179 protein-coding genes and 3 tRNA genes (2 of these 182 cut by a window edge) are annotated in these 230,686 nt (G+C 50.5%); 83 read left to right on the forward strand and 99 right to left on the reverse strand.

Going from position 1 to position 230,686, the window contains the following annotated elements:
* Positions 1 to 483, reverse strand: partial view of a 2-C-methyl-D-erythritol 4-phosphate cytidylyltransferase gene (locus JTN23_RS07740; RefSeq protein WP_247233567.1) — the 5' portion only. 189 nt of this gene lie to the left of the window's left edge; only the first 483 of its 672 coding nucleotides appear in the window; the start codon lies at positions 481 to 483; its stop codon lies beyond the left edge, outside the window.
* Between the two features lie 76 nt (positions 484 to 559).
* Entirely contained in the window at positions 560 to 1,609 is a 1,050-nt protein-coding gene (queA, locus tag JTN23_RS07745; RefSeq protein WP_247233569.1) for a tRNA preQ1(34) S-adenosylmethionine ribosyltransferase-isomerase QueA, read from the reverse strand.
* Between the two features lie 684 nt (positions 1,610 to 2,293).
* Here queA and JTN23_RS07750 point away from each other — a divergent pair.
* A complete protein-coding gene (locus tag JTN23_RS07750) occupies positions 2,294 to 6,124 on the forward strand; it encodes a T9SS type A sorting domain-containing protein (RefSeq protein WP_247233571.1) in 3,831 nt (1,276 codons plus the stop codon).
* Positions 6,125 to 6,297: 173 nt separating this feature from the next.
* Here the strand turns inward: JTN23_RS07750 and JTN23_RS07755 are convergent, their stop codons facing one another.
* Together JTN23_RS07755 and accC are read right to left on the reverse strand one after the other, a co-directional pair.
* Positions 6,298 to 6,957, reverse strand: a complete 660-nt coding sequence (locus JTN23_RS07755) for a type ISP restriction/modification enzyme (RefSeq protein WP_247233573.1) — start codon at positions 6,955 to 6,957, stop codon at positions 6,298 to 6,300.
* Between the two features lie 115 nt (positions 6,958 to 7,072).
* Positions 7,073 to 8,584 carry an acetyl-CoA carboxylase biotin carboxylase subunit gene (gene accC / locus JTN23_RS07760; RefSeq protein ID WP_247233576.1) on the reverse strand — a complete coding sequence of 504 codons (1,512 nt, stop codon included), beginning with the start codon at positions 8,582 to 8,584 and terminating at the stop codon, positions 7,073 to 7,075.
* A gap of 310 nt (positions 8,585 to 8,894) precedes the next feature.
* On the opposite strand from accC, the gene JTN23_RS07765 reads away from it, so the two are divergent.
* Positions 8,895 to 10,163 (forward strand): aminotransferase class I/II-fold pyridoxal phosphate-dependent enzyme, encoded by a 1,269-nt coding sequence (locus JTN23_RS07765; RefSeq protein WP_247234108.1) that lies wholly within the window; start codon positions 8,895 to 8,897, stop codon positions 10,161 to 10,163.
* Between the two features lie 264 nt (positions 10,164 to 10,427).
* Positions 10,428 to 10,610: a histone H1 gene (locus JTN23_RS07770; protein WP_247233578.1), complete on the forward strand. Its 183-nt coding sequence runs from the start codon at positions 10,428 to 10,430 to the stop codon at positions 10,608 to 10,610.
* 57 nt (positions 10,611 to 10,667) lie between these two features.
* Here JTN23_RS07770 and JTN23_RS07775 read toward each other — a convergent pair whose 3' ends face one another.
* Positions 10,668 to 11,081: a MaoC family dehydratase gene (locus JTN23_RS07775; RefSeq protein WP_247233581.1), complete on the reverse strand. Its 414-nt coding sequence runs from the start codon at positions 11,079 to 11,081 to the stop codon at positions 10,668 to 10,670.
* A gap of 238 nt (positions 11,082 to 11,319) precedes the next feature.
* Between JTN23_RS07775 and JTN23_RS07780 the strand changes: the two genes are divergently transcribed.
* A complete protein-coding gene (locus tag JTN23_RS07780) occupies positions 11,320 to 13,686 on the forward strand; it encodes an efflux RND transporter permease subunit (protein WP_247233583.1) in 2,367 nt (788 codons plus the stop codon).
* Between the two features lie 194 nt (positions 13,687 to 13,880).
* Entirely contained in the window at positions 13,881 to 16,343 is a 2,463-nt protein-coding gene (locus JTN23_RS07785; protein WP_247233585.1) for a carboxylesterase family protein, read from the forward strand.
* Between the two features lie 78 nt (positions 16,344 to 16,421).
* Here JTN23_RS07785 and JTN23_RS07790 read toward each other — a convergent pair whose 3' ends face one another.
* Positions 16,422 to 17,936, reverse strand: coding sequence for a peptide MFS transporter (locus JTN23_RS07790; protein WP_409049435.1), 1,515 nt, complete (start codon positions 17,934 to 17,936; stop codon positions 16,422 to 16,424).
* A gap of 222 nt (positions 17,937 to 18,158) precedes the next feature.
* Here JTN23_RS07790 and JTN23_RS07795 point away from each other — a divergent pair, with 222 nt between their 5' ends.
* Both JTN23_RS07795 and JTN23_RS07800 read left to right on the forward strand, forming a co-directional pair.
* Positions 18,159 to 18,836, forward strand: a complete 678-nt coding sequence (locus JTN23_RS07795) for a peptidoglycan DD-metalloendopeptidase family protein (protein ID WP_247233587.1) — start codon at positions 18,159 to 18,161, stop codon at positions 18,834 to 18,836.
* 51 nt (positions 18,837 to 18,887) lie between these two features.
* Complete coding sequence (locus JTN23_RS07800; RefSeq protein WP_247233589.1) at positions 18,888 to 20,138, forward strand: carboxypeptidase-like regulatory domain-containing protein; 1,251 nt, start codon at positions 18,888 to 18,890, stop codon at positions 20,136 to 20,138.
* A gap of 3 nt (positions 20,139 to 20,141) precedes the next feature.
* Here JTN23_RS07800 and JTN23_RS07805 read toward each other — a convergent pair whose 3' ends face one another.
* The 5 genes from JTN23_RS07805 to JTN23_RS07825 form a co-directional block, all read right to left on the reverse strand.
* On the reverse strand, positions 20,142 to 21,191 hold the full coding sequence (locus JTN23_RS07805; RefSeq protein ID WP_247233590.1) for a DUF4249 domain-containing protein: 1,050 nt from the start codon (positions 21,189 to 21,191) through the stop codon (positions 20,142 to 20,144).
* A gap of 2 nt (positions 21,192 to 21,193) precedes the next feature.
* The gene (locus JTN23_RS07810) at positions 21,194 to 23,533 is read right to left on the reverse strand and encodes a TonB-dependent receptor (RefSeq protein WP_247233592.1); all 2,340 of its coding nucleotides are present in this window, start codon (positions 23,531 to 23,533) and stop codon (positions 21,194 to 21,196) included.
* Positions 23,534 to 23,543: 10 nt separating this feature from the next.
* Positions 23,544 to 26,015 (reverse strand): MG2 domain-containing protein, encoded by a 2,472-nt coding sequence (locus JTN23_RS07815; protein ID WP_247233594.1) that lies wholly within the window; start codon positions 26,013 to 26,015, stop codon positions 23,544 to 23,546.
* Positions 26,016 to 26,138: 123 nt separating this feature from the next.
* Positions 26,139 to 27,452, reverse strand: a complete 1,314-nt coding sequence (locus tag JTN23_RS07820; protein ID WP_247233596.1) for a cryptochrome/photolyase family protein — start codon at positions 27,450 to 27,452, stop codon at positions 26,139 to 26,141.
* A 107-nt stretch (positions 27,453 to 27,559) separates the two neighbouring features.
* Complete coding sequence (locus JTN23_RS07825) at positions 27,560 to 29,098, reverse strand: hypothetical protein (RefSeq protein ID WP_247233598.1); 1,539 nt, start codon at positions 29,096 to 29,098, stop codon at positions 27,560 to 27,562.
* 272 nt (positions 29,099 to 29,370) lie between these two features.
* On the opposite strand from JTN23_RS07825, the gene JTN23_RS07830 reads away from it, so the two are divergent.
* The gene (locus tag JTN23_RS07830) at positions 29,371 to 31,848 is read left to right on the forward strand and encodes a zinc-dependent metalloprotease (protein WP_247233599.1); all 2,478 of its coding nucleotides are present in this window, start codon (positions 29,371 to 29,373) and stop codon (positions 31,846 to 31,848) included.
* Between the two features lie 105 nt (positions 31,849 to 31,953).
* On the opposite strand, the gene JTN23_RS07835 is transcribed toward JTN23_RS07830, so the two are convergent.
* The 3 genes from JTN23_RS07835 to JTN23_RS07845 form a co-directional block, all read right to left on the reverse strand.
* Positions 31,954 to 33,357 (reverse strand): glucoamylase family protein, encoded by a 1,404-nt coding sequence (locus JTN23_RS07835; protein ID WP_247233601.1) that lies wholly within the window; start codon positions 33,355 to 33,357, stop codon positions 31,954 to 31,956.
* 122 nt (positions 33,358 to 33,479) lie between these two features.
* A complete protein-coding gene (locus JTN23_RS07840; RefSeq protein WP_247233603.1) occupies positions 33,480 to 34,982 on the reverse strand; it encodes a RagB/SusD family nutrient uptake outer membrane protein in 1,503 nt (500 codons plus the stop codon).
* Positions 34,983 to 35,021: 39 nt separating this feature from the next.
* Positions 35,022 to 37,994 carry a SusC/RagA family TonB-linked outer membrane protein gene (locus JTN23_RS07845; protein WP_247233605.1) on the reverse strand — a complete coding sequence of 991 codons (2,973 nt, stop codon included), beginning with the start codon at positions 37,992 to 37,994 and terminating at the stop codon, positions 35,022 to 35,024.
* A gap of 472 nt (positions 37,995 to 38,466) precedes the next feature.
* Between JTN23_RS07845 and JTN23_RS07850 the strand changes: the two genes are divergently transcribed.
* Positions 38,467 to 39,867: an OprO/OprP family phosphate-selective porin gene (locus tag JTN23_RS07850; RefSeq protein WP_247233607.1), complete on the forward strand. Its 1,401-nt coding sequence runs from the start codon at positions 38,467 to 38,469 to the stop codon at positions 39,865 to 39,867.
* A gap of 85 nt (positions 39,868 to 39,952) precedes the next feature.
* Here the strand turns inward: JTN23_RS07850 and JTN23_RS07855 are convergent, their stop codons facing one another.
* The 4 genes from JTN23_RS07855 to mdh all read right to left on the reverse strand — a co-directional run bounded on the left by JTN23_RS07855 (position 39,953) and on the right by mdh (position 44,230).
* Positions 39,953 to 40,798, reverse strand: a complete 846-nt coding sequence (locus JTN23_RS07855; protein WP_247233609.1) for a CHRD domain-containing protein — start codon at positions 40,796 to 40,798, stop codon at positions 39,953 to 39,955.
* A 257-nt stretch (positions 40,799 to 41,055) separates the two neighbouring features.
* Positions 41,056 to 41,919: a TlpA family protein disulfide reductase gene (locus JTN23_RS07860; RefSeq protein WP_247233611.1), complete on the reverse strand. Its 864-nt coding sequence runs from the start codon at positions 41,917 to 41,919 to the stop codon at positions 41,056 to 41,058.
* A gap of 48 nt (positions 41,920 to 41,967) precedes the next feature.
* Entirely contained in the window at positions 41,968 to 42,525 is a 558-nt protein-coding gene (locus JTN23_RS07865) for a hypothetical protein (protein ID WP_247233613.1), read from the reverse strand.
* 772 nt (positions 42,526 to 43,297) lie between these two features.
* A complete protein-coding gene (gene mdh, locus JTN23_RS07870) occupies positions 43,298 to 44,230 on the reverse strand; it encodes a malate dehydrogenase (RefSeq protein WP_247233615.1) in 933 nt (310 codons plus the stop codon).
* A gap of 279 nt (positions 44,231 to 44,509) precedes the next feature.
* Here mdh and JTN23_RS07875 point away from each other — a divergent pair, with 279 nt between their 5' ends.
* The 6 genes from JTN23_RS07875 to sov all read left to right on the forward strand — a co-directional run bounded on the left by JTN23_RS07875 (position 44,510) and on the right by sov (position 56,795).
* On the forward strand, positions 44,510 to 44,845 hold the full coding sequence (locus JTN23_RS07875) for a YkvA family protein (RefSeq protein ID WP_247233617.1): 336 nt from the start codon (positions 44,510 to 44,512) through the stop codon (positions 44,843 to 44,845).
* A 69-nt stretch (positions 44,846 to 44,914) separates the two neighbouring features.
* Complete coding sequence (locus JTN23_RS07880) at positions 44,915 to 45,121, forward strand: Sec-independent protein translocase subunit TatA/TatB (RefSeq protein ID WP_207509371.1); 207 nt, start codon at positions 44,915 to 44,917, stop codon at positions 45,119 to 45,121.
* 126 nt (positions 45,122 to 45,247) lie between these two features.
* Positions 45,248 to 46,693 carry an Asp-tRNA(Asn)/Glu-tRNA(Gln) amidotransferase subunit GatA gene (gene gatA / locus JTN23_RS07885; protein WP_247233618.1) on the forward strand — a complete coding sequence of 482 codons (1,446 nt, stop codon included), beginning with the start codon at positions 45,248 to 45,250 and terminating at the stop codon, positions 46,691 to 46,693.
* Positions 46,694 to 46,757: 64 nt separating this feature from the next.
* Positions 46,758 to 48,821: a LysM peptidoglycan-binding domain-containing protein gene (locus JTN23_RS07890; RefSeq protein WP_247233620.1), complete on the forward strand. Its 2,064-nt coding sequence runs from the start codon at positions 46,758 to 46,760 to the stop codon at positions 48,819 to 48,821.
* A 103-nt stretch (positions 48,822 to 48,924) separates the two neighbouring features.
* Positions 48,925 to 49,515: a Holliday junction branch migration protein RuvA gene (gene ruvA, locus JTN23_RS07895; RefSeq protein ID WP_247233622.1), complete on the forward strand. Its 591-nt coding sequence runs from the start codon at positions 48,925 to 48,927 to the stop codon at positions 49,513 to 49,515.
* Between the two features lie 113 nt (positions 49,516 to 49,628).
* Positions 49,629 to 56,795: a T9SS outer membrane translocon Sov/SprA gene (gene sov / locus JTN23_RS07900; RefSeq protein WP_247233624.1), complete on the forward strand. Its 7,167-nt coding sequence runs from the start codon at positions 49,629 to 49,631 to the stop codon at positions 56,793 to 56,795.
* Between the two features lie 232 nt (positions 56,796 to 57,027).
* Here the strand turns inward: sov and JTN23_RS07905 are convergent, their stop codons facing one another.
* Positions 57,028 to 57,729 (reverse strand): hypothetical protein, encoded by a 702-nt coding sequence (locus JTN23_RS07905; RefSeq protein ID WP_247233627.1) that lies wholly within the window; start codon positions 57,727 to 57,729, stop codon positions 57,028 to 57,030.
* Positions 57,730 to 58,504: 775 nt separating this feature from the next.
* Between JTN23_RS07905 and JTN23_RS07910 the strand changes: the two genes are divergently transcribed.
* Positions 58,505 to 59,407 carry a pirin family protein gene (locus JTN23_RS07910; RefSeq protein WP_247233629.1) on the forward strand — a complete coding sequence of 301 codons (903 nt, stop codon included), beginning with the start codon at positions 58,505 to 58,507 and terminating at the stop codon, positions 59,405 to 59,407.
* Positions 59,408 to 59,477: 70 nt separating this feature from the next.
* On the opposite strand, the gene JTN23_RS07915 is transcribed toward JTN23_RS07910, so the two are convergent.
* The 4 genes from JTN23_RS07915 to JTN23_RS07930 form a co-directional block, all read right to left on the reverse strand.
* Positions 59,478 to 60,185, reverse strand: a complete 708-nt coding sequence (locus JTN23_RS07915; RefSeq protein WP_247233632.1) for a 3-keto-disaccharide hydrolase — start codon at positions 60,183 to 60,185, stop codon at positions 59,478 to 59,480.
* 81 nt (positions 60,186 to 60,266) lie between these two features.
* Positions 60,267 to 62,186 carry a monovalent cation:proton antiporter-2 (CPA2) family protein gene (locus tag JTN23_RS07920; protein ID WP_247233634.1) on the reverse strand — a complete coding sequence of 640 codons (1,920 nt, stop codon included), beginning with the start codon at positions 62,184 to 62,186 and terminating at the stop codon, positions 60,267 to 60,269.
* Complete coding sequence (gene kefF, locus JTN23_RS07925; protein WP_247233636.1) at positions 62,183 to 62,788, reverse strand: glutathione-regulated potassium-efflux system oxidoreductase KefF; 606 nt, start codon at positions 62,786 to 62,788, stop codon at positions 62,183 to 62,185. Before kefF ends, JTN23_RS07920 begins: the two co-directional genes overlap by 4 nt.
* A 143-nt stretch (positions 62,789 to 62,931) precedes the next feature.
* Positions 62,932 to 63,477, reverse strand: a complete 546-nt coding sequence (locus JTN23_RS07930; RefSeq protein ID WP_247233639.1) for a hypothetical protein — start codon at positions 63,475 to 63,477, stop codon at positions 62,932 to 62,934.
* 228 nt (positions 63,478 to 63,705) lie between these two features.
* Between JTN23_RS07930 and JTN23_RS07935 the strand changes: the two genes are divergently transcribed.
* Both JTN23_RS07935 and JTN23_RS07940 read left to right on the forward strand, forming a co-directional pair.
* Positions 63,706 to 64,242 (forward strand): pyridoxamine 5'-phosphate oxidase family protein, encoded by a 537-nt coding sequence (locus JTN23_RS07935; protein WP_247233641.1) that lies wholly within the window; start codon positions 63,706 to 63,708, stop codon positions 64,240 to 64,242.
* A gap of 248 nt (positions 64,243 to 64,490) precedes the next feature.
* Entirely contained in the window at positions 64,491 to 65,828 is a 1,338-nt protein-coding gene (locus JTN23_RS07940; protein WP_247233643.1) for a hypothetical protein, read from the forward strand.
* Between the two features lie 257 nt (positions 65,829 to 66,085).
* On the opposite strand, the gene JTN23_RS07945 is transcribed toward JTN23_RS07940, so the two are convergent.
* Both JTN23_RS07945 and JTN23_RS07950 read right to left on the reverse strand, forming a co-directional pair.
* Positions 66,086 to 66,640 (reverse strand): hypothetical protein, encoded by a 555-nt coding sequence (locus JTN23_RS07945; RefSeq protein WP_247233645.1) that lies wholly within the window; start codon positions 66,638 to 66,640, stop codon positions 66,086 to 66,088.
* Positions 66,641 to 66,796: 156 nt separating this feature from the next.
* Complete coding sequence (locus JTN23_RS07950) at positions 66,797 to 70,360, reverse strand: ThuA domain-containing protein (RefSeq protein ID WP_247233647.1); 3,564 nt, start codon at positions 70,358 to 70,360, stop codon at positions 66,797 to 66,799.
* A gap of 174 nt (positions 70,361 to 70,534) precedes the next feature.
* On the opposite strand from JTN23_RS07950, the gene gcvH reads away from it, so the two are divergent.
* From gcvH to gldF, 5 genes are all read left to right on the forward strand, one after another.
* Positions 70,535 to 70,915: a glycine cleavage system protein GcvH gene (gene gcvH, locus JTN23_RS07955; RefSeq protein WP_247233649.1), complete on the forward strand. Its 381-nt coding sequence runs from the start codon at positions 70,535 to 70,537 to the stop codon at positions 70,913 to 70,915.
* Positions 70,916 to 71,004: 89 nt separating this feature from the next.
* Entirely contained in the window at positions 71,005 to 72,291 is a 1,287-nt protein-coding gene (locus JTN23_RS07960) for a dihydroorotase (RefSeq protein WP_247233652.1), read from the forward strand.
* A 20-nt stretch (positions 72,292 to 72,311) separates the two neighbouring features.
* Entirely contained in the window at positions 72,312 to 72,878 is a 567-nt protein-coding gene (locus tag JTN23_RS07965; RefSeq protein WP_247233654.1) for a DUF4199 domain-containing protein, read from the forward strand.
* A 99-nt stretch (positions 72,879 to 72,977) separates the two neighbouring features.
* The gene (locus tag JTN23_RS07970) at positions 72,978 to 73,493 is read left to right on the forward strand and encodes a DUF4199 domain-containing protein (RefSeq protein ID WP_247233657.1); all 516 of its coding nucleotides are present in this window, start codon (positions 72,978 to 72,980) and stop codon (positions 73,491 to 73,493) included.
* A 65-nt stretch (positions 73,494 to 73,558) separates the two neighbouring features.
* Positions 73,559 to 74,287, forward strand: coding sequence for a gliding motility-associated ABC transporter permease subunit GldF (gldF, locus tag JTN23_RS07975; RefSeq protein ID WP_247233659.1), 729 nt, complete (start codon positions 73,559 to 73,561; stop codon positions 74,285 to 74,287).
* A 3-nt stretch (positions 74,288 to 74,290) separates the two neighbouring features.
* Here gldF and JTN23_RS07980 read toward each other — a convergent pair whose 3' ends face one another.
* The 6 genes from JTN23_RS07980 to JTN23_RS08005 all read right to left on the reverse strand — a co-directional run bounded on the left by JTN23_RS07980 (position 74,291) and on the right by JTN23_RS08005 (position 80,943).
* Positions 74,291 to 75,412: a Gfo/Idh/MocA family protein gene (locus JTN23_RS07980; RefSeq protein ID WP_247233662.1), complete on the reverse strand. Its 1,122-nt coding sequence runs from the start codon at positions 75,410 to 75,412 to the stop codon at positions 74,291 to 74,293.
* Positions 75,413 to 75,516: 104 nt separating this feature from the next.
* Complete coding sequence (locus JTN23_RS07985; RefSeq protein ID WP_247233664.1) at positions 75,517 to 76,848, reverse strand: GntP family permease; 1,332 nt, start codon at positions 76,846 to 76,848, stop codon at positions 75,517 to 75,519.
* Positions 76,849 to 77,049: 201 nt separating this feature from the next.
* Positions 77,050 to 77,646 carry a hypothetical protein gene (locus JTN23_RS07990; protein ID WP_247233666.1) on the reverse strand — a complete coding sequence of 199 codons (597 nt, stop codon included), beginning with the start codon at positions 77,644 to 77,646 and terminating at the stop codon, positions 77,050 to 77,052.
* Between the two features lie 86 nt (positions 77,647 to 77,732).
* On the reverse strand, positions 77,733 to 79,055 hold the full coding sequence (locus tag JTN23_RS07995) for an MFS transporter (RefSeq protein WP_247233668.1): 1,323 nt from the start codon (positions 79,053 to 79,055) through the stop codon (positions 77,733 to 77,735).
* A gap of 151 nt (positions 79,056 to 79,206) precedes the next feature.
* Positions 79,207 to 80,493, reverse strand: a complete 1,287-nt coding sequence (locus JTN23_RS08000) for a metal-dependent hydrolase family protein (RefSeq protein WP_247233670.1) — start codon at positions 80,491 to 80,493, stop codon at positions 79,207 to 79,209.
* Positions 80,494 to 80,715: 222 nt separating this feature from the next.
* On the reverse strand, positions 80,716 to 80,943 hold the full coding sequence (locus tag JTN23_RS08005; protein ID WP_247233672.1) for a hypothetical protein: 228 nt from the start codon (positions 80,941 to 80,943) through the stop codon (positions 80,716 to 80,718).
* Here JTN23_RS08005 and JTN23_RS25985 point away from each other — a divergent pair.
* The 3 genes from JTN23_RS25985 to JTN23_RS08015 all read left to right on the forward strand — a co-directional run bounded on the left by JTN23_RS25985 (position 80,917) and on the right by JTN23_RS08015 (position 82,513).
* Positions 80,917 to 80,973 carry a hypothetical protein gene (locus tag JTN23_RS25985; protein WP_409049440.1) on the forward strand — a complete coding sequence of 19 codons (57 nt, stop codon included), beginning with the start codon at positions 80,917 to 80,919 and terminating at the stop codon, positions 80,971 to 80,973. The genes JTN23_RS08005 and JTN23_RS25985 overlap by 27 nt on opposite strands.
* Positions 80,974 to 81,167: 194 nt before the next feature.
* Positions 81,168 to 81,713, forward strand: a complete 546-nt coding sequence (locus JTN23_RS08010) for an RNA polymerase sigma factor (protein ID WP_247233674.1) — start codon at positions 81,168 to 81,170, stop codon at positions 81,711 to 81,713.
* A complete protein-coding gene (locus JTN23_RS08015) occupies positions 81,710 to 82,513 on the forward strand; it encodes an anti-sigma factor (RefSeq protein WP_247233676.1) in 804 nt (267 codons plus the stop codon). Before JTN23_RS08010 ends, JTN23_RS08015 begins: the two co-directional genes overlap by 4 nt.
* Positions 82,514 to 82,650: 137 nt before the next feature.
* Here JTN23_RS08015 and JTN23_RS08020 read toward each other — a convergent pair whose 3' ends face one another.
* The 3 genes from JTN23_RS08020 to JTN23_RS08030 form a co-directional block, all read right to left on the reverse strand.
* Positions 82,651 to 84,666 (reverse strand): sialate O-acetylesterase, encoded by a 2,016-nt coding sequence (locus JTN23_RS08020; protein ID WP_247233678.1) that lies wholly within the window; start codon positions 84,664 to 84,666, stop codon positions 82,651 to 82,653.
* 132 nt (positions 84,667 to 84,798) lie between these two features.
* The gene (locus JTN23_RS08025; protein WP_247233680.1) at positions 84,799 to 86,004 is read right to left on the reverse strand and encodes an SLC13 family permease; all 1,206 of its coding nucleotides are present in this window, start codon (positions 86,002 to 86,004) and stop codon (positions 84,799 to 84,801) included.
* A 156-nt stretch (positions 86,005 to 86,160) separates the two neighbouring features.
* Entirely contained in the window at positions 86,161 to 87,153 is a 993-nt protein-coding gene (locus JTN23_RS08030; protein WP_247233682.1) for a phytanoyl-CoA dioxygenase family protein, read from the reverse strand.
* 545 nt (positions 87,154 to 87,698) lie between these two features.
* Between JTN23_RS08030 and JTN23_RS08035 the strand changes: the two genes are divergently transcribed.
* On the forward strand, positions 87,699 to 88,544 hold the full coding sequence (locus tag JTN23_RS08035) for a helix-turn-helix transcriptional regulator (RefSeq protein WP_247233684.1): 846 nt from the start codon (positions 87,699 to 87,701) through the stop codon (positions 88,542 to 88,544).
* Between the two features lie 15 nt (positions 88,545 to 88,559).
* Here the strand turns inward: JTN23_RS08035 and JTN23_RS08040 are convergent, their stop codons facing one another.
* Both JTN23_RS08040 and JTN23_RS08045 read right to left on the reverse strand, forming a co-directional pair.
* Positions 88,560 to 90,032, reverse strand: coding sequence for a DUF1501 domain-containing protein (locus JTN23_RS08040; protein ID WP_247233685.1), 1,473 nt, complete (start codon positions 90,030 to 90,032; stop codon positions 88,560 to 88,562).
* A gap of 2 nt (positions 90,033 to 90,034) precedes the next feature.
* On the reverse strand, positions 90,035 to 93,193 hold the full coding sequence (locus JTN23_RS08045; protein ID WP_247233687.1) for a DUF1553 domain-containing protein: 3,159 nt from the start codon (positions 93,191 to 93,193) through the stop codon (positions 90,035 to 90,037).
* A 412-nt stretch (positions 93,194 to 93,605) separates the two neighbouring features.
* On the opposite strand from JTN23_RS08045, the gene JTN23_RS08050 reads away from it, so the two are divergent.
* The 8 genes from JTN23_RS08050 (at position 93,606) to JTN23_RS08085 (ending at position 101,751) form a co-directional block, all read left to right on the forward strand.
* Positions 93,606 to 94,049, forward strand: a complete 444-nt coding sequence (locus JTN23_RS08050) for a DUF2147 domain-containing protein (RefSeq protein ID WP_247233689.1) — start codon at positions 93,606 to 93,608, stop codon at positions 94,047 to 94,049.
* A 128-nt stretch (positions 94,050 to 94,177) separates the two neighbouring features.
* Positions 94,178 to 94,897 carry a hypothetical protein gene (locus tag JTN23_RS08055; RefSeq protein WP_247233691.1) on the forward strand — a complete coding sequence of 240 codons (720 nt, stop codon included), beginning with the start codon at positions 94,178 to 94,180 and terminating at the stop codon, positions 94,895 to 94,897.
* Between the two features lie 70 nt (positions 94,898 to 94,967).
* A complete protein-coding gene (locus tag JTN23_RS08060; protein WP_247233693.1) occupies positions 94,968 to 95,657 on the forward strand; it encodes a hypothetical protein in 690 nt (229 codons plus the stop codon).
* A gap of 328 nt (positions 95,658 to 95,985) precedes the next feature.
* Positions 95,986 to 98,556 carry a TonB-dependent receptor gene (locus tag JTN23_RS08065; protein ID WP_247233695.1) on the forward strand — a complete coding sequence of 857 codons (2,571 nt, stop codon included), beginning with the start codon at positions 95,986 to 95,988 and terminating at the stop codon, positions 98,554 to 98,556.
* Between the two features lie 34 nt (positions 98,557 to 98,590).
* A tRNA-Cys gene (locus JTN23_RS08070) sits at positions 98,591 to 98,659 on the forward strand.
* A 165-nt stretch (positions 98,660 to 98,824) separates the two neighbouring features.
* Entirely contained in the window at positions 98,825 to 99,580 is a 756-nt protein-coding gene (locus JTN23_RS08075) for a DUF2490 domain-containing protein (protein ID WP_247233697.1), read from the forward strand.
* A 7-nt stretch (positions 99,581 to 99,587) separates the two neighbouring features.
* Positions 99,588 to 100,739: a chromate transporter gene (locus JTN23_RS08080; protein WP_247233699.1), complete on the forward strand. Its 1,152-nt coding sequence runs from the start codon at positions 99,588 to 99,590 to the stop codon at positions 100,737 to 100,739.
* A 256-nt stretch (positions 100,740 to 100,995) separates the two neighbouring features.
* Positions 100,996 to 101,751: a DUF2490 domain-containing protein gene (locus JTN23_RS08085; RefSeq protein WP_247233701.1), complete on the forward strand. Its 756-nt coding sequence runs from the start codon at positions 100,996 to 100,998 to the stop codon at positions 101,749 to 101,751.
* Between the two features lie 54 nt (positions 101,752 to 101,805).
* Here JTN23_RS08085 and abc-f read toward each other — a convergent pair whose 3' ends face one another.
* The 8 genes from abc-f to JTN23_RS08125 all read right to left on the reverse strand — a co-directional run bounded on the left by abc-f (position 101,806) and on the right by JTN23_RS08125 (position 109,903).
* A complete protein-coding gene (abc-f, locus tag JTN23_RS08090) occupies positions 101,806 to 103,395 on the reverse strand; it encodes a ribosomal protection-like ABC-F family protein (RefSeq protein ID WP_247233703.1) in 1,590 nt (529 codons plus the stop codon).
* Between the two features lie 316 nt (positions 103,396 to 103,711).
* Positions 103,712 to 104,329, reverse strand: a complete 618-nt coding sequence (locus JTN23_RS08095) for a succinate dehydrogenase/fumarate reductase transmembrane subunit (RefSeq protein ID WP_247233705.1) — start codon at positions 104,327 to 104,329, stop codon at positions 103,712 to 103,714.
* A 51-nt stretch (positions 104,330 to 104,380) separates the two neighbouring features.
* Positions 104,381 to 104,722, reverse strand: coding sequence for a hypothetical protein (locus JTN23_RS08100; RefSeq protein ID WP_247233707.1), 342 nt, complete (start codon positions 104,720 to 104,722; stop codon positions 104,381 to 104,383).
* A gap of 126 nt (positions 104,723 to 104,848) precedes the next feature.
* Complete coding sequence (locus JTN23_RS08105; protein ID WP_247233710.1) at positions 104,849 to 105,628, reverse strand: DUF4386 domain-containing protein; 780 nt, start codon at positions 105,626 to 105,628, stop codon at positions 104,849 to 104,851.
* A gap of 91 nt (positions 105,629 to 105,719) precedes the next feature.
* Positions 105,720 to 106,295: a Crp/Fnr family transcriptional regulator gene (locus tag JTN23_RS08110; RefSeq protein WP_247233712.1), complete on the reverse strand. Its 576-nt coding sequence runs from the start codon at positions 106,293 to 106,295 to the stop codon at positions 105,720 to 105,722.
* Positions 106,296 to 106,485: 190 nt separating this feature from the next.
* Complete coding sequence (locus JTN23_RS08115; RefSeq protein ID WP_247233714.1) at positions 106,486 to 107,565, reverse strand: alkene reductase; 1,080 nt, start codon at positions 107,563 to 107,565, stop codon at positions 106,486 to 106,488.
* Between the two features lie 80 nt (positions 107,566 to 107,645).
* Positions 107,646 to 108,629 (reverse strand): helix-turn-helix transcriptional regulator, encoded by a 984-nt coding sequence (locus JTN23_RS08120; RefSeq protein ID WP_247233716.1) that lies wholly within the window; start codon positions 108,627 to 108,629, stop codon positions 107,646 to 107,648.
* Positions 108,630 to 108,901: 272 nt separating this feature from the next.
* On the reverse strand, positions 108,902 to 109,903 hold the full coding sequence (locus JTN23_RS08125) for a PDDEXK nuclease domain-containing protein (RefSeq protein ID WP_247233718.1): 1,002 nt from the start codon (positions 109,901 to 109,903) through the stop codon (positions 108,902 to 108,904).
* 205 nt (positions 109,904 to 110,108) lie between these two features.
* Between JTN23_RS08125 and JTN23_RS08130 the strand changes: the two genes are divergently transcribed.
* Positions 110,109 to 111,272 (forward strand): methionine aminotransferase, encoded by a 1,164-nt coding sequence (locus JTN23_RS08130; RefSeq protein ID WP_247233720.1) that lies wholly within the window; start codon positions 110,109 to 110,111, stop codon positions 111,270 to 111,272.
* A gap of 145 nt (positions 111,273 to 111,417) precedes the next feature.
* Here the strand turns inward: JTN23_RS08130 and JTN23_RS08135 are convergent, their stop codons facing one another.
* Complete coding sequence (locus JTN23_RS08135) at positions 111,418 to 112,434, reverse strand: IS5 family transposase (RefSeq protein ID WP_247233722.1); 1,017 nt, start codon at positions 112,432 to 112,434, stop codon at positions 111,418 to 111,420.
* Positions 112,435 to 112,824: 390 nt separating this feature from the next.
* Here JTN23_RS08135 and JTN23_RS08140 point away from each other — a divergent pair, with 390 nt between their 5' ends.
* Positions 112,825 to 113,853 (forward strand): MBL fold metallo-hydrolase, encoded by a 1,029-nt coding sequence (locus JTN23_RS08140; protein ID WP_247233724.1) that lies wholly within the window; start codon positions 112,825 to 112,827, stop codon positions 113,851 to 113,853.
* Positions 113,854 to 113,952: 99 nt separating this feature from the next.
* Here JTN23_RS08140 and JTN23_RS08145 read toward each other — a convergent pair whose 3' ends face one another.
* From JTN23_RS08145 to JTN23_RS08155, 3 genes are all read right to left on the reverse strand, one after another.
* A complete protein-coding gene (locus JTN23_RS08145; RefSeq protein WP_247233726.1) occupies positions 113,953 to 114,396 on the reverse strand; it encodes a DUF4920 domain-containing protein in 444 nt (147 codons plus the stop codon).
* 119 nt (positions 114,397 to 114,515) lie between these two features.
* Positions 114,516 to 118,208, reverse strand: a complete 3,693-nt coding sequence (locus JTN23_RS08150; protein ID WP_247233728.1) for a DUF7948 domain-containing protein — start codon at positions 118,206 to 118,208, stop codon at positions 114,516 to 114,518.
* A 72-nt stretch (positions 118,209 to 118,280) separates the two neighbouring features.
* The gene (locus JTN23_RS08155) at positions 118,281 to 118,907 is read right to left on the reverse strand and encodes an ABC transporter ATP-binding protein (RefSeq protein ID WP_247233730.1); all 627 of its coding nucleotides are present in this window, start codon (positions 118,905 to 118,907) and stop codon (positions 118,281 to 118,283) included.
* 238 nt (positions 118,908 to 119,145) lie between these two features.
* Between JTN23_RS08155 and JTN23_RS08160 the strand changes: the two genes are divergently transcribed.
* A complete protein-coding gene (locus JTN23_RS08160) occupies positions 119,146 to 120,573 on the forward strand; it encodes an amidohydrolase (protein ID WP_247233732.1) in 1,428 nt (475 codons plus the stop codon).
* A 244-nt stretch (positions 120,574 to 120,817) separates the two neighbouring features.
* Here the strand turns inward: JTN23_RS08160 and lpxA are convergent, their stop codons facing one another.
* The 4 genes from lpxA to JTN23_RS08180 all read right to left on the reverse strand — a co-directional run bounded on the left by lpxA (position 120,818) and on the right by JTN23_RS08180 (position 125,424).
* Complete coding sequence (gene lpxA / locus JTN23_RS08165; protein WP_247233734.1) at positions 120,818 to 121,621, reverse strand: acyl-ACP--UDP-N-acetylglucosamine O-acyltransferase; 804 nt, start codon at positions 121,619 to 121,621, stop codon at positions 120,818 to 120,820.
* Complete coding sequence (locus JTN23_RS08170) at positions 121,618 to 123,009, reverse strand: bifunctional UDP-3-O-[3-hydroxymyristoyl] N-acetylglucosamine deacetylase/3-hydroxyacyl-ACP dehydratase (RefSeq protein WP_247233736.1); 1,392 nt, start codon at positions 123,007 to 123,009, stop codon at positions 121,618 to 121,620. The genes lpxA and JTN23_RS08170 overlap by 4 nt, the downstream gene beginning before the upstream one ends.
* A gap of 49 nt (positions 123,010 to 123,058) precedes the next feature.
* Positions 123,059 to 124,096 (reverse strand): UDP-3-O-(3-hydroxymyristoyl)glucosamine N-acyltransferase, encoded by a 1,038-nt coding sequence (lpxD, locus tag JTN23_RS08175; protein WP_247233738.1) that lies wholly within the window; start codon positions 124,094 to 124,096, stop codon positions 123,059 to 123,061.
* A gap of 95 nt (positions 124,097 to 124,191) precedes the next feature.
* Positions 124,192 to 125,424 (reverse strand): HD domain-containing protein, encoded by a 1,233-nt coding sequence (locus JTN23_RS08180; RefSeq protein ID WP_247233740.1) that lies wholly within the window; start codon positions 125,422 to 125,424, stop codon positions 124,192 to 124,194.
* Positions 125,425 to 125,540: 116 nt separating this feature from the next.
* Between JTN23_RS08180 and JTN23_RS08185 the strand changes: the two genes are divergently transcribed.
* From JTN23_RS08185 to JTN23_RS08190, 3 genes are all read left to right on the forward strand, one after another.
* Positions 125,541 to 125,614, forward strand: a tRNA-Ile gene (locus tag JTN23_RS08185).
* A 754-nt stretch (positions 125,615 to 126,368) separates the two neighbouring features.
* Positions 126,369 to 126,632, forward strand: coding sequence for a helix-turn-helix domain-containing protein (locus tag JTN23_RS25990; protein WP_409049436.1), 264 nt, complete (start codon positions 126,369 to 126,371; stop codon positions 126,630 to 126,632).
* 28 nt (positions 126,633 to 126,660) lie between these two features.
* On the forward strand, positions 126,661 to 127,764 hold the full coding sequence (locus JTN23_RS08190) for a phage/plasmid replication domain-containing protein (protein WP_247233742.1): 1,104 nt from the start codon (positions 126,661 to 126,663) through the stop codon (positions 127,762 to 127,764).
* A gap of 65 nt (positions 127,765 to 127,829) precedes the next feature.
* Here the strand turns inward: JTN23_RS08190 and JTN23_RS08195 are convergent, their stop codons facing one another.
* Both JTN23_RS08195 and JTN23_RS25995 read right to left on the reverse strand, forming a co-directional pair.
* Positions 127,830 to 128,495 (reverse strand): hypothetical protein, encoded by a 666-nt coding sequence (locus JTN23_RS08195; RefSeq protein WP_247233744.1) that lies wholly within the window; start codon positions 128,493 to 128,495, stop codon positions 127,830 to 127,832.
* Positions 128,492 to 128,674 (reverse strand): superinfection immunity protein, encoded by a 183-nt coding sequence (locus tag JTN23_RS25995; protein WP_409049437.1) that lies wholly within the window; start codon positions 128,672 to 128,674, stop codon positions 128,492 to 128,494. Before JTN23_RS25995 ends, JTN23_RS08195 begins: the two co-directional genes overlap by 4 nt.
* Positions 128,675 to 129,051: 377 nt before the next feature.
* Between JTN23_RS25995 and JTN23_RS08200 the strand changes: the two genes are divergently transcribed.
* From JTN23_RS08200 to JTN23_RS26000, 8 genes are all read left to right on the forward strand, one after another.
* On the forward strand, positions 129,052 to 131,520 hold the full coding sequence (locus JTN23_RS08200) for a DUF7149 domain-containing protein (protein WP_491630932.1): 2,469 nt from the start codon (positions 129,052 to 129,054) through the stop codon (positions 131,518 to 131,520).
* 41 nt (positions 131,521 to 131,561) lie between these two features.
* Positions 131,562 to 132,959: an Eco57I restriction-modification methylase domain-containing protein gene (locus tag JTN23_RS08205; RefSeq protein WP_247233748.1), complete on the forward strand. Its 1,398-nt coding sequence runs from the start codon at positions 131,562 to 131,564 to the stop codon at positions 132,957 to 132,959.
* 443 nt (positions 132,960 to 133,402) lie between these two features.
* Positions 133,403 to 135,595: an Hsp70 family protein gene (locus JTN23_RS08210; RefSeq protein ID WP_247233750.1), complete on the forward strand. Its 2,193-nt coding sequence runs from the start codon at positions 133,403 to 133,405 to the stop codon at positions 135,593 to 135,595.
* Positions 135,596 to 135,604: 9 nt separating this feature from the next.
* On the forward strand, positions 135,605 to 136,105 hold the full coding sequence (locus tag JTN23_RS08215) for a LysM peptidoglycan-binding domain-containing protein (protein WP_247233752.1): 501 nt from the start codon (positions 135,605 to 135,607) through the stop codon (positions 136,103 to 136,105).
* Positions 136,105 to 138,459, forward strand: a complete 2,355-nt coding sequence (locus tag JTN23_RS08220; RefSeq protein WP_247233753.1) for a hypothetical protein — start codon at positions 136,105 to 136,107, stop codon at positions 138,457 to 138,459. Before JTN23_RS08215 ends, JTN23_RS08220 begins: the two co-directional genes overlap by 1 nt.
* Before the next feature lie 85 nt (positions 138,460 to 138,544).
* The gene (locus JTN23_RS08225) at positions 138,545 to 138,823 is read left to right on the forward strand and encodes a hypothetical protein (protein WP_247233755.1); all 279 of its coding nucleotides are present in this window, start codon (positions 138,545 to 138,547) and stop codon (positions 138,821 to 138,823) included.
* A 6-nt stretch (positions 138,824 to 138,829) separates the two neighbouring features.
* Complete coding sequence (gene grpE, locus JTN23_RS08230) at positions 138,830 to 139,288, forward strand: nucleotide exchange factor GrpE (protein WP_247233757.1); 459 nt, start codon at positions 138,830 to 138,832, stop codon at positions 139,286 to 139,288.
* Between the two features lie 15 nt (positions 139,289 to 139,303).
* Positions 139,304 to 139,402 (forward strand): hypothetical protein, encoded by a 99-nt coding sequence (locus JTN23_RS26000; RefSeq protein ID WP_409049441.1) that lies wholly within the window; start codon positions 139,304 to 139,306, stop codon positions 139,400 to 139,402.
* A gap of 471 nt (positions 139,403 to 139,873) precedes the next feature.
* Here JTN23_RS26000 and JTN23_RS08235 read toward each other — a convergent pair whose 3' ends face one another.
* Entirely contained in the window at positions 139,874 to 141,121 is a 1,248-nt protein-coding gene (locus JTN23_RS08235) for a tyrosine-type recombinase/integrase (RefSeq protein ID WP_247233759.1), read from the reverse strand.
* Positions 141,122 to 141,260: 139 nt separating this feature from the next.
* Between JTN23_RS08235 and JTN23_RS08240 the strand changes: the two genes are divergently transcribed.
* Positions 141,261 to 141,326, forward strand: a tRNA-Ile gene (locus JTN23_RS08240).
* Positions 141,327 to 141,523: 197 nt separating this feature from the next.
* Here the strand turns inward: JTN23_RS08240 and JTN23_RS08245 are convergent.
* The 4 genes from JTN23_RS08245 to JTN23_RS08260 all read right to left on the reverse strand — a co-directional run bounded on the left by JTN23_RS08245 (position 141,524) and on the right by JTN23_RS08260 (position 144,158).
* Positions 141,524 to 141,832, reverse strand: coding sequence for a GNAT family N-acetyltransferase (locus JTN23_RS08245; RefSeq protein ID WP_247233761.1), 309 nt, complete (start codon positions 141,830 to 141,832; stop codon positions 141,524 to 141,526).
* A 1-nt stretch (position 141,833) separates the two neighbouring features.
* Entirely contained in the window at positions 141,834 to 142,430 is a 597-nt protein-coding gene (locus tag JTN23_RS08250; protein ID WP_247233763.1) for an NADPH-dependent F420 reductase, read from the reverse strand.
* Between the two features lie 105 nt (positions 142,431 to 142,535).
* Complete coding sequence (locus tag JTN23_RS08255) at positions 142,536 to 143,441, reverse strand: pirin family protein (protein ID WP_247233765.1); 906 nt, start codon at positions 143,439 to 143,441, stop codon at positions 142,536 to 142,538.
* Positions 143,442 to 143,576: 135 nt separating this feature from the next.
* A complete protein-coding gene (locus JTN23_RS08260) occupies positions 143,577 to 144,158 on the reverse strand; it encodes a Crp/Fnr family transcriptional regulator (RefSeq protein WP_247233767.1) in 582 nt (193 codons plus the stop codon).
* Between the two features lie 183 nt (positions 144,159 to 144,341).
* On the opposite strand from JTN23_RS08260, the gene JTN23_RS08265 reads away from it, so the two are divergent.
* Positions 144,342 to 145,292, forward strand: coding sequence for an NADP-dependent oxidoreductase (locus tag JTN23_RS08265; RefSeq protein WP_247233769.1), 951 nt, complete (start codon positions 144,342 to 144,344; stop codon positions 145,290 to 145,292).
* Between the two features lie 195 nt (positions 145,293 to 145,487).
* On the opposite strand, the gene JTN23_RS25800 is transcribed toward JTN23_RS08265, so the two are convergent.
* Together JTN23_RS25800 and JTN23_RS25805 are read right to left on the reverse strand one after the other, a co-directional pair.
* On the reverse strand, positions 145,488 to 145,619 hold the full coding sequence (locus JTN23_RS25800) for a hypothetical protein (protein ID WP_262918477.1): 132 nt from the start codon (positions 145,617 to 145,619) through the stop codon (positions 145,488 to 145,490).
* Positions 145,620 to 145,877: 258 nt separating this feature from the next.
* On the reverse strand, positions 145,878 to 146,009 hold the full coding sequence (locus JTN23_RS25805; protein ID WP_262918478.1) for a hypothetical protein: 132 nt from the start codon (positions 146,007 to 146,009) through the stop codon (positions 145,878 to 145,880).
* A 214-nt stretch (positions 146,010 to 146,223) separates the two neighbouring features.
* Between JTN23_RS25805 and JTN23_RS08270 the strand changes: the two genes are divergently transcribed.
* From JTN23_RS08270 to JTN23_RS08295, 6 genes are all read left to right on the forward strand, one after another.
* Positions 146,224 to 146,694 carry a MarR family winged helix-turn-helix transcriptional regulator gene (locus tag JTN23_RS08270; protein ID WP_247233771.1) on the forward strand — a complete coding sequence of 157 codons (471 nt, stop codon included), beginning with the start codon at positions 146,224 to 146,226 and terminating at the stop codon, positions 146,692 to 146,694.
* A 56-nt stretch (positions 146,695 to 146,750) separates the two neighbouring features.
* Entirely contained in the window at positions 146,751 to 147,500 is a 750-nt protein-coding gene (locus tag JTN23_RS08275; protein ID WP_247233773.1) for a DUF8737 domain-containing protein, read from the forward strand.
* Between the two features lie 262 nt (positions 147,501 to 147,762).
* Complete coding sequence (locus JTN23_RS08280; protein ID WP_247233775.1) at positions 147,763 to 148,563, forward strand: glycosyltransferase family 2 protein; 801 nt, start codon at positions 147,763 to 147,765, stop codon at positions 148,561 to 148,563.
* Complete coding sequence (locus tag JTN23_RS08285; protein WP_247233777.1) at positions 148,535 to 149,269, forward strand: polysaccharide deacetylase family protein; 735 nt, start codon at positions 148,535 to 148,537, stop codon at positions 149,267 to 149,269. The genes JTN23_RS08280 and JTN23_RS08285 overlap by 29 nt, the downstream gene beginning before the upstream one ends.
* 52 nt (positions 149,270 to 149,321) lie before the next feature.
* Complete coding sequence (locus JTN23_RS08290; RefSeq protein ID WP_247233780.1) at positions 149,322 to 149,915, forward strand: class I SAM-dependent methyltransferase; 594 nt, start codon at positions 149,322 to 149,324, stop codon at positions 149,913 to 149,915.
* Between the two features lie 139 nt (positions 149,916 to 150,054).
* Positions 150,055 to 150,387, forward strand: coding sequence for an SH3 beta-barrel fold-containing protein (locus JTN23_RS08295; RefSeq protein ID WP_247233782.1), 333 nt, complete (start codon positions 150,055 to 150,057; stop codon positions 150,385 to 150,387).
* 124 nt (positions 150,388 to 150,511) lie between these two features.
* Here JTN23_RS08295 and JTN23_RS08300 read toward each other — a convergent pair whose 3' ends face one another.
* Positions 150,512 to 150,841, reverse strand: coding sequence for a hypothetical protein (locus JTN23_RS08300; RefSeq protein WP_247233784.1), 330 nt, complete (start codon positions 150,839 to 150,841; stop codon positions 150,512 to 150,514).
* Positions 150,842 to 151,058: 217 nt separating this feature from the next.
* On the opposite strand from JTN23_RS08300, the gene JTN23_RS08305 reads away from it, so the two are divergent.
* Both JTN23_RS08305 and JTN23_RS08310 read left to right on the forward strand, forming a co-directional pair.
* Positions 151,059 to 152,183: a sensor histidine kinase gene (locus JTN23_RS08305; RefSeq protein WP_247233786.1), complete on the forward strand. Its 1,125-nt coding sequence runs from the start codon at positions 151,059 to 151,061 to the stop codon at positions 152,181 to 152,183.
* Complete coding sequence (locus JTN23_RS08310) at positions 152,170 to 152,901, forward strand: LytR/AlgR family response regulator transcription factor (RefSeq protein WP_247233788.1); 732 nt, start codon at positions 152,170 to 152,172, stop codon at positions 152,899 to 152,901. Before JTN23_RS08305 ends, JTN23_RS08310 begins: the two co-directional genes overlap by 14 nt.
* Positions 152,902 to 153,055: 154 nt before the next feature.
* Here the strand turns inward: JTN23_RS08310 and JTN23_RS08315 are convergent, their stop codons facing one another.
* The 4 genes from JTN23_RS08315 to JTN23_RS08330 form a co-directional block, all read right to left on the reverse strand.
* Positions 153,056 to 153,502: a DinB family protein gene (locus JTN23_RS08315; RefSeq protein ID WP_247233790.1), complete on the reverse strand. Its 447-nt coding sequence runs from the start codon at positions 153,500 to 153,502 to the stop codon at positions 153,056 to 153,058.
* A gap of 114 nt (positions 153,503 to 153,616) precedes the next feature.
* A complete protein-coding gene (locus JTN23_RS08320) occupies positions 153,617 to 154,363 on the reverse strand; it encodes an SGNH/GDSL hydrolase family protein (protein WP_247233792.1) in 747 nt (248 codons plus the stop codon).
* Positions 154,364 to 154,652: 289 nt separating this feature from the next.
* Positions 154,653 to 155,402 carry a hypothetical protein gene (locus JTN23_RS08325; RefSeq protein WP_247233794.1) on the reverse strand — a complete coding sequence of 250 codons (750 nt, stop codon included), beginning with the start codon at positions 155,400 to 155,402 and terminating at the stop codon, positions 154,653 to 154,655.
* A 345-nt stretch (positions 155,403 to 155,747) separates the two neighbouring features.
* Positions 155,748 to 158,054 carry a GH92 family glycosyl hydrolase gene (locus tag JTN23_RS08330; protein WP_247233796.1) on the reverse strand — a complete coding sequence of 769 codons (2,307 nt, stop codon included), beginning with the start codon at positions 158,052 to 158,054 and terminating at the stop codon, positions 155,748 to 155,750.
* A gap of 170 nt (positions 158,055 to 158,224) precedes the next feature.
* On the opposite strand from JTN23_RS08330, the gene JTN23_RS08335 reads away from it, so the two are divergent.
* A complete protein-coding gene (locus JTN23_RS08335; protein WP_247233798.1) occupies positions 158,225 to 159,073 on the forward strand; it encodes an MBL fold metallo-hydrolase in 849 nt (282 codons plus the stop codon).
* A gap of 59 nt (positions 159,074 to 159,132) precedes the next feature.
* Positions 159,133 to 159,921, forward strand: coding sequence for a patatin-like phospholipase family protein (locus tag JTN23_RS08340; protein WP_247233800.1), 789 nt, complete (start codon positions 159,133 to 159,135; stop codon positions 159,919 to 159,921).
* A gap of 96 nt (positions 159,922 to 160,017) precedes the next feature.
* Here the strand turns inward: JTN23_RS08340 and JTN23_RS08345 are convergent, their stop codons facing one another.
* Positions 160,018 to 162,498, reverse strand: a complete 2,481-nt coding sequence (locus tag JTN23_RS08345; protein ID WP_247233802.1) for a YfhO family protein — start codon at positions 162,496 to 162,498, stop codon at positions 160,018 to 160,020.
* Positions 162,499 to 162,777: 279 nt separating this feature from the next.
* Between JTN23_RS08345 and pfkA the strand changes: the two genes are divergently transcribed.
* Entirely contained in the window at positions 162,778 to 163,752 is a 975-nt protein-coding gene (pfkA, locus tag JTN23_RS08350) for a 6-phosphofructokinase (protein WP_247233804.1), read from the forward strand.
* Between the two features lie 55 nt (positions 163,753 to 163,807).
* On the opposite strand, the gene JTN23_RS08355 is transcribed toward pfkA, so the two are convergent.
* On the reverse strand, positions 163,808 to 164,581 hold the full coding sequence (locus JTN23_RS08355) for a YdcF family protein (protein WP_247233806.1): 774 nt from the start codon (positions 164,579 to 164,581) through the stop codon (positions 163,808 to 163,810).
* 72 nt (positions 164,582 to 164,653) lie between these two features.
* Between JTN23_RS08355 and JTN23_RS08360 the strand changes: the two genes are divergently transcribed.
* Positions 164,654 to 166,063, forward strand: coding sequence for a thioredoxin-like domain-containing protein (locus tag JTN23_RS08360; RefSeq protein WP_247233808.1), 1,410 nt, complete (start codon positions 164,654 to 164,656; stop codon positions 166,061 to 166,063).
* A gap of 246 nt (positions 166,064 to 166,309) precedes the next feature.
* On the opposite strand, the gene JTN23_RS08365 is transcribed toward JTN23_RS08360, so the two are convergent.
* The 3 genes from JTN23_RS08365 to JTN23_RS08375 all read right to left on the reverse strand — a co-directional run bounded on the left by JTN23_RS08365 (position 166,310) and on the right by JTN23_RS08375 (position 168,959).
* Entirely contained in the window at positions 166,310 to 167,458 is a 1,149-nt protein-coding gene (locus JTN23_RS08365) for a hypothetical protein (RefSeq protein WP_247233810.1), read from the reverse strand.
* 52 nt (positions 167,459 to 167,510) lie between these two features.
* Positions 167,511 to 168,425, reverse strand: coding sequence for a DUF58 domain-containing protein (locus JTN23_RS08370; protein WP_247233812.1), 915 nt, complete (start codon positions 168,423 to 168,425; stop codon positions 167,511 to 167,513).
* A gap of 87 nt (positions 168,426 to 168,512) precedes the next feature.
* Positions 168,513 to 168,959 (reverse strand): septal ring lytic transglycosylase RlpA family protein, encoded by a 447-nt coding sequence (locus JTN23_RS08375; RefSeq protein ID WP_247233814.1) that lies wholly within the window; start codon positions 168,957 to 168,959, stop codon positions 168,513 to 168,515.
* Positions 168,960 to 169,276: 317 nt separating this feature from the next.
* Here JTN23_RS08375 and JTN23_RS08380 point away from each other — a divergent pair, with 317 nt between their 5' ends.
* Together JTN23_RS08380 and ychF are read left to right on the forward strand one after the other, a co-directional pair.
* Positions 169,277 to 169,597, forward strand: coding sequence for a DUF3276 family protein (locus JTN23_RS08380; RefSeq protein ID WP_207509256.1), 321 nt, complete (start codon positions 169,277 to 169,279; stop codon positions 169,595 to 169,597).
* A gap of 125 nt (positions 169,598 to 169,722) precedes the next feature.
* On the forward strand, positions 169,723 to 170,823 hold the full coding sequence (gene ychF / locus JTN23_RS08385) for a redox-regulated ATPase YchF (RefSeq protein ID WP_247233816.1): 1,101 nt from the start codon (positions 169,723 to 169,725) through the stop codon (positions 170,821 to 170,823).
* 127 nt (positions 170,824 to 170,950) lie between these two features.
* Here the strand turns inward: ychF and JTN23_RS08390 are convergent, their stop codons facing one another.
* Both JTN23_RS08390 and JTN23_RS08395 read right to left on the reverse strand, forming a co-directional pair.
* Positions 170,951 to 171,376: a hypothetical protein gene (locus JTN23_RS08390; protein WP_247233818.1), complete on the reverse strand. Its 426-nt coding sequence runs from the start codon at positions 171,374 to 171,376 to the stop codon at positions 170,951 to 170,953.
* Between the two features lie 306 nt (positions 171,377 to 171,682).
* Positions 171,683 to 172,975 (reverse strand): type IX secretion system plug protein, encoded by a 1,293-nt coding sequence (locus tag JTN23_RS08395; protein WP_247233820.1) that lies wholly within the window; start codon positions 172,973 to 172,975, stop codon positions 171,683 to 171,685.
* A 224-nt stretch (positions 172,976 to 173,199) separates the two neighbouring features.
* On the opposite strand from JTN23_RS08395, the gene JTN23_RS08400 reads away from it, so the two are divergent.
* On the forward strand, positions 173,200 to 174,486 hold the full coding sequence (locus tag JTN23_RS08400) for a M20/M25/M40 family metallo-hydrolase (protein ID WP_247233822.1): 1,287 nt from the start codon (positions 173,200 to 173,202) through the stop codon (positions 174,484 to 174,486).
* A 66-nt stretch (positions 174,487 to 174,552) separates the two neighbouring features.
* Positions 174,553 to 175,131 (forward strand): Uma2 family endonuclease, encoded by a 579-nt coding sequence (locus JTN23_RS08405; RefSeq protein WP_247233823.1) that lies wholly within the window; start codon positions 174,553 to 174,555, stop codon positions 175,129 to 175,131.
* 137 nt (positions 175,132 to 175,268) lie between these two features.
* Here JTN23_RS08405 and JTN23_RS08410 read toward each other — a convergent pair whose 3' ends face one another.
* On the reverse strand, positions 175,269 to 177,206 hold the full coding sequence (locus tag JTN23_RS08410) for an ABC-F family ATP-binding cassette domain-containing protein (protein WP_247233824.1): 1,938 nt from the start codon (positions 177,204 to 177,206) through the stop codon (positions 175,269 to 175,271).
* A gap of 241 nt (positions 177,207 to 177,447) precedes the next feature.
* Here JTN23_RS08410 and JTN23_RS08415 point away from each other — a divergent pair, with 241 nt between their 5' ends.
* From JTN23_RS08415 to JTN23_RS08425, 3 genes are all read left to right on the forward strand, one after another.
* Positions 177,448 to 178,056, forward strand: coding sequence for a hypothetical protein (locus tag JTN23_RS08415; RefSeq protein ID WP_247233825.1), 609 nt, complete (start codon positions 177,448 to 177,450; stop codon positions 178,054 to 178,056).
* A 128-nt stretch (positions 178,057 to 178,184) separates the two neighbouring features.
* Positions 178,185 to 178,811: a precorrin-2 dehydrogenase/sirohydrochlorin ferrochelatase family protein gene (locus JTN23_RS08420; RefSeq protein ID WP_247233827.1), complete on the forward strand. Its 627-nt coding sequence runs from the start codon at positions 178,185 to 178,187 to the stop codon at positions 178,809 to 178,811.
* 87 nt (positions 178,812 to 178,898) lie between these two features.
* Complete coding sequence (locus tag JTN23_RS08425; RefSeq protein ID WP_247233829.1) at positions 178,899 to 179,498, forward strand: molybdenum cofactor guanylyltransferase; 600 nt, start codon at positions 178,899 to 178,901, stop codon at positions 179,496 to 179,498.
* Between the two features lie 23 nt (positions 179,499 to 179,521).
* Here the strand turns inward: JTN23_RS08425 and JTN23_RS08430 are convergent, their stop codons facing one another.
* From JTN23_RS08430 to cobA, 6 genes are all read right to left on the reverse strand, one after another.
* Positions 179,522 to 179,992 carry a nitrate reductase associated protein gene (locus JTN23_RS08430; RefSeq protein ID WP_247233831.1) on the reverse strand — a complete coding sequence of 157 codons (471 nt, stop codon included), beginning with the start codon at positions 179,990 to 179,992 and terminating at the stop codon, positions 179,522 to 179,524.
* A gap of 38 nt (positions 179,993 to 180,030) precedes the next feature.
* Positions 180,031 to 181,503, reverse strand: coding sequence for a rubredoxin domain-containing protein (locus JTN23_RS08435; protein ID WP_247233833.1), 1,473 nt, complete (start codon positions 181,501 to 181,503; stop codon positions 180,031 to 180,033).
* Between the two features lie 118 nt (positions 181,504 to 181,621).
* Entirely contained in the window at positions 181,622 to 185,230 is a 3,609-nt protein-coding gene (locus JTN23_RS08440) for a nitrate reductase (RefSeq protein WP_247233835.1), read from the reverse strand.
* A gap of 109 nt (positions 185,231 to 185,339) precedes the next feature.
* On the reverse strand, positions 185,340 to 186,659 hold the full coding sequence (locus JTN23_RS08445; protein ID WP_247233837.1) for a NarK family nitrate/nitrite MFS transporter: 1,320 nt from the start codon (positions 186,657 to 186,659) through the stop codon (positions 185,340 to 185,342).
* A gap of 75 nt (positions 186,660 to 186,734) precedes the next feature.
* Complete coding sequence (locus JTN23_RS08450; RefSeq protein ID WP_247233839.1) at positions 186,735 to 188,099, reverse strand: alginate export family protein; 1,365 nt, start codon at positions 188,097 to 188,099, stop codon at positions 186,735 to 186,737.
* Between the two features lie 330 nt (positions 188,100 to 188,429).
* Positions 188,430 to 189,197: a uroporphyrinogen-III C-methyltransferase gene (cobA, locus tag JTN23_RS08455; protein WP_247233841.1), complete on the reverse strand. Its 768-nt coding sequence runs from the start codon at positions 189,195 to 189,197 to the stop codon at positions 188,430 to 188,432.
* A gap of 279 nt (positions 189,198 to 189,476) precedes the next feature.
* Between cobA and nirB the strand changes: the two genes are divergently transcribed.
* The 4 genes from nirB to JTN23_RS08475 all read left to right on the forward strand — a co-directional run bounded on the left by nirB (position 189,477) and on the right by JTN23_RS08475 (position 194,594).
* Entirely contained in the window at positions 189,477 to 191,996 is a 2,520-nt protein-coding gene (gene nirB / locus JTN23_RS08460; protein ID WP_247233843.1) for a nitrite reductase large subunit NirB, read from the forward strand.
* Between the two features lie 122 nt (positions 191,997 to 192,118).
* Positions 192,119 to 192,472 carry a nitrite reductase small subunit NirD gene (gene nirD / locus JTN23_RS08465; protein ID WP_247233845.1) on the forward strand — a complete coding sequence of 118 codons (354 nt, stop codon included), beginning with the start codon at positions 192,119 to 192,121 and terminating at the stop codon, positions 192,470 to 192,472.
* A gap of 5 nt (positions 192,473 to 192,477) precedes the next feature.
* The gene (locus JTN23_RS08470; protein ID WP_247233847.1) at positions 192,478 to 193,899 is read left to right on the forward strand and encodes a sensor histidine kinase; all 1,422 of its coding nucleotides are present in this window, start codon (positions 192,478 to 192,480) and stop codon (positions 193,897 to 193,899) included.
* Between the two features lie 23 nt (positions 193,900 to 193,922).
* Entirely contained in the window at positions 193,923 to 194,594 is a 672-nt protein-coding gene (locus JTN23_RS08475) for a response regulator transcription factor (RefSeq protein ID WP_247233849.1), read from the forward strand.
* Positions 194,595 to 194,763: 169 nt separating this feature from the next.
* Here the strand turns inward: JTN23_RS08475 and JTN23_RS08480 are convergent, their stop codons facing one another.
* The 7 genes from JTN23_RS08480 to JTN23_RS08510 form a co-directional block, all read right to left on the reverse strand.
* Positions 194,764 to 197,139, reverse strand: coding sequence for a M43 family zinc metalloprotease (locus JTN23_RS08480; protein ID WP_247233851.1), 2,376 nt, complete (start codon positions 197,137 to 197,139; stop codon positions 194,764 to 194,766).
* 49 nt (positions 197,140 to 197,188) lie between these two features.
* Positions 197,189 to 197,692 (reverse strand): hypothetical protein, encoded by a 504-nt coding sequence (locus JTN23_RS08485; protein ID WP_247233853.1) that lies wholly within the window; start codon positions 197,690 to 197,692, stop codon positions 197,189 to 197,191.
* Between the two features lie 46 nt (positions 197,693 to 197,738).
* Positions 197,739 to 198,575 carry a Calx-beta domain-containing protein gene (locus JTN23_RS08490; RefSeq protein ID WP_247233855.1) on the reverse strand — a complete coding sequence of 279 codons (837 nt, stop codon included), beginning with the start codon at positions 198,573 to 198,575 and terminating at the stop codon, positions 197,739 to 197,741.
* Positions 198,576 to 198,601: 26 nt separating this feature from the next.
* Positions 198,602 to 200,020 carry a RagB/SusD family nutrient uptake outer membrane protein gene (locus JTN23_RS08495; RefSeq protein WP_247233857.1) on the reverse strand — a complete coding sequence of 473 codons (1,419 nt, stop codon included), beginning with the start codon at positions 200,018 to 200,020 and terminating at the stop codon, positions 198,602 to 198,604.
* A 22-nt stretch (positions 200,021 to 200,042) separates the two neighbouring features.
* Positions 200,043 to 203,078, reverse strand: coding sequence for a SusC/RagA family TonB-linked outer membrane protein (locus JTN23_RS08500; protein WP_247233859.1), 3,036 nt, complete (start codon positions 203,076 to 203,078; stop codon positions 200,043 to 200,045).
* Between the two features lie 301 nt (positions 203,079 to 203,379).
* Positions 203,380 to 204,741: a RagB/SusD family nutrient uptake outer membrane protein gene (locus JTN23_RS08505; protein ID WP_247233861.1), complete on the reverse strand. Its 1,362-nt coding sequence runs from the start codon at positions 204,739 to 204,741 to the stop codon at positions 203,380 to 203,382.
* Between the two features lie 56 nt (positions 204,742 to 204,797).
* The gene (locus tag JTN23_RS08510) at positions 204,798 to 207,854 is read right to left on the reverse strand and encodes a SusC/RagA family TonB-linked outer membrane protein (protein ID WP_247233863.1); all 3,057 of its coding nucleotides are present in this window, start codon (positions 207,852 to 207,854) and stop codon (positions 204,798 to 204,800) included.
* Positions 207,855 to 208,007: 153 nt separating this feature from the next.
* Between JTN23_RS08510 and JTN23_RS08515 the strand changes: the two genes are divergently transcribed.
* Positions 208,008 to 208,595: a redoxin domain-containing protein gene (locus JTN23_RS08515; protein ID WP_262918479.1), complete on the forward strand. Its 588-nt coding sequence runs from the start codon at positions 208,008 to 208,010 to the stop codon at positions 208,593 to 208,595.
* On the opposite strand, the gene JTN23_RS08520 is transcribed toward JTN23_RS08515, so the two are convergent.
* From JTN23_RS08520 to JTN23_RS08550, 7 genes are all read right to left on the reverse strand, one after another.
* Positions 208,592 to 209,371: a glycosyltransferase family 2 protein gene (locus JTN23_RS08520; RefSeq protein ID WP_247233866.1), complete on the reverse strand. Its 780-nt coding sequence runs from the start codon at positions 209,369 to 209,371 to the stop codon at positions 208,592 to 208,594. The genes JTN23_RS08515 and JTN23_RS08520 overlap by 4 nt on opposite strands.
* A gap of 3 nt (positions 209,372 to 209,374) precedes the next feature.
* Positions 209,375 to 210,637 (reverse strand): glycosyltransferase, encoded by a 1,263-nt coding sequence (locus JTN23_RS08525; RefSeq protein ID WP_247233868.1) that lies wholly within the window; start codon positions 210,635 to 210,637, stop codon positions 209,375 to 209,377.
* The gene (locus JTN23_RS08530) at positions 210,634 to 211,383 is read right to left on the reverse strand and encodes a class I SAM-dependent methyltransferase (RefSeq protein WP_247233871.1); all 750 of its coding nucleotides are present in this window, start codon (positions 211,381 to 211,383) and stop codon (positions 210,634 to 210,636) included. Before JTN23_RS08530 ends, JTN23_RS08525 begins: the two co-directional genes overlap by 4 nt.
* A gap of 68 nt (positions 211,384 to 211,451) precedes the next feature.
* On the reverse strand, positions 211,452 to 212,363 hold the full coding sequence (locus tag JTN23_RS08535; RefSeq protein WP_247233873.1) for a glycosyltransferase: 912 nt from the start codon (positions 212,361 to 212,363) through the stop codon (positions 211,452 to 211,454).
* Positions 212,360 to 213,883, reverse strand: a complete 1,524-nt coding sequence (locus tag JTN23_RS08540; RefSeq protein WP_247233875.1) for a polysaccharide biosynthesis C-terminal domain-containing protein — start codon at positions 213,881 to 213,883, stop codon at positions 212,360 to 212,362. The genes JTN23_RS08535 and JTN23_RS08540 overlap by 4 nt, the downstream gene beginning before the upstream one ends.
* A 241-nt stretch (positions 213,884 to 214,124) precedes the next feature.
* Positions 214,125 to 214,538, reverse strand: a complete 414-nt coding sequence (locus JTN23_RS08545) for a hypothetical protein (protein ID WP_247233877.1) — start codon at positions 214,536 to 214,538, stop codon at positions 214,125 to 214,127.
* Between the two features lie 337 nt (positions 214,539 to 214,875).
* Positions 214,876 to 216,075, reverse strand: a complete 1,200-nt coding sequence (locus JTN23_RS08550; protein ID WP_247233879.1) for a DUF6807 domain-containing protein — start codon at positions 216,073 to 216,075, stop codon at positions 214,876 to 214,878.
* Positions 216,076 to 216,367: 292 nt separating this feature from the next.
* Here JTN23_RS08550 and wecB point away from each other — a divergent pair, with 292 nt between their 5' ends.
* A complete protein-coding gene (wecB, locus tag JTN23_RS08555; RefSeq protein WP_247233881.1) occupies positions 216,368 to 217,465 on the forward strand; it encodes a non-hydrolyzing UDP-N-acetylglucosamine 2-epimerase in 1,098 nt (365 codons plus the stop codon).
* Between the two features lie 42 nt (positions 217,466 to 217,507).
* Positions 217,508 to 218,155 carry a class I SAM-dependent methyltransferase gene (locus tag JTN23_RS08560; protein ID WP_247233883.1) on the forward strand — a complete coding sequence of 216 codons (648 nt, stop codon included), beginning with the start codon at positions 217,508 to 217,510 and terminating at the stop codon, positions 218,153 to 218,155.
* Positions 218,156 to 218,158: 3 nt separating this feature from the next.
* Here JTN23_RS08560 and JTN23_RS08565 read toward each other — a convergent pair whose 3' ends face one another.
* Complete coding sequence (locus JTN23_RS08565) at positions 218,159 to 219,172, reverse strand: GNAT family N-acetyltransferase (protein ID WP_247233885.1); 1,014 nt, start codon at positions 219,170 to 219,172, stop codon at positions 218,159 to 218,161.
* Between the two features lie 718 nt (positions 219,173 to 219,890).
* Here JTN23_RS08565 and JTN23_RS08570 point away from each other — a divergent pair.
* From JTN23_RS08570 to JTN23_RS08585, 4 genes are all read left to right on the forward strand, one after another.
* Complete coding sequence (locus JTN23_RS08570; RefSeq protein ID WP_247233887.1) at positions 219,891 to 221,753, forward strand: carbamoyltransferase family protein; 1,863 nt, start codon at positions 219,891 to 219,893, stop codon at positions 221,751 to 221,753.
* A gap of 70 nt (positions 221,754 to 221,823) precedes the next feature.
* Entirely contained in the window at positions 221,824 to 222,945 is a 1,122-nt protein-coding gene (locus JTN23_RS08575) for an SGNH/GDSL hydrolase family protein (RefSeq protein WP_247233889.1), read from the forward strand.
* Positions 222,946 to 223,007: 62 nt separating this feature from the next.
* Positions 223,008 to 223,157 carry a DUF5989 family protein gene (locus tag JTN23_RS08580; protein WP_207509213.1) on the forward strand — a complete coding sequence of 50 codons (150 nt, stop codon included), beginning with the start codon at positions 223,008 to 223,010 and terminating at the stop codon, positions 223,155 to 223,157.
* Between the two features lie 81 nt (positions 223,158 to 223,238).
* Positions 223,239 to 223,601 carry an SxtJ family membrane protein gene (locus tag JTN23_RS08585; protein ID WP_247233891.1) on the forward strand — a complete coding sequence of 121 codons (363 nt, stop codon included), beginning with the start codon at positions 223,239 to 223,241 and terminating at the stop codon, positions 223,599 to 223,601.
* Positions 223,602 to 223,669: 68 nt separating this feature from the next.
* Here JTN23_RS08585 and JTN23_RS08590 read toward each other — a convergent pair whose 3' ends face one another.
* The 3 genes from JTN23_RS08590 to JTN23_RS08600 form a co-directional block, all read right to left on the reverse strand.
* The gene (locus tag JTN23_RS08590) at positions 223,670 to 224,554 is read right to left on the reverse strand and encodes a Ppx/GppA phosphatase family protein (RefSeq protein WP_247233893.1); all 885 of its coding nucleotides are present in this window, start codon (positions 224,552 to 224,554) and stop codon (positions 223,670 to 223,672) included.
* A gap of 143 nt (positions 224,555 to 224,697) precedes the next feature.
* Positions 224,698 to 226,236, reverse strand: a complete 1,539-nt coding sequence (locus JTN23_RS08595; RefSeq protein WP_247233895.1) for a hypothetical protein — start codon at positions 226,234 to 226,236, stop codon at positions 224,698 to 224,700.
* The gene (locus JTN23_RS08600) at positions 226,226 to 226,843 is read right to left on the reverse strand and encodes an RNA polymerase sigma factor (protein WP_247233897.1); all 618 of its coding nucleotides are present in this window, start codon (positions 226,841 to 226,843) and stop codon (positions 226,226 to 226,228) included. Before JTN23_RS08600 ends, JTN23_RS08595 begins: the two co-directional genes overlap by 11 nt.
* A 202-nt stretch (positions 226,844 to 227,045) precedes the next feature.
* On the opposite strand from JTN23_RS08600, the gene JTN23_RS08605 reads away from it, so the two are divergent.
* On the forward strand, positions 227,046 to 227,657 hold the full coding sequence (locus tag JTN23_RS08605; RefSeq protein WP_247233900.1) for a hypothetical protein: 612 nt from the start codon (positions 227,046 to 227,048) through the stop codon (positions 227,655 to 227,657).
* 75 nt (positions 227,658 to 227,732) lie between these two features.
* Here JTN23_RS08605 and JTN23_RS08610 read toward each other — a convergent pair whose 3' ends face one another.
* On the reverse strand, positions 227,733 to 228,194 hold the full coding sequence (locus JTN23_RS08610) for an Lrp/AsnC family transcriptional regulator (protein WP_247233901.1): 462 nt from the start codon (positions 228,192 to 228,194) through the stop codon (positions 227,733 to 227,735).
* 212 nt (positions 228,195 to 228,406) lie between these two features.
* On the opposite strand from JTN23_RS08610, the gene metH reads away from it, so the two are divergent.
* On the forward strand, positions 228,407 to 230,686 hold the 5' portion of the coding sequence (gene metH, locus JTN23_RS08615; protein WP_247233903.1) for a methionine synthase. It continues 1,572 nt past the right edge of the window; only the first 2,280 of its 3,852 coding nucleotides appear in the window; the start codon lies at positions 228,407 to 228,409; its stop codon lies beyond the right edge, outside the window.

Here is a 230,686-nt window from a genome sequence, read left to right on the forward strand (position 1 = left end):
AGTCTGGATCAGGCGATAGGCTTCGCGGTCTACGGCCTGGTTGGTACCATCCGTGTTCACCAGGCGGGCTGAGTCTTTGAGAGGTACGCAGGTAACGGCTGTACCGGCTTCGGCGGCCTTCTGGTACCCGCGGGCGATGATCTCCTGCGGAATAAAAGGCCGCACCCCATCGTGTACGGCTACCAGTCCCTCTTCGGCTGTTATACTTTGCAGTCCATTGCGTACAGAATGAAAGCGGGTTTCGCCACCGGCTACCAGCTGGTAGTCCAGCTCAATAGGGTACTGCTCACAAAGGTCCTGCCACACCTCAAACTGGCTCTCGGGAAGTACCAGCCGGATCGACAGCTGGGCCGAGTACTGCCGGAAGGCCAGCAACGTGTGCATCAGGATCGGGCGACCAGCTACGGCTATAAACTGCTTGGGTATATCACTTTTCATGCGGCTTCCGCTGCCGCCCGCAACGATAATGGCAAATTCTTGCATGGTACAGGTAGGTATATCAAGCAAAAAGTCAGAAGCCCCCGGGGGCTTCTGACTTTTTGATACAGTGAGTTCTGGATTATATAATCAACATGGCGTCGCCGTAGGTGAAGAACTTGTACTTCTCCTTAATAGCTAGCTGATAGGCTTTCATTACCAGGTCATAACCGCCAAAGGCGCAGGCTGTCATCAGCAGGATGGACTCCGGTAGCTGGAAGTTGGTGATCATGGCGTTGCCAATCTTGAAGTCGTAGGGGGGGAAGATAAACTTATCCGTCCAGCCTTCTACCGACTTCAGGTGGCCGCTGGCCGTTACCGACGACTCAATGGCCTTCATAGAGGTAGTACCTACCGCACATACCCGCTTGCCGTTATCCAAAGCCTTATTTACAATGTCGGCACTGCCTTGTGTAATAAAGTAGTTTTCGGAGTCAGTCTTGTGCTTGGTCAGGTCTTCTACGTCCACGTTGCGGAAAGTACCTAAGCCCACGTGCAGCGTAACCGGAGCAAAGTGTACTCCTTTGATCTCGAGGCGCTTCATAATGGCCTTAGTGAAATGCATACCCGCGGTAGGGGCAGCCACGGCACCCAGATTCTGCGCAAATATAGTCTGGAAGCGCTCGCGGTCGGCGTTTTCGACCTTACGGCGGGAGATGATCTCGGGCGGAAGCGGCGTTTCACCCAGCTGATCTACCAGTTTCATAAACTCCTCGTTGGTACCATCGTACAGGAAGCGAATGGTACGTCCGCGGGAGGTAGTATTGTCAATCACTTCGGCTACCAGGTCGCTATCACCAAAGTACAGCTTGTTACCTACCCGGATTTTACGGGCCGGATCTACCAGTACGTCCCAGAGGCGCATTTCGCGGTTGAGCTCGCGGAGCAGGAATACTTCAATCTTAGCACCGGTCTTTTCTTTCTGTCCGTACAGACGGGCCGGAAATACGCGGGTGTCGTTGATCACCATCACGTCACCGTCATCGAAGTAGTTAATAATGTCGCCAAAGGTTTTATGTTCGATTTCACCGGTTTTGCGGTGAACGACCATCAGGCGGGCTTCGCCACGTTCGGAAGGATGAAGAGCAATTAGACTTTGGGGAAGATCAAACTTAAATTCTGATAGCTTCATAGCTTATAGTCAATGGGAGTCAACGGGGCGGCAAAGAGTGCACTTACACAGAATAAAAGCACCTATTGACTGGTTTCTTTATAATTTATATCTTATAAAATGGTATCACAAAAAATAAGACCGCAAAAATAGTCAATTTATTGATACAGTATGCAAGAATACTGTCACTTTTACACATATAGTATACAGAAGGAGAAGCCCGCTGTACTCTTACCAATTACCTTAGAATCCGCTACCGGAGCGTTAGAGGTTGATATGTGGCTATTTATAGTAACCGGATATCCTCAAAATGGTTTATAGGTGACAGCAGTCGACGAATTATACTATACCGCTTCTCAACTAATAAGTTTAGCCTACTCAACCACCATCCGATCTATCTCAGCAATAAGAGGAAGTGAATGGGTGAGGGCAGTGATGATACGCTGGTACTGCATACTATCCTCGCCGGTAAGTGTGTGACCCTTACAATTAACTTGCCAAGATAGCCGTGAAAGCCAAATGGGAATGTGTTGCTTTCATCGATATTTCGTCCGCTCACATTTTACATTACCGTAAGTAGGCTTTGGTGTCGCTATATTTAATGGAATGACCTTAAACTTAGTACCGATGCATTTTCGGCATAATAGCTGCATTCAATTAAATTTATACTTTTATAGGCTATAAACTCTCATCCCTCCTAATTTGATGAAATTCTTTACCGTTCTCTTTTGTATTGTACTATTCCCCCTTCAAAGTCTTAGAGCTCAGCTTGTCAGGCACCCCAATCGCTTCGGTGATCCTATCATTTCAATTCTAGAGGATAATCAGGTACTGTTCCTCGCTACAAAAAATAAAGGAATATTTGTGTCTGATGATAGGGGCATGACTTGGCAGAACAGATGGACCCACCGAGAACTTTACCATGATCAATATTGGCCCAAAGCCGTTGAAATCTATTCAGTTGCACTTTCTGGTAAACGTTTAATAGCGGGAACTGATGCCGGTATTTACTATTCCGACGACCAAGCTAAGTCATGGATTCGGTCACCTAATCCTTTCGAGTATATGTCGGCGTCATCACCGTATGGTTTCACGTCGAGATATCGCAAAGTAATCACACAGGGAGATAATGTTTTTGTATTAGAAACTTTCTATGATCGGATAGATGCTGCAAATGCTACCTACAGCAACCGTTTGCTACGTTCAAAAGATCGTGGGCGTACATGGTCAGTTGTATCACTCCCTAATGGAGCTGTGATCTCTCAGATTGCATGTACAGCAGCTAAACTTTGGGTAGGTGGGCGTTTTGGGCAGCAGGTTACATTGGCGGCTTCCGACAATGGAGGTGAAACTTGGCAGATACAATCCCTTTCCTTTAGTACTGATAATATTAGCAATCTGGCTGCTGAAGGTGAAAGGATACTATTGACCGGAACATCTGCCTGGAAAGACAGCTATGGGAGAATACTTGGAAATACGATCATACTTGGTGTCTCAAATGATGGAGGGAAGAAGTGGATAACGCAGCCTATAAATCAAAAAGAGTATGGTAATCATACTCTTACATTATCGCAGGAACATGCCGTAGTTGCACTTCGTAATAAGATAGCTTATGTAAAAGGTGAGGGCTGGCTACTTGACAGTGCTGGTATCTGGCAGCCCAATGCCTTACCAGAAGGAGGTATGGCAATAATAAGAGATTCATTATGGGTAGGCTATAATAACTACCGGATGGGCTCGGATCAGTACTCATTAAATGGATATCTTTTAAGACGCCCCCTGTCAGAGCTTAATGCTAATCAACTATCACCCCCGGGTCTTATAGAGGCTGATGCCCGATACCGCAACAAAGTTATACTGTATTGGCAGCCTCCACAGCAGCCGCCAGCCACATTTAGGCAAATAATAGAGCGTTCAGTCAATACAACCGGCAACTTTCAGACTATCGGTCAGGTACCAGGTACAGATCAGTCCTTTATAGATATGAAGGCGGTACACGGAGTAACTTACCACTATCGGATACGCACAGAAACTTTGGATGGTAGTAAAAAATCAGGCTATACAAGTACGCTCAAGGTGCCCAAGCCTTCCATTTGTCTCCGACCTGTATACTTAAATTATTTGCAGGACCTACAAATGCCTTCACCTGATACACTTTTCGCGCGGAGCGGATCAGAAATAGTTAGATCTATTGATGGGGGAAAAACCTGGTCAGAACTTCCCTCGTGTTTCTTTTATACCCGAAGGCCAAACCCGCTTACCAGAAAGATTCAAAGTATATCATTCCCAACCTCTAAAGTAGGTTATGCTGTAGTAAATAATCATGATGAGGGGGTAAGAACTGTACTGCTCAAAACCCGTGATGGTGGTGAAACATGGACCTTACAACGTACAAATTCTTATATAAAAGAATTTGATTTAAAATTTGTTGATGAGCAGATTGGCTTCGCCTTGTATAATGATAGTTTTACTGGCGGTTCTGTGCTATTCAAAACTACCAATGGTGGACTTGATTTTGTACAGGTTGAAAAAGCTCCCCGTCTGTTAAGCATCCAGATTCAGAATGGTCTTATTGTTGGCCATACAGGAAATGATAAGTTGGCTTTCTCGGCTGATAATGGTAGTACCTGGACACAAGTAGATAAATTTATCAAATCTGCCTTTTTGCAAAATCAGAAGCAGTGGGCGCTGGTGTCTTTTGATAACCAGTTGGCTCTGTCAGTCAATGTGACTAGTGACGGAGGTAGTAGCTGGAAGAATACACCCCTGCCCTTTACTATTCATGATAAAATTCATCAGATTTATTTCCTGAACGATAAAGTTGGCTTTGTAATAGGGGGGTATGGTTCTCCCAATACAAATAAGCCAGCTTTTATATGGAGGACTATCGACGGAGGTGCAAATTGGGGACCAGTCTCATTTCCACAGCCTGTTCGGGGTGAAGTGAAAGAAATAGCAGCCAAAGGTAATCGTATCTATGTGCTATGTGAGCCTGATAAGAATGAAGGTAATTCACCCAGATCATTATTAGCTAATGTATTGTTTTCGGCAGACCAGGGAGCGTCATGGACTTTTGTTAGCAACATTCATAATGATAATGATTATAACACTGCTTCAACCTCTTTTGCAACCCCGAAGGAAGGTATACGCATTACCAGTCGGTACAATGGCGACATACAGTACAATTCATATTATTACAGAACAATCGATGGAGGAATAAATTGGTTGCGGGTGGACCTGAAGGATAAAGAACCAGTATGGCAAGTAAAATTTTTAGACAGCAAACAGGGTTTTATGGTCGGTCCCAATGTGATCTATATCACACAGAATGGGGGTAAAGATTGGAAAAGAAGAGGTATTTCTGCCTTCTCGGCTACCCGTCCCCCTGCGCAGATCCAGATCATAGGCCAACCCGGTCCACATAAGGGCCACATTCAGTTTGTAAATGCACAAACCTGGGTCATGCAAGCTGATGATAGGCGTCTTTACATCACTACTAATCAGGGAGAGAGCTGGCGGGTACTTTCAACACCCGTTACGCCCAAACATCAACTATTGATTTCTAACGAGAACCTATTTTACTTTCTTAGTGAGAGCTTAGGTTATATAACTGTATTCAGTAAAGAACAAGGGAACCGACTTTTTAAAACAACCGATGGGGGGGTGAATTGGCAGTTAATATCTGAATTCAATCATATACGATTAAACTCTCTTCACTTTCTTACAGAGAAAATTGGCTTTGCTGGACTTAATAGAACAGAAGATGGCGGGAAAAGCTGGTATCCTATAGATCCGGAGATAGTCTATGAAGACTATCATTTTGTAGATAACCAGACTGGATTTCTGGCAGGGAGGTTTTACACCACGGATGCAGGTGAAAGCTGGACATCACTTGACTATCTTAATGAAAATACTATGAGCTGGATTTATTTAGGTAATAACTCTACGCTGACAAATAAAGACTATTTTAACGGATCTAATGATGTTAAGCTGATTCCGGGAGCAGCTCCATGCAATCCCGTAGATATTAGTGGTGAAAGCAATTTCTTCTTTGAAAAGACATCAAAAACATCTTACACTACCAATATATTTGGTGGCAGATCAGATATTGACTTGGAATGGACACTTAGTGGTGGCGGACAACTATCAAGTAGCAGCAACAAGGCAACAATTCAGTGGGACCAGCCAAGTCAAAATAATTCCTATACCTTATCAGTGCGGGCTATCAATGACTGTGGAGAAAGCGAGCCAGTAAGTATCAAGATTACTCCTCAAATCATCATCACTGCACTTGATCAGACAAAGCCTGCGCTATTTAATGTCTTTCCTAATCCTGCAAATAAGTATGTCCAGATTGAAATGCCAGTTGGTTTCAATGCTCAAGTGCAGTGGTATGATGCTACAGGTCGTGAAATCTACTGTCCCGGTAACCCAGTAGAGGGATATCTTATTGATGATCTAGCTCCAGGTATTTATTTATTGAGTATACAGACTGATCGAGCTAAAGAAGTGAAACGTGTTATTGTCGCTAAATAACACATTTTTACAGCCAAGAGTAAAATGCCTTGGTCTTGGCTGTATCAACTTAGATTAGGAACCTCTACCTACTACCATGACTGTCGACTTGCCTTCCGAATAAACATCAAGATTGAAGCGGAATTTGTTATAGTATTGTTCTAGTCTAAAGGCCGATACGAGAGCAAATGTTATTACTCAACTACCATCCGATCTATCTCAGCAATAAGAGGAAGTGAATGGGTGAGGGCAGTAATGATACGCTGGTACTGCAGTATATCTTCGCCGGTAAGCGTGTGGCCCAGGCGCTCGTGGAGCCACTGCTGAGCAGGTTGGTAGCCTCCCAGATACAGGTGCCATACCGGCTCCGGAACTCTCTCGAAATACGTCGTATCATTAATGTAAATGCGGTCCCATTCGTGCCGGATGTTGTAAACTACATAGTTGCCATCCGGAGAGTGAAGCGTAATGGAGGCATTGACTACCGGATCTTCGAGCCGATGAAGCTGCCGGAGCTGTTTACCCAGTTGAACAAGCCGCCAGAAGCTACTTGAGTCTTTGGGCATGGGGATGCGCGAGACGTCCGTTTGATCTATCTCATTGGCCTGCGTAGGGTAGGGGAGACTGAGCAGCACGGCATAGAGGTAGTCATACAGGTCGGTGGAGGAGAAGCTCAGCCTGAATTCCGGACGTACTTCATCGCTGTTGATGAAGCAGACATTCCCTTCGGGCTCTTTTTCTGAGATATAACTTATACCCAGTTTTTCAGAAACCCGTTGTACAGTACTATCAAGTAGCTCCGGATCATCTATAATCTTACGTATAGTGCTTTGCAAGTACAGATCAAGAGACATAGTAGAACAGGCTATTTTGATACGTCAACCTAAGGCCAGAGCATCTATAAAAATAAGGAGAATCCTCAGCGATGCCACCTATTGGAGGCATCGCTGAGGGATAAATACTATGTACTTACCTCCAGATCTGGCGGTTTACTTTCCAGTTGCTTTTTGATACTGTGGGTGTAGCCGACTCGGCGGTAGCAGCAGACGTACCATTCGAGCTCGCGAACAGATGCGCGGTCAGCAGGGCTGCCAGTTCCGCGGCGGCCGGGTCAGAGGCCGGCTGAAGTACCTCCGGTGTAAAGTACTTGCCGACAAAGTGCGTATCAAACTGGCCCGACCGAAAAGCTTCATGGTTGAGCACAAAGCGGCAGAAGGGCAGGGTGGTCTGTACACCCGTGATCTGGTACTCATCAATGGCCCGGATCATCTTCTCGATAGCTTCCGTGCGAGCGTGGCCGTAGGTGATCAGCTTGGCGATCATAGGGTCGTAGTGGATGGGTATCTCCATGCCCTGCTCAAAACCATCGTCTACGCGTACACCATTCCCCTGCGGGCGTACGTAGGTCTGTAAGGTACCTACGTCGGGCAGAAATCCATTGGCCGGGTCTTCGGCGTACACGCGTACCTCCACGGCATGGCCTTTGATGGCAAGGTCCTCCTGCCGGATCTGCAGCTCCTGCCCCTCGGCGATGTGGATCATCTGCTTCACCAGGTCCACGCCCGTGATCTGCTCGGTAACGGGGTGCTCCACCTGCAGGCGGGTGTTCATTTCGAGGAAGTAGAAGTTCAACTGGTCGTCTACGATAAACTCCACCGTGCCCGCTCCGTAGTAGCCGCACGAGCGGGCTACGTCCACGGCGCAGCGGCCCATGGCCTCGCGTATTTCGGGAGTAAGTACCGGGGAGGGAGCCTCTTCGATCACCTTCTGGTGGCGCCGTTGCACCGAGCATTCCCGCTCAAACAGGTGAATGATATGGCCGTGCTGGTCGCCCAGTACCTGTATTTCGATATGCTTGGGCGAGGTAACGTACTTTTCAATAAATACCGATCCGTCGCCAAAGGCCGATATCGCTTCGCTCACCGCCCGGTCCATCTGCTCGTCAAACTCGGCTTCGTTCTCTACAATACGCATACCTTTGCCACCCCCGCCGGCACTGGCTTTGATCAGGATGGGGTAGCCGATCTGGCTGGCAATCTGCTTGGCTTCGCCCCGGTCGGTTATGGCGTCGGGCGTGCCGGGTACCATAGGTATGTTGTACTGAGCGGCGGCGTGCTTAGCGGCCAGCTTGCTGCCCATTACTTCAATAGACTCGGGCGAGGGACCAATGAATACGATTCCGGCTTCCCGAACTATGCGGGCAAACTGCGCGTTTTCTGACAAAAATCCGTAGCCGGGGTGGATGGCGTCCACATCCAGGCGTTTGCAGACATCTATGATCTTATCACCACGGAGGTACGATTCGGAAGAGGCCGCCGGGCCTATACACACGGCTTCGTCGGCATAGCGGACGTGCAGCGCATGGCGGTCGGCTTCACTGTATACGGCTACGGTAGCGATACCCATCTCGCGGGCGGTACGCATAACGCGTAGGGCTATTTCTCCTCGGTTGGCTATTAAAATCTTTTTTATCGGGCGCATCAGGTATGTATGTCGGGAAGATAGATTGAATTATTTACTTTTGAATTTGAACAAAAATAGTATTTGATTTTTTATTTGCTAATCTGCCATTTCTGTGATGGAGCTTCCAAATTGCACTGAAAGCAGACAACGTACAGAAAATAAACGGGATGGGCTGCTATATGTTTGGCGCAGGGAAGGTTAGTAGAAAGCAGGGCTATTTTCTTTAAGTCTCTGGGATATAGTAATGATGGATAGTTTTAGATATTTTTAATAAATTTGCATTTATTTTATTTGAAATACAGGAGTCAACCCCATAAACAATTTGAAAGTGGATATTTTTGAGAAACTACGCGACAACTGGGGCCCGATAGGTACGCCCGCCAAGATGCTTAACAGTCATCATTACTTCTCTTTCCCTATGCTGGAAGGTGATCTGGGACCTCGTATGAGGTTTATGGGACGTGAAGTACTGAACTGGAGCCTTAACAACTATCTGGGACTGGCCAACCATCCGGAAGTGCGTAAGGCTGATGCAGATGCAGCGGCGAAGTGGGGACTGGCCTATCCGATGGGAGCCCGTATGATGTCCGGTAACTCAGTACTCCACGAGCAGTTCGAGAAAGAGCTGGCAGAGTTTGTGGGTAAAAAAGATGCTTTTTTGCTCAACTACGGTTACCAGGGGGTGATGTCGGTGATAGAGTCGGTATGTGACCACCGCGATGTGATCGTGTACGACGCCGAGTCACACGCCTGCCTGATCGACGGTATTCGTCTGCACAAAGCCAAGATGGGTGAGTACTACAAGTTCAACCATAATGATATGGAAAGCCTTGAGAAAAATCTCAAGCGCGCTACCAAGAAGGCCGAAGAAAAAGGCGGTGGTGTACTGGTAATTACCGAGGGCGTATTTGGTATGTCCGGTAAAGTAGGTGACCTCAAAGCGATCGTAGATCTGAAAGATAAATACAGCTTCCGCCTGCTCGTGGATGATGCACACGGCTTTGGTACCATGGGTACTACCGGTGCCGGTGTAGGTGAAATGCTGAACGTGCAGGAAGGGATAGACCTGTACTTCTCTACTTTTGCAAAGTCTATGGCCGCGATCGGTGGATTTATAGCGGCCGATGATCCACAGATCATCATGTACCTTAAGTATAATATGCGTTCGCAGACCTACGCCAAGGCGCTGCCTATGCCGTACGTAGAAGGCTGCCGCAAGCGTCTGGAGATGATCAAGACAATGCCGGAGCTGCGCGAAAAACTATGGGAAAATGTAAACGCCCTGCAGAATGGTCTGCGTGAGCGTGGCTTCAACATCGGCGATACCCAATCGCCCGTGACGCCGGTATTCCTGCACAGCGAAGGAGGTATCCCTGAGGTAACCCGTATGGTACGTGACCTGCGCGAAAACATGGGAGTCTTCTGTTCTATAGTGGTGTATCCGGTAGTACCTAAGGGGCAGATTATGCTGCGACTGATTCCTACCGCCGCCCATACGCTCGAAGACGTAGAGTACACGCTAAACGCTTTTACCGCCCTGGCCGAGAAGCTCAAAAATCGGGTGTACCAGATAGAAGATGCTCAGCCGGTAGCCTAAGTCTTAAAATCCTTTAAATTCGGCAGGAAAGGGCATTTTTTAAAAAAGATGCCCTTTTTTTTGCTTTTTTATCGGGTTTGTTATATTAAGGTAAGTGGCTGTATATCAGCGCGTTGTACTTAGAGCCTTCTCTATTTTGTACTATTTCAAGTGAATTTTTTGCTTAAGCGAGTTGCGGAATTAGTTTTAATTACTAAATTTCGGTCAAAACATGCGTTTTCAGCCTGTTTTAAGCATTTTTCCACTTAAAATAACTATTCTCTTATGGCAAGATTTGATGAAGTTAAGAACTTAGTAATGTCACTGGAAGGTGATTTTGACAAATTTTACAACAAAGGAAATCAGGCTGCCGGAACTCGCGTACGCAAGGGAATGCAGGATCTGAAGACTTTGGCTCAGGACATCCGTTCTGAAGTACAAAATATGAAGAACACCGAAGAAAAGTAATCCTAAACCTAAAGGTTTTTGGTAGGCCCGACGGACTCGTCGGGCCTATTTTTTTTGTCAGAATTTTTCGCGGTGCATCAGGGTAGCTACCCCCTTGGTCGTCAGCTTTCGGGTGACCGCGTCAAAAATCTCGGTAGAGATTTCAGCCGTATGTTTATCGGGATTGATACCTATTATAGTAAAAACAGCTTCGTAGTCTGTTTCTACAAACATAGGCCGCATAAACTCGAGGGTCTGCTTTAAGTACACGGAACCGTATCCCGGAAACTGGGTACCCAGTACTTTGGTAAAGACGCTGGCGCCGAGCATACCATGGATAATGGGACGCTTGAAAGCAGTAGTAGCGGCAAATTCGGCATCAAGATGCAGCGGATTATTGTCTCCGGTTACTCTTGCAAACTCCTCAACGTCAGTCTGTGTAAACCGAAACGCATGGGAGAAGGAAGCGTTGAGTGCAGGTTCTATTTCCATACAATACAAAATGTTTTTCGAATAAATAGTAACGGGTGTAGCCCCAAAAATCGGGTAAACTATCCGGTCAGCCAAATTTAGGGTTCTGAATTGTCCGGGAGGAGCGTCTGGTTCATCTGATGTGCAGCAATAACTTTTCAGAACCTCGGCGGAATACCTACCTTTGCACCTCCCTTTTACTAATATACTATGTCTGGAGAGAGATCTTCTGTGATTATTTAACTACTACTGCTTGCTCATGTTGTTCTGGCATACCCTTTCTAAATTTATCCTCCGCAACCGTGCCTGGCTGGCTGGCCTGGTGATCCTGTCTACTGCTTTTATGGGATACAAAGCCAGCAGCATCCGGCTCTCTTACGAACTGGCCAAGATACTACCCACCAGCGATCCTAACTTTCAGCTGTACGAACAGTTCAAAGCACGCTACGGCGAGGATGGCAGTGTGATGGTGATTGGTATCGAGACCGATAGCATGTACAGCCTGCCGCTGTTTACGGACTGGTATGAGCTCAGCCGGGAGATCAAGAGCATCGACGGCATCAAGAATGTACTCTCCAACGCGGACCTGTTTCAGATTGTCCGCAACGACAGCCTCAACCGCTTTGACTTCAAACCACTCACCACGCAGAGGCCCACCACCCAGGCCGAAGTAGATACCATCGCGGCCAAAATCGCGGCCATGCCTTTCTACCAGGGCTTTGTGGTCAGTGAGGACGGCAAGGCGCACCTGATGGCCGTCACCTTTGATCAGGGCAAGCTCAACAGCAAGAGCCGCATTGATATCGCCAGGCAGATCAAGGCTATAGCGCTGGAGTTTGGTGAGAAAAACGGACAGGAAGTACACCTGTCGGGTATGCCTTACATCCGTACAGAGTTCATGTCGAAGGTAAGCAAGGAGATGAGCCTCTTTATGGGACTGGCTTTCGGCGTTACGGCGCTGATTCTGCTCCTGTTTTTCCGGTCGGTAGTGGTGGCACTGGCGGCAATGTTTGTCGTGGGGCTGGGGGTCGTGTGGTCGCTGGGGCTGATCGGTATCTTTGACTTCCGCATCACGCTGCTGTCGGGGCTTATTCCTCCGCTGCTGATCGTGATCGGTATCCCCAACTGTATCTTCCTGGTCAACAAGTACCACGAAGAGTACGCCCGCAGTGGCGATAAGTTCCAGTCGCTGGCACTGGCGGTTGAAAAGACGAGCCAGACGGTATTCTGGGCCAACGTCACTACCTTTATTGGCTTTGGCGTATTCTGCTTTACGGGTAGTGCGTTTCTGTCGGAGTTCGGGTTGGTATCCTCCTTATCGGTCATGATCACTTATGCCCTTTCCATGATCATGATTCCCATTATTTTCAGCCTGCTGCCCCCACCTTCGCCCCGCCAGATGGGGCACCTGGAGTCGCGCCGGATCAATGCCTTCCTGTCGCTGGTAGGCACTATCGTGCGCGACAGGCGGCCGGTTATCTATACCGTAGTGACCCTGCTGGTGCTGACCTCCCTCTACGGTATGACCCGCATCACCGCCGTGGGCTACGTGGTAGATGACCTGCCGCAGAACGATCCCATCTTTACCGATCTTAAATTCTTCGAGAAGCACTTCAAAGGCGTGATGCCCTTTGAGGTGTCCATTGATACGCAGCGTCCGGGGGGAGTACTTGACCCTACTACCCTGACCAAGATTCGCCTCATGCAGCGGGAGTTCGAGAAGTACCCCGAGATCACCCGGCCGCTCTCGCTGGTGGAGGCTATTAAGTTTTTCTACCAGTCGTATCGGGGAGGAGACCCTAAGTACTACCGGGTGCCCGGCGCGCTCGAGCTTAATAAGCTGGCGGGCTACGCCTCTACCTTCAAGGGCAAAGAGAGCCAGTTTAAGGGATTTATGGACAGTACCCGTCGTTATACCCGCGTCAGCTTCCAGATTGCCGACGTAGGTACCCGCCGCATCACCGAGCTGTACAACCAGCTGCAGCCCCGGATGGATACGATCTTTAACTACGACCAGACTGCTGGTACCTGGGTACCTAAGGAGGAGCGCATAGAGGCGCAGCTAACGGGCAACAGCGTAGTGTTTACCAAAGGCAATGATTACCTCAAGCAGAACCTGCTCGAAAGTACCGTCCTGGCCGTAGTACTGATATCGCTGATCATGGCCTTCATATTCGGCAACCTGCGGATGATCCTGATTGCCATTATTCCCAGTACGGTACCCCTTATCATCACGGCGGGGCTAATGGGCTTCTTCGATATTCATATCAAGCCTTCCACCATCCTGATATTTAGTATCGCCTTTGGTCTGTCGTCGGATGGTACCATCTACTTCCTGACCAAGTACAAAGACGAGCTTCGCACCGGGCGCTACAGCATAGCCGACGCCGTAGCCCGTACCATCCAGTCGACAGGTATCAGTATGTTCTATACGGCTATTATCCTGTTTGCGGGCTTCTCCATCTTCGGCGCCTCTACCTTTCAGGGTACTGTAGTACTGGGTATACTGGTGTCCATCACGCTGCTGATGGGGATGACCTCTAACCTGATCCTGCTGCCGGCGTTCCTGATGTCGCTGGATAAGCGGATGCAGCGGCGAGAGGCTCGTAAGAAGGCAGTGATTTAGGCTGTAACTAAGACTTAATAAAAGGGCAGGTACTCAAAAAAGAACCTGCCCTTTTACTTGATAGAATATTTAAAATAATTTAATAACTAAGTAATACTTCATAATAAATATCTATTTTTGGAAAAGTACTCTCAGGTTACTACCTGATTTCTTACCACAGCTCTTAAACTCTATCATTTTTCAAAATCAAGTATATGAAAAAGCAGTTACTGGTTTACTTACTGGTGCTTTTGGCCAGCACCAGCTATGTAAAAGCCCAGAAGACCCATTGGTTTAGCGAAGGACTCGGGGCTGGCCCCTGCCACACGTACGGCCGGGAAGCCCTGTACACTGATCAGCTCGCGTACCAGCTCTACAACGGTACCCTGGCCAAACCCGCCGAGGGAGCCGTACTACTCAACGACCAGCAGGGAAAGCCGGTTACGTGGCAGGCTGTGAAAGCCGATACCGCGCACCGCTTCCGGAGCAACGCCTTCTCCAATGGCTATCTGTATCTCACCTATAACTCTCCCAAAGCGGAGACTGCCCTGCTTACCGTAACTGGCCATGATATGGTGTATGTCAATGGCGCTCCCCGCGGGGGTGATATGTACCGCTACGGGTGGATGCACCTGCCGGTACAGCTCAAAAAGGGACAAAATGAGATCTATGTACGCGTAGCCCGCTACGGACGCTGGGGCGGTATCACCGCCCGGCTGGAGTTCCCGGAGAAGCCCGTTATGCTGAGCAAGGCGGATATGACTATCCCACACATAGTACCTTCTGAGTCCAACGACTCACTCTGGGTAGGTATGGTAGTGATGAATACCACTGACAAACCTCTAACGGGTCTGCAGGCGGTGAGTACTTTGCAGGGACGTGAGGTAGTAACTACTCTGCCTGCCATAGCTCCCCTGACTACCCGTAAGGTAGGTTTCAAAGTCAACGCCAGCAATGCCCTCTCCGAAGGAAAGCATACCGCTACCGTGAGCCTGCGGCAGGGCGGCAAAGTAGTAGACCAGAAAGGATTCGAACTGGAGACCATAGAGAACGGCAAGCATTACAGCCGTACGTTCGTCAGCCACATCGACGGCAGCGTGCAGTACTACAGCGTGGCACCCCAGCAGAAGCCCGATGGGAAGGCACCGGCCTTGTTCTTCTCGGTACACGGGGCCGAAGTAGAGGCCATTAACCAGGCCCGGGCTTACAAACCGAAGGACTGGGGCGTACTGGTAGCGCCTACCAACCGCCGTCCGCGCGGCTTCAACTGGGAGGACTGGGGCAGGCTGGATGCGCTGGAAGTACTGGATATCGCCAAAAAGAAATTCAACCCCGATCCGTCGCGTATCTACCTGACGGGCCACTCCATGGGTGGACACGGTACCTGGTTCCTCGGCGCTACCTACCCTGGCAACTGGGCGGCTATAGCGCCCTCTGCGGGCTATCCGACCCTGGCTGCCTACGGCTCCCACGATGGACAGATACCCGATCAGGCCCGCTCACCGATGGAGGGTATTCTGCTGCGCGCCAGCAACCCTAGCAATGTACTGGCGCTGGCTACTAACTACAAGCCGCTGGGCGTGTACGTCGTGCACGGCGATGCCGACCCCGTAGTATCGGTAGAGTACGCCCGCCAGATGCGGAAGCTGCTTGGTACATTTCATACGGACTTTAGCTACTACGAGTACCCCGGTGGCTCGCACTGGTACAGCGATGAGAGTGTAGACTGGGCACCGCTCTTCCACTTCTTTAGCTGGCACCGCATTCCTAAAGATACCGCCGCTCTTGCGATTGATTTTACCACGGCCAATCCGGGCATATCGGGTACCATGCGGTGGGCTACCGTCCACCAGCAGGCTTCGCCCCTGCAGTACAGCCGCATTCAGCTGAACCGGGACAATAAGAAAAATACAATAACGGGTTCTACCCAAAATGTGGCCCTGCTGTCGCTCAACCTGAAAGGTTTTGCGCCAAGGGATACCGTAAAGGTGACGCTGGATAGCCTGCAGACCATCAACTACGTAGTCAAATCAGCGGGAGAAACGCTTTACCTCAGGAAAGGCAGCCAGTGGCAGACTGCTACCGCGCCGGATGCCCGTCAGAAGGGGGTACACCGCTACGGTACGCTAAAAGAGCCTTTTAAAAACCGAATGGTATTTGTTTATGGTACTTCGGGAACTAAGGAAGAAAACGCCTGGGCCTTTAACAAAGCCCGCTACGATGCCGAGACATGGTACTTCCGCGCCAACGGAGCCATTGATCTGGTAGCTGATAAGGATTTCAACCCGGCCAACTACCCTGACCGCGGTGTGATTATCTACGGCAATGCCACCAGTAACTCGGCCTGGAACAAGGTACTGGCGGATTGCCCGATCAAGGTACAGAAGGGAGAAGTAGTAGCCGGTAACACCCGCTTTACGGGCGACGACCTGGGTGCTTACTTCGCCTGGCCCCGCTCCGACAGCCGCACCGCTTCCGTAGCCGTGGTGGCGGGTACGGGTCTGAAAGGGATGCAGGCTGCCAACGCCAACCAGTACTTCAGCGGTGGTAGCGGCTTTGCTGATGTCATGATCTTTTCACTGGATATGCTCAAAGACGGGATCAAGGGCATCAAGATGGCCGGCTTCCTGGGCAACGACTGGTCGGTAGAGCAGGGCGAATTTGTAACGAACAAGTAAACTATTCCTACCCCTATAACCAGGAAGGCGGCTCCCACGGGAGCCGCCTTCGCTTTTATCTGTATTCTAAACTTCTTATTACTGAATACCTCCCATCCACTTCTTAATGGGTTTGTAGAAGAGGAGGAGCAGGATACCAAAGCCGGCCGCAAACAGGAACACCTGGTTGAACAGGGCAGGCATCTGCTGTACGTTTTCTTCGTCGAAGTTTCCGGCAAATAGACCCGCGATAAGGTTACCCAGCGAAGCCGCCACAAACCAGATACCCATGAGCTGGCTTACGTACCGCTTGGGTGCCAGCTTGGTGTAGGTACTCAGACCCACCGGGCTGAGGCAAAGTTCGCCCAGCGTATGCAGCAGGTACGTAAATGTCAGGAACAGGGGAGAAACCAGTTCGCCGGTTACGGCGTTGTTAGCCGCCAGCACCATCACTCCAAACCCAAGTCCCAGCAGGATCAGACCAATGGCAAACTTGACGGGCGTAGATGGGTTGATGTTACGATGCGCCAGACCTACCCACAGGCTGGCCAGTACCGGAGCGAACACCAGGATGAAGAAGGGGTTGAAGTTCTGGAACCAGCTTGAAGGGATTACCCAGCCGCCAATGCTACGTTCGGTATGACGTTCGGCAAAGATCTGCAACGAAGAGCCCGCCTGCTCGAAGCCCGACCAAAAAAGAGCCGCCGCCAGGAAGAACACGATCAGTACCCCCACGCGCTTTTTCTCTTCGGGAGTCAGACCACCCGCTACCAGGATGTATATAAAGTAGAAGAACGACACCGAAACAATGATGATACCCGCTCCCTGGGCCAGTCCCTGCGCTGTGGTAAGGTCAATGGCGCCGGTGATCTGAAGAATAGACAGGAACGCCACCATGAGAGCGATGATTCCGTAGCCGATGATGCGCTCGTTGGTAGAGCCGGTAGCTACCGCGGTAGTATCCTGCGGTGCCCGTACCGGAGGCTCTCCTTTACCCTGCAGGTACTTGTTGCTACCGTACCGGAATACGATCAGACCCAGGAACATACCTACGGCCGCCGCTCCAAATCCCATGTGCCAGTCGATCTTCTGACCCAGGTACCCAACTACCGTAATACCCAGGAAGGACCCCAGGTTGATACCCATATAAAAAATAGAGAAAGCCGCGTCCCGACGGGCTCCGCCTTCGGGGTAGAGCTCACCTACGATAGAGCTGATGTTGGGCTTAAGCAAGCCGGTACCCAGGGCTACCAGGGCCAAACCCAGGTAAAAAATAGCCGATCCGGCGGGGATAGCCAGTACAATGTGGCCCAGCATAATGACGATACCGCCGTACCAGATCGCTTTCTTCTGGCCCAGGATGTTGTCGGCCATCCAGCCACCCGGCAAGGACAGCAGGTATACCGAAGCGGTATAGAGACCATAAATAGCGGCCCCCTCGGCTTCGTTGAGGCCCATGCCCCCCCTTATATTATCTATCAAGAAAAGAAGCAGGATAGCCCGCATGCCGTAGTAGCTGAAGCGCTCCCACATTTCGGCGAAGAAAAGCACATAAAGCCCCCGCGGGTGTTTCTGCTTTAGTGGTGCTTCCATCTGCGTTACAGTTGATGCCATACGTTATACGTAGAGTTTTCGGTTGATGAGTACGATTAGTTTTAAAAAATAAATGTTTGCAAGATAGGAATATTGGTCCAATATGTAAGCCGTACAGCATAGCCCGTCTGCTAGTATGCACCCCTGTTCGTATACCCGGTAAGGAGTACTTTTAGATACATGTAAACGGCAACACGTTGGCATTTTGTGTAACTTGTGAGCCCAATGTCAATGCTCCCTCGAATGAATCTACCTCTATTGCTCCAGAGCTATGCTTTCTTTGCTCCGGTTGTTCCCCTAAAGCCGTACCGTTGGCTCGATTTCACTGCCTCCAATGCTGATCTTACTACTTTGGATCTTACTGATACTACTGCTTTTAACAGCTATGTGTTTGATCGTCTGCTCGCTGGCGGGCGGTACGTGGGGGTAGGCGGGTACAACGAACACCGTGTCATATACAGTCGGAGCGCCCACTTTGGTAAACTCGAAGAGGAGCCCCGCTGCATTCATCTGGGAGTGGATGTCTGGGATGAGGCCGGTACTCCGGTAAGCGCTCCGCTGGCAGGTAAAGTACATAGTTTTGCTTTCAATGACAACTTCGGCGACTACGGTCCGGCCATTATCCTGGAGCATGAGCTGGAAGGAGTTCGCTTCTATACCCTGTACGGCCACCTGACACTGGCATCGTTAGGAGGGCTATACGAAGGCAAGGCCATTGCGGCCGGAGAGGTTTTCACCGCCATTGGTCCCTATCCCGAAAATGGCCACTGGCCGCCCCATCTCCACTTCCAGATCATAGCCGATATGGGTACCTATAAGGGCGACCACCCCGGCGTATGTACCCTTCAGGACCGGGAAAAGTACCTGGCCCTCTGTCCCGACCCGAATCTGATACTGCGGGTACCTATATCTAACCAGTAGTCTCTTCTATTTCACACACTACGAATGCCGGTTCGGAAACCGGACGAGCCAATGCCCACACTCTTTCAGCGGATACTAACTATTTTCCTCCTCTATATAGTCTCCGTCACGGCGGTACTGGCGCAGGGGTACATCATCATTGGGGGGAAGGTTATTGATAAAGCTACTCAGCAACCTATTCCCTTCGCTCACATTGGTGTCATGACCAGAGGTACGGGTACCATTGCCAACGAGAACGGTGAATTCTACTACCGCTTCCCCAGGATTGCCGCCGAGGAAGGGGTAGTTGTATCTGTAATGGGTTACAAGAACTACACCCGGAAGGGAGCTGATTTTACCCCCAATGACCGCAGTGTAGTCATAGAATTGGAAGCCGCTAAGCCGGTAGTGGTGGATGAAGCCTATGTCAAAAGCTTTAATGCGCGGGGCCTGGTGAGCGGAGCCCTTACAAAAGTACCCAGCAACTACTCCGATGCACCCGTTATGATGAACGGCTTCTATCAGGAGACCTTACAGCAGGACGACGATTACGTGGATATACGCGAGGCGGTGCTGAAAGTAGAGAAAGACCCCCGCCCTAAGATAGAAATACCGGAGAAAGTACGCCTGATGCGTGGTCGCCGGTACCGGAGTACGGGCCGCTCCGGACTGCTGGAGGAGTACGAGTTTCCCAACGGTACGGCCATCGTGACCAAAAGTATTGATACCGGTCTGCCGGAGTACCTGGCCGGTAGTAACCTATCCGACTACAGTTTCCAACTCGATGATACCATCACCTTCTACAACGACCGGGACGTGTACCGCATCCATTTCTCACCCGTCAGTGAATCCGTAAAAGCGGCGCGCAACGGGATGATCTGCATCAACCGGGCCGACTCGGCCATTGTACGTATCGAGTACGAGTTTACGCCAATGGGTATGAGTGATGTGTTCAAAACGTCGATGAAGAGTACTCTTGGCAAGGTACTAGGTAAGAGCCGCCACGAGGGCAAGCGCCTGAGCAGCTTTACCAACTACCTGCCTTATAACAACAAGTGGTACCTGCAGGACTCCCAACTCCTGATCAGCACGGATTTCAGGGATAAAACCGATACCCTCTCCGGCACCATCCGCCTGCACTTCGTGGCTAATGATATCCTGAAAAGCAACGGCAATGCCGTGCCTCCCTCTGATCAGCTATTGGATACGGCTCTGTTTGCTCCGCAACGCATCGCCAGGTACGATGAAGTATACTGGTCTAATTTCAACCATATTATCCCGTCAGGCCCCATGCGCAGGATCGTGGACACTCTGAAAAAGTAACGATTACTGCCCCAGCCAGTTTAGCGGCGGCATCTCATCACCCTGGTAGAAAACCAAACGGCAGTCGCCGGGTATGACATACCTGAAGGTCTGGATCTTCAGGTAGGCATCGCTGATCGTATCGCCCGGTACCACCAGCCGTTTCTGACTGACTCCGGCTACTTCAAATACGCCCAGCGCCCGTTCGGTTGGATCGGCCGCGTTGTAGACATTGCCGTAGACGGGCGAAGGAATAGGGTCAAAAATGGTACCTATGCGTTGACGCTGCTCATTGAACCGGCGCCAGTACTGGTACGCCTCCCGCGTCAGGGAGTACTGCTGTACTTCCACAAAATGCTTCCCGACGATATACACCGGCGACCGGTACACATACTGCTCCCGGACGGGCTGCCCATCGGAGTAGGTATCAGCGTAGATAGATATCATATTATCAAATACAGGCGTCCAGCAGAACTTATGGTTGTAGTTGCCGCCGAAGTCACGCACCCCGATGGACTCGCGGCGGATGACGCTACGGGCGGTCCAGCGGTAGTAATTGCGCTGACCGGGCTGGTCCTGGGTATTCAGGTAGATTTCGTAACCGAAAGGAGTATCGTTGGGCCGGGCGGAGATACTCGTAAAGCGGGCCGTGAGGCTCTCGACCGGTACTGGTTCGGGCATGGTCTCGGGTTCGGAAACAAACACCTTCCCGTCAGGCAGCTCAATCCGGACCCGGTACGACTGACCGGCGCGAGCTACAAAGGTGCTATCCTGGCTCTGGTACAGGCCTGGCTGCTCATCCACGGGCAGCAGGTCCACCCGGCGGTCAGTGGTAGTTTCCAGTATTTGTACCCGGGCATCCGTTATGGCGGAGCCTTCATAAGAACCTGGACTATTGTAGTTGCCGCTGCGGCTAAGGCGCACTGTATAGGGGCCACGGGCGCTGGTGATGCGGCCTTCCACCACCAACTGCGGCTCGGTAGTTCGGATAGGTACCCGTACTTCTTCCACACAGCCGCTGAGGTAGGCTACGAGCAGGAAGAGCAGACTTTTATGTAAAACTTTATGATGCATGACTAATAGTGGAAATTCCAGGTGACGGATGGAATGATACTCCCAAACACCGAAAGCTGGTACGAACGGAAGTTCTGGAAATAGATGGAGTAGGGATTCCGGCGGGCGTAAAAGTTATAGACCGAAAAGGCCCAGATGCTGTACCGGGTTTGCTGGCGGGTGCGTCGGCTGTCGTAGCTGAACGACATATCCAGCCGGTGGTAGTCGGGCAGGCGGTCGCGGTTGCGCTGGGAATAGTTGATCATCGGAATGCCGTTCACGATGTACTGGCCATCGGGATAGGTATTGGGGCGGCCGGTGGTATAGGTGAAGTTAGCTGAATAAGTCCAGCCCTTGCCCAACTGGTAGCTTCCCGTCAGGTTGGCCATGTGGGGACGGTCAAACAACGTAGGGTACCACTCACCTCGGTTGATGGCCTCAATGGCAAATTCGGTACGGGTAGCCAGCAGCGAGCGGGAGTAAGTATAGTTAAAAGTACTCGTTAGGCGGCCTTTGGTCTTATTCACGGCCAGTTCCACCCCATACGCTTTTCCCATAGCACGCAGCAGGGCCGTTTCCAGGTACGGATTCAGGAGTAGTTCAGCACCGTTGCGGTACTCCACCAGGTTGGTGATGTCTTTGTAGTAAGCTTCTACAGACGTCTCGATACTATTGTCCTTCCAGTTGCGGAACAGCCCGATGGCGTACTGATCGGCTACCTGCGGGGGCACGAACGGATCGCTGAGCTTCCAGAAATCTACCGGTGAGATGGCGGTAGTATTGGAGATCAGATGCAGAAACTGCCGTGAGCGGTTGTAGCTGAGCTTGACCGACTGCTGAGGACCCAGTCCGATCCGTAGCGCCAGGCGTGGCTCCCATCCCCCGTACTGCTGTACCCGCTCGCCCCGGCCGTAGCTGATCGAGTCGGTGAGGGTTTCGGGGCTGCTGGGTACGCCAGCTTCGTAGAGGTAGCGGGTGTAGGGGCCGAGCGTATGGAAGCTCACGTACCGGAGCCCGGCGGTGAGGGTAAGGGCTCTGTTCAGCGTCCACTCTTCCTGTATGTACGCGCTCAGCTCCTGCCCTAGTTCGGTTTCGATGGACAGCGGACGAATGCTCGACTCGGCTGCCGCCGGGCGTAGTTGGCCGGGCTGGATCTGGTAGTGGATATAGCCGGCACCCGCTTCTATGCGGTGGGAGGCATTGGGCGTAAAGGTAAATCCGGCATTGGCTTCGCGCTGGCGGATGTGGGAATGGAGCGAAAACTCGTAAAACGGCTTGGGACTATCGACATCAAACTGGTAGGTACTTTGCAGGAGCGATACCTCGGTGGAGAGGGTAGGACTTAGCAGCGCATTCCACCGCAGGGTAGCGGTACCCGACTTCCAGCCGTAGGTAGTATCAGCCGGAAACTTGAAGCGGTCGGCACTCTGGTAGGCCGAGAGCGACACCCGGTGGCGGTCGTTGGGCTGGTAGGTGAGCTTGCCGTTCAAGTCATGGAAGGAGGCCCTGCTTCCTCTAAACAGGTCCGGAAACAGGCCGATGATCAGGTTGGGGTAGGCCAGCCGGCCTCCGGCCATGAGGGTTAGTTTATTGCCAAGTAAGGGGCCATCCACGACCAGCCGGCTGCTGATGGTACCCACGCCGCCCCTGATGTTCCAGCGGTCGGGACTGCCGCTGCGGGTGTTCATGACCAGCGCCGAGGAGAGGCGGCCGCCGTAGCGGGCCGGAGGGGTACCTTTGTACAGCGTTACATCCTGGATCACGTCGGGATTGATGTTGGAGAAAAAGCCCAGCAGGTGCGAGGTATTAAACAGGGGAGCCCCATCCAGCAGTACCAGGTTCTGGTCTACCCGTCCGCCCCGGACGTTGAAGCCTCCGGCACCTTCACCGACGTTACTGATACCCGGCTGCAGCATCAGCGAACGTACAATATCCGTTTCTCCGAATACAACCGGTATTTTCCTGAGCGTAGCCACATTTAGCCGTACGATGCCCATATCGCTGCTCTGTACGTTGGCATCGTCCTTGCGGCCCTTTACTTCCAGTTCGTCCAGCTCGGTGATGGCAGGAGGTAGTTCCACATCCAGCGTCATGTCGTCCATAAGCCGGACGGCGCGGGTGACTTTATAGTGGCCCACGCCCGTAAAGCGGATGGTGTAGCTGCCTAGCGGAAGCGTCAGGGAGTACTGGCCGTTTTCGTCGGTAGTGGCACCTTTCTGCAGCTCGAGTACATATACCGTAACCCCGGACAGGGGCGCCTTAGTGGCAGCATCCCGCACCGTACCGCTCAATACGGCACGGGCCCAGGTACTTCCGATCAGCCCCAACACAAGTACGATGGTGATTAGTAGCTTTGTCTTCATCGGAGCCCCTTTACCGAATCTGGTACCTTGCTGTACCGGTACCAAACTGACCCCTTGACATAGCCCCCTGAATCACCACCTCTACGGTAGTAGGGCTGCCCGAGTTCCAGTAGCTGACGGTGGCTTTACCATCCGGTCCTGTCTTGATGGAGGGAGCCCAGTGGAGGGTAGGACGGCGGTCCGGAAACTGTCCCGGCTTTACTACATCGTAGCGGGGCGCGTAAAACTCCCTCGCAATAGCGTAGCCGATGGTGTTGCGGGCACTGGAGCCGGTTTCAGGAGCCTCTTTTTCGTAGCGACGGGTCAGTACGTTGATAACGCCGTTGGAGCCGCGGGTTCCGAAGGCCGAGGCGGAGGGGCCTTTGAGTACATCAATAGCCTCCACGTCCCGTACCGATAGCGACAGTACGGTACCTTTGGAAGAAGGTATACCATCAATCAGGAACAGGGGCTCGGTAGAGCCCATAATGGTACTAATGCCACGTATCAGCACCTGATCCCCCGTGACCGTCACCCCGGGTACCCGGCCCTTCAGCACCTGTAGTACGTCCGAAAAACCGTTACGGATATTATCATCAAGCGGAAAGGAGGTGTCAGGAGCCCCGTAGGTATTGCGGCGGGGGTCTATACCCTGCCTCGGTTTTTTATTTCCGTTGTTTTTGCTTTGTCTTCCCCTTCGTGTACCCGATTCATCCTCCTGGTTGGCCCGGGCTGTCGCCACCCTCTGTTCTTCCTGCCTCATCAGCCCGATTACCTCCTGCCAGTTTTCCGCATTTTTCAGGAAGGTGCTATGGGAGGTAGAATGGGTACCGGTAGAGCGGACTGGTAGAGGTACCTGGGTAGGAGCAGGTACCGTCAGCGGGTCCAGCAGTACGTTCAGGTCCTGCTTCAGGTGCGTCTTGACTTGAAACTGCGTAGTGCTATTATACACAGCGCCATCCGGTATCGTGAATTTGCCGCCCGCCCCGGTCATACTACTTAGTACCTGCTGCTGGCCGTTGGTGACGGCGAAGAGCGAGAAGTTGAGGTGTTCGGCTGGTTTGTTGCCGGGTAGTAGTATTCTGCCGCTCACCGGCAGGGCTGCCTGTATCGCATGCGTAGGGGGAGCGTATACATCACGTAGTACCTCGCTCCACATAAAGCGGCGCCAGCCCTGCGTCATCATCAGCAGGTCCAGGTGCGGAAGGGCTTTTTCATTTGCCGGATCGAAATAGTAGTCCGGGTTCTCGATATGCCCCCGCAGGTCGGAAGTGAGCAGCAGATAGCTGTATATGCTCTGTCCTCCGGGCTGCCGGCTGCCGGGGGACCGGCCGCCAGGAGTAGCAGGTACTGCTCCGGCGTCGGTGGCCGCCAGGGACAGCTCGGTGGCTACGGGTTGGTTGTCTGCGTCTTTGACCGTTATAGCCAGATTTACCTTTTCGTGTGGCTGGTAAGCAGGTTTGTCGGGTTGTATTTCGATGGTAAGAGGCCTCCTGTTGGTATTGAACAGGACTCGCTCACTCAGCGGAACCATCTGCTTATTGAATACCGTAAAGTGAATGGTACCTTCGTCGGGGAACAGCCTTCGGTTGATATAGAAGTAGGCGCTCCGCTCTTTGGGCAAGTCAGCCAGAAAACGTGCCTGTCCCCGAACGTGCCCTATCAGGTACAGCGACTGCGAGCCCGGATTGGATTCCGTAACCGATACCTTGATATTACCGGGTATGGAATTGTCAATGGTGAGTACTACACCACTATCCAGCGCAGCAGGCAGGGTGAAGCGCTGCGAAACACCCTCCTCGCTCCGGATGGTAGCGACGTACTGCTTTCCCTTTTCGGGCTTTAACAGAAACAGTCCCGTACCCGCGTGTTCGGAGCGAATAGGCGCTACTTCCTGTCCATCCGTCGTAGTGACCGCGCCTTCCACCTTTACCCCCAGCCCCGACTGGTTGATGGCCTTGAAAGCTACCCGGCTCCGGATACCCGTCACGAGGTTACCTCCCTCAGGGAAGAACTGCACATCCAGCGCTGGTTTGGGAGCGGCGGAAGCCCGGGGCTCCTGTCGTGAATTGAGTACGCTTATCGTTTTGCGGAAGAAGAAATTGGGGCTACTGTTCAGCATCCAATTGGTAAAAGCCACCAGTTGGTACGGCCCGTCCGGCAGCGAATCATGGAGGGCAAAGTCGCCCCGGGCGTAGCCATGTTCGGCCCGGAGTACCCGCGTTTCCAGTACCGCCCCCTCCTCGTTGGTAAGCTGTACGTACAGGGTACCACTTACCGAGTCGGCCTGGTGCAGGATGCCGTCCACGAGGTAGGCTTTCAGCCAGATATTATCACCGGCAGCGTATATTTCGCGGTCGGTGTGCAGGTATACCTTCTCCGAAGGGTACGTATATAAGTAGTTGGCGAGCTGGTTGGCTATAATGCGCAGCGGGCCATCGTCCAGCGTCCGCAACGCCAGCAGGCCCAGACTCGCCCACAGTAGGAGGTATATCTTTTTCATGGCAGAAAGACCTGAATCGAATACAGGTGATAGGATTAAATAAAGGTACTAATGTACTGCTCGAAGATCGTAATCCCAAGTACAGCCGTACCTATTCTTGGTTGATAAAGCTTTATTTTATCATCAGGCTTTACCCAACCCTTCTTTGTATACTCTGAGGCAGCGTTCGCGGGCAAAAGCGTGGTCTACCATGGGGGCAGGGTAGTCCAGCGTGTTCAGCTCGGGTACCCAGTGCCTGATGTACAGCTTTTGGGGATCAAAGCGGGTGGCCTGTGCCGTGGGGTTAAAGATCCTGAAGTAAGGAGCCGCGTCGGTACCCGATCCGGCGGCCCACTGCCAGCCGCCGTTGTTGGAGGCCAGGTCGTAGTCGAGTAGTTTGCCGGCAAAGTAGGCTTCGCCCCAGCGCCAGTCCATGAGCAGGTGCTTGACCAGAAAGCTGGCCGTTACCATCCGCACGCGGTTGTGCATGAAGCCCGTGGCATTGAGCTGCCGCATACCGGCGTCTACCAGCGGGTACCCTGTCCGCCCCTCGCACCATTTCTGAAATTCTTCCTCATCATTACGCCAGCGGATGCGATCATACTCGGGCCGGAAGGCTTCACCGCGGCCTACCTGAGGGAAGTTCCAGAGGATCTGCTGGTAGAAGTCGCGCCAGATCAATTCGCTAAGGAAGGTGGCGCTGTGCTGCTGCGCCTTCCGGACCAGTTCCCGGATGCTTACCGTACCAAAGCGCAGGTGTACACCCAGTCTGGAGGTAGCGGGTGCAGCCGGGTAGTCGCGGAGGTCGTGGTACTTCTGAAGCAGTTCCTCCCGCACGCTCCTGACCGGAAACGGCTCACCGGTAGCTTTGAAGCCGATCTGTTCCAGCGTGGGAAGGAAGAGCGGAGCTGTTTTATAGAAATTGTTAAAGTACTTGTCGGTGGGGTAGGAGCCAGCATAAAAAGGGGTAAGCTGCTCTTTCCATTTCCGGCTGTACGGGGTGAATACGGTATAGGGTGTTCTCTGTCCGCTGAGTACTTCTTTTTTCTCGAAGATAACCTGGTCCTTGAAAGTCTTGAAGGCAGTACCTTTTTCCCGGAGCAGGTCCGCCACCGCTCTATCCCGCTCCTGGGCGTAGGGTTCGTAGTCGTGGTTGGTGTATACTTCGGCTACCTCGTACTGATCCAGTACTTCTTTCCATACTTCCAGCGGGCTGCCATACTTTACAAGCAGGCTGCCGCCCATAGCCGCTAGTTCAGCCTGAAGACTCGTCAGAGTATTATGGATAAACTCCACGCGCCGGTCGTACGGGTGGTCCAGCGGGTCCAGGATTTTTTTATCGAAAATAAAAAGGGGTAGCACCGGGTGGCCCGGGCGCAGGGCGTGGTACAGGCCCGCGTTGTCGTGCAGGCGCAAGTCACGACGGTACCAGAAGATCGTGATAGGAGGGAGAGGCATACAGTGGAAACAAATACAGTAGGCTAACTTCCCGATGTTAAACTTTGTTTATATATAGTTAAACAAAGTTTAACGTTGTAGTTATACTGGAACAGGCTGGATCCGGTTTACTCAGAAAGGGGCGGGTCAAGCAGGGCCGACAGGTCAGTTTCAAGTACGCTGTTATGGTGTATGGTATACAACTTGTTGCCAATAAGGGTGGATCTGCCGGAGCCTTCAAACTCCGCTACTTTTTCACCATCCTGATTAATAACAATACTCAGATTGTTTCGGCTAAGGAATCGGTAGCCCGATATAGTTTGATAGTATATCCAGGCATTAGCTGCCTCCTTAGTCTCAACATTTTCCAGATTTTCATCCAACCCTACTATACTTTTTTCTCTAGTGACGAGGTAAAGTCGGTCTGGATGAAGCCCGGTAATGCTTTGGTAGGTAGAGTCGTTTTGCTGTTCATAAATATGATCTCCCAGAAAAGAAAAACCTTCACTTTGGACAGACGTACTACCTGTTTTGAGACCTGTATGGATAGAGTACCGCTCAATATTTTGCCCTGCGATATAGTAGAGGCTGCTATCCTGCACAGTGAAATCGCCAAAATCATTCTCCTTTTCCGTTTGCAGTGGATGGTTATAGATTTCTTCTCCGGTATTCGGGTCAAAGGCCGCCAGGAAGGGTTTTCCATAATCAAGCTTACGGTATCCCATGTAGGCAAATCCACTATTGACCAGTATAAGCCTTTTATTCCTGATAAAAAGGGTAGACTTACTGGTTGACTTTTCTGGTAGTGGTCCTGACCACATCATCTCGCCGTTCATGTCAAGACATACAATTTTATCCTTGGAAGCAAAGTATAATTTATCTTCATTCAGGAGTACGTTCGAGGCTACGTTACGTACTAGATCATGACCCGTAGAAGTCATATATACTCCAGTAAGAAGGCCCGCGGCTATCCCTAACGCATTTTTAGCAATGGTACCTCCGTATTTTTTTTGACCGGTTACGGCGTGGTAGTCCCAGCCGGTGCCGCTTGGGACATGTATAGTATGCAGGCCTGCCGCTACAATCAGAAGAGTTGAGTCATTGAGGTAGTGTAAGTTATTCCAACTATACTCCCGGTTGATTACCCGCTCCCATAGCTTTTGTCCGGTTGTAAGGTCAATGCCTTCCAGTACATTATCAGTGAGCGATTCGTAGCCCATTCCAATATTTGAAGGGGCATCTACATGGTAAAACATGTGTTTGACCTTAGCCATAGGTTCACCGGTTTCCCTGTTCAATAAGCGACTACCGGTAGCGCCGGACTTTATCAGACTGGTACCTATCTGCTGATAGCCTTCTGTCTGATAGTTTACTTTCTTTGACCATCGGATTTGCGCAGTCTGTAAGTCCAATGCCATGATGGTACCTCTGTTGTTGAGCCATTTTTCATTTCTCACTCCCCGTAGCTGTACCGTAAACAGGTTCAGCGTAGTGTCAAAGGAGGAGGTGTGAATCCTTTCGGAGAAAATAAATTCCCTGGCAGGCAATTCCTGTTGGGTTAATAGGGTTCTTCCAGGTTGTTTTTCAATAACTTGTACGGCAGATCCGGGGCTTTGCGCCAGTAGTTTTCCTGAAAGGATCAGTAGAGTTAGTACTAATTTTTTCATTTAAAAATGTATCAGATAAAGGGGGGTAGTTGCCTTTGAGCGGAGTCAATCATAGTATTTTCTACTATCACCACTGCACAGAGCAAGAATCATACTAAAAATGAGAGCAGGTACACTATAAGCTTAGTGATGGCAAGGTGATGGCAAGAGCAGGAATACTAATTTAGCGGCGCTAAGTCAGGTAGTAAAACCGCTCTCAATGTCACAGTATTCGGCACTTTCTGCATTTTGAGTTATATTCAACATTAAATCCTGAACTAACTCATTACTGTATGCAAAGAGTACTACTATCTGTGCTTACGCTCCTGCTTTTCTCCATGACCCTCAGTTTGGCTCAATCCCCCACGCCTACCGTTGAGAACTTTACCTCCGAGATGGAAAGGTACGAAGGTTTTTTACCATACTACTGGGATGCGAAGAGAGGAAAGATATGGCTGGAGATAGGCCGTCTGAACACGGAGCTGCTGTACTACCCTACGCTGGCGCAGGGAGTGGACTCCAACGACATCGGGCTGGATAGAGGCCGCCTGGGGGAGGAGCATATCATCCGGTTTGAGCGGGTGGGACCAAAGGTACTGATGGTGGAGCCTAACTACCGCTACCGTGCCCTGAGCCCTGATCCGCTGGAACGAAAGGCGGTGGAGGAGTCATTCGCCCGGTCTGTTCACTGGGGCTTTGACATAGTAGCGGAATCGTACGGACGGGTACTGGTAGACCTGACACCCTTCCTGATGCAGGATGCCGTAGGAGCCGCGCAGGCCATCAGCGAGACCAGACAAGGCAACTACCGGGTGGATGCTTCTCGTTCGGCCATGTACCCGGAGCGCACCAAAAACTTCCCCCGAAATACGGAGTTCGAGACCATTATCACGCTGGTAGGTGATAACGCGGGTAACTACCTACGCTCGGTGGTACCTACGCCTTCGGCCGTTACCATGCACCAGCACCATTCGTTTGTGGAGCTGCCCGACGCGGGCTACACCCCCCGGGCCTTTGATCCGCGGGCGGGGGTGAATGGGCTTGAGTTTTATGACTATGCTTCGCCCGTTGGGGAGCCGTTGGCCAAGCGGTACCTGGTCCGGCATCGCCTGCAGAAGAAAGATCCTGCGGCGGCCATGAGCGAAGCCGTGGAGCCGCTTGTCTACTACCTCGATCCCGGTACGCCCGAACCCATTCGCTCGGCCTTGCTGGAAGGCGCTTCCTGGTGGAATCAGGCCTTTGAGGCGGCAGGGTTTATTGATGGGTTTCAGGTCCGGATGCTGCCCGATACCGCCGATCCGATGGATATTCGGTACAACGTGATTCAGTGGGTACACCGCTCTACCCGGGGCTGGTCGTACGGAGCCAGTATAGTAGACCCTCGTACAGGCGAAATCCTGAAAGGAAAAGTAACGCTGGGCTCGCTGCGGGTACGTCAGGATTTCCTGATCGCGCAGGGACTGGTAGCCAGGTACGAAGAGGGACAGCCCGTATCGGATGAAATGATGCAACTGTCACTGGCCCGTCTGCGTCAGCTATCAGCTCACGAGATCGGACACACGTTGGGGTTGCCTCATAACTACGTGGCCAGCGTGAGTGACCGCGCTTCGGTAATGGATTACCCGCATCCGCACGTAGAGATCAAAAACGACAGTACCCTCGACCTCTCCAATGCCTACACGACTGGTATCGGCGAATGGGATAAAGTAGCCATCAGCTACGCATACCGCGACTTTCCGGAAGGGGTGAATGAGAGAGACTCACTGAACCAGATTATTACGGACTACCTGCAGCGCGGCCTGGGCTTCCTGAGCGATCAGGATGCGCGTCCGGCTGGCAGTGCCCATCCGCAAACGCATATGTGGGATGGGGGCAGCAATGCCGTGGATGAGCTGGAGCGAGTGATGAAGGTACGGCAGATTGCACTGAGTCAGTTTAAGGAGAACAAGATACCAGTAGGGATGCCGCTGGCTACGCTGGAAGAGGTACTGGTGCCCATGTACCTGTTTCACCGCTACCAGGTAGAGGCGGCCTCCAAGGTAGTAGGTGGAGCTACTTACAGCTATGCTCTGCGTGGCGACGGCCAGACCATCTACAAACCCGTCGAGGGAGGGGAGCAGCGTCGCGCTCTGCGTACCCTGCTTACCACGATCCGCCCGGATGTACTGGCGTTGCCCCGGCCTGTACTGGCGTTGATCCCTCCGCGTCCGTACGGGTACAACGCTAATCCCAGAGAGGTATTTACACGGCGCACCGGCCTTACCTTTGATCCGTTGGCTCCGGCCGAGGCCGCTACCAATATGGTACTTTCGCTGGTGCTGAATGCCGAACGGGCCAGTCGCCTGGAAGCGCAGCGGGCCGTAGACACCTCGCTACCCGGACTGGGTGAAGTCATAGATGGGCTCGTTGATGATACCTGGAAAAACCGGACGCCCACTCGTGAAAGCTACCAAGCCGCGATCCGCCGTCAGAACGAGCAATTGATCCTGCAGTACCTGATTAGCCTGGCCGAAACAACTAACGCCTCACCGGCAGCCCGGGCCATGGCTCAGTTCAAGATCAACGACCTCAGGACCTGGATTGACCAGAAGCAGTACGGTGTGGACGAGCAGCACCGGGCGCACTACCAGTTTGCACTACGCCGCATCGAATTGTTTGAAAAGGGTGAATCCCAGAACTTCCCGGCTCTGAAGACCAATCCGGTACCCGACGGTGCCCCCATTGACCCCGGTCAGGATTGGCTGGAACCGGTATGTGGTTGGGAGGAGTAGGTGGTAGGGGTTAGCTTTTAGGTTTTAGCTGTTAGTTATTAGCTTGTTGAGTTATAAAAACAGGAGAGGCTGGATGAACGTCCAGCCTCTCTCGCTTCTATTCAACTACTGCAACCACCCTCCGGTGAATCCGGCACGGATGAGTCCCTGCCGGATGTAAGGGTTTTTCTTCATCAGGTTCCATACAAACTCCGTACGCAGGTTTTCTGCCATCAGCAGGATGGGGCCCTGGTCTATGCCGAGGTAGTCTTTGTCAAACCAGCCCTCCTCATTGCCGGGGCCGAAGCGGTACGTCAGGTTGAAGGCGTCGCGGAAGCCGTAGCGGTCATATAACTTATTGCCAAAGCGGTACTTCATGGTACGCAGGGCGGGGACGCATACTTCGGGTGCAAAGGCCAGCGAGCCACCCGCCGCCGTGGGAGCGATGGTACCATCGTCAATAATACGCTGGGCGGAGGCACCCCGGGCGCTGTAGCTCATGAACTTCTTCAGCTCCTCGGTTTCGGGCAGGGAGTAGTCGCGGGGACCGTCGCAGGCGGTAAGCCCCCATACGTTAGGACCGTACCCTACCCAGCCACGCGGATTGGCTACGCAGTAGGCTCGGTTGGAGAGGGTAGCGCGGCGGGAGTTTTCGAAGTAGTCAATACCCCTCTGACGCATGTACGAATCCTGTATGTTGCGAAAATCTACCCAGATGTGGGAGTACTGGTGACCAAAGAGCGGTTCAAAGTTGACGTGAGGCTGGTCGTAAAAGGTAGCCCATTCGTAGGTACGGGTCCAGGCTTGCCAGCCATCCGGCTGGATGGAGTGCGTGGGCGAGCCCAGCGCCAGGATGTACAGCAGCATGGCTTCGTTGTAGCCCTGCCAGTGGGCCGTTATAAAACCGCTCTCAGGGTGCCATCCCATAGATACCAGCGGGTGGTTCTTCTGAAACCAGGTCCAGTCGCAACGGCGGTAGATATCATCGGCCAGTTTACGGATTTCGGTTTCGGCGGCATTTTCCCCGTCAAAATAGGTCTGGCAGCTCAGGATTCCCCCCAGTAGCAGTACGGTATCAATGGTTGAAAGCTCAACCTGCTTGAAGCGGAGGCCGGTATTCATATCCAGGAAGTGATAAAAGAAGCCCTTGTAGCCGGTGGCATTGACCGGATCCGGACTTTGTGGTGCATTCCAGAAGAAACGTAGCGTATTCAGCACCCGCTCGGCGGCCTGCTGGCGGGTGATATACCCCCGCTCTATACCCACCAGGTAAGAGGTAAGGCCAAAGCCCACGGCCGCCACACTCGAAAAGGAAGGGCTGGGAGCCCGGTCAGGGATCAGCCCGTTCTGTGGATTAGCCAACTCCCAGAAGTATCCGAAGGTGTCCCTTTGTAAGCTATCCAGGAAAGCCTCGTCGGCCGAGGTAAGCCTATCGGTCTGGTTCTGGTTGAGCACGGTCTGCGGTGACTTACAACCAAGAGGAAGCAGCAGACTAACAGATAGTATACTTAGTGTAAGGAGTAGTTTCATGAGGTTGTTAGGTATAAGGTAGTAGGTGCTAGGTGGTCAGGTTGTTATTGACCACCCGAAAAAAGAAAGCCCTTCCTAGGCTGGTGTCATGAAGGGCTTTCTGATATGTGGAAATAGATTACTTAGTAGTTTGGGTTTTGGGTAAGCGTTCCTCCACTCAGGTTGATCTGGTTTTGAGGAATCGGGAATACCTCATGCTTGCCTTTGACGAAAGGCTTTCCAAGTGCCTGAAACACCTCCGCCGCCCGTCCCTGTCGTACCAGATCAAAGTAGCGGTCGTGCTCCATAGCCAGCTCTACGCGTCGTTCGCGCCATATTCGTTCCCGTAGCGTAGCCTGGACGGTGGTAGTCACGGCGGGAAGAATTGTAGTACTGGTACCACGCGCCCGCGCCCTTACCCTATTAAGCATTTCAAGAGCCTGAGCAGTCATACCCAATTCGTTGGCCGCTTCGGCATTCATCAGTAGTACCTCGGCGTAGCGCAGGATGCGCATGTTCTTGTTGGTCTCCCAGTTGTTGCCACTGTACGACTCCTGCGTGCGGCTCACGTAGGCCTTGTAGTTGTAGCGTGGGTTGACCAGTTGAGGACTGGTTACGAAACCATCCCACAGCGTATCGCCCCGGAAAATGATGGTTGATTCCCTTCGCGGATCGCCCGGCTCGTAGGCCTGTGCCAGATCCTGACTGGGCGTGTTGAAGCCCCATCCCCAGCCGCCGGGGCCACGGGCGCCCTGGGTTTCGTAGTAGCCCTCGATGCCCTGAGCAGGTACTACACCCCTTCCCTGTACTTCAAAAATGGATTCAGGACCATTCTCCGATGATTCGCGCCAGATCTCCGCGTAGTTGGGGTGAAGCTGATACTGGTTAGACTGGATCACTTCGTTGGTCAGGCGCAGTACTTCCTGCCAGTTGCCCTGGTACATATTTACCTTGGCCAGCAGGGTCTTGGCGGCGCCTTTGGTGGCACGTCCCCGCTCTGACGCTTCGTACTGGCTCTTTTCCGGCAGGTTATCCACCGCAAACTGCAGGTCTGATTTAATGAAGTCATATACCTGTTCACGGGTGGCGCGGGTGCGGCCATTCATGATATCAGCCTCGTTGGTCGGGTCAGGTACACTTTCGATCAGGGGTACCCCGCCAAACATCCTGACCAGATTGAAGTAGAAGTAAGCCCGCAGGAAACGCGCCTCACCGATCAGACGGTTACGGAACGACTCATCAATATTAAGCTGCGGCAGGTACTGCAGCGCCTGATTGGCCCGGGCTACTCCCTGATAAAAACCTACCCATACTTCATTAAAGGAAATGCTGGATGGGGTAAAGGTGAAGTTGTCCAGCTCGTGCTTGTCGGTACCGGTATCACCGGGGTCACTACCCTTGTCGGCGTCGTCAGTAATGATACTCGTTACTCCCAGCCACGAGAAGGAGTGCATATTCCAGTCGAGCATCTTGTTGTAGATGGCATTGACCAGGCGCGGAGCGGCCTCCGGATCACTGAAAAAGTCCGTAGGGGTCTGCTCTCCCTGAGGAGGTACATCCAGAAAGCTCTCCGAGCAGGATTGCATTCCGACCAGCCCCAGAGTGCCTAATAGTCCAATAGTTAGTATTTTTTTTGAACGGTTCATATCGTTTCCAGCAAGTAGTCTTTTATTGATTCAGTTCTATTAGAAGCCAACATTGATCCCCAGGGTGTAGATGGAGTTGACGGGATAGGCATTCAGCTCAATACCCGAACCGAGCGGTCCACCGGGTAACTCAGGCGAGAAGCCGGAGTACTTCTGCAGCGTAAGCGGATTCTGAGCCGAGGCGTACACCCGCAGTCGATTGGCCCGGATGGTTGATGCTACTCCCTCGGGCAGCGTATAGCCCAGCGTTACGTTGTTGATACGGAAGAAGTCGCCGGACTCAATGTAGTACGTTGACGAAATGGGTACTTCGTTGCTGGCCCGTGGTTCGGTATTAGACGGATTGGTAGGCGTCCAGCGGTCGGCCCGCGAAGCTTCGATGTTCTCGTTACCAAAGCGCTGCGCCTTCTTGCCGTTATAGATCTTGTTGCCGAAGTTGGCGTAGAAGTCAGCCGAGAGGTCCCAGCTACGGTAGTTGATGCTGGTGTTGATACCAAAGTACAGGCGGGGCTGGTAGGAACCTACGTACACCCGGTCGTTCTGGTCAATGCGGCCGTCGTTGTTTACATCTCTATAACGAAAATCACCCGGCTTGGTATTGGCGATGACAGCGGTAGTGCGGTCGATCTCTTCCTGCGACTGGAATATACCGTCGGTCTGCCACACCCAGAAACTACCAATGGGTTGTCCTACTTCGGTCTGGGTGGTAAACTGGCCGTTGCCGATTCCTCCCCCGATAATGGGCAAACCCCCGCTTACGTTTTCGATGCGGTTGCGGTTGGCCGTGAGGTTAAATCCGAAGTTATAGCTCAGGTCGTTATCAGTTGTATTGCGCCAGTTCAGAGCGAATTCCCAGCCCGTATTACGTACGTCGGCGGCATTGGTCAGGTAGCTGTCCGAGCCGAAAATGGCATCCAGAGGCCGGAAGATAAGAGCACCGGTAGTCAGCTTGTTGTAGTAGTCTATTTCACCCGTCAGGCGGTTGTTGAACATGCCAAACTCCACACCGAAGTCAGTACCCTGGGTGATCTCCCAGCGCAGGTTCAGGTCCTTGATGTCGCGCAGGGTATTACCCAGTGAGAGGCTCTGGTCGGGGCCCAGCGGGTAGTCCAGCCCGGGCGTAATCGTATATTGGAAAGCACCGGCCGGTATGGCGTCATTACCGGTCTTACCCCAGCTGGCACGCAGCTTCAATACATTGAACAGGGATTGATTCTTGAAAAACTCCTCCTCACTGATCACCCAGCCCAGACCCAGCGATGGGAATATGCCCCAGCGATTAGCCATCGGAAACTTGCTGGAACCATCGTAGCGAACGGTGGCTGTAAGCAGATAGCGGTCATCGTAGTTGTAGTTGAGGCGGCTCAGGTACGAGAGGCGGGTTTCGCGTCCCATGGTACTGAAGTTGGTAGCCGATGAGGCATCCCCTGTATTCAGTGTCCAGTAGTTGCTGGCGGCCGGCACTCCCTGGCGGGTACCCCCTATCCCTTCGTTAGTAAACTGCTCCGTAGTATATCCCACCAGGAACTTTACATTATGCTTGTCCGCATAGCTGTTCTCATAGGTAGCCGTATTGGTCCACACCCAGCGTGTAAAGTTGTTGCGGTTCAGTGCCAGCGAGCTGATGGGGTTACGCTGGTTGGATGATACTTCGTAGACGGGATTGTAAACAGTACCTCTGTTCTGCCCGGTCTCGATACCAAAGTTGGAGTAGAGCGACAGGTGGTTAAAGAGATTAAGATTTCCGTAGAATCCCCCCTGGAACCGCATACCCCTCACGTTGTCGTTGGTGTAGTCCAGCTGCGCTACCGGATTGGCTACGTTGTTGCGGGTAGAGTAACCGTAAGCACCATTCACATCACGTACCGACACCAGCGGCGACTGACGATACGCATTGGTAAAGGCCGAAGCCGGGCGATTGTCTTTGTCTTCACTCGCCAGACTCAGGTTATGCCCCAGCTTGAAATCCTTGAAGATCGTGTACTCGTTGTTGAGGCGAAGCGAGATACGGTCGTAGCGGCTGCCTTTCAGGACACCTTCTTCCTCCATGTAGCCGGCGCTGAAGAGGTAGGTGGTCTTTTCGGTACCCCCGGTGATCGATACGTTATGATTTTGCTGAAAGCCCGTGCGGGTAATAGCCGATAGCCAGTCCGTACTGCTGGTGGGTATGGTGTTGAGGTCGTAGGGGAGTGGCTGGTTATCGTACTGAGCCGCCTCGTTGGAGTACTGCGCAAACAGACGCGCATCGGCCATCCGTACCCGGTTGGTGAGGGTACGTATCCCTACGTAGCCATCATAATTGACACTCATCTGGCCGGTGCGGCCCTTCTTGGTGGTGATCAGTACTACCCCGTTGGCAGCCCGTACCCCGTAAATAGCCGTAGAAGAAGGGTCTTTCAGTACGTCAATAGAAGCAATATCGTTGGTATTGATGTTGCGGATATCTTCGGTAATGATACCGTCTACAACGTACAGTGGGTTTTCGCCCCCCAGCAGGGTACCCGTACCACGTATCCGCACCGAAGGGGTCTGGCCGGGTTCACCGGAGTTGATAACCTGTACCCCCGCCAGCTTGCTCTGGATGGCCTGCGTGGCGGTCAGGACCGGCTGGCGAACCAGATCTTCGCCTTTTACCTGCGACACCGCACCCGTTACGTCCAGTTTGCGCTGGGTACCGTATCCCACTACCACTACTTCGTTGAGTGAGCGGGTATCTTCTGCCAGGGCTACGTTAACGGAGGTCTGATTTCCGACCGGCACCTCCTGCGATCCCATGCCCAGCATCTGGAATACAAGTACTGAATTGGCATTGGGTACCTGTATCGTGTAGTTACCATCGGCATCAGTGGCGGTTCCGATGGTTGTACCTTTTACGAGCACATTCGCTCCCGGTAACGGACTGCCATCTTCCTGTGTGGTTACTCTTCCTGACACAGTTATCTGCTGCGCATTAGCGCCGGCTATGGATAGGATCAGAAAAAGCAGGTGAAACAATAGAATTTTTCTTTTCATAGTAATACGGAATGGTGAAAAACAGTAGAAGTACTTGATGGTGCCGATTGTCACCAAAAGTATACCAGCCGCAGGGGGCGGAGGCCGACAGAAAAAGGCAGGACTGGAGAAAGTGCAACGAAAAGAGAAAACGTACTCAGGCTGCTATTGCTTTTGTACAAGTACAGGTCAGGTGTATACAGGAAATAGACAGGCCGGTAAGAATATTATAGTAGTTTTGTACTATTGCCATAATTCCACAATGAAGGCGTCTCTACTTTTACTAAAAATTATACCTCGCACTTTATGATCGGCCAGCGAGGCTATGAGCAGGGAGAAGTAGGGGATGGGGTGAATGTAAAAAGTCAGACCAATATTGTCAGTAGAAATGCCCGGTGGCCAGGCTCTGTTTAGTAACCTTTAATCTTTTTTTTAATTTTTGATTAGGGATATGATGCGCTTCGTGTGGCCCGTCAGCCCAAAACTTCATCTTATGAAAAAAATAGTTTTTTTAGTACTTGCCCTATCATCAACTGCCTTTGCTCAAAACTCACCCACTGAACCGGCGGCCGCGGCCCCATCCAACACTGATACCCGCAATGACATCCGGTACAACCTCAATCCGTCGGGTACTCACTACGTCAAAGCTACCTTTCTGAACCAGACCTGGCTGCGGCTTAATAACAGTAACCCAGGTACTACCGTCCTGGGCGACCCGCGCGACGAGACGTTTGATATTGGCCTGCGCCGTACCCGTATGCAGTTGTTCGGTCAGCTGACGGATCGGGTGTTTTTCTATACCCAGTTCGGGATGAACAACTTTAACCGGCTCAATGCTTTCCCCGGTTATAACAACAACGGTACGCCCAGCAACCGTAAGGTAGCGGCCTTTTTTCATGATGCTCTGGGCGAGTACGAGGTCCACCGCAAGGGTACCAGCTTTGTGCGTTTTGGAGGAGGATTAACCATCATGAATGGCTTATCACGCTTTTCTCAGCCTGGTATCGGCTCTATTCTGACGATGGATGTACCTGTATTCGCTCAGGTCACGGTAGACCAGACCGATCAGTTTGCCCGGAAGCTCAGCGTGTACTCGCGGGGTCAGGTAGGCAAGCTCAACTACCGCATCATCGTAGCGGACCCGTTTCCTATCGAAACCAACGGAGCGGTACCACCGGCCCTGGGTGCCAACTCTACTTTTGCCCAGCGCAATCACCGCAAGCAGTTCAGCGGACTCTTTATTTATAACTTTTTCGATACCGAAGACAACACGACCCCCGGCTACATGACCGGTACCTACCTGGGCCGCCGCAAGGTACTAAACCTGGAAGCTGGGTTCATCAATCAGAAAAATGCGACCTGGCGCAGAGAAGGTGCCGATACTACCTACAGTGCGCTGAATCTGTGGTCAGTGGCCGCATACCTGGATATGCCCATTAACCGGGTGAAGGGAACGGCCGTGTCGTCGTACCTAGGGTATTTCCATACCGACTACGGCCGGGGATACCTGCGCTACAACGGCCTGATGAATCCGGCCAGTGGTACTACCCAGCCGCTGCCGGGCGTAGGGGGTACGCAGGGCAATGCCTTCCCGATGTTCGGTACGGGTAATGTAGTGTATGCTCAGGCTGGGTACAAGTTCCGTGACGGTCTGCTGGGTGAGCAGGGTACTCTGTTGCCGTACGCCTCGCTGCAGCACGCTACCTATGACCGCCTGCAGGGAGGCATGAACGTATGGAACCTGGGTGTGAACTGGCTGATGAAAGGACATACCGGCAAGCTGAGCCTCAACTACGAGAACCGCCCCATCTACCAGGCCAGTACTACGGCTAACCTGCTGGCGCCTTCGGGACGGCGGGGCAATTGGGTACTGCAGTACCAGGTATCCATTTAACCAGACAAGTACTTACCGGGTATTAGTAAAAGAGGCTGCCTTTCAGGGGCAGCCTCTTCTGTTAGTAGGTGTATAGTATATAGCCTTAAAACTCTATCTGTCCCCTGATCTCACCTCCCGGGTAGGTGGGGGTATGGATGTTGAAGTAGTACAGTCCGTTGAGCAGTTCCATTTCCTTGATCTTTACCTCATCGACTAGTACTGAATTAGAAACAGCCCCGGAGGTAGCAGCAGGTAGCAGAGCGGTAAAGTCATGCTGAACCCCTGCATTAACGCCTCGTGGGGCCGTACCATGGATGTGAGAGCCAACGGGATTTCCGGTCAGGTCCTTCCACGTAATGAAGTAGCTCAGCCGCTTCGTATTCTTGTTGTAGATGACATCCACACTGCCGGTTGCCGGAGTAGTACGTGGCGGCACCTCCTGTGATCCTTCCACCGGGAGCCCCTTCTTTACCACCATGAAAGGCTGATCATAAAACTCTATCTGTCCCCTGATCTCACCGCCCGGATTGGCGGGCGTATGGATATTGAAGTAGTACAGCCCGTTGAGCAGATCTTCTTCCTTAAGATTGACCCCATCTACCCGTACGGAGTTGGTAAAGGTACCTGACGTAGTCTTGGGAAGCGGAGCCGTGAAATCATGGAGAATACCTGCATTCGTGCCTCGCGGGGCCGGCCCGTGAATGTGCGACCCGACCGGGTTGCCTGTCAGGTCCTTCCAGGTGAGCGTGTAGGTAAGCATTCGGGTAGTCTTGTCATACGATACAGTAGCCGTTCCCGTTGCCGGACTATTCTTCTGAGGTACTTCCTGCAGGGGACTAAGGGCTAGTCCGCTCTGAGAAACAACATTGTTGGTCAACTCGTGATCTGTACATCCTGATAACCCGCCGATCAGCAGGATTACCGCCAAAGACTTCCATTGATTTCTCATCGTGTGGATTGGTTTATTGTGGAAAAAGTGGTGAATGGGCAAAGGAAGAAAAGCTACTAATCTGACGTATAAATATATTAAATAAATGGTTGATTGTTAGAGTACTAGAGAGTTTTGAGTAAAATGTAATCAGCGGATACAGCTAGATCTGTCGAGTGGTTGAATAGTGGTAAATAAGAAATCCCCCGCCGGAACACCGGCGGGGGATTTTACAGTATTACTTAATAGTATATGCTAGTACAGGAGTATCTAGCTAACTATTGGTCCAAAAGGTCATCAATTAATACGTACGACTCTTTTTCAGAAGGGCGTGGTGCCCGGTTGACCTTAATTTTACCGGCTTTATCAACTAGTATGTAGTGAGGAATCCCACGCATGCGATATAGCTCATGAAGAGACGGTTTCTGTTTCTCGGGGTTATAGTTTACATGCATGCCCTTGGGTACCTTATTACTATTCACAAATGATTTCCACTTTTGGGTATCTGTATCGGTAGAAACGAACAGGAATACTACCTTATCATTCCCGCGGTAATGCTCCACCATTTTCTTCGAGTGCGGAAACTCTGCCAGACAGGGAGCGCACCAGGTAGCCCAGGTGTCTACATATACTACTTTTCCTTTCAGGTCTGACAGACGTATCTCCTTTCCGTTAGGATCTATAGCTGTGAAGTCTTTGGCTTCTTTTCCTTCTCCTACTTCATAGTACTTATCAAATATCGCTTCAAGGGTGGGAGTGTAGGGAGAGTTGGGATATTCCTCCGTGAATTGGGTAAACTGCTGAATTACTGAAGGTCTTAGCCCATAGTCTGTGAGAGACAAGTGGGTATTCTTTGCCAGTAGGAACTCCCTGATCGGAGCCAGACGGGCATTGCTACGTATAGCTTTATCGATAAGTACAAGTAGCGTATCCTTATTTGTAGTTTTTCCGTCCTTCTCCAAAGTATAGTAGATCAACCCAGTCAGATTGTTACTAATTTCAAAGTCTATGACTCTTCTGTATGCATCCAGGTTTGCCTTTACGTAAGAAGCGTTAATCGGCAGTTCTTTTAGAAAGGAGGTGGCTTCATAGCTGCTTTCTTCCTTCAATTTCTTTATGTCGGGGCCTGCTAATGCCAACATTCTCCACTGAACCAGCAGCTGATTATTGGCTATCAGTAAATCTTTTTGTTAGGGAGAAAGGCGGCTGTCATTTATAATAGTCTGGTGGAGTGGGACTAACTGCTTGTTAAACGACTCCAGTACCTTGTCCTGTTCCTCTTTGGTAAATTTACTGAATTGGCCCACTAACGCATTGGCCGTATCCCACACTTTATTAGTAATATTTCCGGATGCTACCAGGTACTCATTAACTACACTCAGCTGACCGGTGTAATGTACTTTATCATTCTTGATGGATAGTGTCAGCACCTGATCAGGCTCCAGGTAGAGATTATAGACTGAATCCTGCCCCAGAACGCCCGGTCCTATCGTAATGTAAGCGAATAAGGGATCGCTGACGGGAATAGTCAGCGAGGCTTGTCCGGCAGAGTCTGCCTGTGTTTTTTCAAGTAGAGTAAAACCGTTAGAGAACGGGTCTGCTACGTTGGCTGCGACTTGCTGTCCAGCGCAATAGTTACAGTCAATGAGTACTTTGGCTGTGGGTTTCTGCTGGGCAACTACAATGGTGAACTGACATGAGAAGAGAACGAAGAGAAACAGGGCCAGGCGGGTGTGAAGCTTTCTCATAAGGAAGTGTATGAGTGATGGATAAAGAAGTGCTCATAAGGTAAGCGGAAGTTGGAAGAAGTACTTTCTCTTTAACTTATTTTAACACGTTATCCTAAGAATTAGACTTAGGGACTATTTTAGCAACACATTGATATTGACCACTTGAAATGAGATTTCTATATAGATATTACTACACCTTCTTTTCGCTGCACCTGAAGGATAATCAGGCTAGTACTAATAAGAGTTCAGCTTGGATAGCTGCTCTGTTTCAGGTAGGATTAGGTACCGGAGGCTTGTTGTTGAATATCTTCATGATAGCCGATCTTATAATCAATGGAGGTGATATTTTCGGGTCCCATCCCAATAAATTTATTGTTGGATTGATTGCAACTGCAATCCCAACCGCAATTATTTACTATCTGTTATTCAGCTATTATGGCGTTTCAAAGGATGACGGTCTTACAGAGAAGGACTCTTTTGTTGTGACGGCAGGATTCAAATATTTTTTCTGGACTTTTTGGATCCTATCGACCCTTGGACTGGTACTGTTGGGGCGACTACTTAAAGTCAGTATGGTATAACCTATTCCGGTATTGCGAAATGAGAACACTTTAAGTTTCGGAGGTTATCCAGTGGCAACGAGAACATTAGATAGAAACGAATGTATTTTCTACACCTTGGGCTGTGTCCCCACAGCCTATAAATAGTATCGCATCATTTCCAAAAACAAGCCCCCGCCGGAACACCGGCGGGGGCTTGTTATATCAATAAGTTAGTTGATCAAGGTAATCTACACGCTCAGGTTCAGGGCGGCGTTCATGTTACGAACGGCATCGGCCGACTTTTCGAAGGCGGCTTTCTCGGCATCGCTCAGGCGCAGGTTGATGATCTTCTCCCAGCCGTTGCGGCCTATCACCACGGGTACACCCATACAGATGTCCTTCTGGCCGTACTCGCCGTTGAGGTACACGCTGCAGGGCACAATCCGGCGCTGGTTGCGAACGATGCTCTCCACGATCATGGCCGAGGCCGCACCGGGAGCGTACCAGGCCGAGGTACCGATGAGCTTGGTCAGGGTAGCACCCCCCACCATGGTATCAGCGGCTATTTTTTCAAGTTTTTCGGCCGGCAGGAAACGGCTGACGGGAATACCGTTGTAGGTAGCCAGGCGGGTCAGCGGAATCATGGTCGTATCACCGTGGCCACCGATTACCATGCCGTGGATGTCATTGGGCGAAACGTCCATCTCCAGGGCAAGGTAGGTCTTGAAGCGGGCGCTGTCCAGCGCACCTCCCATACCGATGAGGCGCTTCTTGGGGATACCTGATTCTTTGAGGGCCAGGTAGGTCATGGTATCCATCGGATTGGATACTACCAGAATGATAGCCTTGGGCGAATATTTCAGGATATTCTCCGTAACCGATTTGACGATGCCCGCGTTGATCCCGATCAGCTCCTCGCGGGTCATACCGGGCTTGCGGGGCAGCCCCGAAGTAATCACCACTACATCCGAACCTTTGGTTTTTTCGTAATCATTAGTAGAACCAATGGGTTTGGTGTTGAAGCCCAGGAGGGCGGCCGTCTGGTACATGTCCAGTGATTTACCCTCACTGACCCCTTCTTTAATATCTAATAGTACTACTTCCTCAGCCAATTCACGACGAATGATGTTATCGGCAGTGGTAGCCCCAACGGCACCAGCCCCTACTACAGTTATTTTCATGTTAAGTGATTTGTAAGAAGTTAAAAAAGTTCTATTCCGTCCAAAAATAGGACACATTATTTGTTTTATCCATAGATAGGGATTTTTTTTGAAAGTAAATTGTTTGGATAAGTAGCGGACGCAATTTTTATTTGAAAATCATAGTTATATACCTAAACCTAATTACTTTTCACAATACACACCATGGCAAACAGCTCACTGATTACCCGCGTATTACGTTCAATTTTTTTTAGTAAAGCCCTAGGCAAAGCTGGTCGTTTGAGTAAAAATAAGGCTGCAATGCTGCTGTTAGTACAGCAGGTTTTACAGAAGTCAAATCAAAAAGGTATGCGTAACAGCCTCACGGATGCAATTGATCAGCTCCAGTTACTGGTACGAATGGTACGTTCTTACGCCAATGGTGAATACCGGGGTATAGCATCCAGCAGCTTTGTAAAGATAGTGGCCTGTTTGATTTATTTCGTGTCGCCCATTGACCTGATCCCCGACTTCCTGCCAATCATTGGTATTGCTGATGACCTGGCGCTGATGGGCTGGCTTTTCAAGACACTCGGCGGCGAGATCGACAAGTTCAGCCTGTGGGAGAGGCAGAAGCAGGTTATTAATATTGGATAAATGTTTAAAAATTCTTTCATCCTAAGAAAGAATCCCTAAATTTGTAATCATAATAAAACAACAATAAGCATGGAATTCGTATCGATTTTGGCATTTATGGGATTGGGAGGACAGGAGATATTCCTGGTAGCCTTGTTCATTCTTTTGTTCTTCGGCGCCAAGAAGATTCCTGAACTGATGCGTGGTCTGGGCCAAGGCATTAAGGAGTTCAAGTCTGCTACCAAAGATGTGAAAGAGAATATCGAGAAGAGCATCGAAGACTCACCTGCTAACTAATACCCTCGCGGGTATCTATAGCCTCTTACCTTAAGGTATTAAGATCTTATTTTTAAGGAGCCGTTTTTCGTAGACCAACTAAGAACGGCTCTTAGTTTTTTGTGTAACCTTTCAACCTATCTGACTTTGAAAGAGTACCTGACGCTGGCTGATATACAGTACGATCTGCGTGCAGGAATAACTACCTGTGAGGAATTAGTAGGGCAGTACCTGGCCCGAATCGAGGCGAACCGTCATCTCAATGCATTTGTAGAAGTATATTCCGACGAGGCTCTGTCAAGAGCCCGTGAAGTAGATGCGCGTATCCGCGAAGGCCAGGCTGGCAAACTGGCCGGGATGGTGCTGGGCGTGAAGGATGTACTTTGCCATACGGGTCATGGAGTGCAGGCGGGAAGCCGCATACTGGACGGCTATCGCTCCCCCTTTACGGCTACAGCCGTACAGCGTGTACTGGATGAAGATGCTATTATTATCGGCCGCCAGAACTGCGATGAGTTTGCGATGGGTTCCTCCAACGAAAGTTCCTATTTTGGTCCCGTCCGTAATGCTGCTGACCCTGACCGGGTACCTGGCGGGTCGTCGGGAGGCTCCGCCGCTGCTGTTCAGGCCGACCTGTGTCACGCTTCGCTCGGAAGCGACACTGGAGGTTCCGTTCGTCAACCTGCGGCATTCTGCAATGTCGTGGGACTTAAGCCTTCCTATGGGCGCATATCGCGCTGGGGACTCCTTGCTTATGCTTCTTCCTTTGATTGTGTCGGCCCTATCACCAAAAGTGTAGAGGATGCTGCCTTACTGCTGGAAGTAATGGCCGGAGCCGACGAATACGATAGTACCGTTTCTACCCGTGAAGTACCTGCCTACAGCCAGCAACTCCAGTGGAATACTACCGCCCGGATCGGCTACCTGCGTGAAGCGATCGAAAGTGAGGCCGTAGAGCCTGCCATTCGGGAGCGTACCCAGGCTGTACTCGATCAGCTTCGGGAACAGGGCCACGTAGTAGAGCCCATCGACATGCCCCTGCTTCGCTACTACCTACCCACTTACTACATACTTACCACTGCGGAGGCTAGCTCTAACCTGTCGCGCTTTGATGGCGTACGGTACGGTTACCGCAGCCCCGAAGCGCAGGACCTTGAGAGCCTGTACAAGAAGTCCCGTACCGAAGGGTTTGGGGACGAAGTACGCCGTCGTATACTGCTAGGGACATTTGTTTTAAGTGCAAATTACTACGATGCATACTATACGAAGGCGCAACGCGTTAGAGAATTAATAAAGAACGAAACCGAACGGTTACTTACGCAGTACGATTTCCTGGTTTCGCCGGTGACTCCCACCACGGCTTTTCGCCTGGGTGAAAAAATGGATGATCCGTTACAGATGTATCTGGCTGACATTTTCACCGTACAAGCCAACGTCGTAGGAGCCCCTGCCATATCAGTACCTAACGGTACGGATGATGCCGGGCTACCCATTGGAATACAGCTGATGTCCCGTCCGTTCGCGGAGGACCATCTGCTGGCTTTCGCACACCACCTGACCGATTTAATCAATACTGCTGAAAATGCGCAGTAAATTTGATAAATTATAATTTTTTCAATAAACTAGTAACCAAAACTCATCCGTAACCTCTACACTGATGCAAATCTTTAAGCGAGTACTATGGCTTTCTGCCATTACGGTGGGCTTGTGGAATGTACCTACGCAGGCAAGACCCCAACAAGAGTTAGAATTTGAGCCAGATACGATTGGTGTTCTTGATGAAATCAATACCCTGGACGTGGAAGTGATCACTGAAAGACCCGCAATTCCGGGGGATCTCCTGCGAGAACGTTTCGCAAAGCTGCAACGAGAAGTACCGCTTGTTTATCACAAAGCCTCCCATGAGTTTGTAGAGTACTTTATCTACACGAAGCCGCACTTTACGCGGCGCATGATGGAGCACTCCCCCCTGTACCTGCCTCTTTTTGAGCAATACCTTAAGAAATACAACCTGCCGACCGAGCTCAAGTACCTGTCTATGATTGAGTCCGGCCTGAACCCCCGGATTATCTCGTACGCCAGTGCCGGAGGACTTTGGCAGTTTATGCCGGCTACGGGTCGTGAGTTTGGCCTGTACCAGGACAACTATATCGACGAACGATTCGACCCTGTAAAGTCAACCGAGGCGGCCTGTAAGTACCTGCGCCAGCTGTACCGGATCTTTGGGGACTGGGAAATGGCACTAGCTTCGTATAATACCGGGCCCGGTAACGTTAGGCGCGCAATGCGCCGCTCGGGTGGTGACTCCTTCTGGACCATCTACAACGCGCTGCCGCAGCAAACCCGCTCTTATGTACCTCAGTACGTAGCTATCACGTACATGATGCACTACGGTCACGATCACGGGATCGTACCTGTCAATCCGGAGTTCCCTATGGCATTTGATACGCTGCACATCAACGGGCAGCTGGATCTTACCAGGTTTGCCCATTTCAGCGGAGTAAATATGGAGGAGATCGTGAAGTTGAATCCTCAGATTGTAGGTACCCAGATTCCGGGCCACTTCAGAAACTTTGTCCTCAAGGTACCTGCCGAAAAGTACGCCTACTTTAACTCCCACCGCTCTGCGATTATGGATTCGTGCCGGATGCAGTTACAGCTTCCCGCAGGTGTAATGCTGGCGTCGGCCGAAGTACCCAGCGAACAAACTACGGTAACCTACCAGAAGCGTAAGATGACCCACATTGTGAAGCGGGGTGAAAACCTGAATACCATCGCGAATCGCTATGATGTGGATGTACAGGATATAAAAGGTTGGAATCACCTGCGCAAGAGTACCATTCAGCGCGGACAGAAGCTAATCGTGTACCGTGAAGTAGCTGTGAAGACTCCTGTTAACGCTACGTTGGCGGCAGCCAAAACACCTGCCTCTACCACGACAGTAGCTACAACTCAGGTAAGTACAGAAGCTCTGGCAGCCAACAAAGAGGTCCCGGCAGAAAAAGTGGAAGCAGCCCTGGCTCCCAAAACCACAACTACCATCCAGAAGCGCAAACTGACTCACGTAGTAAAGTCGGGTGATAACCTGATCGCCATTGCCAGGCGGTATAAGGTGGACGTAAGCGAAGTAAAAGACTGGAACCGTTTATCAAGAAATGCCATCCAGCGCGGACAGAAGCTGGTGATCTATAAAGAAGAGGTAGTAAAAACACCTGTTAAGACTACCCTAGTGGCTTCGGCTTCACTCGCTCCGGCCAAGGCCAGCGAAGAGGCTCTGGCTTCTGCTAAGGAAGAGGTAGAGGAAGAAGCAGAAGAGACTGCCGCCGCTCCGACTACTTCGGCCGTAGCTTCCAGACGTAAGCAGACGCACGTGGTAAAAGCCGGAGATAATCTCTTTGCGATTGCCAAGCAGTATAATGTAGAGATGAGCGATCTGAAAGAGTGGAACCACCTGTCGGGCAGCGCCATCCAGCGCGGGCAGAAGCTGGTAGTCTACGGTGAGGGTGCCGAGGTAGCCAGCGTTGCTTCTGCCAGAGAGAAAGAGGCCAGACCAGCTAAAACCCAGAAAGCTCTTAAACTCCGCTACCATACCGTACAGAACGGCGATACCCTGTGGAACCTCTCCCAGCAGTATGGCCTGACCATCGACCAGATCAAAAAAGCCAACAATATCCGAGGTAATTCTCTCAAGCCCGGCCAGAAGCTGATTATCAATACTTAGTTACTATAAGGCCTGAATCATGCATCACCCACACAACCTTTCAGGAAGGTTTTGTGGGTGATTGCTTTAGTAGCTATCTTGCACCGAAAAACCTTCCCATACCATGATTGCCTACGTTGAAGGAAAACTAGCTCATAAGGATCCTGCATACGCCATAATTGATACCAACGGAGTCGGATACGAAGTGAAGATCTCGCTACAGACTTACGGTGCACTGCCCGAGCCTGGCCAGCGATGCAAGCTGTTTACCTATCTGAATATCCGTGAAGATGCACATGTACTGTTTGGCTTTGCCGGGCCTGACGAAAAGCACTTGTTTCTGGACCTGGTAGGTGTATCGGGAGTGGGGCCGTCTACTGCCCTGGTAATGCTCTCTTCACTATCTTCCTCCGAGATACGCCATGCTATTGCGAATGAAGACGTGCGGGTGGTACAGTCGATCAAAGGGATTGGTGCTAAAACCGCCCAACGGGTTATTCTGGAGCTGAAAGACAAAATGAGAAAGGAGTCCCTGACTTCACCGGTACCACTTATGGCTGGTGCCTCAGGTAATCAGGTACGCAATGAAGCTCTGGCTGCTCTGGTGACGCTCGGTATACCTAAGCCTACTGCCGAGAAAAGTATTGATACTATTCTGAAACGAGAAGGAGACGACATCACAGTAGAGCAGTTGATCAAGCTGGCTCTTCGCTAGGCACTTTGCTAAAAAAAAACTTGCCCAGAAGAATATTGGCAAGGTTTTAGACGTTGTGTCTTTGCAAAAGCAAAGGTTAGAAAACCGACCCCCTCAATTAAGTGTGATAGGCTTTGTCAGGAACAATTTACCAACTAATTTTCCGGTCAGTAACCGTATCGGCTGGAGCGTTGCTATTGGCAACAGCTTCAACGGATTATGTGCCTGTTAAGGATCCCGATAGTCAGTTTGTGACGTATTGGAAAGATACCTTAGGCACCGATACAACTGGCGATGGCCTCAAGCGTTCGGGACGCCAGACCCTGCTTCGCTGGCAGGACTATTATCGCAATAGATTTGCGGAACCGCGTCCCCGTTCTCCATTTTATTTAAAAGAACCGCCTAACGTTCGTACGGATATCCATCTGGATACGACCGGACGGGTAGTGATATCCGAAGAGGTAAAAACACCCACCGGAACCCTTGACTACCGCCCGGCCGAAAGCATGGACTTTCGCTCCTATAACGAGCTGCAGAACCGGCGCGTGATGCTGAGCCTGATGCGCGAGTATGCCGCCCGGCAGGATGGCAAAAGCGCCATGGGAGGGAGAGGCGTACTACCCAAGCTGGACCTGCCTCCAGCCCTGGACAAGCTGTTCGGGAGCGATCTGATGGACTTCCGGCCCAATGGCTTCGTTGCGCTTGACTTTGGTGTGATGCACCAGTTCATTGATAATCCGGCGGTGCCGGTACGGCAGCGGCGCAACACCAACTTTATATTCAATGAGCAGATTAATATAAACTTCAATGCCAAGCTGGGCGAACGGATGGGATTCCTGACCAACTTCGATACCAAAGCCAGCTTTAACTTTGAAAACGCCCTTCGCCTCAACTACAAAGCACCCGAAGAAAGTCTGGTACGTAAGATCGAGGCCGGAAATATCAACTGGCCGCTGAACAGCCAGCTGATCCCCGGTGTGCAGAACCTCTTTGGTCTGAAGACCGAGCTGCAGCTGGGACGTTTGCGGGCTACGGTAGTGGCGTCGCAGCAGCGTTCCCGTAAGGAACGTATTGTACTACGCGGAGGAGCTCAGACCAAAGACTTCGAGATTAGGGTAGACCACTACGACGAAAACCGACACTTCTTCCTGTCGCAGTACTTCCGCAATAACTACGAAGGCTCGCTCAAGAACCTGCCCATGATTACATCGGGCGTGACTATTACGCGCCTGGAAGTGTACGTTACCAACCGTACCACTACCACTGAGTCGTTACGGAACATTGCCGGTTTTGCTGATCTGGGAGAACCGCGTCCTCACAACGCCGCCAATCCTAACCTGCAGCCTACTAATACCCGGCTCCCGGCCGATAACCAGGCCAATGCTCTGTATGCCAATCTGACGAACGGCGAAACCTTCCGGCAGGTAGACCAGACCAACTTCGAGCTGACCAACCGGCTGGGGCTGCAGAAAAGCATTGATTACGAAGTACTGCGTGGTGCCAAGAAACTGATCCTGGACCGTGAGTACAAGTTTCATCCCCAACTAGGCTATATCTCACTGACGGTACCTCTGCGCAATGACGAGGTACTGGCCGTGGCGTACGAGTATACGCTGAATGGCCGGACCTACAAGGTAGGTGAGCTTACCGAAGATTACCAAAATCGTAAGGATGATGAAGTAATAGCGCTGAAACTCCTTAAATCATCAACAATCCGCAACAACACCCAGCTGCCGATGTGGGATCTGATGATGAAGAACGTCTATACCTTAGGTACCAACCAGATAGACCGGCAGGGCTTCCAGCTGCGCGTTATTTACAAAGATGACCTCACCGGTATTGATAACCCCAACCTGCAGGAAGGACGGCTCCTTCAGAACCGGCCCCTGCTGCGCCTCGTAGGGCTGGACCGGCTGAACCCCGTCAACGACCTGCAGCCTGATGGTAACTTCGACTACGTAGAGGGCGTAACTATCGATCCCAAGACGGGCCGTATCTTCTTCCCGGTGCTGGAGCCCTTTGGTTCTAACCTGGCCCAGTACTTCGGATCGGACGAGGAGATCCTGAAAGACAAGTATGTGTTCCAGGAGCTCTACAACACTACCATGATTGATGCGCAGCAGATCAACGAAAAAAATAAGTACTACCTCAAAGGCTCCTACCAGTCGGCCGGTGGTACCGATGTGCAGCTGCCGTTTGGTGTATCAGAGGAGTCAGTGACGGTTACGGCCGGAGGTGTATCGCTGGCACCCGGACAGGACTTCGTGGTAGAGGCGCAGATCGGGCGGGTACGTCTGGTGAATCCCAGCGTACTAAACTCTGGTCGTGAGATCGTGATTGAGTATGAGCGCCCGGATATGTTCAACAACCAGATCCGGTCTCTGCTGGGTACCCGGATGGACTATGTCGTCAACAACGACATCAGCCTGGGTATGACTGCCATGCGTCATCGCGAGACGCCCGCCGGATTCCTGACGCGGGTAGCCATTGGCAATGAACCTACCAATAACACCATCGTAGGTTTTGATGCCAATATTCGTAAAGAATCCCCCTTCCTGACCAAGCTGCTCGACAAGCTGCCCCTGCTGCAGACCAAGGAGATGTCCAACATCCAGTTCCGGGGAGAAGTAGCGCAGCTATTCCCGGGCGTATCTCCACGGGTCAACAATCGCTCTCTGGTAGATGATTTTGAGGCGGCACGTACTATTTATGACCTAACCCGTCAGCCTACGCGCTGGCGCCTGGGTGCTACCCCACCGCAGTTTCCGCAGGGTACGCCCACCAACCCACTCGAGTACGGGTACCGACGGGCTCATATATCAGCCTATACCGTTGATAATATCTTTGGTACCAATGGTTTTGGGTTAGGACGTCAGCGTCCGACCAATCTAACCCCGGAGGACCTGGAAAACTACTACGAAAGACTGTTTCAACCACAGTGGCTCTTCCCTGGTCGTTCGGTACCCCCGCTCAATCTGCCGCAGTCTATCCTGGATATAGCCTACTACCCCAGCGAGCGCGGGATGTATAACTACAACCCCGACTTGGACCCCAACGGCCGACTCAAAGAAGCCAAGCGTAACTTCGGGGCCATCAGCCGGGCTATCACCTCAGATATTGATTTCGACAACGCCAATATCGAGAACATCGAGTTCTGGATGATGGATCCTTTCATTCAGGGAGATAAAGGTATTATACGGGATGGATTCCTGAACCAGAACAATAACACGGGTGGTAAGCTGATGTTTAACCTGGGAGATGTGTCGGAAGATGTGATACCAGATGGCCGCTACAACTTTGAAAACGGGTTACCCATCAATGATACCCGTGCCGGGACTCAGATAGACTCCACGGCCTGGGGAATCGTTACCAGGCAGCAGTACCTCATCAATGCCTTCAGCAATGAGCCCGGTGCCCGCGAGAAGCAGGATGTAGGTCTGGACGGACTGAGCAATGCGGAGGAGCGCCGTTACTTCCGGGAGCGCTTCCTGGACCTTTTGCCGGCTAATCTTACCGCCGAAGCCCGGGAACGTATTCTGGCGGATCCTTCCGGCGACGATTTTCAGTTTTACTTGGGCGAAGAGCTGGATGCTCAGGATATGAAGGTACTTGAGCGCTACAAGTACTACAGTGGTATGGAGCGCAACTCGCCCGAAAGCAACGCCCGCTCGGGGGATGTAACGCCTGCCGCTACCAATATACCCGACGCCGAAGACCTCAACATGGATAATACCATCAATGACAACGAGGCTTTCTACGAATACGAAATTGATCTGAAGCCGGGAGGCCTGGATATCGGAAAGGGCTATATCGTGGATAAGACGGTAGCTAGCGGAGCCAACTGGTACCTGTTCCGGGTTCCGGTGAAGGAGTTTACCCGGAAGTTCGGTAATATCAATGGCTTTAAGTCCATTCGGTTTGTGAGGATGTACCTGACGGAGTTTGAGCAGCCGGTCGTACTGCGCTTTGCTCAGCTGCAGATGGTAGGGCAGCAGTATCGCAAATATACCGCTGATCTGGATGCTCCCGGCCTGCAGGAGGTACCCGAGCCGTACGATGCCCGATTCACCGTAGGTACCGTAAGTATCGAAGAGAACAGCCAGGCCAATAATGCCGAGAAGAAGTACATCTACGCCGTACCTCCGGGCTGGCAACGCGATCAGGACTTTACGCAGCCCCAGGCCAACTTCCAGCTCAACGAGCAGGCCATGAGCCTTTGCGTAAGTGAGCTTCGCGACGGCGACTCACGGGCGGTATTCAAGAACGTAAACCTGGACCTGCAGTTCCGTAAGCGCCTGCGCATGTACATTCACATGCACAACAACGACAACGAAAGCGGACAGGTAAGCGCCTTCCTGCGCCTGGGTACTGACAATACCCAAAACTACTACGAAATAGAGGTTGACAATCTGCAGGCCACACCTGAGAATGTGGGTCAGCCGGAAGCGGTGTGGCCGCTAGGGAATGAGCTGGATATTGCCTTTGATGAGCTGATACGGGCTAAGTCGGAGCGCAATAAAGCCAGCAACCGGGCCATTTCGCTCCCGTATACCATCACGACCAGAGACGGCCGCTACAGAGTAACGGTAGTAGGTAATCCTGACCTGAGTGCCGTGCGGGTAATCATGATCGGAATGCGTAACCCTAAGACTTCAGATGAGCGCTCCAGGGATTTCTGTATCTGGGTGAATGAGATGCACGTGGAGGGCTACGATCAGACGGCCGGGCAGGCCGCCATTGGGCAGCTTAACGCCAAACTGGCTGACTTTGCTACCGTAACGGCCTCCGGACGCATCGAAACCTTTGGCTTTGGTAACGTGCAGCAGAAGATCGGAGAGCGCTCAAGAGCTACCACTACGGAGTTTGGTATATCTTCCAACATAGCCCTGGATAAGCTGCTGCCGCAGCAGTGGGGATTCAGTATACCGATGTACGTCAACTACGACAGTCGCCGGATCGCCCCGCATTTCAACCCGCTTGATCCGGATATGCCGCTGTCCACTACGCTGGAAAACCTGGATAACTCCGGGGCCAGGGAGCGCTATCGCCGATTGGTCGAGGATAATACCGTCCGGAGGGGGATCAACCTGTCCAATGTGCGCAAGACCAAGACCGCACCGGGGGCCAGGAGCCATTTCTATGACTTCGAGAACCTCTCGTTTACCTACGCGTACAGCGACCTGACCCGTACCAACATCCTGACGGAGATGTACTCGCAGCGCATGTACCGGGCGGGGGTGGCCTATGCGTACGCCAGCCAGCCCAAGGCCATCGAGCCCTTCCGGAAGTGGGAGACCAACAGCCGGTACCTGGGCTTCCTGAAGGAATTTAATTTCACTCCGATGCCTACCTCGGTGGCCGTTCGGGGAGATATTGACCGGAGCTTTACCAAAACGCAGCTTCGCAATTCAGAGCTTACTACGGCCGGTATGGAGCCGATGTTCGAGAAGTACTTCTGGTTTAACCGCTACTACGATATAACCTGGAACCTGACCCGGAATATCATCCTGACGTACAATACTGTAGCTAATGCCATTGTGGATGAGCCACGCGGAGATATTAATACTACCCAAAAGCAGGACTCACTCTGGAATAACTTCAAGACGCTCGGACGGATCAAGAACTTCGACCAGCGCATACGGCTCACCTACCGTCTGCCACTCGACAAGCTGCCGCTGACTGATTGGATGGCTGCTGACTACAACCATACGATCGCGTACCAGTTCCAGGCCAACGCCCTGGGGCTTACCGATTCGCTGGGTACTCCGTTCGGAAACATAATTCGTAACAGCCGCGAGCGGGGGATTACCGGCCGGGTTGACTTCGTAGCACTTTACAACAAGCTCAAGTACCTGCGCTTTGCCAACTCACCCTCGGCGCCGCGTAAGAACTTCGCCCGCAGCCCGGGTGATATAGAAGAAATAGAAGCCGGAAGCAGCCAGGTACTCAAGAACCTCACGCGGGTACTTATGACCGTACGGGGAATCAACGTGAGCTATACAATCCTAGAAACTACTGCTCTGCCCGGATACCTGCGTACGCCTACCTACTTTGGACTGGACAACGCCAACGCGCCGGGGCTGCCTTTTGTACTGGGTAGTCAGAACCGGAATATTCACGTAAAGGCCGCTAACAATGGCTGGATTTCGCCCAGTACGGTCCTGAACCAGCCTTTCCAGCAGACGGTACAGAAGAACTTCAACATGCGAACTACCCTGGAACCGTTCAAAGACTTCCGGATGCAGATCGAAGCCCGACTAACCCGTCAGGATGCTTACCAGGAGTTTTACCGTCCGGAGTTTGCCGGAGGGCAGTTTATCAGCCAGAGCGCCGTGCGCAACGGTCAGTTCAGCATGTCGTTTATGTCGTTCCGGACGGCCTTTACCAAGATGAACCGCGACAACTCTTCGCCGGTATTTGATAAGTTCAGAGCCTACCGCGAGATACTCCGCGAACGCCTCAACCGAGAGAACCCGGCCGCAGGTGAGTACAACGAGAATTCGCAGGATGTACTTATTCCGGCCTTCTTTGCGGCCTATACCGGTAAAGATCCCAATACGGTACGTATCTCGCCGTTCCTGGGCTTCCCGATGCCTAACTGGCGTATTGATTACAACGGTCTGTCGCAGCTGGCGCCGTTCAAGAAGCTGTTCAGTTCCTTTACGCTGACGCACAACTACGTGTCTACGTACAGCGTGGGTAACTTTACTTCATCACTTGACTACGAAGCTCTGTACGTCAACCTGGCTGTGACGGGCTATCCGCTGTCGAGCCGGACCAACTACCTGGGGCAGTACGTGCCGGTGTTCGTGATGAGTACTATTACCATGTCGGAGAAGTTTGCGCCGCTGGTGGGTATCAACTTCCGGACGCAGAGCCGCATCACGGGCCGCCTCGACTACAACCGCGACCGTACCGTAGCCCTGAACATGTCAAACGCACAGGTAGCGGAGCTATTCAACCAGGATCTGACGCTCAGCATTGGTTTTACCAAGAACAACGTGCCGATACCTTTCAAAGTAAACGGAGCCAAGCGAAAGCTCAAAAATGACCTCACAGTACAAATCGGCATGTCGTTCCGGGATACCCGGGCCATCCAGCGTAAGTTTGACGGACAGAATATTCCCATTGCCGGAAACATCAACTTCCAGCTAAGGCCTACTGTCAACTACGTGGTCAATAACCGCCTGAGCATGCAGTTCTACTTTGACCGTACCTTTAACGACCCGCTGGTGTCGAACTCGTTCTACCGTTCTACTACATCAGGTGGGGTACAGCTGAAGTTTAACCTGGCGGAGTAGGGGCAGTTAGTGACCATTGATTAGCTACCAGTGACCAATGAGAAGTGACCAATGTAAATAGGAGATTAAGGCAGTTGAAAATGCGCATTGCAGGAGCTGTTGCCAGGATATACAATACTAGTACCGAGGTAGTACGATAATGCCCACAATGGGCTATGCTCATCCTACTGATCATGAAAAAAGGCCGGATCTGAGAAGATCCGGCCTTTGCTTTTATGCTTTGTCGCACACGCTACATTGACCCTTTGGAAATATAGAGAGTACCATTCGCATCGTCACAGTACGAGAAGTCTGCTCCGCCCTCACATACCGGCGCGGAAGCGCATACATATAGTCGTGATTGCTTGTCACAGTAAAGGCTGCTTAGCTGATGTTTTAGAGGAAGATTGATTTCCTTACCCGTTGAGGAGATGATACCAACTGTTTCAATATAGTTAGCATCCTGGTATTTTACCTCTTTGTAGTTGATGGCGTACTCCGTGCCAGTGCCTGATTTAACCCGGTTCAAAGGTACCTTCACACTTTCATGATCATACCGTTGTTTGTAAGGCAGCCAGTTCATCCCCTGATCCAGGCTGTAAAAGGAAGGAAGCATGGCGTAGGACCTGCTTTCGGTGGAATTGGACTTTTCGATTCTTTTGGTGCTAAGTACGATCAGGGTATCACCACTTTCCATAAAGCCGAATAGCCCCACCTTTTCCTTATAGTTGGCTGTATGCCAGGTCTTGCCTTTATCCCTGGTCGTATATATCCGGGGGCCCGTAGTGATAACTAAGGTACCATCAATAGTACCGTGTACCGCCTCAATTGGGCGTGCCTCAGGAGCCGTGATCACATACCAGTCGGAGGGCTCAGCAACGATCGTATCATCTATGGGGCCGACACATGCTGCGAGCGATAGCATCAGTAAACCCGTCAGGGTAGAAGTTTTCATGGCGGTAACTAGTTAGGTCTTCAATAGAATGTTGAAATCTAGTTTCCACTACTAATATAATCTTTCTACACCTCATTATGAAATCATTAAGGATACTGCCACTGATTTAATTTCAGCATAACAGAGGCTTATTTTTCGATTGCCGCAGCAATGGGGTTGGGGCGCAGTAGTACTCTTCCCCATTGGTCTTCGGTATTCTTTAAGACCAACAGTTGATGGTACAGAAGTGACAGAGGATAGCGATTTCAACTATCAATCTTACCCTGACTGTTTACCCGGAAGTAGAACATAGTTAATTGGTCTTTGCAGCGATCAACGTTCTGATAAGCAAATACACCCTTCGCCAAAAAATGATTTAATGTGGTGTAATGCGGATATAACATAATAGCCTCCGGCCCCAGCGGCATTCTGAAATCAGGCCGCCAGCTTTGGGCATGGCTGCAGACTGAAAAGCTAAGAAGGAGTAGGGACAAAAGGATAGGTCTGAGTATACCTAAGGTCATACGTGATGTGGTTGGAGGTACTACCATGAATCTAGGTGTAGGCAAGGCAACTTAGTAAATGTAGTGTAAAAGGCAATGCGTTCCTTACTCTGACGAGCGTTAGACTGGGCGGCGGAGCCAAAGCTCCCGTGCGTTACTACCCTGTAGTATAGCGCTATCCAAAAGTATAGTACTTACGAAAGTATAGTAAAGGGGCGTACCTTTATTGTATTAATCACAACAGGCTATTACCACCTTCGAACGGATAGCCCCTGTACTAAAAAGCAATTACCATGGAAACACTAGCAACAACACAAGCCAATCAGACAATATATCGTAAGCTGGAAGTAGTACAGACACCCCCGGCTCAACCGGGTTTTCTGGGACCTGACCATACGGCCCGGCCTGTCATACAAAGGGATTACTCAGATAGCGATCCCTTCATTGTGCTCATGGATGATTTTCTGGACAAACAGAATGGCGATCCGGTAGGTGGTCCACATCCCCATGCCGGATTCGAAACGGTTTCGCTCCTGATTGAGGGGGAGGTGGGCGATGCGGCTCATAAGATGAAAGGAGGCGATATACAGATCATGACGGCCGGGAGCGGTATCATTCATACCGAAACCATAGATACCAAAGCCAGGATGCGCCTGCTCCAGCTATGGCTTAATCTGCCTAAGAAGGATAGATGGGCGCTTCCCCGAGTACAGGACCTGCCCCTGGAAAGGGTACCGACAGTAGCTGCGGACGGAGTGACCATCCGGGTATACAGTGGAGCACTGGCCGGGGTGGCATCTCCCATGCAGAATTATGTGCCGCTTATTGTAGCCGATATTCAGATGCAGCCGGGTACTGCCACTATTCAGCAGATTCCGGCCCACTATACTACCTTTTTGTACGTACTGGAAGGTAGTGTCAGGGTGGGGGAAGAGAAGGAACTCCTGGAGCAGGACCAGGTCGGCTGGCTGGACAGGACCGATGCGGCTTCTCTAAGTGAACTTTCCCTGATAGCCGGGGAGTCGGGCGTTCGGGTGGTTATGTACGCCGGAGAGCCGCAGCATGACCCTATTGTTTCGCATGGTCCCTTTATAGGTGATACTCCGGAAGACATCCGGCGCCTGTATCAGGAGTTCCGCCAGGGTAAGATGCAGCATATTTCAACGGTACCTGAGGCTCAACGACTGAGCTACTGAGCCCGTACTATTTGCTAAATAACAGCGCGCCCCGATCGTGATAATCGGGGCGCGTTGTTATTTAGAGGTCTTATATCTTTCTCACGCGGATGTTCTTGAAGTAAACCCGCTGTCCGTGGTGCTGGAACATGATGTGGCCTTCTTTGTCCGAGTGGTACTCGGGGTTTTCTTTGAATTTACTATTGACCAGCAGCGTTTCCATCTCCGGACTATACTTATCAAAGTCCAGTACCTTCTTGCCATTGAGCCAGTGCTCTACATGGCCATTGTTATAGATGAGCCGGGCCTGGTTAAACTCTCCGATCGGCTTCAGCTGCTTATTCGTAGGAACAATGAGATCATACAATGACCCGGCCGACCGCACGGCCGCGGTATCATTGAAGTACTTGTCATCCAAAATCTGTATTTCAAAATTATCCAGCCAGTTGGGACTATTGCCGTTGCCTGCTTCCATGGCCAGATCTTCCTGTACATGAAAAAATATACCGGAGTTAGCGGCCGTATCAACCGCCCATTCGTACTCCAGTTCAAAGTTTTCGTATCGGTTTTTGGTAACCAGATCCCGATTGGCCGTATCAGGATTAGCGATCAGGGCGCCATTTTCTACGTACCAGACTCCCTCCGGAAACGTATCTATCCCGTATCCACGTAAAGCATCCGTAGAAGTACCATCAAATAAGGTCTCCCATGTATCTTCTTCCTGGCCGGAAGTTTCAGAGGAGTTGTTACAGGCGAGCATAAACAGGAGGGAGGCGGCAAAGAGTACTACTTTTTTCATGAGAGGTTTTAAATAGGGGTTTTATAAAGCTGGATAGTTGTTGAGGCTACGGCCTCCTTCGGCTTTCTTTTGCATAAGATATTACTCTTTCCGGGCCGAAACATCCGATGGAGTCAGGGGCTGTTCATCCGCCTGCAGCAGGTTGTCGCGAACGTAGGTACCGTCCCAGGAGTGGTCTTCGGACGAGAAGTTCTGCATGAGGTCGTCGTGCAGGAGTTTTTCCTGGTACTCGATCTGCTGCCGGGCGGTCATGATGTACTCACTCAGGTCGTGCCGGGATGAGGCCAGTTTGGTCAAACCCCTCTCATCGTACTGGATAAACTTCTGTCCCTGACGGGTGGCACTGTACTTGCGGAAGCCGAGCTGGCTCAGCGCATCCACGGCCAGGTGTACGGCAGTATAGAGCGTTTCGCGGTAGATGTTGGTGATGCCCATTTCCATCAGCTCATAGGCGTCGAACCGGTTGCGGGCCCGCGCCAGGACCTTCAGTCCCGGAAAATGCTTCGTCAGGGTATGGATTAGCTCCTTGTTGATTTCGGGGGAGTCAATAGCCGCAATGAACAGGGTAGCTTCGCCGGCTCCGGCTGCCTTCAGCAGGTCCAGGCGGGTGGCGTCGCCGTAGTAGACCTTAAAGCCCATCTTGCGCAGCAACTCCACCTGGTCGGAGTTATTGTCCAGAATGGTAGCCTCGACCCCGTTGGCCCGCAGCAGTCGCCCGATGGTACTGCCAAAGTGCCCGAAGCCCGCGATAATAACCCGATGGTGCTCTTCAATGCTATCGGCTGCTTTTTCCTCAACTGCTTCTTTGGTACCAAAGTAAGGAGCAATGAACCGTTCGTTGATCAGCAGCAGCACGGGGGTCGTCATCATACTGATGGCCGTAATGGCGGTGAGCTTACCGGTCCAGTCGGAATCCAGGATCTGGAGCTGACTGCTGAATGAAAACAGTACGAAGGCAAACTCACCTACCTGGCTCAGCCCCAGTGCAAACAGGAAGTTCTGATCATGTTTGAGTTTAAAGATTTTTCCGATGCTCAGCAGGACCAGAAGCTTAATCCCGATGATCAGGCTCACGAGCATTGCAATCTGGGAGGGTGCCTCGGCCAGCAGCTGGAAGTTGATAGAGGCTCCTACCCCGATAAAGAACAGACCCAGTAGCAGGCCCTTAAAGGGCTCGATGTCGCTTTCAAGCTCGTGCCTGAACTCGCTGCTGGCCAGTACCATGCCAGCGACAAAGCTACCGAGCGCCGGGCTTAGCCCTACCTGCTGCATCAGGAAAGCCACCGCGACCACCAGCAACAGCGAAGAAGCCGTAAACATCTCGCGCAGGCCGGTCTTGGCCACCAAGCGCAGCAGCGGTACCACTGCGTAGTTACCTACGGCGTAAATAGCCCCTACCGCCCCGATCACGAGGATGGTCTGGATCCAGCCAGGCTGGTCGTCTATGAGCGAGTGGTGGCCTGACTCGTGCGGCAGTACGGCCGTAGTAGCCAGGAGCGGCAGTATAGCCAGAATGGGAATAACAGCAATATCCTGAAAGAGCAGCACCGAGAAAGACGACTTCCCCGCAATGGTGTTGGACAGGCCTTTTTCTTTCAAAGTCTGCAGAACAATGGCCGTAGACGACATGGACAGTGCCAGCGCCACGGCCAGCGCCATGGTCAGGGACCAGCCCAGGGCCATAAAAAGCGCCAGTAGCAGCAGGGTAGTACCTGCCAGTTGCGCGGTACCAAAGCCTACAATAGACCGGCGCATTTGCCAGAAGGCGGCAGGTTCCAGTTCCAGACCGATCAGGAAGAGCATCATGACTACCCCAAACTCTGCTACGTGCATAATGTCCTGCCCTTCCTGTCCGATAAAACCCAGTGCGTAGGGCCCAATGACAATGCCCGATAGCAGGTACCCCAGCACCGAGCTCATGCCGATTTTTTTGGCGATGGGAACGCAGAATACCGCCGCCGCCAGGTACACCAGGGCCTGAGCGAGAAAATCACCATTCATAAGACTTTAGTTTCTTTGATCCATTCATTGAGGTAGGTATACTGGCTGAGCCGGGCTACATCCAGGGCCTCCTCCTGCAGGGTGCGCAGCAGGGAGGCGTACTCAGCGGACTGCGCCCGGATTTCCGCAGGCTGCAGACGGTGCGCACCGTGGACCACAAAAGGCGGCAGGTAGTGCATCCGGCACAGGCGGACCGTCTGCTCGAAGGGAGCCAGAAACTCCCGGATGGTGAAGCGGTTGTGCCCGCCGTGCTGGTAGGCGGCCTGAGGCCCTCCCGTACTCAATACCTGCATGACCACCTTATCCTGCAGGGCTGTACCTCCGGGGCCGTAGGCCCAGCCTACTTCCAGCACCATGTCGATCCATTGCTTCAGCAGGGCCGGGCAGCTGTACCAGTAAAAAGGATGGTTCCAGATGATGACGTCGTGCGCTAGTAGCAGCGCTTTTTCGGCTTCTACGTCAATATTGAAGTCCGGGTACAGTTCGTACAGGTCATGGAAAGTAATGCCCTCCTGCGAGGGTACCTGGCTCACCAGCTCCCGGTTTATGCGGGACTTCTCAAACAGCGGGTGAGCAAAGATGATAAGGACTCGGTTGAGCATGGGACAAGGTGGGCAGATCTGACTAACGCTGGACCACCGGCTCCATTGGAAGCCGGACTGCTGCAAAATAGCAAAAACGGGCGAGAAATGGAAGCACTGGTGGGAGTGGGTAGGCTATTCCAGCTCTTTCATGAGCTCCTGATTTATGTCTTTATCAGGCCCAAAGCCGCCAGTACTCCCATCAAACTCATAAGCACGATCAGGGATACCAGTGTGATAGCTACTATATCGACAATCTTTCTGGAGTACCTATACCACCCCCACATCAACAGGGTGAATAGTGTCAGATAGAGAAGGGACTCGGGAAGCCCAATGAGGTGATACCTGAGTGGAATAGTGGTGTATACTACCCCTTCAAATGAACCGGGAGCCGCCGAGAGGGTAAGTAAGTAGCTAAGGCCAAAGGATAGGAGCCAAAATTTAATCCAGCCCTTTTCGGTTTCAAAAAAGATCGTTCGGAACGGGAATAAAAAGAAGGATAGAAGCACTCCCCTTATAACCTGTAATCCCGGACCGGCTGCCACCCAGTAGGAGGCGGTGGGACGCATAAAGGACAGGGCGCCAACCCCAAAAAAGGTATCATAATCCAGTAGTACTAGGGCAAAGATACCGGCAATGAAATAAGCCACTGTGTGCGTGGCTGTAATTCTCCATACAAAGGTCGCAAAAGTAGTTTTTTTCCTGTTCATAAAGCATGACCTGAGTGTAGGGTAGGAAAGGAAGATGACAGCTCAAAAAGCAGGGACAGGCACAAATCTATCCGCTATGGTAGTTAAGAGTTGTACGGCAGTATATATACGTTTAGTGCAATTCCAGAGGAGTCGCCGTTTTCCTGAAAAACGCTGGAATAGTCTTTTTAAGATAAGAAAACTACTGCCAGACTTTCTGGTCAAATTATATCTAAAATACAAAGCCTTATGAATAGCATCAATCAGCAGCAACCGGAAAAGAATCACGAAGACCTGCACGGTACCGAAGCGGGTAAACGCATGAAAGAGCTGGCCGAAAAAAACAATACCTGCTTTTTCTGTACCTGTATCGGAACAGGCAACGCATTACAAGTACGCCCCATGTCGGTACAGAAAGTAGATGAGTCAGGTACCTTTTGGTTTTTGAGTGCCAGTGACAGCCATAAGAACCAGGAGATCAAGCAGGATAATATAGTCCAGCTGCTGTTCCAGGGAACGGCCCATTCTGATTTTCTGAGCGTCAATGGAGTCGCTACCATTTCAACCGATAAGACATTGATCAAGGAATTGTGGGATCCTATTCTGAGAACATGGTTTACGGAAGGAATAGACGATCCCCGTATTACGGTTATAAAAGTGGAAGCCAGGGAAGGGTACTACTGGGACAACAAGCATGGCAATGCCATAGCCTTCATGAAAATGACGGTAGGAGCCATGCTGGGTAAAACCTTGGATGACTCCATAGAAGGAGAACTGAAGGTGTAGGTACTTGAAATAGGTAGGAGTCAAAGAACTGAATGAAACAGCGCGGCCCGGGCAGAGATGCCCGGGCCGCGCTGGCTGATAACCTGAACCAGATTAACCAGCAGGTGGCCATGTGCTACGTTTCATACCGCTAATTCTACTAATGAAGAGCTTTTTTATTCAGATGAGTAATTTCTGCATAGGGCAGCCAGGGGCAACTCTCTTACTTTGTATCAGCAACATTCAATCTTTTTTTATTACTAATAGCCGTGAAAATCTCTACACTTTTGCCTCTGCTGATGCTCCTGGTAGCTACCAGCGCCTGCCACGAAAACTCCATTCCTGAACCCACCGAAGGCTCCACCACCGTCGAACCGATCAAAACAAGGCATGGGGCGCTGATGGGGGCGCCCGTTACCAAAGCCATCGGGCCCAGTGGTGGCGAACTACAAATGCCTGATAATAGCATCCGCCTCTCCGTACCTGCCGGTGCCGTAGGCGCTGCCACTACTTTCAGTATCCAGCAGGTCGAAAATACCTTCCCCGGCAGCACGGGCCGCTCGTACCGGCTGCTGCCCGAGGGAGTGAAGTTTAGCAAACCCGTTACGCTGACGCTTTCATACGAGGGTACTACCCTGCAGGGCGGTAATCCGGAGTTTCTGTACCTTACCTACCAGGATGCCGATGGCTTTTACCGGGTAGCTACGAACACTTTTCTAAACAAGGAAAGCAAGACGCTGACGGTAGAAACCACCCATTTCAGTGACTGGACCTACTTTGAGACTATCCTGCTGGTGGCCGACAACAGCTACCTGAACAAGGGTGAATCCACTAAGCTCAAAGTAATGGAGTACATGAATTACGACCTGACCGGGGATGGCGATCCCAAGCTGGGCGTCCTGCAGGAATACAGCAATTCGCGCACGAAGTTTGACTGGTCCATCAACTACGGGGGAGGTACTGTAACCCCTGACAAGCCAGGTGCCGCTACCTTCAAAGCACCTGCCTCGGTACCTGAGGTAAATCCGGTAGGAGTAGGCGTGCGGCTAAGCAACTTCAACGTAATTGTAAACAAAAACGACCCTACCCGAAACTACGCAGGGAAGGATGTACTCCTGCTGCAAAAAGAGATACAGATCGGGGGGGAGCAGTTCCTGGAATATACCCTCAATGGCGTGAAGCTCTTTAACCCCGGAGACTACGAGAATGGCAGCATCCGGGTAGATACCCGCAACAAGTTTAGTATTAGCTCCTACATGACCGGTAACCAAACCTTTGATCTTATGATCACCGGCCCGGAGGAGAAGGCGATAGGCGTGGGAACCTACTCTTTTGGCAATCAGGAAAAAGGACAGTTTGCTGCGGTTACGGTAAATACCGGTCATGCCAAAGGGAGTGAAAAGTACAGCAGCAGTTACCAGATCTGTACCGAGCGAGGGTGCGGCCTCAATACCCAATACACCGGCGGTACCGTCACCATTACCAAGTGGGCTCCCATCGGTGGATTTATAGAAGGAGAGATTTCGGCGAACCTGTTTATTACCGGAAAATTCGACCCACCGGCTAAGGAGTTCAAGGCCAAATTCAGGGTAAAGCGGGTGAATTGATTTTCAGCCAATAAGACAGAAAATAGTAAAAAGCGCGGCCCGAGCATTTCTGCTCGGGCCGTAGCTGTTTTATATGTCTCCGTTGTGGCCGCTCGGCTGCGACGAGTGGTAATTATTTTGAAGCCCTCTGGGCGGTGGAAGATTAGGGTTTAATAGCAGAAGTATTGTTAGCTACGCGCCGGAGGTGCTATCGGATAGAGGTTGCTCGTCGAAGCCGGGCAACAGCAGGTTGAGATATATGCTTTGTTGTATCAATGCTATATATTCTGTCTCTCCCATCTTTCTTTGATGAAAACCCCTTCAATTAAATCTATATTGATTGGAACTGGCAGTTTTAATTTAGTTGCAAGTATCTCTCGTATCTCGTTCATGTCTGCTTGATGTGTGCTGTTATCATGAACTTTATACTCAAATCTTGTTTGGTAGTCTATAATATCAACACCACCAAGATAATAAATACCCGGCTTGTCAATTTCGAAGCTATTCGTCAAATCCGAAGTTTTCATTTTTGCTTTAGCCTGTCCTGCATCAAGTACTATTTCTTCAATTACATAAACACCTTTTGGAATGGAATAAAAGAATGTATAGGGCTTCTTCTTATATTCAACTTTGTAGCGTTGTCCAGTTTGGATGTTCTTTAAAACTGGTTTTGCAGCTCCTACGGCAATTGTTTTCTGGCCCATCTTTCCTATCCATTTACAGTTAACTGAAATAACTATGCTATCCCGACTATGTGCTGATGGTAAAACTGCCCAGGCACAAAGGATGAAGAGAAAAAAGATGCTTAATGCTCCCAAAATTAATCGTTTCATTGCTTTGTTTTAAGTATTGCTAACATTGGTGTATACGAAACTACTTACTTTCACTGCCAAGCGGCATAAGTGCATCAGCCTACTAATAAATATACGGCCAGATTATCCTAATCTGGCCGTATACATTCTCAAAGATAATAGCTAACACCTATCCACCTACTCTTTAAACTCAATCGTAGACAACGTAATAATGTTGTCGTTGGGCTTGGTGGGCTTCATTACTACGAAATACACATCGTGCTTGCCAGTGATAGGTGTAGTGATTTCACCCGTGACAGTACCCGGCTTACCATCGGTAGGGGAGTAGGAGGCACGGCTAATCACGGGGCCCGCCTGCGAGTCGATCCGTACCCATATTTCACCTTGCTTGCCCGAGCTGTACTCGTACAGGAACTTCCGGATGTTGGTCAGATCAACGTCTTTCAGCAGGATGTAGGCCTTATGGTTACCACCGCTCAGGCGGTTGCCCCAGCGCGGGAAGCCTACGTGCGCGTCGGCGTATACGGTCTGTACCTTAGCATTGCGTAGCGTCACTACATCGGTACCCGTCAGCGGTCCTATGGAGTTACCGCCCTTGTCGGTGTAGGTAGCCATTACCGTGTACTGGCCTCTTGGCTCATCCTTCTTGTGTTCGGTCAGCTTGACGACGCCCTGAGTCGGTAGGGTAGTCAGTTGCTTCTGAGGCTCACCCAACGACATGATGTACTTCACCATTTCGTTGGCATCCTGCGTAGATATCTGCGGGTGGGCGCTCATCACGTGCTCCTTACCCCAGTTGCCGCCCCCGCCGTTGATGATCTTGGCCGACAGCGAAGCCAGGGCGTTGGCTTGTCCCTTGTAGCGCTGCGCCACCGCGGTAAACGATGGTCCTACGGATACTTTATCTACGGTATGGCAGGCTTTGCAGTCGCTGTTGGCGATGAGGCTGCTACCCAGCGAAGCCGTTGCCACCGGAGCCTCGGGTTGGTGGCCGATAGGAGCCGTACCGGGAAGCGTACTGGGCTGAGGATTATAGCTGAAGTATACCTTTACCTTCTTCGGGTCAATCTTTTTATCTTCCTTATCGCTCACTTTTACCTCATAGGTAAAGGGCTTGTTCTCCCAGAAGAACGACTTGTTATTGGGAGTCGTAATCGCAACCTGGGGCAGGGCATTACCTACTTTCACAACGATGGTATCGGTACCTACGAGTCCGGCCTTGTCCGTTACTTTCAGGACAGCGTGGTAGGTACCAGGCTTCGTGTAGGTGTAGGAAGCAATGGGGCGGGTAGAGCCTACGGTCTTCCCGTCAAACAGCCACTGGTAGGTGATCTCATCATCATCGTCCAGGTCGGCGGTACCGCGGCTGCCAAACATCACACGTAGCGGAGCTTCACCGACGGCTTCTTTCTGGGTAGACACGTAGCGGTTTTCGGAGGTTAAATATACCCGCTTCGGTAGCTGCGCCGCCGCCGCCGAATCCATCACATAAGCCTTGGCAATAGGAGCCCGGTTGCCGGTGTTGTACTCAATCTTCACCAGACGGGCATCTTCGTTGTCGGCACCGTATACCGAGCCGTACTCCAGCATGTACATCACGCCATCTTTACCAAAGGCCTGGTCAATCGGGCGACGGAAATCGCCATTGGCGGTCATGAAAGGCTCCGCGCGCAGGAAGTTTTCGTCCTCGTCGAAGCGGAAGGCCATTACCCAGTTGCGCATCCAGTCGAAGGCAAACAGGGTACCATCGTAGTAGGCGGGGAACTTGGTCTTGGAAGGGGAGTTTTTGTCGTAGGTATAGAACTCACCCACCATGGCGCTGCGACCACCCAGCCCCAGTTCGGGAAACTCCTTCGAGGCGGCGTAGGGGTAGTAGATCATCGCCGGTGTAGCGGGAGGCAGATTCGTCAGACCGGTATTGTTGGGTGAATTGTTGACCGGTGCCTTAGGGTCGAACAGCGGACCGGCCTTCTGAGTAGCGAAGTCCCACTTGGTGTAGGCGTAGTTGTTGCCCACAAAGTACGGCCAGCCGTAGTTACCGGCTTTCTTAGCCTGGTTAAATTCATCGTATCCGCGTGGACCCTGGATGCTATCCTTACCGGCGTCGGGGCCGATTTCGCCCCAATACAGTACCGAAGTCCTGGGATTAACGGCAATACGGTACGGGTTACGCAGTCCCATGGTATAGATCTCAGGGAGGGTCTTGGCCATACCTTTGGGGAACAGGTTTCCTTCGGGAATAGTGTACGTACCATCCGGCTGGGGCTTGATCCGCAGTATCTTTCCTTTCAGATCGTTGGTGTTGGCCGAGGAGCGCTGGGCATCCAGGCTAACGTACTCCTGCCCGGGACGCTCATCAACAGGGGCGTAGCCATTGGATGGGAAAGGGCTGGAGCTGTCGCCGGTCGAGAGGTATAGGTTGCCTTCCTTGTCCCACGCCAGGGAGCCGCCGTGGTGCGCGCCGCTATTCTCCTGCACCGGTACCTGCAGCAGGACTTTCTCCGAAGCCAGATCCAGGGTATTATCATCTTTTACCGTAAAGCGGGACAGGTTGAATAGGATCGGCTCCTTGTCCGTAGGAGGGGAGTAGTAGAGGTAGATCCACTTATTCTTATTAAAGTTTGGGTCCAGGGTCACGCCTATTAGTCCGGTACCTCCTTTGGTGGCCACGTCAAAGCGATGTACTACCGAGTTCTGGTTGGTGCGGGTATTATAGACGTACAGGTTGGCCGAACGCAGCTCGGTGTAGAATACCCGGCCGTCGTCGGCTACGGCCAGCTCCATGGGGGTGTCCAGGTCATTGACCAGGATGGTCTTCACGAAGCGGTTTTCTTCGGGTACCGTTACGGCGTATGACTTGCTGTAGTCAAGGGGCTTGCCCTCACCCATGGCGTACCGGATGCCTCCCAGGATGTGCTGCAGGAACAGCGGCTCGTCGTAGCTCGTATCCATGTGGCCGCCGCCGGTATAGAAGGCGCGCCCTCCGTCAAACTCGTGGTACCAGGCTATGGGGTGATTGGCTCCGTTGGTACCGTTGTCGTAGGTGTTCTCATCCAGGTAGGCCAGTACGTTCAGGCCGGGGTAGAACGAGCGGTAGCTGTACCATTCGTCCTTACGTTCCCAGCGGTCAGGCAGGTGCGTTGTCGATGGGTGATTCTTGTTTACTACGTCGATAGAGGCTACACGTTCACCGGGGTTGAGTGGGTGATCGGCAAAGTGGGCCCCCATCAGCTTGGCGTACCAGGGCCACTCGTACTCGGTATCGGAGGCGGAGTGGATACCCACGTAGCCTCCGCCCGCCTGGATGTACCTTTCAAAAGCAGCCTGCTGCTCAGCATTCAATACGTTGCCGGTGGTGCAGTTGAAGATAACGGCTGCGTAGTTGCGCAGGCTGTCGTCGGTAAAGTAAGCCGCATTCTTGGTTGTATCGACCCGGAAGTTATTCTCTCTGCCCAGCTTCTGAACGGCCGCATTACCAAACGGAATGGAGCTGTGCTTCCAGCCTTTGGTTTTGGAAAATACCAGTACCCGCGGTGGAGCGGCAGCCGATGCTGCGGCAGCCGACGCTGCGGCAGCCTGCACCTGGCTGACGGGCAGATTGCTATTGCTGGTGTTAGCAGGCTGTTTGCTGTTTGTGCAGGAGTAAATTCCTGCGGATACTCCCAGTGCGCAGAAGGTATAAAGCCACCATCGATGGGGCGTGGTAGACCGGGATTCGGACGAAAACAGGTTCAAATGCATTGTTCTGATGGAATCTTTTCTGATGTACGGTATTAGAATGCAATTTTTTTTAAAAACTACTATACTGCTCTTCAAAAAAGAGGAAGAAATCTTATTTGGAAAATCCCCCTTACATCCTGAAATTTGCGGAGCTTAATTTTAGAGTCATACAAACTGAAAGATCAGATCTATTCTATGCAATTCCCCGAAGAACTTAAATATACCAAAGACCACGAGTGGATACGCCTCGAAGGTGACATTGCTGTGGTAGGTATCACCGATCACGCCCAGAACGAGCTGGGAGATATTGTATATGTAGATGTAACTACCGTAGGCGAAACTCTCTCAATCAATGACGTGTTCGGGTCGGTGGAGGCCGTCAAGACGGTATCCGATCTTTTCCTGCCGGTTTCGGGCGAGATTCTGGAACTCAATCCGGTACTGGATGCCGCTCCCGAAACGGTAAATAACGATCCTTACGGAGCGGGTTGGATGATTCGCCTGCAGGTATCTGATCCCAGTGAAGTGGACGGTCTGATGTCGGCTGAAGAGTACAGACAGTACATAGGCGCCTGATCAGCTTCCCTTTGAGCTCCGCGAGGAGCTTTTTTTTTGAGTATAACCAACAGGAGGTGTTGAAAAGCCATAGCGTTGTTTTAAGATAGATGAAAGTACTACTACGTTCGGTTCGTATTATTGATAAGGCCTCTCCGCTGCACGGACAGGTAAAGGATCTGCTACTTGAAAACGGTACCCTGGCTCAGATCGGGGATGGTCTCGCGGCCGATGGCGCTGAGGTCAAAGAAGGCAACGGCCTGTGCGTGTCGGCTGGCTGGATCGACATGCGCGTAGCCTCGCGTGACCCCGGTTACGAGCACAAGGAAAGCATAGAGTCGGTACAGGAAGCGGCCGCACGCGGAGGCTTTACCGAAATCGTACTGCTGCCTAACTCACGTCCGGTGGTGGACGCCAAGGATACCCTTAACTATGTCAGGAAAGCCGGTAACGGTGGGCCGGTAGTACTACACGCCGCGGCCGCCGTTACAAAAGGGGCAGAGGGCGTTGACTTCACCGAAATGATCGACCTGCATACGTCAGGAGCGGTAGCCTTTACCGACGGGGAGCATCCCATCCAGAACGCCGATATTCTGCTGAAAGCGCTCCTGTACCTGAGTCCGCTGAACGCCCTGCTCATGAACCGCGCCGAGGATCGCCAGCTGACCTTGTTTGGGCAGATGCACGAGGGCGTATCCAGTACCTTACTGGGACTGAAAGGAATGCCGGCGCTGGCCGAAGAAATGATGCTGAGCCGCGACCTGAAGCTGCTGGAATACGCGCTGGAAAAAAGCACTACGCCGGCGACCGGACTACCGTTGCTGCACGTTTCGCTGGTGTCTACGGCACGAGCGGTGGAGCTGATCCGGGAAGCCAAGGCCAAAGGACTGCCGGTATCGTGCGATGTGGCGGCACACCAACTTGCCTTTGAGGACCGCGATCTGATGGACTTTGATACCAACCTGAAGGTCAATCCTCCGTTCCGTAGTGCGGCCGATGCCCAGGCGGTACGGCAGGCCTTAGCGGATGGTACCATTGATGCCGTAGTGTCGGATCACAGTCCGCACGATGAGGAGAGTAAAAACCTGGAGTTTGATCATGCTGACTTTGGTATCACCGGGTTGGAAACGGCCTTTGCGCTCACCCAGATGCACAGTGGCCTGGCTCTGGAGGCGGTTATAGAGAAACTGACCAGTAGGCCGCGGCAAATCCTGCGTCTGCCTCAGGTCTCCCTTGAAGTAGGCAAACCGGGCAATCTGACTCTTTTTAAGCCGGATGCAGAGTGGAGTTTTGAGCGTACCTACTCAAAGTCAAAGAACACCCCTTTCCTGGGCAAGGTGCTGCGGGGACGGGTCTGTGGAGTAGTGAACCAGGGTAGTTTCCGCTGGTTTGAATAGCGGATCTTGTTAACTGTATTATGAATTATATTTTAGATTTTTTCAGGAGACCCCTGCTCAAGGTACCTCTTGCCTTTGGTGGCATTACGGGACTCCTGGCATTTATATTCTTTCTGGCCCTGTACTTTATAGGAGTAACACCGCTGGGTAATAAGAAGTCACTTGATTTTGGTATTCATGTCATTATGATGGCGGCGGCCTGCTGGTACTACCGCAAGAACATCGGGAACGGGATGCTGCACCTGTGGGAGGCACTATCGATCTGTTACATTGTCAATACCCTGGCGGCTCTGGTCAATGGCTGGCTGATCTACTTCTTTATTACGTACGTTGATCCGGCCGTGTTTACGAACTACCTGGCCGAGATGCACCAGCTCCTGATACAGGGCAAAGCCGAAATGGTCAAGAATATCGGCGAAGCCGAGTTTCAGAATATGCTCCGCAACGTAGCAGCTACCGAGCGATCAGAGGTTATTTCGGATGAGCTGAGTAAGAAAACGCTCATGGGGATACTACCCATTATTATCATTTCCATGATCCTGCGCCGCCAGAACTACAGTATCATGCAGGATCCCCGAAAGCAGTAGCCTGCTCTCCGGCCAGAACCATTCGTCCAGATCTGGTATTGTAATAATGCAGGTTTTACTATATTGGCATCACTATTCATAACCCTAAAACCTACCTGTATGCAAGAGAATGTGTCTTCTGCGCGTGTTGCCCTGAAGTACGGGGTCATTACAGCGGTTGCTGTCATTGTATATTCAACAGTTATCAACGTAAGTGGTCTGGCCCAGAACCGGGCACTGGCCTCCCTGTCATTTTTTATACTGATCGGGGGGATTGTATGGGCTATGAAAGACTACCGGGAGCAGAGCGGAGGGTTTATGACGTACGGGGAAGGCTTGAGTACCGGCTCGCTAGTGGCGGCCATCGTGGGGGTGCTGGCGGCTACCTTTACGATGTTCTACATGGAATTTATTGATACGACCATCATGCAGCAGTCGCTGGATCGGGCGCGTGAAGAAATGGAAGGCCGTGGACTGGACGATGCCCAGATTGACCAGGCCATGGCGATCTCGCAGAAGTTTATGTCGCCGGGGATTATGTTTTTTACGGGTGTTATCACCTATCTGATCATTGGGTTTATCATTTCACTGGTGGTAGCGGCCGTCATGCGTAAAACCCGTCCGGTATTTGAATAAGAAGAGGGGCGCTGTGTACGTTACTGCTTGTGTTCATGTTATTCCAATAACCAAAAGGAGCTTTTGTGTTTGCTATATTTCGTAAGGAAGTAAATAGTTTTTTTAATTCGCTGATCGCCTACATCGTCATGGCGGCTTTTCTGGTTGCAGTAGGGCTGATCGTGTGGGTTTTTCCGGATACCAGTGTACTCAACTACGGCTACGCCGACCTCAATACCTTTTTTACCCTTACCCCTTACGTACTGTTGTTCCTGATTCCGGCCATTACCATGCGCTCGGTGGCGGAGGAAATCCGCAACGGTACTATCGAACTACTACTTACCAAACCCCTGACCGACGGGGCGCTGGTAGGGGGTAAGTTCCTGGCCAACTGGCTGCTCGTAGCGCTTACCCTGCTGCCTACCTTGCTGTACTACCTCAGTGTGTACTGGCTGGGCAATCCGCCCGGCAATATCGATTCGGCGGCGGTAGTGGGTTCGTACATCGGGCTTCTGCTGCTGAGCGGAGTACTGGTAGCCATGGGCTTGTGGGCCTCTTCGCTCAATGACAACCAGATCGTGGCTTTTGTGCTGGGGGTATTCCTGGGCTTTGTGTGGTACGTAGGCTTTAGCGCTCTGTCACAGCTACTCGGGAGCAGTAGCCTGGCTTCCGTGTTTTCGTGGATAGCCCTGGACGAGCAGTACCAGGCCCTCGGACGGGGCCTGGTCGACTCGCGCAATGTAGTGTATCTGCTCAGCCTGACGGCTTTTTTTCTCTATCTGACGTACTGGCGGATAGGCCGGTTGAGGAGGTAAGGCTTATACCTTGGCAATGTTGATCTTCTTGCCGCCCTGCCGGATCGATTCGTAGATGGCATCAACTACCACCATATCTTTCAGTCCTTCGACACCGGTCATGTTCGGGTCGGGCTTGTTGTTCAGGATACAGTCGGCGAGGCCATCCATCTGGGCAGTCTGGTGCGTTACTACGGGCTGTTTGAGTTCTCCTTTGTGGGTACGCCCTTTGATAGGTCCGTAGCCGAAAGCCGGATCCAGTTCTGCAAAGCCTTTTTCACCCACCAGGTACAGCCGCCCGATGTGGTTGAAGTTGTAAGTAGTAGAGCAGTTGGCAATAGCTCCACTTGGGAAGCCCATCTGGAAAGTAATGGTTTCGTCTACTTCCTTAAACTTTACCGGATCGGTCTTGATCTCCTGCGCTGTTACCCATATCGGCTCTTCACCCGTAGCGTAGCGGGCTCCGTTGATATTATAGACCCCCACATCCATCAGCGCACCGCCACCGGCCAGGGCCTTTTTGAGCCGCCACTGGGTTGGGTCGCCTATCTTGAAGCCGCAGGTGTTATCTACAAACATGATTTTACCGAATTCACCTCCTTCGCGCATGCTGATTACCTCACGGGTGTGGGGCTCGAAGTGAAGGCGGTACCCTACGTATAACTTCACACCAGCCTTATTACAGGCAGCAATCATTTCGCGGGCCTGCTTGGCGTTGTCAGCTAATGGCTTTTCGCAGATTACGTGCTTGCCGGCATTGGCTACCTGTATCACGTGCTTGTGGTGCAGCGAGTTGGGTGTAATTACGTACACTACGTCTATGTCCGGATTGTTTTTAATCTGGCTGACGGTATCGTAGGTATAGATATTCTTGTCAGCAATGTTGTACTTCTTCTTCCAGGCTTCGGCCTTGGCGGGCGTACCGGTGACAATACCAGTCAACTCGGCCATTTCGCATTTTTCCATGGCCTCGGCCACGCGGGTACCGTAGCTGCCCAATCCCATAATAGCCACGCGCAGCTTGCGGGCAGGTTTTTGTTTGGAAGGTGCGGGAGAAGCGGTAGCCGGGGAAATAAGACTTTGGGCCACGGCCGTAAAGCCTACACCCAAAGTTAGATTCTGTAAAAAGTCACGACGGGTTGACATACAAAATAGTGTTGATTGGTTTAGTGATAATAAAGAATGGGTGAAAGTAAAATTACTTTCGAACAAATAAAACTTTGGAGGAAGGCTGAGCCGCGCAGGATGCTTTATACCTGTAAGAGCAGATACAGGAGCAGCACCGTTATGATGCTGACGAGGCCCTGCAGGAGGGTCTGTATTGTAAAGCTGCGGTAGGCGTCGCGGCTGTTCAGGCCACTAAATTGCGATACAACCCAGAAGTAGGAGTCGTTGGCGTGGGAGGCGACCATACCCCCGCTGCCTACGGCGGCTACCAGTAGGGCCAGTTCCAGACCGGTATCAAAGCCGGCCTGCACGGCAAACGGAGCCAGCAGAGAAGAGGTAATGACCAGCGATGAGGTAGTAGAGCCCTGCGCGGTTTTGAGAAAGGCGGCAGTACAAAACGCAAAGAGGAGTAATCCCACGCCACTCAGCGCTTCGCCCCCCAGCCACCCGCTGACTACCTCCGCCAGGGGAGTGGCTTTCAGTACCGCACCAAAGGCGCCTCCGGCTCCCGTAAGTACCAGGATAGGCCCGGCCTGAACAATGCCTTCTGAAATGGCTTGTGTTAAGGTACTATTTGTTGAATGACGAAGTAGTGGGACACAAAGAAATACTGCCAATAGCAGGGCAATGAGCGGATTGCCCAGAAAAGAAACCGGACCAGCCAGCGACTCAGGTAAACCCAGCAGGCTCCCAAAAGAAGCTACCGTAATAAGCAGCAGGGGTACCAGAATAGGAATCATCGAAGCCGAAAGAGAGGGTAGTTGGGTGGTGGATTCAGCCGTATCCTTTTCGGGAAGAGACAGCGTGAGCGAGCTCCCGGCTCGCCGGGCCCACCAGGTGATCAGCAGGATATTGGGGAGCATGATGACTAAGCCTAAGCCTATAATAATACCCAGATAAGGCTCCGCACCAAGATTGCCTGCCGCTGCAATGGGACCGGGTGTAGGAGGTACCAGGGTATGCGTCGTGTACAGGCCGCCGGCTAGTCCCAGCGACGTGACCGCAGGACTTACTCCCGTACGTTTGGCAACGTGCTGGCTCAATTTGGAAAGGATGATAAAGCCCGAGTCACAGAATACAGGTATACCTACCACCGCACCGATGGAAGCCATAGCCAGAGCCGGACGTTTCTCGCTGAATAAGCGGAGTACCGCGTCGGCAATGCGCTGTGCCGCACCCGACTGTTCCAGTACTACGCCTACTACACTCCCCAATACTACCACCAGCCCAATAGCACCCAGCAAGTCACCAAAGCCCCGGCCGATGGTTCTGATCAGATCAGTGGCCGGTTGTCCGGTAGCCAGTCCCACACCCAATGCGGCCAGTAACAGCAGCAGTAGGGGATGCTGCTTGAACCGGGCGGTACCTACTACGATGAAGAGGATACTCAGCAGGATAACGGCTATGAGGTACATGTAGGAAATTGTGCGAGTATCTTGTATAAGTTTATTAGGGGAGTGGGATAAACTCTCAAAATAGATGATGTAATTAAAAGCGATGCCTCAGTCCATAACCATAAGCCAAGTTCAGATACGAGCCATATAAGGGGAGTAGTTATACTGATTACTGACTCTGCTTGCTGCGATAAAACTGAGGAGTAAATAATAGAAATTTTATTAGAATCCAATAGGTTTCCCTTCTGTGTCTTGATCAATTTCAGTTAGTATACTATTCATTTCATCCTCACTTATTATCTTTATTCTCTTTAAATATTCAATTTGACTCTTTTTTACTTCTAAGGGAGTATTATCTTCCCAAGTTAGGTATGCTGCTTTATGAGCTTTTTTTATATTTTTTATTATCTCTTCGATAAAGTAATCTACTGCTGCTTGATTAGGGCTTTCCTGAAAGAGTTCTAAAACTTTCTGGCCTCCTGATAAATAGATCATTTTCTTCTTGGAGCTGAACCTAATTACAAGATAAACGCCTAAAAAGAAGGCGCTTGCCAGTGACCAGAAAGCTAATTTTTGCAGTTCAGGCTCAAAGAGTAATGTGTATATTAACATACCGAACTCTAAAAAGAAGAAAGCTGAGATGAATAATTCTCCCAAGATAGTCGAATCAGATTTCTTGAATACTTTTACCCCGAGCTCTAAGTAGTCAATTGAGTAAAGGACTTCCTCGTTTACACTTTTATCATAAATTTCAACTTCATCATCCTTTAATGTAAATATCTTCTTGGTAAAAAGACGCTTTTGTTCCAGAGTGTCCATAAGTGGCTTTTGATTTCGTTTCCGCTTTTAAACTAATGGGAAAGATAGTAAATGAATGAAGTAAAAAATATTGTATAAAAATCTTACTACACCTCCTCTACATTGGCAGGCTGCATCTGCGGTACGATAAAATGAATGATCGCCAGCGCCACAATATAGGTACCACTTGCAATGATAAACAGCGGCTGGTACCCAACGCGCCCGATGATGATACCCGTCACGGCCGCAAAAAGAGCACCGCCAATAGCTCCGCACATTCCACCAATACCCGTCACGGAGGCTACCGCCTGCCGGGGGAACAGGTCCGAAGCAAAAGTGTACATATTGGCCGACCACCCCTGATGCGCCGACGTAGCCAGCGAGATCAGCGCTACGGCTACGTAGATGTTGTTGGTGGTAGAGGCAATAAATATCGGAAATACACAGATGGCGCAGATGAGCATGGTGGTCTTGCGGGCGCGGTTGATGGACCAGCCCATCTGGATAAATTTCGTCGACAGCCACCCAAAGAAGATACTCCCCGCATCCGATACCAGATAGATGATCAGGAAGGGGATACCGATGCTTTTCAGATCTAGTTTCTGATCCAGGGCTTCGTTGGAGTTAAAGAAGTCAGGCAGCCAGGTCAGGTAGAACCACCACACCGGGTCGGTCATGAACTTGCCCAGGGCAAAGGCCCAGGTCTGGCGGTAGGTCAGGAGCTTCGCCCAGGGGATACGTCTGAAAGGTACTGCTTCCTGATCGCTGTTGATGTAGTCCAGTTCGGCCTGGGTGACGTGGGGGTGCTTGGCGGGGCGACGGTAGGTAGTCCACCAGATAGCCAGCATCACAAAGCCTAGCAGACCGGTCACAATGAAGGACGTACGCCAGCCGTAGTTGAGGGTGATCCAGGGAACGGTAAGGGCTGTGACAATGATACCTACGTTGGTACCGGCATTGAATATACCGTTGGCAAAGGAGCGCTCGCGCTTGGGAAACCATTCGGCGACAGTCTTGATGGCCGATGGGAAGTTACCAGCCTCTCCCAGGCCCAGCATAAAGCGGGTCATGCTCATGGTGCGCACCGAGCCCACAAAGGCGTTGAGTACCCCGGCAATACTCCAGATAAACATAGAAATAGCATAGCCCCGGCGGGTACCAATGCGGTCAACGAGCCAGCCAGCCAGTACGTAGCCGATGGCGTAGGCCCATTTGAAGGCCGCATCAACATACCCCATCCATTCCTTGTAAAGTATGTTATCAGCTACCGTGATAGGTTGGCCCGGTGCCAGTCCGATCATCTCCCGCTTGAAGTCGTCGTCTATCATGGTAAAGGATAGTACGTTACGATCAATGTAGTTGATAGTGGTGGCCGCAAAAAGAAGCATAACAATCCGCCAGCGGTAGTTGCCGATGCGTTCGGAAGTCATAAAAGGAGAGGGTTTAGAGAAATAGCCTTTGGTGTGGCTAATTTAAGGAGTCTGAATGGGAGTATTGCAAGCTTTTCCTGCTATTGTATAAAAATACCCTGAGACCGGCGTCCCAGGGTTGTATACAGGAAAGATATGTCCTATTTACCGCTTACTGCTGCTTGTATACGGTACCGTCTTTCATAACGAAGGTAACGTTCTGCAGGGTTTTGATATCCTGCAGGGGATTCCCCTCCACGGCTATGATATCGGCCATTTTGCCGGCCTCTATATTCCCGAGCGACTCGCTCATATCCAGCAGCATAGCGTTGGTAACGGTAGCCGCCCGGATCGCCTCCATAGCCGTCATACCCCCTTCCACCATATACTCAAACTCCTTGGCATTGTACCCGTGCGGATATACACCGGCATCGGTACCGAAAGCAATCTTCACCCCCGACTTTACAGCTTTGGCAAACGTAGCCTGTAGCTTGGGACCAATGGCCAGTGCCTTGGGAGTAACCAGGGGAGGGTAGTACCCCATGATGCGGGCGGAGTCCGCAGTGGTACGTCCGGCTATGATGGTAGGTACATAATATGTACCGTGTTTCTTGAACAGCTCAATGGCTTCGTCGTCCATGAGGGTACCATGCTCGATGGTCTGTACCCCGGCCCGTATAGCCCGTTTCATGCCCTCGGCTCCGTGGGCGTGGGCCGCTACATGAAAGCCGTAGTCATGGGCCGTCTCTACGATTACCCTTACTTCCTCCTCCGTAAACTGCGGACCCTGTCCGTCTTTGGCGTTAGAAAGTACCCCGCCTGTAGCGGTGATCTTGATCACATCGGCGCCGTCCTTGTAGCGCTGACGTACGGCCTTACGGGCGTCGTCGGCACCATTTACCACGCCTTCGTTCGGTCCGGGATCGCCCATCAGGTCTTTGCGGTAGCCATTGGTCGGGTCGGCGTGGCCGCCGGTAGAGGCAATAGACTTACCCGAGGTAAAGATACGCGGCCCTTCTACCAGCCCTTTATTGATGGCGTTGCGGAGGGCTATATTCACCCCACTACCTCCCAGATCACGTACCGTCGTGAAGCCCGCCAGCAGGGTAGTCTTGGCGTACTTGGCGGCCTGGAAGGCTACATCGGGCGGGTTCTGAATGAAACGGTCGTAGGAGCCGCCCCGGCGGGTTTCGTTCTCGAGATGTACGTGCATGTCTATGAGCCCCGGCAGTACGTACTTGTTCTTGAGGTCAATGACTTTATCACCGGCGGCGGCCCGGCTGTAGCCGCGCTCTACGGCCGTGATCTTGTTCTTATCCAATACAATGGTCATCTGGCGTTGTACTTCGCCCTTATTTACATCCAGCAGGTTACCACAGTGGATGAGGGTACGCTGGGCATGGGCCGTAAAGGCGAGGGTACTTAGCAGAGCAGCGGCAAGAAGATAGAGTTTTTTCATTAGGTAGAGAAAGAGATAAAACAGCAAAATACAAATTAAACATTTTTGGAGGCATCGACTCCTCTTGAAACCTTTTAAAAGTAGTAGCGCAAAAATATTTAGGGAATTTGGGCATTGTAGTCATCCATACTAACGCGCTGGACGTAAGTATCTTTAAAAATCAACCGGATAAAAGCCATGAAAAAGTTAAATGTACTTGCCTGTGTACCAGGCTCTGCGATGTCAGTGCCAGCTACATAAACGTACCACTATGTATCGGACCAGCTGGATGGTAATGAACTGATGAAACACAGCAATGCCGGTACGGGGGGGCGCAAAGCTAACTGCCCCGGCGGGAGGTACTCTGGCGGCCCGGATAAACGGAGATCGTGATGCTATGGTAATGGACGAGAAGGTCAGGCAGCCAGCGTAAGCATCTGCGATGTGTATCAGTCCAATGGTGTCATTCATTCCATTGATACAGTTTTATTGCCTGGTTAAGCCATGATACATCAGTAGCTATATACTTCACTATACATAGAACGTAAGCTTTATACTATTGGTTACATAAGAAGGGGCCGGGGATAAATCAGGCAACTGCTTATGTATTTTATAAAATTTTGTAAAGTAGGTATAAAGCCTTGTACAAATTTTGTTAGCTTGCCGAAAGGTGAAATTATAACAAAAAGCAACCCTTGGCACCCCCAAAACTAAAATACACCGAAGATGAGCTGGTTGCTTCTCTGAAAAGGAATGAGCAGGCAGCTTTTGAGTATCTGTACGATCATTATTCCGGAGCTCTGTATAATGTGATCTGTAGGATAGTACGTGATAACGAAAAGGCTGAGGATGTGATGCAGGAAGCTTTTTTGAAAATATGGAGAAGTATCTCTTCGTACAATCCTGACAAAGGAAGGCTATTTACCTGGATGCTGAATATAGCTCGCAACACCAGTATAGATGCGGTAAGAGCAGAAGGAAGAAAGCCTGATTTTGATGATATACAGGAGAACCTTGATCGCGCGGATCAACATGCCAGTTATCAGCCCTCCCCATCCACCATGGATCTGAAGTCGCTGGTAGAAAAGCTGAAGCCGGAACGGAAGATTCTTGTTGACCTGGTATATTTTCAGGGCTACACACAGGAAGAAGTATCCGAACAGCTACGTATACCCCTAGGTACGGTAAAGTCACGCATCCGAACAGCGTTACAGGATCTTAAAAATTATTTTTCAGTATGAATATTCAGGCCTACATAGAGTCAGGCATTTTGGAAGAATACGTGTTAGGTGCCGTTTCCTCACAGGAAAAGCAGGAAGTGGAGTGCTTGTCTAAAATATATCCCGAAATAAAAACCGAACTGTTGAAGTTGGAGCAAGCGATGGAAAAATATGCGCTTGAACACCAGACACCTCCACCGGCTCACCTGAAAGGGAAGATATTCGCTCAGATGAAGTTTGGGCCTATTTCCGGACAGGTGGATACGGACGAGGACCAGGGGGCTACCGTAGTACCGATCGGGACCGGGACTACTACAACCAGACCCCTCTGGGCATCGCTGGCCGTGGCGGCGTCGGTACTACTGGCGGTGCTGCTGGGCTGGGCCTTCTATCAGATGTCGGCGTACCGGGCACAAAACGAGAGCCTGACAGCGGAAGTAGAATCGATCAGAAGCGAAGCTGAGTACCAACAGACTCTAGCTAACCTGTACCGCAGCACCGACTACAAAGTGGTGAGGATGGCAGGTGTGGAAAGATCGCCGGAGAGCCATGTGGTGGCCTTCTGGAACCAGGCTACTAACGAAGTACTGCTGGATGTACAGAAACTACCTGCTCCACCCTCTAACCGGCAGTACCAGCTATGGAGTATCGTAAACGGTACCCCGGTGGATATGGGGGTGCTGGACCAGGAATTTGAAGGTAGAATATTGAAAATGAAAGCTACGCAGCCGGGTACGGCGGCCTTTGCCATTACACTCGAGCAGGAGGGCGGAAGCCCTAATCCGACCCTTGAGCAGATGTATGTGATAGGCAACGTGTAGTGCTGATTGGATACAACATAATGTACAGAAAAGCGGAAGGGGGTACCTCTTCCGCTTTTCTGTTATAGATGCTTGTAGGAATAGAGCTTACTGTAACCGTATATGTTTCACAAGTGTACTTACAGGGACGCAATTTGTCAAAATAACACAATAAGCTGCGTATAGCTATTTGAATCATGTACTACTTTTAACGTATACACCCCCGGGTTCAGAAGTGAAACCGGCTCAATAACAGATAACCCGATCACCCCGCTGGAACGGGTCCGGATGGGAAAGGAGTGGCCCTGCTGATTGATCAGTTCGACCTCAAACCCCTCTGCTTCATCAGTGCGTATAAAAACAGGCCCGCTCTGAGCCGGATTCGGAAAGACGGTAAAGAGTAGTGGGGCATCACCCCGGAATATGGCTACCGCCGGGGAGTAGTGTATATGGCCCGTATGGCTCTCGGTCTTGATCCGGTAGTAGGCAGTCTGCTCGTCAGGATCAGGATCTACGAATGAATACAGCCTTGGATTCTGAGAGTCGGGTGCCGAGTTTACCGGCCCTACATCCACGTACGTCTCCCGGTCCAGGCTCTTCTGTACGGTCATGCTGCGGCGCTGGGTGTCAATGGCCATTAGCCAGTACAGCGTTACCTCTGTAGCAGTAGGGTAGGCGGTAAGTCGGCGGATGTACTGCGGCGAGGCGAGCTCCCGGTCTACCAGCAAGACCTCCGACAGGCTCCCCACCAGCCGGGGCTGCTGCATCACCACCCGTAGGTGGTACTTCCGGCCGGTCAGGGTATCGGGCAGGCTCACGTAGAGCGGGCTGTTACTGCCGTATCCCACGGTAGCTACGTAGCTGCCATCTTCGGCCAGAAGCTCAGCCTGTACCCGACTGTCGGTGGGTACACTGCCCTCCACCCGGTAAGAGATCAGAAAGTTACTCCCGGGCGGAGCCGCAGCCGGTACTACTCCCGTATGTATGAAGCCCCGGGGTAGGATGGGAGTCGACTGCTGGAAAAAAAGGTCCGTCAGGCTGCTGTTCCAGGCCTGTGCCACTTCGGTAAGGCCCTGCGTCCCTCTGGTGGCATTTTCGAAATGTCCGTGCTGGGGCCGGGGTACCTGTATGGGGTCCGTATCCGGTCCGGGCCAGACGTTCAGGCCGGGGGTAGTGGCGAGTTGTTTCTGGGCATTGACTACGGGCAGGTACGGAGTACTCAGATTAGTACTTACCGAAGCCAGTGCCACCATCCAGGGTACATTTGCTCCGAAATCCTGGCGCGATTTCCGAATCAGGTACTGCATGTTGTCGTAGTACCGCTCCTGCGCTATTTTGAGGTGAGCCGCGTCATTCTCCCCGTGCGACCACAGTACCGACCTGACCCCCAGCCACGAATGAAAGTAGTTGAGGGTATTGCGGAGGTTGGTGTACGGCTGCTGGTAGGGCCAGTTTTTGCCGACGTAGATATTCAGGGTATTGCGACCATCGGCGGCTTCGCGCCAGTTTTCGGAGTTGGCGGCGGGCCAGGAGGCATTCAGGAACAGAATGGGTACCTGCAGTCGCTTCGTCAGCAGATCGCCCAGCTCGCCCCAGTACCAGGCCGACTCTCCACCAGGATAGATTGCGTTATTGGCGGCTAGCGGAGTAAATACGGGATGCCGCATGGGCTGGTCGGGCGCTTTCAGCAGATAATCCGAATAATCGAGGTACTTGTTGAGGGCGTTGAAGCTGAGTACCTGATCCGAAGCACTCTTGGCTCCCAGATTAGGTAGTCCCATAGCGTTGGAGTTGCCCGCGATCAGAAACACTTCACCTACTCCTACCCGGTTCACCCGTACGGTATCTACCGGCTGATCCTGCATAATTCCGCGTACTTCCAGACGGTACCATCCCCCCTGAGCGGCTAGTGAGCCGGTAAAGCTTCCCTGCTGGGGACGCGTAGCCAGCAGGGTCCAGTCCTCACTAACGGGCAGGCTACCATCCAGAGCCACCAGCCGCGCCTCGACGCGGTCGAAGGGTAGGTAGGCAAAGCCGGACACAGGTACCTTTATGTTCGTTTTGGGATCGCGCTGGAGTACAGTTTGTTCGGCAGGAAAGGTAATGGTCAGCTGGGCCAACAGGCTGTGGCTTAGCAGACAGAACAGAAATACCAGAGGAGTAAAGTTTATCATAGGCCTTCGGGAGGTGCTGTAGGTAATAACTTACATAGCCTCACCTATGTTGTACCACTTACAAACTAATAAAGAGGCCCTACCTGATATGGCTGGTGTACATCAGGTAAGGCATCGGATAAGATTTCTGTATCAATTAGGGTGCCAGCCTTTGATGACCAGGATCACCAGGAAACCTACTACGTAAGCCACCGTAATAAACCATCCCCTGGTAAACCACCGGCTGACCGACCGCGCCTCCGGAAATATATTGGAAATGGCTACCCCCGCCGAAGAACCAAACCAGATCATAGACCCGCCAAAGCCTACCGCGTAGGCTAATATAGCCCAGTCGTAGCCGCCCTGGTCGAGCGCGAGCTTGGTAAGCGGGATGTTATCAAATACCGACGATACAAAGCCCAGTACAAAGGCCGATTGCCACGAAGCCGCCGGAAGCTCATCAATGGGCATCAGCGAGGCGCAGGTCACCAGGGCCAGCAGGAAGATCGTACCCGGCAGGGCGTCCCGGAGCTCGTGCCAGGGCGTCTTCCGGACCAGCGAACCGAGCAGAATGGCTACCCACACTCCCAGCGCCGGAAAGTCAAACAGTATATTGGTAGCAATCGTGAACAGCAGGATCAAACCCACAATGCCCAGCCTGACGTAATCAATAGTTAGTCCCGCTACCGGATCTTTCTGGATAGGCTGGTACCGGTCCTGGACCCGTGAGGCAATAAAGGCAAACGTCAGAAAAGCCGTGATCGCCGCTATATAAGCCGGAAATATCTCCAGGGCCGGTACGCCCGCGATCCACATCATAGTGGTAGTGGTGTCACCTACCACACTGCCTGCCCCACCGGCGTTACTGGCGGCTACAATGGCGGCCAGGTACCCTATATGTACTTTATTCTTGAAGACGACCAGTGCCACGGTACCTCCGATCATGGCGGCGGCTATATTGTCCAGAAACGACGACATTACAAAGATCAGCACCAGCAGTACGAAGCCTCCCTTCCAGTCGTCGGGCAGGTACCTGGGCAGGTAGTCCGGAACACCCGAGCTCTCGAAGTGCTTGGCCAAAATGGCGAAGCCCAGCAGCAGGCCAAACAGGTTCAGTAGTATGGCCCACTCGCCGCCCCGTAGGTGTTTATCAAAGAGCTGCTCCGCGAGGGGCCGGGTACCCAGGAAGTGCTCCTCCCAGTGGTAGGTGGGGTCAAATACCAGCTTAAAGATGATGATGCTGAGCAGACCCAGCAGGGCTACCCGAAGGGTATGGTGGTGAAAGAGCGCTACGCATAGCAGCGTCAGCCCGAACAGAATAAATTCTATCCGGATGTGCAGGAATGAAGGAGGGACCATGGAGAGTATGTGCGGTTGAAAATGGTACTACAAGTACAATAGTTTTTGTCTGATTTTCAATAGCTTCTCCTCCTGTAAAAAAATAAAAAACGGCAGGCTTTCGGGAGTACAGATCTGTACTCCCGAAAGCCTGCCATAACTTTATAGAGAGGTATACTACCAGCGATCCAGCCCCAGTAGTTTCCGGCCCAGCGGGCTCAGTTCAGCGGTTGGGTACCTGGTCTTTTCCCAGCCGCGCGGGTCGCCGGGGAAGGCGTAGCCCTCGGGAGCTACGCGGTCACGCCAGGAGGTGATACGCCACTGCCGCAGGGACTCGTTGTCTTCCTGCGCCGGCATCATGGATATGTATTGGGCTATGCGTACCTTGTCTTTGCTGCGGTTAGGTCGGATGCCGTGTGGCTCGGTGCTGTTGAAGATGAGCAGGTCACCCGCTTCCAGGGGTACCTTCACGATCTCGAAGCCCGTCACATCCGGCTGAAAGTGGTTACGGTCTTCGGGCTGGGTCAGCTTCCAGGTATCGTAAGTACGGTACAGCTCCGGCACGCACTGGAAGCCTCCCATGTCGGGGTCGGTCTGGTCGGCCAGGGCCAGTACCCCCTGTACGTTCTGAGGCTTGGTCTCGGGATCGTAGTCCCAGTGGATAAAGCCCTTGAACTCGTGCCCAGGGCGCATGGGCATGTTCAGGTTAGCGCGGTCAATGGTCACCCACAGTTTCTCGGTACCCCATATATCCACAAAGGCATCGTACACGCGCTGCATCTGCCGGTTGTCCCATAGGTATTGGTGGTTGTACACTTCCACCATACCGCTGCCGGTCAGCTCTTTCATCTTCATTTCGGCGCGGGGCGGCGCGTACCAGGTTTCAGGATCGTTCGGGTCTTTCTCCTCAAACTCCCACAGGAAACCAGCCAGCCGCTCGGCCTGCTCGCGGGGGACGGCGTTCTTGATGACGATGTAGCCGTTATGTACCCAGAACTGCCAGTCCTCTTCCGATAAGACCCGAAGGGGGACACCATTGGAACGGTCGTTGAGTTTGATAGGGCTGCTGATGGCCGTGGAGGGATTGCCGGGGATGTCGGTGTGGGCATTGTCAGGTACCATGGTAGGGGCCATACCGGTAGCCATCGTCATTGTTTCTTCTGCTTTCATACCTAAAAGATTAAGGGGTTGTTTTTATTCAAAGGTACCTGATCCCCCCGTCCCGGCTCTACTCCAATACTTACCCGTTTTTGTTCTATATTGATATTTTTTATAATATAGCAGAGATGATAGGTGCAGAATAGTGAAATTTTCGATTTTCGAATGCAGAATGTCGATTTGTTAATGCAGTATACCCCGCTCGCCCCGATTTGCAATCGGGGCGGACTCAATTAGCGTTTAAAACGCTATAAGATTCAACTCCCGATTGCAAATCGGGGTTAGCAAAGGAAATTTTAAGCTTAAAAGGCGCGCCCGTTCTTTTTGCTTCTTTTGCTCGCCCTGATTTGCAATCAGGCGCGGCCCGGCGAGGGCGTCGTCAAATCGCGTTTTAAACGCTATCCGATTCATACCCAACTGAGATCGTACCGAATAAAAATCGGGGTTAGCAGAGGCGAATTGGGTCAAATCGCGTTTTAAACGCTATTTAATCCAACCCCGATTACAAATCGGGGTTAGCGAGGTGGGAAGATCTCTATAATATCATTAGAACACTTATGAAAGTACAGCTCGAAGAAGTACTGCCCGATCAGGACCGGTCGTTTCGGCTCTTGCTGACACCACGGCTCAATGACCAGTTTTATTGGCACTTCCACCCCGAGTACGAGATCGTGTACGTCGAGGGGGCCAGCGGCACGCGTCATATCGGCAGCCACATCTCCCGCTATCAGGGCAGCGACCTGGTGTTTATGGGGCCCAACATCCCGCACCTCAATTTCGACTATGGCGTCCGCACCGATTGCGAGCAGGTGATCGTGCAGATGAAGAATGATTTTCTAGGAAAAGATTTTCTGGCGGCGCCCGAGCTATCGGCCGTACACCGGCTCTTCAACCAGGCCCGGCACGGGCTATCGTTCCATGGTACTGCCAAGCAGCAGGCCGGAGAGCGTCTGAAGGCACTCGTGACTCTGCCTCCTTTCGAACAGCTCATCGAGCTGCTGCGGGTATTTCAGCTACTGGCCACTACCGAAGAGGTAACCTTGCTGAACACGCAGCCGGTGGAGTACAACTACAACCTCAAGGAACAGCAGCGCATGAAGCTTCTGTACCACTACGTGGAGGAGCACTACCGGCGCCGTATTGACATAGCCGAAGTAGCAGCGCTTACCAACCTGAGCGAGGCAGCCTTCTGCCGGTATTTCAAAAGGTTGACCCGCATGACCTTTACGGAGTTCCTGAACCAGTACCGCATCCATCAGGCCAAGCAACTCCTGCTCCTCGACCACAACGTCACCGAAGCCTGCTATGAAAGCGGCTTTGAGAGCCTGTCCTACTTTAATAAAACGTTCAAGAAGATAGCCGGTGAAAATCCGCTACAGTTCAAGAAGCGGCATCTGATCTGAGTATTGAGATGTACGTTAGGCTAGCAGTTCATGGATGACACGCCCATGTACATCGGTCAGGCGGTACCTGCGTCCCTGGCTTTTGTAGGTGAATTTTTCGTGATCAATCCCCATCAGGTGCAGCAGGGTGGCCTGAAAGTCATGTACATGCACGGGATCTCTGACCACGTTGTGCGCAAAATCATCCGTTTCGCCATAAATAAGTCCCGGTTTGATACCTCCGCCTGCCATCCACATGGTAAAGGCACCGGGATGGTGGTCACGGCCGAAGGCTTCCGGAGTAAGCTTACCCTGGCAAAAGCTCGTACGGCCAAACTCCCCTCCCCACACCACCAGCGTATCGTCCAACAGGCCCCGCTGCTTCAAGTCCTGCACCAGCGCCGCCGAGGGTTGGTCGGTTTGTTGGGTAGCGCGTCGGATGCCACTGGACAGGCTGCCATGGTGGTCCCAGCCCAGGTGGTACAACTGAACGAAACGGACGTCCTTTTCGGCCAGCCGCCGCGCCAGCAGGCAGTTGTAGGCAAAGGTGCCGGGTATTTTTACATCCGGTCCGTACATATCCAGCACATGCTGTGGCTCGTCAGAAATATCGGTCACACCCGGTACGGCTGTTTGCATCCGGAAGGCCATCTCGTACTGGTTGAGGCGTGAATCTACCTCCGGATCATGCCAGGTCTCATTCTGCAGTAGGTTCAGCTCTTTGATATAGTCCAGGGCCCGGCGACGGTCTACCCGATCAACACCAGCCGAAGAGGACAGGTACAGGACCGGATCTTTGCCCGACATAAACTGTACCCCCTGGTGGTGCGAAGGCAGAAAGCCGTTGCTCCAGGCGGCAGAGCTGATAGGCTGGTCACCACCACCTTTGGAGAGCATGACGATAAATGAAGGCAGGTTTTCGTTGAGGCTACCCAGACCGTAGCTCAGCCACGACCCGATACAAGGGCGTCCGCTCAATTGGTTGCCCGTCTGCATGAATACCATGGCGGGCTCGTGGTTGATCTGCTCCGTGTACATAGATTTCACCAGACAGAGGTCATCCACTACATTGCCGGTATAGGGGAGTAGGTCGCTTACATAGGTACCATTGGAGCCCCGGCGGCTGAAGGTGGCAGCAGGTTGGGCCAGCGGAAAGCTGTACTGGTTAGTAACCATGCCCGAAATACGATTGGTGCCCATGACCGAAGGGGGGATCTCCTGCCCGTGCATCTGGGTGAGCCTGGGCTTGTACTCAAACAGCTCCATCTGCGAGGGACCACCACTCTGGAAAAGAAAAATGACCCGCTTCGCCTTAGGCGCAAAGTGTGGGTTGCCCAGGGGCTGATTTTCTTCCGGAGCCTGGACAGTACCGGGGGGATCATCAGCCTTGGCTTTGTCATTCCGACAGCCCATCAGGGAGCCAAGGGCAATGCTGCCGAGGCCCAATACACTGCCCCGCAGGAAGTCGCGCCGTTGCTGGTTAAGCAGGTGTTGCTGTATCTCGTCCATAGCTATTTTCGGGTCATGTACTCATCCGTATTCATAATGGCGGCGGCTACCCGCGCCAGGGCGACGGTCTCGGTCGTTGCGTAAGGGTCAGGTACCCTTTCGTAGCCTACTGCCAATTCCTGACGTACCTTTTGTGGATTCTTGCTCAGTACCTTGTACTCCGCCTGGTACATCCGGTTTAGTACCTGTAGTTCTCTGGCATTAGGTACGCGTCCTGTCAGCAGGCGGTAGCCGTGGCGCAGGCGCTCATCCAGTGCGGGGCTGCATTCCTGCTGCATCCGCAGCGCTACGAACCGTGCGGCCTCCACAAACTGGGGATCATTCAGCAGTACCAGCGCCTGTAGGGGCGAACTGGAACGCACACGCTTGACGGTACAGAAGTTGCGGTCGGGGGCGTCAAAAATGAGCATGGAGGGCGGAGCTGACGTACGCTTCCATACCGTATAAATACTGCGCCGGTATAATCCTTCACCCGGTGCTTCCAGGTACTGATACCGCCAGGCCTTGTCACTTAGCTCGTCCCAAAGGCCGGCGGGTTGATAAGGATAGACGCTTTTGCCCCCAATCTTTGATACCAGTAGTCCACTCGCTGCGAGCGCCTGGTCGCGGATCATCTCGGCGGGCATCCTGAATCGCGAAGCTCTGGACAGCCACTTGTTCTGAGGATCTTTGGCCAGGTGTTCGGGCGTAATGCGGGAGCTCTGCCGGTACGTAGCTGACATAAGGATAATTTTCTGGAGTGCCTTTATATCCCAGGCAGAGGCGGTGCCCGACCCTTTCTGAAAGCGGAGGGCCAGGTAATCCAGCAGTTCGGGATGGGAGGGAAGCTCGCCCTGATTTCCGAAATCATCGGTAGTATTGACCAGTCCCCTACCAAAGTAAAACTCCCAGAACCGGTTTACGGCTACGCGGGCGGTGAGCGGGTGCTCCGGCAGGAAGAGCCACTGCGCCAGTCCAAGCCGGTTTTGAGGTAACTCTTTCGGAAAAGGCAGGAGGGGGGCTGGGGTAGTTGGCTGCACGGGCTCACCGTAGCTGTCGTACACGCCACGCTTGAGTACATGGGTAGATTGTGGCTGGGGTAAGTCGCCCATCACCATGACTTCGGGAATGGAATCTAATTCAGTAGCCAGCTCTTTTCTTAATACCAGCAGGGGTGTTTCGCGACTGACGGCTAACTTCTTTCTCTGCGCCGGAGGGAGTGGTTTAACCTTATTCTTAGCAAACAGGTACTCAACTTCCTGTGCCGTCAGCTCCCCGTCAAACAGCATGAATTCATCCAGTTCGCCACCGGGCAGGGAGCGGTCCAGCTCACGGTAGCCCATCCGCAGGCCGTTGAACCGGCTCGACTTCTGGACGTGGGGCGTCTGACGGATATTCTTGACCAGGTGGTCGTATTCCGTTGTTGTTTTTACTTTCTGCCCATTCAGGTACAGACGCATACCCGCAGCCCTACTTGACCCGTCGTAGCTGGCGGCTACGTGGTACCACCGGCCCGGTTGCAGGGCGGTCGTACTTACTACACTGATGGCGTCGTGCGGGAAAGCGTGCATGAGCCGGAAGTTCAGCTTGTTGTCTTTCAGGATCATGTCGTACCCCTGGTTGCCGTAGCGCCAGGTATCACAGTGGTAGAAGAGTGTAGCTTTATCGTACTGCTGAGGTACCTTCACCCAAAACGATACCGCAAAAGGCTCGTACCGCTCAAAGTACCCCACCTGGTAGGGGGGCAGGTTCAGGCGGGTTTCGGCGTTCAGCTTAAGGGACTTTCCCACTACCCCGGCACCGGTTTCGGTAGAGCTCGCTTCGGCCGGAATGGCCGGATCGGCCACATTAGTAAACTGCTGTACTTCTTTGGTTTTGCCGTCCTTCGTGATCTTTTTCTCTACCAACTGGTCAAATGGGAGGTAGGCCACCAGCTTCTGCGCAAGGCTAACTTCTGCCTTTCCGGCTACTGGGTTAGGAGTTGTGGGTAGACCCTTTTCTTCCTTAGCTATCAGGGCTTTTAATTGCACTATTTTGCGGTCGTTCTCAGGCCTGGTAAGTAGCAGGGTAGGGCCGGGTACTATATCCGGGCCGCCGTAGTTGTGACTACCGCTCTCGAAAGTACTGTTAAAAAACGCAAACAGGGAGTAGTAGTCCTTCTGGCTGATGGGGTCATACTTATGGTCGTGGCAGCGGGCACATTCTACCGTCATACCCAGAAAGGCTTTGCCAAGCGTGTTGGTTCGATCCGTAACGTACTCTACCCGGTATTCTTCCTCAATGATTCCCGCCTCGGCATTCTGCTTATGATTGCGATTAAAACCCGTCGCCAGTACCTGTTCCTGCGTCGCATTGGGCAGTAGGTCGCCCGCCAGTTGCCAGGTTACGAACTTTTCAAAAGAAAGATTACGGTTGAAGGCCGAGATCACCCAGTCGCGCCAGGGCGACATATCACGGTGCTTATCGTCGAGGTAGCCGTGGCTATCGGCAAAGCGGGCTACATCCAGCCAGTAAGCGGCCATGCGCTCGCCGTAGTGGGGGGAGGCCAGGTAGCGGTCCACCATATGCTCGTAAGCATTAGGGGAGCGGTCCCGGACAAAGGCATCAATATCTTTAATAGTAGGGGGGAGTCCGGTCAGGTCAAAGCTTACGCGGCGGATGAGCGTTTCCCGATCCGCTTCGGGCGAAGGAGCTAAGCCTTCCTTTTCCAGCCGGCCCAGTACAAAGTAGTCTATTTCATTTTTGGGCCACTCCTCATTTTTTACTTCTGGAAGCTTCGGCTCTTGGGGAGCCACAAAGGCCCAATGGGGCTTGTACTCGGCCCCCTGCTCAATCCATCTGATCAGGGTAGCTTTTTCGGTGGGGGTAAGGGAGAGGTGTGACTCGGGCGAGGGCATCACCAGTTCCGGATCATTAGTTAAGATCCGGTGTACCAGCTCACTGCGGCTGGCTTTGCCCGGGCTGATGGCTCTCCGGCCCGCTTCAGACTCTTTCCTGTAGGCGAATTGGGCCTCATCCAGGCGCAGGTCCGCTTTCTGCTTTTTCTGATCCGGGCCGTGGCAGGCAAAGCACTTGTCAGACAGGATAGGCTTCACGTGCAGATTGTAATCTACTTCATCAGGCACCTGGGCCATAGCCAGCTCTACCTCTTCCGGAAGTTCCAGTGTGGAGCAGGAAGCCATACATACGGCTATACTAATACTAAATAAGGCACGTAACAGCATATATTAGATATTAGTCATCCGGTACAACCGCATGAGGTCGTCCAGCCTAACCTGATAATCAAATTCCGGTGCTACTTAGCCTTCTGCTTATGCGGGCATACAGGCTCTGTTCCATAATGTTGACTAAAAGAGTAGGATGTTAAAGAAAAACACCTGCGCAGCTATATCTACTCGTATATAACCTTGAACGATGTGGGAGGTAAGGCTGAAATGTGGTGGCTGTTATTTCTTAGTATTAGACCTTTCTTGTAAGTTTTAATAACCTTTTAATTCACTTCTAAGCTTCTTCTAATGCCCATTACTGAACTTTGCGGTTACACTCCATTGTAGTAGTACCGGTACTAATATAATGACTAGTATGTGCGTGAAGATGAAAAGTAGAGTTGAATTGATGAGAGTGATGATCCTGAGTCTGATGTTCCTCCTGGTAGGTGGACCAGGCATTCCGGCCAGTAATGCCGGAGCAGTATCTGACAATCTGGTAGGAGTATGGTACTTTCCGTATAAGAAAGCCTATATCGAGATAAGTAAGGGGTCTTCCTCCCAGTATACAGGTCGTATAATCGGTGTAACCGAAAAGAGCTATATTCCTTACCTCAATCAGGTGGTTATAGATGGGTTGCAGTATCAGAAGGGTAACTGGCAAGGTACTTTTGTGCACCCTACCCAGCGTACGCGCTTTGATCTGTCGATGAATATGGCTGGTAGTGGTCAGATAGAAGCCCTGATTTATAAAGGACACCGCCTGATTGGCAAGACCTTTGATATGCATCGCCGGGAGCTTCCGGGCAATGTCTATATGAGCAGCCACTAATCCCGATAGAAATAGCCCGTAGGGCTGAATGATTATAAATACGTAGTATACCCTCCTCTTGATACATAAGTGCACCCCCGGGACAGACATGTTTTTGGGGTGTTTTTTTGTAATGTAGCTCTGGATGAATGAATATAGGCGCCACTTGTCTTTTGCTGTTGTTGTTCCTGCTCCTGCACTTTTGTGAAGCAGTGGCAGAAGTACCTGACTCGACCGTACGATGGGTGTTTCATCTGGACACCCGCAGTTCTTTTATTGACAAGCGGCGGGTCAATGTATGGGGAGCCAATGCCGGCATGGCCTGGGGAAAGCGGCGGCATGAGGTGACGCTGGGGTACTACTGGCTGGGCTACCAGGCGGCCAGGCGGCTTATCGAACTGGACAAGGATCGTTCCATCCGCATCCACCCCGACTATTATACCAAGACTGATCTGCACTACCTAAGCCTGATGCACTGGCACAACTTTGTCAACACCCGGCGCTGGCAGCTAAGTTTGCCGGTTGAGGTCGGGCTGGGACGGGCCCGCTCCTTCAGGCAGCCTCTGACCGCGGTACCCATCGAGGAGGCAAGTCGTCGCTACCTGTTTGTGCCGGTACAGGCGGGAGGCTACGTGGAGTGGAAGGCTACCCGCTGGATGGGGCTAGGCGTGCAGGCAGGCTACCGGTGGGCCGTGTACGATAGCCACCTTAAGGAGAATTATAACGGATCTTACTACTCCGTAGGTACGGTGTTCTACTCCACCTTATTTTATGAGATGCGGGATTTCATTTTCAGGAAAAAACCACTGCGCTCCCCCTTTCACACCAGGAAGAGCACTGCTCCCGCAGAGCCCCTGCCGTACGAGTAAACAGGCCGCAACAGCATCAGGTAAACATTTGCTGTTGCCTTCGGGTTAGATACGTCTACTACCCAGACACATGACTTTTTTCGCGTCCTTACTCTTGCCTGTCCTGCTCGTAGCAGGAAGTGTCTCCGTACCTCCAGAACCTACGGAAATGGATTCGTCGGGTAGGTGGGCTGTGCACATTGATAACCGGTATTTGCTGCTAGGGCGGGACATAATCAATGCCTGGGGGGGGAGCGTAGGTCGGATATGGGGGGAGAAGGAGCACGAGGTGACGCTGGGGTACTACTTTTTCAATCCTAAAGGGATTCGCCTTTTCAACTACGGGCTACGGGAGCAGGCCATCCAGGCCGGCCAGACTACCTATTCCTATACCTATCCCCGCTATATCCTGGCCGGCTACTGGCATAACCTCATCAATGTGCGTCAGTGGAAAGTGGGGGTACCCATCGAGCTGGGAGTGGGGCAGGCTGAGATCCGGCAGTTTGCGCTGGATGGAAACACACATGGACTCCCGGAGGCCCACTACCTGCTGTTGCCGGCGCAGGCCGGAGGCTATGTCGAGTGGAAAGCTACCCGCTGGGTAGGCTTCGGCCTGCAGACCGGCTACCACTGGGAGCTGAGGAGGCACCAGGCCATTCGTAATCTTAATGGGGTATACTACCGCATTCGCCTGATGACCTACCCCGCGCTCTTCCGGGACTTCCGGAACTTTGTATTCAAAGGCAGACGTCTTCGCTCACCTTTCTGGCCGATGAAGTAGTCGGCTAGGGTCTTTGCTTGTACTTCAGTAAGACTTTTTAGTAACTGGATAAGAATTTTTGATTTTCTTATAATTTATTAGTCTATAAGTTTGGTAGAGTTTATAGAGTACTTACATTTGTCTCATCATTTACAGAACACCACTAATCATTACCAAACCAGTACTTATATGACTCAGGATACCTTGTTCATCAGACCCTACTGTTGCTGCCAGCCATTGATGCCAATCATGCAGCTCAGTTGTCCAGAAAGCCTCTGATGAAAACAGGGACTAAATCCAGAAAGAAAAGTCATATAACCCCATGCGAATACCGCTGACATTCAATACTATGAAACTCCTTACAGCACTACCACTATTTTTCGTAACCTTCCTCTTTTCCCTTGTTGTATCCGCTCAGGATGCCCCTACTATCAATGCGACAGTATCCGGAGTGGTTGTTGATGCCCGTACCCAGGAACCACTCATAGGGGCTACGGTAGCCATCAAGGGTACTACCAACGGAGACCTGACCGACGCGAACGGAGAGTTTGCTCTGGTAACCGGCCAGAAACTCCCCTTTATAGTAATTGTATCTTACGTAGGCTACCAGAAAAAAGAGCTGGTGGTGAGAGATAGCAAAGTAGAGATCAAACTGGACGAAAATGCCAACGATCTGTCGGATGTAGTGATTACATCGCGCCGTCGTCAGGAGTCGTCGCAGGATGTACCCATACCCATTTCGGTAATCCGCGGCTATACGGCCGAAGACGCCGGAGCCTTCAACGTCAACCGTTTGAAAGAACTGGTACCTACGGTGCAGTTGTACTCTTCTAACCCACGCAATACGACCCTCAACATCCGCGGCCTGGGCTCAACCTTCGGTCTAACCAACGACGGTATTGATCCCGGGGTAGGCTTCTATGTGGATGGTGTGTACTATGCCCGTCCGGCCGCTACTACGCTTGACTTTGTAGATGTTGATCAGATCGAAGTACTGCGCGGCCCTCAGGGTACGCTCTTTGGAAAGAACACCACCGCGGGCGCCTTCAACATCACCACCCGTGCCCCTAGCTTTGAGGCAGGAGCTAATTTTGAGTTGAGCTACGGCAACTATGGCTTCATCCAGGCAAAGGCTTCGGTAACAGGCCCCATCATCAAGAATAAACTGGCGGCCCGGGCGTCCTTCTCCGGTACCCAGCGCGACGGATTGATTTATAACGTACGTACCCAAAGCTACGTAAACGACCTCAATAACCTAGGATTCAGAGGTCAGCTGCTATATACCCCAACCGAAAACATCCGGATTACCCTGATCGGAGATGCCGCCAACCAGCGCCCCAACGGGTACGCTCAGGTGGTAGCGGGGGTGGTAACTACCAAGCGCGCTCCTTACCGCCAGTTCAACAACATCATTGCGGACCTTGGCTACTCCCTGCCCAGCACCAATCCTTTTGATCGCGTGATTGACCACGATACGCCCTGGCGGTCCAACAACGGACTGGGTGGAGTTTCACTTAACACCGAGATCAAACTGGGAGCCGGTACACTGACCTCTACTTCGGCCTGGCGGTACTGGAACTGGGATCCTTCCAACGACCGCGACTTCACAGGTCTTCCGGTACTTGCCCTGTCACAGGCTACTTCACGCCACGAGCAATGGACCCAGGAAATCCGCTACGCCGGTAACTTTTCGTCACGCCTTAGCGGGGTAGTAGGTGTCTTTGCCATCGGTCAGGACCTGAAAACCGATCCGTATCATGTGGAAGAGTCGGGAGCGGCTCAGTGGCGGTTTTCACAAAGCTCAACCAGCGCGCTCTGGAAGACACCGGGCCTACTGGACGGCTACGGTATCCGGACTACCTCACGACTCCAATCATTCGGAGGAGCGGTATTTGGTCAGCTGGACTGGGCTATAACCGAAAAGCTGCACGTGCTGCCCGGGATCCGGTTTAACTATGACAAGAAAGACGTAGACTACCGTCGCGAAACCTACGGTGGCCTCCAGACTACCGATCCGGCCCTGCTGGCTATCAAGAACGCCGTCTATACTAATCAGGCCTTCAATGTTAATGTAGAAGAGAATAACTTCTCCGGACAGGTGACCCTGGCTTACAAGCCTACGAAGCAGATCAATGCCTTTACGACCTACTCCAACAGCTACAAGCCGGTAGGTGTCAACCTGGGTGGACTGCCAACGGCCAACGGACAGGTACTGACGGACCTGGCCCGTGTTAAGCCTGAGTACGTAACGCACTTTGAAGCGGGTATCAAGACCCGCCCCACGCCTCAGTCAACTCTGAACTTTGTGGTACACAACACCGATATCAAAGACTACCAGACGCAGGTGCAGACCGCCGAGGTAGGTGTAAACCGCGGGTACCTGGCCAATGCGGAGCGGGTACGGGTGATCGGTGCCGAGCTGGATGGTAACATCCGGGTTACAAACCAGCTTTCGTTTACCGGAGCCCTGGCTTATACCGACGGAAAGTACGTTTCGTTCACCAATGCTCCGGTACCACTGGAAGAAGTAGGTGGTGAGTTGGCCTACAAGGATATTTCGGGCAGTGCACTGCCGGGTATCTCCAAGTGGTCAGGTTCACTGGGTGGTGAGATCAGCGAAAACGGAAAGCTGTTTGGTCTGAAAGGTAAGTACTTCCTGGCGCTGGATAGCTACTACCGCTCTTCGTTCTCATCGAGCCCTTCGCCCTCCAAGTACCTGAACATCGAAGGCTACACCCTGCTCAATGGCCGGGTAGGTTTCCGCGCCTCCAACGGTATATCGATTCTGGTATGGGCTCGTAACATTACTAACAAAGACTACTTCGAGCAGCTACTGCCAGCGGCTGGTAGTGCCGGTCACTACGCTGCGGTACTGGGCGATCCCAGAACCTACGGGGTAACGCTACGCTACGGCTTCTAAGCCCCTAGTAGTACCTGTTACAGAAAGATATCTGAACCGGGTGGCTGAGTGGTAAGGCGTAGGTCCGCAAGACCTACCACGAGGGTTCGAATCCCTCCCCGGTACCAGTAGTACTAGTTCTTTGGTGTGTTTTCAGGAGGTAGAGGAGTGGTCTGGCTGGCTTTACTGTGAGGAGTAGGAAGAGGGCTGACGACCAGATTACCCAGCTACTGACCAGATCAAAGCAAACCAGCAAAGCCATTTAACCCTTCAAGTACTTTTCCTGATTATGACCAAACCTATACTTGCCACCCTTTTACTACTTACCCTTGCAGTAGGACTGCAGGCTCAACCCGCCAAACAGGTAAAAGAAGTAACCCAGCTCTGGACCGGGTACTTCGCCCAAACGCGCCTGTCGGATCAGTGGGGGCTATGGACCGACGTACACCTGCGTACCAAAGAAAACCTGCTGAGTGACCTGTCGCAGGGCATCGTGCGGGTGGGCCTCATGTACTACCTCAACGACCACACCAAGCTCACTGCGGGCTTCGCCTACGTCAACCACTTTCCGGCCGAAGGCCATACCAACATTTCCCAGCCTGAGCACCGCCCCTGGCAGCAGATCCAGTGGCATAACAACGGCCCAAAGAGCCGCCTGATGCAGTGGATACGGCTGGAGGAGCGCTACCGTCGCCGCATCCTGAACGACAGCGAACTGGCCGAAGGCTACAACTACGGCACCCGCATCCGCTATAACCTGATGGCGGCCTTTCCGCTTACCAAAAAGGGCTTTGCTCCCGGTGGCCTATCGCTGGTACTCAACGATGAAGTACACCTCAACCTGGGCCGCAAGGTCGTTTACAACCACTTCGATCAGAACCGCTTTTTCGTCGGGCTGGGCTACCAGCTGGGGCGGCACACGACGCTGCAGGGCGGCTACATGAACCTGTTCCAGCAGCTGGCCGCCGGTAACCAGTACCGCAACCTGCACACCGCTCGGGTATTCCTGTTCCAGACCTTCGATCTCCGCAAACCTACTAATTAATGTTACTATGCCTCCCGTCTACACCCTTCGGCAACTGATCGGGTACTTCCTCAGGCTGGGTACCCTGGGCTTTGGCGGACCCGCCGCGCTGGTCGGCTACATGCACCGCGACCTGGTGGAGCAGCGCCAGTGGATTTCAGAAGAAGATTATAAGGAGGGGCTGGCCCTGGCACAACTGGCCCCCGGCCCGCTGGCAGCGCAGCTGGCCATCTACCTGGGGTATGTGCACTTCCGCATTCTGGGGGCTACGCTGGTAGGGCTGGCCTTTGTACTGCCGTCCTTCCTGATGGTACTGGCCCTGGGCTGGACCTACGTACGCTACGGCGGCCTGTCCTGGATTCAGGGCGTATTCTACGGTGTAGGCGCCGCCGTGATTGGAATCATTGCCGTCAGTGTCGTCAAGCTGACCCGCAAGTCGGTAGGGAAGGAGCGACTGCTCCAGGGGATATTTGCGGTCTTGGCCGTGGTGACCGTCGTGACTGAGTCGGAACATATACTGCTGTTTCTGGGGGCAGGGGTACTGGTATGGTGGGTGCGGGTACCGCCCCGATTTCTGCAAAGGCCCGCCACCGCGCTGCTACCGCTGGGCACGATTCTGGCGCAGATTACCACTACCGGCCCCAACAGCCGCCTGTGGGACATTGGCCTGTTCTTTGCCAAGGCGGGTGCCTTTGTATTCGGAAGTGGCCTCGCCATTGTACCCTTCCTGTACAGCGGCGTCGTCAAAGAGTACGGCTGGCTCAACGAAAAGCAGTTTGTCGATGCCGTAGCCGTAGCCATGATCACGCCCGGCCCGGTGGTGATCACGACGGGCTTCATCGGGTACCTGGTGGAGGGTACTTCGGGGGCCTCCGTGGCCGCCCTGGCTACCTTCCTGCCCTGCTACCTGCTCACGATCCTACCGGCTCCCTACTTCAAAAAATACGGCAAGCTCCCTGCCATCAAAGCCTTTGTGGATGGTGTTACGGCTGCGGCCATAGGAGCCATCGCGGGTGCCGTAGTGGTACTGGGCACCCGCTCCCTGACCGACGCCTTCACCATAGCGCTGGCTACGGTCACGGGGCTGGTACTTTGGAAGTACCAGAAGCTCCCCGAGCCGTACGTGATCCTGGTAGCGGCGGTGGTGGGGCTGGTGGTACGGGAGTGTATGGTAGTGTAAGGGTCTGGGTGTCAGGTAAATTTAGTGGAATTGGATAGTCTTTTTTACCGTGTCCGGCTGACGACCTGCGTGACTACTTTTCTGACGGTAACTCCTCTGGTTTCCAGAGTAGCGGAGGCCGCTTCCATTGTATTTCTATAAGACTATTTAGAACTAGGAAAGGAATATGTACTAATATTAGTGCCAGGTACCCTATTAGTTGGGTAGGGTTTGTATAGTGGTTACTTTTGTCGCCATTATTTTTACAAACTCTTTTATGCAACAGCGTATAGTGCTGTCTCTCTTCCTGCTCCTCCATTCTTTAAGTGCATGGGCTCAGACGGAAAAGCGGATCGATGAGAGGACGCAAATATGGGGAGGCTACTTCAACCAGACGCGCCTGACGGACCGCTGGGGCGTATGGACGGATATACAACTGCGAACCAAAGAAGAGCTGGTTCAGGACTTGTCGCAGGGTGTGGTGCGGGTGGGGCTGATGTACTACCTCAACGACCAAACCAAACTGACGGCTGGCTACGCCTTTATGAATCACTTCCCGAACGAGGGGCACGCCAATATCTCCCGGCCTGAGCACCGTCCCTGGCAGCAGATTCAGTGGCATACCAACGGGCCACGAAGCCAGGTTTCGCAGCGGATCAGGCTGGAAGAGCGGTTTCGGCGGAAGCTCCGCAACGACAGCGAACTGGGCGAAGGCTATGCCTACACGACCCGCATCCGCTATAACCTGCAGACGGCTTTTCCTCTCACGCGCCGGGGCTTTACCCCCGGAGGGGTATCACTGGTGCTGAACGACGAGCTCCACGTCAACCTGGGCAAAAAAATAGTGTATAACTACTTCGATCAGAACCGCTTCTTCGTGGGACTAGGCTTTCACCTGAGCCGCACTACGACGCTGCAGACGGGTTATATGAACCTGTTCCAGCAGCTACCCGCCGGTAACCAGTACCGCAACCTGCACACGGCCCGGATCTATCTGTACCAGAACCTGGATGTACGTAAGCCGAAAGGGTAAGGTCTGATGGATATTAGTATATAGATCGCTGGTTATAGCCGTACTTATAAAACATCAGGTCAGGGATATCGTCTGCCCGATATGGATCTGCTCCAGAAAGGAGTGATCGTGTGACACCACCAGGAGCGTGCCCTGGTACTCATTGATCGCCGCGGTCAGGATCTCGATGTTCTGGATGTCCAGGTTATTGGTAGGTTCGTCCAGGATGATCAGGTCGGGGGCCTGGCTGCTGATGGTGAGGCAGCACAGCATGAGCCGCATCCGCTCGCCGCCGCTCAGGGCACTGCAAGGCTTGTCCCAGTCATCCTTGCTGAATAGGAACCGGGCCAGCCGGATTTTGACCTCGTGCTCCTGAAGCGACGTATGGTTGAATCGCTGTGCCTGCTCATATACATGGAAACTATTGCTGATCAGTGAATAATCTTGGTCAATGTACACCGCCTTGCTGTCCGCCCGCTGAATGGTACCCGATTGAGGCTCCAGGTCGCCCAGGATAATGCGGATCAGGGTGGTCTTGCCCGAGCCGTTAAGGCCTTTGAGGGCGATGCGCTCGCCGCTGGTGATCTGAAAGCTTAGCTCCGGTTGCCAGAGTGGCTGTTCGCTATACTGGTAGTTGATCGCTTCGGCCGTAACCAGTACCTTGCCCTGGTGGAGAGTAGAGGGATCGAAGCCAAACCGCATCTTGTCCACGTCCGGCAACCCCTTGCGCAGTTCGTGCAGCTCCTGGGCTATGGCACCCACCTTTTCGGCGTGGACGTTCTTGAGCTTCGAGGTACTTTTTTCGGCGTTGTTGCGGAGGGTATTCATCACGATGGTAGGCATACCTGCTTTCTCCTGCTTCTTCTTGCCGCGGGCGTCCAGCTTTTGCTGCCGCTCTGCGGTTTCGCGCGCTACTTCCCGCGCTTTACGCAGGGCTTTTTCCCGGCTGTGTACATCCTCGTTCAGGGCCTGGCTCTCGATCCGTTTCTGCTCCTGGTAGAAGTCGTAGTTGCCGCCGTAGACGGTGATACCCCGATTGCTCAGCTCGAGTACCGTACTGAGTCTGTTCAGCAGCGTACGGTCGTGGCTTACGACCAGCAGGGTACTGGTACTGGAGCTAATAAAGTCATACAACAACTGCCGCCCGGCCCTATCCAGGTGGTTGCTGGGCTCATCCAGCAGGACCAGCTCGGGCTGGTGGATGTGGATACCCGCCAGGAATACCCTGGTCTTTTGGCCGCCGCTGAGGAGCGCCATGGGCTGCGTCAGGTCCAAACCTTCCAGTTGCCAGTATTGCAGGGCCTCCTGGCACCGCTCCTCAATGGTCCAGTCGTCGTTGAGTAGGCTGAGGTTTTCTTCCATTACGTTGCCGGCCAGGATTTCTTTCAGTGCTTGTAATGGTTCTTCGATCCGGAGTGCTTGAGCCACGGTCAGCGCGTTGTACTGTCCGAATAGCTGGGGTACATAGTAGGGGGCAGCTTCCACGCTGGCTACGCCGCCTGAATGAGGCAGTACACCGGCTATAATGCGAAGCAGGGTCGATTTACCGGTGCCGTTGTTACCAATGAGGGCCGCTTTGTCGTGGCGGTTGAGGGTCAGGTGTATGTTGTCAAACAGTACATCCTGATTGGGGTGTATATAGGTGAGGTTCTGTATATGGATCATAATTTCTTTCTGTTAGAAGTAAAACAATAGCGGTAGACCTCTCTTGGCGGAGGTACCAGCTGTATTTACCGAAAGAAATCAGATCTCACATGGGTGGGGCTATCTTGTTTGTGTGGGTACAAAGGTAGGAAAAAGCTAAATGGAGTGTCAAATCCTATGACTACACTTTGTTTAGGTGAACGTACAGACAGATGAATGGCTCAGGAAGTCTCATGAATGGCTGAGGTAGGGGAGATGGTTGTATGGTAAGTAACTACATGAAGTAGGCTTCAACCTATACACACCTTCGGCGGATGTGTATAGGTTGAAACATTAATCACTTCCCGATCAGGACGTGGTAGTTGCGGGGAATTTCTACCCCCTGAAAGCGATTGGTCAATCCATAAAAGATAAGTACCATCACCATAAAACCTACCGTAAGGATCGCTTTGGATTGACCCATAGGTGACCAGCCTAAAAGGGGCTGCTTCATTTTCTGGTGGTGTATGGCGGCTACGTGCCCAAAAAACGAAAGAATAGCCAATCCATAGTAAGGTATAAAAAAAAGGTTGAATGGGAAGGTATTCAGCCCGGCTACGCCGTAGTAAAAGTTGGTATCCAGGTGCAGCACCGTACGACCTGTCAGTACGGAGCCCACATGAATGACAAAGAAGATAGCCAGGTAAAGCCCCGTCCATAGATGTAACCTCTCAAAGGGAGCGGTTGCCATGTTTCGCTTCTTCCGGAAGATCTTGATCCCCGTATAGATTTGAACCAGTACAGCCATTAGTATCAGGGGCTCTGCCAGGGGATGACGGTAAAACAGGCGCAGGCTATCCATAACTTGCAGGTACCTGTCCACCCCGGCTACACCATAGAGGTGATTGAACAGATGCAGCCCGATGAAGATGGTGAGTACCAGTCCTGATACATAGTGGAGTCTTTGGGTAATCATGGCAAATGGAGGGTTAGAGTGAGTTGGACTAACGTGTAGCAGTCTATCACTCTACCTTAACAACACCCCGATCGCACCGGATAAAACCGCCTGGCCCGCAAGATAATACCAGTAGCCATTTTTGTAAGGGGGAACCTGAACCAGTTTCGTTACTTTCTTTCCATTTCCCATCTCGGTGGGAATCTCTACATCCAACCTTTCTTTGTACCACTTCGTGCCCGATACGTAATGAATGTCATAGGTGCCATCAGGTACATTATGTATGGTGACGGACCTTACCTTCTTTTTATTCACAATCAGATGGTCGTTGAGGGTAACGGAGGTTTTTTCGGTCACCTTACTTGGTTTCAGGACTATGGTTCCGGTATTAGCCGATTCGAGTTGATAATTCACCTGAAAATTTCTTGCGCACGAGCTGAATGCAATGGCTAGTACGACTAAGATTAGAGTGCTGAGCTTTGTCATGGTAGTTGATTGTAAGGTTTGGTTATACTGTTTTATTGATAGGTGCTTACTGAGTTAGTATTCCAGTAGAGACTCGCTCTCCTGTAGGCTTTTTGTACCAGTCTGCCGGGTGGATAGAGCCTCAGGGTTGAAGCCTTTGATGAGCAACCAGACGGCCAATGTCATTTCGTAGGCAAATACCGGGAGGGCCAGCAGCATACCCCAGACAGAGAGCTGAGCTATGATGCCGAACATCTCCAGTAGGGAAGCGATGAAGATGAAAATGGAGCCTGCGAGTCCCATCAGGGCTATTTTTCGGGGCACCAGCCCGGAGTGATAAAAAACAAGACTGTACAGAAAGGTATTGATGCCCAGCATAAAGTTGGGCCCGAGCATAAAGGTCCAGTCGTGAATGGCTTTCAGGATGGTGCCACTGGTCTGGTAGGCGGCTGCGTCAGGGGCAGCGGCATGGGCAAAGGACTGGCTGAGCGTAAGCAGGGCCAGCACGCTCACCACCCCCACCAGGATCAGGATCGCTTCCAGCAGCCGGAAGCACAGGTAGCCCAGTCCCAGGCTCTCGTTGAACCGGCGCAGGTAGGGGTACAGCATAATGCCCGTTCCTGCTACGGTGGCTACGGTCAGGAGTTCGAGTAGTGCCGCCAGATGGATCTGATGCGCGTTGGCCGCGCCCTGTAGAAGGTACTGCGGACTAAACAGGATAGGCTCGTATAACTTCAGCGCGGCTATGGAAGTGATGGCCGCCAGAAGAAAGAGGAGTCCGGTAACGAGGGCGTTGGTTTTGTCTGCTTTGGGGGTAGAGTGGATCGTGTTCATGTTGCTCATAGCTTGATTCATGAGCAAACATACCGAACTACAATTCGGCAAAAATTAACAAAAGATAATTAATCAGCGGCCGGAATCACAGCTGTGATTCCCTACTGATCCTTTACCGCTTTACCTTGATTCTTTTGCGCATTCGGCTCAGCGAAACGGGAGTAATACCGAGGTAAGTCGCAATATGCTGAAGCGGAACCCGGTTGAACAGATCCGGTCTGGTTTCAAGCAGCTTCAGGTAGCGCATCTCGGGGCTCAGGTTTTTGAAACTGTCAAACGAGACCTGGTTCTGCACCAGCAACTGACTGCTCATCTGCATGATCAGGGCTTCCAGTTTGGGGACCTTCTCAATCAGTACTCTGCTCCTTTCAGCGGAGCTTAACGCCACCTCACAGTCTTCCTCACAGGCTAAATAGTACTCAGACGGCTGCTTGGTCAGGTAGCTTACGGGGTTGATGCCCTGGTTCTCCGTATAGAACTCGGTGGTTCTTTCTTCCCCATCAATCAGGTAATAGCTCCTCACACAGCCTTTCAGGATAAAGTAGCACTCTTTGGCATACGCCCCCTCAGTTAGTAACACAGTACCTTTTTTGAATGCCTTGATCTGATTCTGCTCATTGACAATATCTATTTCCTGCGGCGTAAGCTCTATATATGAACTGATGAATTGGATGATCGGATTTTCCATGGCTTTTATCAGAAGAGGAAAGTAGGATTAGGTTACTACCATGCAAGCTACGGCAAAAGATCATATCCTGAAACGTATTTCGGAGATAATGTAGAGGTAGGTACTTCCAGCCTGTAACGGTTCCTCAGTCTGGAGGGAGCTAACGTCTCTTTTTGCACGTTAGCCCCTTATAGCAAAGCCGCTTTCTATGTTAATGATGCTGTAAAGCCAAAGCAGGGTAGTCGGTATAGCCTGCGGCATCGGGCGTATAGAGCGTACTGAAGTCTACCGCATTCAGGGGGGCACCTTTTTCGATACGCTCCACAAAATCAGGATTGGCCAGGAAACTTCGTCCGAAAGCCATCAGGTCAGCCGAGCCTTCCAGTAGTTTGGCTTCGGCGGTTTCGGGTGTCAAGCCGTTGCAGTAAATAAGGGTGTTTGCAAAGGCCGAATGTATGGCCTGAAACGTCTTTTCCGGAATGTTGGGATTAGCTGATAGGTGGATATAGGCAATATCCAGCTTGTTCAGCTCACTGGCCAGATACGCGTACGTCTGATGTACTTCTTCCGTATCATACGGTTGTAAATCGCCCAGCGTAGAGTAGGGTGAAAAACGAACCCCTACCTTTTCTGGGCCAATGGCTTCGGCTACTTGTCTGGCAATTTGCAAGGTAAACCGGCTGCGGTTTTCGATGGAGCCCCCATACGCATCGGTACGGTTGTTCACGTTGGGATTCAGAAATTGCTCCGGCAGGTACCCATTGGCTCCGTGTAGCTCCACCCCGTCAAAACCTGCCGCCATAGCATTTTGGGCCGACTTTACATAGCCATCTATGACCGAGGCAATGCCCTCATTGGTAAGGGCAGCCGGTACCGAATGTTCCTGCATTCCCCTGCTATCCGTGAAAATCTCTCCCGCGGCTCTAATATCCGATGGCCCCACCACCTGCATACCCTCCGGCAGATTATCAATATGCCCGATCCGGCCGGTGTGCATCAGCTGTACAAAGATCTTTGCCCCTTTTTGATGAACGGCTTCGGTTACCTTTTTCCACCCGCTTACCTGCTCTTCGGAATAGATACCCGGAATACGCGGATAGCCCAGGCCCTCCGGAGCCGGAGCGGTACCTTCGGTAATGATGAGGCCCGCCTCCGAACGCTGCGCGTAGTAGGTTACCATCAGACTGTTGGGCAGGTTGCCGATCGCCCGGCTCCGGGTCATGGGGGCCATTACCAAGTGGTTCTTCAATTGGAGTTTGCCCTTGCTGAAGGGCTCGAATAACTTTTCCATAATGCTGTTCTTTATTTTGGTACAGCAAAGATGGTGAGTGTTTCCGGGCTAAAATACCTGTAAATGGCCATAAAATAGCCCTATCCGACAGTAGAGTACTTTTTGGGTGTGACACCGTAATGCTTTTCGAATAGGCGACTGAAATGGCTTAGGTTGGTAAAGCCCAGTTCGTAGCCAACCTCCGAGACCGATAGCTTACCCTGTTTTAACAGGAAGGCGGCTTCTTCCATCCTGACCCTTTGGTAGTAGTTATAGATGGTATCCCCGAAGGTCTGCTTAAAGAGTTGTTTTAGCTTCGTTTCGCTCATGGCTGCCTTATGTGCCAACTCGTTCAGTACGGGTGGCGTGCTCAAATCGCTCAGGATGTTGTTGCGTATGAGCAGCAGTCTTTCCGCATCGGCACTGTTGATACTCCGGTAGTTGGTGTTTTCGCGTCGGGATAGCTGGCTGAAAAGCAGGTACAAGAGCTCCTGTACTTTTATCTGTACATAGAAATGACTCAGCGGATCGAGCATATTCACGGTAGCGATGTTTTTCAGGAGCAGCTGCATCTCCGCATCCATACTCTCAAAAAACAGGAAAGAAGCCCCTTCAGTAGTGATGGTTTTGATCGTAGAGTTGGGCTGATCAATGGATAGGAGGGCTTTCAGTTTTGAAACCGTAATGCCTACTACCATATACTGGGTGTGGCTGTTGGCCGGAAAACGAATGGTAGAGCTCAAATCGATGGTGGTAACCTGTATGGCAGACTCATTCTTTTGCGAAAAGGGGATGCTGTTGTCGTTGTTGTACCTCAGTTCAATCGGCTGCTCGTTGGTATAAAAGAAGATACTGAGTAGGTCACTCGCTTCCACCGCCGGGTTCCGCTTGATCACCAGGTCTTCGGTGAGGGTATAGCGGTGGATCATCAGCCTGAAATCGTCCCCAAAAGCCACTTTCCGGATGTAGCCTTCGCCCAAGGACTGGGGGATTTCCAGAAAATTATCCCGTACCGGTACCTTGATTAACTCCGCAAACTGCCCTATAAAATCAAAATGTTGGGATGCTGTGAATTCGAGAAGCATTAGTCAATTTATTATAGGACATGATAGTCTGTTGTAGATCGTCAGCGAAAAGTGGACAAGCAAGACGGAAATAGTAAGAGGTACACTATGAACTCCTGAACCATTATCCCCGGCCCTTGGGTGGTGAATGTAGTAATTAAAAATTGACTCTTTTTATAAAGAAGCTTCTCTCCTGCGTACAGGTAGAAGAGAAGCTTCTTTACTTTTATCTACCTCTATCTTCTTTTTTATCAGCTTCTACTGAGTCAAGAGTTTGAAGAACCTTTACTGGCTTATTGTTCGTCCAGCCGTTGTATTTCTTTTTTGACCTCCTCAATTAACTGCTGTTCCGTGGGCAGGTAGAGCTGGTACTTACTGGCAATGATGGTCCTGTTGTTTTCGGGAAGGCTGATTTTGACAACTGCGTCATTCTTGTCGGCGCAGAGCAGGATACCGATGGTGGGGTTTTCAAATTCCTGTTTCTCAAAACGGTCGTAGTAGTTTACGTACATCTGCAACTGCCCAATGTCCTGGTGGGTAAGTTTGTCTGTTTTTATTTCAATAATGACAAAGCACTGCAACAGGCGATTATAAAAAACCAGATCCACAAAAAAATCATCGCCCTCTATATGGACGCGTTTCTGACGAGCTACAAAGGAGAAACCGTTGCCCAGTTCCAGCATAAAATCGTATAAATGCGTGATAAGGGCATTTTCCAGATCTTTTTCGTAGTAGGCAGCTTCCCGCTTCAGTCCCAGAAACTCAAGTACCATGGGATCTTTGATTATCTCTTTGGCTTCTATGGGGGGCTTTTCTTCACGGGCTACTTTAAGCACGGCTTCTACATCGTTGCTGAGGAGGAGCCGCTCAAACAGCTGGCTGTTGACCTGTCGTTCCAGCTGCCGGGCCGACCAGTTGTTTTTGGCCGCCTCTGCTACATAAAATTCCCGTTTATCAGCGTTCTCCAGCCTGATCAACGTGCGGTAGTGCGTCCAGCTGAATTGTGTACGCAGTGCGTTCACATTTGGAAAGATTCGATAAAACTGCACATACCAATATAAATGACGTTTAGAAAATCCACTGCCAAACTGCGGCTGCAACTGCTGGGCGAGCGACTGAATCAGGAAGGCACCATAAGCCGCCCGGTCTTCGCCTTGCTGTTCTTCTTCAAAGATTACTTTCCCGATATGCCAATACATCAGCACCCGCTCGGTATCTACTGAGCGAATAGCACGGTCACGCGATTGAGCTATGATGCCTTGTATATCAGAGAGGAGGTCTTTTCTGATTTGCATGCGATTGCTATTTCTTTAAGATGATTAACTCGTACTTTGCCGATCAAATAAAATATTGTGTACTTCAGGTACTCAACAAATAACGGGATTCCTACTGATAGTCTAAGATAGCTGCATTTTTGGGCACTGCATAGTTTGTATAAAAAATCAGAAACCACTTTTCCCTATCTTCGCTTTCCGTACAAGTACCTTGATCAACCCGAACATGCCAACTCAATCCGCGCTCCGGCTCCAGTCCAAACTCCCTAACGTAGGTACCACCATCTTTACGGTCATGTCCAAACTGGCGGCCGATGTGGGGGCGCTGAATCTTTCGCAGGGCTTTCCGAGTTTTGACTGCTCGCCGGAGCTGGTGGAACTCGTGAACCAGTACATGAAAAAGGGCTTCAACCAGTACGCGCCCATGAGCGGGGTACCGGCACTGCGGGAGTCGCTGGCGCAGAAAACCTTCGACCACTACGGCGTAGCCTACCATCCCGAGCAGGAGGTGACTATAGTATCAGGGGCGACGGAGGCGATCTATGCGGCGGTGACGGCGGTAGTACGGCCGGGCGACGAAGTACTGGTGTTTGAGCCCGCCTACGACAGCTACGTGCCCGCCATTGAGCTGAGCGGCGGAGTGCCGGTGTACATCACCCTCACGCCCGCCAACGGCTACGCAATAGACTGGGAGGAGGTCCGGCAGAAAGTAACCAACCGAACCCGGCTGATCATGATCAATACGCCCCACAACCCCATCGGGAAGGTACTGACGCGGGAGGATCTGGACCAGTTGGCCGCTCTGGTGCGGGGGACAGATATCCTGCTGGTGAGCGATGAGGTATACGAGCACATTGTGTTTGACGGGCAGCGGCACCAGTCGCTCCTATCGCATCCGGTGCTGCATGAGCGGACGTTTATCTGCGGCTCCTTCGGCAAGACTTACCACGTGACGGGTTGGAAAATTGGGTATTGTCTGGCTCCGGCGGCGCTGTCGGCGGAGTTTCGTAAAGTACACCAGTTCGTGACCTTCAGTACCATGACGCCCATGCAGTACGCCCTGGCTGACTTCATCAGGATACCCGAATACTATCTTGAACTATCAGACTTTTACCAGCGTAAGCGCGACCTTTTCCTGGAAGCTATCAAAGATTCCCGTTTCCGCTTTACGCCCTCACAAGGTACCTTCTTCCAGACGGTATACTACGGCGATATGACGCAGGAGTATGACTACGACCTGGCGGTGCGGTGGACGAAGGAGATAGGGGTGGCGTCCATACCGGTGTCAGTATTCTATAACCAGAAGAACGACTACAAGATACTTCGTTTCTGTTTTGCCAAGGACGATGAAACGTTAAAGCGGGCGGGGGAGTTATTGAGTAGGTTGTAGATAGCTTTTAGCTGTTAGACGGTCCGCCGGAGGAGCGCCTCCCGCGCGGTATTAGATTTTAGCTTTCAATTCCGTGGCCTGTGTCCCCACAGGCCCGTGGAGACACGGACCACGGTTTTCTTCTTATATTGGCTTTGTTGCATGGCTATGGAGGTACACATTTCACAGCCTTGGGCATTCCTAATTTTGTAAATCGGTTTAAACAGCTTGCTTTCACGCGAGCTTCGGCTTGCTGATTTGTCAGCAAGCGTGTTGACAACCGCTCTCCGAAAGCCATCTTCCAGCGGAACATACCTGTCTCTGCCTTGCTGCGACGGTGGTAGCCAATCTGTCGTTTCCACTCAGTTAAACCCACGCAATCAATCTGCGCAATTGCTTCATTTCTAGCGTGTAATAGGACATTCCCCAACTCATCAGTCCAGATCACCGCGTTAGAGCGGGGCGGTATCACTGGCTCAATCCCACGAGTTTCCAGCTCGTCATAGACCTTCACCTGGTCATAGGCGCCATCGCCGCTCAACCGGTTGATGGGGCAGGTTATGTTGGCCACCAAGGGCCTGACCATATCGGCATCACTAATGGCGTTGCTGGTCAGTTCAACGGCATGAATCTCGTTGGTGGCTTCGTCCACTGCCAAGTGCAGTTTGCGCCAGGTGCGTCGCTTATCAGCTCCATGTTTTTTTACTTTCCACTCCCCCTCGCCATAGACTTTCAACCCTGTACTATCCAGCGCAATATAGATTGGTCCGCAGGCGGACTCGCCAGAGGGCATTGGTGGGACAAATGCATTGATTCGAGCTTGACGGCGGCAGAGTTGTGTATAGGAGGGCACTTGCAATTCCTTTTTCATTATGCCTAAAATGCTCTGAATCAAGCCTTGGGTTTGCCGGAAAGCGAGTCCAAAGGCGGCTTTGAGGGACAATGCCGCCTGAATGCACTGATCTGAATAGCGAAACAGCCCCCCAGCGGTACGTGGCCCCTCATAGTACCAGTGGTCGAGGGTGTCCTGATCGATCCAAAGCGCGAAGCTACCCCTACTAATCAGAGACTTATTATACTCCAACCAATTGCTGAGCCGGTACTTTGCCTTGGGAGTTGGCGGTATTTTCTGCGCTTCTGGCGCTTGTTTGTCTGCTTGGGTAAAAAAGCGTATTTTTGGCATAGCACCGGGCCGTTAGGCGGCAGCTTTGTAGGTTTGGCAATCTCAAAGTTCGCCATTCCGGTGCTTTTTCATTCATGAGCTAAGTGGGAGCCATGCAACAAAGCCTCTTATATTTATAACCTGGCTAACCAATACAGTTAGCTGTTAGTTTTCATTTGCCGGCGCTTGTATTTATCGTGGTTCGTGTCCTCACGAGCCTTTGCTGGTAAAAGGGGCTTGGTGTATTGGTAAGGCCACAGTTGAGCTTAATCAACGGAAATACTCCGTTTATGTAACTCTGTGAGCCTCTGTGGTTGTAATTTATTAACCTTGTCAATGCGTTTACTGATAAAAATTTTAGCAGGCCTTTTGGGCACTGCTCTTGTACTCACACTTATCGTCCTCCTCTTCATGCAGCAGAAACAATTTGGCAAGGTACCTTCGGGTGCCCGCCTCGAGCGTATCCAGAAATCTCCCAACTACCGCGACGGCGCCTTTCAGAACCAGAGCCACACACCTGACCTGGCCGAAGGCATCACCTACTGGGACATTTTGAAAAGCTATATGAAAAAAGTAGAGGAGAAGGAGCCGTTGGATTCGCTTCCCTCTGTCAGGACCGACCTGAAAAGTATCCAGTCAGAGCAGCCCGTGGTAGTGTGGCTGGGGCACTCGTCCTACTTCATCCGGCTGGCCGGTAAGACTATCCTGGTAGATCCGGTACTGAGTGGCTACGCTTCGCCGGTCCAATTCTTCGGCAAAAACTACCCTGGTAGCAATGTATACGCGGTGGAGGATTTTCCGGAAATAGACCTGCTGCTCATTACCCACGATCACTACGACCACCTCGACTACAAGACCATTGAGAAGCTACTACCCAAGGTGAAGCGGGTAGTGACGGGGCTGGGCGTAGGGGCGCACCTGGAGCACTGGGGGTACCCGGCCGACAAGGTAACCGAACTGGACTGGTACGAGCCTATTCGGCTGGATGATTCACTGCACATCAGGTCAGCTCCGGCGCGTCATTTTTCGGGCCGGAAGTTCAAGCGCAACCAGACGCTTTGGTCGTCTTTTATCCTGGAAGCGCCGCAGCATAAGATCTACGTAGGGGGCGACTCGGGCTATGACAAGCACTTCAAGGAGATGGGGCAGAAGTACGGTCCTTTTAGTCTGGCAATACTGGAAAACGGACAGTACAATGCCTTCTGGAAGTACATACACATGATGCCGGAGGAAACGGTACAGGCCGCGCAGGATCTGGGGGCGGAGGTACTACTACCGGTACACTGGGGGAAATTTACGCTGGCCCTGCACCCGTGGACAGAGCCCATTGAGCGGGTGACGAAGCGGGCCCGGGAAGTAGGGCTACCCATCGCTACTCCGCAGATCGGAGAGCCGGTAGTACTGGGGCAAACATTGCCGGATAAGGCATGGTGGAGGTAACCTCATTCCCCGGCCCCTTCTCCTGATAGGAGAAGGGAAGCTTGTACTTCCATTATATTTAGCCCTTCTCCTGATAGGAGAAGGGTTGGGATGAGGTACTTACTTCACGATCACACCATCCGCCACGAAAGCCAGCTCGTGCTTGGGTTCGGTGATCTTAGCGATTTCTTCTTTGCTCTTGCCCGCGTCTTCGGCGTAGTGGCGTAGCTCCGATACGGGCGTTACATTCTTCTTAGCTTCCCCTTCGAATACCACCGTTTTACCGGCTATGTCTTTGGGTACAAAGAATCCGTAATCCTTGAAGGTTACGCGCATGGTCTCGCCGTTGTCCATCTTAACTTTCATCCAGCAGCCTTTGGCCTGGCATACCGACTCAACGGTACCCGTCACCTTGGTTTTCAGGGCGTCTTTGGTTCCCATCTTTTCGGGTAAGGCAGCCGCGGTAACGGCTCCTTTGTCGCTGATCTTCTTGCCGAAGTGCTCCTGGGCCTGGGCGTAGCCCGCCAGCGAGAGGCAGAGGAGTAGAGTGAGCAGGTGTTTCATGGTTGGTAGGTGTTAGCTGTTAGGTATTAGCTATTAGTGTTTAGCCACTTATTTTAATAACGCATATCATTGAAAAATTGGCCAAGCGGGGACGCAAAATTTTAGGTCTCTACATCAAATCATTCCAGTACCTGTACCCAGCCCTTGCAGCGGCTGCCCTGGGGGGTGGTGATCTCGTAGAGGTAGGTGCCGTTGGTGATGTTGGGACCCCAGTCGTTTTTGTAGTCGTCGGTACGTAGCATGCGCTTGCCCCAGCGGTTGTAGATTTCGAGGGCGGAGTTGGCTACGGGTACCACAAAGGTGTCATTCTTGCCGTCGCCGTTGGGTGTAATGACGTTGGGCAGAATGAGTGGCGGCTCGGCGATCAGGTTTTGGGTTACGGTTAGTGAGCAGCCTGCGCGGTTGTAAGCGGTCAGGGTTACGGTATAGGAACCCGGTGGGTCGTATACCATCCCCTCCACGTTCTGGCTGGTAAATCCGGTGCCTCTTCCCATATTCCATTCGTAGCGCTCAGCGTTGGCGGTCCGGTTCAGAAACTGGTACGTAACGGCTTCGTTACAGGCGGCTCCCGAGCGCGTTATTTCAAAGGCAGGTTCATAAGTACGGTCTACCTGTACAGTTACCCTTTTCTGCGGATGGCAGCCATCAGCATACTCCCCTTCGACGAGGTAGGTGGTAGTCTTGGTAGGATTGACGGTAATAGAAGTACCTGTAGTAGGGGCGGAAGCATTCTCCATGAACCAGTTGTACTTGACGGCCTTGCCGGAGGCATGCAGCACCACCGCCTGTCCGGCGCACACCATTGTATCGGGCGTTACCGCAAAGTCAGGCTTGTCGTCGCTGACGGTCACGGTGATCTGTTTCTGAGGGCGACAGCCATCGGCGTACGCGCCTTCTACGGTATAGGTGACGGTCTGGCCCGGCTTGGCAGTAACCTGATTGCCGTTGGTGCCACTTAACGTAGTTGGCGGCGACCAGCTATAGCTCTGGGCGGAGCCTTTTACATTCAGCACCACCGCCTGTCCGGCACAAATGGTCGTATCCTGACTGGCCACAAAGTCTGCCTTGCTGTCGTCGATGGTGACGGTGACGCTCTTAGTTACTACGCAGCCCGACTCATCCTTTACTTCTACGTCAAATTTGGTAGTCTCCGCTACGGTAGCGATAGGATTAGTACCGACAGGATTGCTGAGTCCGATGGCGGGAGTCCACTTGTACTGGGTACCGCCGGAGACGCTGAGTGGGACCGGCTTGTTTTTACATACCGTGGTATCGCCATCAATAAGTACATTCAGGCTGGTGACCTTGATCTTCCGGGTAGCAATATCTACGCGCTTACAGGTAAGGCGATTGAAGGCTTGTAGGGTAACGGTATATTCACCAGCTCTTTCGAAAGTATAGGCTGCCTCCTTGGCATCACGGGAAAAGCCGTTGCCATTAACCTGCCAGATGTACTCTACGCCTCCCTCGCTGGTATTGACGAAGTTGAGCGCCAGCGGCGCGCAGCCCTGTACCACGTCTTTCCTGGTACCTTCGTATACGTCGAAGTCAGCTTTGAGCAGGTCGATGTCTATTTTGAAGGCGGCGTTGTTACAGTTGGCACTCTGGTTGGTCTTCGACCAGGCCTGGGGGGTAGTGGGGAAGCGCGTACCGCCGCAGGCGCAGGTAGCGTGGTAGATCACACCATTCTTGTTAAAGCGGCTGGTGCCCCCGTCGACGTGGTCGCCCCGGTCCAGGTCGGGGTTGGGGTGGCTCACGCTCCCAAAGTAGGTACCATACAATAGTGCCTTGGCTCCGGATTCCAGTATAGCTACGTAGAAGTTACTGCCGTTGGTAGTGCGCTGCAGGGCATCTTGCGTGACGGGCATGCCGTTGGTACTACTGGCGGTGTTATGATTGGTCGTTACGTTGACCGCACCTCCCCATCCGGCTATATAAATATTGCCACATTCATTGACCAGCAAAGCAGTAGGTGAAATGTCGGGGATGCCGCGCCCGGAACCAATTACCGTCGAGAAAATGGTGCGCGATAGCGTAGGGTCCAGCGCGTGGATAAACTGGCCACTGTTGGCCGTGCTGTACACGCCAGATGTAATGGGGTACTTGCCGCGGGTAAGGCCCAGTACGTGTACATTGCCACTGGGATCCAGGTCCAGCAGGTAGGCGCCGTCGGCTTCGTCGGTGCCCAGGTAGCTGACCTGTACCAGTTTGCGGTCTTTGAAGCGGGCTACGAAGGCATCTTCGGGGCCACCCAGGGCACCTTTGTAAGTACCCGTGGCTACGGGCAGATCGGAGCTTTTGGTAATGCCCGTAATGTACAGGTCGCCGTTGGCCGTGGGCTTCAGCGAAAAGGCGGCATCAAAACCATTGCCTCCAAAGTAGGTGCTCCACTGCAGCGCGCTCAGATCGGGTGATAGCTGCATAACCACCGCATCCTGATTTCCTTTGAGCTGATCCTGTACGGGGTTCTGGAGGGGGAAGTTATCGGAGTTGGTTGAAGATACTACCAATACATTATCATCTTTATCCACTACGATTTCGCCCCGGAAGCTGTCGCCGTAGTTACGGATTACGACCGTATTGACGCTACTGAGTCCATCGTTGCCCTTGCCGCCTACGTAGGTAGAGGCCAGCAGTTGCCGTCCGTCATTACTCAGTTTCGTAACGAAAATGTCACTGCCGTTGGTGAGTTCCAGCCCGCTGATGGGTACGATACCCGCTCCGCCGCCAAACGATTTCTGAAAGGCGGAGGCAGAAGTAGGGAAATTAAGCGAAGCCGTAGTACCGTAGACCAGCAGTTCGCCCTTGCTGTTGACGATCAGACTGTTGGGGATATCGGTGCCCCCGCCGCCCAAAAAGGTAGCGTAAAGGAGCTTAGTACCATCCGGACTGAACTTCATGAGGGCTACATCTACCATGCCTTTGAACTGTACCTGGTAAGCTCCAATGGTGACAGGGAAACTGCTCCCGAATACAGTACCGCCCGAGTACAGGTGTCCCTCTTCGTCGTAGGTAGCGGTGTGGCCCCAGTTGTCGGATTGCGAACCTGAGTAGGAGGAGAAAATCAACTCGGGATCAATGGTTAGCGGCTGCGTGTGATCGTAGTCTTTGGGCAGGGCAAAGTGGAGCTTCTTTCCTTCCAGTACGAAGCGGCTTTCTACCTCCTTGGTCCGCTGATTCACCTCCTGAAACGAATAGGGTTTGGCTTCTTTGAATTGGCCTACGGTGGTTTCTACGACTACCTGCCCGTGTTCATTGGTCGATAGTCCGGTAGCTCCTTCGTACAGCATCCGGATACGCGACGCGTCCGCGCCGGGCTGAATAATGAATTCGTACTTGAGCGTGGATTGGTACGCGAATACCCGCAGGTCAATGCCGGGGTAGAGGTTCTTATAGATAACTTCACCAAAAGCGGCTACATCACTAGCCCAGTGGGAAGGATCGGTGCCGAGAAAGTAGCTGTAGCGGGAGGAGTGAGGATGGAGGCTGGTGAGGGTGACGGTGGAGTTGCTGCCTTCGAACCGGACCTCAACGCCGTGGGCCTGTATGGTAGCGGGGGTGGTACGGTCATTTCCCTCCGGCAGAGGCGTGTTGGCGTGCCGGGCGGATACCTGCCGGGCATCGTAGAGTACATACACCAGCGACTGCTTTTTCAGGTACAAAAAGCCGCCGGGAAGCTCGGCCCGGTACAGTACTTCACGATCCCACTGTCCCCGGTTCTGGATAAAACGTAAGCCTTCGGCTATCACTCCCCCTATCGTACACCAGAATAGTAAGCCTATCAGACCAAAACGTAGTAAAGTTTTTTTCATAGAAATCTATTTGACTCAACCGTTTTGCCAATATACACATGTCAGACCTAAAAGGAGGGCGGAAGGTTGGAACTACTTCTGTTTGAACCCGGAAACCGAAATGATATTTTTACAGAACTCGTACTCCTGCGGCTGATTGGAGCCGATTACGACCAACTGCTGGTCGGTCAGGTTGATGACGTTGTCGAGGTACCACTGCACCCCCTGCGCGTCGAGGTTAGAAGTAGGCTCATCCAGAAACACCACCGGCACATCCGACTGGAACGCCAGGCCCAGCCGTACCCGCTGCTTCATACCCGACGAGAAGTGACGGATCACCTTGTGGCGGGTGTGCGAGAGCTGTACAAAATCTTCAAAGTCGGCCGCCGAAAGACCATTCTTAAAAGGCTTGAACTTGCGGTGGAACTCAACCAGCTCGCGCAGGGTAAATTCCTCAATGACTTCCAGGTAGGGGGCTGCCAGTACGATATGCTTGTACCAGTTGTCTATGTCCAGCTCTTTGCCGTCGTCCATCCGGTAGGTAACGGTACCTTCCGTAACCGGTACGCTACCCGTCAGGAGCTGAATCAGGGTAGACTTACCACTACCGTTGGGACCGACAAAGGTGTAGCTTTGGCCGGTATGCAGGTCGAGGTTGACCCGCCGGACGATCCACTCCGTCACGAATTTCTTGCCTGCTTCTTTTGCTATAATCTGCACTATACTGAATGGAATAGGGTCAAAGTTGTGAAAATCCAGCCGTGAAGTTACGGAGATTCCTTATTTTAGACCGTTAAACCTACATGAAGAAGCCGCTTAATCTACTTTATAGTACGTGTGACGGATTTCTCTTGTGGCAAATAAGGGCGATAAATCTGTTAATTCGCAGCTATCGACCGGGCATTGGTCACTGCTCTCTTGTAAATACCTAAACTAACTATATACTACTTGTATGAAGATGAAGAGTACATGGCTACTAGGGGCCGCCTTAGTAACCTCGCTGTCGGTATCGGCACAAGCTCCTACCGAATCAGTACTGAAAGAGTTGCGTCAAAAAGAAATGCAGTACGGCGAGGCCGCCCAGCAGATCTGGAAGTTTGCCGAGGTAGGCTATATGGAAGAAAAAAGCTCCGCCCTGCTGCAGGATATGCTGCGAAAGGAAGGCTTTACCGTAGAGGCCGGTGTGGCCGGTATTCCTACGGCCTTTGTGGCTACCTATGGGAAAGGACAGCCGGTTATTGGTATCCTGGCAGAGTACGATGCTCTGCCGGGACTTTCGCAGGAGGCTCAGCCCACCCGCAAGCCCATCAGGGAGGGAGAGGCCGGACATGCCTGCGGGCACCATCTGTTCGGGGTAGGTTCGGTGGCGTCGGCCATCGCTACCAAAAACTGGCTCGTTACCAGCAAGCGTCCCGGTACCGTGCGGGTGTATGGTACTCCGGCGGAGGAAGGCGGCTCAGGCAAGGTGTACATGGTGCGGGCCGGGCTGTTTGACGGAGTGGATGCGGTACTGCACTGGCATCCCAGCGCCGACAACAGCGCCAGTGCCAGCTCGTCACTGGCTAATATTTCGGCCAAGTTTCGGTTCAGAGGGGTAGCGGCCCACGCGGCTGGTGCTCCCGAGCGGGGACGCTCGGCGCTGGATGGGGTAGAAGCCATGAACTTCATGGTGAATATGATGCGCGAGCACATACCTTCCGACACCCGTATCCACTACGTCATCACAAACGGAGGTAAGGCCCCTAACGTAGTACCTGACTTTGCCGAAGTGTACTACTACGTACGTCACCAAAACCGGGACGTCGTAAAAGATATCTGGGCGCGGATGGTGAAAGCCTCAGAGGGCGCGGCCATGGGTACGGGTACCAGCGTGGAGCACGAAATTATTGGCGGGGTACACGAGCTGTTACCGCTGGATGCCCTGGCCAAAGTCATGGATGCTAACCTCAGAAAAGTAGGCGGAGTAAAGTACGATGAATCCGAAATGGCCTTTGCTCGGCAGATCCAGCAATCATTTGGAGCCGGTGCACCGGATGTTAATTCGGCTACTACTATTCAGCCCTATGCCATGGAGCGTACCGGTATGGGCTCTACCGATGTAGGGGATGTAAGCTGGACGGTACCTACCGTGGGCTTGCGTACAGCTACCTGGGTACCGGGTACGGCCGCGCACAGCTGGCAGGCCGTAGCGGCCGGAGGCACCAGCATAGGACGCAAAGGAATGATGGTAGCCGCCCAGACGCTGGCACTCACGGCTATTGAGCTATTCCAGAGCCCGAAGGTACTCAGTGAAGCCAAAGCCGAGTTTGAGCAGAAGCGAGGCAAAAGCTTTAAATACGAAGCCCTGCTAGGCAACCGCCCTCCCGCCCTGGACTACCGGAAGTAATGACCAATGATCAGTGACCAGTGACCAATGTTTAATGTTGAGTGGTAGCTACTAGTTTTTTTGCAGGGTAAGTACTTTCTTGTATCATACCTTGGTCAGGAAAGCCTGGTGTATAAAAGAAGAATCCGCTAAGACTACCAATGTAGTACCTGGCGGATTCTTCTTTTATTATCTATGCTAATCAGCGCTTATTCAATGATAGCTAACCTCCATTGGTCACTGATAACTGGTCACTGGTCATTGTTTATTCCGTTGCTTCGCTGGTACTTACTTGGTGGGGGCCTTTCATGATGCCACGCTCAGAGGTACGGATGAAGTTGACGATTTCGTCACGCTCATCAGAAGCTGGTAGTTCCAGTTCGATGAGGTTAAGTGCTTCGGCGTTGTTGAGGCCCTTCATGTAGATGTAGCGGTACACATTCTGTATCTCCGTGATCTTCTCGTTGGTATATCCACGGCGACGGAGGCCTACGGAGTTGATACCGGCATACGAGATAGGCTCACGCGCGGCCTTGGTGAAAGGAGGAATATCCTTACGAACCAGCGAGCCTCCCGATATAAAGACGTGCGTACCGATCTTGACAAACTGGTGGATAGCACTAATAGCACTCACTATGGCCCAGTCGCCTACATGTACGTGGCCGGCCATCTGTACGTTATTGCCAATGATACAGTTATTACCTACTACGCAGTCGTGTGCGATGTGGGCATAAGCCATTACGAGGCAGTTGCTACCGACTTCGGTTTTCCAGTGCTGCTCAGTACCCCGGCTGATAGTTGCATACTCACGAATGGTAGTATTATCCCCTATAAAGGTGAGCGTATATTCGTCATTGTACTTGAGGTCCTGAGGAATGGCTGATACAACCGCTCCGGGAAATATCCGGCAGTTCTTGCCGATCCGGGCTCCTTCGTTGATCACGGCGTGCGATCCTACCCAGGTACCTTCGTCTATCTCAACATCTTTATGAATCATAGCGAAAGGCTCCACCACGACGTTACGGGCGATCTTCGCTTCGGGATGAATGTATGCTAGGGGTTGTATCATTTTTTCTTTACAAGGCTTGCTATCATGTCTGCTTCACATACCAGCTGACCACTTACGTAGCCGCGTCCACTCATCTTGACAATGCCGCGTTTCATGGGGGAGGTAAATATGCACTTAAAAATAACTGTGTCACCGGGTACTACATTGCGGCGGAAGCGACAATTTTCGATACCGATCAGGTAGGGCCAGTAGTTTTCGGGATCGGGTACGGTGCTCAGTACCAGGATACCGCCCGTCTGGGCCATGGCTTCCAGCTGCAGTACGCCCGGCATGACCGGGTTACCGGGGAAGTGCCCAACGAAAAACTGCTCGTTCATGGTCACATTCTTGATACCTACCACGCTTGATTCGTCAAGGGCAATGATCTTGTCAATCAGCTGGAAGGGGTACCGATGAGCCAGGATCTGCGATATCTGGCTGATGTCCAGTACCGGAGCCTTGTTAGGATTATACTGAGGAATATCGTCCTTGCTAGCCTTGATGAGCTTTTTGATTTTTTTGGCCAGCTCCACATTCGCAGCGTGGCCGGAGCGGGCTGCCAGTATCTGCGCTTTCAGCGGACGGCCTACCAGCGCCAGGTCTCCGATCAGGTCCAGCAGCTTGTGGCGGGCCATCTCATTGGGGTAGTGGAGGTCAACGTTGTTCAGGATGCCCTTGGTTTCGTTGACGCTCACCTTTGGCTTGTTGAGCAACTTGGCCAGGTGGTCCAGCTCGTCATCCTTAACCTCACGGTCTACGATCACAATAGCATTATTCAGGTCTCCACCCTTGATCAGGTTTTGGCTGTGCAGCATTTCCAGCTCATGCAGGAAACAGAACGTACGGCAGCGGGCAATCTCCTGCTTGAACAGGCTGATGCTGTTCAGGGAAGCATGCTGGCTGCTGATCACCTTGGAATTGTAGTCGACCATCACGGTCAGGCGGTAGTCCGACAGGGGCAGAGCCGCCATCTCGATGCCTTTCTCCTCGTTCTTATAGTGTACGTACTCAGGTACTTCGAAGTAGTTGCGGTAGGCATTCTGCTCTTCAATACCGGCTTCTTCAAGAGCTTCAATAAACTGAATGGAACTACCATCCATGATTGGAGGCTCGGGACCGTCCAGCTGGATCAGTACGTTATCTATCTGAAGGCCCACCAGTGCCGCCAGCGTGTGCTCAACCGTATTAATACGAGCCCCGTTTTGTTCAATGGTAGTACCCCGGGAGGTATCTACTACATTATCAACGTCGGCGTCTACGATAGGCTGCCCGGGCAGATCTACGCGCTGAAATTTATAACCGTGGTTGGCGGCGGCTGGTACGAAAGTCATCGTGGCCGTAACACCCGTATGCAGGCCTACGCCCGACACTGACACGGCTTTCCTGATGGTCTGTTGTTTTTCGTTCATTCGTGTTGTATAAAACTACAATCAATAACTATAGTAGAGGGGCATAGCCCTATTTTTCAGTGTGCTGATGTGCGCGCTCGAGTTCCAGCAGGCGTTTTTCCATATCGGGCAGACGCTTAAGCGAGGCCAGGGCCCGTAGGTGCGAGCTAAGGTCGTAGGCAGGGGAGCCGCTCAGTGACAGGCCTTCGGTTTTGATCGATTTGCCCAGACCCGACTGAGCACCAATCTTGGTACGGTTGGCCAGGGTAAGGTGTCCGGCTATGCCTACCTGTCCGGCTATGACACACTGATCACCGATCTTGGTAGAGCCCGATACACCTGTTTGCGCTGCAATTACGGTATTTTTTCCTACTTCTACGTTATGGGCTATCTGTACCAGGTTGTCAAGCTTAGCGCCCTGCCGGATGATAGTAGACCCCATGGTAGCGCAGTCAATAGTAGCATTAGCTCCTATACTTACGTTGTCTTCCAGAACGACATTACCCAGCTGGGGGATAGTTTTATACGAGCCATCGGGCTGGGGAGCAAAGCCAAATCCATCGCTACCGATCACGGCATTGGCGAAGATGGTACAGTTGCGGCCGATTACGGTACGGGCGTAGATACGCACTCCCGGATGAATGACACTATTATCACCGATGGTAACCTCGTCGCCGATGTAGGCATTGGGGTAGATCTTGACGTTGTTGCCAAGTGTGCAGTTGTTGCCTATGTAAGAGAAGGCCCCCCGATATCCGTTTTCGCCTATGGTGCTGCCTTCTCCCAGGTAGCTGGGCTGCTCTATTCCCCGCTTTCCCTGGGCGGTCAGTTTCTGGTACTCTTCAAGTAGTATGGTAAATGCCAGATAGGCATTATCTACATAAATAAGAGCGGAAGCTACCTCCTGGCGGGGTTCAAAACTTTTGTCTACGATGACGGCTGTTGACTGCGTGCTGTAGATGTAAGGCTCGTACTTGGGATTGGCTAAAAAAGAGATACAACCGGGCTGCCCTTCTTCTATTTTAGCTGCTGAACGGATCAAGGCGGTATCATCGCCTACGACCTTTCCGTTAAGCATCTGGGCTATTTGCCTGACAGTAAATTCCATACTAAATCTTGCTGATTGTGGTGTTGCCGTTACGATAAGATTGGTTCAAAGCGGAAGTGTCAACTTCGGATGATCATCAAAAATCAGACGGCTAGCTATGGGCGCAAAGATACATTTTTAGCCCAACATACGTAATACTTACGCACAATCTTACTCAACGCTTTTATGGTAGGCAGGTCCGAAGCCTCCGTGATATTCACTACGTTACCTTTTTTGAGTTTTATCTTAATTTGTTCTCCCTCTTCCACGTAAGCCGCGTTGGTAGTCTGGCCTTCTACCAGGAAGTACGACAACAGCTCTTCGGGGATGCCTTTTCGCAGAAGTTCTTCACGCAGAGGGCCTACAATGGCCTCATCGGAAGGGTTTTCCAGAAACTGGACCTTAAACAGCCGGCGGTCGAGCAGCATTCGGCTCAGGGTGGAAAGTACCAGATCATCGTGCTGCGCCCATACCTTTATTGACGTCCAGATATCGTAGTCGTCGAGTCGGGTAAAGGCCATCATGTACTCGGGCTGGCTGACAAAGTCGTCAAAGGTGATCTTGTTTTTGAGGAAGAGCGCCAGGCTCGGCGTAGCAAACAGCTCCTGCCCCTGCTCCGTCAGTTCGCGGGCCCGGCGGATAATCTGGAAGAGCATAGCCTCGGCACAGAGCGAGGTTTTGTGCAGGTACACCTGCCAGTACATGAGTCGGCGTGAGTTCAGGAAGTTTTCGATACTGAGCAGTCCTTTTTCCTCCACCACCAGCCGGTCTTTGCTCAGGTCAAGCATCTTGATGAGCCGGTCGGCTCCGATGGCTCCCTCGGTCACGCCCGTGTAGAAGCAGTCGCGGTTGAGGTAGTCCATACGGTCCATGTCCAGCTGGCTGGATATCATCTGGTGAAAGAACTGGCGCGGATACGTCCCCTCGAACATCTGAATAGCCAGGTCGAGGCGGCCGTGGAGCTGGCGGTTGAGGTCGTGCATGAGCAGCAGCGATACCTGCTCGTGTGCTACGTTGGAGAGCAGGGTACTTTCCAGTACGTGGGAGAAAGGCCCGTGGCCAATGTCGTGCAGCAGGATAGCTGCCTGCGCCGCCTCACACTCCGGTTCCCAGATCATGTGGCCCTTGTCCTGCAGGCTGCGCATGGCCAGACCCATCAGGTGCATAGCCCCCAACGCATGGTGAAAGCGCGTATGCAGCGCGCCCGGGTACACATACTCAGCCAGGCCGAGTTGCCTGATCCGCCGCAGCCGCTGAAAGTAAGGGTGCTCCACCAGATCGTAGAGCAGGTCGGAAGGGATATTAATAAATCCGTAGACCGGATCGTTGATTATCTTTCTTTTATTCAAGGCGTTTTTTTGCAAAAGTAACAATCCGGGAGCGGACACAAATATTATTGTCAACAGATGCTTTGGAGAATTGTTATGAATGACTAATTTTGCACACGAAAACTCGATAAGAGTCCGGGCCTATAGCTCAGTCGGTTAGAGCACCTGACTCATAATCAGGTGGTCCCAGGTTCGAGCCCTGGTGGGCCCACGTTGAAAATCAAGCACTTATGAGATAAAACTTGTAAGTGCTTTTTTTATTTGCATATAATTTGCAATGTAAATGTGGCAAAGCAAGTGCAACAAAGGATAGAAGTGTCAAACCTCTCAAAGTGGGTGAACTATATTCCGGTCTTCCTATATAGTAGCCTATAATTCTCAAGCATCAATCACAAAATCTAGTTTATCTTCATCAATATGCTATTCTATGATGTAAGAGTGGCATCACCATAAGCCCAAAATGATTTCTTCGAATAGTACCAAAAACTAGTTCAAGCCTGAAACTAGATTTTCATATCAGGAAGAAGGTTGAAGAGAATCTCAAATAGAAGTATTCTCTTCAACCTTCTTTTTTAATTGAAGAAATTCGAATAAAATATAATTTATTAAAGAACCTATATAGTATAGTAAAGATATTTTTCTATAGCTACGATTTTGTATCAATTGAATTGCTGCTGATGGGATATAAATATTTTAAGGAGTGTGCCTTCGAGAAAAATGCCAGAATTAATCAAAAACAGCCTTTAGATTCACAATTTAAGTTTTTTTTCAAATTTTAACTGAAAATGAGTTGGACTTAGTTTTTTAATTAAAAAAGCTGTGCTTTGGTCACAATACAGCGGTCAGTTTAACGATTTGTCCTTTTCAAATCTACATAAGAACTTTGCATCGAAACGTTTCAGAAGTTTGTATAAGATTTACAAGTGGAAGGGTCATATCGTTTAATTAATAACCTGTTAGTAATCATGGAAAATGTAACAGTTAAAAAAGGTAATACCTGTTTAGTATACATTAATAGAAGATATCTATCATTGAAGGAGGCAGCTCTTTATTTGGCAATATCAGAGAGGACGCTCAGAAGAAGAGTATACGAACGTTCAATTAAACATTATTATTTAAACGGCCGCTACTTTTTTATTGAGCAGGATTTAATTGACTATATGGATTCAGGACGCGTTTTGACAATGGATGAGCAAGTTCAGGAATTTAGGTTATCACAGTACGCATGATATATGCTTACTAAGCAACTAGAATAGTATGTTAACTTTGAACCTTAAATTGTTAAAAATGGTAGCTGAGAAAATATCTAATAGTAAGTACAGATTTTCCGAGAATTTTTTGCCCAATGTTATTTTCTATGACACTATTGGGTTGACCTTGAAACCTTCAGGGCAAAATAATTTTTATAATATTAAATCTAAAGTTGAAGCATTAGGAAACTTTAAAGGGGTGGCAAAGAATAAAAGTAATTTAATTTTTGGTGATGATTACTTCTTTGAAGGGACGAAAGTTACTGTCAATGAAATTAGGAATGAATTCTATATTGATTTAAGCCTTGCAAAGTATTATAATAGAGCTGTAGCAAAGCATAGTTTGCCATCAGATAAACTTCTTAATTCTATTCCATTAAAGTTTAAAGAAATTCAGCTTGCCTTTGATAGTCTATCAAGTGTATTTAATATGGATTTAAGCGAAGCTTCATTAAGAAGACTAGATATAACAGCTAATTTATTTACAAGCTCTGAGCCGAAAGTGTATTACCCATTCCTTTTAAATTTAAGTTATAAAACTAGACTTGCTACTAGTGCTGATACACTTTCATTTACAAATGGAAGTGCCATACTTAAGTTTTACAATAAATATAAGGAAGTTGGAAAGGTAGGTAGGTTATTCTTAGAAGAGTTAACAGGAAAGCCTAATCTTTTAAGAGTTGAAGCATCTTTGAAAAGCGAATCTTGTCATCTTCAGAATAATAATATATTTTTAGCTCAAGACCTTTATAGTAAAGAAGGGTATGAAAAATCTTGCAAAATATGGTATGACTTAATCTCAAGTATAAGTACTAGTCAAGAGATTGTTAAAGATTTAAAGGATATTGGGAGGTCATACACTTGGAAAGATATCAAATCATATCTTTTGATGAGGGCAACATGCCATGGTGGAGGATATGAATTCTTATTAAATGAATTAGAAAGATTGAATATAGGGAACTATTTAAACAATACAAACCTTTCAAATTGCAAAACTAAAATCGCTGAAATCTTCAATGATGAAAAGTTTTCAAGAGAAAGTAACTATGTATTGGAATTGAAAAGATTGGCTGAGGAGATGCTCACAAACTCTCTAAGCCAACTAAGATAACAAAAGAGGGATACTAAATTAGTATCCCTCTTTTGTTATTATAACAGTGTTTTAGAATTTGTTGTTTATTCTAATATGGAATTGCTTATTGACTTACTCGTTACATTTTCAGGAAGTGTCTCACTTGATACTAATTTTGATATACTTAATTTTAACACTTTATTGCCAATCAACATCTTAATTCTTTCTTCTTTATCTTTGTTAGTCATTTTTAGTAATGAATTTTTAAAATATACATCTCCATTATTGCCACTATATAAATCTTTAAGTTCAACTAGTGTGACTATAGTATCATTTAGTCCAATTACATTTAGTTTATTGTCTTTATAATAATAATTATATTTTTTTGTTTTTATTGAGTTGGTGTCTAAATTCAATCCTTCGTTAATTGCCTTATTGATAGCATCAAACAGTATATCTCTCATATATCCTCTAAGATTTTCAGGGACTTCCATAGTAGAATAAAATGCTTTAGGCGTTACTTCTACTATTTCTTCATTAATGAAGTGGTATTCTATTTCTCCTAATGCACAGACTCCAAAATAGCCTAGTTCAGTAACATCTTCTTTTATTGTGTAATCAATTTTATATAACTTTTTGCCTTTCAACGAATTCTTCCAAAATAATAGTTTGTTTAATCCTATTTCATTGATATCAAAATCTTTCTGTGAAATGATTATCAATACAATGCATGAACATAGAAATACTATTAAAAGTAACGTATTCTTCATAATACATTATCTTTTTTTGTGGCCCAAATCAATGCCACGACCCAACCAATGAATGTAAAGCCTAAAAACAGGTTTGATAAAAATATAGAAGTAGTATTTGTCTTTCCATTAGATGAGGCTACAATGGTTGGAATGAAATAAAAAAACATAACGACTAGTAAAAGTATTATTGCTTCCATAGTTATGAAGTTTAGAGAAATTTGAAGATATGAATATAAATATATTAAAGCAAATATTGTCTTAACAAATAAAGTTAGTAGTTAATAAGCTTCATTGTTAAGTAATCTAAAGTTGCTAAGGAACATATTTCCTTTACAATTTTCTATTTATATGCAATTAAAATTTATTTAACGGTTAAAAATTTATCCAACGGTAGGGGAACATCGATTTCTTGATTAAAAATTGAATGATTATACATATAAAGCTATTATGTGAAAAAAAAGAAAGATATGGTTACTAATCCCTTTTTTAAGGTAATATTTTACCTTTTAGAAATTGTAGAGTTTTAAAAAAGTTAATTAAATTTAAAGCAGTCTAACAATATGATATTGACCCTGTGATTACCAAACCTTCCACCATACTCCAATCCCTTACTAAATCCTATAAGCTTGCTCGGATTCAACGTGCAGAGGTTGAGCTGTTTAAGGGTAATATAAAAAAGTTTACTACCTTGATTAATGAGGAAGAAAGTGAGGAGAATGTAAAAATTCACCTGATGGACTTCCTGAAGAATACCTATTACAGGAATGACTATCTGATAGCTACAAAGGGTAGAACTGATTTTGTAGTACATCTAGGCAAGGAAGCTACTTCACCTGTTGGAGTATTGTTTGAGGTCAAAAGACCTAAAAATCATTCTGAAATGGTTTCCCGTACCAATCTCAACACGAAGGCCATGCATGAGCTTTTGCTGTACTATCTCAGAGAAAGGTTAAATCACAACAATACCAGTATCACTCATCTTGTCATTACGAACATATACGAATGGTATATCTTTGATGCTCAGCTATTTGAACGGTTGTTTTTCAATAACAGCTTTTTGGTTAAGGAATTCAAGGCATGGCAGGAAGGACGAAAGGTAAACCCTAACAATGAAGGCTTTTACCGGGATATTGCCAAAGTAGCCATTGATAAGCTTGAAGAGGAGGTGCCTTTCACCCATTTTGACATTCGCACTTACAGAACAGAGATAGAGAATGATAATCAGGAAGATGATAAAAGACTGATTGGGCTTTATAAAGTCTTTTCACCTGTTCATCTGCTGAAACTACCTTCTGCTACGGATGCCAACAAGCTAAATGATAAGTTCTATTCAGAGCTGTTGTATATCATAGGGCTTGAAGAGGCCAAAGAAGCAGGAAAAAAAGTAATCAGAAGAAAGCAACAACGGGACGAAGGTTCCTTAATAGAGAACACCATCTGTACATTGGATACAGAGGGCCGTTTAAGCCACATAGGAGACCTTCTAAGCTACGGAGTAAGAAAGGATGAACAATACTTCAATGTAGCCTTAGAACTTACAATTACTTGGATTAACCGGATTCTGTTTTTAAAGCTACTGGAGGCACAGCTCTTAAAGTACCATAGTGGCAACACAGCCTACGGTTTCCTCAATGAACGGTGTATCAAGGATTATGATGTACTGAATAAGCTCTTCTTTCAGGTACTGGCAAGGCCTACACAGGAAAGGAGTGAGGCCATTAGAAAACAGTTTGGCAATGTACCCTACCTGAATAGTTCCCTTTTTGACATTTCCCCTCTGGAGGATGATACTATCCGTATTAACAGTCTGGATAATACCCTTACTGTACCCTTACCCAAAAATTCAGTTCTCAGGAAAAACCCTTACTACAAAAACTTCAAGCAGATAGGTACTCTCCACTATCTGTTTGCTTTTTTGGATGCCTATGATTTTTCCTCAGAGAACAAGGAAGATATTATTGAGGAGAACAAAGAGCTTATCAGTGCTTCTGTACTTGGTTTAATATTCGAGAAGATAAACGGGTACAAAGACGGTTCTTTCTATACGCCTGCTTTTATCACCGAATACATGAGCAGGGAAACTATCAGAAGGGCTATTCTTCAAAAGTTCAAAGAAGTAAAAGGATGGAGCTGTACTAGTCTGGATGAGCTTTATAACAAGATTGATGATATTCAGGAGGCTAATACCATCTTTGATAGCCTGAAAATCTGTGACCCGGCTGTAGGTTCAGGACATTTCCTTGTTTCGGCTCTCAATGAGCTTATCTATCAAAAATGTAAGCTAGGGATACTGGCAGACCAAACCGGCAGACGTTTAAAAGGGTACTCCATTGATATAGTTAATGATGAGCTAATCATAAGGGATACAGAAGAAGAGGTATTTGAATATAAAGTCTTATCCAATGGAAAAGTAAACCCTGAGGTACAACGGGTACAGGAAACGCTTTTCCATCAAAAACAGAGCCTTATTGAGAATTGCCTGTTTGGCGTTGACATCAATCCCAACTCAGTCAAAATTTGCCGCTTAAGGCTTTGGATTGAATTGTTGAAGAATTCCTACTACACAAGCCAAAGTCTCTTCCAAGAGCTTGAAACCCTGCCTAACATTGATATAAATATCAAACAGGGAAACAGCCTGTTGAGTAGATACAGCCTGACTGAAAATTTACGTGAAGTATTCGAGAAACAGAAATTTAACATTACCACCTACAAGAATACGGTTCAGGCCTATAAAGATTCCAAGAGTAAGGAGGCCAAAGTTAAGCTTCTGAATTTCATCAATGAGATAAAGGAGCAGTTCAGGCAATCAGTGGTAAACAGAGACCCACGAAGGAAAAAGCTTTCCGACCTCAGAGGCCAACGGATGCTACTGGACAATAATATTGACCTTTTTGGAGGTAAGTTAGTAGATGAGAAGCTGGCAAAGGTTGAAAAGAAGCGGCTTGATATGCTCATTGCCCAAAAGGAGCAGGAAATTGAAAGCATAGAGAACAATTCCATCTACAAAGGTTCCTTAATATTGACCTTTTTGGAGGTAAGTTAGTAGATGAGAAGCTGGCAAAGGTTGAAAAGAAGCGGCTTGATATGCTCATTGCCCAAAAGGAGCAGGAAATTGAAAGCATAGAGAACAATTCCATCTACAAAGGTTCCTTTGAGTGGCGTTTTGAGTTTCCAGAAGTATTGGATGAAAAAGGAGACTACAGAGGCTTTGATATTGTGATAGGTAACCCCCCTTACATAAGACAGGAAGAGATTAGTAGTCAAAAACCTTACCTGAAGGCTAACTACCAAACTTATACAGGAGCCACAGACCTTTATGTATTCTTTGTAGAGCGTGGAATGAGTATTCTGAAGCCAGGCGGTCAATTTTCCTATATAATGCCTAATAAAAGGATGCAGGCAGGCTATGGTAAACCACTTAGGAGCTACCTTCTAACAAATCAGTTACAATCAATTATTGATTTTGGAGACCTGAAGGTATTTGATGAAGCTACTACATACCCTTGTATCATAAGTGTATCAAAGGGTGCATCAGTCAATAGTTTCATATCTGTTGGAGTTGATACATTAATCTTTGAAAATGGATTTGGAAATTATGTGGATAGAAAGGCCATTTCTTTAAGCGTAGAGGAGTTAAATGATGAAACATGGGTAGTTTCATCAGATGAAGAGCAAAGGCTTCTCAGTAGGCTTAAAACAGGTTATATACCTTTGTCAGAATATGTAGAGGAAAAAGCTTTTAGAGGTGTATTAACGGGATTAACTGAAGCATTTGTTGTTGATAAAGAAACTAAGAAGCAAATCATAGAAAATGGAGAAGATGAAATAGGAATACTTAGACCTTTTATGTTAGGTAGAGACATTAAAAGATATAGTATTCCTGTGCCAAATAAGTACTTGATTCTTTTTCAAAAAGGAATATCAAATGATATGCGAGAAGGAGCGGATGCTGAAGCTTGGTTTGAAAATACTTATCCTAGTATATACAAGTATCTGGCAAAGTATAAGGAAAAAGCTATTATTAAAGGTGATAAAGGAGACTATTGGTGGGAGCTAAGAGCTTGTGATTATTACGAGGAATTTAGCAAGCCAAAAATTATGTATCGAAAATTCCAAGTGAAACCATGCTTTATTTATGATGAGGAGGGGGTTTATTGCAATGATTCAATGTGGGTAATAACAAAAGCCGATAAAGTTTTGCTTGCAATACTAAATTCTAATATGGGCTGGTGGTTAATTTCAAAGTACTGTACAGCTATCCAAAATGGTTATCAACTAATATGGAACTACTTCAAGCAAATCCCCATTCCAAAGGCTACAACTGAACAAGCGAAGCCTATTGTTACACTTGTAGATAAGATTATTTCTACAAAGAAAACAAACCCTAATTCAGATGTAAGCCATTTGGAAGCTGAGATAGATAAGTTAGTTTATGAATTGTATAACCTTTCTCAAGATGAGATAAATATAATTAAACCTTGATGTGTTAAGGAATCTAGCCATAAATACCATAACTTAATTTGGTAATGGAGGTGTCGTTGATAAGGGTAACGTTATAAATAACCACGTTAAGTAAAGTGATATAGATTACGTGAATCGACCAAATAAATACAAAAAGTACAGCAAAACATTCGCATATTTATGAGTTACCTGCAAGCCTAAAAGGCGAACTAGCAAGAATGAACGACAGAAATATTCATTATGTGACAGGGTAAATGAACCAACAGACAGCGGACCCAAAAGCCAACGCTTATGTATTTTTATTTTTTTCAACATACATTTTTAAGAACAATTTTAGCCAGCCCAATAAATGGTTCTTTTGGTTTTGCCCGAACACAAGCTGACCCTTCGCAAAATCAAAAGAGCCTTTTATTGTCAACGCACCAAATAAATTCAACTCGTCAATCAAATAACAATTTAAAATTATGAAAAAAGCAATCGGTATAGACCTTGGAACCAGTAATTCGGTAATAGCTTTCAAAGACACAAGTGTAAAAATTATTCGAAATAAGGAGAATGAAGAACTAACTCGTTCGTGTATTGGACTAAGAAAAGACGAAATTTTAGTTGGAAGAACAGCATATCAATTGCTAAAAACCGACCCAATAAACACCATTCTTTCAGTTAAGAGATTGATGGGTGGTGCAATTAAGGACAAGATGGTTCAGGATATGATTGAAAGCCCTTATTATAAGTTTGGGATTACTACGTTAAAAGGTGGAACAGAAGATGCCGTTGCAGTAATTCTAGGTGGCAAGCAGTACACACCTGAACAATTAAGTTCAGAAATTTTAAAGAAACTAAAACGTGATGCCGAAGAAAAGTTGGGCGACGAAGTTACACACGCTGTAATAACTGTACCTGCATACTTTACAGAAAAACAAAAAAATGCAACACGAATTGCAGCACAACTTACTGGGTTAAAGGTTCAAAAATTGTTGGCTGAACCCACAGCAGCTGCGATAGCATACGGAGTAGATAATTTAAAGGCAGGTGATGCGAAAACAGTATTGATTTATGATTTTGGAGGTGGAACCTTTGACCTTTCGATTCTAAATATTGTTGATGGGCAATATATGGAAGCAGGAACTGGTGGCGACCGTTGGCTTGGCGGTGATGATTTGGATAGAGCTTTACAAGTACACATTTTAAAGCGAATCTCTGCCGACTATAAGATTAAAAATATCGATGCTTTAATTGAGAAATTAGACCAGAGAAAAAGGTATCAATTTGATGCCCAATTTAGAGACAATGTAGAAAATATAAAAATTCAACTAAGTTCGTCAATGAGTGCTCAGCTTATTATGGACGGTTTCGAAGATGAAAATGGAGAATGGATTGATTTTGATATTACCATTAAGAGAGAAGAGTTTGAGAAACTAGCAAAGCCATTTATTGAAAGGAGTATTGAACTCATTGAAAACCTGCTTAAAGAAGTTGGATATGATATGTCTATGATTGACAATATACTTTTAGTTGGTGGTACTTCTTGCATTCCTCTGATAAAAGAAATGCTTTCTAAAAAATATGGAAGTGAAAAGATTAAAGTTTCTGAGAAGCCAATGCTTGCCATAGCGGAAGGAGCAGGAATTTTATCCCACAGACTTGGTGATGAATATGAACCGCCATTAGATGGCGAAATCGCCGTAGCTGAAATTTCGTATAGTACAAACCATAACTATTTTATAGAACTCAAAGATGATTATGATAAAATAATAGAAAAACAATTACCTCTTCCTTGTAATGTTTTGAGAAATTATAAAACCACAATCAACAATCAAAAAGTTGTAAAAGTTGGAATTTACGCTGATGTTGAAGGCGGAGAAAAAGAAAAACAGACAATGGGCTTTTTTACTATTGAAGAAGATTTACCATTGGGTAGTGATATTGTACTTGATTTCACTTTAGGAATCGATGAAGTGTTCGAAGTTAAAGCTTACCCTAGAAGTAACAAATCGAAAGGCAAAAACATCGTCCTTGCAAGGGGAAATAAAGATTCAAAAACTCTTGACTTATTATCAAATTCGCTTGAAAAAATATTAAGTTCTGATTATACAGAGGCTCAAAGAGAGTATGTCTTCAAATCTGCTAAAAAGGAAATTGAGCAAATTAATAGCCTTGGCACAGATAATCATGATTCGGATAAGTGGGATGAAATAGGTACAGCAATATTCACTATTTATGAAAGAGCAGGTGAAATATCAGATTCAGTAGATGAAGACCAATTGGCTATTCTATTTGCGACAGTCCTAATAAATGAATATCCAGACTTAGTTGGTTCAGATGTCACAAATAGAATGAAATCCCTATTAACAATTGTTAAAAACGATGATGACCCTGTAGAAAAAATTCAGGCAATGCAAAAACTAAAGGCAATAACAGATGAATATCCAACTTTGATTACATTATTTACTGTAAAAATATCCTCTGAGAATGCAGCAAAACAGAATCCGAGTGACGGACTTAAATTGTTGCAAATGCACGACCAAATAGTTAACCATTTTAGAAACAGAAGAAAAGAACAAGCCTTTGAATTGCTTGATGAAGCAATTGAAATAGGAGACAAGTATAGTTCAGGCGGTTTTGATTTAGGAGGAAGTATTCATCTTAGAAAATAAACATAAATTATGAATCATAATTGTCCAGTTTGCAATAAAGCCGGCTTACCTGATTACACAAAAAGCGAAGTTGTCTGCCCCCAATGTAATTCAGACCTAAAGGCTTTCTTGCTTTTAAACTCTATTTCAACACCGATAAAAGGGAGATTTGGAACATACGCCTTAGTAGGAGTGTCTCTTTTGGCTATTTTGTTTTTAGGCTTGTTCATTGAATCAAACATTGATAGAAAAGAAATTCTTGCCACAAACATTATTTTAATTGACAGTATTTCAACTCTGACAAGTAATAAAGTAAATTTAGAGAAACCAAAAGAAGAACTTCATGAAATTGAAAGCAAAGAAGCAACTGTAAAATACGTTGTGAAGAAAGGCGACTACCCCTACAAAATTGCTCAATTTTTCTATGGTGATGGAAATAGGTATAAGCAAATTGAAGCTGAAAATAAACTCGAGCAGCCCTACACGCTTAAAGTCGGGCAAATTCTATTAATCAAAATTACACAGGACTAATGGAAGTAGTAATTGTACTTATAATCTTAGGTATAATAGGTTATTTGATATACCAATCCCTGCCTAACACAAAGTTTGAAAAGGCACAAGCTCATTTCAATGCCAAAAATTACATTGAGGCAATCAATGTACTTAATGGAATTTTTGACAAACATAATGATGCGCCTGCAAAATTTGCGGAATGTAAATTAATACTTGGACAAGGTCTAAAAGGAAACTCGGAAAAAATAAAAGCGTACAATGAGATTTTAACATTAAGGAAAAGAATAAACAATTCTAAATCAATTGCAAATTTTGAGAATATTGAAGCAAAAACACTATTCGAAATCGCTAAAATACAATATGAAGAAACCAAGGGAGATATTGATAAACTCAACCTAAACATCAAATTCATTGATAACGCTATCAAAAAGGGGTTAGAGGCCGATTTTAACATTTTAAAAATCAAACACTTTAATCAATTATCAGAAAGCTATTTTCAAAAAGCCATTGAAAAAGAGAAGTCAAATAAATATCCAGAAGCTATTCAGGTTTACAAAAAGGCTATAAAATGTTCAGAAGAATCAAATAATACAACCATTAAGCACAATACAATTACAAGAATTTCTATTTGTCGGCTAAAACTTAATGAAAGCTTTGACCTTCAAGATATTTCAGAAGTTCAAAAGTCTGATAAGGAATATCAGAAGGATTTATTTTATAGGTATTCAGTTTATCTATTGAAGAATGGAGAATATAAACAAGCAGCAAATGTTATTTCTACACATTTGAATTTCAAATCTTCAGATATAGAAAAATTGAAAGATATTTTAAAAGCAGAAAAAGTAAATAATGCAATAAATCAAATTAGTCTAATCAACCTTAAAATTGAACAACTTTATTCAAATTCTTTAAGTACAGAGGAAATAAGCACTTTCTATAATAGCCTTGATTCAATCATCTCGGACTTGAAACCTATTGACCTTGAACTTTCTGAGAAAGTTTTAGCTATAAAACCAACTTTATTTAATCGTTTATTGACAAATTATATTTCCATCGAGCAATATGGAAACGCCATCGACCTAATACAAAAATATCCAAAATTCTGGGAAAGTCCAGAGCTTTTGAAAGACTTAGGAATTTGTTGTTATGGTTATGCTTCTAAAGGATTGCTAAATGAAAAAAATTACAAATACGTTATTTCAGGATGGTTGACTTCTGTATACTCTGATAATGTAATTTTAAAATCCTTAGAAAATACAACATGGGATGATAATTATACTTTCAGTTTAGCAGAATCAATTGGTTCAAATTATTACCAACACGATGAGGTACCCGATAATGTAAATTATGACGAAATATCTGAAAGTAATATTTCAATTGGGGCAATACAAAGAGAACTCTTACAACAGTTCGAGACAATTATACACAAAGAAATCAAAGACCATCAATTATCAATTTTAATCAATGACTTTTACGATAAAGAGAAGGAGTCCTTAGAGAAAGTAGTAAATATTATTGAAGCTGATATTTTGTTCCCAACACCACATTTCGCAATCTCAAATGGTTTGAATAATGAAATTATAAAAGAACTAGATAGTGATTATGAAGAATATTCTAATGAAGAAGCTTTAGAAGCTGGTGTTCCTTATATTAAAAACTCTACATCATCAATAGTTTATCAATATTTCTTTGCAAATAATATAATTGAGAGAATTAAATCTGCAATTGTAGATGAAAATTCAATAACAATACAAAAGCTCAACACTATTGAAAATAAAGGATGGGTTGAAAAATTTGAAAATATAAGTACTACAGTTGAAGATAGTATTTTTAACACTATAGCAAATAAAATATCTAGAAATGATGAGAATGAGGCATTGATTCCTGTAATGGAAGAATGTATCGCATTTTCAAGCAATAATGAAAAACTAAAGCACCAATATTCAAACTATGTAACAAGTTATTGTATTTCTCAAGTTAATAACAATAAAATAGATAACTATAAAGCATTGACATTGATGAAAGGTGCTTATTTGCGTTCGCCAAATAATCCTAGAATTTGCAAGAACTTTATAACTCTCATAAGGTATAACCTGTTGGATATACTTAATGATAGGACAAAGAAAACAATTGATATTTATAAATTACTAGATTGGGTAAAAAGCAATATTTCGTTGACATACAAACAAAATTGTAGTGAACTGAGCAATACCAGAAAAGAAATATTAAGTCAACTTAAAGCAAAAGGAGTGGATATTTCTTTGTTTGAAGATAATGGTTTTGCTTCTACCCTTTCAGGACATTCTCTTAATTCTCAAGGTTTACAAATGAAGAAGGTTTTAACATATTTTAAAGAGTTGGGTAGTGTTTAGGAATCGACTAACTCAATCGATTGGTAAGATAATTGCTTCAGCCGTTAAATTTGGATGATGATGTGCCATTTTAAAAACTAAAGTAATGAAAAATCCATATACAATATTAGGTATCAATCAAGACGCTGATAAAGCTGAAATAATGAGAGCTCAAATGTTTGCCATGAAAAAGAAAGAGTACCCCCTACAAGAAATTGCAGTTGCTGCAAAACAGCTTCTTGACCCTGCCAAAAGATTGGCTGCCGACTTTATGTTTCCGGCCAAGATAAAAGCTAGAAGAGTACAAATTATTCAAACTAATCTTGCCTATCAAGAGATAAAACCTAATGATTTGAATGAAAACGCATTTGAATCAATAAAATAAATATTTATGAAAGATGATATAGAATTACTTAAAAGTCAACTAAGTCGAATATTTGTCGAAAATCTTCAATCAAATAATTATTTAAAAAATGAGATTGAACATAAAGAAAACGAGAAGCGCGATTTACTAAAAGAAATGTCTCTGAACATTATTGACATCATTGATTCTTTCGAAAACATTGAGGAATGGATTGTTGAAAATGAGTATAACAAAATTGATGAGGTAAAAAGAACAACAAGCAGATATAAAACAATTCACAAAAGGCTTTTGGGCCTTCTTCAATATCACGGAATCACTAAAATCGAATTTCCTGATAAAAGACTAATTGTAGGTTTTTGTGAAGTTGTAGAAACAGAAACAGACATGAATAGAAAAAATGATGAAATAATTTCAGTTATCAGAAATGGATATATCAGAGGAAAAGAGCTTATAAGGCCAGCACAAATAATTGTTGTAAAAAACTAATGAAAGAAATATAAAATACTTTTTGCATTTCTACTATTTCTCTGTTTGGTAAATATGCCATACGGTTACTACCATCTTGTAATGTTTGCAGGACTAAATGACTTTGCCATCTAAGCATATTATGCACACCAACATAGCAGACACACGTAAAATATTATTTATGTCGGACTTGCTTTATTTCACAACCGATTTTTAAAAACGCACATGGCATTCAGATGTGGAACATTGTTGACGTAGTAGTTGGAATATTATTTGCTAACAGACAATTACTTTAACTTATATACTAGTTCATTTCAATAAGATGGAATCGAGCTCACAATGGACGAAGTGCTTACTGTGGAGTCCTTCTCTACGTCAATAATAGGCGATACTAATAAGAAGCATGTTTACAACCCTCCCTAAATTTTGCTAAAAATGTCCACATATTTAAAGACTGAATCATAAATAGGTTTCCGACTAAAAATATTTTATCCTGTAATAACATGAAATTGATTATAGATAATATTGACGTAATTTCAAGGTTATATATCTAACTCATAGTTAAGCTACAATACTTGATATTATAATCGATATATATTATTATATTTACCCTTTTATTGTACTCTGTAGTAGTTGTGATGCTTCTTTCTTTTTGTTATCCTCAAATGAACTTAAGTAATTTTCAGTAGTTTTTACATTGTCATGGCCTAAAGACTCTTTGATAAACTCTGTTGGATAACCTGCATTTTTTAATATTGTAGAAAAGGTATGTCTCGCAACAACTGTTGTGACTTTTAGATATTCTATTCCTAAATCTTTACCAACTTCATTAAGCTTTTTATTGATTCTATTTGTAAATTCATTTATTCGAGCTTGTTTTGTTTTACTAGGCATGGACTCCTCAATGATGTTAAAAATTAAAGAATCCGCTGATGCAGGCTTTCTGCCCCAAATGTCTATAATCCTCTGAATTTCATCATTGATTGGTACCTCTATTGTCTTTTCCTTCTTATTTGTATTTTTCGTCTTTTGTCTTACAAACCTAATATACCCTCCATGTATATTTTTGTACCTAAGTAAAGCTATATCCTTCATATTCATGCCGTTACAATTAAATGAGAATAGGAAGAAGTCAATAGCTCTGTGGGTGGTGCTCATCTCGACGTATCCGTAGCTACTTATCTTTCGTATATCTTCGAGCTTAAGCGCTCTTTTCTTGTTTATAGATGTAGGGGGCTGAAACTTGTTTTTGCCAAAAGGGTATAGTTGACTATCAATCAAATCTTTGTCAATAAGTTCATTGAAGATAGCTCTGAGGTTTCTTGTATATATGCCTACTGTACTTGTCGAACGATGATTCATCCTCATCCATTCCTGGAATGATTTAAGAAAGTCGACCGTTACTTGTTGGAAGTGGAGTTTACCTCTGTTATCTGTGTACCCCTTTAACGCACTTAAGGTGAGTTGATAAGACTCTGCGGTCTTTAGTCTGTCCTCTTTCTCAAATTGCTCAATCTTAGCTTCAAGGGCTTTGAAGACATCCAATGGGTCTTTCTCTTTGCCAAAGCACCTTTCTTTGAACTCTTCCCTAGTATAGAAAGTCAAACTCTCCAGAATCTTACGGGCATTGATACATAAGGTATCAAGAATACGGCGCTTCGATTCGAAGAACAGGTCATTTCTAATGGTTTTACCGCTTTCGTAAGTTTTATATTCATTTACGCTAAAGCTAACTCCCGTTGAGAAAAGGTCCTGCTTACCCTTGAAGTAGATTTCAAGCTTTACTGGATAGGTCTTATCCTTCTTTTGTCTCCTAGTATCAAGGTATACCTTTGCATTCGTTGTCCTTTGCATAGCTTTATGTTATTTGCATATTATTTGCAATGCAAATATGAGAATTATTGGCTAACCTTGTCAAGTTGTAGAGATAAAGAATGTGTATAAATCATTCATTTATAGATATATAAGGTACAAGTGTCATAAAGTGTCTTCTGTTGTCAACTCTATGGCACACTGACTCATAATCAGGTGGTCCCAGGTTCGAGCCCTGGTGGGCCCACGTTGAAAATCAAGCGCTTACATCTAGTACTAGATGTAAGCGCTTTTTTTATTTGCACGTAGATTAGCATGCGTCATTTAGTTGTACGCTTACTATATTCTATAGTTGATAAAAATCATACACGAAAACGGGCAATCAGTTGGTTGAACTAAGACCTTACCATAAAGTAACCAGACAAGTTAATAATTCACCTACCATCACCCAGGTAGTTGATTTGCCCTTTCCCACACGTCATTGTACAGTTCGGGATGTCGCTTAAACTGGGCGTGTACGTACGGACACAAGGGGATGACTTTCAGCGAGTGCTCACGGGCGTAGGCTACCATGGTCGTTAGTAGCTGGTGGGCTAGTCCTTTGCCTTCTGCTTTGGGGGATATTTCGGTATGGTATACAGTCAGGTACCTTGACGATATACCAATCACCATTTCGCCTAGAAGTTCTTCGCCATACTGAATGACGAATGCGCCGCGACGCTTGCCTGTAAGGGTGAGTTGTACCTCTTCCATGTTAGTTCTTTTTGATAAGATTCAGCGTGGCGAGTGGTCCACCGGGAAATGACTGCATTTTTCCTCCGAAGGGCAGGCCACCCAAGTCTATTCCGGCGAATCCTGTTTTGGTAAGAATATCTTGCAGTACGTGCTTGGCTTCGGTATCATTACCTGAATAGAAGATCACACGCTTGCCGCCAGCTTCACCAGGATCAGCCTGTAAAATGGCTACGGGCAGGGTATTGAATGCCTTGACCAGTTTAGCGCCCGGCAACAGGTCGGCGACTACCTCACTGGAGGTTTTGCCGCCCAGATCCGCGGGCTTGAAGCCGGGCAGAATGGCGTTGGTCGGGTCAATGACAACACGACCAGCCAGAGAGGGCAGGGTACCTACTACTTCGGCCAACTTATTCCAAGGAACCGACAAAAACACTACGTTGGCTCCGGCGGCTTCCGCCGTAGTAACGGCACGGGTATTGCCACCTAGTTGCCGGGCAACAGCCTGTAAAGATTCGGGACCACGGCTGTTGCTAATGAATACTTCGTAACCTGCGCGGGCTACGTGACTGGCGAAGGCCTGGCCGATGCCGCCAGTACCAATGATACCTATTTTCATGAGAATTGGATAGTAAGTGGTGTTAATTATCTGTTAAGAGTTGTCTTTCTGTTTATGAGCCAGGACTAGCCGTACAAATTGCCTGTACGGCTGTTCCGGCTGCCATCAGCGTGCAGCTACACCACTCGTTGATGATAGTTCTTTATACTCGATCTGGCCGTACTTGCCGTTGAAAAAGTCCTGGTAAGCCTGGGCGATTTCCTGTAAGTTGTTCATCACAAAGGGCCCCTGGGCTACGATGGGTTCGGTATAGGGCTCACCACCAAAGACGATGACATCAGTGGGAGAGATCGTCGTATTGCTCAGCGTAATAGTACCTTCCTCTTCTCCAAAGACAACTAACTCGCTCTTGCCGTGCTTACTTCCACTGACTACTACCTCATCGTTAGGAATAAAAACCGCATACTCCAGGCCCGCTATAGTATCCAGCGCAAAGGTAGACTTGGCCTGGAGCCGTACGTGGTAGATAAACTGCCGGCTGTACGCTGTGACGGGCGAAGTCACGTCGCCATAGGTACCAATGACCACCCGAAGTACACCCGCCTCGTCGGGCAGCAGGATTTCAGGTATATCATGGGGCTGCAGAGCCAGGTAATCAGGCGCTTCGGCTTTATTTTTGGCCGGTAAGTTTATCCAGAACTGCAGAGCATGTAATACGCCTCCCTGTTTCTGAAACTCTGGACTCGGGTTTTCATCGTGAATGACTCCGTTTCCGGCTTTCATCCATTGCGCACCACCCCCTTCCACGATTCCGTGATGGCCACTGCTGTCATAGTGCTCCATGGAGCCGCTAAACAGGTAGGTAAAGGTGGTAATACCGCGGTGCGGATGGGCAAATTCGCCCGAGGGAGCCTGCGGTATCTGGGGTTTCTGCTCGGAAGGGTACAGGTGGTCCAGGAATACAAAGGGACCTACGGCCTGTACATACCGGTTGGGAAGTAAGCGGTTGACCAGCAGTTCGCCTACTCTTGAGTTTTTGCCGCTGTAACTGGCTGCGATTGACTTTTTCATGGTTGTATTGCTTTTAGGATGAATAGTTTGACATCGTTTTGACAATACAAAGGTCGCATGGGTGGGGTCCCTTATCCGTTGACGAATGACGGAAAAACTTCTTGACATTTGTCAAGGGAAAAGGCGCATGAACACCTACTGCCGGAGTGACTTATGGCGCACCCGGCTCAGTGTCTCGGGCGATATGCCCAGGTACGAAGCGAGCATATGCTGCGGAAATCGCTGTAAAAACTCAGGATGTACCTGTTTCAACTCGGCGTAGCGCTCTTCGGCGGTATAGCCAATGGAAGCGTGCAGGCGTTTCTGGGTTGCGATGAAGTTCCGCTGATCCAGTTCCCGGACCATTTGGGCAATAGCCGGCACCGTGCTGATCAACCCCTGTAGCTGAGCATTGGTAATGAGCAACAGCTCCGCCTCTTCCAGTGCATCAATATTGTACCTAGATGGAGTGAGCATGATAAAGCTCTCCCGGTCGCCAATCCACCAGTTTTCTACCGCAAAGTGTACTATATGCTCCACTCCCTTATCATCCACACTATACTGCCGCAGGGCGCCTTTCAACACAAAAGCAAAGTACTTACACACCTCACCTTCCTGTAATAGGTACTGCTTTCGGCGGAGCTTCTTTGGTGTAAAAGCCTGGGAGATCAGAGCGAAGTCGGCCTCGGAGAGGGGAGAGGAGGTATAGTGTTCGATGTAGGTACGTAAAGCTTGCATAGCCTGGCTACTTATCAATCATTATGTTGGTCAAAGGTGCTAACAGCTTACTTGTGGGGTAAGTGCTTAATGCCCCGAATATACATCAAAGGCGGTACAATGGTAAAGGTAAGATGATGTATGGTGCAGTAGGGAAGTGGCACGACCTTTTTGACCTTCTGGAACTAAAAAACAAAGAGTACTATGGCAAGAGAAATGAGAGCGGCGAGTTTTAGTGAATTCGGCGGACGCGATAAGGTAACGGTAGGTACTATGGAGCTTCCCGAACTGAAAGAGGGGGAGGTACTGATCAGGGTAAAAGCAGCCGGGGTGAATCCGGTGGACGCGGTGATCCGGGAAGGGTACTATAAGGATATGATGCCGCATCTGATGCCGGTGATACCGGGCTGGGATGTGGCCGGTGTAGTGGAGGAGCGGGGCCACGCCGCCAGACGCTTCGAGGTAGGAGATGAAGTATATGCCTACGCCCGCCGACCCGAAGTAAAGTGGGGTACCTTCGCGGAGTACATTATAATACCCGAGAGCTATCTTGCCCTAAGACCTCGGAACCTCAGCTGGGAGGAAACGGCCGGTGTACCCCTGGCGGGACTGACCGCCTACCAATCGTTGTACGATGCCGGTAACCTGCAGGAGGGACAGAGCGTACTGATCATTGGAGCTTCCGGTGGTGTGGGTACTTTTGGTATTCAACTGGCGAAGGCCCGGGGAGCCGAAGTAGTAGGAGTCGCCTCTGCCAGGAATCATGCTTATATGCGGGAGCTCGGTGCTGATCATACCATTGACTACAAAGATCAGCACATAGGGGAGGCGACCAAGAGGATATATCCTGACGGTGTAGACCTGATCTTTGACTGTACCAGCGGCGAAAGTCTGCAGCAAAGCCTGATGGCCCTGAAGCCAGGAGGTACGCTGGTTTCTATTCTGAATCAGGGGAAGGATCTTGACCCGGGTATTAACTTCAGGTTTGTATTTGTAGAGCCCCATGCTACTCAACTGTATGCCCTTCGGGAGCTGGCTGAAGCCGGAAAGCTCAGGGTGCACGTGAGCAAGACGTATTCGCTGGATGAGGCAGCCGAAGCCCTGGAGCAAATCCATACGCTACATACGACCGGTAAGATAGTGGTGGTACCCTGAGGTACCTAATTCATATATTGAGAATAACATACAAGGCGGTTTCGACCGCTTTTTATGTTGTACATCACTTCTGAATTTGTTTTGCGGAGGCAGACTTCCGACAGGTATAATACAGTCTGCTTACTTTCATACTTACACAGATCCTGTGTTTTGTAGAGGTACTTTGAGTCTCTTGGTACGTCAGCCGGTTTAGGACTAACTCAGGGTCTTGACGTAATAGTATTTCTTGATTAGATTCTCAAAGGGCTCGGCCGTCTGGATGACCTCTTTCTTGTCCAGCTTCGTTTTCTGTACGCTGTACTGGCGTGTCATTGTTATCGGATTCATGGCTATAACAGTTTATAAGTTCAACCTCATTTACGATAACATCACCACTCTAGTTGACAGGCTTCACAGATCTGTGTTCCTACTACATCCCATTGCAAATCAAATACCAGTACTTTACGAAATATCCTTCTGGCGGGCAGGGGTGAAAAGGTGACAGAATGAATGTCAACTTGACAATTTTGATGTGTACTTTTCAGATTAGAATAGGCACTCCTAGGAGTGCCTATTCTGCTGGTTTAGGTTAAGAATAGTCTAGTATCAGCTCAATGTCTTGACGTAGTAGTACTTCTTGGTAAGCGCTTCAAAAGGCTCGGCGGTATGAATCTTCTCCTTCTTGCCATACTTACTCTTTTGTACGCTGTATTGACGGATGATGGTTATCGGATTCATGGCTATAAGTAGTTTGTGGTATATCTGTTAGATAGTTTTGGCCGGTCCGGGTTTAATCAGCTTATGTACTTTTTTGAATACGTTAGCAGGGCTCCATGCGCGTAGGGCGTTCCGGTTGTTTAGTCGGGAAGAGAGCAGCACGCAATAACCCGCTCTGGAAATAATTTTTGATAGTACTTGTATGTGCAAGTAAATATTTTCATACATTTACCTCATGCAGCAACAAGATAAGTTTAATACGCCTCATTTTGACCGCATCCGTCCGCAGTACTGTATCAATGGTAAGCTGCGCCGGCTGCACCGTATGCTCAATGCCGCCTACGAAAGCAAGTTCAGGCCGTATGGGTTGCAGGGAAGTATGGTATCCATCCTTTTTATTATCGGGAAGAGGAGGAACGTCAACCAGAAGGCCATTGCGGATATGCTGGTGCTGGATCAGTCGACGATGAGCAGGGACCTCAAAAAGCTGGTAGATAAGGGCTGGGTACATATAGCGAAGGGGCAGGACCCGCGGCACTCGGAGCTGTCGCTGACGCAGAAAGGCTATGAACTGGTAGAGACTGTTTCGCCCATCTGGGAGAAGCTGCATACTACCGTAGAGGGAATACTGGGTAAGTACAATATTCAGCAGCTGGACCTGATTACGGAGGCAATCCGGTCGAACCTGGACGACATAAAAGAGTAGTCTGTTTTTTTACCTATACACTTGCACATACATGTTTAACTTTATCTGCTAGCCCAATGTTACATAACCTGCCCCTGTTTATCCCGGTCGTGTTCGCGCTCACTACGCTCGCTACCCTGATCTTCCTTCTGGCCACTGTACGGAAGAGTGGCGTTTCTACCTCCACGTTTAGCTATGTTACGATAGGTCTGCTGGTCTGGCTGGCGATCAAGGCAGCTCTGGCATTCACAGGTTTCTATAAAGATACTACGTCCGTACCGCCGAGGCTTATTTTTGCGGTAGGCCCTCCCTTGCTGGCTATTGTACTGCTGTTCTCCACCGGCAAAGGCAGGAGGTTTCTGGACCGGTTGCCGCTTTCCACCCTGACGTATACCAATGCCGTGCGGATACCCGTGGAGCTGGTACTGTATTGGTTGTTCCTGCACAAGACTATCCCGGAGCTCATGACCTTCACCGGACGAAACTTTGACATACTGGTAGGGATGACGGCGCCCGTGGTAGCCTACCTGGGGCTGACGAATCAGTACATCTCAAAGCGGGTAGTACTGGTGTGGAACGTGCTGTCGCTGGGCCTCCTCCTGAATATCGTCTTTCACGGTATACTTTCGGCACCTACTCCTTTTCAGCAATTTGCCTTTAAGCAGCCCAACATAGCCCTGCTGCACGCGCCGTTTATATGGCTGCCTACCTTTATCGTACCGGTAGCACTGCTTACACACCTGGTGTCGATCCGGCAACTGACCAGAGCTGCTGCCAGTTCTACGGCGAATAGTAAGACTGCTATAAAGGCAGGACTGATTAACTAAGCAGAGCTTCTTCTGCCACTCTCATTCATTACTACTTTCAAGTACAATGTCATAGAGCTGCGTTCATCCGAGCGTGGCTCTATTTCATTATAGGCTGATAGATTTTAACTATTCTAACTTTTTTCTAATCTGCTTTTAAGCCTCTTTTAATTCCGGTGTCTGATCATTGTGAACTGGATACAATACCTGCTGCAATGTATGATAGATCTGTCAGCAACTGTACCCACTATATCCTTCTTATTCTTAGACCTTCTCACATTATATGACACCGATCAGTGTTGTGATCATTACATACAACGAGGCGCAGGCGCTGCCCCTAACCCTACGCTCTGTTGCCTGGGCCGATGAGATTATAGTGGTAGACTCGGGCAGTACCGATGCTACGGTAGCATTGGCCGAAGGCATGGGTGCACGTGTCTTTCACCGGTCGTTTGATGGGTATGGTAGTCAGAAGCGGTACGCCGTAGGGCAGGCTACCCACGACTGGATCCTTTCCATCGATGCCGATGAAGTAGTGTCGCCGGAGCTGACCTTGGAGATCCAGCAGGTACTGCGGCAGGGACCCGGCTGCCAGGGGTACAGGTTCCCGATCTCGCTGGTGTACCAAGGGCGACTACTCCGGCACTCGGGTGAGTACAACAAACGGTTTCTGCGCCTGTTTGACCGCCGGACCGGTAACTACACCACGGATAACGTACACGAAAAAGTAGTGGTTACGGGGAAGGTAGGTACGCTCTCCAACCGGATATACCATTACAGTTTTGAGAACATCACGGATCATTTCCTGAAGATAGATCGCTATACTACCATAGCCGCTCATGCTATGCATCAGAGAGGCAAACGGTCTTCCCGGCTCAAGGCCGTTTTTCGCCTCCCGCTGACATTCCTGCGCATCTATATATTGCGGTTGGGGATACTGGATGGCTACGAAGGCTTCCTGTGGGCGCTTTATATGTCGGTATATACCATGACCAAGTACACCAAGCTGGTGGAGCTTCAGAACAAAAATACAGTCATTACTACTCAGCCGGGTTATGTTCTGGAAACACTCGTCGCCCAGTAGGGTACGGGTACTTATGTACCATAAGTTTGATGAGAGCCGGTCCGACTACCTCACGGTTACCACTAGCCAGTTCAGGAAGCATCTGGCCGTACTGACTGCGGAGGGGTACCACTTCATTACTTTGCAGGACTGGCTGTACCACATCTACCAGGGACTGGCGTTGCCGCCCCGGCCGGTATTGCTCACCTTCGATGACGCCTATGTCAGTAACCTGACGCTGGCCTATCCGCTCCTGAAAGAGTACGGTGCCAGGGCCACGCTGTTTGTACCTACGGGCTACGTGGGTACCTCGTCGTCCTGGGACTCGGAGGCGGAAGACCTGCTGACGGTGGGGCAGTTGAGCCGGTTGGACCCGGAGGTGTTCGAACTGGCCCTGCACACGCACCAGCACCTCAACTACCGCGACGCATCGCCCGATGAGATGGCCAGTGACCTGAAAGCCTGCGTGGATTTCTTTGTTGAGCACGGGCTGCACTTCGTAAAGGCGCTGGCGTACCCGTACGGGAGCCGACCTTCCGAGCCGCACCACTACGTGCAGATGCTTCGGGTGTTTCGGGAGAATAATATACAGGCGGCTTTCCGGATCGGGAACCGCATCAACCCGGCCGTTCCCAAAGACCTCTACGAAATAAACCGCATTGACATCCGGGGTACTGATTCGCTATTCACCTTCAGGAGGAAAGTCCTGCTCGGCCGGCTGTTCTAGTCTGTCTGCCATTTATAACACTCTCTGGAAAATTTCTTAACCATCATCTACTATGAGTACTTTTTTTGAAAACGCAGAAGACCTCTTTAAGCGCAAGATACTTCGGAAGGATCGTGACCGCTGGAACCACCAGTACGCCAAAGGACAATGGAACAGCCTGGGCGACATCAAGGAGCTGGCGCGCTTCAGCGTTATAGCCGGCTATGCTCAGTACCTGAAGCCCAACGGCAGGATCCTGGAAATGGGAGCGGGCGAGGGATACCTGCAGCAGCGGTTCGACAAGACCAAATATAGCCTGTACTACTCGACGGATGTTTCGGACGTGGCGATCGAGATGGGCAGAAAAAACGAAGACGAAAAGACCAGGTACCTGGTGGCGGATATGAATACCTACGAGCCGGATACTACCTTCGACTGCATCATCATCAACGAAGCCATCTACTACGCCCCCTCGGTGGAGGCAGTGCTGGATCGCTTTAACAAGTACCTGGCGGCAGAGGGGATCTTTATTGTGAGTATCAATGGCGATGAACGTAACGCCAACTGGCACCGGATGATGGACCAATGTACCTACCCCAAGATAGATGGTACTACGGTGATAGCTACCCGAAATACCTTTACCATCACAGTACTGGGTAAGAAGTGAAAATTAATGAAACGTAACTATTAATATGCTGATAATAAGTTGTTTATACATATTAATCGCGGCGGAATAATTGTGGAATTTGCAATTATCCGGCTGCGATTTTTGTTATATATACACAGAGAAAAAGAAAGAGATAGCTATGAAAAACAGGATAGATTTAGACAGATCACAATTATTTACAACAGCATGGGCAGTACGTCCCGAGTGTTCCAGCTTTTCGGAAGCACTCAGCAAAGCCTGGGCTTCGCACAAGTTACGTGTAGCCATGAACGAAGGTATCGTGGCCTTTCTGTATAAGAAGAAAGACGGATCATTCCGTCCGGCGGCCGGTACGTTGCAGCTGGATCTGCTGTCGGCCCAGTATACACCGAAGGGCGAACGCGAAACGCAGCCTACTGTGCTGACGTATTTCGACGCTCAGCGTATGGACTGGCGCTCGTGTAAGGTGGCCAATCTGCTGCTGGCTGCCTAGTAGAGAGTTTAGCAGAGTTATTTTCAGGTATACATACAAAAAAGCCTCCCTTCCAGCAGAGGGGAGGCTTTTTCTATTACTAAATCCCAAAATCCGGCAAGCAACCGGAAATAAAAGCGTTTGGTTAGCGTACGGCCAGCGATTGCAGCAAGGTCTTCTGATTGAGCTTAGCTAGTTGCTGGGCTGAGGCTACGTAGGTGTGCAGGGCCTTGTCGAGTTTGCGACGGGTAGTACGTTTGCGGATATCCAGGCTCTTGTCTTTCAGTGTTTCTTCGTATACGAGCTGGTCCTGGTTGTGGTAAATACGGAAGGTCGACGTCACCGCGTCGGTCTTGCTTACTTCCACCACCCAGTGGTAGTGGCCGGTAGCAGGTTGAGACTGGGCCTGGCTCTTGGTGGTGCCGAATCCTGCGATCAGGCTCAGGCAAATCAGTGTTTTGAATAAATTTTTCATGGCTAAGATGTTTTGTTTGAATTGATGGTTCAAAGCTACATAGCGTCTCAATTCGCCGCTTCAGAAATAGACGGTACTACTCCGTAGGTAGCTATTCGGCCCCAGATAAGCTACGAAAGCCATTTGTCGTCTAAAAAAAACCTTTTGTCGATAAAGTAACTATAAGAGTATAGGAAGCGTCAGATAGTTGTATTTTTGATATAAAAAAAGGTGCATCATGCTCGAGACGCTCATCTTTTCAGAAAAACGGAAGTACGTCCTGACCCGGCACACCCTGTTCTGGCTATGCTGGCTCTTATTCTTCACGTACATCTACGCCCAGAAGTTCGTTACTATCAATCCTGAGCTGGCCTACATCAGTTCTTTTTGGGAGGCTCTTATCTATATGCCCATCCATATTGGTATGGGGTACGCCCTTATCTACTGGATTATTCCGGTGTACCTGCTACGCTCCCGCTACCTGATGTCCGTTTTACTGATGGCGGTTAGCATCGTACTGGCTGCATTGGTTTCTCACTTTTTTACCGTCTGGTTTGTAGAACCCCTTCGAGACAGCATGGGGCTCCCCAATCCCAGATCAAATATGTTTTATGGGCTTATGGCGGGATTGCGAGGTACCAACACCACCACCGGATTTACGGGTACCATTAAGCTGCTGAAATTCTGGTACCAGAAGAAAGTCGAAAACGAAACTCTGAAGCGCGAGAAACTGGCGGCGGAGCTGAATATCCTGAAAGGGCAGCTGCACCCCCACTTCCTGTTCAATACCCTCAATAACCTGTACGGACACATCGTGAGTGGGTCGGAGCACAGCGGCGATATCGTCCTGAGGCTTTCGGGACTACTACGCTACATGCTGTACGAGTGCAGCGCCGAAAAGGTATCGCTGCAAAAGGAAGTACATATGCTGGAGACCTACGTAGAACTGGAGAAACTCCGCTACGGCGACCGGCTGGATATATCCATGCGGATGCAGGGCGTGAAGGACACCCACCAGATTGCCCCCCTGATCCTGCTGCCCTTCGTCGAGAATGCCTTCAAGCACGGTACCAGTCAGATGCTGGACCAGGCGTGGATCTCTATTTCGCTGGATGTCTCGGAGCACTTCCTTACCTTTAAGGTAATCAACCCGGTAAGTACTGAGAGTACTACCAAGATAGAGTCGGGGATAGGCTTGGCCAATGTGCGCAAGCGCCTGGAAATGCTGTATCCACACCGGCACCAGCTCAAGGTAAGCGACCAGGAGGAGACCTTTGTGGCTTATCTGAAGCTCACCCTGGACGAAGTACCCGTAGTACCTACCCACCAACCCAAATCTGATAGCAGTTATGAGCTTGCCTGAACCCATCCGATGCCTGATCGTGGATGATGAACCCCCCGCCCTGGAGGTACTGAAGACCTACCTGCGGGCCGTGCCTTCGCTCCGGTTGGTGGGAGAGTGCTCCAATGCGCTGGATGCCTACCACCAGTTGCAGCAACAGAGTGTGGACCTCCTGTTTCTGGATATACAGATGCCCCAGCTCCGGGGTACTGATCTGATGCGTTCGCTCAAAAATCCGCCGAAGGTGATATTTACTACGGCCTTCAGTGAGTACGCCATCGAAGGCTTTGAGCTTAGCGCGGTAGACTACCTGCTGAAGCCTTTCTCGTTTGACCGGTTCCTGAAAGCCGTGGATAAGCTCCACGTATCCGGCGAGGTACCAGCAGCCCTGCACCAGCAGGCGGCCAAAGTACCTGATACCAGTAGTCGTTCCGAGTTCCTGTACTTCCGGGTAGATCGTAAGATGGTGAAGGTGTACCTGGATGATATCTGCTACGTCGAAAGCCTCAAAGACTACGTACGCATCGTCACCACCGACGGCCAACTTGTGACCAAACAGCCCATCTCGGCCGTAGAAGAAATGCTGCCGGAGCGCCAGTTCCGGCGTATCCACCGCAGCTTCCTGGTGTCGCTGGATAAGGTAACCAGCTTTACCTCCACCCACGTAGAGCTGGGTAAAAAAGAACTACCCATAGGTAAGCTCTACAAGCACGAGGTCGAAAAGGCACTGATGAGGTAGGGAGTAGCCTTTAGTTTTTAGGTGTTAGGTATTAGCTTGAAGCAAAAGGATAAGGATGGGTAGTTACTTTAATTCTCCTTTACCTACTTAGTATTCTAGATGTTTGGTCAGAGTAGGAGCCGGTACTTAACAGTTAACCTGTTACGTGCAATTCTTAACTGTCAAGCAACCTCCTATGATAGTTGACCTGACCTAGGTGATAAGTTAAGTGCGTGGCCAGGTGCACCAGCAAATATTCAGTAGAGGTCTTCTGATCAAATACCAGGATAGGATATTCATTCGCTAAAGCACCCTCATCCAGGCTATCCAGTGAGTTGTTAACTACCTCAATGGTGTTATCAATCTGGCTGAGCAATTCTTTCCGGGAAACATCTTTTAAGGAAAACTCCAGCTCTCTGTTTCTTACATAGCCTGTTTTTCCGATTTCCTTTCCTATATACGTATTGAGGTTGCCTACCAGGTGCAGGCAAAGGTTTCCGGCTGAGTTAGCAATAGCTCCTTCCACCTTCCATAGGTTTTCTTCCTCCTTATACAATTCTACTTCGGCTCGTAATCTATTTAAGTCTCTCGTGAACAGCGTTTTTAACGTTTCTATTAACATCTGTCTTATTTCTTAATTATGTATTCAGGCGCAGTTATAGCTTCTTGTAAGATGGTCAAAGTGTACCTGTATGACATACGTGCTACATCAAAATCCTCAAAGACTACATATGAACTAAGGAAATGCGAGGAATGATACTTGTAGTTCGCCTAGCTTTTTGTAGCCTGCTGCATTCATATGGATAGGGTCGGTGTAATACAAATGCTTGTTATAGATGTTATAACCCCCTAAGGCAAACTGATCAAGAACCGGTATTCCATGAAGCTCACAAATCCTTTTCTGCATGTCAACGTACCGGCTCATCCCTTGTGCATATAAGGGATCGTACCCGCCTCGGTCATTAAAGGCTTTGCTCGATGTAAAAAAGTAGATAACAGCACGAGGGTTGATCTCGTAGATCTTTTTTATACAGTAGTTAATTCCCCCAGCCTGGGTAGTTAATTTTGCCTTGTCATACCCGTCAAACTCTGTATAATCGGTATAATTTCCAACCTCCCTATGATTGGTATAGTCATTCGTTGAAGCCCAAAGAATATAAATGTCAAATACACCAGCACCATCCACTTGCTGCTGAAGGGACTTGCCCTGTAAGGAAGAAAAACCCGCGCCACCCACTCCGTAATTAGTAATGGTCATTCCCAGGTGCTCTTTCCACATACTCTTGGCGCTATCACTTGCCGGAATCACAGAAACAGAGCCACCAAAGACAGCTACCGACTTTCCATAATTCAAGGATTCTTTAAGCTTCGATGGCTCAATCTTATTTTGTGAATAAACACTGCCCGAAAGTAGGAGAAGAAAAAGGAGCAAATAGCTTATTCTTGCTTTTGTAACCAGATCTATATTTTGTTGCTTCTGCATATATTTACCTATGAGGAGTTGGGAAAAAATAGCTACCCATCGACAAAATCTACAAGCACGAGTTCGGAAAGGCGCTGATGTGATAGGTGCTTAGAAGTTAAATTTTACAAACAAGCGGTGACTTTCAAGGGTGTTATTTGATTCGCATAACGTCAATCGGCTTGGCGTTCGGTGGGGAATTGTTGTTCGTCCAGCCCTGAACTGAAGCCGATAAGATTTATTGATGATGAAAATATGAACTAAAGTTGAATGTTGGACTTCATGCTGGAACAGTAGCTGACAGGTGCAATTAGCTGATATTTTGTTCGTCGTGCCCCACTGACGCCAAACCGCTGTTGGTAGCAGTGCTTTTTGTCCAACTGAACGTTGCCTCCCTTGTCAGGTAAGCCTTTTCAATTGCAAGGTCGTTGCTAAACGTGTCAATGATGGTTTGTAAAAGTTCCTGCTTGTTGAATGTTCCCTTTGTCCGCCTAACGTCAACGTAATTCTCTCTTGCTAATTTATCTGTCAGTTCTCGAACAGTTTGGAAGTCTAAAGTCTTGCCTAACTTTTCTGCAATCTTTATTGCTGATAAAAAGAACACAATGCCACTCAACGCAATTTTCCAGTCATAGAAAAAAGCAGCAAGCGACAATAAAAAGCCAATTACAAATGTCAATGCAAGCCAGCCTGGATAGGTCAAGATTTTAATGTCTGTGCCAACAGCCCTTTTGAATTCCTTTGCCTTTTGTCGGCGGTCACGGCTTGGAAACAGGTCTGAAAGTTTGGTGTCAAGCTGGATATTGTTACGGCTAATTTGTAGTGTCGAAGCAATAGCTTTACGAACTCGATAGAAAGCTTGCTGTTTAGTGCAGTCGTCACGATGTTCGTAGCTAATGTGGCTTTCAAAAACGTCGAACAGGTCGCCAAATGTCTTGATGTGGAAGAATGCGTTCTTGTCGAACTTTAAGCCAAATGACTTTTCAAGTTTTACAACGACGTCAAAGATGTCTTCGTCTTCGTAGTCGTCCAGTTTTGCTGTAGTATCGAGTTCTGTCATAGCATTGCTACCAACTTGTAAATAGACGAAGGTTTTATGCGTCAAGCCAAATTTTATACTTTATTGAAAGAATTCCAAATTGCTTGATTACCTAAATTCAAATATCTGTATACCAGTAATTTATGCGAGGATATGTACTAAAGCGGGCTTTGGGAACACAAAGAAATGTATTGCGCATTTTGTATTGATGCTTCATCTAAACAATTCAAGATACGCACATCAAATAGCCCCACTTCCGATTCAACCTTTGTATTTGCGGTTGGTGTTCCTTTTAGGTGCGTACATCTCTTTGAGAGCTGGTTGCAAGACCTTACCGCCTCACTACCTGTTACAGCTACCCCCTAACTACCTACCCGACAATGACGGCGGGGCATCTTCCGGCTTTGCGCCCCACTGCTGGTTGGGCTGTCTGCCCATGCGTAGTATCAGAGTACCTCCCTGCTGGATTTCCTGATGCGTGAGGTAGGTGCGGGTGAAAGTTTTGCCATTGAGCGTAGCCGACTGGATGTACGGAGCCTGCTCAGATACCCCCTGCGCCCGGATCGTAAACTTCTTTCCATTGTCTAGATTGAAGGTGACTTCTTCCACAAGCGGACTGCCCAGTACGTAGTTGGGACTACCCGGACATACGGGATACAGGCCCGCCATACTGAAAGCCAGCCAGGCCGACATCTGTCCGCCATCTTCGTTGCCGCTCAAGCCACCGGGCGTAGTAGAGTACTCTTCCCGGGCAATCCTGCTTACCCAGCGCTGCGTTTTCCAGGGCTGCCCGGCGTAGGCGTACAGGTAAGCGATCTGGTGGTTGGGCTCGTTGCCGTGCCAGTAGTGTCCCTGCTCAAACAGCGTATCCAGTTTGGCATTGAATCGTTCTTTTCCACCCATGATCCGGCTGAGGCCGGCGACATCGTGCGGTACAAACCAGGTATACTGGGCCGGTGAGCCTTCGGTGATGAAGGAGGCGCGCTTGGCAAACGGATCAAAAGGGGTAATCCAGCGGCCATCGGCGTGGCGGCCCCGGGCGTAGCCGGTGGTAGGGTCAATGACGTGCTGGTAGTTGAGGGCCCGCTGCTTGAGTTTGGCGGCATCGTCTTTATGACCCAATCCTTCGGCCAGTACCGACAGGCAGTAGTCGTCGTAGGCGTACTCCAGGGTGCGTGATACCTGCTCCTGCTTGTGAAAAGCCTCCTTCACCGGGTCTTCCAGCGGTACATACCCATATTGCAGGTAAGACTTTAAGGCGCGGCGGCCTTGTCCGGCTTCGTAGCTGGCTGGGTCAGCATTGGGTTCAAAGGCATTTTTGCGCAGGTACGTATAGGCTTTTTCTACGTCAAAATTGCGGATGCCTTTTACATACGCATCGGCCATCACTGACATCACGTGGTCACCGATCATGGCGGCCGTGTACTGGTTCCAGCAGGGGAATATCGGCATCCAGCCACCTTGTTCGGCCTTCATGGTGAGCGACTGCATCATGTGAGCCGTTTGGCGGGGATCGAGCAGAGTATGCAGGGGAAGCGAGGCCCGGAAGGTGTCCCACAGGCTGAAGTCGCAGTAGTAGTCAAATCCATTGGCCGTCATGATGGATTTGCCACCGGCAAACGAAGGGTACTTCCCATCTGCATCCGAGAACAGGCGGGGCGACAGCTTGGTCCGGTACAGGGTACTGTAGAAAAGCGTCTTGTCCTCTTCAGAACCCTTTACCGCCATTTTACCCAGTGACTGGTTCCAGATGGTCTCGTTGGTCTTGCGAATGGCTTCCAGGCTCTGAGTACCTATTTCAGCTTCCAGATTACGACGGGCTCCTTCTATACTGGTGAATGAGGTACCTATGCGCGCCGTAACGACCAGTTTCTTTGATCCGAATCCGACGTACGCGCCTACACCATCTCTTTGACCCTGTCCCTGAGCGGTAGCCGTATTGGCCCGTACGGCATCCTTAGCCCAGGTACCATACTGCGTAATAGGCCGGTCAAACCGGATCACGAAGTACCCGCTGAACCCAGCCGGCTGTCCCGATCCCTGGTAGATGCGGTGGACGGGGTTATAGCCTACTATTTCACCTTTCTCCGGAAATACCTGTATAAAGCCTTCTCCCTCGTCACTATTCGGCTCCACTAGTACATAAGCTTCTCCGTCCCTCTCAAAGGTGAAGCGCATGAGGCCCGAGCGGGCGCTACCGGTAAGCTCCGCCGTGATGGCATAGTCGTCAAGGCGGGCCTTATAGTAAGCCGGGCTGGTAACTTCGGTTTCGTGCCGATAGGCCGAGGCCCGCTCATCGGGTTTTACTTTCAGGCTACCCGATAGGGGCATAATAGTCACGCTGCCGTAATCCTGCACGCAGGAGCCGTTGAGCCAGTGCGTACCACGGAAGCCCTGCATCTTTTGGTCATTATAGTAGTAGGGCGCTATGCACTTGGTTTCGGTGGCGCGAGTCTGCGGGGTCCATTGCGTCATACCGTAAGGAGTACCTACTGAGGGCAACGTCTGGCCTTTAAGCTCACTGCTGGCTTCGCTGTGCTGCCGGGCACTCTCGGTATTGGCCGGGGCGGTACCGATCAGCGTATTAACGTACGAAACGGGAGCTTTCTGGGCTAACGAAACAAAGCTTTGGGTGACTATGAGCAGACAAGTAAAGGCTAAAGGGAACTTCATCAGGCGTTATTCATTGATTAGGTACTAAGGCAAAGACTGTTTACGGCCCCTTTTACCCTTATGACAGGAGTAGCATCTCCATTAGGGTTAAAGGGCGCAAATTATGGATTTTATATCCTTTTTGTCTTACTTGGGTTTTTGAACCAGGAGCTGAAATTAACTACTGACCTATGAATGTACACATCATCAACACAGGCTTTTTCAAACTGGACGGCGGAGCCATGTTCGGGGTAGTACCTAAGGTACTCTGGAACAAACAGGTACCGGCCGACGAAAACAACCTGTGTAGCTGGGCCATGCGCTGCCTGCTGGTCGAAGATGGCGATCAACTTATATTGATAGATACGGGGCTGGGTGATAAGCAGGACGAGAAGTTCTTCGGCCACTACTACCTGCACGGCGATGATACGCTGCTGGGCTCTATCCGTAAAGCCGGATTCGCGCCCGAAGATGTGACGGATGTACTGCTGACCCACCTGCACTTTGACCACGTAGGCGGAGCGGTAAAGTACGACTCCACCCGCACCAGGCTAGTGCTTACCTTCCCCAACGCTACCTACTGGTCCAACGAAGAGCACTGGGAGTGGGCCACGGAGCCTAATCCACGCGAGAAAGCTTCTTTCCTGAAAGAAAACATCCTGCCCATCCTGGACTCAGGACAGCTGGGCTTTGTGGATAAGGCGATGTCGCCTTTTAAGAATATTGACTTCATACACGTAGATGGCCATACCGAACAGATGATGCTGCCCGTGATCCGCTACCAGGGGAAGACCATCATCTACATGGCCGATCTGGTACCTTCTTCGGCACATGTGCCACTGCCGTGGGTGATGGGCTACGACGTAAGGCCGCTGCTGACGATGCAGGAGAAGGAAGAGGTACTGCAACGGGCGGTGGATGAGCAGTGTATCCTGCTGTTTGAGCATGATGCCACCTACGAGGCTGCCCTGGTGGAGCAGACCGAGAGAGGCATACGGATCAGTGAACGCGGCGCCCTGCGTGACTTGCTGGGGCACTAAACTTTCATCCGCTCTGCCTCGTTACTTATGTACAACAACTAAGGTACGCATAGGCTAGCATGAAGATTGGATTAGTACTTTCGGGCGGAGGCGCCAGAGGCATTTCGCATCTGGGGGTAGTAAAAGCCCTCGCAGAGCGGGGCATCACGCCTCATATTATCAGCGGCACCAGCTCAGGTGCCGTGTTTGGGGCGTTGCTGGCCTACGGCTATTCACCCGATGAGATTCTGGATATCGTTACCAATAAAGTAAGTATTGTACGGCAGCTGCGGCCAGCCATTGGGAGTGGGGGGCTGCTCAGGATCAACCGGCTCGAAGATACCATCCGTACCTATATACCCGAAGACTCTTTCGAATCGCTGAAAATCCCGCTGGTGGTCAATGCCACGGATGTATGTGCCGGGGAACTGGTGTACTACCGCGAAGGCGAACTGATACGTCCGGTACTGGCTTCCTGCTGCTTGCCCGGCCTATTTGCTCCTTATGAGTACCAGGGGCGCCAACTCGTGGATGGCGGGGTACTTAACAACCTGCCGGTGGAGGTGATTGAAGAGGAGGCCGACTACATTATAGGCGTTCACTGTAACCCTTTCCCTGTCAAGGAAACCGTGTGCAGTACCCGTGAGGTACTCTTCCGCAGTCTGCTGCTGGCGGTGCACAATCGTAATAAGGAGCGCTTTACGAGATGCCACCTGCTGATCGAGCCCCCTCGGCTATGCGACTACCAGGTATTTGATATGGGTAAGGCCCGGGCTATGTTCGACCTCGGCTACGACTACACCCACCAGTTCCTGGAGGAGTCGCCCATGCTGGCCCTGAACCATGCATCCAGTGATACTTCCAAATAATTCAAAGCACCTTCTGCCGTTTGTACAACGGCTACAAACAAAAGGCGCCGACTGGTATCGGCGCCTTTTGTCATAATCTATGTAAGTAAAGGAGAACTAGACCTCTTTCCGGCGGGCGTTTACATAGAAAGCACCGCCAATCAGGGCCAGCAGCAGGATAGAACTGATAAGCTCCACGGTAAAGCCCGCGCTTACCGAAACCGGCTCAAACCGGAACGTAATGGTATGCTTACCAGCCGGTACCCGCAGGGCGCGTAGTACGTAGTTGGCGCGGAGCATTTCGGCGGGCTGACCGTCGATCGTTACCTTCCATTCATCCCGTACGTTGTAGTAGATCTCCGAGAACACAGCCAGCTGATCGCTGCTGGCGTTGCTTTCGTATACCAGTTCGTTGGGCTTATAGCTGGTGAGCCGGATGCTGTTGGCGGAGTCGGACCGGATGGTCAGGCCCTGCAGCTGGCTGGCGAAACGGTTGTCCAGGACGGCCGTACGGCGGGGTTGTATGGTATCCAGTGCTTTCATTTCGGCATCTGCGTTAGGTACCAGTACATACCGGTCTACAAACCAGGCGTGGCCCAGCGCATCAGGGTTTGGCTGGGCTACGGGAGTACCCTCCTGACCCGGCGTAATGATGTACTTGGTGTTGAGCATGTTCAGGATACCCGGATTGGCGTTCTGTTTGGCAATCTGGTTCTCGATCAGCTCCTGGTAGCGACGGAGCTTGGCTCCGTGGTAGCCCCCAATGGATTTGTGATAGTAAGAGGCCTCCGCATTATTAAATGTATTACGCATGACATCCAGTACCCGGAAGTTCGGGTCGGGGTCTTGCAGGATCTGCTGGTCGGCCGGGTTAGGCGAAAAGATAGACTGAGCGGCCTGCTTGCTGACAAAGTCATCGTTGTTGAGGTACCTTTTGCTAACCCCAAACATATCAATGATCACCAGGATCAGCAGCGAGGGGTACACCAGAGCGGCTTTGATCTTCTCCTTAGACCACAGCCAGATGATACCGGCAGCTAGCAGAATAAAGATAGCCGACCGGAAAGCGTCACCACGCAGCATGCTGGTACGGTCCTGAACGATGGCCCGCATGATTTCTTCGGCAAAGGCCCGGTTCTGAGTACTTTGTGTGAGGCTGTCAATAAACTGGGGGTCATTGTTGCCCCGGAAGCCCAAGAACAGCGTAGGCACCAGGGCCAGCAGCAGACAGAATCCGGCGGTAATACCGACACTGATAGTCAGTGGGCGCGTTAGTTCGGTGGCAGTGAGCTTCTTCTGAGCAATATCCCGTAGCGTAAGACCGGCCATCATCACCAGCAGGAGCTGCACCAGATTCAGGATCATGGTAACGGCCCTGAACTTATTGAACATCGGGAAGTAGTCGAAGAAGAAGTAGTTCAGTGCGGCGAAGTTCTTACCCCAGGCCCAGATGACGTACAGGAAGGCTACCCCCAGTATCCACCATTTAAGATGGCTTCTGACAATGAACATACCCAGTATAAACAGGAAGAATATAATAGCACCGGCATAGGCAGGGCCACCGGTCATGTACTGGCCACCCCAGTAAAGTGGGAGAGCCTGTACGAAGTTACCCGCATTGGCCGCGTCGACACCCCGGTTGACGAGGGTCTTGTACGTTTCCGAACTGACATCCAGCGAGCCCTGTGAGGGACCACCGTACAGGTTAGGAATGAGCAGCGTAAATGTCTCAAAAATACCGTAGCTGTACTGGAAGGCATACTCCTTATCCAGACCATCCTGCCCGGGCTCCGGCTTGGTCGCGGAGGGAGTACTTAGCTCCGACTTACCCCGGATGGTTTCCTTGGTATAATCGTAGGCATTCCAGAGGCGGGTGGTGTGGGTACCAATGGCCACTAAACCGGCCAGGGCCAGTCCACCCAGTGTCAGCACGAGCTGGCGGCTTTGTCCGCGTTTGATCAGTGCTACGCTTTCCATAATGACCAGCACCACTATACCCACACCCAGGTAGTAGGTGATCTGTAAGTGGTTGGCGTAGAGCTCCAGTGAGAAGAACAGCGCCGTGAGCGCCGCGCCGCTTAGCCAGTGCTTACGGAAGGCCAGCAGTACACCCGCCACTACACCCGGGGCATAGCCTAGAGCCAGGATCTTGGATACGTGCCCGGCTTCCAGGCTGGTGGTATAGTAGGAGGCAAAGGCATAGGCTACGGCTCCCATGGCCGATATCCAGCCGTTGGCCCCCAGTACCAGCAGCAGTATGTACGCGCTGATCATCGTGAGCAGGAAGTAGTTGGCAGGGGCCGGGAGTACGCTATTGACGGCCCGCCCCAGCTTGGTAGATAAGCTACCGGGGTAGTCACCCGCGATCATGTATGCGGGCATCCCGCCAAACATGCTATTGGTCCAGGCCGACCATTCACCGGTTTTTTCGTGGTGTTGAGCAACCTCCTGAGCCGCGCCCCGCGCCTGAATATCGTCGTACTGGTTCAGGCGTTTTCCATTAAGCACCGGAGAGGCATACATGAGTGAAAGTAATGCAAAGCCCAGGACAGCTACCAGATGTGGCCATAGACGTTGCCACGAGATAATATTTTTCATGCAGATACAGAGTCGAATACGTCTTTTTTCTCAATTTTGTGAGCGACGGTTGTTCGGGAAGATCAGGTTAAATTTCGATTAACTGTCACAAATATAGAAGTATTGCCGTATGTTTGGGATATTAAGTAGTAAGCTTCTTTTGAGGTATTTCAACTAAAAAACGATAGTCTTTCACTTTTTTTAAGAAAATACCCAATAAATTTGCGGCCGTTGTGTCAAAACAGAGAATATTCTGACGCAGGTCTTAATTTTAGCGTAGTAGTAACCTGACCATTCTACATGAAAAGAATTGCTGTATTTACCTCCGGTGGAGATGCTCCTGGTATGAACGCTTGTATCAGAGCGGTAGTACGGGGTGCGGTGTATCATGGAGTCGAAGTGTATGGAATAAGAAGAGGATATAGCGGCATGATTGCCGGAGATATATTTCAAATGTCTTCCCACTCAGTGAGTAATATCGTACAACGAGGCGGGACTATCCTTAAGTCGGCCCGAAGCAAGGAGTTTATGACTCCCGAAGGACGCCGCAAAGCGTATGATAAGCTGCAGGAGCACGGTATCGAAGGACTGGTAGCCATCGGTGGAAACGGTACATTTACCGGAGCCATGACTTTTAATAACGAGTATGGCATCCCCACGGTAGGAGCACCGGGTACCATTGATAACGACCTGTACGGAACAGACTATACCATTGGCTTCGACACCGCCGTGAATACGGCTCTTGATGCCATTGACCGTATCCGCGACACCGCCAGCTCGCACGACCGGGTATTCTTTATTGAGGTAATGGGGCGTGACTCCGGGTATATCGCCATCCAGTCAGGTATTGGTGGAGGCGCTGAGCTCGTGATGGTACCTGAGGTATTAACACCTATTACGGAAGTAGTGGAAACACTTCGTCAGGGATGGAGCCGCTCCAAGGCTTCTTCGATTGTAGTAGTGGCAGAAGGTGAAGAAGAAGGAGGCGCTGCTGAAATAGCTGATAAGATCAAGAGTCAGATAGCAGAAGATATTGATATGCGCGTGACCACGCTAGGGCATACGCAGCGTGGTGGATCTCCCTCGGCCTACGACCGTATCCTGGCGAGCCGCCTGGGGCTTGGTGCGCTGGAAGGACTCCTGGCCGGACAGAAAAACGTAATGGCGGGTATCATCAACAATGAGCTGGTGTATACTCCGTTTGAAGACACCATTCGCCTGCCTAAGCCGATCAACGAAGACCTGCTGCGTATGGTGAAGATCCTGAGCATATAAGCAGATTTGATATTTAAAGGCTAAGAAAGCCACCCCAGCGGGGTGGCTTTCTCTGTTAGCAATAGCCCACTAGCTTATACACCATGTACCCGATCCACTCGTGCCAGAGCAGGTGCGAGTAGCCCACTACCTCCGGGTCGGGTACCAGCAGCTGCTTTACCGAGGGTGCAAAGTCGCCCCCGTAAATATCGGCCGGAAACGTATCAGTCGCTATACCGGCTTTTTCAAAACACCCCTGCGCCCGGCGCAGGTGAAACGCCGAGGTAATGAGCAGGTACTTACCGGCCGGAAACCGGCTTTTGAGTACAGTCGCCGAGTTGACAGCGTTCTCGCGGGTGTTGCGCGAAGTACCTTCCAGTATGATATCGCCCGGTGCCACCCCCCACTGTGCCAGCAGGGCTGCCGCCTGCTGCCCATCGCCCAGGTTTTTCGCCATTTTATCAGGATGGTCTCTTCCGCTGATCAGGATTTTCCGGATCTTGCCGGCCTTGTACAGCAGGTACGCCTGCATAAAGCGATCGGCGTGATTGCCAAGTCCGGGATGGTCTACCTTCAGGCTCGGTACCGATATCATTCCCCCCGTTAGTACCACCCCCACATCGTACGTCTGCTGTAATGAATTAATGTTTTTCGGCTCGTGTTCCCACCAATTGTAGGCCCGGCTCACCAGGTAGCCATTTGAGATCAGGTACAGGGTCACCAGGGCGATCAATACTGCCCTTTGGGAGTAGGTTTGTTTCCTGATAATGAGCGAAAACAGGAGCAGTAAGAGTACAATGCTGAAGGGCATCAGCAGGAAGTCGAGGGTTTTGGACAGAAAATAGAACATTATGGGTACGATACTGTGGGTTGTGTCGTTTTGAGGTTAAATTTGCGTATAGAAATTAACACGTGTAAAAGTATGAAAAAAGGGTTTATTGGCAGGTGGTTTATGACGGCGCTCCTGCTGGGTGTCTGCTGGTCAGCCTCGGCACAAGGGTACCGGATCGAAGCCACGCTCAAAGGCCTGAAAGATGCCTCCTGTATTCTGGGACATTATAGCTACAGTAACAAGCAGTTTTTTTCAAAAGATACCGCTCAGGTCGATGCTAATGGACACATGGTATTTGAAGGCAATACGCCACTACCGGGAGGTCTGTACCTGGTACTGCTGCCGGGCCAGCGCCGCTGGGTAGAGCTGATCTATTCCGGAAAAGAAACCAATTTCTCCTTCGTAGCGGATACGGCCGAGATCGTGAAGAGCATGGTCGTCAAAGGCTCTAAGGAAAATGAGATTTTCTATGCCTACCAGAACGAGCTGCGCCGCATTATGGAAGGAGGAGGGGCGGATGCGCAGAAGCAGTTTACGGATTATCAGAAACAGTTTCTGAAGGAGCAGGCGGGTACATTTACCGCCAAGCTGTTGAAGGCTTCCATGGAACCCGAGATACCGGCAGCCCCTAAGCTTCCCAATGGCAAGTCGGACTCTACGTGGGTATTTAACTACTATAAAGCCCACTACTGGGACCAGTTTGACTTCACGGATGACCGCCTGCTGCGGACACCCTTTATACAGCCCAGGCTGGAGCGGTACTTCAAGGAACTGGTCGTACAGGTACCTGATTCTATCATCAAGGATGTCGATGCCCTGATCAAAAAAGCGGCGTCTAACAAAGATGTCAAGTCGTACCTGATCTACTACATCACCAGCGAGTATGAAAATGCCAAGGTAGTAGGTACCGAGGGCGTGTTTGTACACATGGCCGAGAAGTACTACCTCACCGGTGAGATGGAGGTCTCGGCCGACGCCCGCCGACGTATCGGTGAGCGGGTAGCCAGTATGAAGCCCCTGCTGGTAGATAAGATCATCCCTAACCTGACGCTGTCAAATCCGGAGAAGAAGCCGGTGAGTATTCACGGGATCAAGGCCGACTATACGGTACTGTTCTTCTACTCGCCCACCTGCGGCCACTGTAAGGAGGCGGCTCCGAAGCTGAAAGAGTTTTATGAAAAGAATAAGGCTACCGGCGTGAAGGTACTGGCTATCGCCACCGACCAGAGCCCCGAGGAGTGGAAGCAGTACATTAGTACCTACAAGCTGGGCGACCTGCTGCACGGCTACGACTATACCTTCCGTACCGACTACCGTACTCAGTACGATGTATTCTCGACGCCTACGATCTACGTACTGGATAAGAACAAAAAGATTATTGCCCGCCGGATGCCGGTTGAGCAACTGGAAGATTTCTACAACTTCTACCGGAAAAGCCACGAGGCGAGCCCCGCGCCTAAGAAGCCAGCCGCTACCGGAGTATCGAAGAGCAGCAAGTAATATATTCATAAAGTACCAACAGAAGAGGGCGCCCAGGGGCGCCCTCTTCTGTTATGGGGATAGGGAAATACGAAAGGTGTCGCTCCTACGGAGCTTTAAAGGCTATTTTATCCCTCTTGTTCTACTTAGCTATCGCTCCTACTTAGCTATCGCTCCTACGGAGCTGGATAAAGGTATAAGTACTATTTGCCTCGTTTAGCTGCGCAAATACTTGACTCAATCACTCCATCACAATTCACTCAATAATCAATACCTCGCGTAGTAGTTGCGTAGCTTGCTGGTGAGGCGGTCGTAGATGGGCTTGCTGAACTCCACGAACAGCTGCTGGGGTGGGGGAGGCAGTAGCTCACGGCTGTTGCTCATGCGTTTTTGATCGGGAGTAAGGGCACGCTCATCGCCGTTGTAGTTGGCCCACTCACAAAACCAGTTAAATTCACCCGGAAACTTTTCCTGGTATACCATACGACGGCTCCCAAACTCCTGGATCTGCATGTCCAGTATACCGCTTGAGTGCACCGTTTTGCGGTTACGGTTGAGCTTAGCCGTTACTTTGTTATAGACAGGTACCTTTTTGCCTTCTACGGTAGCTTCGCCCACCTTGACGCTATCCTTGCTGGTGACGGTTTCGGATTTGGTTTCCACGAGCGTTTGCCCTACCACAAAGTCATCAAACTGCAGCCGGACCACGTGGTCGGGACGTAGCCTGATGTCGGAGGCCTCTTCGGGAGTGTAGAAGCGTACAAACTTGTTGAGGCGACGGTTGGTCTGCAGAAACTCGTTGACGCGCTCCTGGAAGTACTCGTTGCTGAGCTGGTAAGCGCGTGAACTAACCAGTACCTGCTCCACCACTACCTTAAACGAGGCCTGCTCGTAGGCTTCGTCGAGCCGGCGCGTCACATCCTGGTAGTTGGGGACAATACCATCCACCCGCTCAAAGTGGGTGTAAGCCCGGCGGGCATTTTCCCGCCCTCCCTGGCTCAGCAGTCGGTCCGCCTCGGCGTAGCGGTCGGCGGCGGCCTTATGGCGGGCTTCTTTTTCCTCGTCGTAGTAACTGCGGGCTGTTACGAGCTGGGCGCAGCTACGGCAGCTGCGAAGGGCATCGTACAGGCGGTTGAGGCTGGTATAGGCTTCGGCTACCGGTTCCCAGCGAAATGGCTCCACGGATTTTTCGTAGCGCTCTATATCATCCAGGTGCAGCTGCAGGGCCAGCGGGTAGGCTTCTTTCAGTATGTCAGCGGAGGTTGTGTGGCGCGGATTGTCCTTGAGCTTTTCAACGGCCCGGTACACCGACTCATCGTAGTCGCCGCGGCGAAGTGATTTTTTGGCTGACCGGCAGCCGTCCAGCGTCAGCAATAGAGCTATTGCCAACAGAGAGTAATAGAGGAAGTTTTTCATGACTAGGGCTTGTTGAGTACTTAAGTCAACTGCAACCCAAATTTCATGAAAATTATTTCATTTTAGAACGCTTTACTAGATAGGCGGTCAAAATAGGGTCAAAACCGTGCGCAATATCGGCTTCAATGAAATCGATCTTGTACTGACCACACTTAAGCTTCAGGTCCCGGTAGAAGGTTTTGACGTACTGCTGGTAGTGGTCACGTACCTGGTGGGGTTGCACCTTTACGCGGTCTCCCGTCTCCAGATCTATAAACTCGTAGGGGCGGTCTTCAAAGGCAAACTCCTCCTCAGTACGGCGATCTGTGACGTGGAAGAGCAGTACCTCGTGGAGGTTGTGGCGCAGGTGCTGCAGCGCCGAAAACAGCTGTTCACTATGCTCAATATCATCAAACATATCGCTGAATATAACTACCAGCGAGCGCTTCTGAATTTTCTGTGCGATTAGGTGAATCACCTCCGCCACCGAGGTCTTTTTCTGCGGGCGGGGCTTTTGCAGGAGGCTGTCCAGCTCGATCATGATCTTATGCACGTGCGAGGGGGTAGACTTTACCTGGGTCTGTACCTCGATCTGATCCGAGAAGGTACAGAGACTCACGGCGTCTTTCTGCCGCTGGAGCAGGTGCGAAAGGCTGGCCGCCGCCATGATACTAAAGGTCATCTTGCCGTAGCCGGGCTCGGGATAGTACATGGATGATGAGGTGTCCAGCAGGATGTGGCAGCGCAGGTTGGTTTCCTCCTCGTAGCGCTTTACAAACAGGCGGTCCGTTTTACCGTACACCTTCCAGTCGATATGCCGGGTAGTTTCGCCGGTATTGTACAGGCGATGCTCGGCAAACTCCACCGAAAATCCGTGAAAAGGCGACTTGTGAAGGCCCGTAATAAAGCCTTCGACCAATTGCTTGGCCAGGAATTCAAGGTTGCCAAATTCGCGGATTCGGGCCAGATCCAATGGACGACTACTCATACTTGAGTGGGGGTTCAGGTAAAAACGTATTCCTTTTAATAAGTATATACAACGTATTATTTACCCCCCTAGTGTAAGCCCGGGTAGCTACTTAGGCCCCCGGTTACCACCTGTAGTCGTAGTGACTGCCTTTTTGATAAGGGTGGATACTATTTCGCCGGTACTTTGCAGAACGGTTTCGTGCGGGGCCAGAAGTACCATGCCTTCTATGCCAATGACCCGTATGACCACGTCCGCTACACCGTGACCAATCAGGCCCAGTTTACCGGCGGCTGCCTTACTAACGTCGATGAGGCGGTTCTTGTTTTCGGCGAAGGGACCCCGGTCATTAATACGGACTACTACGGTGCGCTTGTTGGACAGGTTAGTCACCTCGACCATGGTGTTGTGAGGGAGGGAGCGGTGAGCTGCGGTGAGCTCTTCGCTGTTAAAGATTTCTCCGAAATAAGTTTTACGGCCATCAAAATTTGGGGAGTAGAAGGAGGCTCGTCCTTTTTCGGTTTCTCCTAAGTCTGCTTGTGCTTTCAAAGACATAGGAGCGGTAAATAATAGGGTTAAAAAAACTACGAACGCATATGACTTCATGCCTTGAGGGTTTGGTGAAACATAAGGCCGAATAAGCTCTGTAGTAGACAGATAATCAAGTTATTCGACCGGGCAAGCGTTACTATGGTAGCCCAAATATAAAGTAATGTAAAATTAAGAACCTAAATTTTATTTATAATTTCATGTACTTTCTTGAAAAGTTTATAAAGCAATATTTGGATGTTCCTATTATTCTTTCTAAACTTTTGGTGAAAAGCAATAAACTTTCTATTTTAGCGTTTGATTAACCATAAATCCTAGACATAGTGGAAGACAGAGAGAAAATCTACTCCAAACGGGTCAGAGCGGGAAAACGTACTTACTTCTTCGATGTTCGCTCAACGCGATCCAACGATTACTACCTTACCATTACTGAAAGTCGCCGTCACCCACAGGGAGATGGATTCACGTACGAAAAGCACAAGATGTTTTTGTACAAAGAAGATTTCGACAAGTTCATTGATGCACTCCAAGAGGCTGTTGACCATGTCAAAACAGAGCTTATGCCCGATTTTGATTTTACTCAGTACGAGGCCAAAGCCGATGAACTAGACGGCATAGGAACCACCGAACTGAAGTGGGAGTAGGGAATAAGTCGTTTTTGTAAGAAAAGGCAGCCTTCGGAAATGGAATCCGAAGGCTTTTTAGTTTTTCGGGCTATAATTGGTAATTTTGCACCATATTTTTCAAACTGTTGATTACCAACTAAGCAATGAGTCTTCAATGTGGGATTGTAGGATTACCAAACGTAGGGAAATCCACCTTATTTAACGCCATATCGAGTGGCAAGGCCGAAGCGGCCAACTATCCATTCTGTACCATCGAACCTAACGTGGGCGTAGTTACTGTGCCCGACGAGCGGCTGGACATACTGACCGAACTGGTAAAACCCCAGAAAGTAATACCTACTATCATGGAGTTTGTGGACATCGCCGGACTGGTAAAAGGAGCCAGCCAGGGAGCCGGACTCGGTAACAAGTTTCTGGCTAATATCCGTGAGGTAGATGCGATTGCCCATGTGATCCGCTGCTTTCAGGACGAAAACGTCGTGCACGTAGAGGGCCGCGTGGACCCTGTATTTGATAAGGAGATCATCGATGCCGAGCTGCAGCTCAAAGACCTGGAGTCGGTAGATAAGAAGATACAGCGTATCGATAAAGCGGCCCGGGTAGGCGACGCCAAAGCCAAGACCGAGCTGGAAGTACTTAAGATGTACAAGGCAGCCCTCGAAGCGGGCCGTAACGCCCGTAGCGTAGATGTACCCGAGGAGGACAAAAGAGCAGCCATCGGTGACCTGCAGCTACTGACCGCCAAGCCGGTGATCTACGTAGCCAACGTGGACGAAGACTCTATGCTGACTGGCAACGAGTACTCCGAAAAACTACGGGAAGCCGTAGCCCACGAAGGAGCCGAAGTAATAGTACTCTGCGCGGCCATCGAATCACAGATTGCCGAGATCGAAGATCCCGAAGAGCGACAGTTGTTCCTGGAAGAGTTTGGCCTGGAGGAATCTGGGCTTAGCAAGCTCATCCGGGCTTCGTACAGCCTGCTCAACCTGATTACCTACTTTACCGCTGGTGTTAAGGAAGTACGCGCTTGGACTATCGTACGGGGTTGGAAAGCACCTCAGGCTGCCGGCGTTATTCATACTGACTTTGAGCGAGGCTTTATTCGGGCTGAGGTAATTAAGCTGCCTGACTACCAGCAGTACAAAACTGAGGCCGCTATCAAAGATGCCGGTAAAATGGCCGTTGAAGGAAAAGAGTATGTGGTGAAGGACGGTGATATCATGCACTTCCGTTTTAACGTATAGCGATAGTAACTAACGAGTTATATCTACTTATAGAGCAAAAAAGGCGCGATACTTCGCGCCTTTTTTGTGTACTACCTACTGTTCAACGTTCAGTTCATTTTGCGCTAAGCAAAGAGAATGAGTAGTATCAATAGTTGGGGAATGTATCCGGCCGCATATCATCCTCCATATGCGCCAGTTCCTTATGCATCATAGCCCGGAAGGTGCGCGCCATATGAATAAGGTTATCGACCCGGTACTGGGCTTTTTTCATCAGCCTTACATTCTGGCCGGCTTCGATCAGCTGGCCGAACATTTCCCGCAGAGCAAAAAGCTCATCTACATGAACCGAAAAATCCTGTACAATGTACATCTGGAATCCGCGGTCTTCCTGCTGGGGAAAAAATAGGACCAGGTGGAAATCCTTGCCCGAGAAGAAGGAGATAACCTTGTTATCATCGAAGCTATGTGGCATTTCCTGATGGTCTACCAGACAATCAATAATATCAGCTTCATTTCTTGTTATATACAAATTGGGAGTAAGATACTGGCTGGTTTCGATGTATTTATTCATAGCGTCTCTTAGTATTAATTGCGTTTCACCACACGATTGGCTTTTTCTCTGGTTACAAATCTATTAGTATAACGCAGAAAGCATAACTATTCATATTAGTTCTTTAATTATTGCAAGACGTAGTTATTTTGTATTAAGAGCCTGTTTTTAGGAAATATCCAAAAAATAACTCCCGAGGCTATTGCTGAAAAGCAGTAGTTGTAAAAAATACACTTTCCATCCGAAAAGAATGGTTTTAGGAAAGGAGGTTGACCGTAGAAAAAAAAATAAAAAAATTGGGCCGTCTTGTAAAGATGCAATGCAGAATCAGCGTCGGCGGTTCCATTCGACGGTTCGGTAGCCTACCAGGAGGTCTGAGCGTCCGGCCGGTGGTCTGAAATAGACCAGTATGTCATAGTCATTCTCGGTATTAACGTAGTTGCCTTCAATTTGACCTTCGTCGGGTGATTTTGATCCTTTCTCCACCACGGCATAGTTATAATTAACTACCCCCTGTTTGAGTAATATCACCGCGTTGTAAGCCTGGAGGTCGCGGTTGTAGGTCATTCGGTTGAGGTCGTTGAGCAGCCACAGGTTAAAGGCCCCGTTGACGTACAGGGCAGCCCCCGGCATCTCGGGCATACGCAGGGTAAATACCACAGGTGTATAGTCCGCTTCCACACTACCATTGCCCGACTCTCGGTGGTCCACGATGTACTGACCGTTGAAGTCGTCCATGCTCAGGTACCCACCCGTGGCACGAGGCTCATCCCGCGAAAGTATGAGTCGTGTAAACTCGCCCAGCCGCTCTATCTCGTAGATACCAAAGCCGCGGGCGGCCAGCGTACGACTGTCAAAGTAGCGGTATTCATTGCCGCCCTGAAAGGTATTCTCCAGATTGAAGAACTGATACTCAAGTACCTGATCAAAAGGCCGGACATTGGTAGGCTTGAAGCCGGTCTTGGCATTGTCCCAGCGGAAGTTCTTCCGGATGACGACCTTCAGGTCAGTCTGGGGCGAAATGAGCCGGTAGCTTTTATAATCAATACTGAAATCAATCTGCTGGTGCGAAAACTGCTCCTGTATCCCCTGTGAGAAACGGGCCTGAGCTGCTATATTTACTTTATTCTCATAGAACATAAAGCGTCTCGACAGGACGGGCTTCCGCTCCCGTTCGGAATAGACTACCAGCACGTAGTTGCCGGATAGCTTTACCCGTGGTACCTCAAACCGATAATGATAGTAGGGAACCTTGGTACTGAACGACTGGGCAAAGGTAGTGATGGGGTAGTCGTTGTACTCGTAGGTGTACTCGATATCGTTCAGGTCGGAGCGACTCCAGTCGGCGTTGCAGTGGATGATCTTGGCCCGAAAGCCCCGGTAGTCGGCCGTGAGGTCATCAAACTCCAGGATAAGCGGCCGGTCAGCGGCAAGAGGCAGGATGGCCGGACTCAGGAACCGCCGGGGATCTTCGGGATTATCTGCCGCCGGATACAGCATTGCCGTCTTGATGGTCTCGCTATAGATATAATCCTCCAGCCTGACCTCAGCCGTAGTCTGGGCGAGGCTGACCTGGGTGGTAACTACTAAATATATAAATAGAGCAATAATACGCTTCATGAATATCAGGTTTGGCGGAGTAACAGGCGTTGGAAGGAAGGCATGTTGTTGCACTATACCTATGATCTAGCCTGCGAGTAATTTTTATATAAAACGTTCAAATTACTGTGCCTGCTATGAAAGTAAAACATACCAGGACTTCTTTTACGTCCTTTTTGATAAAAGAGTATATTAAAGCTAATTTTTATTGAAGAGCACCTAAACTATTCCCAGTCTAAAACCAAATGAAAAAGGTACTACTAATACTACTGATGGGAGCTGCGTTGGAGGCCGCCAGCCAGTCGTTGAGCCCCGTTGAGAAGAAAATAATTGAACACGTCGCTACCAACATGCCCAAAACCGAAAAGCTACTGGAAGAGGTAGTGAACATCAACAGCGGTACGCTGAATAAAGAGGGCGTACGGCAGGTAGGGGAGCGACTGGGGAAGGAGTTTGAAGCGCTGGGATTCACCACCGAATGGGTATCACTGCCTGACTCACTCAACCGGGCGGGGCATCTGGTGGCTTATCGTAAAGGTACCAAAGGTAAGAAGCTGTTCCTGATCGGCCACCTCGATACGGTATTCGAAAAGTCGATGCCTTTTACGCCCTATACCCGCCTCAACGACTCCACCGCTACCGGTCAGGGCGTTAATGATATGAAGGGAGGAGATGTACTGGTGGTGGCGGCTTTGCAGGCGCTGCATTCCCAGGGACTACTCGACGATACGTCTATTACCATCTACTTCACGGGCGACGAGGAAAGCAGCGGCAAGCCTACGAGCATCAGCCGGAAAGACTTCATTGAGCGGGCCAAACAGCACGATATAGCTCTGGCCTACGAAAATGCCCAGGGATTCAGCATAGCGACTACGGCACGCCGCGGGATCAACGACTGGCGACTGACTACCTACGGCAATACCGGCCACTCGTCGGGTATATTCTCCAGGTATGCCGGGTACGGAGCAATCTATGAGTCAGCCCGTATTCTGGACCAGTTCCGCGTGCAATTGAGCCAGGAAAAGTACCTGACCTTCAATCCGGGCGTAATCGTGGGCGGTACGGAAGTAAACTATGACCCCATGCAGGACAAAGGCGAAGCCGTAAGTAAGACCAACATCATCTCTAAAAAGGTAATGGTTACGGGCGACCTGCGCTACCTGACCGACGCGCAGAAGAATGCGGCCCGGGCCAAAATGAGAGCTATAGTAGCTAAGAGCTTGCCGGGGACCCGCGCTGAGATCACCTTTACGGATGGTATACCGTCCATGGAGCCTACGGCCGGCAACGCCAGAGTACTGCAGGCCCTGGATAAGGTAAGCCGTGATATGGGGCTGGGTGCCGTGAAGGCGGGTGATCCGGGCTCACGCGGAGCCGGTGATATCTCGTATGTAGCCAAGTACCTGGATAGCTTGGATGGTCTGGGGGCTTCGGGCAAGGGAGCTCACGCGCCCGGCGAAACCATCAACCTCAAAGAGTACCCCGCCCTGATCCAGCGCTCCGCACTGCTGATCTACCGCCTGACGCGCTGAGTACTTGGTGGGGCAGGCAAAGATTTTGATTCTGTTTATGTATTTTTGGTAAAACAGCCGGAAGTTATGACTGCACAACCTCAGAAATACTACTCCCCGGAGGAGTACCTGGAACTGGAACGGGAAGCTGATTACAAAAGCGAGTACTACCGGGGCGAGATATTTGCCATGGCCGGAGCCGGTCATAACCACAACCGGATCGTGGAGAACCTTACCGGTGAGTGTTACATTTACTTTAAAGGTAAGTCCTGCCGTACCTATTCCAGCGACCAGCGGATACACATTCCGGCTAATGGCTTGTACACCTACCCAGACCTGATCGTGGTATGTGGGAAGAATGAGTACCTGGATGACAAGAAAGATACTATCCTTAACCCGACTGTACTGATAGAGGTACTTTCGGAAAGTACCGAAGCCTACGACCGGGGTGAAAAGTTTCACTTTTACCGCAGTATACCTGCGCTTAAAGAGTACGTACTGATCAACTCTCGTGCGGTGGCCGCGGAGGTATTCCGGAAGAATGATGAGGGCATCTGGATGCTGGCCTCAGAGGCCTATGCCATTGACAAGAACATTGAACTGGCTAGCGTAGGGCTCACACTGGCCATGCAGGACATCTACGCCCAGACGGAGGACCTGGTGTAGGTATGGCATAACATAAATAGAAACTCCAGTATTAATAAAAAGGGAAAGCCCGTACGACATCGCACAGGCTTTCCCTTTTCATCTATCAGTGAATCATTCTTCGCTACTTTTCATTTCTCACTTTTCACTCATCAACCTTACCCTGCTAGTTCCTCTACTTCCAGCATGGCTACTTCCCAGGCTTCGGTTGTAGCGGCCAGCTTTTTCTTAGTATGGGCGTAATCGTCGTTGAGCTTATTCAAAGTGTCTTTTTCGTGGTACGAGCTGGGGTCGGCCAATTTGGCTTCCAGTTCCTTTTTCCGCTTCTCCAGTTCAGTAATCTTCGCCTCCAGTTCCTCTACCTGCTTCTGAGCTTGTTTCAGAGCCTTCTGGCTTTCGCCGTTCGAGCTGGTGTTCTTCTTAGGTTCAACCGGCTGAGGAGCCTTTACCTGCGGTGGGGCACTGCTTACTATTGATTTCTCACTTATAGCCGACTGTATTCCACGTTCTTCCAGCCAGATGTTATATTCTTCGAATGTACCCGGATACTCCTTGATCTGATGATCTTCGATGTACCAGATCTTATTCGCGATATTCTCTACAAAATAACGGTCGTGCGAGACTACAATATAGCTACCCTCGTACTGCTGCAGCGCCTGGATCAGGATGTTCACCGACTGCATGTCGAGGTGGTTGGTAGGCTCATCAAGCAGCAGGAAGTTGGCCTGTGACAGCAGTACCTTCGCCAGCGCTACCCGTGACTTTTCACCTCCCGATAGTACCTTGATTTTCTTGAACACATCGTCACCCGAGAACAGGAAGCAACCCAGTACCGTCCTGAGCTCAGTTTCGGTCTTGGTAGGGTTAGCGTATTTCAGCTCTTCGATGAGGTTGTGCTCGATGTTAAGTGATTCCAGCTGGTGCTGCGCGTAGAACGTAAACGATACGTTGTGACCCAGACGGCGCACGCCCTCGATAGGCTCAGTACCGGCTACTACGCGTAGAGCGGTAGATTTACCCCGTCCGTTGGCACCAATCAGGGCGATCTTATCACCACGCTCCATGCTGATGTTGGTACGGTCCAGAATCACCTTCTCGCCGTAAGCCTTGGATGCATTCTCGAGCTGGAGTACGTGACGTCCCGGCTGGGTCGTAAACTGGAACCGGAAGTGTACACGGGCGTTTTCGTCCAGTACTTCGTCTACTACATCCATGCGCTCCAGCGATTTTACCCGGCTCTGTACCTGGCGTGACTTACTGGCCTTGGCTTTAAAGCGCTCGATAAAGCGCTCCGTCTGGCGAATCTTGGCCTGCTGGTTTTCGTAAGCGCCGCGCTGTATCTCGTTGCGGAGAGCTTTTTCTTCTATATAGAAAGAGTAGTTACCCGAGTACAAATTCAATTTAGCCCCTGATACTTCTACAATGGTATCCACCACATTGTCCAGGAACTCTCTATCGTGTGAAACCACGATGACGGCACCTTCGTAGCTTTGTATATATTTTTCTACCCACTGGATAGAGGGAAGGTCCAGGTGGTTGGTAGGCTCATCAAGCATGAGGAGCGAGGGCTTCTGCAGGAGTAGCTTGGCTAGCATTACCCGCATGCGCCAGCCTCCCGAGAACAGTCGAAGGGGCCTGTGCAGATCGTCGGTCGAGAAACCCAGACCTTCCAGAATGGCCTCAGCCTTAGACTGGATCGTGTAACCGTCCAGGGCCTCAAATTCATCCTGTACACGGGCCAGCTTATCCACGAGTTCGTCGCGGTAGTTGTGCTCCATGTCGTGCAGGATCTTATCCATCTGTACCTGTAGCTGATTCTGCCGCTCGAAGGCCTGCATTGCTACCGACAGGATAGAGTCGTCGCTCTGGTAGGAAAGCAGATCCTGATTCAGAAATCCAATGCTACAGTCACCCGACTTGGAGATAGAACCTCCGTCGGGCTGGTATTCGCCAATGATCAGTCGCAGCAGGGTTGATTTGCCCGTTCCGTTCAGACCAATAAGTCCAATTTTCTGCTTGGGCTTGATGTGCAGCGAAGCACCTTCATAAAGGGCACGGTCGCCGAGGTAGTAATCGAGGTTGGTTATCGCAATCATAGGACAAAGGTACGGCGAAAGTATGAATATCAGTGACTCACACCAGAGGAATAGTAAATAGTTTATCCATAAAAATAACGGATAAAAGAGTGCAGTTGGTTCAGTGCTAGTATACCAGTTTCAACTAATAGTTCAATTTTGACGGTTGATCCCCTAAAAGCTACAACTCAATCCAATGCCGCTTTTGGGAGCGGAGCTTTTGCAACATTTTTGCTGAAAATAATTACTACATCTAATAGCCATGAAAAAAGTATTCATTCTTTCGCAGTTAGCCCTGGTTTTGGGGGTATTCAGTTTCTTTATGATGAGTTGCCAGGAAAGCGGTGGTGAAGGCTCACCATTGGAGCCAGGAGGATTTGGAAACAATCCACGCTCTAAAGTACCCGCCGAACTGGTAGGAGCTTACTGGCATGTGGGCACGTTTTCGATGACCAACTTCACCAAGTACGATGGTAGCTACGGCGGCAACGCCAATGAGGTGGCGACCGGGTACCGGTTTGTCAACGACAAGGGCGATGCGGAGCAGTACTTCTACTGGACCAAGAACAGCACCTACTGCCGCGACCAGATCCTGGGCTACCGTAAAGGTACTGTGGTATTTGATACTCAGAAAAAGACCTTTACCTTCTACGCCGCCAGCGGATACTACCGCCGGTATAGTTCCTGCGGAACCAGCCAGTCGCCGGGCTACGGGGAGAAAAAAACGTACGGAGCGGAGGATCTGTATCCCAACTACAAGGCCCACTACGACAACTATGAAATAGTCAAAGAGAACGGTAAAACCATCTGGCGCATCCGGTTCGAGGACAATTCAAAGCTGGACTACATGCGCACCGAGGAGCCTAAGTAGCTAGTATAGTAAGTGTGTTATAGAGTATCTTCTAATAATTGGTGTTGAAGGTTGTTGAAAAAGGGAAACGGGAATCTTTTCATCCAAACAATGTTGTAGTTTTATCCTGATAAAACCGACAGAAGGCAATGAATAACCTGTTTCCCATTTTTCTTAAGCTCAACAATGACGACCTGCACACTCTCATCGTGGGAGGCGGCTACGTGGGGTTGGAAAAGATAACGGCGGTACTGGACAATGCTCCCGAGGCTACCATTACTCTGGTAGCACCCGAGATCCGTGATGAGATTCGTACGATCGCCAGTGAGAAGCCACGTGTAACGCTAATTGAGAGAAAGTTCGAAGATCAGGATCTGGATGAAAAGGACCTGGTGATCGTGGCTACTAATGATAAGGAGGAGAACAAGCGGATCAAAGCCGTAGCCCGTGCCCGCCATATCCTGGCCAACGTGGCCGATACACCCGACTACTGCGACTTCTACCTGTCATCAGTGGTTAAGAAGGGGAATCTGAAAGTAGCTATCTCTACCAATGGCATGTCGCCTACGCTGGCCAAGCGCCTGCGCGAAGTACTAACCGACGCCCTTCCCGACGATCTCGAAACGGCTATGCAGCAACTCCGCGAAGTGCGCGAACTACTACGGGGTGACTTTGCCTACAAAGTAGAAGAGCTAAACCGAATTACGGAGGTATTGGTTAGTAAAGGAGAAAAGGCGGCCGCCGCTGCGGAGGAAAGCAAGAAAGGAGAAGAGTAATTAGCGAAAAGTACTTTGTGAACTAAGAATTCTGTGGGTTATAGTCATACACAGACTATCGAATTCAGAATTCATAATTTTAAGCACATGCTACACGGACTGGTATTGAGTGGGGGAGAGAGCCGCCGGATGGGGCAGGACAAAGGACTTCTGACTACGGATCAGAAGCCTTGGGTAGTTCAGGCGGCCCGGTTGCTGGAGAGCCTGTACCTGCCCGTGACCGTCGTGGTGCGTGAGGCTCAGTTAGAGCCTTATTCAGAGTTGGTTCAACCACCGATTGAGCTGGTTATGGATGCTGATTTATCCATTGGTGGGCCGTTAAAAGGTATGCTTACAGTACATCAGCTTTACCCTAACCACGACTGGCTGGTACTGCCCTGTGACATGCCGGATATGACAGCCGGTATCTTGTCTAATCTTATAGACTTCTATAAAGCCAATCCTGACTGCACCGCCTGGGCTTTTAGGGATGAGGCACGCTGGCAGCCGCTACCGGGTATATATTCAGCACAACTACTGTCGCATCTGTTGGAAAAACTACATAAGGACGAGCTACGCCAGACGGGCCTTAAGCAGATACTGGAAGAAGGATATACCGGAGAAATGCCCGTGCTGGAAGACTTCAAGCCAGCCTTCCAAAACTATAACTCACCAACTGATCTGGAAGGTAGAGATCAAAGCTGGTGAGTCACTTGTTTTAGTATGATCTTTTATTGAATCCCAAACTCTCTCAACGCCCGCGGGAAGTTCTTGCCTTCGTGTCCTGAGCGGCTCAGCTTCACCAACGCGAAGCGTTGCAGGGTATTAAGCTGCAGCCATTGGTCGAGCGTTAGTGGAGTACACTCCCATTCCAGCGCTTTTTGCTGAATCTCGTCGGGTACCTCACTGACTACGTCCCAGGCCGCATCTACGGGAGGAAGTTGGCTGGCCTCGTGCCCCGTACGCTGCCTGACCAGCTCTTCAAGGTACTCCCGATAATCAGCAATCTCAGCTTCGGTATGACAGGGCAGATAAGCCAGTTGCTCTTTTTCCTCCACGCTTAGCTTCACCCACTCGGGTAGTTTCAGCTTAATGCCGCAAGTATCGAGCTTGTACCGCACGATCATCGGGATACACCGGAAGGTGTCTACAAAATCGCTTTCAAACTTAAAGAAATGAGTCTCGATGGCTAGTATGTTCATTGTTTCTCTTCGGCTAAAATATAAAAACTATCTCTTTGTTACCCTATTTCCTCCACCTCACTGCTAAGCTCTACCAGTTGCATGTCAGCCTTAGCGGCATCACAGGTGGGACAGGTGTAGCGGTCGGGCAGCTGCTCGAAAGGTACACCGGCAGGTACTTCATTCAGAACATCGCCGTAGCGTTCGTCATAGATGGTGAGGCAGTGAGAGCACTGGTGACCGTATATAGCTGGACTGCTAACCGGGGCGGCCGCTTCTTCCTCGTTGAATCGAACTACTTCCAGATTAGACATATACCGGCGGGCACTGAATTTGCGACACAGACGCTCCAGTTGGGCAGGAACGTGGATTTTCAGGAGCCCCTTTTCAAACAGGTAGTAGGTACGGCTGTTGGGGTTGAAGTTGTCGGTAAAATAGATATCGTACACACTGAAAAGCGACAGTTGGCCTATCTGAAACAGGGGACGCTTCCGTACCAGTACCGAGCCAAATACCTCCGACTTGGGACGGGTCTGGATGCCAAAGCACAGGCCGAAAGTACGGGTGTCGTGCTTATCGAAAAAGCGTACTATGTAATTCTTAAGTTGAGCTCCTTCTTCATTATGATCTTCGGTTTGCCAGGCCAGTTCGTTGGCCGCGTGACGCACGTTGATGTTGTTCCGGCCCAGTACCTGACTCCACTGCGTCCGGTTCTTCTCTTCAATCCCTTTGATGATCAGTGACTTCCAGGGGGTAATGCAGATCTCGCCAATGCGGGTTTTCAGGCACAGCGTACATACATCCAGCAGGAATGAGATAGAAAACTGCTCGTCGCGGCGGTACAGTCCCAGCCAGGTACGCTGTCCGTAGCGGTTAAAGCCTTCATAGTAGGGGAGGGTAAAGTCAGGTAGCTCTACCTCGCCAGTGGCAGGTTGCGTGATGAATTTGCGTTGGCCCGTTACAGACTGGTACAACGACTCCTCGTCGCGGTGTCCCTCCGAAAGCATGGCTTCTTCCACACTACGAGCCAGACGGGCAATATCGTTGGTATAGATGAGCTCGCGCCAGCGAAACACCGAATTACTCTGCTTGGGGCGCACGTACAGGTACCAGAAGTGGGGTACCGCCGAAGCTATGAAGTTGAGGTTTCCGGTAAAGAACGGAGTGAAACTCTGGTTGGAGTCGGACAGATTGATCTTTAGCTGAGGCTGGTAGTCAAAGCCGTCCAGTACCATATGATACTCGCTTTCGCTCAACCACTGTCCCGTCCGGAATACTTCTTCGGCACAGTAGGAGCTGATAATATTGGGATACCGCTCCGTATTAAGTTCGTAGCTTATCTGTTTCTTTTTCAAGTCCTGCTCCAGGAAGCGCATGTCTTCGTAGTGCACGGTCATGAGCAGCTGCTGGCGGGCGCCAAAGCGTACCTTCCGGACTTTGGCTTCGTAAGCCAATGACAGGATATCGTGCAGGGTACCCGGTGATACAATGCCGCCGGGTATATTGATCTTTACGTTATAATAGTCGCGCATGGGTTTTTGTGCTTTAGGCAATAGGCTGTATGCTTTAGGCTTTTGTCTCCCTGGCTTGTGTCTCCACAGGCCTTAGTACCTGGCTGCCAAAATGGCGCAGGTACTTCAGTAGGTAAGTTTAGGTACCTGCTACCAGTACAGGTTCGTTCATTTTTTCCAGGATGCTTCGTACTTCGGGGCGGCATGAGCCGCAGCCCGTACCGGCGCCGGTTTTCTGACACAGTTGCTTGAAATCGGTGCATCCGGCCTGAATGGCCCGCTCAAGATTACCCTGTCCCACATTGTTGCAGGAGCAGACCAGCTTTCCTTCCACCGGGTCGGCTTGCTTACCGGAGCGCAGCAGTTGGAGACGTTTCTCCGAGAGCTCTACGCCGTTGGCAATTAGGTCGCGGAATTCCAGGAACTCGTTCTTGTCGCCTACCATAATGGCACCTACCAGCTTGTCGCGGTAGACGATACATTTCTTGTAATAGCGTTGCGATTTGTCAATAAATACAATCTCCTCGTAGTCGGGGTCGTTAGGCGGCGCTTCGGGCATGCCAATGCTGCATAGGTGCAGGCCTTCCATCTTGAGAATATTCATCGATACGCTTCCCTTGTAAGGCGTAGTGATATCGCCGAGTATATATTTGGCGGCTACTTCGGCCTGTTGTTCGGCGGCCAGCGTGATCCCCCACATTTGCCCGCGCCATTGAGCTATCTCACCGGCGGCAAATATGTCCGGGTCAGAGGTCTGCAGGTAGTCATTCACTACTACACCGCGGTTGCATTCGAGTCCGGCTTCGCGGGCCAGCTCTATACTGGGTACCGTACCAATGGCCATTACCACTACTTGGCAATCAAGGCGACGACCTGATTTGAGCTGGATACTTTCCAGTTTGTCAGTACCGTGGAAGGTTTGTACTTCATCGTTGAAGAATACCTCAATGCCCCGGTCCACCAGCTCCTGGTACAGCAGCTCGCCTGCCAATGGGTCCAGCTGGCGCTCCATGAAGCGGCTGATCCGCTGGATAACCGTTACCTGCACGTTGATTTCACGAAGCGATGCGGCCAGTTCCAGTCCCAGCAGTCCCCCCCCTACAATAACCGCGTGCGGATTGGACTGCTGCAGGAAGGGGAGGAGCGAGTCGGCATCCAGGCGGGAACGCATGTTGAAGATACCCTCCATCCGAGGGACTCCCGGTGGCATGAAAGCCCGGCTACCCGTCCCGAGGAGGAGCTTATCGTAGCTGTGCTCACGCCCCTCAGTATCGGTCACTACTTTATTTTTTCGGTCAATGTGAACAATACCTACGCCTTTATGAACCGTAATATTGGCCTCGGCAAACTGGTCCTCCCGTAGCTTTACCAGTTGCTCCCACTGCTGAGCGCCACTGATGTAGTCGGGTAGGAGCACCCGGTTGTAGAAGGGGTAGATCTCTTTGGAAAATACATGTATCTCATCCTCCTGATTCACCGAGCGGTACGCGTTGATAAATCCAAGGCCCGCTGATCCTGCTCCGATGACAATGATCTTCTCCACCGGCTTGCGATAAGGGACTACCTGTACGGCTGAGAATTTGAAATCAGGTTCTTTGGAACGGGGATCTACCAGGGAGCTGGTCAGGTTATTGGCGCGGCCCAGGTTGCTGTTCAGGATCTTGCCCCAATGCATAGGCAGGAAGCACACACCCGGCCGTACATCCTCTGTAACCTGAGCCTTCACCCGTACTTCCCCACGTCGACCTTTGATTTCAACTAGTTGTCCATCCTTAATGCCACGAGCATGTGCATCGTTGGGATGGATCTGCAGGAAAGGCTGAGGAGTATGCTGGTTCAGTTTGGCGACCCGACCCGTCTTGGTCATGGTGTGCCACTGGTCACGGATACGGCCGGTGGTCAGTACCAGCGGGAAGTCCGCATCAGTACCTTCAGACGCATTCTCATCGGGTACCGCATGAATCTGCGCCCGCCCATTAGGGGTATAGAATACTTTATCAGCGAACAGCCGCTTCGTACCTGCTGTTCTCTGCTCATTACTTAAATCATTATTCCCCCTTTCCTGCTTTCCTGCTTTCTTCCCTTCCTCCGCAGCGGCGGCCGCCTTAACAAACGGCCACTGCACACTGCGACGCTCTTTAAGTACCTCGTAGCTGACACCCGTTACGTCTATGTTAGTACCTGCGGTAATTTTGGTATATTCTTCGTATACCTGCGAAGGGCTGGTATAGTTGAATGCTTCGCCAAAGCCCATTTTCTGAGCAAAGCGCCAGATGATTTCGGCATCGGGAAGGGCTTCACCGGGAGCATCCAGCACCTTAGGCAACCGTGTAATGCGACGCTCGGCATTGGTCATGGTACCTTCCTTTTCGAGCCAGGCGGCAGCCGGAAGTACCACATCGGCAAATTGTACAGTATCCGCCCGATTGGATACGTCCTGTACCACCACAAAGCGAGCCCCTTTCAGAGCCTTTTCTACGGCGTTGGTATCGGGCATACTCACCATTGGGTTGGTATTGATGATCCAGATCGCCTTCAGCGGAGCGCCGCCCGATTTATCATTAGCCAGTGCCTCAAACATCTCCGTAGCCGTCAGGCCGGGTTTGGCGGCGATGTGAACAGGAGCATTCCAGTACCGCTCTACTTCTTCCCGGTGGGCGGCGTTGGTAACGTCGCGGTGGCCGGGGAGTATGTTGGCCAAGCCACCTACCTCGCGTCCACCCATGGCATTGGGCTGTCCCGTCAGGGAGAAAGGACCGTTGCCAGGGGTACCGATGCGCCCCGTGATGAGGTGCAGGTCTATGAGGGAAAGGTTTTTATTGACTCCTACGACCGACTGATTCATGCCCATGGTCCAGAGGGACAGGAAACCCTTAGAGCGACCGATCAGGTCCGCAGCCTTTTCAATATCTTCTACAGGTACACCACATAGGTCAGCAGCCTCAGTTAGCGTCCGCTGCATTACCTGCTCGCGGTAAGCCGTGAAGCCATCTGTATGGTTTACTATAAATTCTTCATTGATGTATCCCTTCTCGATCAGCAGACGGCCAATGGCATTGTTGAGAACAATGTCGGTGCCGGGGCGAATGGGCAGATGCAGATCGGAAGAGCGGGCCGTGTCGGTCCGGCGGGGATCTACGCATATAATCTTCACGTCAGGATTGGCCGCTTTATGCGCCTCGATGCGCCGCCATATAATGGGATGGCACCAGGCCGGATTGGCTCCCTGTACGTAGAATACGTCCGCCTCCTCAATATCATCGTAGCATACTGGTACCGAGTCCTCGCCGAGCGTCAGCTTATAACCCACTACGGCCGAGCTCATGCAGAGCCGGGAGTTGGTGTCGATGTTGTTGGAACCTATGAATCCTTTAATGAGCTTATTGACGAGGTAGTACTCTTCAGTCAGGCACTGACCCGATACGTAGAAAGCTACTGAATCAGGACCGTATTTCTGAATAAGTGCCCGAAATACGGCAGCGGTACGCTCAAGGGCAGCATCCCAGCCGACGCGCTGCAGGGGCATAGAGCGGTTGAGGCGCATCTGCGGGTACAGGAGCCGGTCTGACTGATCTGAAACAGTGTAATGCAGGTTCATACCCTTGGAGCACAACATCCCGCGGTTAGATGGATGTTCTTTATCGCCTTCTACGGTCAAGCGTCCGTTCGGTTCCTGCTTTACCACCACTCCGCAGCCCACGCCACAGTAGCAACAAGTGGTTTTATGTCGAGTGGTTTTTGGATTCATAGGTAGTAAGCTTTTAGGTAGTAGTTTGTAGCTGTTAGCTGTATTATTAGGTCAATGAAATGATAAGTTCTGTCCCGGAAGTACAGGCTGCCGGGACAGATTTTAAATGCTAAGCAGTTACGGCTACCTCAGCGTTTTCTGCTTTTTCTATTTCTACACTTTCTTTTTCAAAGCGGGTCAGGGCTACGATGGCACCTACTACGGCTACGGCTACGCCGATGTACATGAAGGCCTGGGCGTAGGTTATAGCGCTGGACTTGAAAAGGAAGCCCGCCAGTACCGCGCCTACGTTACCACCCGCTCCTACAATACCACTCACCGAGCCCATGGCCTTGCGGTTGATAAAAGGTACGATGGCGTAGGTAACTCCGTTGGCCATTTTCAGGAACATGGCGAAGCCCAGCATCATAATGACTGCGTATACCATATTTCCAGATTGGGAGAACAGAGCAATACCCACTCCTTCCATAGCAAGCAGTAAGGCTAATAGAACTCCCTTACCACGCATCCCGTACTTGCCACCTACTTTATCCGCTACAATGCCACCCATAGCCCGGGCAAACAGGTTCATGAATCCAAAGGTACCCGCCAGTATACCGGCCGTAGTCAGGGTAGCTCCGAAGCGCTCGGCGAAGTAGAGAGCGGCTACGTTGTCAAAGGTGATCTCGATACCGAAGCAGGCGCCGTAGGCTAGGAACAGGATCCAGGTGCGGGGATCTTTGGCCGCCATGGCCAGGGTACCTTTCGCTTTGGGAGAAGCAGCTGTATTAGTGGCCTCGATTTCGTCGAAGTTACCAGCCGGGGTGTCTTTTGTATTGAAGTAGTACAGTACCGACAGCACCAGCAGAATTACCCCCGGTACTACCATGGCCAGGCGCCAGGCCGAAGCGGGCAGGTAGCCCATGCCTACAAAAGCGGCAAAGATCAGCGGCATGACCATGTTGGTAACACCACCACCCAGGTTACCCCAGCCACCGGCTACGGCATTGGCCGTACCTACGATCTTCTTGTCAAACATCACCGAGGTGTGGTACTGGGTAATTACGAAGGAAGCTCCTATGACGCCAATAGCCAGGCGGAACAGCAGGAATGATTCGTAGCTGTTGGCAAAGCCTACCAGAATGACCGGGATAGACGAAACCGCCAGCAGCGCCGAGTAGGCTTTGCGAGGGCCCCAGGTGTCACACAGGCGTCCGATCAGTACGCGGGCTATAACGGTAGCGGCTACGGAAGCGATGATGGTATTACCAATCTGCTCTTTGGTAAGGCCCAGGTCATCCTTGATGATCTTCATTAGAGGAGCAATACCGAACCAGCCAAAGAAACAGAAAAAGAACGCGATCCAGGTCAGGTGAAACGTCTGCATCTGGATACCCTTGATGCTGAATATATTGAGCTTTTCGAGCGGTTTGTTATGTATAGTTGACATGATTTCAGATCAGTTTATGAGGTTAATACATTGGACTATGTGGCGCCGAAGCAGCAGCGGGGGGAGGTCCGTCTGCTAGTTTTTAGCCAGAAAATCAGGTTTAATGTTGATCATCAGATAAGCCCAGTTGGCATTGCTGCGGGCGTTACTCACTCCCTTGACGGCCGCCAGCGTAGGCGTAGTAAAGAAGGTACAGTAGCCGCCCTGCAGACCGATGGTCTTGGTGATGCTGTAGTTCATGATCATATCCAGCTCGGTACCGTAGCTGCGGCTTAGTCGGTTCTGATCGCTGCTCATGACGGAGGTGGCGCTGGCAAACTCGTGCAGATCCGTATTGATTGAAAAGCGGGGTGATACCTTGATAATGCTGCTCAGGTAGTAGTCTACCAGGCCGCCCTTGCCAAAGCCGTCGGCTACGTAGAAGTAATCCATCTGTCCCCAGAACTTATGAGGCGTTCCGTACAAGGGGTCGAAGCGGCGGTTACCGGTTGAGCCGACCCCGTTGCCCGAGAGGTAGTCCACCCCGGGGCCGATGGCAAAGCGCTTGTTGACAGCGTAGAGGGTACTCAGTGAGTAGGTATAAGCGCGCAAGTTAGCCCCGTCCTTATCCTTTCCGCTCTGCAGGTAGGCGCTTGCGGTCAGGCTGATGCTTTTGCCCAGTCTGGTATTCAGGTAAGGCCCCACAGTCACCCGGCTCCAGGTACCCCCGACAGGTGCTTTGGCGCCGGTTTCGTTGAGGGTGTATTTGTTAAAATCGTCTTTTAGAACCAGGAAGGAGGCGTTGCCGGCTTTGAACTGCTTACCGAGGTAGAGGAACTGCATCGACTTGTACATAGTACCGATGGCGTTGGTACCGGCGGCGTAGCCCGTAGGTACGCCATTGTACAGAGTCCCGCTTTTGAGTTCACCATTCTGGTTGAAGGCTACTCCCAGGTGCGCCACAAAGCCATTGTGGTTGTACTTCAGGAGGGCTGCATCGTGGCGGCGGGCCTGCTGGAGCCAGTCAAGGTTGCCGAGCAGTCGGCTATCTTCGTATACGAGTTCCTGGCGTCCTATTTTCAGCGATAAGTCCTTGCCGGTTTTGGTGATGTTAGTATCCAGCAGGCTGATTTCGGCCCAGGCTTCGTGTACCATCAGGCCATTCTGAGCTGGATTGGTAATACGGTTGTTGGTAGAGGCATCCTGTCCCCATACGCGTACATCCTGAATAGCCGTGAAGAACTTGGTACGGTAGCCCGCGTAGCCAAAGTTGAGGCGGGTACGCTGCGAAGTAAAGAAGGCAGCATCCTGACCTACCTGTAAGGGAGCTCCGAAACCATCGCGAAGTTCGGTGCGGGTACGGACCTGCCCGGTGAAGCTGAATTGAGCCGCTGATTCCCCGGCCGTCAGAAATCCGGCTAGCAGAAATCCTAAGGAAAATATCTTGTAAATGCTGTGCATGAGTGAGAAAAATGAAAAAAGTAGTAGCAGGGACAGACGAGCGGCCACGCCTGAACGGTAATAAGGTGCTGTACGTGTTCCGGTTACAGAAACCGGCCTGAGAGTTCGGACCGTACCCAAGGGAGGATATAGGTACTTAATTCCGAGAGGCTGAAGTACAAGTGGGCAATGGGCAGAAAAGGTGATACTACCCGTGCCGGCGCCCCGTGCCGGAGCCTGAGATTTGCTTTACCTGAGTTTTTTCATTTTCTTTGAATCGTTTGTGTTAAACATAGACAACCCTGTTAGGCCGATCCATAAGGTGCCCCCACACCGGATCGGCTTTTTTTGTTAGTGACCAGCGATCGACAGGCTCTGCAGGTACTCCGTTACATACGACGGATGCATAGCCACTACTTCACCAATCACGATTATTCCTGGTCCGGGCGCCCCCACGCCTTTTTCCATAACTAGTTGCGGCATTTCCCACGCCTGTCCTACTATACACCGCTCATCGAGGCGGGTACCGTTCTGGATCACCGCCATGGGCATATGTCCCCGGCCAAACTGCGTGTACATAGCGCATATTTCATTCAGCTTATTCATACCCATCAGTACTACCACGGTGGCCCTTGACTGAGCCGCCAGCTGCAGGTCTTCGGACATTTCGCCGCTCCGGGTAGTACCCGTAATCACCCAGAAGCTCTCGCTCACGCCCCTACGCGTAACGGCTATGCCTTGCGAGGCCGGTACCGCTATACAGCTGGATATACCGGGTACTACTTTACATTCTATACCATAGCGTTTGGCGTATTCGATTTCTTCGTGCCCGCGGCCAAACACAAAAGGGTCGCCGCCTTTGAGTCGTACAACGTGCCCCCGCCTGATAGCCAGGCGTACGATAAGGGTATTAATTTCTTCCTGGGTGAATGAGGCATTTCCAACGCTCTTGCCTACGTAGATCTTCATCGCCTGCTCGGGCGCATACTCCAGTAGTGATGCATTAGCTAATTCATCATATAGTACTACATCGGCCTGCTCCAGCGCTTTGATTCCTTTCAGGGTGATCAGTTCGGCGTCGCCTGGTCCCGCACCCACTAGTGTTAGCATTGGCTTCATATCTTCTTTATATTATATAGTGAATGTTGGAAATGTACTACGGTTAGTATTTTGTTGCTATCCTGATTAGTTGGTTCAAAATTATGGGTATAATTTTAAAAAACAATAGATATGGCGAAAAATAGGTTTTAAAAATGACTGATTTGAAAAGAAAATATTAGGAATTGTAAAAAACACCATTTAGTTTTGATTGATGATTACGGGGAGGGTAATCATAATACTATTAAAATAGTGCAATAAAAGGACAGGGTTATTCAACTTTACTAGTTATTAGTAACTATGAGCGTAAACACAAACAAACGGATCGTTGTAGTAGGCAACGGGATGGTAGGCTACAAATTCTGCGAAAAGCTGATAGCCAAGGCTAAAAGTGATCAGAAATTTGAACTAACGGTTTTTGGTGAAGAGCCTCGTGCTGCCTATGATCGTGTACATCTGAGCGAATACATAGCAGGAAAAACAGCAGATGAGCTTCAAATGGCTCCCCTGAGCTGGTACGCCGAGAATGATATAAGGCTGTACCTGTCTGACCCCGTAGTAGATATTGATCGTCAGCGTAAGGAGGTACGGTCGCATCATGGACTTATAGTACCTTATGACTATCTGGTGCTGGCTACCGGCTCGGGAGCTTTTGTACCCGCCATTGCCGGGGTGGAGAAAGAGGGGGTCTTTGTGTACCGTACTATAGAAGACCTGGATCTTATACAGTCGCACGCCCGGAAGGCACGCCGTGGCGCTGTGCTGGGTGGAGGACTCTTGGGGTTGGAGGCTGCTAAGGCCCTGCTGGATCTGGGTCTGGAAGAGGCGCACGTAGTAGAATTTGCCCCCCGGCTCATGCCCCGGCAGATCGATGAGGCCGGTTCGGGCATCCTTCAGCGCCAGCTCGAGTCACTGGGCCTTAACATACATCTTTCCAAAAGTACCCAGCAAATCCTCGGTGGAGATACCATAGAAGGTATGCAGTTTGCCGATGGCACTGTACTGGATGTCGATATGCTCGTTATTTCGGCCGGTATCCGTCCGCGCGATGAAGTAGCCAAGGCCGCTGGCCTGGAAACGCACCCGCGCGGAGGTATTGTGGTAGATAACTTTATGCAGACCTCTGATCCGGCCATATTCGCCATTGGTGAGTGTGCCCTGGCGCATCAGATGATCTATGGCCTGATAGCACCAGGCTACGAAATGGCTGATGTGGTAGCGGCCCGCCTGACCGGCGAAGAGAAGGAGTTCAAGCCTTACGATATGTCTACAAAGCTGAAGCTGATCGGTGTAGACGTAGCCAGCTTTGGTGATCCGTTTGTGGAAGAACCCGCCTGCCGTACCATCACGTATGAGAACAAAGCCAAAGGCATATATAAGCGTATCAATGTAACGCCCGATGGCAAGGAGCTACTAGGGGGTGTACTGGTAGGAGATGCGGAGCAGTACAACATGCTGCTGCAGACCTGCAAGAACAAGACCGTACTTCCGCCCGACCCCGAAGACCTGATCCTGGGTTCACGGGGTGGTGAGGAGGCCGGTGCTGGTGTGATGTCACTGCCCGACGATGCCCTGATCTGTTCGTGCGAGGCGTTGACCAAGGGCATGATCTGCCATGAGATTACCGAGAATAACCATACTACCATAGATAGCCTCAAGAAAGCGACCAAGGCTTGTACCGGTTGTGGCGGATGTGCTCCGCTGGTCAAGGACCTGATACAGGGTACCATGAAGCAGCAGGGATTGTACATCCGTAATATCATCTGTGAGCACTTTGATTACACCCGTCAGGAGCTGCTGGATATGGTGAAGATGAACGGCTACCGGACCTTCAGCGAAGTAGTGGAAGGCTTGGGTAAAGATGATGGATGCGAGACCTGTAAGCCACTGGTGGCCTCTATACTGGCCAGCCTCTGGAACGAGAACGTACTCGAAAAAGGCCGCGCTACGATTCAGGACTCCAACGACCGCTACCTGGCCAATATCCAGAAGGGTGGTACCTACTCAGTAGTACCCCGTATACCCGGCGGTGAGATTACTCCTGACAAACTAATTGTAATAGGTGAAGTAGCTAAGAAATACGGCCTCTATACCAAGATCACTGGTGGACAGCGTATAGACCTGTTCGGTGCCCACGTGAGCGATCTGCCCAAGATTTGGGAAGAGCTTATCGCGGCCGGTTTTGAGAGTGGTCATGCGTATGGTAAAGCGCTACGAACGGTTAAGAGCTGCGTAGGATCTACCTGGTGCCGCTTCGGTGTGCAGGATTCGGTATCATTTGCTATTGAGGTAGAAGAACGCTACAAAGGACTTCGTGCTCCCCACAAATTGAAATCAGCGGTATCAGGCTGTATCCGTGAGTGTGCCGAGGCGCAGAGCAAAGACTTCGGTATCATCGCGACCGAGAAAGGGTGGAACCTGTACGTATGTGGCAACGGTGGCTCCAAGCCCCAGCACGCCCAGCTACTGGCAACGGATGTGGATAAGGAAACCTGTATCCGCTACATAGACCGCTTCCTGATGTTCTACATCAAAACTGCCGACCCACTAACCCGTACCGCTACCTGGCTCAACAAGATGGAAGGTGGCATGAGCTACCTCAAAGCCGTGGTCGTAGACGATGTACTGGGAATAGGAGAGGAGCTCGAGCAGGAAATGCAGACCCTTGTTAACAATTTCAAGTGTGAGTGGAAAGAGGTAGTAGACAATCCGGAACTGCGCAAGCGTTTCAACCACTTTGTCAACGCCCCCGAGGAGAAGGACCCCACTGTCCAGTTTGACGACATGCGCGATCAGAAGCGCGCGAAGGAGTGGGCGTAGGGGTAGTGTATAATGAAAAGTGAAAAGTGAAAAGTGAAGAACGGACGAGGGGGCAGTACCGACACAATTATCAAAGAACAAATTGCCTATAACATACAGCTTATAGCCTAAAGCAAAATAAAATGGAACTGATAGCTGATAAAAAAGACCGAATTACCTGGCACCTGGCCTGTCACCAAAGCGATGTACCCGAAGAAGGCGGCGCCTGTGCCCTTATAGAAGGCAAGCAGATTGCCATCTTCCACTTTACCCGCCGGGGTGAGTGGTACGCTACTGACAACGAATGTCCGCACCGCCAGCAGATGGCCCTGTCGCGGGGTATGATCGGCAGCCAGCAGGGTGAACCCAAGGTAGCCTGTCCTTTTCATAAGAAGACCTTCTCTCTGAAAGACGGCTCGTGCCTGAGCGGGGAGGAGTACAAGATCAATACCTACCCCATACTGGTAAAGGATGGGCTGGTGTACATAGGAATATAGGACTAATGGATCAACTGGATCGTCAGGTTGCCCGCCGACTTACCCGCTTTTACGTAGTAGCGCTACTGATGGTAGCGCTACTGACCATAAGCGGCCTGCTACTGGTGAGGCGTACGCTGGAAGATCTCAACGACGACGGCAGGGTCGTCAACGTAGCGGGGCGGCAACGGATGCTGAGCCAGCAACTGACCAAGCTGTCACTGCTGCGTACGCAACAAATGACCCATGCCGACGTGGCTAATTTTGATTCGGTACTCCATACCTGGCATCAGAACCACGAGCAGCTACGGAATGGGCTACTACGGATGGAAAAAACGTACGTGGTACGTAAAAGTGAAGTACTGGATAGCATGTTCGTTCAGCTCGAGCCCGTGTTTCAGTCCATTTACAGTGGTTTTAGAGTGATCAGTAGCCCGCAGGCGTCTGTTCAGGATCGAGCAGAGGCCCTGCGGGTAGTGCTGGCTCAGGAGCCAGCCTTTTTGCGCCAGATGGATCAGATTGTATTTCAGTTTGATGCTGAAAGTCTGGCCCGGGTCCAGTACCTCGAGCGCATGGAGTGGTTACTGGGGCTGGGAACCTTGCTGATCCTGCTGGTGGAAGGGATGTTTATTTTCAGACCAGTCGTAAAGTACACGCAGAAGGTGATCCAGATGCTTACTCGCTCGGAGGAGGATCTGCGGCAGACCAATGAACGGCTGGCGGCTACCAATCGTGAACTGGTAGCGACGCAGGAGGAACTCCTGCGGATGACCGAAGAAAAGTACCAGCTGCAGGCAGCCAGGGAAAAGATCAGGTCGGCGGCCTTACTGGAAGGCCAGGAAGAGGAGCGCCGGCGCTTTGCGCGCGAGCTGCACGACGGTATCGGACAGATGCTGACCGGAGTAAAGTTGCACGCCGAGAAGCTGAAGCAAGTACCTTTTCCGGAAGAAAAACAGCGCAAGCGGTTTGAGGACCTGCGTGAGCTGATCCAGGAAACTATTCAGACCACCCGGCAGGTGTCGTTCAACCTGATGCCATCCGTGCTGAGTGACTTCGGACTGGAAGCAGGGTTACAGCTGCTTTCTGATCAGGTGGCTAGCTCGTCAGGTATTCAGATCCATTTTGAGGGCTCTGGTGAAGATAAAAGGCTGCCGCCGGCTACCGAAATTGGCTTGTACCGGATCGTACAGGAAGCCCTGCATAATGCGGTCAAGCACGCCAGGGCAAAGGTAATAGAGGTAAAGCTTAAACGAAACCGGGGAAAGATTACGCTTTGCATTGAAGACGATGGCAAAGGATTCGATCCAGGAGAAGCAGGAAAAAACGGAAGGGAAAGCCAGATGGGGAGTGGCATTGAAAACATGCGCACCAGGGCCAGTTTATTAGGAGGTGAAATGAAGCTCAGCTCCAGACCGGGTAAAGGAACAAAGATTTTAGTTGTAATATAGTAGTACACTCCATCTCAACAGGTATGCCAATTAAAGTATTAATCGCCGACGACCACTCCGTAGTGAGGAAAGGAATCTTGAATTTGCTGGAAGATGAGTCCGACATTGAAATAGTTGGAGAGGCTTCGGATGGCGACGAAGCCATTGACCTGATTCCGGTTACACATCCTGATGTGCTTTTACTGGATATAACGATGCCCCGTATGTCGGGTATCGAAGTAGCCCGCGAAGCCTCACGGCTGTACCCGGAGGTAAGGATACTGGTGTTTAGTATGCACAATAATCCGGATTATATACTCAATGCCGTACAGAGCGGAGCCGCCGGGTACCTGCTCAAGGATACTGATCAGGAAGAGATACTTAAGGCGGTGCGTGCGGTGGCAGCCGGTGAACTATACTATCCACCCAATGCCTCTTCGGTCATTATCCGGAATCTGGTGGTACCAAAAAATAGTTACCGGCAGACAGAAAGCGGTATAGGTGCCAGCACGGCGGCATCCATCTGGAACAAGATTACCCCCCGCGAGTACCAGATCCTGCAGTGCCTGACCGAAGGGATGAGCAGTAAGGAAATAGCCGAGCGCTTTGATGTAAGCCCGCATACCGTAGCTAACCAGCGTGCCAGTATTATCCGGAAAGCCCGTGTCAAGAACACCGCCGAGCTGGTGAGTATAGCCCTACGGGAACAGGCCTAGATGTAGAACTTAGGTAAAGTAGGGGCAGGGGATACATACCATCTTCTGTTCAGGACTCTACTTAAGTGTAGAAGCAGTTATAGATAAATTAGATACCCCCGGCGTGAACACCATCTACTGGTGGTCCGTACGCCGGGGGTACTTTGTATAAGGTTGCTGCGAAGCAATCCTAGAACTTCACAATTCTTTTTCGAGTCGTTACCTCACCCAGTACTACCTCAACTACATAGGTACCTGGTGGCAATTGCCGTATATCCAGCGGATAATTGGCCGACTCAGTATCTTTCCGGAACCTGCGTTGCAGCATGGCTACACCAGCTTGGTTATATAGCGTTAGCTGTACATCGCCCCGCAGCCCATTCGTCATCGTCAGGGCCATCAATCCGTCGCTGGGGTTGGGACTTACCTCTACCGTTTTGCCGAACAGGTTATCCGGAGTAGGCTCGTTGCCTAGTACGGGCTGGTCTGTACGAACGTAAAGCGTTACCGCCGCACTGTCAATACATACATCTGCTCCGCCACCTTTGACGTAGTAGGTGGTAGTTTGGTTAGGCCGGGCCGTTACCTGTGGACCAATGGTCGAATTAAGATTGGTAGCCGGGGCCCAGTTATAGATACTGGCTCCGCGTGCCTGCAGGGTTACCGATTCTCCCGGATTGATAAACTGCGTGGAGGCGGCTAACTGTACCGAAGGCTTCATACCCGCCCGGGCGGTAATATCGTGCGCAATGTTCAGACCCGTGCGACGCAGGAACAGGTCCCACTCGCCCTCAGCGTCCTGTTCCCAGGACGTACCGCGTAGCGCCTCTCCGTTGCGGGTCGTAACTACTGCCACCGAATCACCGTCGTAGTCGAACTGAACCCCCACATGGAAACCAAGGCCGAACAAAGGCACCGGGCGGTCAAAGCCCACTTCGGTAGGTCGGTTGTTGGCTACGTCGCTCAGGATCTGGCGCAGAGGTACTTCTTTTTCCTCTAGTATGGCCCCCGGACCGCCCTGGAAGCCCCGGGCATTCCATACTACTACCGTGACGGTCTCTTCGGTATTGGCCCCTCGTCTGGCGTAGGCTTGTCCAAACCGGATGGATGCACTGGTAAGGGTGGTGTAGCCCAGCTGATTATCAAACTTCTCCGAAATGGCCCTGATCCGGCGTCCATTATGCCCGGATACATAGCCAATGCGGGTGGTATCGGGTATGAGGGTACGGGTACCTGAGAAGTTGGTCAGGTCGGCGCAGAGGCCTACATTCAGTACTTCAATGTAGTTTTCTCTAATCAGGCTGTCAACACCCAGCGAATTGCGTACTACCAGCTTCACCCGGAAGCGACCAGGCTGGTTGTAGGTAACGATTGGGTTCTGTTGATTGGTAGTAACAGGAGTACCTCCTTCAAATGTCCACTCCCAGCTCGTAGGGAAGTTGATGGATAGATCATAGAACTGCACCTGTCCGCCGAGCAGGATCTGCTGGGTTTCGGCCCGGAAGTTGGCGCGTGGTGGGCCGGCTACCATGGTTCCACAGAGGTTGGAACGGGTCAGGGTATTGCGCCGGGGGCTCATTTCCATGACGGCCCGCATCCTCCGCTTTTGATCCTGCGTGAATATATTCATACAGGCATCGTCGGAGTAGTCCATGTAGTTCTGGACCATATTGACGTTACCGCAGCTTACCCGTCCTACCGGGCAGCCCCGGCTTTCGCTGGCCTGCGGAGGGGTATCATCCACAAAGTCATTGCCGCAGTTGGCATCTCCCCATATATGGCGCAGACCCAGCCAGTGGCCGGTTTCGTGGGTGAGCGTACGTCCCTGATTATAGGGGGCAGGCATGTTGCCGAAGTTCCCCTTCAGTACATTTCCGAACGACTGGTACCGCATCACCACCCCGTCCGTGTTGCGCGGGCTGTTATTTGGTATACCCGGCAGGCCCGACTGACTGGGAAATTGTGCATAACCCACCAGCGACTCCGAGGAGGCAAAGTCAACTACCCAGATGTTATAGTACCGGTCCGGATCCCAGATACTGGACGGTTTCAGGAGATTTTCAATATCATCACGGGTCCAGTTGGCACGGTTCCCGTTGATCCGGTTGATACCCGGCTCGGCCATGGGGCGTCCCTGTTGATCAAAGCGGGACAGACAGAACTCTATTTCAATATCAGCACCGCGAGGGTCATTGTTAAAGCCGGGAGTACCGGGAGCGCGCCGAAAATCTTCGTTAAGGGTTTCGATCTGGGCCTGGATCCGGGCTACGCTCAGGTTGCGACCCTGGCCTACGGCTTCGCCACTATGGACAATATGTACGATAATAGGTATGGTCAGTACTTCGTCCATTACCCGGCCTCTTTTTTCAAGCTCTTTACGCTCGGCGATCTTCTGCTGAAGGGCGCGCTCAAATTCCGGCAAAGTACCTAACTGAGGGTACTTTGCCCTGAGCAGACTATCCATGTGCATGGTAGCACAGTGTTCATGATCATGCTGGGCTACCGCTGCCGGTACTGATATAAATAATGCAAAGAAGTAGACAAGATATGCGTAAAGACGATTCATGGACTTCGGCTAGGGTAAAGTACTTACATTTCGGGTAGATCTATTTACCTTATTTGGTGGAAGAGGTAAACATGAAACGGTAACTGGCATTGATACCCGAAAGCTCGTCCAGGTACACTTCCAGCGTCATGCTGGTTTCCGTCAGTGATTTTACAATAAAGGGCAACCGGGCATTGGCCAGAACCGGAAGTACAAACTCCAGCGTAGCGTTGGCATTGGTAAATGTCCACTGATCGGTGAGTAGTACGCTGGGTTCGTTGGACGAACATTTGGTCGGACCATTGGTATACTCGAACCGGCGCTCGCTATTGGCATAGAACACAAACTGATCGTCGGCTTCGCAGGTATATTCAAACAGGTTTCGGGCCGGCACTACTGGGGATTCCTCTCCTGCGTCTATAATCTGAAACGAAGTGAGCGTCCAGGTTTTATTATCCTTTCCCGTCAGCAACTGTGTATAGGTAAGTGGTTGCGGCTCTATTTTTTCCGAGCATCCGGCCTGCCATAACACCAGAAAAAGCGCAGCTACTGATTTTAGTTTATATAAGTTCATGGTAGCAATAAGTTTTACATTCAGAGGTTAGCCAAAGTCAGCTTGTTTACCGCCGGGGCGTAAAGGTGAATGGTACAGTAATAACAGTATCTTTTGTCTGGCTGTAAGGTAGTTTTATCTGCAGGTTCAGCACGATAGCTCTGTTCTGGGGGTTCCAGACCCCATTTCCGCGCAGGGTATCGTACGGGCTGGGTAGTTCGGACGTAACCTGCGTTGGAATCGTCAGCGTATTATCACCATTATCAACAAAGGTGAGCGTAGGCCGTACCGCATTAAGCCCAAACAGGCTATTCTGCCCGAGGCCTATGTTCCAGTTCGTGACCAGGTACTCCCGGCAGTTCTGCCCCAAAGGCATAATCTCGATATTGGATACCGTCTGGCTGGCTCCCTGTCGTGCACCTGTATAGAACCCACTCAGGAGGCAGTCGTCCTGGATGGTCAGGCGGAGCTGCCTTCCAATATTACTATTCGATCCAAAGCCTACCTGCAGATCGTTGTTACTTACGTCCGTGAGGGTAAAAATGATGTCCTGTGAGCCAAGAATATTGTTGGCGTTGTTGATCAGTCGTACCGTAAATGTTCCAAAGGATTGGTTAGCCGGTATGGTAACGCTTCCTCTGGTACCCTCAATGACATAATCACGACCCTCACGGGCATTGCCACTGATGGTGTAGTTGACGGTAGTAGCCTGATTGACCGGAGCACCTACAACATGTACTTTCACCTGAATGGGCTGCCCAATGCTCTCCTTAAAAGTGAGCGTGGTATCGGTGAAGCGTACGTGAGCCGGGCCATCAAAAAGAATGCGTTGCTCCTCACAGGAGGCGAGGGCAATCATTCCTCCCAGAAAACACAATATGAGTACTTGCTTGATATGTTTCATTATCAATCTAAATCAGGATGTAGTTTTTAATAACCTGGGTTTTGGGAGCCTCTCAGGGCCTGATTTCGCTGTATTTCGCTCTGCGGAATAGGCCATAGCTGAAACTTGGTATTCCAGTTCGGGGAGAATGCCGACATTACCGGATCCAGACGGCCCGTACGCTTAAGGTCAAACCAGCGGTGGCCTTCAAAGGCCAGCTCGTAGAGGCGCTCATTTTCGATGGTGGTCAGAGCCTGTTCCTGAGTAGTCAGTGTGACAGCAGGCGCTTTGGCCCGGGTACGAAGTACATTGATATCAGCCTGAGCGCCGTTGTTACCGGTCAGACGCCCCAGACGAGCACGGGCTTCGGCCCGGATCAGGTACATTTCGGCCAGTCTGAATATGTGAATGTTGTTGTTGGCATCGTCAGGTGCTCCATACTTCCGCACGGTCCAGCCGTTGTCGTTACCACGCTGCTGGGTAGAGTTGAAGCTGATCGTCTGCCTGCGTTCCCCGGCGGCATTGGAGATAAGCTCCTGAATAATCTTGTTGGAAGGAATCACTTCACGACGACCTACCAGAATGTTGTTCAGGCCAAAGGTAGAGGTACCGGGATCATCGCTGGAGTTATTGGCGTAAGCCACTTCCAGAATGGTCTCATCATCGTACTCCGTAGAAATAACGTCGGCAAAAGCGGCAGGAAGCGTTTGACGGCCACTACTGATTACTTCGGTAGCCGACTGTTCAGCTTTGGTCCAATCCTGCTGGTAGAGGTAGTACCGGGCCAGGGCAGCCCGGGCGGCGTTTTTGGTAGCAAAGGTCTTGCTCGTAACCCGATCACCGTAGGTTTCGGGTAGGTCAGGAAGAGCAGCCTGGTAGTCAGCCAGTACCGCCTGTAGTATATCCTCCCGGCTGGCGCGGGGAATGTTACGGTTAGTGGCAATGTCGGTAGTGGTTACCCGCGGAATGCCCCCATACGTATGAACCCCAACGAAGTAGGCAAAGCCCCGCAGCAACCGCGCTTCGGCCAGTACCTGCTTGCGTGTAGCCTCGGTAACACCAGGCACCGAGCCAATACGTTCTTCTATGAAGTTGGCCAGATATACGGTATTATAAATAGCGCCCCAAAGTGCCTCGGCCGCCGCGTTGGCCGCCGTGATCTGTTTATTACCTAACTCATTATACAGCGTAAATGTACCGTTGTGCTGGATATAATCAGCGGTGAAGTCACCGGCTATGACCATGGGAGCACCCATGCCCCGGAAGGCATTGTACAAGCCCAGGCGTACGGGCTGAACATCCGAGGCTTCATTGAGCACCAGCTCATCTACCAGCAGATCCACCGGGTCAGGTTGTAGTACTTCCCGGCAGGAGGTAGCCAAGAGCAGGAGGGCCGCCAGTAGCGGAAATGCCTTCCTGGCCCGGGTTAACGAACTATATATGGTATGCTTGGCAAGAATAGTCATGTATATGATGATTAACTGTTGATCAGAACGTAATAGTAGCCCCTAGTAGCATGGTCTTGACCTGTGGCAGCGTAAAGTAATCGATGCCCTGAGCAGCCGTGGAGCCATCCAGTGTACTTACTTCCGGATCGGCGCCCGAGTAGGGGGTAAACGTCAGCAGGTTGGTACCCGACACAAACACCCGTACCGTGCTCAGCTTAGCCCGGCTTACCCACTTTGGTGGTACCGTGTAGCCAAACGACAGGTTCTTAAGGCGGATATACGAGCCATCCTCCAGGAAGCGACTGCTGTGGTAGTTATTGTAGGTGTTGCCGAATACGTAGCGAGGTACATCCGTAACATCTCCTTCCTGCCGCCAGCGGCGCAGAGCGGCCACACTCTGGTTATTTTCTATGTCAGCTCCGGTATTGACCAGTGTTGTATTGGTAAAGTTCAGGGTCTTGTTGCCGTACATGAACTGGAAGAAAACACTCAGGTCAAACCCTTTCCAGGTAACGCGGTTGGTGAGGCCACCAAAAAACTTGGGCTGGGCGGTACCAATCACCTGACCGTCTTCGGGGGTAATACGCCCGTCGCCGTTAAGATCTTCATAAATAGCATCACCGGTGGCTGGGTCAACCCCCAGGAACTTGAGGCCCCAGAAAGTACCCAATGGCTGCCCCTGCAGAATAGCGTTGGTAGCCCCCACACCGTTGGCTTCGTACCCGCGGTATAGCGTATCCTGGTTAGCCAGGGAAACTACTTTGTTAATATTTTTGGTGATATTCAGGTCGGTTGTCCAGCGTACAGCCCGATCAACGTTAACGGTCGAAGCCGTAAACTCAAAGCCTTTGTTGGAGATTTGACCGATGTTACCCTGTATGCTACCAAAGCCCGTAGTAAGTGGTATGGGCTCCGCGAAGAGCAGGTTATCGGTAAGGTTGCTGTACACATCAGCGATCAGCGACAGGCGCCCGTTGAAGAACGACGCGTCAAAACCTACGTTAGCCTCACGGGTGCGCTCCCACTGCAGGTTAGGGTTGCTGAGGTTGGAGGGTCCTACTCCGGTAGCTCCGTTGTAGGTGACACTACCCCAGGTCCCCAGAAAAGCGAAGCTGCCGATGCGCTCGTTACCGGTAAAGCCAACGCTACCCCGGAGCTTGAGATCGCTGATAAAGTCCAGCGACTGCATGAATGGCTCCTGCGAAATCCGCCATCCGGCCGATAGGGAAGGGAAAAAGCCGAAGCGGCGATTCTGCCCAAACCGGGACGAACCATCGTAGCGGGCCGTAAAGCCAAACAGGTACCGGTCGTCGTAGTCATACTTTACTTCTCCAAAGAAAGACACCAGGCCATTCTGCCCGAAGCCGGAACTACCGGCATCCACAATACCCGCTGAGCCTATGTACGTAAAGTCATCACTCGGAAATATACGTCCCTGAACCGATGAAGAGCGTCCCTGAGTATGGATGATTTCGTTACCGAGCAGGGTATTGAAGTGGTGCTTGTTGTTTAGCGTCAGGTAGTAGGTAAATACGTTGGAGTTGATAAGGGTGTAGGAAGTACCTGTAATGTATACGCCATATCCCTTACCGCCAACACCTTCCAGAAAACCACCAATGGCAGTACCCGATGGCTCGTACTGATCCTCCTCGCTGTTGTTATAGTCCATGCTGAACTTGGTACGGAAGCGGAGGTTACGGATGATCTCGTAATCGGCATTCACACCTGTCAGTAGCTTAAGTCCATAGGTACGGAAGCGTGGCAGTAAGGCCTGGCCTACCGGGTTGAAGTTGGGAAAGCCGGGGTAGTTGGCACTACCGGGGCCGTATAGTTGCCCCTGCTCGTTGTAAGGCGAGTAGTAGGGGATGCTCTTGATAGCGCCCGAGTATACTCCATCCAGAAAGTTATCGCCTTTTACACGGTCGTTTTGAGCCATTGTAACGTTTACGTTAGCTCCTACATTGAGTCGGTTACTGGCTTTGTGGTCCAGGTTAAGTACGCCGCTGTACCGGGTAAAACGGTTGTTGAGCTGTACTCCTTCTTCGTCACGTACGTTACCACTCAGGTAGAAGCGGGTGCGGTCATTACCGCCGGAGGCCGAAAGCTGATACTGCTGCAGTACTCCCTGGCGCAGGATGGCGTCAATCCAGTCGGTGTTGACAGCATCGGTTACGCCGGGTATAAGGCCCAGTTTGTCAGGGTCCTGGCCGGCGTTGGTGATGGCTTCGCGCTGAAGTTCCAGTAGCTGCGTAGCGCTAAGTACCTGCGGGCGGCGTACCAGGTCGGTAACGCCCCGCTGTACATCGGCCGTAATGGTAGTACGATTGTTGCGACCCCGCTTGGTGGTAATAATCACTACCCCGTTGGCCCCGCGTGAGCCGTAGATGGCCTTGGCGGAGGCATCTTTCAGTACTTCGATGGATTCAATATCGTTGGGGTTGAAAGCGGCCAGTGCGTTGTCGTTCTGCCCGCCAAAATCGCGTCCGGAAATAGGACCGTCGTACACCGGTACACCATCTACAATAAACAGAGGACGATTGGAGGCCGAGATGGAGGTATTACCCCGTATCCGTACGGCGATACCACCACCGGGCGTACCTGACGACTGCGAGATCTGTACCCCGGCTGCCTGCCCCTGCAGAGCCTGATCTATACCTGTAACGGGTATATCCCTGAACCGCTCACTCTTCACCGATACGATAGAGCCAATAATATCCTTGCGCTGTGCCTGGCTGTAGCCGGTTACCACCACCTGATTCAGCTCGGTAGCACTCTCGGTCATGGATACGTTGACAACGGAGCGGTTAGGACCTACGGTAATATCCTGAGAAGCAAGACCTATGAAGGAGTAGACAAGTGTAACGGTACCCGTAGGTACGCTAATGCTATAATTCCCTTCCGCATCGGTGCTTACCCCCATAGTACTTCCCTGAAGAACTACGTTTACTCCCGGTAAGGCCGAATTGTCGCTTGCTGAGGTTACTTTTCCTGTTATGACTCGCTGCTGAGCCAGTGCACTATGCAATATTCCCAAAAGGAGTACACACAGTCCAATTAAACGACTGAATTTCTTCATTGGAGACAGATGGTAGAAGTATTTTCTTGTATTGTTTGTTAGTTATGTAGGTGAATGGTACTAAAAACTAATTGGTAATAAACCTTTAATCACCAAGTACGCAATGGTCCCCTGTCCCTGTTGCGGTATGATCACAGGTGAATCATGCTATAAACGAAATAAGCTTTTGATTAATTGAGAACCCGGCTGTGAAATATAATTAAAACCTGCGATTTTGGTTTATGTTTGGTCAATAAATAAAAACACCCCGGGGTTGCCGGGGTGTTTTTGTAACCTAAAAGCAGGAATGCCTGGTTGACTATTACAGGTAGCCTTCGTTCTGGGTCAAATTGGGGTTCGCGTCAATCTCACGACGTGGGATCGGGAAGATCAGCTTTGGTGACGTGTAAGGCAGTGAGCCTACAGTACCTCTGGTACGCTTGATGTCGTGGATCAGATGTCCTTCGAACGCAAGCTCAAGCCGGCGCTCTTTCATAATATCAGCTATGGTCAGGCTGGTCGCAGCGATAGGAGCCAGGCCAGCGCGGGTACGGATACGGTTGATATCTTCGGCCGGAGTAGCACCAATGGCTGAGTTGTTACGGAAGTTAGCCTCAGCACGGGTCAGGTACATCTCCGCCAGACGCATGATCTTAACGTTGCCGTACTGGTTTCTGAATTTCACGGTGTATAGGCCGTTATCTTCGTAGAACAGCTCCGCACGCTTGTCGCCAGGCTCATACATTTCTATGTGAGCATCCTCAATAAGGATATCACCACGTCCGCCGAAGCTGGTTCCGCCAAAGAAGGTGTTCAGTTCGTTGATACCATCCTGATCCGTAATATGGATAGAGAAGATATCCTCGGGTGTAGTGATACCGCTCTGGTTGGTGCGTAGGTCAAATACCTCTTCGGAAGGTACCAGCGAGAAGCGCCCTGAATCAATAACGCGGGTAGCAGCATTGGCCGCATCAGCGTAGCGCTCCTGCATCATGTACACACGAGACAGCATACCAGCTGCAGCCCACTTGGTAGCAAAGATACCATTGGTAGCAGGCAGCTTGGATTCGGCGTCGGTAAGGTCACTGATTACCTGAGTATATACCGCAGCTACGGTAGCACGTGATACTCTCGAATCATTGTTGATTTCGGAAGTAGGCGTAAGCACCAGAGGTACCCCCGCGTTATTGGCAGGGTTTCCGTCGGTCCAGGCCTTGGCAAAGTTGCGAACCAGTTCAAAGTACATGGCACCACGTACAAACTTGGCTTCACCCTCAACACGAGCCCGGTTGGCTTCGGTTACTACCTCCAGGTTGGCCAGTACCGTATTGGCAATATTGATGGTACGGTACGCATCCAGCCAGGTATTAGCAAGACTTGCATTGTTAACAAGTACGGCTTTACGGAATATCTCGTCCGGCTCTACGAAGGTACCATCCCAGAAGATTTCGCCATTGTCTCCCAGTAGTTCAGCGTTGCGCAGGAGGTTACCACCGTAGAGGTCTATATCACTCATAGAGTCATAAGCACCTACCAGCAAACCTTCTACATCACCGGAAGTAGACACAGCCGCAGAAGCATCAATGGTATCGACGGGTTTGAGATCAAGCTGACTATCGCAGGCCGTAAGCAACATAACCGTTGCGAGCGATAGCGGAAGTATTCTTTTGAATCTATAATTCATGTTAAGAAAATAGTTTAAATCTTTTGATTTACGCTTTTAACGTGTGACATCTACAATTAGAAGCCCAGGTTAACACCAACAATGATCGTACGGGCCTGAGGCGCTGAGTAGAAGTCGTTACCCAGACCAATGTTACCAGCCAGGTGGTCAGCATTTACCTCCGGATCCCAGCCCGTATAGTTGGTAAAGGTCAGCAGGTTCTGACCCGTTACGTACACACGTACCCGCTCCAGTTTGGCACGGTTTACAAGTGCAGTCGGTAGCGTATACCCCAGTGTAAGCGTCTTCAGACGTACAAAGTCAGCCTTCTGCAGGTAACGTGACGACTCGGCAGTACCGTTCGCACCGAACAGGCGAGCCTGAGGTACGTTAGTGATATCGCCGGGCTTCTGCCAGCGGTTCAACTGATCGCGGGTCTGGTTATCAAAGAAGTCACCGTTGGCCGACTGGAACTTACCACCACCGTTGTACACCATATTACCGAACTGGCCCTGGAACAGGATGTTCAGCTCAAAGCCTTTGTAGGTAAAGTTGTTGGTGATACCACCGATCAGGGTAGGGTTGGGGTTCCCAAGTACTACGCGCTGAGCCAGGTTAGGATCGTTGGTTGTGTTACGATTAACGGATCCGTCGGTATTTTCAGTATTGAGGTAGTACAGCGCATCTCCATTGTTAGGATCAACACCAGCGTACTCGATTTCGTAAAACACACCGATAGGTTGTCCTTCGACAGCGCGGTTGTTAAAACCACCCGTGATTACCTGACCATCCAGATCAAGGATTTTGTTACGGTTGCCCGACAGGTTCAGTGAAGTATTCCACTGGAAGGCGCCGGTGGTGTTCTGGCTGTTCAGAACGAATTCCCATCCTTTGTTTTCCAGACGACCGATGTTACGGAGCTGCGTACGGAAACCTGTAGTACCTGGTACGTTTACGTTCAGGAGCAGGTCGCGGGTATTCTTAATGTAGTAATCCACTTCACCCGACAGACGGCCACCGAAGAAGCCAAAGTCAATACCTACGTCAGTCTGTGCAGTTTGCTCCCAACGCAGATCAGGGTTTTCGATTTGTGACGGGCTCTGACCTGGGGTACCTGCATAACCTGACTCACCTGTATAAAGACCGTAAGCAGCAAAGTTATTGATTGATCCAATCTCGGCGTTACCTGTCAGACCGTAGCTGGCACGTAGTTTCAGCATGCTAACAGAAGGCAGTGCCTGCATGAATGACTCTTCGCTGATAATCCATCCTGCTGAAACGGCCGGGAAGAAACCATAGCGGTTGTTCTCGCCAAAGCGTGATGAACCATCGACACGTCCACTAAATGTAAACAGGTACTTATCAGCGAAACGATAGTTGGCACGGGCAAAGTATGACAGGAAGCTAAAGTTAGTACCTGAAGAGCTACCAGCGGTGATACGAGCTGCCGATGTAACGCGAGTATACGAGTTAGATGGGAACTCACGTCCTTCCACCTGGTTGTACGAGGCATCCGAACGCTGAAATGACGTACCTATTACACCATCAATATCATGCTTTTCGCCAAAGGTATGACCCAGTGAGAAGAAGTTGTTGGTAGTATAGTTAGTTACTTGCGCGAAAGAGCTAAATCCAAGTCCGTTAGGAGCACCGGTGTTACGGGCAGTTTCTCTTCCGTAGTATTGATCTTCGTTAAGCGTATAAAGGTCAGCACCCCACTCACTGCGGAACTTCAGCCAGTCGGTAAAGCGGTACTCTCCGTACAGGTTACCGAGGGTACGGTACGAAGTAGAGATGTTGCTGGAGTAGTCGCGGTTCAGTATAGGGTTGAAGTACAGCGTATAGTTACCACTCAGCTGATTGGTACGGGGGTCAATTAGCGGAGTCATTGGAGGTAAAGCTACTGACTGCATCGGAGTAGAGAAGGCGTTGTCATTGGCTAGACGGCCGTTCTGAGTACGAGCCACGTTCAGGTTTACACCCAGCGTCAGATTGTCATTGGCTTTGTGATCCAGGTTAACACGACCGCTCAGGCGCTTAAACGTGTTTTTGATCAGGATACCTTTCTGATCCAGGTACTGACCTGATACAAAGAAACGTGTTTTGTTATCACCACCGCTGGCACTCAGGTCAAGCTGGCCCATCGGAGCCTTCTGGAAGGCGTGGTCTTCCCAGTTGTTGTTGATAAGACCCTGCTCCCAGTTTGCTCTTTCACCGGCCGCGTAGCGGGTAAAGCGGCTCTCAAGGCTGGTCATGTAGTTGGCAGGCAGGTCTCCCCGATCCATGCTGTTCTGAGCTGCTTCTCTGTATAGTTCAACGTATTCAGCAGTATTCAGCCACTCACGACGGCGGGTAGGCTCGCTGCTACCCATCTGGTAGCCTACGTTGAAGCGGGTCTTGCCGCTTCTACCTTTCTTCGTTGTAAGCAGTACTACCCCGTTAGAAGCACGGGCACCGTAGATAGCGGCTGCCGAAGCATCTTTCAGGATTTCGATCGACTCGATGTCGTTGAAGTTAATATCGGCCAGTGGGTTCTGGGGAGAAGTACTGGTACCCTGGTTATTAGACGTCATGGGTACTCCATCAATCACATACAGAGGCTCGTTGCTGGCTGTTACCGACGACGAACCACGGATACGCATCTGAATCCCCTGGCCCAGCTTACCATTTAGTGAAGTGATCTGTACACCGGCGGCGCGTCCCTGGAGGGCCTGCTCGAAAGTCGTAACAGGTACACCCTGGATAGAGCTACCTTCGATTTTGGCGATATTTCCGGTCAGGTTACGACGGGCCTGCGCACCAAATCCCGTAACTACTACCTCATTTAGCGCACGAGTATCTGCCGTAAGCTGTACATTGATTGTTGTCTGATTTCCTACGGTTATTTCTCTTGACCCAAGACCAACAAAGCTAAACACCAGTACCGAGTTAGATGAAGGAACGCTGATGGAGTAGGAACCGGTAGCGTCGGTTTGGGTACCCTGAGTAGTACCTCTTACCTGTATACTTACACCGGGAAGTGAAGAGCCATCTTCAGCCGATGTTACTGTACCCGTAACCCTGATCCCCTGAGCGATGGACACCGTCCAGGTTAAAAGCAGAGCTAGTAGAGTTAGTAGACCACTTTTTTTCATAAAATAGGTTTAATTGTGATGAAAAGGATAGATAGAAATGGTTATTAGGTTAAAAAATCGTTAATTATTCAATAGTTAAGCTAACAAATATATTATTTAGAGTTCAGAATGGAAATACCGCAAAGCCGTCCAACAAAAAAATATTGAAGAACAATGATTTATTTTAATATCCTATTGGTATTGTCACATTTAATACCTTCGGCTGCGGGGAGTGGATATAGTGGTGGGAAAGTAGCAGCAAATATATCAAAATACCTTCGTATCAATCAAGTTGAAGCGGTTAATGTTGCTCGTAACCAGGAGCAGAACCTAACGGTCTGGCTTTTTATGGACCCGGAATGTCCAATTTCGCAGGCGTACACGCTGCGGCTACGTAGCATGGTGGAGGAGTATAAGAATGAAGCGGTGCAGTTTCAGGCGGTATATCCATCTTATACCCTCAAGCCAAAGGATATCCGACGGTTTCACCAGAAATACGGGCTCCCCTTCCCGGGCCAGAAGGACAACGGTTACCAGCTCTCTGACCGGCTGGATGCTACCGTTACGCCCGAGGCCGTTGTGACCGATGCTCAGGGGCAGGTGGTGTACCGGGGAGCCATCGACAACTGGTACTACGCTCTGGGGCGCAACCGAACCGAACCTACCGAACATTACCTCAAAGATGCCCTGGATGCTGCCCTGCAGGGGCTGCCGGTCCAGCGGGCGCGTACGCAGCCTATTGGCTGTATGATCAATCGCTAGGGCGACCAGTACTTACGGCGTCGGCGGGAGAACCAAAAGCCGCGCCAGGTAATGCGGGCGTGGTTCCAGAGAGTAGGCAGCAGGCCAAAGTGCCGGCGTAGTACCTTGAAGCGGTCTATGAGGGACTGGCGGTGACGCTGCACCGACAGGCCGCCCGTCAGGTACTTACACAGTACGAAGGGAAGGTGCTGGATGGCTTTCGCCTTTTTCAGGCACACGATTTCCCACTCTACATCGGCACTGAGGTTGGTAATGTCGTAGAGCGGCGCAATTTCTTTTTTGACGATAAAAGCCTGATGTGATACCTTCATGCCGAGGGCCATGTCCTGCCAGCTGAGGTGGGTAGGTAACGTATGGGGCGTTACTTCGCTGCGGAGCCCGACGGGGCTGCCATCTTCATGGACAAACAGCGCATCGCTATAATAGACGTCGGCGTTGCTCTCCATGGCCGTCAGCAGCTTATGGAGTACTTCCTTATCGTGTACTTCATCTCCCGCATTCAGAAACCACAGGTACTGGCCCGTCGCCAGCTGCAATCCCTTGTTCATGGCATCATAAAGGCCCTGGTCGGGCTCAGACTGTACCCGGAGCGAAAGCTCCTGCTGATACTGACGGGCAATAGCTAGGGTAGCATCTCTGGAGGCTCCGTCTATCAGCCAATATTCCACTTGAGTGCGATCAGGTACCCCTTTTAGCGCCTGCTGGACGCTTAGCAGCGTTCGCTCCAGAAACTTCTCCGCGTTGTAGGTAATGGTAATAATGGTGAGCAGCGGCATAGCTTACAGAAGTGACTGGTACAATTGGTAATACTGCTCCGCTATGACTTTTTCGGCGTAGGTACTTAGTACCTTCTGCCGCGCATTGGCTGATAGCACCCCTTCCTGATTATGATCCAGCACCCACCGGATGCCCTCCGCAATAGACTTGGCGGAGCGGTAGTCGGCCAGGTAGCCGTTGCGCTGGTGGTCGATCATTTCGGGTATACCACCCACCTCAAAACCCACTACCGGAGTACCACAGGCAAATGATTCCATGATAGTATTGGGCAGGTTTTCTTCCAGTGATGGCGTCACGAACATCGAAGCCGCGTTGTAGGCCAGCGCAATCTTCTTCGGGTCCGACAGGTGTCCCAGCTGGTGCGCCCGCAGGGGTAGTTTATTGACCATATCAGGGGCAGCCTGTCCGAATACCAGCAGCTCTACCTTGTCGTGCAGCTCGGGCTGGCGCTTGAGCAGGATTTGCAGGGCCTCTTCAAAGTAGGGGAATCCCTTCCCAATGGCATTGACCCGCATGGCCGCAAAGAGTACCAGTTCCTTGTCAGTAGGCAGGCCTAGCTGCTGGCGGGCCTGCTCTTTGGGTACGGGAGCAAATAGTTCGGTATCAATGGGGTTGTTGATGGTCTGGGTGCGGAAGCCCTGCAGCAGGCTGCTCTTTCGGGCGCGGCCTTCGAGCCAGCGGCTGCAGGTAACGGCTACGAAGGGTGTACCTTGGTAAGCATCCTTCTTGGCTAGCCAGCGGCGGTGTGATATATCGTTAGAACCCGGATTTCGCACAAACTTACAGTGTCCGCACTCCTGCTGGTAGCCTTCGTGATCGCCGCTATGGTGGCACCCGCCCGTAAACGCCCACATGTCATGGAAGGTCCAGACGATGGGCTTGCCCAGGGCAAAAAGCTTCTTGAGGGTACTAGTTGATTGAAAACCAAAGTTGACCCAGTGCAGGTGGATCAGGTCGGCCTGCTGCACCAGCGGATGCTCGCTGACATCAGTACCTACCTGCCCCAGGTTGAAAAGGAAGCGTACCGCTTTGGAGCGCTCATGGGGCAGAAACAGCAGTCGCTCTGCTACGAAGCGTCCCCAGGCCAGCCGCTTCTGCCACGCATTCCGGGCGATGGAGGTGATGTATTCTTCGTTGGAATTCTTCTCCTGTACCAGCATATGGCCCTCTACACCGTGGTAGTGTTCAAGGGCTTTCAGAATACGACGGCAAGCTATGGCCGCGCCTCCTCCCGTGTCGCTGGTATTCAGGTACACTACTTTCATACGCGGGCCGTCAGGATGATGTAGGGCGAAAACAGCCGGGTTTCGATGGGTACGAGTTTGAAGAGTACCTTCAGAGGGAACCAGAGCGCCTTCATGAATACCTTTACCCAGGCCGGCTGGCTGGCTAAATTCTCCAGCCACAGCATAAAGCGCCCGTTGTACTGCACATCAATATCGTGTAGCCCCAGCGAGAGACACACGTTGCGCAGGTAATCCAGGTCCATACACCCGATGTTGTGCTTGGCGTAGTTTTCCGGATCAAACGTCCGCTGAAACCAGCCGTTCAATCCCCGGAAGTTAGGTAGGGTAATGAACAGGGTACCGTTGGCCGGCAGGAACTGCACGTGCTTCTGTATAATATCGGCTGTGTCATTGAAGTGCTCGATCAGCCCATTGGACACGACCAGGTCGTACTTATGAGCAGGAGTATAGTCAAACAGATCGGCTTCGATGGTATCTACGGAGCCATGTGGCAGTCCATTCACCTGCTCGAGCTGGTGCAGGATCCGCTCGTGGATCACGAAGTCGAGCAGGGTACTTTGTATCTTATGGTTCTTTTTGACCCACACCGAATAGTAGCCCGGAAAGCCACCGATTTCCAGAAACGAACGGGTATTGTACTTGAGGAGCAGTGAGCTGATATGGGATATAAAGGGGTAGCTCTGGCTGACCGGAAAGGCCAGGTTTTGCTTGCTTTCCCAGTAGTTGAGCCAGAACTGTTTATCCGTTAGTTGATTGGAATCCATCTCATGAATTTTTTACGAAACTACAACTTTTCTGTTGGAGACGGTAGTGGTACAGGGGGCTATCACTTTCAGAAAGGCCGAATTCCGTACTTCAGCCAGTTTTTGATCCGGAGGCGAAAGGGGAGCCGATAGTACCTGCCAAAGGCCTCTATGACCCGTACGTCGGGCGGCAGGTCGGCGGGCATGGCTAGTTTTTTCTCTTCCAGCTCACTGCCGTAGGCTTCGGTAGCAAAGGTAAAGTTGGTGCCGCTGCCGTCGGTACCTATGTTCCGGATCTTGGAGCGTACGGGGTAGAGTCCATACGCGCCCTGGCGGGTCTGGCTCCAGGTCCAGCGAACGGCCCATGAGCTGATCACGCCGCGCTGCTGCTTTACCAGCATGGGCCACAGGTCCTCTCCGCCCGCTGTGAGACGCTGGCGAAGCTGTTTATTAGTCAGTAGACTCTCAAAGTCACGTACCTGCCAGTCGGCCTGCTGCCAGCGATCGCGCCAGGTACCCCAGCCCCAGGAACTGGCGCGCGGCGCCAGGTACAGGTCGTGGGGATAATCTTTGGGTAGCTGTACGGGTGGAGCGTAGCCCGTAACAGAAAATATGTCGGGTCGGCTGCGGTAGGTGAGGAGCGCCTCATTCATATACTCCAGAAAATCGGTAGTACATACCATGTCATCTTCCAGCACTATTACCCGCTCGTACTGATCCAGTACCTGGCTTACTCCTTCAATGACCGAAGTGGCCAGGCCCCGATTAACCTCCGATAGTACTATCTCTACCTCTTTGAAGCCACCAACCGTAGCCAGGTACGCTCTGACCTCCCGAACGGCTAGCTCGTCCGTATCCTTACGGGCTCCGTCTGAGAATACAATCAGGCGGCTGCGCCGGGCCAGCGGATTCTGCTGCAGGGCCTGGATGGTCTGCTGCAGGTGCCACGGACGGTTGTAACAAAACACGACCACGGGTGCTATGTCAGGTACAGGGCTCATGACCGGCTCTTGTGTAAGGTACTTAGTGCTACTTCTTTGACTTTTCGAAAGGCCGTACTTATATCCTCCGATACATTCCAGAACAGAATGCCTCCGCCAAACAGCACGGTGATAAGTACCGAGCGTATAGCAATATCCAGCAGGATCGGGACCAGCTCACGGGTAGCCGGAGCCGGGATCAACTGCAGCACCCCGTAGGTAACCAGGATCAGGACAATAACCTTCAGGGTACCTGCGGTAAAAGGCTGGATGTGCATCTTTTGCTGGATAAACAGCAGCTTCAGAATATTATAGACCAGAGTCGACAGGAAGGCCGCCGCCGCCGCTCCGTTATACCCAAAGCGGGGGATCAGGAACAGGTTACTCACCAGCAGCAGGCCCGTAAACAGGAGTATAAATACAATATCGTAGCGGTAGTACTTGGAGTTGACGAGTATTTCGGAGTTGAGGCCGGTCATCATGTCTACCACGCGCCCCAGCCCGATCAGGAGTACCACCCACTTACCCTGCGCGTAGATGTCGGACTTCGGTATCAGCGTAAAGATGGAGTCAATGTTCCCCCAGATACCCAGCAGCAGGAATGATCCGATAATGAACAGGTTGAGCGAGGATTTCTTATAGATGGTCTCGATGTGCCGGATGTCATTGCGCTGATACGCCTCCGAGATAATGGGCGCACTGATCATGACAATACTGTTACGCGGAATACCTATCACCAGCGCGATACGCGAAGCAATGTCAAAAATGGCCGTATTGCCCAGGCCCCCTTCAAACCCCGGCAGGAGTACCTTTTCTATATGAGGTAGGAGGGCAGCACTGGCTCCGCCCAGCAGTACCCACAGGCCATAGCGGTACATTTCCTTGAAGGCCGGGTGACGCACAAAGCCAAAATCGAGGCGCTTGTACAGACGCCCCTGCCGGTGGATGTAGTACAGCATAAACAGGATGGCCAGCGCATAACTCACAATGGTCATGGACACCATCTGATCAAAGGTGATGAAGTGGTAGCCAAACAGCAGGATGATCACGCTATTGAAGAGGCGAAGACCTACCTCGCGTATGAGCGAAGGAACGGCTATGCGCAGGCTAATGCGGGAATATGCTTCCAGCACCGACAGGTATACCATACCTATCGTAAGGGGAATAAAGACGTAGTAGTACCGGACCAGCAGCGGCGAGTGGTCCAGGTAAAAGTCCAGGTACAGGGGCTTAAAAAGGAGGTATAGCAGCACAAAGGCCGATAGCCCTACCAGCGGAGTCACGAGCAGAAAGGTAAAAAGCTGCCGACGGGCCGCATCATCCTGAAACTGGCTGTGAAAGCGTACCGCTACCGAAGGTACCCCCAGCAGCGCCAACGACATGTAGATTATAGGGAACGTGAGTAGGGTAGAGGCGTACAAACCCAGCTGTTCCTGACTTAGGAAGCGGTTGTACAGGATCAGCATATTAAACATGCCGATCAGTACTCCCATGTACGTAACAATCGAACTCTTAAACCCCTGCCGGATGATAATCCCCATTGAAACTCTCGCTCATTATAAATAGAGAACGAAATAAGCTAAAAACTGCAAGTTAGCCTAATCACGAAGAGGAATGTTGAGTGGGGCTCTGTACCGTATAGTCACGCTTCGGACGTACTACATGTACTAAACTTCCCGTAGGAGTATACTCTCTCTGGGGCACCCATAAGTACCTTTGCCCTCCCGGACTACTGGCTACTGTACGGTTGGCCCGGCTGGATATGTACTTATCAGGGGCTCTTTATAGGGCGATTTGCCTTAATGTAGGACTGAAGAATGACTCTACTACTTTATCATATAGGGTAGGAGTAGGGAAGGAGAGTACACACTCATGAGCCGGGATAAGATTGGGCTTGAGGTCTTCATAGAGCGTAGCAATTACTTCCGGACAAAGCTTGCTTTTTAACTCCTCAATCTTTTGCAGCAGGCGGTCTATGTTCTTCTTGTTTTTCCCCCAATCGATTAGCTGTCCACCGGTACATTCACTGATCAGTCGTATGGATTGCCCCTCGGCCAGGACCTTTATCTCCTCATTCCACGAATCCTCGGAAGACTTGGTAAATGCCAAAAAACCTGACTCACTTTTGTAACCGATATACCAGTCGAGCTTTTTTACTGCCTCCAGAGCTAGCGCCAGGAAGTACTCGTTAGGCATAGTAGCAAGTTGTATTTTTTCAGTATGTCTTGGGGGTGCGCCAATGGCCATAGGTCCGGTACTTTTAGAATGGTATGGTAAGTTTACGAGTATGTTAGCATACAGTGTTAACTCCAAAAGTAGAGGATTGATGTAAAAAACAACGGTTATATAAAAAATTTTATTAAACGGTCTTTATCCATCATCCTTATGGCAATATCTGCTGAATAAATACAATTTTTAGTGAAGTAGTGGTTACTTAATATATAGTTCATATCTAGTTAAAAGTATAGACTGGTAGTCTATGCCACCTGCGGAATGGGTGGTTACAAGTGGTATTGCAGGGTAATAGTACCCCCTATCGGTTTATAACATTTACCACAATGGGATCAGTAATGGCCTGATCAATCTGCCGGATGATTTGCTGGTCAGGGGCTCCGTTATGTACATAGTAGCGGTACTTGCCCTGGTAACTACCTCCGGGCGCTATATAGAATGCCTCGTCCACCATGGGTGAGTAGCACCAGTAGGGCATATCGGGGTGTACCCGTATGGCCTGCGGATACCGATAGTTGGATGGAAAACCGAATACAGTAAGTCCGGTCATTTTACCGTCTACCACACCTGAGGCATCTACCCAGCGGGCGTGGGTATGGTTGGCATCGGCGAGGGACTTGTTCTGGTCGGTCAGGATCTGCCAGCGGTTGGTGTAGTGCGCAGAGTCGGTGCGGTTCCACTCCCGGCTCCCCCGGAAGGCCATGCCTCCGTAGGTGTACTTATTGATGTGCAGGGTATCTTTGGAGGTATTGGTCTGCTGTTGTTCAATGTCAAACAGGAAGTAGTCCGTAAAAGGATACACCGTGACAGTCCAGGTCTCGCGTAGTACTTCTCCAAACTCCAGGCTCTTATAACGCAGTTCTGTCTGTAGCCGGGCCGCCACCGGCCCCTGCTGGGTGTCCAGTACCCGTACGTGCTCGATGGTGCCTTTCTTCAGGTGCTGGTTCCAGAAGTCTACAAAGCTGTTTCTGAAGGTAGTATTGACCCAGGCAGCAAACAGAGCGTGCTGGTGCGTGTGACCCACCGGAAAATCATCCGTCAGTACCTGACCCTCCGGGCTGTAGAGGGGGTGAATAAATCCGCTGCGGCTGTAGTGGCTGGGAGTATTGGCAGGCAGCGCTTCCTGCGCCTGATAGAAAAAAACGGGCTTCTCACCGACCCGCACCTGTATTCCCTCCGGCTTCTTTTCGATGCGAAGGGCATTTTTGGCAGGAGTCGCCGCCTGGCCGGTGCTCAGGTGGTATACTACCTTACTACCGGCCGGTAAGGAGTCCAGAATAAAGTATAGGGTAGTAGCATCAACGGCCTGGGCCGGGAGCTTTTTCTTTGAGCCGGGCTTCTGCAGGTAGTAGGCTTTGGTGGGAGTGAGAGGTTTATTTACTCTTATCTGGACCGGCGTTTGGTACCGGTCATGATTGCCAGCCTGGATCTCCAGTACAGCAACCTGGGCCGAAAGAGGTGTAGTAGCAGCGAACAGCAGGAAAAGGATCAGGTTTTTCATGGGATGTTGGGGCAGTAACTATAGAGTCGTATATATAAGTAGGAGAGGTGGTAGTTCTATCCTTTATTACCTGTCAGCAATAGTAAATGGGGACAGGTACCTGGTGGGTAGTCCGAAAGATGGGTACGGAAGCGGGATTTTTAGGGAGCATCAGGAACAATAGCCGGATATATAGTTAGGTACATTGTAGTAGATAGGACGATATTTTTTCAAATGTACCTGATGAGGTAGTACAGGTACCCCTGAAAAAACTATTCTATATTTGTACAAACCACTCAACCACCAAGTACCCTTGAAAATACTGAATATAGTAGGAGCCCGTCCTAATTTTATGAAGGTCGCTCCCCTGCACCGCGCTTTTTCAAAGTACCCCGACATTGAATCCAAAGTCATCCACACCGGCCAGCACTACGATGCCCGGATGTCGGATGTGTTTTTCAACCAACTCGAGCTCCCACAGCCACACTACTTCCTGGGCATAGGCGGAGGTACCCACACCCAGCAAACGGCCAAGATCATGCTCGAATTTGAGCCCATACTGGTTGCCGAAAAGCCCGATGCCGTACTGGTAGTTGGCGATGTGAACTCGACCATCGCCTGTGCGCTGGTGGCCGTAAAGGAGGGTATACCCGTACTGCACGTAGAGGCGGGGCTACGCAGCGGCGACCGCCGGATGCCCGAAGAGATCAACCGTATCCTGACCGACAGCATATCAGACTACCTGTTCGTAACGGAGCAGGCGGGGCTGGATAATCTGAAGCGGGAGAATGTACCGGACCAGAAGGTCCACTTCGTGGGTAATGTTATGATAGACTCGCTGGTCCATTACCGGCAAAAGGCTCAGCAACTGGATCTGCTAAGAAGTATTAATGTAGCGCCTGCCTCGTACGTACTTATGACTATGCACCGCCCGGCCAATGTTGACAATGAGCAGGGCCTGCGCAGTATTGTACAGATAGCCCGTAACACGGCTCAGCACCGGAAGGTACTGTTCCCGATCCACCCGCGTACGCTGAGCAACATGGACAAGTACGGCCTGAAGGCAGAGCTGGAAGCCATACCCCAGGTGCAGTTGATGGAGCCCCAGGGGTACCTTGAGTTCCTGCACCTGATGGAAAGCGCCGCACTCATTATTACCGATTCGGGAGGTATACAGGAGGAGACTACCTACCTGCAGGTACCCTGCCTGACGTTCCGTGACACTACCGAGCGCCCCGTCACGGTAGAGATCGGTACTAACTACCTCCTGCGCGACCTCAATCCGGATACGGTGGAGCAGCATGTGCAGGCCATTCTGGACGGGAAGGCCAAGCAGGGGCAGGTACCACCACTATGGGATGGACGGGCTGCCGAGCGCATCGTAACTATTATTCACGAAAAGCTAATGTAATCTGAAGCCGATTCCTAATTTTGTCTTTTGTAAACACAAGTCGTGAAAAAGATAAAACTACAGGTTTGGTCCTTGCTCAACTCGCTGGGACTGGGCGGAATCGTACAGCTCTTTCTGGAAGGAGCCCTCAAGAACTATGGCTGGTTCAGGAGCTATCATACCAAGCAGTCGGTGGATGCCGAGGGGCAGCCCATTCCCTGGTACAACTACTCGTTTATATTCTTTCTGGAGCCTCGTCTGAAGCCCCACTTTGAGGTTTTTGAGTATGGCTCGGGCTACTCTACCCGCTGGTACGCCAGGCGGGTTAAAGGCATAACGGCGGTAGAGCACGATGAAGGATGGGTAGAGCAGGTAGCTCCCCAGCTTCCAGCCAATGCTAGGGTACTGTACCGGGCGCTGGATGAGGGCGAAGCTTATACAGGCGCCGTGGCCGAAGCCAGCCAGAAGTACCACATCGTCATAGTAGATGGTCGTCGTCGGGTCCAATGTATACGCCGGGGCGTGGAGTATCTGACGCCGGATGGAGTACTAATCCTGGACAACTCAGAGCGGGATTTTTATCAGGAGGGTATCCGGCTTCTTAAAGAAAAAGGCTTCCGCCAGCTCGAGATACGTGGCATGGTACCTATTACAAGCCACGACTCCTGCACCAGCGTCTTTTACCGGGAGAGCAATTGCCTGGATATCTAATCCTTAAAATTCCTTGCAGTAGGTTATTTTTGGGGAGCAGGTACCTCCCAGCCGCTCTTTGAACCGGGCCAGGCCTGGCTTGGGCTGTCCGTGGTGATCAAGGGATGTGCCCAAGTCGAGTACTTCTATGTCTTCGCTCTGGCAGTAGCTGTATAGCATCTCATTGAGCAAAACAGTAGGGCTGTACGTACGGTAGAGCAGGTTGTCAGCCGGCAGAAAGTTGTACAGCACGCCCTGGCTTACCCGTATGGCTACGGTCATCGCGGCTATGGTTTCTCCATCAAACACGCCAAAGACAAGTACTTCAGAAGGAAACGTATCCAGCAAGTCCCGGAGCTTCCGGTAGCTTAGTGTCAGCGGATATCCCTGCTGCTGACGACTTTTTTCCAGGAAATGGTACGCAAGCTCCGGCTCCGGATTGTACCAGGGCCGGGCTACCAGACCTGCCCGCTGGCACTTGCGTAGCCTTCTTCGCTCAGCCGCCGCCAGTAGCTCTACAAAGGGTTGCTCACTTACGTTGATATGATGGTTGTTGTGCTCGTACAGGGGCCGGTACCCCGCCGCTATATATGACTGATGTAGTACCTCATGCTGTGCGGGCTGGTAAGCCGCCGGGGCCGTTTTGATCGTGATCCCCTTTAGCTGTTGCGCCTGTGCCCATTCAGCCACACACTCGAGCAGGTAGGCCAGTGCCTGAGGGGGCGTATGGCCGGCACACTGGATACCACCAAACGGAGCCATAGGAGGCGACCATAGCTGAGCTTCTCTGTCCTGTGCTACATGTATAAGCGCTAATGACTCACCGGTAAGGTGGTCCAGGAGGTAAAAAGTATATAGTAGTGCGGTGGCTTGGGTACCCAGGTGGTCTGGTCGGTTGTACAGGTAAAGCTCGAACTGGCAGCCCTCCAGTGGAAACCAGGAATTCCGTCGGGGGGAAGTAGTCTGGTAAAGCAGTACCTCATACCGAGGCGCCGTCCAATGGCCTACTACATTCCTGAGCTCTGTATGAAGGATCATGTATTAAAGGTAGTGAAGAACTTGCTGTACATCTATCTGTTTTGCTTATAGATGTAGTATGTAAGATACGGTTAGAGCCAATCGGGAAGTGGCAGGACTACAACGGCTTGCTCTGCTTTTGAGCAGGTCTTAACTATACTCTCTTCTGATTAGCAATATTATGATTATGTAAACTTATATTGATGTCGCAGCCTTTGCACCATCCACAATATTCCCCATCTATGTGTATAAAGTTCTACAAAGACCCTACACATAGCTTTCTGGTAAGAGTAGAAAGCCTACCAGGTGATACTTTATTTATTATAAATAATCATTCCTTTATTTGCATATTTTGCACTATATTTAAGAAAGGTTATAGCTTGGATTTATAATATGCAATCTTTTTCATGTTATATTGAATGCTAGTATATCCGACTTCCAAATAGATAGTATTACCAGAAAAACGTGTTCCAGTAGCCTGTGTAAGTGCAACTGTAGCAGGAGATAGCACCTGCCTTTGCCACAAAAAGTACGTGCAGGAATAGCTACGCCAGTGCGAAACGAAAGAGAGGAAGCCTAAAGTATGTAGGGCAGCTCTCTTAAGTAACATGGAGAGAAGTAGTTTTTGTACTGATGGCACATTTTTATACTAAATCCACTATTGTTTGATTTTGCCGCCATACTTCATAGTTTTGTCGGGCATAGAATCAGGCACTTTCTAAACCAATCCTCATTTTAGGTGAAAATACTAGGTATCTCAGCTTTCTACCACGACTCCGCAGCAGCTCTTATTGATAATGGTGAAATAGTGGCAGCCGCCCAGGAGGAACGATTCACACGTAAAAAACATGATCCGGGTTTTCCTTCCAATGCCGTAAATTTCTGTCTTGAATACGGTGGGATCAACCTCAATCAACTGGACGCCATTGTATTCTATGACAAGCCGTTGCTCAAGTTTGAGCGCCTGCTCGAAACCTACTATGCCTTTGCTCCAAAGGGTATACGTTCGTTTATAACGGCTATGCCCGTGTGGATCAAGGAGAAAATGTTTCTTAAGCGGCTTATCAATGAGGAGCTTGTGAAGTTGGGATACGATAAGAAAAAGCCGGTTAAAATCCTTTTCCCAGAGCACCACCTCTCGCACGCGGCCAGTGCTTACTATCCTTCATCCTATGATAAAGCAGCTATCCTTACTGTAGATGGGGTAGGTGAGTGGGCTACGGCTTCGATTTGCCTCGGTGAAGGAAAGGATCTGAGTATATTGAAAGAGCTTCGCTTCCCTCATTCACTTGGACTACTCTATTCAGCCTTCACCTACTTCCTGGGCTTCCGGGTCAACTCGGGTGAGTACAAGCTGATGGGATTGGCTCCTTACGGTAACCCTACATCACCGGAAGTAGATCGCTACGTAGATATTATACTGAAAGAACTGGTTGATCTGAAAGAAGATGGATCGGTATGGCTTGATCAGGAGTACTTTGACTACGCCACCGGCCTCAAAATGGTCAACGAGCATAAATGGGAGCAGCTGTTCGGCTTCAAAAAGCGGAATCCTGAAGATAGCCTCGAACCAGAACACTGTAATCTGGGACTAGCCATCCAGCGCGTCACTGAGGAGGCCGTAGTACGCATGGCCAAAGAAGCCAAGCGCCTCACCGGAGCTGACTACCTGTGTATGGCCGGAGGAGTAGCCCTTAACTGCGTGGCTAACGGGAAGCTACAGAAAGAAAACATCTTCAAGGAGGTATTTATACAACCAGCCGCCGGTGATGCGGGTGGTGCTCTCGGAGCTGCCCTGGCAGCTTATCATATCTATTTCGGGCAGGAGCGTACCGTATCGTGGAAGCCTGACGCCATGCGAGGATCTTACCTGGGGCCCACTTTCTCGGACCTGGATGTAGAGCTGACCGCCAAGAAGTACCAGGCGGTATATACGCACTACGAGAACTTTAAGGATCTGAGCCAGGATGTGGCCCGTCTGCTGGCCGAGGGCAATGTCGTAGGCTGGGTACAGGGACGTATGGAGTTTGGTCCGCGCGCTCTGGGTGGACGTAGTATCCTGGGTGACCCGCGTAACGCTGAAATGCAGAAAAAGCTGAACCTTAAGATTAAGTACCGCGAGTCGTTCCGTCCGTTTGCCCCTTCGGTACTGGCCGAAAACTGCTCGGAGTACTTCGATTACGAAGGCATATCGCCTTATATGCTACTGGTACACCCGGTAGCCGAAAGCCGCCGGAAGCCACTGCCTGCCAACTACGATTCCATGGATGTGCGCGATAAGCTTTACTACCTGCGCTCCGACCTGCCTTCGATCACGCACATTGACTACTCAGCACGTATCCAGACGGTACACAAAGAAACCAACCCGCGCTACTACGAGCTCATTGACTCATTTAAGCAGCTAACGGGCTACGGTGTTATCGTAAATACCAGCTTCAACGTACGCGGAGAGCCTATCGTATGTACTCCGAATGACGCCTACCGTTGCTTTATGCGTACCGAAATGGACTACCTGGTTGTGGGGAATTACGTATTTGATAAGAAAAAACAACCTGAATGGCAGGAGAAAGATAACTGGCAGGAAGAGTTTGTATTGGATTAATATACTATCATCTAATGATCGGGCCTGAGCCAGGGCCAACCGCTAAGAACTACGAGTCCCTAGAGATACAATGACCTCCAAAATTGTTACAAGCCTGGTACGACTATGCCTTTTGGGTGTACTATTTGTCTTTCTGTTTTATCCTGACCGCTTCCAGATTGAATTTGAGTACCCCGGAGCGCCTCTGGTCGACAGCTTCACACTGCGGCTGGCTAAGACCGTGTTCTGGCTGTTACTCATCATCGAAATCCTCCGTATATTTTATTACGGAGTGGTTAAGAGCAAATCCAAAAGCGTACTGGCTAATATTGTAACGTTTGTAGTTCCGCTGGCGGTCCTACTGATATTCCTGGAAGTTGTTTTTATGTATGTACCCCAGAGTCACGAGGGGGTACTTTCGAAAGCCTCCCGTATATGGTGGGCCAAGTACTGGAAACCTATTAATTCACAGGGCTATCGGGATAAGGAAATTTCGTCGGATACTACCAAGACCAACGTATTGGTTATTGGTGATTCGTTTGCCGCCGGGCATGGGCTCGAAAATCTGAACGATCGCTTCTCTGACCAGCTGGAGCAAAAACTGGGTACTGACAAGTACGTGGTATATAACTTGGGAGTTTCGGGCTCCGATACGCGCGATGAGGCTAAGCGCCTGATGAAGTATCCGGTAAAGCCGGATGTTATTGTGCTGCAGTACTTCCCTAACGATGTTGAGAAGGTAGGCCGCGAGAAGGGGCTGTCTCTGACCGGAGCCGAACCCTACGGTGACCTCCGCGGACCGCTGGCTACTATTGTAAAAAGGTTTTATTTGCCCAACTTTGTATACTGGCAACTGCCTCATACATCGTTTAGTACATTTGAGCAGTTTGTAAAACAGGCCTATACAGATACTACCGTGCTGAACGCTCACCTGCGGGATCTGTCGCAGATGCTGGCTTACCGGGATAGTACAGGCGCTGACATGTACGCGGTGTTTGTTCCGTTCCTGTTTCAACTGGATAAAAGCGCTCAATACACAAAGCCTGTTGAGGATTTTTTGCGGTCGAAGGGAGTAAAAGTTGTAACTTTGACCGATGGAGTAAAGAATATACCTGAGAAAGAGCGAGTTGTAGGTAAGAATGACGGACATGCTGGTGCCCCTGTCAACGTACTGATGGCGGATAGGGTATACGAAGCAATGAGAAAGCAATAACAATATACTGTAGAGGTATTTGTTCCCACACAAGATGTAAAACTAAAACCGTACTGATAACTATGGATTTTCTGAATGACTTGTTTTCCTTCATGCGAGAGCGTAAAAAGTGGTGGCTTGCGCCGGTGATTGTGGTGTTGTTACTGATTGGTATCCTGATTGTGATTGGTGGCGGTTCGGCAGTAGCTCCGTTTATCTATACGTTGTTCTAATTGACTAAGATACAAGGTGACCAGCCCGGAGGGAAAAGCTCCGGGCCTATATTTCTACTACAAAATCCTTAAGCTAAAAGAATGACCGAAGCAGACAAAGCCAAAGCCCAGTTAGTGATTGTAACGGGCCTTGTGATCCTATACTTTATATTTGATGCACCTTTCCTGCTGTACGCAGCGGGCATCATCGGAGTACTGTGTATAGCTATCCCGGTGGTAGGTGACCTGATTGTTAAAGGCTGGTACAAAATAGCCGAGGTACTCGGAGCTATCAACGGACGTATTCTCCTATCCCTGGTCTTTTTTGTTATTCTTTTCCCGATAGCTCTGCTGTCACGGTTGGGAAAGAAGAACCCGCTGGCTCTTAAGCGTGAAAGCGAAAGATCCGTATTTGCAGAACGCAACCATCGCTACACCGCCAAAGATCTGGAGAACGTGTGGTAATAAGATACCATAAGTACTTATCAAAAAGGCTTTGATCTGCGGATCAAAGCCTTTTTGATTTTGCACCTTTATTTCTTCTTTCTACGGCAGGCTCGTTCATAGAGTACCTGGAGTATTCCGTCCTTAAGGCCTACGTCAGGTACGTGTATAGTCTCTACGCCGGCCCACTTCATCGCTGACAGGTAGATATCTCCGGCGGGAAGTATCACATCCGCCCGGTCAGGGTTGAGCTGCAGCTTGTGGATACGTTCTTCCAGCGTAAAGTCGGCGATGTACTGATGCGTCCGTGCTATTTCTTCCAGGCTGGTAGAGCTTTCGGTAAGCTTGGAGGAAAGGTCAAACAGCTTATTAATGTTTCCGCCGGTACCAACAGCCTGTATGGGACGGCTCCGATCCACATTATCCATAATCCATTCCTGCATCTTCTTCCAGGCCCCTTTGGACTCTTTCCCTTCCAGTAGCCGCACCGACCCCAGTTTGAATGACCTGGCGTTCATCTTCTTTTTGTCCAGGTACAGGTTGAGTTCGGTACTGCCACCCCCTACATCGATGTGCAGGTACTGTCCGTCATCCAAAGATTTAACGACTACATTATTGACCAGTTCGGCTTCCTTTTGTCCGTCAATGATCTGAATATGTATACCGGTACGGCCTTCGATCCTGTCACGTACTTCGTGACCATTTTCTGCTTCACGCATGGCGGAGGTAGCACAGGCCATGTGATCGTCTATCTCGTGCAGCTCCATCAGGAGTTGGTAGGTGAGCATGAGCTTCATCATACGGTCCTCACTGTAAGAAGAGATACGGCCTTCCGTAAATACATCGTGGCCCAGGCGGAGGGGGAAACGTACGTACTCTACTTTCTTGAAACGAATGTTGTCCTCATCATGGAGTACCGACGAGATCTGCATCCTCGCGCCGTTGGAACCGATATCAATCGCTGCGAATTTCAAAGCTCTATGTTTAGTGTGAAACCTATTTACTCCTCAAAAATAGATTTTTTTACTAAATAATAACGGCTTTGAAATAGTGACAAAGGTCACATGATCCATATCGCAAAAGCAGGAGCGAGTAGCTACCTGCTTTTGACCCTCACTTAGCGGGCTTTGCCAAATTGATAAAGTAGCTTAAATCGTATGCCCAGGCTTTCGTTATCGGGCAGGTAGGGCCTGGCATCATTACGGGCTATGAAGTAGGTCTCAGCCTGGAGTACGATCGGATCCCAGCGTTTTTCGAGTCCGGCCGAGAGTACAACGTTCGTAAAAGCGGGAGGACGGGGTAGTACCCGCTCCGACCAGTGGTCAATCTGTTGGGTCGGAATACGCAGGTCAAAGCTTATCTCTTGTTTGGCCCGTAGGTTGATAGTAGTACCGGCACCTGCCAGGTAGGCAAAGTTACGTCCCAGTTCCCCCCTGAAATTAACCCCCACCGGGAGCTGAAGGAGTGTGGTACGGGTGGTGATATTAAGTACCTCAAAGCTGGGAGGTATCCGGCGGCCGTGCATAGCCCGGAAATCCTGCCTTTTTTTGTCATGGAAGATTCGTTCGTTGACGTAGCGCTCTTCCTGGTGTTTCTGCCAGTTAAGTCCGGTTGTTATGCTCCAGTGCCGGCTCAGCAGGATTTCGCTCCAGAGGCTGGTCGCCCGGGCTTTGGCCTCCCACTGCTGCCCCAGCCCTATCCGGTAGGGTACCGGCAGGTCAGGCAGTATTCGCTCCGGCTTTTGGGCTTCAACCGGTTGAGGCTGGGCCGTGGGCTGAGTGGCTTGAGTAGTTGGAGGGACACTGGCCAGAGTACTCTTATCCTTTTGGGCAGGCGGCATGCGGCGGTACAGCTTCCGGGCCAGCGGCGTACGCATGGCCAGAGGACGAGCCGGGAGTTCCTCCACACCCTGTATCTCTACTCGCTGATCTGTTGCGATGTTAGTGGGGTGGACCGATTCTCTACCCGGTGCTACTGATTCAGAATTACGGCTAGTACCTAGATCAATACGTCTTTGAGTTAGGTTTTCTTGGTTGTTTGATTGCTTCTCTTGTAGACCAGTACTTTGTTGTGCCAGTACGGGGGGCGGCTCCTGCCGATTCGTTGGTTCCTGCGGGCGATCAGCAGCTTCGGTAGCCGCATCGGGTGTGACTACAGCTGGCTTTCCGACTGGCTCAACGCGGGGAGCCGCCGGTTTTTCTTCTGCCAGGGCTGGTGAAGTAGCGAGTTCCTGATCCTGTGGCAGAGGAGTAGAGGGGGCTTGTGGTCTGGTTGGGTACAGCTCCCGCCATTTCTGCTCAAACAGGGCCTTATCAGGCTCTGCCGCCTTTTCTTTACCTGCTACATATACAGTATCCCTTTGGATAGTGACGGTGGGGGGAGCCATTTGTTGCTGCTCCACGGTCTTCTTCAGGGACGTGATCTCTTTGCGAAGCTTTTCGTTCTGATGGCTTTGATGGAAGTACAATACCGTCGTGAGCACCGCGGTGGATGCGGCGGCGGCATAGCCGATCCACGGGCCGTGGGTCTGCCAGAAGGTAGGCGCCGCGTGCTGACGCATGTAGGATTGCATTCGCTGCCAGTCCTTCTCCTGAAATTCCGGCTGAATGCTTTCTAGCTTCTTACGTAGATTTTCCTCAAATCGATTAATTTTCATTTTGTTTATAGGACTGTATTCCCCAATCGTTCGGAAACAGGTCGGGGTATGATCGCTTGATCAAGTGCTGTAACCGGGCTCGCGCCCTCACATAGTGGGAGCGCACCGTGGCCTCATTGATATTCAACTGGTCCGCTATTTCGCGGTGATTGTAGCCGTCCACTACATACATCATAAAAACTGTTCTATATATCGGCTTGATTTGTTGCACCAGCTCCAGAATTTCTTCGGCCGTAATTTTATCAATGACATCATCGTCAAACTTGGGGTAAGCGGCATCTTCCAGCCCCACCGTATCCCTTGTGTACTTGACGTTCTTGCGGTAGTGGCTGATGGCGGTGTTGATCAGGATGGTCCGGAGCCAGGCCTTGAACGGCTGGCTGGGATCGTACTTGTTGAGATGCTGAAATACTTTAAAGAAGCCTTCGTTCAGGATCTCCTCCGCATCGTCTGATGAGGAACAATGACGCAGACAGATACTCTTGGCGTAGCTAAAGTACTGCCTGTAAAGCGTTCGCTGTGCCTGCTCGTTTCCCGCAATACAGGCACGTATAACGCTTTCGAAGTCCTCCTCTGAGAATTCTATTTTCTTTTTCCTAAAAAACAAGCGGGAGTAAAAGTCAAAAGTTCGGGCTGCTTCTTGGTTGTTCTGTACTTACTCTTTACGCAGGTGGGGCATAGAATGTGGCAGTGACGGGCGAAAATAAATTTAGAATATTTTCTGCCACACTCATACGGCAGGGGGCGTAATGGCTACTGAGTACTCAAACTTTAATCTTACCTATCACTTATAACCTGATCATTACACAATGAAGAAAGTTGTTTTTGTATTGATGGCACTGGTAGCAGGCTTTATAACCGCTTGTCAGCAGGATGCCCTATCCCCCGATGAAACGGTTGAACTGGATCAGCTTACCTTATCGGCTGCGCGCTACGCGGTAGAAGCTGATCCCGTCACCCAAACCCGATGTAAGGGCAAACTTACCGAAGTAGCCACGGCTGACCTGCCGGCGCAGGTGACCAGTTACATTGGTAGTACCTATGCCAATGCTACGATCTTGTTCGCGGGTAAAGATGCCGAAGGTAGACTGGTAGTAGCCGTACAGAAAGAAGACGGAACCCACGTGGGAGTACTGTTTGATGCGAGCGGGACCTTTGTGCAGGAGCTCCAGCGCCACGGCAAAAGAGCCAAACTCACCGAGGTAGAAGTAAGCGCTCTGCCCACTGCTATTACGAGCGACATCAGCACCCGATACAGCGGCGCTGAGATCAGGCATGCCGGTACCAACGCGGAAGGTAACTACTTTGTGCACCTGGTAATCGGCGAAACCAGCAAAGTAGCCGTATATGATGCCAATGGAGCCTTTGTGCAGGAAATGGATAAGCCTGCGCACGGAGGTAAGAAGCATAAGAAACGATAGTAGGTACTGATTGGGCAGTAGCTATCCATTCGTAGGGGTACCTGACACAGGTACCCCTTTTTTTATAGCCAGCTCTTATACGCTCAGCTCTGTAGAAGTCTTGATCTCACCCATTACAAACAGGCTGTGGGTACTGCCTATGTTCTCGAGTGAGCCCAGCTTCTGCATCAGAAACTGCTGGTACTCGGGCATGTCGTTGACGACGATCTTTAACAGAAAGTCATAGTCACCCGAGATGTTGAAGCACTCAAGTACCTCGGGAATCGCCATAACGGCTTCGACAAACCGATCACCCATCGCCCGGGAGTGCTCTTTGAGGGCTATGTTGCAGAATACCATCAGCTTCTTGCCCACCTTATCCCTATCGATGAGGGCTACGTATTTCTTAATAACTCCTTCTTTTTCCAGTCGGCGTACCCGCTCATACACAGGTGTATACGACAGATTTAACATAGAGGCCAGTTCACGGGTCTTGAGGGTTGCATCCTGCTGCAGATGGCGTAAAATGGCACGATCTGTATCGTCTAAAATATGCATAGATAGAATATCTGAATGTGTCGGAGTAGTCGGTACTAAATTAGATAATAGTTATATAAGGTTATACCCGATGTAGATAATATACCTAAATTAATTACACAAATGGAATAAAACGTCTTTCTGGTTAAATTTGTAGTCTTATAGTACCTGCTTCGAAATAAGTAAGCGGAGTAGGTACCTTACCAACATTATTACTGAATTGAATGAGTACTATGGCGACTGCTGTGAAAGTAGATATACGAGAGATTCTAAAGGACCGGATACTGGTGCTGGATGGTGCAATGGGTACCATGATCCAGCGCTACAAACTGGAGGACGAAGATTACCGGGGGGAGCGCTTCAAAGACTGGCCCCGGGATATCAAAGGTAACAATGACCTGCTGTCGATTACTCGTCCCGATGTTATCCGCGAGATCCACGCGGCTTACTTTGCGGCAGGGGCTGATATAGCCGAGACCAATACGTTTTCAGGTACCTGGATCGCCATGGCCGACTACGGCATGGAAGAGCTGGTGTATGAGCTGAACTACGAGTCAGCCAAGCTGGCCCGCGAAGTAGCCGATGAGTTTACGGAGCGTGAGCCGCACAAGCCCCGCTTTGTGTCCGGCTCCATGGGACCTACCAACCGCCTCGCCTCCATCTCGCCCGATCTCAATAACCCCGGCTACCGTGCCATTACCTTCGACCAGCTGGTGGAGGCCTTCTATGAGCAGGTACACGGATTGGTAGACGGTGGAGTGGACCTGTTGCTCATTGAGACCATTACCGATACACTCAACGCCAAGGCAGCGCTGTTTGCCATTGATAAATTCTTTGAAGATGCCCGCAACGGCAAGGTAACGCCGCTGCCGTCGTGGAGATGGGTAGATGGCCAGCCCCTGCCGATTATGGTGTCGGGTACCATCACCGATGCGTCGGGACGTACACTGTCCGGCCAGACCACCGAAGCCTTCCTGACCTCGGTATCGCACCTGCCACTGCTGTCGGTAGGGCTCAACTGTGCGCTGGGAGCCGACCTGATGCGGCCGTACGTACAGACACTAGCCAACGAGGCACCTTTCTATACATCAGCTCACCCCAACGCGGGCCTACCCAACGAAATGGGTGAATACGATCAGACTCCTGAGCAGATGGGAGAGATTGTGGACGGATTCCTGAAAGATAATCTGGTGAATATCATTGGGGGCTGCTGCGGTACTACCCCCGATCACATACGGATCATTGCCAATTTGGCAGCCAGCCATCGCCCCCGTCAGCTACCGGCTATTGACAACAACATGAAGCTGTCGGGACTGGAGCCGGTGAAGATTACCTCGCTGACCAACTTCGTCAATATCGGGGAGCGCTGTAACGTAACGGGATCGAAGAAGTTTGCCCGTCTGATCCGCGAGAATAAGTACGATGAAGCACTGAGCGTGGCTCGTGAGCAGGTCGAAAACGGTGCTCAGGTACTGGACGTAAACCTGGATGAAGGAATGATCGATGGTGTAGAGGCCATGAAGACTTTCCTGAACCTCATAGCTGCCGAGCCCGATATCGCCAGAGTACCCATCATGATCGACTCCTCCAAGTGGGAGGTGATCGAGGCGGGCCTGAAGTGTGTACAGGGGAAAGCCATCGTGAACTCCATCTCGCTGAAAGAAGGGGAGGAGAAGTTTAAAGAGTACGCCCGTACGGTACTACGCTACGGAGCTGCTACGGTGGTGATGGCGTTTGATGAAGACGGACAGGCCGACAACTACGAGCGCCGCATCCAGATCTGTGAGCGGGCTTACCGTATTCTGGTGGATGAGGTAGGCTTCCCGCCGCAGGACATCATCTTCGACCCCAACATCCTGACGGTAGCTACGGGTATCGAAGAGCATAACAACTATGCCGTTGACTTTATCAACGCGGTACGCTGGATCAAGGAGAATCTACCTTATGCCAAAGTATCGGGTGGAGTATCCAACGTATCATTCAGTTTCCGGGGTAATGAGCCCATCCGTGAGGCTATTCATACCGCCTTTCTTTACCACGCTATCAAGGCGGGTCTGGATATGGGTATTGTCAACGCCGGACAGATTGGCATCTATGATGAGATACCGAAGGAGACCCTTGAGCTGGTAGAAGACGTACTGCTCAACCGTCGTCCCGATGGTACGGAGCGTCTGGTGACCTTCGCCGAAACCATCAAGGACAAAGGCAAAACCCAGTCAGGCCCTGACCTGAGCTGGCGCGAGGCAGCCGTAAAGGAGCGTATTACCCACTCGCTGGTGAAAGGGATTGCTGACTACATCGAAGAGGACGTAGAAGAATGCCGCCACCTGTTCAGCCGTCCTTTGGAAGTAATTGAAGGGCCACTGATGGACGGAATGAGTGTAGTAGGTGACCTGTTTGGCGAAGGAAAGATGTTCCTGCCCCAGGTGGTGAAGTCGGCCCGGGTAATGAAAAGAGCCGTAGCGTACCTGCAGCCATTTATTGAAGCCGACAAGCGTGCCGATGCCAAACCG

The sequence above is a fragment of the Telluribacter roseus genome (assembly GCF_017355915.2).
GTDB lineage: Bacteria > Bacteroidota > Bacteroidia > Cytophagales > Spirosomataceae > Telluribacter.

Excerpts from the sequence above, each read along its gene's own strand:
- JTN23_RS08130 (WP_247233720.1), top strand. The coding sequence starts at position 110,109 with ATGCCAACTCAATCCGCGCTCCGGCTCCAGTCCAAACTCCCTAACGTA.
- JTN23_RS08270 (WP_247233771.1), top strand. The coding sequence starts at position 146,224 with ATGCAGCAACAAGATAAGTTTAATACGCCTCATTTTGACCGCATCCGT.
- JTN23_RS07990 (WP_247233666.1), bottom strand. The coding sequence starts at position 77,646 with ATGGACACTCTGGAACAAAAGCGTCTTTTTACCAAGAAGATATTTACA.
- JTN23_RS08480 (WP_247233851.1), bottom strand. The coding sequence starts at position 197,139 with ATGAATCGTCTTTACGCATATCTTGTCTACTTCTTTGCATTATTTATA.
- JTN23_RS08115 (WP_247233714.1), bottom strand. The coding sequence starts at position 107,565 with ATGGAAAAGTTATTCGAGCCCTTCAGCAAGGGCAAACTCCAATTGAAG.
- JTN23_RS08250 (WP_247233763.1), bottom strand. The coding sequence starts at position 142,430 with ATGAAAATAGGTATCATTGGTACTGGCGGCATCGGCCAGGCCTTCGCC.
- JTN23_RS08105 (WP_247233710.1), bottom strand. The coding sequence starts at position 105,628 with ATGAATCAAGCTATGAGCAACATGAACACGATCCACTCTACCCCCAAA.
- JTN23_RS08375 (WP_247233814.1), bottom strand. The coding sequence starts at position 168,959 with ATGTCTTTGAAAGCACAAGCAGACTTAGGAGAAACCGAAAAAGGACGA.
- JTN23_RS08255 (WP_247233765.1), bottom strand. The coding sequence starts at position 143,441 with ATGAAAAAGTCAATCGCAGCCAGTTACAGCGGCAAAAACTCAAGAGTA.
- JTN23_RS25995 (WP_409049437.1), bottom strand. The coding sequence starts at position 128,674 with ATGGAAGCAATAATACTTTTACTAGTCGTTATGTTTTTTTATTTCATT.
- JTN23_RS08535 (WP_247233873.1), bottom strand. The coding sequence starts at position 212,363 with ATGAGCCCTGTACCTGACATAGCACCCGTGGTCGTGTTTTGTTACAAC.
- JTN23_RS08410 (WP_247233824.1), bottom strand. The coding sequence starts at position 177,206 with ATGATTGCGATAACCAACCTCGATTACTACCTCGGCGACCGTGCCCTT.
- JTN23_RS08500 (WP_247233859.1), bottom strand. The coding sequence starts at position 203,078 with ATGAAGAAATTCAGTCGTTTAATTGGACTGTGTGTACTCCTTTTGGGA.
- JTN23_RS07790 (WP_409049435.1), bottom strand. The coding sequence starts at position 17,936 with ATGGCATCAACTGTAACGCAGATGGAAGCACCACTAAAGCAGAAACAC.
- JTN23_RS08420 (WP_247233827.1), top strand. The coding sequence starts at position 178,185 with ATGAATAACCTGTTTCCCATTTTTCTTAAGCTCAACAATGACGACCTG.
- JTN23_RS07770 (WP_247233578.1), top strand. The coding sequence starts at position 10,428 with ATGGCAAGATTTGATGAAGTTAAGAACTTAGTAATGTCACTGGAAGGT.
- JTN23_RS08610 (WP_247233901.1), bottom strand. The coding sequence starts at position 228,194 with ATGCATATTTTAGACGATACAGATCGTGCCATTTTACGCCATCTGCAG.
- JTN23_RS08490 (WP_247233855.1), bottom strand. The coding sequence starts at position 198,575 with ATGAAACATATCAAGCAAGTACTCATATTGTGTTTTCTGGGAGGAATG.
- grpE (WP_247233757.1), top strand. The coding sequence starts at position 138,830 with ATGAAAGATGATATAGAATTACTTAAAAGTCAACTAAGTCGAATATTT.
- mdh (WP_247233615.1), bottom strand. The coding sequence starts at position 44,230 with ATGAAAATAACTGTAGTAGGGGCTGGTGCCGTTGGGGCTACCACTGCC.
- JTN23_RS08575 (WP_247233889.1), top strand. The coding sequence starts at position 221,824 with ATGACCTCCAAAATTGTTACAAGCCTGGTACGACTATGCCTTTTGGGT.
- JTN23_RS07980 (WP_247233662.1), bottom strand. The coding sequence starts at position 75,412 with ATGTCAACCCGTCGTGACTTTTTACAGAATCTAACTTTGGGTGTAGGC.
- JTN23_RS08150 (WP_247233728.1), bottom strand. The coding sequence starts at position 118,208 with ATGAAAAAAACTTTACTACGTTTTGGTCTGATAGGCTTACTATTCTGG.
- ychF (WP_247233816.1), top strand. The coding sequence starts at position 169,723 with ATGAGTCTTCAATGTGGGATTGTAGGATTACCAAACGTAGGGAAATCC.
- JTN23_RS08485 (WP_247233853.1), bottom strand. The coding sequence starts at position 197,692 with ATGAACTTATATAAACTAAAATCAGTAGCTGCGCTTTTTCTGGTGTTA.
- JTN23_RS08120 (WP_247233716.1), bottom strand. The coding sequence starts at position 108,629 with ATGCTTCTCGAATTCACAGCATCCCAACATTTTGATTTTATAGGGCAG.
- JTN23_RS08335 (WP_247233798.1), top strand. The coding sequence starts at position 158,225 with ATGAATGTACACATCATCAACACAGGCTTTTTCAAACTGGACGGCGGA.
- JTN23_RS07850 (WP_247233607.1), top strand. The coding sequence starts at position 38,467 with ATGAAAAAAATAGTTTTTTTAGTACTTGCCCTATCATCAACTGCCTTT.
- JTN23_RS08320 (WP_247233792.1), bottom strand. The coding sequence starts at position 154,363 with ATGCAGAAGCAACAAAATATAGATCTGGTTACAAAAGCAAGAATAAGC.
- JTN23_RS08565 (WP_247233885.1), bottom strand. The coding sequence starts at position 219,172 with ATGATCCTTCATACAGAGCTCAGGAATGTAGTAGGCCATTGGACGGCG.
- JTN23_RS08530 (WP_247233871.1), bottom strand. The coding sequence starts at position 211,383 with ATGGATTCCAATCAACTAACGGATAAACAGTTCTGGCTCAACTACTGG.
- JTN23_RS08390 (WP_247233818.1), bottom strand. The coding sequence starts at position 171,376 with ATGAATAAATACATCGAAACCAGCCAGTATCTTACTCCCAATTTGTAT.
- gcvH (WP_247233649.1), top strand. The coding sequence starts at position 70,535 with ATGCAATTCCCCGAAGAACTTAAATATACCAAAGACCACGAGTGGATA.
- JTN23_RS08585 (WP_247233891.1), top strand. The coding sequence starts at position 223,239 with ATGACCGAAGCAGACAAAGCCAAAGCCCAGTTAGTGATTGTAACGGGC.
- JTN23_RS07930 (WP_247233639.1), bottom strand. The coding sequence starts at position 63,477 with ATGAACAGGAAAAAAACTACTTTTGCGACCTTTGTATGGAGAATTACA.
- JTN23_RS08360 (WP_247233808.1), top strand. The coding sequence starts at position 164,654 with ATGAAAAAAGGGTTTATTGGCAGGTGGTTTATGACGGCGCTCCTGCTG.
- JTN23_RS07905 (WP_247233627.1), bottom strand. The coding sequence starts at position 57,729 with ATGAAAACTTCTACCCTGACGGGTTTACTGATGCTATCGCTCGCAGCA.
- JTN23_RS08340 (WP_247233800.1), top strand. The coding sequence starts at position 159,133 with ATGAAGATTGGATTAGTACTTTCGGGCGGAGGCGCCAGAGGCATTTCG.
- JTN23_RS08135 (WP_247233722.1), bottom strand. The coding sequence starts at position 112,434 with ATGCCAAAAATACGCTTTTTTACCCAAGCAGACAAACAAGCGCCAGAA.
- JTN23_RS07845 (WP_247233605.1), bottom strand. The coding sequence starts at position 37,994 with ATGAAAAGAAAAATTCTATTGTTTCACCTGCTTTTTCTGATCCTATCC.
- JTN23_RS08190 (WP_247233742.1), top strand. The coding sequence starts at position 126,661 with ATGTTAACTTTGAACCTTAAATTGTTAAAAATGGTAGCTGAGAAAATA.
- JTN23_RS08045 (WP_247233687.1), bottom strand. The coding sequence starts at position 93,193 with ATGGCTTCCTGCTCCACACTGGAACTTCCGGAAGAGGTAGAGCTGGCT.
- JTN23_RS08405 (WP_247233823.1), top strand. The coding sequence starts at position 174,553 with ATGACTGCACAACCTCAGAAATACTACTCCCCGGAGGAGTACCTGGAA.
- JTN23_RS07935 (WP_247233641.1), top strand. The coding sequence starts at position 63,706 with ATGAATAGCATCAATCAGCAGCAACCGGAAAAGAATCACGAAGACCTG.
- JTN23_RS08040 (WP_247233685.1), bottom strand. The coding sequence starts at position 90,032 with ATGGACGAGATACAGCAACACCTGCTTAACCAGCAACGGCGCGACTTC.
- JTN23_RS07915 (WP_247233632.1), bottom strand. The coding sequence starts at position 60,185 with ATGAAAAAAGTAGTACTCTTTGCCGCCTCCCTCCTGTTTATGCTCGCC.
- lpxD (WP_247233738.1), bottom strand. The coding sequence starts at position 124,096 with ATGGAATTTACTGTCAGGCAAATAGCCCAGATGCTTAACGGAAAGGTC.
- JTN23_RS07855 (WP_247233609.1), bottom strand. The coding sequence starts at position 40,798 with ATGAGAAATCAATGGAAGTCTTTGGCGGTAATCCTGCTGATCGGCGGG.
- JTN23_RS08435 (WP_247233833.1), bottom strand. The coding sequence starts at position 181,503 with ATGCGCGACTATTATAACGTAAAGATCAATATACCCGGCGGCATTGTA.
- JTN23_RS08540 (WP_247233875.1), bottom strand. The coding sequence starts at position 213,883 with ATGGGGATTATCATCCGGCAGGGGTTTAAGAGTTCGATTGTTACGTAC.
- JTN23_RS08365 (WP_247233810.1), bottom strand. The coding sequence starts at position 167,458 with ATGAAAAACTTCCTCTATTACTCTCTGTTGGCAATAGCTCTATTGCTG.
- JTN23_RS07810 (WP_247233592.1), bottom strand. The coding sequence starts at position 23,533 with ATGAAGACAAAGCTACTAATCACCATCGTACTTGTGTTGGGGCTGATC.
- JTN23_RS08470 (WP_247233847.1), top strand. The coding sequence starts at position 192,478 with ATGGATCAACTGGATCGTCAGGTTGCCCGCCGACTTACCCGCTTTTAC.
- nirD (WP_247233845.1), top strand. The coding sequence starts at position 192,119 with ATGGAACTGATAGCTGATAAAAAAGACCGAATTACCTGGCACCTGGCC.
- JTN23_RS08595 (WP_247233895.1), bottom strand. The coding sequence starts at position 226,236 with ATGAAAATTAATCGATTTGAGGAAAATCTACGTAAGAAGCTAGAAAGC.
- ruvA (WP_247233622.1), top strand. The coding sequence starts at position 48,925 with ATGATTGCCTACGTTGAAGGAAAACTAGCTCATAAGGATCCTGCATAC.
- JTN23_RS08220 (WP_247233753.1), top strand. The coding sequence starts at position 136,105 with ATGGAAGTAGTAATTGTACTTATAATCTTAGGTATAATAGGTTATTTG.
- JTN23_RS08245 (WP_247233761.1), bottom strand. The coding sequence starts at position 141,832 with ATGGAAGAGGTACAACTCACCCTTACAGGCAAGCGTCGCGGCGCATTC.
- JTN23_RS08290 (WP_247233780.1), top strand. The coding sequence starts at position 149,322 with ATGAGTACTTTTTTTGAAAACGCAGAAGACCTCTTTAAGCGCAAGATA.
- abc-f (WP_247233703.1), bottom strand. The coding sequence starts at position 103,395 with ATGATCCATATACAGAACCTCACCTATATACACCCCAATCAGGATGTA.
- JTN23_RS08580 (WP_207509213.1), top strand. The coding sequence starts at position 223,008 with ATGGATTTTCTGAATGACTTGTTTTCCTTCATGCGAGAGCGTAAAAAG.
- JTN23_RS07815 (WP_247233594.1), bottom strand. The coding sequence starts at position 26,015 with ATGAAAAAGATATACCTCCTACTGTGGGCGAGTCTGGGCCTGCTGGCG.
- JTN23_RS08210 (WP_247233750.1), top strand. The coding sequence starts at position 133,403 with ATGAAAAAAGCAATCGGTATAGACCTTGGAACCAGTAATTCGGTAATA.
- JTN23_RS08430 (WP_247233831.1), bottom strand. The coding sequence starts at position 179,992 with ATGAACATACTAGCCATCGAGACTCATTTCTTTAAGTTTGAAAGCGAT.
- JTN23_RS08260 (WP_247233767.1), bottom strand. The coding sequence starts at position 144,158 with ATGCAAGCTTTACGTACCTACATCGAACACTATACCTCCTCTCCCCTC.
- JTN23_RS08030 (WP_247233682.1), bottom strand. The coding sequence starts at position 87,153 with ATGAAAGCAGAAGAAACAATGACGATGGCTACCGGTATGGCCCCTACC.
- JTN23_RS08330 (WP_247233796.1), bottom strand. The coding sequence starts at position 158,054 with ATGAAGTTCCCTTTAGCCTTTACTTGTCTGCTCATAGTCACCCAAAGC.
- JTN23_RS08085 (WP_247233701.1), top strand. The coding sequence starts at position 100,996 with ATGCAACAGCGTATAGTGCTGTCTCTCTTCCTGCTCCTCCATTCTTTA.
- JTN23_RS08075 (WP_247233697.1), top strand. The coding sequence starts at position 98,825 with ATGACCAAACCTATACTTGCCACCCTTTTACTACTTACCCTTGCAGTA.
- JTN23_RS08015 (WP_247233676.1), top strand. The coding sequence starts at position 81,710 with ATGAATATTCAGGCCTACATAGAGTCAGGCATTTTGGAAGAATACGTG.
- JTN23_RS08305 (WP_247233786.1), top strand. The coding sequence starts at position 151,059 with ATGCTCGAGACGCTCATCTTTTCAGAAAAACGGAAGTACGTCCTGACC.
- kefF (WP_247233636.1), bottom strand. The coding sequence starts at position 62,788 with ATGCTCAACCGAGTCCTTATCATCTTTGCTCACCCGCTGTTTGAGAAG.
- JTN23_RS07800 (WP_247233589.1), top strand. The coding sequence starts at position 18,888 with ATGCCCACACTCTTTCAGCGGATACTAACTATTTTCCTCCTCTATATA.
- JTN23_RS25990 (WP_409049436.1), top strand. The coding sequence starts at position 126,369 with ATGGAAAATGTAACAGTTAAAAAAGGTAATACCTGTTTAGTATACATT.
- cobA (WP_247233841.1), bottom strand. The coding sequence starts at position 189,197 with ATGAAGCCAATGCTAACACTAGTGGGTGCGGGACCAGGCGACGCCGAA.
- JTN23_RS08505 (WP_247233861.1), bottom strand. The coding sequence starts at position 204,741 with ATGAATTATAGATTCAAAAGAATACTTCCGCTATCGCTCGCAACGGTT.
- JTN23_RS08195 (WP_247233744.1), bottom strand. The coding sequence starts at position 128,495 with ATGAAGAATACGTTACTTTTAATAGTATTTCTATGTTCATGCATTGTA.
- JTN23_RS08285 (WP_247233777.1), top strand. The coding sequence starts at position 148,535 with ATGTTCTGGAAACACTCGTCGCCCAGTAGGGTACGGGTACTTATGTAC.
- JTN23_RS07920 (WP_247233634.1), bottom strand. The coding sequence starts at position 62,186 with ATGAATGGTGATTTTCTCGCTCAGGCCCTGGTGTACCTGGCGGCGGCG.
- JTN23_RS07985 (WP_247233664.1), bottom strand. The coding sequence starts at position 76,848 with ATGTACCTCATAGCCGTTATCCTGCTGAGTATCCTCTTCATCGTAGTA.
- JTN23_RS08550 (WP_247233879.1), bottom strand. The coding sequence starts at position 216,075 with ATGAAAAACCTGATCCTTTTCCTGCTGTTCGCTGCTACTACACCTCTT.
- JTN23_RS08025 (WP_247233680.1), bottom strand. The coding sequence starts at position 86,004 with ATGGTCCCTCCTTCATTCCTGCACATCCGGATAGAATTTATTCTGTTC.
- JTN23_RS07795 (WP_247233587.1), top strand. The coding sequence starts at position 18,159 with ATGAATCTACCTCTATTGCTCCAGAGCTATGCTTTCTTTGCTCCGGTT.
- JTN23_RS08020 (WP_247233678.1), bottom strand. The coding sequence starts at position 84,666 with ATGATAAACTTTACTCCTCTGGTATTTCTGTTCTGTCTGCTAAGCCAC.
- JTN23_RS08060 (WP_247233693.1), top strand. The coding sequence starts at position 94,968 with ATGACTTTTTTCGCGTCCTTACTCTTGCCTGTCCTGCTCGTAGCAGGA.
- JTN23_RS07805 (WP_247233590.1), bottom strand. The coding sequence starts at position 21,191 with ATGCATCATAAAGTTTTACATAAAAGTCTGCTCTTCCTGCTCGTAGCC.
- JTN23_RS25800 (WP_262918477.1), bottom strand. The coding sequence starts at position 145,619 with ATGAATCCGATAACAATGACACGCCAGTACAGCGTACAGAAAACGAAG.
- JTN23_RS08110 (WP_247233712.1), bottom strand. The coding sequence starts at position 106,295 with ATGGAAAATCCGATCATCCAATTCATCAGTTCATATATAGAGCTTACG.
- JTN23_RS08495 (WP_247233857.1), bottom strand. The coding sequence starts at position 200,020 with ATGACTATTCTTGCCAAGCATACCATATATAGTTCGTTAACCCGGGCC.
- queA (WP_247233569.1), bottom strand. The coding sequence starts at position 1,609 with ATGAAGCTATCAGAATTTAAGTTTGATCTTCCCCAAAGTCTAATTGCT.
- JTN23_RS08370 (WP_247233812.1), bottom strand. The coding sequence starts at position 168,425 with ATGAGTAGTCGTCCATTGGATCTGGCCCGAATCCGCGAATTTGGCAAC.
- JTN23_RS07820 (WP_247233596.1), bottom strand. The coding sequence starts at position 27,452 with ATGCCTCTCCCTCCTATCACGATCTTCTGGTACCGTCGTGACTTGCGC.
- JTN23_RS07755 (WP_247233573.1), bottom strand. The coding sequence starts at position 6,957 with ATGTCTCTTGATCTGTACTTGCAAAGCACTATACGTAAGATTATAGAT.
- JTN23_RS08160 (WP_247233732.1), top strand. The coding sequence starts at position 119,146 with ATGAAGAGTACATGGCTACTAGGGGCCGCCTTAGTAACCTCGCTGTCG.
- JTN23_RS25805 (WP_262918478.1), bottom strand. The coding sequence starts at position 146,009 with ATGAATCCGATAACCATCATCCGTCAATACAGCGTACAAAAGAGTAAG.
- JTN23_RS07950 (WP_247233647.1), bottom strand. The coding sequence starts at position 70,360 with ATGCATTTGAACCTGTTTTCGTCCGAATCCCGGTCTACCACGCCCCAT.
- accC (WP_247233576.1), bottom strand. The coding sequence starts at position 8,584 with ATGCGCCCGATAAAAAAGATTTTAATAGCCAACCGAGGAGAAATAGCC.
- nirB (WP_247233843.1), top strand. The coding sequence starts at position 189,477 with ATGAGCGTAAACACAAACAAACGGATCGTTGTAGTAGGCAACGGGATG.
- JTN23_RS08425 (WP_247233829.1), top strand. The coding sequence starts at position 178,899 with ATGCTACACGGACTGGTATTGAGTGGGGGAGAGAGCCGCCGGATGGGG.
- JTN23_RS08415 (WP_247233825.1), top strand. The coding sequence starts at position 177,448 with ATGAAAAAAGTATTCATTCTTTCGCAGTTAGCCCTGGTTTTGGGGGTA.
- JTN23_RS08005 (WP_247233672.1), bottom strand. The coding sequence starts at position 80,943 with ATGAATGACACCATTGGACTGATACACATCGCAGATGCTTACGCTGGC.
- JTN23_RS08000 (WP_247233670.1), bottom strand. The coding sequence starts at position 80,493 with ATGAAAAAACTCTATCTTCTTGCCGCTGCTCTGCTAAGTACCCTCGCC.
- JTN23_RS08450 (WP_247233839.1), bottom strand. The coding sequence starts at position 188,099 with ATGCACAGCATTTACAAGATATTTTCCTTAGGATTTCTGCTAGCCGGA.
- JTN23_RS08440 (WP_247233835.1), bottom strand. The coding sequence starts at position 185,230 with ATGAATCCAAAAACCACTCGACATAAAACCACTTGTTGCTACTGTGGC.
- JTN23_RS08170 (WP_247233736.1), bottom strand. The coding sequence starts at position 123,009 with ATGAACGAAAAACAACAGACCATCAGGAAAGCCGTGTCAGTGTCGGGC.
- JTN23_RS08475 (WP_247233849.1), top strand. The coding sequence starts at position 193,923 with ATGCCAATTAAAGTATTAATCGCCGACGACCACTCCGTAGTGAGGAAA.
- JTN23_RS08235 (WP_247233759.1), bottom strand. The coding sequence starts at position 141,121 with ATGCAAAGGACAACGAATGCAAAGGTATACCTTGATACTAGGAGACAA.
- JTN23_RS08145 (WP_247233726.1), bottom strand. The coding sequence starts at position 114,396 with ATGAAACACCTGCTCACTCTACTCCTCTGCCTCTCGCTGGCGGGCTAC.
- JTN23_RS08445 (WP_247233837.1), bottom strand. The coding sequence starts at position 186,659 with ATGTCAACTATACATAACAAACCGCTCGAAAAGCTCAATATATTCAGC.
- JTN23_RS08265 (WP_247233769.1), top strand. The coding sequence starts at position 144,342 with ATGGCAAGAGAAATGAGAGCGGCGAGTTTTAGTGAATTCGGCGGACGC.
- JTN23_RS08605 (WP_247233900.1), top strand. The coding sequence starts at position 227,046 with ATGAAGAAAGTTGTTTTTGTATTGATGGCACTGGTAGCAGGCTTTATA.
- JTN23_RS07780 (WP_247233583.1), top strand. The coding sequence starts at position 11,320 with ATGTTGTTCTGGCATACCCTTTCTAAATTTATCCTCCGCAACCGTGCC.
- JTN23_RS07875 (WP_247233617.1), top strand. The coding sequence starts at position 44,510 with ATGCTGCTGTTAGTACAGCAGGTTTTACAGAAGTCAAATCAAAAAGGT.
- JTN23_RS08510 (WP_247233863.1), bottom strand. The coding sequence starts at position 207,854 with ATGAAAAAAAGTGGTCTACTAACTCTACTAGCTCTGCTTTTAACCTGG.
- JTN23_RS08520 (WP_247233866.1), bottom strand. The coding sequence starts at position 209,371 with ATGCCGCTGCTCACCATTATTACCATTACCTACAACGCGGAGAAGTTT.
- JTN23_RS08125 (WP_247233718.1), bottom strand. The coding sequence starts at position 109,903 with ATGCAAATCAGAAAAGACCTCCTCTCTGATATACAAGGCATCATAGCT.
- JTN23_RS08345 (WP_247233802.1), bottom strand. The coding sequence starts at position 162,498 with ATGAAAAATATTATCTCGTGGCAACGTCTATGGCCACATCTGGTAGCT.
- JTN23_RS07965 (WP_247233654.1), top strand. The coding sequence starts at position 72,312 with ATGAATTATATTTTAGATTTTTTCAGGAGACCCCTGCTCAAGGTACCT.
- JTN23_RS07890 (WP_247233620.1), top strand. The coding sequence starts at position 46,758 with ATGCAAATCTTTAAGCGAGTACTATGGCTTTCTGCCATTACGGTGGGC.
- JTN23_RS08280 (WP_247233775.1), top strand. The coding sequence starts at position 147,763 with ATGACACCGATCAGTGTTGTGATCATTACATACAACGAGGCGCAGGCG.
- JTN23_RS08300 (WP_247233784.1), bottom strand. The coding sequence starts at position 150,841 with ATGAAAAATTTATTCAAAACACTGATTTGCCTGAGCCTGATCGCAGGA.
- JTN23_RS07960 (WP_247233652.1), top strand. The coding sequence starts at position 71,005 with ATGAAAGTACTACTACGTTCGGTTCGTATTATTGATAAGGCCTCTCCG.
- JTN23_RS08545 (WP_247233877.1), bottom strand. The coding sequence starts at position 214,538 with ATGCCTAACGAGTACTTCCTGGCGCTAGCTCTGGAGGCAGTAAAAAAG.
- JTN23_RS08215 (WP_247233752.1), top strand. The coding sequence starts at position 135,605 with ATGAATCATAATTGTCCAGTTTGCAATAAAGCCGGCTTACCTGATTAC.
- JTN23_RS08275 (WP_247233773.1), top strand. The coding sequence starts at position 146,751 with ATGTTACATAACCTGCCCCTGTTTATCCCGGTCGTGTTCGCGCTCACT.
- JTN23_RS08035 (WP_247233684.1), top strand. The coding sequence starts at position 87,699 with ATGAAAGTACAGCTCGAAGAAGTACTGCCCGATCAGGACCGGTCGTTT.
- JTN23_RS08050 (WP_247233689.1), top strand. The coding sequence starts at position 93,606 with ATGAAAAGTAGAGTTGAATTGATGAGAGTGATGATCCTGAGTCTGATG.
- JTN23_RS07775 (WP_247233581.1), bottom strand. The coding sequence starts at position 11,081 with ATGGAAATAGAACCTGCACTCAACGCTTCCTTCTCCCATGCGTTTCGG.
- JTN23_RS08355 (WP_247233806.1), bottom strand. The coding sequence starts at position 164,581 with ATGTTCTATTTTCTGTCCAAAACCCTCGACTTCCTGCTGATGCCCTTC.
- pfkA (WP_247233804.1), top strand. The coding sequence starts at position 162,778 with ATGAAAAGAATTGCTGTATTTACCTCCGGTGGAGATGCTCCTGGTATG.
- lpxA (WP_247233734.1), bottom strand. The coding sequence starts at position 121,621 with ATGATACAACCCCTAGCATACATTCATCCCGAAGCGAAGATCGCCCGT.
- JTN23_RS07860 (WP_247233611.1), bottom strand. The coding sequence starts at position 41,919 with ATGTTGGCATTAGCAGGCCCCGACATAAAGAAATTGAAGGAAGAAAGC.
- JTN23_RS07945 (WP_247233645.1), bottom strand. The coding sequence starts at position 66,640 with ATGAAACGATTAATTTTGGGAGCATTAAGCATCTTTTTTCTCTTCATC.
- JTN23_RS08080 (WP_247233699.1), top strand. The coding sequence starts at position 99,588 with ATGCCTCCCGTCTACACCCTTCGGCAACTGATCGGGTACTTCCTCAGG.
- JTN23_RS08325 (WP_247233794.1), bottom strand. The coding sequence starts at position 155,402 with ATGACAGAACTCGATACTACAGCAAAACTGGACGACTACGAAGACGAA.
- JTN23_RS08225 (WP_247233755.1), top strand. The coding sequence starts at position 138,545 with ATGAAAAATCCATATACAATATTAGGTATCAATCAAGACGCTGATAAA.
- JTN23_RS07830 (WP_247233599.1), top strand. The coding sequence starts at position 29,371 with ATGCAAAGAGTACTACTATCTGTGCTTACGCTCCTGCTTTTCTCCATG.
- JTN23_RS08140 (WP_247233724.1), top strand. The coding sequence starts at position 112,825 with ATGCAGCAGAAACAATTTGGCAAGGTACCTTCGGGTGCCCGCCTCGAG.
- JTN23_RS07995 (WP_247233668.1), bottom strand. The coding sequence starts at position 79,055 with ATGACTTCCGAACGCATCGGCAACTACCGCTGGCGGATTGTTATGCTT.
- JTN23_RS08515 (WP_262918479.1), top strand. The coding sequence starts at position 208,008 with ATGATTTATTTTAATATCCTATTGGTATTGTCACATTTAATACCTTCG.
- JTN23_RS07910 (WP_247233629.1), top strand. The coding sequence starts at position 58,505 with ATGGAAACACTAGCAACAACACAAGCCAATCAGACAATATATCGTAAG.
- JTN23_RS07970 (WP_247233657.1), top strand. The coding sequence starts at position 72,978 with ATGCAAGAGAATGTGTCTTCTGCGCGTGTTGCCCTGAAGTACGGGGTC.
- JTN23_RS08055 (WP_247233691.1), top strand. The coding sequence starts at position 94,178 with ATGAATATAGGCGCCACTTGTCTTTTGCTGTTGTTGTTCCTGCTCCTG.
- JTN23_RS07750 (WP_247233571.1), top strand. The coding sequence starts at position 2,294 with ATGAAATTCTTTACCGTTCTCTTTTGTATTGTACTATTCCCCCTTCAA.
- JTN23_RS08065 (WP_247233695.1), top strand. The coding sequence starts at position 95,986 with ATGAAACTCCTTACAGCACTACCACTATTTTTCGTAACCTTCCTCTTT.
- JTN23_RS07825 (WP_247233598.1), bottom strand. The coding sequence starts at position 29,098 with ATGAAAAAATTAGTACTAACTCTACTGATCCTTTCAGGAAAACTACTG.
- JTN23_RS07835 (WP_247233601.1), bottom strand. The coding sequence starts at position 33,357 with ATGAAACTACTCCTTACACTAAGTATACTATCTGTTAGTCTGCTGCTT.
- JTN23_RS08295 (WP_247233782.1), top strand. The coding sequence starts at position 150,055 with ATGAAAAACAGGATAGATTTAGACAGATCACAATTATTTACAACAGCA.
- JTN23_RS08315 (WP_247233790.1), bottom strand. The coding sequence starts at position 153,502 with ATGTTAATAGAAACGTTAAAAACGCTGTTCACGAGAGACTTAAATAGA.
- JTN23_RS08525 (WP_247233868.1), bottom strand. The coding sequence starts at position 210,637 with ATGAAAGTAGTGTACCTGAATACCAGCGACACGGGAGGAGGCGCGGCC.
- JTN23_RS07785 (WP_247233585.1), top strand. The coding sequence starts at position 13,881 with ATGAAAAAGCAGTTACTGGTTTACTTACTGGTGCTTTTGGCCAGCACC.
- JTN23_RS07840 (WP_247233603.1), bottom strand. The coding sequence starts at position 34,982 with ATGAACCGTTCAAAAAAAATACTAACTATTGGACTATTAGGCACTCTG.
- JTN23_RS08395 (WP_247233820.1), bottom strand. The coding sequence starts at position 172,975 with ATGAAGCGTATTATTGCTCTATTTATATATTTAGTAGTTACCACCCAG.
- JTN23_RS08095 (WP_247233705.1), bottom strand. The coding sequence starts at position 104,329 with ATGATTACCCAAAGACTCCACTATGTATCAGGACTGGTACTCACCATC.
- JTN23_RS07880 (WP_207509371.1), top strand. The coding sequence starts at position 44,915 with ATGGAATTCGTATCGATTTTGGCATTTATGGGATTGGGAGGACAGGAG.
- JTN23_RS08310 (WP_247233788.1), top strand. The coding sequence starts at position 152,170 with ATGAGCTTGCCTGAACCCATCCGATGCCTGATCGTGGATGATGAACCC.
- JTN23_RS08400 (WP_247233822.1), top strand. The coding sequence starts at position 173,200 with ATGAAAAAGGTACTACTAATACTACTGATGGGAGCTGCGTTGGAGGCC.
- JTN23_RS07865 (WP_247233613.1), bottom strand. The coding sequence starts at position 42,525 with ATGAGAAAGCTTCACACCCGCCTGGCCCTGTTTCTCTTCGTTCTCTTC.
- JTN23_RS08205 (WP_247233748.1), top strand. The coding sequence starts at position 131,562 with ATGCTCATTGCCCAAAAGGAGCAGGAAATTGAAAGCATAGAGAACAAT.